Consider the following 230686-nt stretch of genomic DNA (forward strand, 5'->3'; position numbering starts at 1 on the left):
GTCGTTGCGGGGCTGGTCGTGGTGGGTATCGCCGGGGGATTGGGTTCGCTGCTGGGCTGTTTGTCTGGCGTCATGGGCGGACGCGCCGATGCAATTATTATGCGAATAATGGACATTATGCTGTCCATTCCCTCGCTGGTGCTGACGATGGCGCTGGCCGCCGCGTTGGGTCCAAGCCTGTTTAACGCCATGCTGGCGATTGCTATCGTACGTATTCCGTTTTATGTGCGCCTCGCACGCGGTCAAACGTTAGTAGTGCGCCAGTTTACCTATGTGCAGGCGGCGCGGACCTACGGCGCATCACGCTGGCATCTGATTAGCTGGCACATTTTACGTAACTCTCTGCCCCCGCTAATTGTGCAAGCGTCGCTGGATATCGGCAGTGCGATCCTGATGGCCGCCACGCTCGGATTTATCGGTCTGGGCGCACAGCAGCCCAGCGCTGAATGGGGAGCGATGGTCGCAATAGGCCGTAACTATGTGCTTGATCAGTGGTGGTATTGCGCTTTCCCCGGCGCCGCCATTCTGATTACCGCCGTGGGCTTTAATCTCTTTGGCGATGGTATTCGCGATCTGCTTGACCCGAAAGCCGGAGGAAAACAGTCATGACACAACCCGTGCTGGAAATCGAAGATTTGCATTTGAGTTTTCCCGGCTATAAAGCTGACGTGCATGCGCTTAACCATGTATCGCTGCATATTAACCGCGGAGAAATCGTTGGGGTGGTTGGTGAGTCCGGTTCCGGTAAGTCCGTGACGGCCATGCTCACCATGCGTCTGCTGCCGGAAGGCAGTTATCATATCCACCAGGGACGCGTTTCGCTGCTGGGGGAAGATGTGCTCAATGCCAGCGAGAAGCAAATGCGCCAATGGCGCGGCGCACGCGTAGCGATGATCTTTCAGGAACCCATGACGGCGCTGAATCCGACCCGACGCATCGGTCAGCAAATGGTGGAGGTTATCCGCCATCATCAGGCGTTAAGCCGCACGGATGCCCGTCAGAAAGCCATCGCTTTACTCCAGGAGATGCAAATCCCGGACGCGGCGGAAGTCATGAAGCGTTTCCCGTTTGAGCTTTCCGGCGGGATGCGCCAGCGCGTAATGATAGCGCTGGCCTTTTCGTGTGAACCGGAGCTTATTATTGCCGATGAACCGACCACCGCACTGGACGTCACGGTGCAACTGCAGGTGCTGCGTTTGCTGAAGTTAAAAGCGCGAGCCAGCGGGACAGCCGTGTTATTTATCAGCCATGATATGGCAGTGGTTTCACAGTTATGCGACCGGTTGTACGTCATGTATGCCGGAAGCGTGATTGAGAGTGGCCCAACGCAAACCGTTATTCAACGCCCGACGCATCCCTATTCCATTGGTCTGCTGAAATGCGCGCCGGAACACGGCGAGCCGCGCGCATTGCTGCCCGCCATTCCCGGCACAGTGCCGAACTTAACCTGCTTACCGACGGGATGCGCGTTTCGCGAGCGCTGCTTTGCCGCTGGCCCCCGTTGTGAAGAAACACCTGCGCTACGCAGTCATGGAGGCGGGGATCAACAATCTGCCTGCTGGTATCCGCAACTGGAGACAACACATGTCTGATTTTTTACTGGCGCTGCAGAATGTTCATGTCAACTTCCCTGCGCGTAAAAACTGGCTCGGCAAGGTAACGGAACGGGTGCATGCCCTCAATGGTCTGGATTTACAGATCCGTCAGGGGGAAACGCTGGGGATTGTTGGTGAGTCCGGTTGTGGAAAAAGTACGCTGGCGCAACTGCTGATGGGGATGCTGAAACCCAGTCAGGGCAACTATGCGCGCCGTGGTGACAAGCAGCATACCGGTATGCAAATGGTCTTTCAGGATCCCCTTTCATCGCTGGATCCGCGCTTACCGGTATGGCGGATTATCACCGAACCGGTGTGGATCCAAAAACGTCCTGCAGAACGTGAGCGCCGTATGCTTGCTGAAGATTTGGCGCGACAAGTGGGAATTCGTCCTGAATATCTCGACCGCCTGCCGCATGCGTTTTCCGGTGGACAGCGCCAGCGTATTGCCATCGCCCGGGCGTTGTCATCAGAGCCGGACGTGATTGTGCTCGATGAACCTACTTCGGCGCTGGATATCTCCGTGCAGGCGCAAATTCTCAATCTGCTGGTGTCATTGCAGGCGCGCAGAAACCTGACCTACGTGCTGATCTCGCACAACGTGTCGGTGGTCCGACATATGAGCGACCGCGTGGCGGTAATGTACCTCGGGCAAATTGTTGAGCTGGGCGATGCGCAGCAGGTACTCACGCAGCCCGCCCATCCCTACACGCGATTATTGCTGGATTCGGTCCCTAAAACGGGAGCACCGCTGGCGGAGGATTTGGTGTTACGGAAAACCGAACTACCGGGGAACCGAACGCTGCCCCAGGGTTGTTTTTTCCGTGACAGATGTCCACTGGCGACCAGCGGCTGTGAGAAGAAACAGGTATTGCTGAAAAGTGATAGCGGTGGTGAAGTTCGCTGCTGGCGGGCGGTTGCATGAGCTGAACGGTTGGCGTATTGCGTGAGAGTCAGGTGCAATACGCCTTTTTCAGTGAATCCACCAGCACTTCAGAAGCGGTAGATAACTTATGATGCGCCGAACGCAAAACGCCGATCCGACGCTGGATCACCGGCGTATCCAGATCGATACAGGTTGCGCCCAGCTCTGTCATTTGCGTACGGCACAATGCGGGCACGGCGCTGCCGCCCAGTCCGCTCGCCACCAGGCGACCAACCGTCACAAGTTGATGGCTCTCCAGCGCCACCTCCAGCGTATGCCCACTTTGCACCAGCTGTTCTTCCAGCATCAGGCGCACGGCGGAAGGACGTTGCAGGGTGATAAAATCCAGCGTCAGTAATTCGCGCCACGCAATACGATCCCGGCCCGCCAGTTTGCATGTCGGCGGAACAATCGCGATAAAACGATCCACGCCGAGCGGGGTGAAATGCAGATGCCCTGAAGAGTCCGGCTCAAAGGCAATGCCCATCTCCACCCGCCCTTCACTGACCATCTCAATCACTTGTTCGTTAATCACGTCATGTACCGTTACGTTGATCCCGGAGTAGGAATCACGAAACGTTTTCAGTACCGATGGCAGGACGTTAGCGGCGAATGAGGGCATGGCGGCAATAGAGATTTTCCCGCGCTGCAGCGTAAAGCGCTGACGCATTGCCTCTTCCGTATTCTCCCAGTCGGCAAGCAGCTGTCGCCCCATGTTGAGCAGCGTTTCTCCCTCCTGCGTCAGGGTCACTTTGCGGGTGGTTCTCAACAGTAACGCCCCGCCCAGTGAATCCTCCAGTCCTTTAATCGCCAGGCTTAAAGCGGGTTGCGACATATTCAGTCTTTCACTGGCATGAGCAAAATTCAGAGTGTGAGCTACCGCTAAAAACGCGCGTAACTGTTTGATGCTCATTCCCATTTCGCATTCCTTTAACTTGTTGAATACCTTTAATTAACATTAAATTGATAAAAAAACCCAATGAGTGAGTCACAAATTTAAAATTAACAAATCATTTTTCACCCCCAATGATGTCGGCAAGGACAACAGGAGGGGCAAGTGTATGGCTGGACTGGATAAACGGGTTGCCACCTATCAAGAGGCGCTGGAAGGACTGACCGATAACATGACGCTGCTGGCGGGCGGTTTTGGCTTATGTGGGATCCCTGAGAACCTGATTGCCGAAGTACGCCGTCGGGAGGTTCAGGGGCTTACGGTTGTGTCAAACAACTGCGGCGTGGATGGTTTTGGCCTTGGCGTTCTGCTGGAAACGCGCCAGGTACGCAAAGTGGTCGCATCTTATGTAGGTGAAAACGCCCTGTTTGAGCAGCAGGTTCTCAGCGGTGAACTGGAAGCTATCCTGACGCCGCAAGGCACGCTGGCTGAGCAGTTGCGCGCGGGCGGCGCGGGGATCCCGGCATTCTTTACCGCGACCGGATACGGAACCCCGGTCGCGCAAGGGAAAGAAGTTCGCGAGTTTGCCGGACGCCCTTACATCTTAGAGCAGGCGATAACCGGTGATTTTGCGTTGGTTAAAGGCTGGAAAGCCGACTGGTACGGCAACGTTATTTATCGCCATACCGCACAAAATTTTAATCCGCTGATGGCTGCCGCTGGGCGTATTACCGTCGTGGAAGTTGAAGAAATTGTCCCTCCCGGAGAGCTGGACCCCGCCGCAATTCACACCCCCGGAATTTACGTTAACCGCATTATCCAGGGGCAGTTTGAAAAACGTATTGAACAACGCACCCTGCGCCAGAAAGGAGCCTGACCATGTTAACGCGTGAACAAATGGCGATGCGTGTCGCCCGCGAACTGCGAGACGGTTATTACGTCAACCTTGGGATTGGTATTCCTACTTTGGTGGCGAACTACATTCCTGAAGGCATGGACGTAATGCTGCAATCGGAAAACGGTTTGCTGGGTATGGGCCCGTTTCCCACTGAAGATGAAATTGATGCTGACATGATCAACGCCGGGAAACAGACCGTGACGGCGCGCAAAGGCGCGGCAATCTTCGACTCGGCGCAATCCTTCGCCATGATCCGCGGCGGTCACGTCGACCTGACGGTGCTCGGCGCGTTTGAAGTGGATGTTAACGGCAATATCGCCTCATGGATGATCCCCGGAAAAATGGTGAAAGGCATGGGCGGCGCGATGGATTTGGTTGCCGGAGCCGACAACATCATCGTGGTGATGACGCATGCCTCTAAAAGCGGCGAGTCGAAACTGCTTCCCGCCTGCACCCTGCCGCTGACCGGCGTGGCCTGTATTAAACGTGTGCTTACCGATCTGGCGCTGCTGGAGATTTCCGACGGGGCGTTCATTCTGCGCGAGCGAGCGCCGGGCATCAGCGTGGATGAGATAGTCGCCAGAACCGCCGGCAAGCTGATCGTTCCCGAAAATGTCCCCGAAATGCACTTTAGCTGAGGAGCTGACCATGCAGGATGTTGTTATTGTCGCGGCAACGCGCACCCCAATTGGCAGTTTTCATGGCGCGCTGGCACCGCTTTCCGCGGTTGAACTAGGTTCAGTGGTGATCCGTTCGCTGCTGGAAAAAACTGCCGTGGCACCTGAGCAAATTGATGAAGTGATCTTCGGCCAGGTTCTGACGGCAGGCTGCGGCCAGAACCCTGCCAGGCAAACAGCGTTACGCGCAGGACTGCCGGTCACCACGCCCGCGTTAACCCTGAATCTGGTGTGCGGCTCGGGCATGAAGGCGGTGCATCAGGCGGTCCAGGCGATTCGCTGCGGCGATGCGCAAATTGTGATTGCCGGTGGGCAGGAGAGCATGAGCAATGCGCCCTATTTCCTCGACGGCGCCCGGGCGGGACTGCGGCTCGGTCATGCCAGCATGAAAGACAGCGTGGTGCATGACGGTCTGTGGGATGCGTTTAACGACTATCACATGGGGATTACCGCGGAAAATCTGGCGGATAAGTTCGTGATCGGTCGCGAGCAGCAGGACGCCTTTGCCCTGCGCTCACAGCAAAAAGCGGCCGCCGCCATTGAAGCCGGTCGTTTTAGCGCGGAAATCACGCCAGTCAGCGTCCCACAGGGCAAAAAACCGCCGCGTGTCGTGGATCGTGACGAACAGCCTCGTCCGGATACGCAGGCTGAAAAGCTGGCGCAGCTCAAACCAGCGTTTCGCCCAGGTAACGGAACGGTGACCGCCGGGAATGCCTCTTCAATCAACGATGGCGCCGCAGCGGTGATGTTGATGAGCGCCGCCAAAGCAGCAGAACTCAATCTGCCGGTTCTTGCCAGAGTGGCGGGCTACGCTGTCTCCGGCGTCGACCCTGCGATTATGGGCATTGGGCCGGTAGAGGCATCACTTCAGTGCCTGAAGCGAGCTGGCTGGACGTTGAATGATGTCGATCTCATTGAAGCCAACGAAGCCTTTGCCGCGCAAGCGCTGGCGGTTGGCGAATCCCTGAACTGGGACAGCAATCGGGTGAACGTAAACGGCGGCGCGATTGCGCTGGGCCATCCCATTGGGGCGTCAGGTTGCCGAATTCTGGTGACTTTGCTGCACGAAATGGCCCGCCGTAACGCAGCCAAAGGGCTGGCTACGCTGTGCGTAGGCGGCGGTCAGGGGGTGGCGCTGGCGGTTGAGCGCCCGCAGGAAGTATCTCATGAAAAGTAAGCATATCTGCGTACTGGGCGCGGGTTTAATGGGTGTCGGTATTGCCACCCACTTCGTCCGTTATGGTCACGATGTCTGGCTGTACGACACCGATAGTGACCGTATTGCAGACATTGGCGCAGTTGCCAGCGGAATTCTGGATGAACTGATTGCCACCGAACAGTTTCCTAAAAACGACAAAGCACAGGCTGTGAGTCGTCTGCATGGCACTACCTCACTGCACGATATTGCCGCGTGCGGGTTACTGATCGAAGCCATCCCGGAGCGACTCGAACTCAAGCACGCGTTGTATGCGCAACTGGAAGCATTGATCGCGCCTGAGGCCGTCATTGCCAGTAACACCAGCGGCCTGCCGCCGGATGCGCTGGCAGAAAAGCTCGCCCATCCTGAGCGGTTGTTAATCGCCCATTTCTGGCACCCGCCGCATTTTATTCCACTGGTTGAGATTGTACCCGGCACGGCCACGAAGCCGGAATATCTGCAGGAACTGCAACAGCTGCTGCTTTCGATGCAGCTGGAAGCCGTCGTGCTCGACCGCGCCGCGCCGGGGTTTGTCGGTAATCGCCTGCAGTTCGCTCTGCTGCGTGAAGCGTTGCATATCGTAAAAAGCGGGATCGCCAGCGCAGAGGTGGTGGATCAGGTAATGCGCGCCTCGCTCGGTCGCCGCTATGCGATGGTCGGTCCGCTGGAGGCGGCGGATATGACCGGACTTTCTACGGTACAGGACATTTGTCGGCATCTGCTACCGGAGCTGGCAACCGGGAGCGACATGATGTCTCTGGTCGCTGACAAGGTGGCTAACGGTGATACCGGTTTGCGCAGCGGTCAGGGATTTTATCGCTGGGATGATTCGCGCAAGGAATATATCCAGCAACGCAGAGAGCATCAGCTGCGCTTTGCCCTGAAACCGTAACTTCTCTTTCTGTACCCCCACTATAACAATGATATTGAGGAGTCATGATGAGTGTATTAATCGCCCTGGCAGCGTTGGGCCTGCTGATGCTGGCAGCCTATCGCGGATATAGCGTCATCCTGTTTGCCCCCATCGCGGCATTAGGTGCTGTATTGCTCACTGAACCCAGCGCCGTCGGCCCTGCCTTCACCGGCCTGTTTATGGAAAAAATGGTCGGTTTTGTGAAGCTTTACTTCCCGGTGTTCTTACTGGGCGCTGTGTTTGGCAAGTTAATCGAGTTATCGGGTTTTTCTCGCTCCATCGTTGCCGCCGCCATCAACATTCTCGGGCGTCGTCACGCCATCCCTGTGATTGTGCTGGTGTGTGCACTGTTGACCTACGGCGGCGTATCGTTGTTCGTGGTGGCATTTGCGGTGTATCCGTTTGCGGCGGAGCTGTTCCGTCAGAGTAATATTCCGAAGCGCCTGATCCCGGCCACCGTTGCGCTGGGCGCGTTTTCCTTCACCATGGACGCTCTGCCAGGCACGCCGCAGATCCAGAACATTATTCCGACCAGCTTCTTTGGAACTAACGCCTGGGCCGCGCCCTGGCTGGGTTTGATCGGCTCTCTGTTTATCATCGTTGTCGGTCTGGTTTATCTCGAGCGCCAGCGTCGTAAAGCGCAGGCAAAGAATGAAGGGTATGGCACTGAACTGTTAAACGAGCCGGAAACGCCGGATAACATTAACCTGCCGAACCCGATAATTGCTATCTCTCCGCTGATCCTGGTTGGCGTTTTTAACCTGCTATTTACCCACTGGATCCCGCAATGGTATGGCGCTACGCATCAACTGGAACTTCCGGGCCTTGCCAAACCGATTACCACCGAAGTTGGTAAAATCACCGCTATCTGGGCGGTAGAAGCGGCGCTGATTTCTGGGATCCTGCTGGTGGTGCTCTTCGGCTATCGCAACATTAAAGGTCGCCTGGCGGAAGGGAGCCGAACGGCGGTTGGCGGCGCGATCCTCGCGGCCATGAACACCGCATCAGAATACGGTTTTGGCGCAGTGATCGCCGCCCTGCCAGGTTTCCTCGTGCTGTCAAAAGCGCTGGCGGCCATTCCCGACCCGCTGCTCAATGAGGCTATCAGCATCACTACGCTTGCCGGGATCACCGGTTCGGCGTCTGGCGGGATGAGTATTGCCCTCGCCGCCATGTCTGACACTTTTATTGCCGCCGCCCATGCCGCCAATATTCCCCTCGAGGTCTTCCACCGCGTGGCGTCAATGGCCAGTGGTGGTATGGATACCCTGCCACATAACGGTGCGGTCATTACCCTGCTGGCCATAACCGGTCTTAGCCATCGTCAGGCGTACGGCGGGATATTCGCCATTACCGTAATTAAAAGTCTGGCCGTGCTGTTTGTTATCGGCGTCTTCTACATCACCGGAATTGTTTAAGGAGAATCATCATGAACTTAACGGGAAAAACCGCTCTGGTTACCGGCTCTACCAGCGGTATTGGATTAGGCATCGCTCAGGTGCTGGCGCAAGCGGGCGCTACCCTGATCCTTAACGGATTTGGTGATGTGGAAGCCGCCAAAGATGCCATTGCACAATATGGCAAAACGCCAGGCTATCATGGCGCGGACCTGAGCGATGAAGCGCAAATTGCCGACATGATGCGCTATGCCGATAGCGAATTTGGCGGGGTGGACATTCTGGTCAACAATGCCGGGATCCAGCATGTTTCACCGGTGGAGACCTTCCCGGTTGATAAATGGAACGCGATTATCGCCATTAACCTCTCTTCTGTCTTTCACACCACGCGCCTGGCGCTTCCCGGCATGCGTGCGCGTAACTGGGGACGCATCATCAATATCGCTTCTGTTCATGGCCTGGTGGCCTCAAAAGAGAAATCCGCCTATGTGGCGGCGAAGCACGGCGTGGTGGGATTAACCAAAACCATTGCGCTGGAGACCGCGCAGACGGGTATCACCTGCAATGCGCTGTGCCCCGGTTGGGTGCTTACGCCGTTGGTCCAGCAGCAAATCGATAAACGTATTGCCGAAGGCGCTGAGCCTGACGCCGCGCGTGACGCCCTGCTGGCGGAAAAACAGCCGTCGCGCGAATTCGTCACGCCGCAACAGTTGGGTGAGCTTGCGCTATTTTTGTGCTCAGACGGGGCGTCGCAGGTGCGTGGTGTGGCGTGGAATATGGATGGCGGCTGGGTGGCACAATAAAGATATCTGGTGCCGGATAAGACCCCGTCGCATCCGGCACACCTTCTTTACTATTTTAACTGATAATCCAGCGTAATTTCCGCGTTCAGTACCTGTGATACCGGGCAGCCGGCTTTTGCTTTCTGGATGATGCCGTCAAACGTGGCGGCATCTATCCCCGGGACGCTCACCTGACTGTGGAGCGCGACTTTGGTGATAGCAAATCCGGCATCCACTTTATCCAGAGAAACATCGGCAGTGGTATCAATGGCATCTGGGGTAAAACCCGCTTCGCCCAGCATGAGCGAAAGCGCCATTGAGAAGCAGGCTGCATGCGCCGCGCCAATCAACTCTTCAGGATTGGTGCCTTTCGCCCCTTCAAATCGGGTATTAAACCCATACGGTTGCTGATTCAACACCCCACTTTCGGTCGACACGGTACCTTTACCGCGCTTAATGTCGCCTTCCCAGTGTGCCTGACCTTTCTTATGGATAGTCATTACCGCTCTCCTGTGTTGTCGTTGGAGTTACAAGTATAGGACGGCTGAGAAAAAGCATGGCACATACGGGATAGTTCTCATTTGCCGCTTAAGCATTGACCTTTCAGCTGAAATGACCGACCATCCAGAAAGCCGCTATTTTTAACATCGGCTTTCTATCAGGTTGTATTTCGTCCGTTCTCATACGGACTCGCCCTTGAAACCAGTAACAGGATTAAGGAGTTAGAATGAAATCGAACCGTCAGGCCCGTCATATTCTCGGACTGGACCACAAAATCTCAAATCAACGCAAAGTCGTGACCGAAGGTGACAAAACCAACGTGGTCAATAATCCTACCGGAAGAAAGCGCCGCGCTGACGCCAAATAGCCTTTCGCACGTCTGACTGAATAACGAGATAAACACCATTGCAACCGCAGTGGTGTTTTTGCTTATAAAACCCCTTAACCCATTCACAATGCTTTATACTTCGGCCGTTTCCCTGGCGGACAGGCCACATACGATCATAAAGAGTGCCAGGGACGGTTATTCAAAAAAGAGTGAGTGACATGGAAAACGAAACTAAAAAACTGCGTTCCCTTTACATCCCCTACGCTGGCCCGGTTCTGCTTGAATTCCCTTTACTGAATAAAGGGAGTGCTTTCAGTGCGGAAGAACGCCGTAACTTCAACCTGCTGGGGTTACTGCCGGAAGTGGTCGAGACGATTGAAGAACAGGCTGAACGCGCCTGGATCCAATATCAGGGATTCAAAACCGAAATCGATAAACATATTTACCTGCGCAACATCCAGGACACCAACGAAACCCTGTTTTACCGGCTGGTGCATAATCACCTTGATGAGATGATGCCAGTTATCTATACCCCAACGGTCGGCGCGGCCTGTGAGCGTTTCTCCGAGATTTATCGTCGCGCGCGCGGCGTGTTTATCTCTTATCAGAACCGCCACAATATGGACGATATCCTGCAAAACGTTCCTAACCACAATATCAAGGTCATCGTTGTCACCGATGGGGAACGTATTTTGGGTCTTGGCGATCAGGGGATCGGCGGGATGGGTATTCCAATCGGTAAACTGTCGCTGTATACCGCGTGTGGTGGGATCAGCCCGGCCTACACCCTGCCGGTGGTACTGGACGTCGGAACCAACAACCAGCAACTGCTCAACGATCCGCTGTATATGGGCTGGCGTAATCCGCGTATCACCGATGATGAATACTACGAATTTGTCGATGAATTCATCCAGGCCGTGAAGCATCGCTGGCCGGACGTGCTGTTGCAGTTTGAAGACTTCGCACAGAAAAACGCCATGCCGCTGTTGACCCGCTATCGCGATGAAATTTGCTCGTTTAACGACGATATTCAGGGTACCGCTGCGGTGACCGTTGGCACGCTGATTGCGGCCAGCCGTGCGGCCGGTAGCCAGTTAAGCGAACAGAACATTGTATTCCTCGGGGCAGGTTCCGCCGGTTGCGGAATTGCCGAGCAGATCATCGCGCAAATCCAGCGTGAAGGTTTAAGCGAAGAAGCGGCGCGTCAACGCGTGTTTATGGTTGATCGCTTCGGCCTGTTAACCGATAAGATGCCGAACCTGCTCTCTTTCCAGACCAAACTGGTGCAAAAACGCGAAAATCTGCAGCACTGGGATACGCAAGAAGATGTGCTGTCGTTACTCGATGTGGTACGCAACGTTAAGCCGGACATCCTGATTGGTGTTTCCGGACAGACCGGCCTGTTTACCGAAGAGATCATTCGCGAAATGCATAAGCATTGCCCGCGTCCGATCGTCATGCCGCTGTCTAACCCGACTTCCCGCGTAGAAGCCACGCCACAGGATATTATCGCCTGGACCGAGGGTAACGCGCTGGTTGCGACCGGTAGCCCGTTCGCACCGGTACTGTGGAAAGAGAAAATCTATCCCATTGCCCAATGTAACAACGCCTATATCTTCCCGGGTATTGGTCTGGGGGTAATTGCTTCTGGTGCATCGCGTATCACCGATGAAATGCTGATGTCAGCCAGTGAAACGCTGGCGCAGTATTCACCGCTGGTGCTCAACGGCGAAGGACTGGTGTTACCTGAGCTGAAAGATATTCAGACCGTTTCCCGCGCCATCGCGTTTGCCGTCGGTAAAATGGCCCAGCAGCAAGGCGTGGCGGTGAAAACCTCCGCCGAAGCGCTGCAACAGGCGATTGACGATAATTTCTGGCAGGCAGAATACCGCGACTACCGTCGTACCTCTATCTGACGGTTTGCCCGGCGGCACGTTGCTGCCGGGCGCTCAGAACTTGCGCGACTGGGTGACTTACGATTACACTTTCGCTACCGATTAACGTTCTGAAAAACAAAAGGAGGATACTTATGCTGTACTGTGAACGTTTTATCGTTTCACATGCTTTTGGCGATCGCCAGTGCTCAAGCGTTATCGGTATCGTGCTGCGATAACTTCTGCTTGAGCGAAGCTAACTTCTAAATCCCCTTCTCTCGGGCTTACCGGGTTATCGTCAGCGATGTTTGACGAGGCGTTTTTACGCCTGTAACTCTTGAGTAAGCAACAATGAGCACATTACTAACCGCACAATCCTTACACGTTGATACGGCATTTGGCACGTTATTCGACGATCTTTCCTTTACCCTGAAAAAAGGCGACCGCATCGGGCTTATCGGTTACAACGGCTGCGGCAAAAGCACGCTGTTAAAACTGCTCGATGGCACAATTTCGCCGACCAGTGGGGTTATCGCGCAGGCAAATCACTGCCATCTCGCCCGTGTAGAACAACATCTCCCAGACGAAATACTGCCACTCACGCTGCAGGAAGCCGTTCTGGCTCAACTGCCCGAGCATGAACGCGCAGGTCAGCAGTGGCGAGTTGAAGCACTGCTCGCTGAAATGGGGTTCACGCCGGAGAATTTATCTCTGACAGCACACACGCTGAGCGGCGGCCAACACACGCGTCTGTTATTGGCGCGGGCGCTGATGCGAAACCCTGACCTGCTGCTGCTGGATGAGCCGGGTAACCACCTGGATCTGCCAACATTACTGTGGCTGGAACAGTTCTTACAAAACTGGTCTGGCAGTTTTGTGGTGGTTTCCCACGACCCGCAGCTGTTAGACGCGGTGACTCACGGAACCTGGATCCTGCGCGATCGAACTCTCCATTCCTTCGATCTGCCTTGTAGCGCGGCGCGTCAGGCCCTGGCAGAAAGAGACATCAGCGATGCTCTGCGCCATAAGGCTGAGCAAAAGGAGATAGACCGGGTGACCGCCAGCGCCAAACGGCTGGCTACCTGGGGGCGGGTCTACGACAACGAAGATCTTTCCCGCAAGGCCAAGCAGATGGAAAAGCAGGTACAGCGCCTGAAAGAGGTACAGACTGAAGTGACGTCAGGAAGTCAGTGGACACTAACATTGCAGGGAGATGCCCTGCGTGCGGATCGTTTGCTGGAGATGACTAATCTGTCCGTGGCCCCTGCTCCCGACGCCGATACGCTGTTTTCCATTGCCGGTCTCCGGTTAAAAAGCGGCGATCGCGTGGCGATTGTCGGGCGCAACGGTTGTGGAAAATCATCGTTGTTAAGGCTTATCTGGCAACAGTTTCACTCACAACTGGCATCACCTTCACTGGTGTTGCACCCGCGCGTTACGTTGGGGTATTACGACCAGACGCTGCACCAACTCGCAGATAACGATTCGTTATTTGACGCGCTGGAGCCGTTTGCTCCGCAGCCTGATATCCGCAAAATGGCGCTGATTAGCGCGGGTTTTCCGTGGGTTCGTCACGCGCAGCGGATCAGTTCCCTAAGCGGCGGTGAGCGCTCCCGGCTGCTGTTTGTTGGGCTAACGCTTGCGCGCTACAGCCTGCTGATGCTCGATGAACCGACCAACCATCTGGATCTGGAAGGTAAAGAGGCGTTAGCAGAAACGCTGCAAAGCTATAACGGCGGCGTGTTGTTGGTCAGTCACGACCGTCAGCTTATTAGCCAAAGCTGTAACCAGTTTTGGTTGATCGACAACGGCGAACTCAGTGAATGGCACGATCTGGACGCGGTCAATGCGCGTATTCGGCAAACATCCTCGGAGATAACCGTTCCAAAAACGGTGGTCGATGCGAGAGCCGAAATAAGCGGTGACAGCGATGGATTGCTGGAACAACTTCTTGAGCTGGAGCAGCGTCTGGCTGACGATCTTGCCCGCAAGCCGAAACATCAAAAGCCGCTGTTACAGGCGCAATGGCGTGAGGAGATTGAGCGCCTGAACTCACAACTGGAGTAAACCGTATTGCCGGATGGCAGCCTACATCAGCAAAATGCGCGTGTAGGCCCGTCATCCGGCTTATCTTTTGTTATTGCGGTTTTTTCTCTTTCCAGGCATCCCAGGCCTGCTTGATCTCTTGCTTTGCCGTAGCGGCGTCATTGAAACCGTTTAATTCGACTTTCTTGCGCCCTTCCGGCAGATCTTTGTATACGCGGAAGAAAGATTCCAGACGTTGAACTTCAATCTTGGGCAGGTCGCTTAACTCTTTGATGTTGTCATAAGTGGGGTCAATTTTGCTGGCCGGAACGGCGACAATTTTATCGTCCTTTTCACCGCCGTCGATCATCTTCAGTACGCCTATAGCCCGCAGCTTAATCAGCGTTCCCGGGGCCAGCGGCGCACGGGTATAAAAGATAACATCCAGCGGGTCGCCGTCACCGGCTAAAGACTGGGTTAGTGAACCGTAGTTGGCGGGATAGGCAACCGGCATTGACTGGAAGCGATCGGCCACGATAAAACCGGTTTTGGAGTCGGTTTCATATTTAATCGTTCCACCTGCCGGGATTTCGGTTACGGCATAAAACTCTTCCGGGTTATTTTCCGGCTGAGGAAATTCTAGGATGTTCTGCGCCTGAGCGGACGCACAAAGAAACGCGCTGACTGCGAGTAATTTTTTCACCAGATGCATTGTCTTTTAACTCTTCTATTATTGGAAAGACAATACTTTACGTTCAGCAGATGACAAAAACATGACGTTTTTTGGGCAAAAAAATGGCGCTACAGGTGTAGCGCCATTACGATCAGGGCACGTCAGGAGTTAGTTAACCCCTTCCTCGCTCTCTTTTTTCGCTTCTTGTCGTTCAACTTCGCGATACCAGCGTGGGTGATGTTTCTTCGCCCAGCGGCGGCTCACTTTCCCTTCGACCATGCCTTTAATCGATCCTTTCACCCAGAATGCCATATACATGTGGATGAGGATGGCGTGCATCAGGATAATCCCCGCAGCCGCATGGATAAGCAGGCTATAGCGCACGACCTGCATCGGGAAGAACTGCGCAAAGTACGGACGCCAGATAATGATGCCGGTAATCAGCAGCACGAAAATCATGCTCATGATCGACCAGAACATCATTTTCTGTCCGGCATTGTACTTACCCACGTCCGCCACTTTGTGTTCATTGCCTTTCAGCACTTCCACAATGTTTTTCAGCCACGGGATATCTTTTTTATCCGGGATGTTGTGGTGAACGAAGCGTACAAACATGAACATCAGCGCCACGAAGATCAGCAGTCCGAAGAACGGGTGCAAAATGCGCCCCATCTGCGGCGTACCGAAGGTCTGCGTCAGCCATTGCAGAGTCGGGAAGAAAAACGAAATCCCCGACAACGCCACCAGGAAGAAGCAGATCACCACCGTCCAGTGACAGGCGCGGTCGATAAACTTCGTGCGCACAATCATTTTCGACTTACTCATGATGATCCTCCTCGTCGTCGTCCACTTCCTTATTCGGACCGATACCAATGTAGTGGTAAATCAGTCCGGCGAAGGTGGCGATAAATCCGGCAGCGGCCAGCGGTTTCAGCGCCCCTTTCCACAGATTGATAGAGGTATCGATCTGCGGTTCTTTCGGCAGGCCGTGATACAGCTCCGGCTGGTTGGCATGATGCAGAACGTACATCACGTGCGTGCCACCCACACCTTCCGGGTTGTAGACACCGGCATGTTCATAACCACGTGCTTTCAGTTTTGCCACACGCTGTTCGCCCATTTCCAGCATTTCCTGCTTGGTGCCGAAATGGATTGCCCCGGTCGGACAGGTCTTCACGCAGGCAGGTTCCTGCCCGACGCTGACGCGGTCCACACACAGCGTACATTTATACACGCGGTTATCCTCTTTATTGAGGCGCGGAATATTAAATGGACACCCGGCAATACAGTAGCCGCAGCCAATGCAGTGCTCTGACTGAAAATCAACAATCCCGTTGGCGTACTGGATGATAGCCCCGGCAGACGGGCATGCCTTCAGACAGCCCGGATCTTCACAGTGCATACAGCCGTCTTTACGAATCAACCACTCGAGCTTGCCGTTCTGTTCGGTTTCGGTAAACCGCATCACCGTCCAGGACTTGGCGCTAAGATCGGCAGGGTTGTCATACACCCCGACGCAGTGGCCGACTTCATCGCGGATATCATTCCACTCTGAGCATGCCACCTGACAGGCCTTACAGCCTATACAGGTGGAAACGTCGATCAGCTTTGCGACCTCAGCTTTGTAATCACGGGCCTGAGGCGGCGGCGTGATGGCGTTTGTTGCGGACCGTTTGATGATGTCCTGCGTTTCCATAGACATATGTTCGCCTCCCTTACGCCTTCTCGATGTTAACTAAAAACGCTTTGTATTCCGGCGTTTGCGAGTTTGCATCACCGACATTCGGCGTCAGGGTGTTGGCGATATAGCCTTTACGCGCGACTCCTTCAAAGCCCCAGTGGATCGGGATCCCAACCGTTTCAACCTGCTGACCGTTGACGTGCAGAGTACGTAGACGACGGGTAACCACGGCAACTGCGCGAATAAATCCACGCTTACTGCTGACTTTGACGTGATCGCCGTTGGAGATCCCCTTCGCTGCCGCCAGCGTTTCGCTGATTTCCACAAACTGCTCTGGCTGGGCAATCGCATTCAGCAATGCGTGCTTGGTCCAGGTATGGAAATGTTCGGTCAGACGATAGGTCGTCCCGACGTACGGGAAGTCCTGTTTCGTGCCCATGCGTAACTTATCCGCTTCGTACAGACGCGCTGCCGGGTTGGAGATCACGTTCGGATGCAGCGGGTTCGTACCCAGCGGCGTTTCCATCGGCTCGTAGTGTTCCGGGAAAGGACCTTCCGCCATCTTATCGATAGCGAACAGACGACCCAGCCCTTCCGGCTGCATAATAAACGGATTGGTGCCACTGCCCGGTGCTGCGGTGTTGAAGTCCGGGATATCGTTCCCCGTCCACTTCGTGCCGTTCCACTGGATCAGCATGCGTTTTGGATCCCATGGCTTACCTTGCGGGTCCGCCGAAGCGCGGTTATACAGCACGCGACGGTTTAACGGCCATGCCCAGGCCCAGCCCAGCGTATTACCGAGACCTGACGGGTCGGCGTTATCGCGATTGGCCATCTGGTTGCCCTGCTCGGTCCAGCTACCGGTATAAATCCAGCAGGACGATGACGTAGATCCATCATCGCGCAGAAGCGCAAAGCTGCTGAGTAACTGGCCTTTCTTCGCAACCAGCACACCGTTGGCATCATAGAGATCTTCCAGCGCATAGCCGTTGTTCTCTTTTGCCACTTCCTCGGAGTGCGGTTCGTCCGGCTGCTTATAGTTCCAGCTCATTTTCAGCACGGGTTCTACGGCTTTACCGCCTTCAGTGCGATACATGTCGCGCAGACGGTGATAAATACCGGCCAGAATTTCGCCGTCGTTGCGGGCTTCACCCGGGGCATCCTGACCTTTCCAGTGCCACTGCAGCCAGCGACCGGAGTTGGCGATGGAGCCGTCCTCTTCCGCAAAGCAGGTGGATGGCAAACGGAAGACTTCGGTCTGAATAGAAGCCGGATCAACGTCGTTTGATTCGCCGTGGTTCTGCCAGAACGTAGAGGTTTCGGTCACCAGCGGATCGATAATCACCAGATACTTCAGTTTGCTCAGGCACTGCACCACTTTGTTTTTGTCCGGGAAGGACGCGACCGGGTTAAAGCCCTGACAGATGTAGCCGGTGACTTTCCCGCTATCCATCATGTTGAAGTATTTGATGACGTCGTAGGACTGATCCCACTTCGGCAGCCACTCAAAGCCCCAGTCGTTTTCTTTCTGCGCCGCATTGCCGTAGAAAGATTTCATCAGGCTGACGAAGAATTTCGGGTAGTTGCCCCAGTAGTTCACCTGATCGGCCAACGTCGCTTTTGGCGTGTTAGCAGCCAGATAGGTTTGCAGATCGGCCTGTTTCTCTGACGGCAGCGTCAGGTAGCCTGGCAGACTGGTAGAGAGCAGCCCTAAGTCGGTTAAACCCTGAATGTTGGAGTGACCGCGTAAAGCGTTGACCCCGCCACCTGCCATCCCCATGTTGCCGAGCAGCAACTGGATCATCGCCATGGTACGGATGTTCTGCGCCCCGACGGTATGCTGTGTCCAGCCCAGCGCATACAGGAACGTGGTGGTGCGATCCGCTGCGCTGGTGGAAGCCAGCACTTCGCAAACTTTCAGGAAGTCTTCTTTTGGCGTACCGCAGATGTTTTCCACCACATCCGGCGTGTAGCGGGAAACGTGCTGTTTTAGCAGATTCCAGACACAGCGAGGATGGGTTAACGTTTCATCGCGTTTCGCGTAGCCGTTTTCATCGAACTGGTAGTTCCAGGACGATTTATCGTATTGGCGTTTTTTCGCGTCGTAACCGCTGAACAGACCGTCTTCAAAAGCAAAATCATCCCGCACCAGCAGGCTGGCGTTGGTGTAATGCTTAACGTATTCAGCGTTGATTTTGTTGTTTTCAATCAGATACAGCAAGACGCCGGACAGGAACGTAATGTCCGTGCCGGAACGAATTGGCGCGTAAATATCCGCTACCGAGGCTGTACGTGTAAAACGGGGGTCAACAACAATTAGCGTGGCATCATTGTTGTTTTTAGCTTCCATCGCCCAGCGGAATCCCACCGGATGTGCTTCAGCGGCGTTACCGCCCATCACCATCACGACGTTGGCGTTTTTAATATCAACCCAGTGGTTGGTCATCGCACCGCGACCAAATGTTGGAGCAAGACTTGCTACCGTTGGTCCGTGTCAGACGCGCGCCTGGTTGTCTACTGCCAGCATGCCGAGTGAGCGCACAAATTTTTGCGTCAGCATGCCGGTTTCATTACTTGCCGCAGATGCACACAGCATCCCGGTAGAAAGCCAGCGGTTTACCGTTACGCCCTGCTCATTCTTCTCAATAAAGTTGGCGTCGCGGTCAGTTTTCATCAGCTTCGCGATACGGGTGAAAGCCTCATCCCAGCTGATACGCTGCCATTTGTCGGAGCCTGGAGCGCGATATTCCGGGTAACGCAGACGGTTTTCACTGTGCACGTAATCCAGTAATCCTGCGCCCTTAGGGCATAATGCCCCACGGCTCACCGGATGATCCGGATCCCCTTCAATATGGTAAATCGACTCTTTGGCGTTTTTTGCTCCATCTCCCAGGCTATACATTAATAGCCCGCAACCTACGGAACAGTATGTGCAGGTGTTTCGGATCTCTTTGGCGCGCAACAGCTTATAGTTTCGCGCCTGAGCCAGTGCCATTTTGGGTGCAAAACCCAGAGCGGCTACTGTTGTTCCCGCCATACCGCCCGCGCAGATTTTAAAAAATTGTCTGCGGCTGACGTCCATTGCTTTCCTCTTTTTTGCAGGGATTCGTACAGGAAATCTCTCAAATTGCGCCAGCGCGGCATGATTGAAAGATGACATGTACAACTTCGCGACGAAACTATCAGCTATATCCATATTTTTTTTGCGTCAAATCAATAACGAAACGGTTCCGCTACTAAATAGTGCACTTCGCTTAACCTTTGTACCCATAAGGGAGTAGACAAAAGGGAATTAATTAGCGCGCTACGGTGTAAAGGTGCTATACATTTCAGCTTAATTTTTGCCAGTACCATGGACAGACAATCAGCATGACAAAACAAAAAGCAACGTTAATTGGGCTTATTGCCATCGTGCTCTGGAGCACGATGGTCGGGCTTATTCGTGGGGTAAGCGAAGGACTGGGGCCGGCAGGCGGCGCGGCGATGATTTTTACATTAAGCGGCCTGTTGCTGATATTTACCGTCGGATTCCCAAATATCAGAAAAATTCCTGTGCGATATTTAATCGCCGGTAGCGTGCTTTTTGTTAGCTATGAAATATGCTTAGCGCTGGCCCTCGGCTATGCCGCCACTCGTCACCAGGCTATTGAAGTCGGTATGGTCAATTATCTCTGGCCAAGTCTGACAATATTATTCGCCATCTTATTTAATGGCCAAAAAACAACCTGGTTGGTGATTCCCGGATTAATCATCGCATTGACCGGGGTTTGTTGGGTGTTGGGGGGCGAAAACGGCCTGAATCTTGGAGAAATTATCAGCAATGTTGCCAGCAGTCCGCTTAGCTATTTCCTCGCCTTTCTCGGCGCTTTTATCTGGGCAACGTATTGCACGGTGACCAATAAATATGCAAAAGGTTTTAACGGCATCACCGTGTTCGTTTTACTAACGGCGGCAAGTTTGTGGGTTTACTATTTTATTACGCCTCAACCGGAAATGGTTTTCAGCACTTCGGTGACGATTAAAATGTTCACTGCAGCATTAACGTTAGGATTTGCCTATGCCGCGTGGAATATTGGCATTTTGCATGGCAACGTGACCGTTATGGCCGTCGGGTCTTATTTTACTCCAGTGCTGTCCTCTGCGCTGGCCGCGGTGTTGCTCAGTGCCCCGCTGTCACTATCCTTCTGGCAAGGAGCGCTGATGGTCTGCGCGGGGTCTCTGCTTTGCTGGCTGGCAACGCGCCGTGCCTGAAAAAAGTCGGGTTTTATCACAAACAAATAAAATCCGGCTATACTTTAGACAATTTAATGAATAATAATTGTTCATTCCACTGCGGTTTATGTTTATATTTGTTTAATTAAATGTTAAACATATGGAAATTAATTAACACCCGAAAGTATTACTCGGTCATATATATCTCTTCATATGTATATATTACACCTGCGAAACTAACGCCATTTAAATCATAGCCTGCACAATAGTTCCCCATGTAAATATACCCATTCCGATCTGTCACATATTAAGATTAATACAATCAGCTATATTATGTAGATCTGGATCACACAACTTCAAATATTTCGCAATATTATGAAACTTATTATTGAACTTATACCACTGCGTCATTTAAAAATGGTTTGCCATTGACGAACCCCTTCGTTTAGCAATGGTTTAGGAAACACACCAAGAAATAATTATAAGGATTATTTAGAATGAAACTTAAATTAGTTGCAGTGGCAGTGACTAGCCTGTTGGCGGCAGGTGCGGTAAACGCAGCTGAGGTATATAACAAAGACGGTAACAAACTGGACCTGTACGGTAAAGTTCACGCTCAGCACTACTTCTCTGACGATACCAGCAGCGATGGCGACAAAACTTACGCGCGTCTGGGCTTCAAAGGCGAAACTCAGATCAACGACCAACTGGTTGGTTTTGGTCAGTGGGAATATGAATTCAAAGGCAACCGTTCTGAAGATCAGGGTTCCGAAGCAGACAAAACCCGTCTGGCATTCGCTGGCCTGAAATTCGCTGAATACGGTTCTTTCGACTACGGTCGTAACTACGGCGTAGCATACGACATCGGCGCATGGACCGACGTTCTGCCAGAGTTCGGTGGCGATACCTGGACCCAGAGTGACGTCTTCATGACTGGCCGTACTACTGGCGTTGCAACCTACCGTAACACCGACTTCTTCGGTCTGGTCGAAGGTCTGAACTTTGCTGCTCAGTACCAGGGCAAAAACGACCGTGGCAACCTGAAAGAAGCTAACGGCGACGGCTTTGGTCTGTCTACTACCTATGAGTACGAAGGCTTCGGCGTAGGTGCGACCTATGCGAAATCTGACCGTACCGACCGTCAGGCTGTAGGTAACAACGCTTTCATGGCTTCCGGTAAGAACGCTGAAGTATGGGCTGCTGGTCTGAAATACGATGCGAACAACATCTACCTGGCAACGACCTACTCTGAAACCCGTAACATGACCACCTATGGCGGTACTGGTGTTACAGGTATTGCAGACAAAGCACAGAACTTTGAAGCAGTTGCTCAGTACCAGTTCGACTTCGGTCTGCGTCCGTCCATTGCTTACCTGAAATCCAAAGGTAAAGACATCAATGGTTACGGCGACCAGGATCTGGTTGAATACGTAGACCTGGGTGCTACCTACTACTTCAACAAAAACATGTCTACCTTCGTTGATTACAAAATCAACCTGCTGGATGACAATAACTTCACCACTGCAGCAAAAGTATCAACCGACAACATCGTTGCTGTTGGTCTGAACTACCAGTTCTAATTTTGTTGTAGTCTGAATACAAAGCCAGTCCTTCCAGGGCTGGCTTTTTCTCTTAATGTAGACTCGGTCATAAGGAGTATGCCGTGCAGACATTCACTGGTCGTTGTCTTTGCGGACAGAGTCATTTTACCGTCGACGTCGAAATGCTGGATGTCTATGCCTGTCATTGTACGCTGTGCCAGAAGTGGTCAGGTGGCATCGCTATGTATCTGGAAGCCAGCGCTCAGCCGCTGATGTCGCCAGATTCAGCAGAACCTTCGCACTTTCCTTCTTCAAATCGTGGTGAACGTTTCTTCTGTTCCGGATGCGGGTGCCCGCTGTGGTTTACCCTAACGGGCAGCGATCGTTATTTTGTGCCGTGGACGCTGCTGGAGCTGAATGAGGTGGATCGCCGCCGCCTGGTTTTAGCGGCAGAGATCTATACGGAAACACAGCCTGCGTTCTGGAGGCTGACGGGGCAATACGCTCGACTGAGTGGGAAAGAAGTCGAAGAGATGGATTACCCCTGTCATTTAGCCCATTAGTTATTGACGCTGTACCTTTGCCAGACTGAACCACATTCCTACCGCTAATACGATAAGCATGCTGCCGGCGCTGTTTAAGGCCACGCTGTGCGACCAGGTAAAGGCTTCTTTAGCAGCCGACAGCAACGCCTCACTCAGCGACAACGGGAGCGAGTGCGCCAGTTGCACCGCCTCCCCCATTGACGATGAGGCTCGTTCTATCTCCTGTGGGTTAAGTCCGACAGGCGGCAGAATCGAGGCTGAAAAGCTGCGGCTCAACAACAAACCAAAGATAGCGATCCCAAGCCCGGCCCCCAGTTCATAAGCCATTGTCTCGATGGCGCCCGCGGCTGCGGCTTTTTCTGCCGGGGCTGCCGCCATGATAGCCGCCGTCGAGGCCAGCAGCGCACTGGCGGCGCTGAAACCGAGCAAAGCCATTAATATCCAGGCTTGAATCTGCTGAGTACTGAAATCTGTCATCGCCAGGCCGTAAAAACTGACGGCGCTAAGCGCCATACCCGCCGTTGCCACACAACGTAATCCCAGGCGTGACACCAACATACCGGCAATGGGTCCGCTGAAGCCGCTTGCCAGCATCACCGGCAGCATAAACAGTCCCGCCTGATACGGTGTTAAACCATGAACAAACTGTAGCTCCTGAGCCATCAGTAACTCGAAACCCACCAGAGTTATCATCGCGGTCATCGCCATCACAACGCCGCTTAAGATGATGCGATGCGTGAACAGCCGCATATCAATCATCGGGCGGGAAGCAGCAAGCTGGATGCGGACAAACTGCCACAACAGTAACGCGCCGGTTAACAGCGTCAACGCAATGGCAGCGGTCGCCGTATGCCCTTTCAGCGCGGTTTTAGCGCTGTAAACCAGCAGCAGAATGGCGACAATCAGCATTATCGCATGACCGAAATTTAACGACTGATCGCGACGTCCGGCCTGGCGCGGCACTAAGCGTGCGGTTAAGGCCATTACCACCAGGACAATCGGCACATTAATTAAGAACACGGATCCCCAGTAGAAGTGCTCCAGCAGCATCCCACCAACCAGTGGGCCAAATGCCGCACCGCCGGAACCCACGGCAGCCCAGACGCCGAGCGCCATATTGCGATGCCGTTGCTCAGCGAATGTGGCGCGAATACCCGCAAGCGTTGCCGGAACAATCATCGCCGCCCCAATCGCCAATACAGCCCGAGTGGCAATCAGCCAACCCGCGCTGTGGGCAAAGGCAGCGGCCAGCGATGCGAGGCCAAATAATCCGCCTCCTAACAGCAGCAGACGTTTAAAGCCAATACGATCGCCCAGCGCGCCCATTGGCAATACCATTCCGGCCATTACCAGAGAATAAATATCAATGATCCACAGCAGCTCGTTACCACTGGCACCCAGCGTCATACTCAGCGTGGGCGCGGCAACGTGCAGCACCGTTGCATCAATCGCAACAGGGATGTAGACCAGTACAATAATGACTAACGTTAACCACTGACGAAACATAAAACTCCCTAACGAAACTGAAACTGGACACGTGTCCAGCTTTAGCGATCCTACGGAAATTTGAACGTATGTCCAACTTTTTGTTAGACTGCGTGCTATACGGGTACAGGAGGAAAGATGAGCTATCTGAATCGGGACGAACGTCGGGAAGTTATTCTGCAAGCGGCCATGCGTGTCGCGCTTGAGGAAGGATTTACTGCTATGACGGTGCGGCGTATTGCCACGGAAGCTCAGGTGTCCACCGGGCAGGTACACCATCACTTTACCTCTGCGGGTGAGTTAAAATCCCTCGCGTTTGTGCAACTGATACGGACCCTTCTGGATGCCGAACAGGTCAGTGATAACGCCAGCTTCCGCGAACGACTGCATGCTATGTTGGGCAGCGAAGATGGCGGGTTCGAACCCTACATTAAACTGTGGCGCGAAGCGCAGGTCCTGGCGGATAAAGATCCGGAAATCAAAAGCGCCTACCTGCTAACCATGCGGATGTGGCATGAAGAAACCGCCGCTATCATCACTCAAGGACAGAGTGCAGGTGAATTCTCAGCAATACCGGATGCGGCTGAGGTGGCCTGGCGCTTAATCGCATTGGTTTGCGGCCTGGATGGCATCTATGTCTTAGGCATTGAGGAAATGGCCGACCCTGCATTCGAACGCCATTTGGATCGTATGATTACGTTAGAGTTAGTTAATTGATGTTATAGATGAATTAATAATACATCTTTTATTTTTACAATTGGTAACACTTAAGCAACATGTAATTCCCTCATCACGCCGCGTTATTGCGCTTTTTTATCTATTCTTTCAGTCAATATTCCCAAAACTTTTCAATAGTTTCTAAAAAGAACTCGCGCGGCGCTGTGTGCGTTTATTTCTTTTTCATGAACGGCATGGGCATGGAGAATAATATGGCAGCATCAAATGAGAAAAATAATCGTTATCTTTTAACTGACTGGAAACCGGAGAACCCCGCCTTTTGGGAAAACAAAGGTAAGCATATTGCACGCAGAAACCTCTGGATATCAGTAAGTTGTCTGTTGCTGGCGTTCTGCGTCTGGATGTTGTTCAGCGCCGTGGCCGTCAATCTGAATAAAATTGGTTTTAATTTCACCACTGACCAACTGTTTTTATTAACGGCATTGCCTTCTCTTTCTGGCGCAATATTGCGCGTTCCCTACTCCTTTATGGTACCTATATTTGGTGGGCGCCGGTGGACCATTTTTAGCACGATTATTCTGGTTATTCCCTGCGTCTGGCTCGGTTTTGCCGTGCAAAATAACGCTACTCCGTTTGGCGTATTTATTATCATTGCGCTGATGTGTGGTTTTGCTGGCGCAAACTTTGCCTCCAGCATGGGTAATATCAGCTTTTTCTTCCCCAAAGCGAAACAAGGCAGCGCATTAGGCGTTAACGGTGGTCTCGGCAACCTTGGCGTCAGCGTGATGCAGTTGATCGCGCCGCTGGTGATCTTTCTGCCTATCTTTACCTTTTTGGGTGTACAGGGCGTACCGCAAGCCGACGGCTCGTTATTGTCGCTGGCCAATGCCGCATGGATTTGGGTTCCGTTACTGCTGATAGCCACCTTAGCAGCAGGCATGGGAATGAACGATATTGCCAGTTCGAAGGCCTCAATTGCTTCCCAGTTGCCGGTCCTCAAACGTTTTCATCTGTGGTTATTAAGCCTGCTGTATCTCGCCACCTTCGGTTCATTTATCGGCTTTTCGGCAGGCTTTGCCATGCTGGCGAAAACTCAGTTCCCGGACGTGAATATCCTGCAACTGGCGTTCTTCGGCCCCTTCATCGGCGCTCTTGCGCGATCGGCAGGTGGGGTGATCTCTGACAAATTCGGTGGTGTGCGCGTCACGTTAATTAACTTCATCTTTATGGCGCTGTTTAGCGCCCTGCTGTTTCTCACCCTGCCAGGGTCAGGCGAAGGAAACTTTGTCGCCTTCTACCTGGTGTTTATGGGCTTATTCCTGACTGCGGGTCTGGGAAGCGGCTCAACCTTTCAGATGATCGCGGTGATCTTTCGCAAAATCACCATATACCGGGTCAAGCTGCACGGCGGTACTGAAGAACAGGCCCAACGTGAGGCGGTAACCGATACCGCTGCCGCGCTGGGATTCATCTCTGCTATTGGCGCTGTGGGGGGCTTTTTCATCCCCAAAGCGTTTGGTTCATCGCTGGCGCTGACTGGCTCTCCGGTGGGCGCAATGAAAATATTCCTCGTGTTTTACATCGTCTGCGTGCTGGTGACCTGGCTGGTCTATGGCCGTAAATCACAAAAAAAATAACAAAATGGATACCGCAGGATCGGACAGTTCGATAGGCCGGATAAGGCGTTAACCGCCATCCGGCCTACCGTTCGATTCACCGTCGGCAATATTCTCAAAGCAGGAGTTATGTCATGAGTAAACTGTTCGATCGCTTTCGCTACTTTAAACAAAAGGGCGATACGTTTGCCGATGGGCACGGGCAAGTGATGCACACCAACCGGGACTGGGAAGACAGCTATCGTCAGCGCTGGCAGTTCGACAAAATTGTGCGTTCTACCCACGGCGTTAACTGTACCGGCTCATGCAGTTGGAAAATCTACGTCAAAAACGGACTGGTGACCTGGGAAACGCAGCAAACCGACTACCCGCGTACCCGCCCTGACCTGCCAAATCATGAACCCCGTGGCTGCCCGCGCGGTGCCAGCTACTCCTGGTATCTTTACAGCGCCAACCGTCTGAAATATCCCCTGGTGCGTAAACGTCTGATCGAACTGTGGCGCGACGCCCTGTCCCGCCAGCCCGATCCGGTGCTGGCCTGGGAATCCATTATGAACGACCCGCAAAAATGCCAGAGCTACAAGCAGGTACGCGGGCGCGGTGGTTTTATCCGTTCCAACTGGAAAGAGCTTAATCAGCTCATTGCCGCCGCCAACGTCTGGACGGTGAAAACCTATGGCCCGGATCGCGTGGCCGGGTTCTCCCCGATCCCTGCTATGTCGATGGTCTCCTATGCCGCAGGCACACGTTATCTTTCGCTACTGGGCGGAACCTGCCTGAGCTTCTATGACTGGTACTGCGACTTACCGCCTGCATCACCGATGACATGGGGCGAACAGACCGATGTTCCAGAATCCGCCGACTGGTATAACTCCAGCTACATCATCGCCTGGGGGTCAAACGTGCCGCAGACCCGTACCCCGGATGCGCACTTTTTTACTGAAGTACGCTACAAAGGCACCAAGACGATTGCCATTACGCCGGATTACTCGGAAGTTGCCAAACTGTGTGACCAGTGGCTGGCCCCCAAGCAAGGGACAGACAGCGCGTTGGCGATGGCGATGGGCCACGTCATCCTGAAAGAATTCCACCTCGACAATCCCAGCGATTACTTCATCAATTACTGTCGTCGCTATACCGATATGCCGATGCTGGTTTTGCTGGATGCCCGGGAAGATGGCAGCTACGTGCCAGGGCGCATGATGCGCGCCTCAGACCTTGTCGATGGTCTGGGCGAAAGTAACAATCCGGAGTGGAAAACCGTGGCCTTTAACACTGCTGGCGAACTGGTGGTCCCGAACGGGTCTATCGGTTTTCGCTGGGGCGAGAAAGGTAAATGGAACCTAGAGCCACTGGCGGCTGGCGCTGAAACAGAACTTTCCCTCTCGCTGCTCGGTCAGCATGATGAAGTGACTGGCGTGGCATTCCCCTACTTCGGCGGTAACGAAAACCCACATTTTCGCAGCGTGAAACAGGAACCCGTGCTGATTCGTCAACTGCCGGTAAAACATCTTACCCTCGCCGACGGCAGCCGTTGCCCGGTGGTAAGCGTCTATGATCTGGTGCTGGCGAATTACGGCCTCGACCGCGGTCTGGATGACGCTCATAGCGCGCAAGATTACAGCGAAGTGAAAGCCTACACCCCGGCCTGGGGAGAGCAAATTACTGGAGTCCCTCGCCGTCATATCGAACAAATCGCCCGTGAGTTTGCCGATACGGCGCACAAAACGCATGGCCGTTCGATGATTATCCTCGGGGCTGGCGTCAACCACTGGTATCACATGGATATGAACTACCGTGGAATGATTAACATCCTCGTGTTCTGCGGTTGTGTGGGACAAAGCGGCGGCGGCTGGGCGCACTATGTGGGTCAGGAGAAACTGCGTCCGCAAACCGGTTGGTTGCCGCTGGCCTTTGCGCTGGACTGGAACCGCCCGCCGCGTCAGATGAACAGCACCTCGTTTTTCTACAATCACTCCAGCCAATGGCGTTATGAAAAACTCACCGCTCAGGAACTCCTCTCTCCGCTGGCTGACGCGTCGAAGTTTAGCGGACATTTGATCGACTTTAACGTGCGTGCAGAAAGAATGGGCTGGCTGCCGTCCGCGCCGCAGCTCAACCTCAACCCTCTGACCGTCAAAGCAAAGGCAGAACAAGCGGGAGTGTCGCCTGCGCAATACACTGCACAGGCGCTGAAATCGGGTGAAATTCGTTTTGCCTGCGAGCAGCCTGATAGTGGTAACAACCATCCGCGTAATCTCTTCGTCTGGCGCTCTAACCTGCTCGGCTCCTCCGGTAAAGGGCATGAATACATGCTCAAGTATCTGCTGGGTACCGAAAGCGGGATCCAGGGGGAAGCGCTCGGTTCAAGCGAAGGTATCAAACCTGAAGAGGTGGAATGGCAGTCCGCGGCGATAGAGGGCAAGCTTGATCTGCTGGTAACGCTCGATTTCCGTATGTCGAGTACCTGCCTGTTCTCCGATGTCGTTTTGCCGACCGCCACCTGGTATGAAAAAGACGATATGAACACCTCGGATATGCATCCGTTTATTCACCCGCTGTCGGCGGCAGTCGATCCTGCGTGGGAATCCAAGAGCGACTGGGAAATTTATAAAGGCATCGCCAAAGTCTTCTCTGAGGTTTGCGTCGGGCACCTTGGGCAAGAAACGGATGTGGTATTGCAGCCGCTGCAACACGACTCCCCGGCAGAACTGGCGCAGCCGTTTGACATTCAGGACTGGCGTAAAGGCGAATGCGATCTCCTCCCGGGGAAAACGGCGCCCAATATTGCCGTCGTGGAACGTGACTATCCCGCCACCTACGAACGCTTCACTTCGCTCGGTCCGCTAATGGACAAGCTCGGTAACGGCGGGAAAGGTATTACGTGGAATACCCAAGCGGAGGTCGATTTCCTCGGCAAGCTGAACTACACCAAACGCGAAGGTCCGGCGAAAGGCCGACCACTGATAGACACCGCGCTGGACGCGTCTGAGGTGATCCTCGCCCTCGCACCGGAAACGAACGGTCAGGTGGCGGTGAAAGCCTGGGAAGCGCTGGGAGCGATGACCGGACGCGACCATACGCATCTGGCGTTGAACAAAGAAGACGAGAAAATCCGTTTTCGCGATATTCAGGCGCAGCCGCGCAAAATCATCTCCAGCCCCACCTGGTCCGGGCTGGAAAGTGAACATGTCTCCTATAACGCAGGCTATACCAACGTCCACGAGCTGATCCCGTGGCGCACCCTGTCCGGTCGCCAACAGTTGTACCAGGATCACGCGTGGATGCGAGCGTTTGGTGAAAGTCTGGTGGCATATCGTCCGCCTATCGATACCCGAAGCGTCAGCAATATGCGCGAAGTTCCGCCTAACGGCTTCCCGGAAAAAGCGCTCAACTTCCTGACTCCGCATCAGAAATGGGGAATCCATTCTACCTACAGCGAAAACCTGCTGATGCTGACGCTGTCGCGCGGCGGCCCGATTGTCTGGATCAGTGAGACCGATGCTAAAGAGCTGGGCATTGAGGATAACGACTGGATTGAAGCCTTTAACACCAACGGTGCGCTCACCGCGCGTGCTGTGGTAAGTCAGCGCGTGCCGCCGGGAATGACCATGATGTATCACGCTCAGGAGCGAATCATGAATATCCCTGGCTCGGAAGTCACCGGTATGCGCGGCGGGATCCATAACTCAGTCACCCGCGTCTGCCCGAAACCCACGCACATGATCGGCGGCTATGCGCAACTGGCATACAGCTTCAACTATTACGGCACGGTCGGCTCTAACCGCGATGAGTTCATCATGATTAGAAAAATGAAAAATATTAACTGGCTGGATGATGAAGGTCGCGATCAGGTACAGGAGGCGAAAAAATGAAAATACGCTCACAGGTAGGCATGGTTCTTAATCTGGATAAGTGCATCGGCTGCCACACCTGCTCCGTCACCTGTAAAAACGTCTGGACCGGACGTGAAGGGATGGAATATGCGTGGTTTAACAACGTTGAGACCAAGCCAGGCATTGGCTATCCGAAAAACTGGGAAGATCAGGAAGAGTGGCAAGGCGGCTGGGTTCGCGATGTTAACGGGAAGATAAGGCCGCGCCTGGGCGGCAAGATGGGCGTTATCACCAAAATTTTTGCTAACCCGGTGATCCCGCAAATCGATGATTATTACGAACCCTTTACCTACGATTATCAGCATCTGCATAGCGCGCCGGAAAGCAAGAATCAGCCCACCGCACGTCCGCGTTCGCTGATAGATGGCAAACGGATGGACAAGATTATCTGGGGTCCTAACTGGGAAGAGTTGCTCGGCGGTGAGTTCTCAAAACGTGCCCGCGACCGTAACTTTGAGAAAATGCAAAAGGAGATGTACGGGCAATTCGAAAACACCTTCATGATGTATTTACCGCGCTTGTGCGAACACTGCCTGAACCCAAGCTGTGTCGCCACCTGCCCGAGCGGTGCCATCTATAAGCGTGAAGAAGACGGCATCGTGTTGATCGACCAGGATAAATGTCGTGGCTGGCGCTTGTGCATCAGCGGTTGTCCGTACAAAAAAATCTACTTTAACTGGAAGAGCGGTAAATCAGAAAAGTGCATTTTCTGCTACCCGCGTATTGAGTCCGGCCAGCCGACGGTATGTTCGGAAACCTGCGTGGGACGCATCCGCTATCTTGGCGTATTGCTGTACGACGCCGACCGCATCGAAGAAGCAGCCAGCACCGAGCATGAGACCGATCTCTACGAGCGTCAGTGCGATGTGTTCCTCAATCCGCACGACCCGGCGGTCATTGAAGAGGCGTTAAAACAAGGTATTCCGCACAACGTCATCGAAGCGGCCCAACGTTCGCCCGTTTACAAGATGGCGATGGACTGGAAGCTGGCGCTGCCGCTGCACCCGGAATACCGCACCCTGCCGATGGTCTGGTATGTACCGCCGTTGTCGCCGATTCAGTCGGTCGCTGACGCGGGGGGACTGCCGCACAATGGCAACATTCTGCCAGCGGTTGAATCACTGCGAATTCCGGTTCAGTACCTTGCCAACATGCTTAGCGCGGGCGATACCGGTCCGGTGCTGCGCGCGCTAAAACGAATGATGGCCATGCGCCATTATATGCGTTCGCAAACCGTAGAAGGCGTTACGGACACCCGCGCGATTGAGGAAGTGGGTCTGACCGTTGAGCAGGTTGAAGAGATGTATCGCTATCTGGCCATCGCTAACTATGAAGACCGCTTCGTGATCCCGACCAGCCACCGTGAAATGGCGCGTGATGCGTTCCCGGAGAAAAACGGTTGCGGATTTACCTTTGGCGACGGCTGCCATGGTTCAGATACCAAATTCAACCTGTTTAACAGCAGTCGTATTGACGCCATCGACATCACCGAAGTGCGCGATAAAGCGGAGGGTGAATAATGCAAATCCTGAAGGTTATCGGCCTGCTGATGGAATATCCCGACGAGTTGCTGTGGGAGTGTAAAGACGAGGCGCTGGCGCTTGTGGCCAGCGATGCCCCAATGCTTACCGAATTTAGCCAGGGGCTGCTCAATGCGCCATTACTGGATAAACAAGCCGAATGGTGTGAGATATTTGACCGGGGCCGGGCCACCTCTCTGCTGCTGTTTGAGCACGTGCACGCCGAGTCTCGCGATCGGGGCCAGGCGATGGTTGATCTGTTGGCGCAGTACGAAAAGGTCGGACTGCAGCTCGACTGCCGCGAACTGCCGGATCATCTGCCGCTGTATCTGGAGTACTTAAGCGTGTTGCCGGAAGCGGAGGCCAAAGAAGGATTGCAGAACGTCGCACCGATTCTGGCGCTGCTGGGTGGGCGTTTGAAACAGCGTGATACGCCGTGGTATCAACTGTTTGACGCCCTGCTATTGCTTGCCGGAAGCCCTCTTTCAAGTGACAGTGTCACTAAACAGGTTGGCACGGAAACCCGCGACGATACCCGACAGGCGCTGGATGCCGTCTGGGAAGAGGAACAGGTGAAGTTTATCGAGGATAACGCCACCGCCTGTGACAGTTCACCGTTACAAAACTATCAACGACGCTTTAGCCAGGACGTGGCACCTCAGTATGTCGACGTCAGCGCGGGAGGCCCGAAATGATACAGTACCTGAACGTCTTTTTTTACGATATCTACCCGTACCTGTGCGGCACGGTGTTTATCCTCGGCAGTTGGCTACGCTATGACTACGGGCAATACACCTGGCGGGCCTCTTCCAGCCAGATGCTGGACAAACGCGGCATGGTGTTATGGTCAAACCTGTTCCACATCGGCATTCTGGGGATCTTTTTCGGGCACTTGTTTGGCATGTTAACCCCGCACTGGATGTATGCCTGGTTCCTGCCGATTGCGGTGAAGCAGCAGATGGCGATGATCGCCGGTGGGCTCTGTGGCGTGCTGACGCTGGTCGGTGGCGCTGGCTTGCTGGTACGTCGTTTGACCAATCCGCGCATTCGTGCAACCTCCTCCACTGCCGATATCCTGATCCTCTGTGTTCTGCTGATTCAGTGTATCCTCGGCTTAACCACCATCCCATTCTCTGCGCAGCATCCCGACGGCAGTGAAATGCTGAAACTGGTAGGTTGGGCGCAGTCGGTGGTGACCTTCCAGGGCGGCGCGTCTGCGCATCTGGATGGCGTGGCGTTGATTTTCCGTGTGCATCTGGTTCTGGGGATGACTATCTTCCTGCTGTTCCCGTTCACGCGCCTGGTTCACGTGTGGAGCGCGCCGTTTGAGTACTTTACCCGCCGTTATCAAATAGTGCGTTCACGCCGATAAATCCGCATTGAAATGTCGGGTGACGGCACGCCTTATCCGGCCTACAACCAGGCACCGTAGGCCGGATAAGATAGCGATCATCGCCATCCGGCATTTTGCACGTTATGATGCTTCTCCATTCCAGGGAGAACGTTAATGAAACCACAGGTTTACCACGTCGATGCCTTTACCTCGGTACCCTTTCGCGGCAATTCAGCAGGCGTGGTTTTGCATGCTGACGGACTGAGCGAAACACAGATGCAACTCATTGCTCGCGAGCTGCGTCATTCGGAAACCGCTTTCCTGCTGACCAGCGACGACAGCGATGTTCGCATCCGCTATTTCACGCCGACGGTAGAAGTTCCTATCTGTGGGCATGCTACCGTCGCTGCACATTATGTGCGGGCAAACGTGCTTGGCTTGGGCAACAGTACAGTCTGGCAAACCTCGCTGGCCGGTCGTCATCGGGTGGATATCGAAGCTACCGGGAATGGCTATCGTATTAGCCTTGAACAAGGCGTACCCGGATTTGAACCTCCGCTGGAAGGGGCTATTCGTAGTGCGATTATCGAGGCCCTACACCTGAGCGAAGACGATATGCTGGCAGGCTTGCCGATTCAGGTTGCTACCACCGGGCATTCGAAAGTGATGATTCCGCTCAAGCCTGAGGTGGACCTCGACGCCCTTTCCCCTGATTTGCAGGCTTTGACAGCCATCAGCCAACAAATTGGTTGTAACGGCTTCTTTCCTTTTCAAATCCGCCCGGGCGAAAACGCCACCGATGGCCGCATGTTTTCGCCTGCGATTGGGATTGTGGAAGACCCGGTTACCGGCAATGCCAACGGTCCAATGGGCGCGTGGTTGGTTCACCATGGGCTGATGGCGCATGATGGGAAAACGTTACGTGTTCAGGGACATCAGGGCCGTGCGCTCGGGCGCGACGGTATTGTTGATGTGACGGTGACTATCCGTAATAACCAGCCAGAAAAAGTCACCATTACCGGTTCGGCGGTGATCCTGTTTCACGCAGAATGGGCGATAGATTTTTAATTGTTCCCGTAGGCCGGATAAGGCGATTACGCCGATCCGGCACTAATTCCGATGCCCCTATTTCCCCGCCTCCGGATGCGTATCAAACGCCGCCATTACCGTCGCCAGCTCATCCTGGGTAAACCCATGCTTCACGTCATCCACGCCTAGGCCAAACCGCTCCTGCAACAAGGCATACAGGCTGGGGACGTCAGGCAGATTAATCTGTTCTACCGCGTGTCCATCCTGATAATGGGTGAAATGAAAATTGGTTAACGTTAATTTCCCGCCGTCAGGCAGATGACGACACATCAGCAAATGATGGCGAAAATGTGATTGCGGCCAGTGAGCGGACCAGAAGTTGCCTATCAGATAATCGCTCTGATGCTGTACGACAAGGTCGAAACGGTACATTGATTGCCAGTGTTCGTGATGACAGAACTGTAGGATCCAGTCTTCACCTTCCTGAATCAACCGATACTCGCCGTGTGGTGTCTTCTGCTCAACATTCGCCTGCAGACGAATCGGCGCCGTCAGGGTCTGCCCGCCGAAACCAACGTCGGCGATCCACTGCTCCCCCTGCAACTCAACCAGCAACAGACGATGCGTGCGTGGTGGCAGGCTTGACGGGTTCGCCAGTACCACACGTCCGAGCAGACTGCGTACGGTAAAACCGATTTCGCGTAGCGCCCGCTCAAATACTCCGTTCTGTTCAAAACAATAGCCGCCGCGACGCGCCGTCACCAGCTTCTCCTCCAAAGACAAATCGTCAAGCTGCATCTCTCTTGGAAGCAATACATCCAGGTTTTCAAAAGGTATGGCGGCGTTGTGCAGTAAATGCAGCGCCCGTAAGGTTTCAATGTTGACCCTGGCCAAATCTGACCAGCCAATACGGGCAAAATAAGCGGTTAAAAAAGGCGTCATACGGAGTTCCTGTTCGATTAATGCAGTACTTATAGCGCATTTTTAATTTTGCGCCGTCGATTTTGTGCGTTGTTCCTCCAGACGAGGCGACAAAATCGCTAATACCGTTAATATCTATGTTTATTGTGGTGTGTTATCTCTCAGCCAAGGAGCATCCATGAGCCATTTTCGTCCGATCGAATTAAAACATGCCAGTCGGTTGCTAAATCACGGCCCAACGATATTAATCACCAGCCGGGATGAGCATACCGAGCGGCGAAATGTGATGGCTGCCGCGTGGTCAATGCCCGTGGAGTTTGAACCACCGCGGATCGCGATTGTTGTCGACAAGACCGCCTGGTCACGTGAGCTCATTGAACGTAGCGGCAAATTCGGCATCGTTATTCCGGGCGTTGCCGCCGCCAACTGGACCTGGGCCGTAGGCAGCGTTTCCGGTCGTGTGGAAGATAAATTCAACTGCTACGGCATTCCCGTGGTGCAGGGACCGGTACTGGGTTTACCGCTGATTGAAGCAAAATGTCTGGCCTGGATGGAGTGTCGCCTGTTGCCTGCCACTGCGGCACAGGAAAAATATGACACGCTGTTTGGTGAAGTGGTCTCGGCTGCCGCTGATGAGCGAGCCTTCGTGGAAGGACGCTGGCAGTTTGATGATGGCAAGCTCAATACCCTGCATCACCTTGGGGCCGGAACGTTTGTCACCAGTGGAAAAAACATTACTGTAGGTGAATAACGATGTACAAACGGATGGCAGGACTCTCCTGTCATCCTCAATGATTTGCATCCCCCTTAAAAATCAGCCATATAAAGCATATTCCTTCGCTTTCTTGCTGAATCATTCGCATGAATTATAGTTATTCTTGCACTAACTCTAATATCTCTTCAAAAGGCTATCCGTCAACGCAGCACAGCATCCCCCAACTGTACTTATAAAGTGTCAGAGAGGTTTTACGATGCAACTAAATAGAATCGCACAAAGTTTTATACTTGCTGGGTTACTCACATCGTTTGCTGTTCCCGTTATGGCCGCTGAAGCCCCCAAAGACGCTACCGCCGCCACGCAACAAGTCAACAACGCGCTATATAACCAATTACCATTCTCCGATAACACCGACTTTACCGATGCCCACAAAGGCTTTATCGCTCCGCTCTCGCAGGAAGTGATCAAAGGCGAACAGGGAAATGTTATCTGGAATCCGCAGCAATACGCGTTCATTAAAGAAGGTGATAAAGCGCCGGATACGGTAAACCCAAGCCTGTGGCGCCAGTCCCAGTTGATCAACATCAGCGGGCTGTTTGAAGTAACGGATGGCGTTTACCAGATCCGTAACCTCGATCTGTCGAATATGACCATTATTGAAGGTAAAGAAGGCATCACTGTAGTTGACCCGCTGGTTTCAGCAGAAACGGCTAAAGTCGGGATGGATCTTTACTTTAAAAATCGCGGTCAAAAACCGGTTGTCGCGGTGATTTATACCCACAGCCACGTTGACCATTATGGTGGCGTACGCGGTGTTGTTGATGAAGCCGACGTTAAAGCGGGCAAAGTAAAAATTTATGCGCCAGCCGGATTTATGGAAGCGGCGGTCGCTGAGAATATTATGGCCGGTAACGTCATGAGCCGCCGTGCGAGCTATATGTACGGCAACCTGCTAAAACCTGATGCCAAAGGTCAGGTCGGCGCGGGACTGGGAACCACGACCTCCGCGGGAACCGTTACCCTGATTGCGCCAACGAATATCATTGAGAAAGATGGACAAAAAGAGGTCATTGATGGCCTGACCTATGACTTCATGCTGGCTCCGGGTTCTGAAGCACCTTCGGAAATGCTGTGGTTCATCGAAGAAAAGAAACTGATTGAGTCTGCTGAAGATGTCACTCACACCCTGCATAACACCTACTCTCTGCGCGGGGCCAAAATCCGTGAACCGCTGCCGTGGTCTAAATACATCAACGAAGCGATTGTACGTTGGGGTGATAAAGCCGAAGTGCTGATGGCGCAGCACCACTGGCCAACCTGGGGTAATGACAAGGTGGTGGGGCTGCTGAAAAGCCAGCGCGATCTGTATCGATACATCAACGACCAGACGTTGCGCATGGCCAACGAAGGTCTGACCCGCGATGAAATCGCTGCGAACTTTAAGCTGCCGGACTCACTGGCCCATACCTGGGCTAACCGTGGTTACTATGGCTCCGTTAGCCATGATGTAAAAGCGACCTATGTGCTCTATCTTGGCTGGTTTGACGGCAACCCGGCCACGCTGGATGAACTGCCGCCGGAAGAATCTGCGAAGAAATTTGTCGACTATATGGGTGGTGCGGATGCCATTCTGCAAAAAGCACAAGCTGACTATGACCAGGGTAACTACCGCTGGGTGGCTCAGGTAGTGAGCAAAGTGGTGTTTGCCGATCCGAATAACCAGGCCGCGCGTAATCTGGAAGCTGATGCGCTTGAGCAATTGGGGTATCAGGCTGAATCCGGCCCGTGGCGTAACTTCTACCTGACCGGGGCGCAAGAGCTGCGTAGCGGCGTGGTCAAAGGCCCAACGCCGAATACTGCCAGCCCGGATACCGTTCGTGCCATGACGCCGGAAATGTTCTTCGATTATCTGGCGGTACATATTAACGGACAAAAAGCGGGCGATGCGAAATCAGTATTTAACATCGACCTCGGCAGCGACGGCGGTAAATACAAGCTTGAGCTGGAGAATGGCGTACTGAACCATACCGCCAATGCCGAAGCGAAAGATGCCGACGCCACGATCACGCTGAATCGCGACACGCTGAATAAAATTATCCTCAAGGAAGTGACGCTGAAACAGGCACAGGACAGCGGAGATGTGAAGATAACTGGCGACGGTGCCAGGCTTGATGCCATGCTCGGCTATATGGATAAGTTCGAGTTCTGGTTCAACATCGTTACACCGTAAGCACAACGAAAACGGGCGGAAAATCCGCCCGTTTTGTCTTACATGCTGTAGCCGGGTTTTTTAATCAACCTGGCCATCTGCGGCGCAATCTCCACATCCCACACGCCCTGCCACGCCTCGGGCTCAATTTCATTAAGCGCCACGCTCACTGAACTGTCTTTGCTTTGCAAATGACGAATAATGACGTCGGTAATATCCGCCGCCAGCGCGGATTTTTGTTCGTCGTTCAGGTCGCGAGGAAAACATTTGATATCGACGTGCGGCATAGCAGATTCCTTATTGTTTTGGGATGCAGGTAACTTATGCGGATTCTCGTTCCACCAGGTGAAATCCAACATCAATGATATCGTCTTCACGCGGAATTTGTTCGATACGATCGGCAAGCAGAGAGGCGGCGCGTTGTCCAATAGCCCGTCTGTCGACGCTGACGGTGGTGATGGCAGGTCGGTTACTGGCGGCAAAGTCGAGATCGCCAAAACCGATTACCGCTAATTCCTGCGGCACGCGTAGACCACGGCTTTCGGCTTCCATGATCGCCCCCTGAGCTAACGTATCTGAGCTACAGACGATGACATCAAACGCGCGTTCAGCCAATAGCTGTGCCAACCCGCTACGCCCCAATGCCAGAGAGGCAGGAAGCGGGACATCCACCTGTGCGCCAGCCGCGATACCATGACGACTCAGCGCATCGCACAGTCCTTGTTTACGCTGGCCTGCCCGGCGATCGGCGGTCCATAGCAAACCAGGACGGCGATACCCTTTGTCCAGCAAATAGTCTGCTACCGCCTGCCCGACTTTTTCATGCGAAAACCCCACCAGCATATCGATGGGCGTTGGCGTTAAATCCCATATTTCCACGACCGGGATGGCCGCATTAAGAATCACCTTTTTCAGCTCGGCGGTATGATGGATACCGGTGAGCACTACACCATCCGGGCGACGAGAAAGCAGCGTCGCCACCAGCTCAGCCTCTGTTTGCGGCGTATAACCCGACACGCAGAGCAAAATGTGGTATCCGCGTTCAGCCAGTTCATCGCTTAATGACTGGATGGTATCGACAAACATATTGTTGTTAATTTGTGGGACAACCACAGCAATAAGCTTACTGCGACGCGACGCCAGCCCCCCGGCCAGCGCGTTGGGAATATAGCCAGTGGCGCGTACCGCCTGCATCACTTTTTCTACTGTTCTCGGGCGCACCAGTTGCGGGGTATTCAACGCCCTGCTCACCGTCATGGGCGACAATCCCGCGGTACGGGCAACATCTTCCAGCGTGGGTGCGCGCGGAGGTCTGGGATTTTTCACTGTCGATGCCCTTGTCAAAAATCGCTGATTTATCCTGGCATTATTCATCATGATTTCGGCTATTGCCAGCGCCCCTCTACGATAACGCTGAGAAAACAGCAGCTTAGTTAATTAGCGCCATCTGAAATGATAGCGCCATCATAATGACTTGTGCATTTACCCATAAAGTATTGGAATGTGATGCTGTTTACAAGTTACTGCCCTTTTGTCTCAGTATTTGTGAGCGATTGTTCAAAACGCATTCAATTCGCTGGCGCAATGATTGCGCTAACACTAAAAATGTTAGCGCAATCATTCGTTATCCCCAGGAGAGATTAAAATGTCATTAAGTGCGAATTCCGATGCCGTAACGTATGCCAAATCAGCCAATGCAAAAACCGCGGCTGAAACCGGCGACCGTATCGAGTGGGTTAAGCTGTCCCTGGCTTTCCTTCCTTTGGCAACACCCGTGAGCGATGCCAAAGTGCTGACCGGTCGCCAGAAACCCCTAACCGAAGTCGCCATTATTATCGCGGAGATCCGCAGTCGCGACGGGTTTGAAGGCGTTGGATTTAGTTACTCCAAACGGGCTGGCGGCCAGGGAATCTATGCTCATGCCAAAGAAATTGCCGATAACCTGTTAGGCGAAGATCCAAACGATATCGACAAGATCTACACCAAGCTACTGTGGGCTGGAGCTTCCGTAGGGCGCAGCGGCATGGCGGTTCAGGCTATCTCCCCTATCGATATCGCCTTGTGGGATATGAAGGCCAAGCGTGCAGGGTTGCCGCTAGCAAAACTATTGGGTGCACACCGGGACTCCGTGCAGTGTTACAACACCTCCGGCGGATTCCTGCATACGCCGCTGGATCAGGTGCTCAAAAACGTCGTTATTTCCCGTGAAAACGGCATTGGCGGCATCAAACTCAAGGTTGGTCAGCCAAACTGCGCCGAGGATATTCGCCGCTTAACCGCGGTGCGTGAAGCGCTGGGCGATGACTTCCCGCTGATGGTCGATGCCAATCAGCAGTGGGATCGAGAAACCGCCATTCGTATGGGGCGAAAAATGGAGCAGTTCAATCTGATCTGGATTGAAGAGCCTCTGGATGCCTACGATGTGGAAGGTCACGCCCAACTGGCCGCCGCGCTTGATACCCCGATTGCTACCGGTGAAATGCTGACCAGTTTCCGCGAACATGAACAGCTGATCCTCGGTAATGCCAGTGATTTTGTGCAGCCCGATGCACCGCGTGTGGGGGGAATTTCACCGTTTCTGAAAATTATGGACCTGGCGGCGAAACACGGTCGCAAACTGGCTCCGCACTTTGCCATGGAAGTTCACCTGCATCTGTCCGCCGCTTACCCGCTTGAGCCATGGTTGGAACATTTCGAATGGCTGAACCCGTTATTTAATGAACAGCTTGAGCTGCGCGATGGGCGGATGTGGGTTTCCGACCGTCACGGCCTGGGGTTCAGCATCAGCGAGCAGACACGTAGCTGGACGCAATTAACCTGCGAGTTTGGTAAACGTCCTTAATTTATTTGGCGGGTAAGTAATACCCGCCCTCTTCCCTACAGAAACGCTCTCAACCTTATGAAAGGAGTGGGTGATGAACACAATAATAAAGCGCACAAAAGTGCGTTACGGTATTTTGATATTTCTGTTTCTTGCCACCGTATTTAATTACGCCGATCGCGCGACGTTATCCGTCGTGGCTCCGATTATGAGCAAAGAATTAGGTTTTGATCCCGAAGCAATGGGGCTGGCCTTTTCTGCCTTCGGTATTTCTTATGTCATTATGCAATTGCCTGGCGGCTGGCTACTTGATCGCTACGGTTCTCGTCTGGTATACGGCTGCGCCCTGATTGGCTGGTCGCTGGTGACCATGTTTCAGGGCACCATTTATCTGTATGCCAGTCCACTTGTGGTATTGATAATCTTACGTTTACTGATGGGTGCCATTGAGGCTCCGGCCTTTCCTGCCAACAGCCGATTAAGCGTGCAGTGGTTTCCTAATAACGAACGAGGATTTGTCACCTCAGTTTACCAGGCCGCGCAATATATCTCGTTAGGGGTAATTACACCGTTAATGACGATTATTTTGCATAATCTCAGCTGGCACTTTGTTTTTTATTACATTGGGGCGATTGGCGTTATTCTTGGCATCTTCTGGCTGGTAAAAGTCAGAGATCCTATGCATCATCCGAAGGTAAACCAGCAGGAAATTGACTATATCCGGGAAGGCGGTGGCGAACCGTCGCTGGGAAATAAAAAAGAGCCACAGAAGATTACCTTTGCGCAAATAAAAAGCGTCTGCGTCAACCGCATGATGATTGGCGTTTACATCGGGCAGTTCTGCGTGACGTCAATCACCTGGTTCTTCCTGACCTGGTTTCCTACCTATCTGTATCAGGCTAAAGGAATGTCGATCCTTAAAGTGGGGTTTGTCGCCAGTATTCCTGCTATTGCCGGTTTTATCGGTGGATTGTTAGGGGGCGTTTTTTCAGACTGGCTATTAAAACGCGGCTACAGCCTGACGGTTGCTCGTAAGCTACCCGTTATCTGCGGAATGTTACTTTCCTGTGTCATCGTTATCGCTAACTACACCTCGTCAGAATTTGTGGTTATCGCGGCGATGAGTCTGGCATTTTTCGCCAAAGGCTTTGGCAATCTGGGATGGTGCGTACTTAGCGATACTTCACCAAAAGAAGTGCTCGGCATTGCTGGCGGCGTATTCAATATGTGCGGCAATATGGCGAGTATTATCACGCCGCTGGTGATCGGCGTCATTCTGGCGAATACCCAGTCATTCGATTACGCCATTCTGTACGTCGGTTCGATGGGGCTGATTGGCCTGATTTCTTATCTGTTTATCGTGGGGCCGCTGGATCGTATTACGCTGAGCCCGTCCGTCGCGTAATGTAAGCTTATGGCGATAGTTCGCCCGCTGTTCCGGGATTTGCACTCCTGCGGAACAGCGTTTTTTTGTTTAAATAATCTTATTATTTTTCAGTACAGTACGCAGTCGCGGGTGCTGGCAAACCGCGTCAGCGATGGCGCTGATATTGGGCGTGTTGTCCTGAAACCAGTCATGCCCCGGCCCCCAGGTACGCATAACGGCAATATAAACGTCCAGCAGTGTTAGCTGATCGCCAAACGCGTACGGCTCAGCACTTAGCTGGTCGTTCAGCCACATATAAAGCGATTTGCGGTACTCAATACAGTTCTTTTTCAACTGCGCCGCGGCGTCTGGTACCCAGCGTTGTGGATAATCGGCATAGGTAAACGTTGGATAGACATTTGCCACCAGCCATATCAACAGACGCTGAAACTGCTGGCGCTCAGCGTGCCCAACGGGTGGCGCAAGTTCAGGACAACGATCGAGGATCATCAGGGCGATCGCCGCCGTTTCCGTCATCACGTTACCATTTTCCAGTATCAGTGTGGGCACCTGGCACAGCGGATTCATTTTTTTAAGCAACTCCCGCGAAGGCCCGTCGCGGTCAAAACCATCCACATCAATAAAGCTGTAAGGGATCTCCGCCAGTGTGAGCATCACTTCACTGATGGCCGATCCCCAGCCCGGCACCCCATAGACCTTAATCATGCTGCAACCCCCCAAAGTTAAAACCCTAAGTGTAGAGCAGCATTCGTCAGTCTATGCAGACCTGCCTATCTTTCCCTTGAAGTTCACAGCACTTTCGACAAGAACTGCTGGGTGCGCGTGTGGCGTGGATGATTCAGCACCTGCTCGCTGCTGCCCTGTTCGACAATTTTGCCATCGACCATAAACACCACCTGATCCGCCACTTCCCGGGCGAACCCAATCTCGTGCGTCACCACAACCAGCGTGGTTCCCGACTGCGCCAGTGCTTTGATGACATCCAGAACTTCGCCTACCAGTTCAGGATCCAGCGCTGAAGTGGGTTCATCAAACAGCATAACGCGTGGATTTAGCGCCAGCGCACGGGCTATAGCGATACGCTGCTGCTGACCGCCGGAGAGATGACGCGACCAGGCACCGGCTTTATTACGCAAGCCAACGGCATCAAGCAGAGTTAATGCCCGCTCGGTGGCGGCTTTACGCGATGCCAGACCGTGCGCAATGGGCGCTTCAATCAAATTCTCCAGCACCGTTAAGTGCGGAAACAGATTAAAATTCTGGAATACATAGCCGACGTTAACGCGCTGGCGCAAAATTTCCGCCTCTTTCAGCTCATACAGCTTGTCTCCCTGCCGACGATAACCAATGTAATCGCCATCGATTTGAATAAACCCTTCATCGACGCGCTCCAGATGGTTGATCGTCCGCAAGAGTGTGGATTTCCCTGAACCGGACGGGCCAAGAATAACCGTTACCGTTCCGGGAGGGATCTCCAGCGACACATTATCCAGCGCTTTGTGGCGACCGAAGTATTTGCTGACGCCGGTAATGGAAATATGGCCTTCAGGCGAGTGGGACATGGACGGCCTCCTGCTGCGGACGTTGACGGTTGCGTTTTTCTGCACGACTCACCCGGGCGGTATTGATTGCTGAACGTCGCTCGCTGCGGGCCAGCGCGCGTTCCACCAGGTGCTGAATTAACGACAGGACGCTGGTGATCACCAGATACCACACCGCACCCACCATCAGCAGCGGGATCACTTCCTGCGTGCGGTTGTAGATCATCTGGATGGTGTAGAACAGCTCAGGCATTGCCAGCACGTATACCATCGCCGTCCCTTTCGCCAGACTGATGATTTCATTGAAGCCAGCAGGCAAAATGGTGCGCAGCGCCTGCGGTAGAATAATCCGCAGCGTACGTCGCCATGCGGGTAAGCCCAGCGCTGCCGCTGCCTCGTACTGGCCGTGGTCAACCCCTAAAAATCCACCACGAATAATTTCAGCGGTATAGGCGCTTTGCACCAGCGTCAGGCCAACCACCGCGGTGGAAAACTGGCCGAGCACATTGATGGTCTCAAAACTGCCCCATTGAATGGGAGTAAACGGAATACCAATCGCCAGCGTGTCGTACAAATAGGAGAAGTTGTACAAAACGATGAGCACCACAATCAGCGGTAACGAACGAAACAGCCAGATGTATCCCCATGCCAGACCGTTCAGTAGCCAGGAAGATGAAAGCCGTGCCAGCGCCAGCAGACCACCGATGATAATACTCAACAGCGTACCGATAAGCGTCAGTAGCAGAGTTTGCCCAAGGCCGGACAAGATAACCGGATCAAAGAACCAACGGGCAAACACGCCCCATTCCCAGCGCGGATTAAACGCCACGGACTGGATAATCACCGCCAGGACAAACAAGGCAATGACTGCTCCTGCGGTGCGCATCGGATAGCGCGCCGGTACGACTTTAATACTCTCCGTCGTTTTCATCTTCTCTCCTCAGGCTATTCTGGCCTGACCGGCGATGGTCAACAGTTTGGTAAAGCGCAGCCGGCCATCAAACGGTGGCAGGCTGTACTCTTCGGGATCGCGCGCTGTATCAAATTGCGGATCGTAGCCCTGGCTTAAATAAAGTCGCACGGCCTCCGGCTGGCGAAATCCCGTGGTCAGATAAATCCGGCTGTAGCCCGCCAGCAGCGCCCTGCGTTCCAGCTCCTGCACCACGCGCGCCGCCAGCCCCTGCTGACGCAGGCTGCTTTTCGTCCAGATGCGCTTAATCTCGGCGGTGTCTTTGTCGTAAGGTTTGTAGGCCCCGGTGGCGATAATCTCGCCGCTGCGCTCCAGTACCACGAAAAGTCCCTGCGGTGCCAGATACCATTCGGTCAGCTCCACTTCAGCGTCGCGAGAAAAATAATCGCCATAGCGGGCGGCATATTCACCGAACAGACCGTTCAAAATTGGCTGCAGCTCGCTGGCTTCAGGTGAGACCACGCGAAATTGATCGCTCACGATGACCTCCTTAGTCGCCTAAACCGGCCGGGTTGATTTCAGATTGCGGAATACGTTCCACCCCTTCTCCCCAGCGGTTCAGCACCTTGTCATAGTCGCCGTTGCCAATTACGCCGTTGAGGGCGGTTTGTACCGGCAGAACCAGACCGCTGTCCTTTTTCAGCGTCACAGCGATGTGTGCCGCTTTTGGCCAACCGCCATCAACGCTGCCCACCCGTTGCGTTTTACCGTTGAGTGCAGCTTTCCACGCGCCGATAACGTTAGGACCGAAGTAAGCATCGGCGCGGCCTGACTGCAGAGCCAGGGTTTGCGCGGCATCATCTTTGGTATACACCGGCGTAAACGGCTGCAACCCTTTCTTCACGTTCTCATCGTTCCAGGCGAGTAGGATGGCTTCCTGATTTGTCCCCGAACCGACGATGATGCGCAGACCGGCGATATCTTCTGCCTGCTCGATTTTCTTCAGCTTACTGCCGGTTTTGACATAGAAGCCAAGGGAGTCCCTACGATACGTCGCGAAATCGAATTTCTCTTTGCGGGCTTTGGTGACGGTAATATTGCTGATCGCGGCATCATATTTGCCGGACGTGACGCCCAGCGGCCAGTCTTCCCATGACGTGGGCACGACGTTGAGTTCCAGCCCCAGACTGTCAGCCACCAGACGAGCGATGTCCGCCTCGCTGCCGATCAGTGTCTTATTGTCATCGGCAAAGACGGTCAGCGGCGGCTGGCTTAACCCGGCAATCGCCACGGTGAATTTACCCGGCACGGCCAGGTGCAGGTTCGCGGGCAACTGCGCAATCGCCTGCGGATTTTTTGCCGTATTGATTGGCGTTTTATTGGCTTCCAGGCTTACGCCCGTACCGTTAATAGTCACATCATTTGCCCAGACGTTAGCGCTGAAAGCCAGTGACAGCGCGAGGAAGACTGATTTTTTCTGCATAGCGTTTTTCTCTTATTGTGTGAATTGGTTTGCAGGTGTCGCGAGTCCCAGGCTTGCGCGCAGGGTCGTACCGGGATATTCATGGCGGAACAGGCCACGCGCCTGAAGCACGGGGACAACCTGTTCGACAAAACGCGGGAAGGTATCTGGCGTTCCCCCCTGGATGATAAAACCGTCTGCGGCTTTTTCGTCGAACCACTGCTGAAGACCATCGGCAACCTGTTGCGGCGTACCGCTGAAACGTGGGCGTGGACTGGCCGCTTCCAGAGCAACCTGGCGTAGCGTTAAGCCACGCTCACGCGCGTTGCGTTTGATCTCATCAGTCGTACTGCGAAAGCTGTTTTGTCCAAGGGAACCCAAATCCGGGAACGGTGCGTCCAGTGGATATTGGGCGAAATCATGATGTTCAAAATAGCGGCCCAGGTAGTTCAGCGCGTCGGTAATAGAGACCAGCGCAGCGGTAGTCTGATACTGCTGCTCAACATCCTCTGCGCTGTCGCCAACAATCACGCTGACGCCCTGGAATATATGCAGTTGTTCGGGATGTCGCCCGGCGTAGGCCAACTGGCTTTTTACATCCTGATAGAACTCTTTGGCCTCCGCCAGCGACTCCTGATGGGTAAAAATAGCATCGGCATGCTGCGCCGCTAATTTCTTACCATCCTGTGAAGCGCCCGCCTGGAATATAATCGGACGGCCTTGTGGCGTGCGCCCAATATTTAACGGCCCTGCGACCTGAAAATAATCTCCATGATGGTTAAGCGTGTGCAGTTTTTGCGGATTAAAAAATTCTCCGCTTGCCTTATTACGGGTAAAAGCATCATCTTCCCAGGAATCCCACAGTCCTTTCACCACCTGTAAATATTCATCGGCGATACGATAACGCAGGGCATGTTCTGGATGCTGGGCACGGGAATAGTTCTTTGCCGAACCCTCCAGAGGTGATGTGACCACGTTCCATCCGGCTCGCCCCTGGCTGAGATGATCAAGGCTGGCGAACTGCCGTGCGGTAGTAAACGGCTCGCTGTATGACGTGGATACCGTGCCAACCAATCCCAGATTTTGGGTAATGCTGGCCAAAGCAGATAATACCGTCAGCGGCTCAAAGCGATTTAAAAAGTGTGGGATTGATTTTTCATTAATATACAGACCATCGGCGACAAAAATAAAATCCAGCTTCCCTTTTTCCGCAATAAGCGCCGTCTCTTTGACAAAATCAAAATTAATACTGGCATCGGCCTGTGCCGCAGGATGACGCCATGCGGACATATTTCCCGCTGCGCCATGCAGAATAGTGCCGAGCCGTAGTTGCCGATTTTCAGCCATAATAACCCCTACCCAACAGGTAAACTTAAAGATGTGCGAATGCCGTTTTTGCTAACTGTGCAAAGTAATGCGCGGCAGGTTCAATTAAACGTTCGTCCGGATTGAAGCCCGGGTGATGTAATCCGTATTCACTGGCGCTGCCAATACTGACAAATGCGCCAGGCGTATTTTGCAGATAGACAGCAAAATCCTCGCCGCCCATATGCAGGTCGGCATGGTGGGTGGTGTAGCCTGATTGTTTCGCCACGGCGGTGGCGATATCGGCCCAACGTGCATCGTTTACCAACGCGGTCGGCCCCGCATGCCAGATAACGTCGATTTGTGCGCCAAAGGCGTGGGCAAAACCGGCGGCGATGTCATTAACCCGTGCTTTAACCTGCTGCTGCACCGAAGTCCGGTGCATTCTGAGCGTCCCTTCCAGCTCAACGGATTCTGGCAACACATTCCATGTATTTCCTCCCTGAATACGGGTCACGCTAAGTACCACTGAATCCAGTGTGTTAACGTCGCGACTGGCAACGCTTTGCAACACCGTGACCAGTTGGCTGGCGAGCAGGATGGCATCTCTGCCTTCATGCGGACGCGCCGCATGTGCGCCCTTGCCATTAATACGCAGCACGAAGCGATCGACGTTGGCATAGAACGCACCGCCGCGTGTGGCAAATTCCCCCACTGGTAAACCTGGCTCATTGTGCATGCCAAAAATAGCCGCAACGTTGTGCAGCGCACCGGCGCGGATCAGCGTTTTTGCGCCACCGAAACTCTCTTCAGCGGGCTGAAACAAAATACGTACTCGACCCGGTAAGTTTGTTTCCTGTTGTTTAAGCAGCAGCGCGGCGCCCAGCATGACGCTGGTGTGAACGTCATGTCCGCAGGCATGCATCACTCCCGGTGTGAGGGAGCGAAACGGCACATCGGCGCTTTCTTCTATCGGTAGCGCATCGATATCCGCTCGCAGCGCGATGACATCTTCTCCCTGCCCGATTTCCGCGACCAGACCGGTTTTCAGGTCGAACGGTAAAATCTCGACGTCCGCTGCGTGCAGCCAGGCGTGAATGCGCGCCGTCGTTGCCACCTCTTGCAGGGAAAGTTCCGGGTGCTGGTGTAATTCACGACGCCAGTTGATAAGCGTTGAGGCCAGAGTCATCAGAGCAACTCCACGGCGTTATGGGCTTGCGCCAACAACCGCAGCGATGTCAGACGCGCGTGACCTTCCGCCACTGGCGTGTCGATAATGAACTCCTCAATGCCAAATTGCGTATGCAGGGCATTCAGCTTTGCCATCACCTCCTGAGCCGTGCCGTGTAACAACGCCTGCTCACGACGCGCGATTTTGCGTGGCGGACTGCCGGCCTGCGCGGCGAATGCCAGCGCCTGCTCTTCGCTGGCTACCGTGACACGTTGACCATTCTCCAACTCCACGCCCCAGATTTGCACGTTTTCCGCAAGCTGCGCGGCGGTATCGTTACTGTCAGCCACAATCACCTGGACGGCAACTATCGTCGGACGTGCGCTGTGGGCCTGCCAGAAGGACAAAACGTCACGCAATAACGCGCGGTCACCGTTGAGGTGTGCCGCGAAGATAAAATGCCAATTGAATTGCGCTGCTAACTGTGCGCTTTGCACACTGGCTCCCAGGACAAATCCTTCCGGCGGTATCGGTGGGATTGGCGTCGGAAATACCGTTTCTCCGCTTTCCGTGCCGCTCAGCGTCAGCCAGTCGTTAAGCTGGGAAAGTTGGTCGGCAAAACTGCCTTTTTCATCCTGATGCACTCCTTGCTGTAGTGCCCGAGTCGACAGTGGTAAGCCGCCAGGGGCTTTCCCTACGCCGAGATCGACACGCCCGGGTGCCAGCGAGGCCAGAAGATTGAAGTTTTCCGCCACTTTGTACGGGCTGTAATGTTGCAGCATCACACCACCGGAGCCAACGCGAATACGCTGGGTTTGCCCGAGGATCCAGGCAATCATCAGCTCCGGTGATGGGCTGGCCAGCTGTGGCGTATTATGGTGTTCCGCGATCCAGAAACGATGGTATCCCCACTCTTCTGCCCGCTGCGCCAGACGTAACGTCCGGGCAAGCGCCATCGCGGCGGTTTCACCTTCCCCGAGGGGGCTTTTATCCAGAATACTCAGGCGATATGACATGTTACGGGCCTATGCTTGTTAACATGTCATTATTATTAAATTATCAGATAACCATGCAGAAACATTTAATTCACATTTGCTCAGCTAAAAAGTAGATAACCAGCCCTGACGCTGTCAGGGTTAAAATTCGGATCGCCTTGTACTGGTCGGAACACGAAACTGAAACACGCGGAATGTATGGCCTACAAAATATAATAGGGTCGTTGGTCTCACGGGAATAACATCCAAATCATTTCATGCCAGTTTTCTTTTTGCGAAAACGTTTTTTAACGCGATTTACGTTAAGTCAGGTTAAATGACTTAAAACGTTATGCGGTTGTATAAAATGTTTCAGTTTTATGACCCTGAATGAATATTCCACAGAGATTTTTTAATTTAAATACTTCCACAGAAATGATGATTAGTAGAGAATGCAGCGTTTCTTATTAAAACGGTTTAAAACGGCTTTTTAATATTCCTCCCGATTTTATTGCGGGAATTTTTGTATGGATTATACATATCATTATGGGGCCTCTATGAAAAGTAACATGCCCGTTACACAAATTGAGCACGCACTTAACGACAAAGCGACGCTGCTTTCAACGACGGATAAAGAAAGTCATATTACCTACGCTAACTCTGCTTTTATCGATGCCAGCGGATTTAACGAAGATCAATTAATGGGCGAAGCGCATAATATTATTCGCCATCCTGATATGCCTCCCGCTGCATTCGCTGATATGTGGTACACGCTACAGCAGGGAGACAGTTGGACGGGTATGGTGAAAAACCGCCGCCAAAATGGTGACCATTACTGGGTTCGCGCCAACGTTACGCCGGTCTGGCACAATGAAAAACTCACCGGTTACATCTCAGTGCGTACCGTTCCTTCGCGTGATGAAATAACTCACAGCGAAAGTTTATACCAAAAAATGAATAGTCAGCAGTTTAAAGGCTTTCGACTTTTTAAAGGGATTATCATTCGTCGCGGCTTATTGGCATGGACTTCCATGTTTAAATGGCTGAATATCAGCCAGCGCGTCAATTATTCTTTAGGGGTGACGGCCCTGCTCGCTTTGTTATTTATCTTCGCCCCGTTTAATCCCTTTATTCAGTCGGGTGGCTTGCTGGTGTTATTTCTGGCGCTGGCTATTTACCTTAAGTATCAAATTTGTCAGCCAGTTAATACGCTCCTGACGCAAATGAAGAAAGTGGTGTCCGGACGTAAACCTGATAACTGTCATTTAAATCGGGTGGATGAGATCGGAATGCTAATGCGACTGGTTAATCAGTCCGGGCTTAATCTGAATTCTCTGGTCGATGACGTCAGTACGCAAATTTCCGGTATTCGCGCTATCAGTCAGCGGGTGTCAAAAGAAGGTACGGCGCTGCATCAGCGTTCAGAAGAAACCTCTGCCGACCTGCAACAAACCGCTGCGGCCATTGAAGAAATTGGTAGCGCGGTACAGCAAACCGCTGAGACGGCGGCACATACCATGACCATGGCCAATAAAACCAGCGCCAACGCTGCAGAAGGCGGCGATATCATGAAACAAACTATCGCCATGATGCAGGCGATATCGCGTGACAACGGGCAGATCGTTGACATCATTGGCGTGATCGACAGCATCGCCTTTCAGACCAATATTCTGGCGCTCAATGCCGCGGTTGAAGCCGCGCGAGCCGGGGAATCCGGGCGTGGCTTCGCCGTTGTTGCGGCAGAAGTCCGCAATCTGGCCCAACACTCGGCGTCTGCGGCAAAAGAGATCAAACAGCTTATTGAGAAGAACGTCGCCAATGTTAATAGCGGCGTCAAAATGGTGGAGCAAACAGAAACGCATCTCACCGGGATGATTGGGGATGTACTGCAGATGTCGATGATGATCAAAGACATTAGTCTGGCCACGCGTGAGCAAACCCAGGCTTTGGATCTGATTAACGATTCAATTTCACGCGTTGGCACCATGACACACAATAATGCCGAGATGGTGGAGCGCGTCACCGACGCCACCGCCGATCTGACCCAGCGTTCATCACGCTTACAGCAGGCCGTTCAGGTCTTTGGCGTATCGGCATAACGTTACGGCGCTTATTGGGTGAATGTCTCGATAAGCGCACTCCTCTACAGGTATAAACGCCCTTCTCCTTTATTGGCTGAATCGAGGCCACACCGCGCCAGTACCGGCTGCATAAAAATGCTGAATTCTTGTTACCGGGGCTTTGCGGAACCAATCAATTGAATGTAGGATGCTCGGCCGGCAGTTTTCCCCCGTAACACAATGAAGGGTAAGGCTGTTTTCGCCGCAGCAGGTGCGGCAAAAAGGATGTTGTATTTTTGTCAGGTCAACAGGAATCGTAATGAACACAAACAACACGCAAGCCGCGGAACAACATGCGGCGAAACGACGCTGGTTGAATGCTCACGAAGAGGGGTATCACAAAGCGATGGGCAATCGACAGGTACAAATGATCGCCATTGGCGGCGCAATTGGTACCGGGTTGTTTTTAGGGGCAGGCGCACGCCTGCAGATGGCCGGCCCGGCTTTGGCGCTGGTCTATCTGGTATGCGGTATTTTTTCGTTCTTTATACTGCGCGCGCTCGGCGAACTGGTTTTACATCGCCCTTCCAGCGGTAGCTTCGTTTCCTACGCCCGTGAATTCTTAGGTGAGAAAGCCGCCTATGTGGCTGGCTGGATGTACTTCATCAACTGGGCGATGACCGGCATTGTCGATATCACCGCGGTGGCGTTGTATATGCACTACTGGGGCGCGTTTGGCGACGTGCCGCAGTGGGTGTTCGCCCTCGGCGCGCTGGCTATTGTCGGCACCATGAACATGATCGGCGTGAAGTGGTTCGCGGAGATGGAGTTTTGGTTTGCGCTGGTTAAGGTACTGGCAATTGTGATTTTTCTGGTGGTGGGTACCGTTTTTTTAGGTACCGGAAAGCCGCTGGATGGTAACGCCACGGGTTTTCACCTGATTACCGACAACGGCGGCTTCTTCCCGCATGGCCTGCTGCCTGCGCTGGTACTGGTACAGGGTGTGGTTTTCGCCTTTGCCTCTATTGAACTGGTGGGTACCGCCGCCGGTGAGTGCAAAGATCCGCAAACGATGGTGCCGAAAGCAATCAATAGCGTTATCTGGCGTATTGGTCTGTTTTATGTGGGTTCTGTCGTGCTGCTGGTTCTGCTACTGCCCTGGAACGCCTATCAGGCGGGGCAAAGCCCGTTTGTGACCTTCTTTTCCAAACTGGGCGTGCCGTACATTGGCAGTATCATGAATATTGTGGTGCTCACCGCGGCGCTTTCCAGCCTTAACTCAGGGCTGTACTGCACCGGGCGTATTTTACGCTCCATGTCGATGGGCGGTTCGGCACCGAAATTCATGGCTAAAATGAGCCGTCAACAGGTGCCCTGGGCCGGGATCCTCGCCACGCTGGTCGTGTATGTCGTCGGGGTATTCCTGAACTATCTGGTGCCGTCACAGGTGTTTGAGATCGTGTTGAACTTCGCGTCACTGGGCATTATTGCGTCGTGGGGGTTTATCATGGTCTGTCAGATGCGTCTGCGCCGGGCCATAAAAGAAGGTAAAACGGCAGACGTCAGCTTTAAACTGCCGGGCGCACCGTTTACCTCGTGGTTAACGCTGCTGTTCCTGCTGAGCGTACTGGTATTGATGGCGTTTGACTATCCAAATGGCACCTATACCATCGCGTCATTACCGCTGATTGCCATCCTGCTGGTCGCGGGCTGGTTCGGTGTGCGTAAACGCGTTGCAGAGATCCACCGCACCGCGCCATAACGGCAGAAGGCCTGACAGGTTAATCCTTCAGGCCTTCTTTTTTAGTTCGCTTCAATCAACTGCGCTACGTCGTTGCTGTTAATTTCCCGCGCATTCCCATCCTGATCGGTATAGCTGGTCATTCCCGTGTCTTTATCCAGTTTTGGCTTACCCTGGGTGGTGATGGTTTGTCCGCTTTTGGTCGTCATGACGTAATCGGTGGTGCATCCTGCCAATGTAAACAGCATTACGCCTGCACAAAGACAGATAAATGGCTTTTTCATGGTATTCCCGTGTTATTCAGTTAGCCGTTGAGGGCGTAGTGTAAGTCCCTGAAGTAGGTCAGGCTACTGGCGGGGTGTAACGAGGCGTATCGGGGGATTTAGAGAAGTGACAGGAGGGGTTTCCCCCTCCGGTTAATTACAGCGCAATACGAATAACATCGTCCGGCTGGGTGGCTTCCTGCTCGCGGGTGGACTTCTGTTTCACGCTCACGTACAGGGTTTTACCGTCGGCGGAGAGCGCCAGGCTATTCGGGAATGTTGGGGTCTCGAACGTTTTAACGACTTTATAGCTTTTCGCGTCGATCACGCTCACTTTGCCGGCCTGACGATGGGTCACGTAGGCCTCGTTACGCGCCGGGTTAAACAGCACGGCCAGGGATTCCGGCGCGGCGACTTTTGCCAGGACGTTGCCATTACGGGTGTCGATTACCAGCACTTCCGCCGCTTTAGAGTCGGTGACAAAGGCGCGGTTGCCCGCAGTGTCCAGGCTCAGGTTGATGAAGAAATGCTCTTTTCCATCATCCAGCAGCTTTTTACGGCTGAGAATTTTGTTGGTGGTGGTATCGATAGTGATGAATTCACCGTCCGCATTGGCGGTGTACAGGCGTTTAGCCTTGCTGTCGACAGCCAGAGCGGTGCTCATTTTGCCGGTATTTTGAATGGTGTCCTTCAATTTAATGGCATCACCGTCCACCACCCAAATCACGCTCTCTTTACCAATACCGCTAATGTATACCGTGTTGGTGGCGTCATCGGCGACCAGCTCACGCGGCTGCAGAGGGCGAACGTCTTCAGAACGCTTACGCGCATCCAGCACCAGACGTCCTTTCACCGCGCCCGTTTTAGCATCCATTGCCGTCACCGCGCTGTTTACCGTGTTGCCGAACCACAGCGTTTGCGTGGCGTTGTTGATGGTGGCGCCAAACGGTTTGAGATCGTTATGAATAACCTGAGTCACTTCGAGGGTGACCGGGTCAAGACGGTAAACCACCCCGCCGGTATCCAGTTTGCGGCTCTGCGAAGTCGCCAGCCACAGCGCGTTCTCTTGCTGGCTGTATGCCATTTCATAGGCGCCTTTGCCCACGGCTTTGCGCAGCAGTTCTTCTGCAGCCTGCGTAGTAAAAGATGATGCAACGAGCAGTGAACCTAACAGTAAAGAACCACGCAGACGCGGCGAAAACAGATGACGTAAAGACATGACGACTCCCTTTGATAAATTCGTTTGTTACTGCTTCACATAGCTTCAATGAGCAAAATCATGGTTTTGCCTTTTTTAAGAATGAGAATAGTAATCATTATTCATCTCAAAGTGGAGCACTTCTTCACATATTGACTACAATCGTTGTCATTGCCCGAAAAATTAGCGCAATTCAGCAGCGCTAAAATTCATCTTTTATAAAAAAAATTCACGCGCTTATCGCCGGTTTACGGCGTAAGCATCATTAACTGGCCTTGTTCATGACGATTTTTGCATCCCGCTACACTGCACTTCCTGTTTCTTTACTGCCTGTCTTCCTCTCGCCTTATGCCGTGGCAGAAAGTGAGATAAACGATCAAACGCTGATCGTTAGCGCGACACCACAGTCCGTTTCTGAACTGGACACCCCTGCCGCCGTCAGCGTCGTTGACGGAGAAGATATGCGTCTGGCAACGCCGCGAATTAACCTGTCTGAATCCCTGACCAGCGTCCCTGGGCTGCAGGTGCAAAATCGGCAGAACTACGCCCAGGATCTCCAGTTGTCGATTCGCGGATTTGGTTCGCGAACCACTTATGGCATCCGCGGCATTCGTTTGTATGTCGACGGGATCCCGGCAACCATGCCGGATGGGCAGGGTCAAACATCCAACATTGATATCAGCAGCGTACAAAATATTGAGGTTTTACGCGGCCCCTTCTCTGCTCTGTATGGCAATGCGTCTGGTGGAGTGATGAATGTCAGTACTGAAACGGGACATGAGCCGCCAACCATTGAAGCCAGCAGTTATTACGGCAGTTTTGGCAGTTGGCGCTACGGGTTAAAAGCAACGGGCGCACTGGGCGATGGCACACAGCGAGGGGATGTGGATTACACCGTTTCAACAACCCGGTTTACCACCCATGGTTATCGCGATCGCAGCAGCGCCCAAAAAAATCTGGCCAATGCCAAACTGGGCGTGCGCATGGACGATACGAGCAAACTAACCCTGATTTTCAATAGTGTAGAGAGTAAAGCTGACGATCCTGGTGGTCTTACCGAGTCGGAGTGGCAGGCCAATCCGCAGCAATCTCCCCGCGCTGAGCAATACAACACGCGAAAAACCATCAAGCAGACCCAGGCGGGGTTGCGCTATGAACGCCAGCTTAGCGCGAAGGATGATATCAGCATCATGACCTATGCGGGGGAGCGTGAAACCACTCAGTATCAGTCGATCCCGATGGCCCCGCAGTTAAAACCGTCTCATGCCGGAGGCGTTATTACCCTGCAACGTCATTATCAGGGGATAGACAACCGCTGGACTCACCGTGGCGAGCTGGGCATACCCGTGACCTTCACCACCGGTCTGAATTACGAAAACATGAGCGAAAACCGTAAAGGCTACAACAACTTTCGCCTTGATGATGGCGTGCCAGAATATGGTCAGAAAGGCGACTTACGACGTAACGAACGTAACCTGATGTGGAATGTCGATCCCTATCTGCAAACCCAGTGGCAATTAACGCAGAAACTCTCGCTGGATGCCGGGGTTCGCTACAGTTCGGTGTGGTTTGATTCTAACGATCGCTATATTACGCCCGGTAACGCAGATGACAGCGGTGACGCCAGCTATCACCAGTGGTTACCTGCTGGATCGTTAAAATACGCCATCACCGATGCCTGGAACGTCTACCTGGCCGCGGGACGCGGGTTCGAAACGCCCACCATCAACGAGTTGTCTTACCGCTCCGACGGCCAAAGTGGGATGAATTTTGACCTACAGCCTTCCACAAACGATACCGTGGAAATCGGCAGTAAAACGCGTATCGGCGATGGGCTGTTTACCGTAGCGCTATTCCAGACCGATACCGATGACGAGATCGTGGTTGACAGCAGTAGCGGCGGGCGGACAACCTACAAAAACGCTGGAAAAACCCGCCGTCAGGGAGGTGAGTTATCCTGGGACCAACGCTTTGCCGCAAGCTGGCGCGTAAAAGCTGCATGGACCTGGCTGGATGCAACCTACCGCAGCAACGTCTGTGGCGATCAAAACTGCAACGGCAACCGCCTGCCTGGCATTGCGCAAAACATGGGATTTGCTTCGCTGGGCTACGTGCCTGATGAAGGTTGGTATGCGGGAACTGATGTTCGTTATATGAGCAATATTATGGCCAATGATGAAAATACGGCGCAAGCCCCGTCCTATACCGTAGTGGGTTTAAATACCGGCTATAAATTTTATTACCGCAGTCTGATGATCGACTTGTTCGGTCGGGTGGATAATCTGTTTGATAAGTCCTACGTCGGTTCGGTGATAGTGAATGAGGCAAATGGTCGATATTACGAACCGGCGCCAGGACGAAACTATGGCGTAGGGATTAATCTGGCCTGGCGTTTTGAGTAACACTGGCGGGAATGACTCCCGCCATCCGTTTTACGCATCGTCTGCAAGACGAATCACCACTTTACCGAAGTTTTTGCCGGTCAGCAGGCCGATAAAGGTCTGCGGCGCATTTTCCAGACCGTCGGTGATTTGTTCGCGGTAATGGATTTTGCCCTCTTTAACCCAGCGCCCCATCTCCCGCTGAAACTCCTGAATGCGGTGACCATAATCCTGACCAATGATAAAGCCCTGCATCCGAATTCGCTTTTTCAGCAGCGTTGCCATCAGCAAAGGTAATCTATCGGGTCCGCCTGGAAGCGATGTGGCGTTGTAACCGCTGACCAGTCCGCACAGCGGAATGCGCGCAGAGGTATTGAGTAATGGCAGAACGGCGTCAAATACCTTGCCGCCGACGTTTTCGTAGTAAATATCGATCCCCTGCGGACAGGCTTTTGCCAGCTGTTGCGCAAAATCTTGTGCGTGGTGATCGAGGCAGACATCAAAGCCTAATACCTCGGTGGCATGTCGGCATTTCTCTGCCCCACCAGCAACCCCGATCACCCGGCAGCCTTTGAGCTTACCAATCTGCCCTACCGTTGCGCCAACCGGGCCGGTGGCGGCGGCCACAACCAGCGTTTCCCCCGCTTTTGGCTGACCGATATCCAGCAGCCCCATATAAGCAGTAAACCCTGGCATCCCCATCACTCCCAGCGCCCAGGAGGGATGTTCAGGATTATCGCCAAGCTTCACCAGCCCGTTACCGTCCGAGATGTCATAGTCCTGCCAGCCGCTGTAGCTCAGCACCCACTCGCCTGGCTGGTAATCAGGATGGTTGGAGGACACCACGCGACTCACGGTCCCGCCAACCATCACACCGCCAATCTCTACCGGCGGGGAGTAAGACGGCTCATCGCTCATGCGTCCTCGCATGTAGGGATCGAGGGAAAGAAAAATGGTGCGTAGCAAAACCTGGCCTTCACCCGGCGTTGCCACCTCATCGTCTTCAAGACGGAAGTTTTCCGGGACCGGCGCGCCATGCGGGCGGGAAGCCAGTACCCAGCGGCGATTGCGATTAGTCTGTTGACCCATGATGTGCTCCTCTGCTTTTGGCATGATTCCATCAATAGTAGCAGCCTGTGTCCGCCAGTTAGCTGACGACATGATTTAACCGCACAACCAGGTAAACGCAGGGTTGTGCGGTTTCATTGATAAACCGACAATCATTCGGCGGGCCAAGCTCCAGGCAATCGCCAGCCCGCATTTCATGACGCACGTCCCCTTCCACAAAGACCAATTCCCCCTGCTGTAGCCAGATAAGTTGTCTTGCCTGCACGTAGGAAGAGGCTGGCATCGGGATGTCGCTTCCGGCGGGCAATTCTATCTGCACCAGATCAATAGGCAGATCGCTGCGCGGTGAAACGTGGCGGCGCAGATAGTGGCTTTGCGGGTCGTGCCAGACCGGCTGATCAGCGAAGCGCAGCAGCTTGCCCTCCTGCATTTCGGCCCGCGCCATCAGCATAGACATGCTGATACCAAAGGCACCGGAGAGCCTGCCCAGCAGCGTGGCCGTTGGGCTGCTCTCACCGCGCTCTATTTTATGGATCATCGCCCGCGACACGCCTGCGCGTTCAGCGAGTTCCGTCAGAGACCAGCCGCGAGACTCCCGCTCAATGCGAATTCTTGCACCGATCCGTTGATTTATGCTGTCTTCAATAGTATTCATATTGTAATACTATAGTGAACAATCCCTGAGGTTCAACATGTCCATTCGATTTGCCAGCAAAGAAGATTGTGCCGCCATTGCAGAAATCTACAACCACGCGGTACTGCATACGGCGGCTATCTGGAACGATCAAACGGTCGATGCCGAAAACCGTATCTCATGGTACCAAGCCCGTCAGTTGATGGGCTATCCGGTGCTGGTGAGTGAAGAGAATGGCGTGATTACAGGGTACGCCTCCTTTGGCGACTGGCGTAACTTTGATGGATTCCGTCATACCGTTGAACATTCGGTATATGTCCATCCTGCTCATCAGGGTAAAGGCCTGGGACGAGCGCTGCTCAGCAGGTTAATAGAAGAAGCCCGCGCGTGCGGCAAGCATGTGATGGTTGCGGGCATTGAGTCTCAGAATCAGGCGTCGCTGCATCTGCACAGCACGCTGGGTTTTAAAACCACCGCGCAAATGCCACAGGTTGGCACTAAATTTGGGCGCTGGCTGGATCTGACTTTTATGCAGTTGCAGTTAGACGATCGTCGCGAACCGGATGCCAGCAGATGAACCAGACGCTAACCCTCTCCTTTCTGATTGCCGCAGGTATTGGTCTGGTGGTGCAAAATACCTTGATGGTACGCATCACGCAGACGTCCTCGACGATCCTCATCGCCATGTTACTTAACTCGCTGGTCGGGATCGTGCTGTTTGTCAGCATACTGTGGTTTAAGCAAGGTATGGCGGGGTTTGGGGAACTGGTTTCCAGCGTGCGCTGGTGGACGCTAATCCCTGGCTTGCTGGGATCGTTCTTTGTTTTTGCCAGCATCAGTGGATACCAAAATGTGGGTGCAGCAACCACTATCGCGGTGCTGGTGGCCAGCCAGTTAATCGGCGGACTGGTGCTGGATATTCTGCGCAGTCATGGCGTGCCGCTGCGGGCGTTGGTGGGGCCGGTCTGCGGCGCGGTGCTGCTGGTTGTTGGGGCCTGGCTGGTGGCGAGACGTTCGTTTTAATTGCGCTTATCCGGCCTGAACATGCAAGCCGGATAAGGTGTTACTTCGCCATCTGGCCACAACGAATTAAAGGATTGTGCCGCCTTTGGTCAACTGTTCGCGACGGGTTTCCATATCCTCTTTATGCTGACGGCCATGATGTGCGATAGCCGTACGCAAACGCTGTTGCTGGGTGTAACGTTCTTCCCGGCTCAGCACGACATCATCGCTGAGTTCAATCAGCAATTCATTCATATGCGTAATGACGCTCTCTTCAATGGCGGCATCAACACGTGCGCTGACCTCATCCAGATGCGACATAACCTCTCCTTAACTCATTAATTTAATTTTGCTTTTGAAAAATCGCTGCCCATCAGGCTAACGCTGTATCCGCTGACGTTGCTGCGCGTCGCGTAAAACGTTTTCCCGTTTGCCAACGCAATCCACGGAGCCTGCTGGTAGAAAATCTCTTGCGACTGCTGGTAAAGCGCGGCGCGTTCTTCCGGTTTACTCACCAGTTTCGCCTTTTGAACCAGCGAATTATACTCTTTATCGCACCAGCGCGCGGCGTTAGATCCGGTTTTAATGCTGTCACAACCCAGCAGTACATCGGCGAAGTTATCCGGATCGCCGTTGTCTGACATCCAACCGAACAACGCGGTGTCATGCTCACCTTTACGCATTCCGGAGAGGTATTCGCCCCACTCGTACGACACAATTTTCGCCTTCACGCCAACCTTCGCCCAGTCGCTTTGGATCATCTCGGCAATCCGTCGGGAGTTCGGGTTGTATGGGCGCTGAACCGGCATTGACCACAGCGTCGCTTCAAAGCCGTTTTCCAGTCCCGCCTGTTTCAGCAGATCTTTCGCTTTCTGCGGGTCGTAAGCGTAATCCTGCAGATCTTTATTGAACCCCAACATATTCGGCGGAATTGGCGATTTTGCCACCGTACCGGAACCTAAAAAGACGGCGTTAATAATGGCCTTTTTGTCTGTCGCGTAGTTAAGCGCCTGACGCACCAGCACGTTATCAAACGGTTTTTTCTCGGTATTAAACGCCAGATACCCGACGTTCAGCGCTTCAACCGAATGCAGCGTCAAATCTTTATTCTTCTTAATCTCGTCAAACTGTACGGGCGCAGGCGCCGGAATTATCTGACATTCATTGGTTTGCAGTTTCGCCAATCGGGTCTGTACGTTTGGCGTGATTGAGAAGATCAGGTGCTTCGTGGGGACGGCGCCGTCCCAGTAGTTGGGGTTGGCGAGATAGCGGATTTGCGAATCCTGCTTGTACTGCTGCAACACGTATGGCCCGGTGCCAATTGGCCAGTTATCGACGTTTTCCGGGGTGCCTTTTTTCAGCATCACGTCGGCATATTCCGCAGAGAGGATGGAGGCAAAATCCATTCCCCAGTCGGCAAGAAACGCGGCGTTAGGTTCATTAAGGATAAACTGAACATGATAATCATCGACCTTCTTCACTTCTTTAATCAGTTTATCCAGACCGACATCATTGAAGTATTCGTAGCTTCCCTGAGAAATTTTGTGGTATGGATGATCGGCATCTTTCTGTCGTAATACCGAGAAAACCACGTCATCAGCGTTGAAGTCGCGGGTTGGTTTGAAGAATTTATTACTGTTGAATTTCACGCCCTGACGCAGGGTAAAAGTGTAGGTCTTACCGTCCGGCGAAATCGTCCAGTCCGTTGCCAGAGACGGAACTGGGGTATTTTTTACCGGATCAAAATTGATGAGTCGGTTGTAGAGCACCTGTGAGCTGGCCACAAACGATGGACCGGAACTGGCGATTTGCGGGTTAAATGACTCTGGCGACGCTTCTGAGCAGTAAATGAGAGTGTCAGTATTAGCCGCGAACGCCGCGCCTGATGGTAAGACGGCGCTGAGCGCCAGCGCGAGTAACGTTTTCCTTGCAATCATGGTTATAAGCCTTCTTATTTTATTACTAACCGGGATATCAGAGCATAGCTGACAAAAACTGACCAATAACAAATCACTATCAGGTTATTCTAATCCGGTGTATTTCGCTGAATAATTCATCACCCTAAGCGAATTAATTTCCCTTAAGTCTTTTTCAAAACGTCAAGATTTTTCCCGGCACTCTATGCCATGAAAATTCGCCCCTTTTTGCCTCTCTTCCACCGTTTGCTCGTTTTTATAAAACGTAAAGTAGATACGTGAAGAAGTCTAAGGGGTAACAACGTGGCAAAAACTCTCTTGCGCAGCGGCAATTTGGATGACTATCAGGCCGTGGGCGGCGGTGGTCAGGCCGTGTTTGATTCAGCATTGCAAATTCGTGAAACGCTTCGCCTGCGTAAACAGCAGGCGATGGTGGATTGTCTGGCGATCCCACAGATTAACGACAACGGCGATCGCGTTGACTGGTATTCGCCGATTGAAGGGAAAGCCGTTGCATGGAAAGCCGCTGATGAAGAGGCCCGTTTTCGTGCGCTGCGCTATCTGGGGAGCACGCTGGAAAATGCGGCGGCGCTGAGCCGTAAAAGTCTGCAATCGGGTAAAACCTCCCTGCAACTGTTTGGCTCACTGCTGGAAAAAGCCATCCAGTTTCCTGGTGAGAATCACGTGTTTCTGGTTGAAGGTAAACCCGTTATTACGTTCTGGGGTTTCGTCAATCTGAATGAAAATCCTCGCGACGATGTGCTCGATTGCCTGCGCCTTTCCGATATTCCTCCGGTCGTCACCGTAGCGGAGCCTGAGCCGGAAGAAGAAATCACTGCCCAAATCACCTTCGCCGAGGCCGAGGCGCCTTTGTTGACTCCAGTCGTTGAGCTACCTAAACCGGCTGAACCTGAACATGAACCACAACCCCCGGTCGTTGTTAACGAACCTGAAGTCTCGCCGCCGCTCGCACAGAAGAAACCCGCACGCCGCCTGCCGCTGTGGAGCCTGCCCGTTACCGCGGTGATCATTGCAGCCATGGTTGGACCGCTGCTATGGAAGCAACAGACCACCCAGCCCGTACCCGCTGTTCCCCCAAGAGTCGTCGCTAAGGCAGATATGGCACCGCTGCCAGAACTAACATCTGCACTGCCGCTGCATCGGGCTGAAGTGGCTCCGGCTGCGAAAAAAGAAAAACCTGTCGAAGGACCGGTCGTGATCGCCGCGATTCCAAAAGATGCGCTGGTGATGGATGCCAACCAGATGAAGGCAGGAACGACGCGTTTTCTCAACGGTAACTGGCGCGTAATGGTTGATGTTAAAGATCCGGTTAGCGGTAAAGCGCCGTCGCTGCGCTATCAGATCCAGGCCAATAAAGGCACCGCGCGCGTGGTTCATGGCGACAATATTGTTTGTCGTGCCGAGATTTTCTCTGGTTTGCATCAGTCAGGTGAATTAATGATTAAGAGTCGCGGGAATGCCCGTTGTACGGACGGGTCACGTTATCCGATGCCGGAAATTACCTGTAAAGCGGGAACCAATGACGTCGCCGCCTGTACCGCACGTTATGACGATCACGCGGAAATCCCTCTGACGATCAAAAAGATAGGTGCCTGATTTTATGTTGGTGAATCTGTGTGACTACAAACAAAGCGTGACGCTCATCGCCAATAGCGGTGTGCAATTTCTGGATTTTGGCCTGACGCCGCAGGAATCTGCGCATCATGGCCGCTTTGTGCGCAAAACGGCAAACGGTCCCCTGCTGCGGCTGGATTTCGATCTGACAACCGGACGTTATACCTTACCAGGCAGCACCGGCGGTCAGCCCGAAGTGGTGAAGCCGGAAAGCACCCAGAAGCTGCATTATTCGCTGGACGTGCTCGACGGTGTCTGGCTGCCGCTGCCGTTCCTGCGCTTTAATCCGCCGCGTACGTTCGTTGAAGGCCCGGATAACTGGGCGCGCGTACAGGTGCGAAAGCTGGTGCAACCTGATAGCGCGGGCAACACCCACCGCGTCACCGTGGCGCTGGACAGCCAGCTCACTGAAAATGCCCCTGCGGCGTTAACCCCCAACGAAAATGACCTGCTGAACGGTACGCGATTTGCGCTGGCCTGGCATGACAACGAAATTGCCGATTTCCTCGACCAGACCTGGATTGACGGCTGGTTGCGCGAATCCTTTATGCATCATGTCACACAGCATGAAAACCGCTCAGAACAAGAGATCCAGCAGGCACTGCGTAACTTTGAATATCAGGCGCACTGGCTGAATGTGCTGACCCTGTTAGGCGAGCAGCTTTCCGTCCCGGAAGTGAAACTGGTCACGCATACCCTTAGCACGCCCGCCATTCCCGTTGATCTTATCCTGGATATCGGTAACACCCATACCTGTGGCGTCCTGATTGAAGATCACGGGGATGCCAATGACGGACTGCGCCAGACAGCCGAATTGCAGGTGCGTTCGTTAAGCGAGCCACAGTTTCTCAACGATCCGTTGTTCACCAGCCGACTGGAGTTTTCCGAAGCGCGTTTTGGTAAACAGCACTTTTCCGTGGAGAGCGGTCGTGATGATGCCTTTATCTGGCCGTCGATTGTCCGCGTTGGCGATGAAGCCCGAAAGCTGGCGATGCAGCGCATGGGCACTGAAGGCAGCAGTGGGATCTCCAGCCCGCGCCGTTATCTGTGGGACGAAACGCCGGTGTTGCATGACTGGCGCTTTAGCCAGATGAATGGCAAAACCCAGCGCGAACCACTGGCTACCGCCTTCCCGCTGATGAACCTGATGAACGATGACGGGCAACCGCTGTTCAGCCTGCCGCAGGATGATCGTCTGCCGGTATTCTCACCGCAATACAGCCGCAGTACGCTGATGACGCATATGTTGTGCGAAATACTGGCCCAGGCGCTGGGGCAAATTAACAGCGTGGCGACGCGTTTGCGCCTCGGATTCCCGGCATCTCCTCGTCAGTTGCGTACGCTGATCCTGACCCTGCCGTCGGCGATGCCTAAACAGGAGCGTGAGATTTTCCGCCTGCGCATGTTTGAAGCTATTGCGTTGGTCTGGAAAGCAATGGGCTGGCACCCGCAGGATGAAGACTTCACCACCCGTAAACAGCAGGAAAAGAGCGTGGTTCCCGTACCTGAGATCCAGATGGAATGGGATGAGGCCAGCTGCGGGCAACTGGTGTGGCTGTATAACGAAGCTATCTCTCACTACGATGGTCACACCGAGTCGTTCTTTAACGCCCTTGCCCGCCCGGACCGTCTGCCGGAGCCTGGTGAGACTAAAGGTCGTGCGCTGCGCGTGGCATCGATCGACATTGGCGGCGGGACAACGGATATGGCCGTCGTCCATTACCAGCTTGATGACGGCGTGGGTACAAACGTCAAAATTACCCCGCACCTGCTGTTCCGTGAAGGCTTTAAGGTTGCGGGCGATGACATGCTGCTGGACGTGATTCAGCGTTGCGTGTTGCCTGCGCTGCAAACCCGCCTGCAACAGGCTGGCGTGACCGACGCCGCCGCATTGCTGGCTACGCTATTTGGCGATTCCGGGCGCATCGACACCCAGGCGATTTTGCGTCAACAAACGGCGTTACAACTCTTTATGCCGCTCGGTCATGCGGTACTTTCTGCCTGGGAACAAAGTGATATTAACGATCCGGTAGCGGGTCTGCATGCCACCTTTGGCGAACTCCTGAGCCAGCAACCAACGCGCAACGTACTGAATTACATCCAGCAGGCTATCGATCATGCGTTACCTGCGGGATCGCCAGCGTTTGATGTGCTGAGCGTGCCGTTACAGGTGCAGTTCAGGCAGTTACAAGAAGCGTTACTGGCGGGCCAGTTTACCCTGACCTCCCCACTGCACGCGGTCTGTGAGGCCATTTCACACTATCGCTGCGATATTTTATTAGTGACCGGCAGACCCGCCTGTTTACCGGGCGTACAAGCGTTGATCCGCCATCTGCAGCCCGTTCCGGTTAATCGCATGATCTGGATGGATAACTACCGCGTACATGAGTGGTATCCGTTCAGCCAACAAGGGCGGATTGGTAACCCCAAATCCACCGCAGCAGTTGGTGCCATGTTGTGTAGCCTGGCGCTGGATCTACGCTTGCCGCGATTCAACTTTAAAGCTGCCGATATCGGCGCTTACTCGACCGTACGTTATCTCGGCGTGTTGGATAATACGGTCAATACGCTGCGCGATGAGAACATCTGGTATCACGATATCGATCTGGATAAGCCCGGCGCGAAACTGGATGCCCGCCTGCACTTCCCATTGCGCGGCAACGTTACGTTAGGTTTCCGTCAACTGGCCAACAGCCGTTGGCCTGCCACACCGCTGTATACGCTCAGCATAAATTCTGCCGAACTGGCAAAAACCATCGCCGGAGATGGCGTGTTGAATGTACGGCTGCAGCTACGCGGTGGTAGCAAAGAAAGCGGCCCGGAATTCTTCGTACTGAGCGATGCGTGGTTACAGGATGGCACTCCCGTTGCCGCCAATGCCTTAACGTTAAAACTGAATACGCTGGCAGACCGTCGCCATAGCGGGAGCCATTACTGGATTGATAGCGGGAGCGTGTACCTGAAATGAGTAAGATGTTAAACACCGCGCAGGCCACCATCGAGTGGGTAACTGATACCCGTCAGCGTGCGGCGCGTCTTGATGATGAAGCGGATGCCCTGTTGGCACAGCTCACCCTGGCCGCCGTTAATGAATCTGCGTTGAAGACGACCTTTTCATCGCGAGGATGCGTTGGGCTTTACGGACATTCGCAATCGGCAAAAGCGCACCTGCTCACAGCATTGTGCAGCAACGCCAATGGCAAAGTGAATATCGTTACCCCGGATCGCAGCTTTGATTACTTTTCACATATTAATCCTGGTCATGCGCCAACCAACATGGCGATCCGCTTTACGCGTGATGAAAATCCGCTCGATGGTGAATGGCCGTTGCGCCTGCGGCTACTCAGTGAAGCCGAACTGGTACAGCTATTTATTACCCAGTTCTGTGCGCTTGCGGACAACCGCCAGGTCGAGAAATCGATTATTGAGGCGCGCCTGGAAAAATGGCAAACGTTGCGCCAGCGTCATCCGGTGCCGGGCATTACCGCGCATGATGTCGCGGCAATTGGTCGTTTCTGGCGCGCCTGCGTACCGGCCAGACAACAGCAATTTGACGACGCGTTATGGCATCAGTTTGCCACGCTGCTACCCGCTCTGGATCTGACTACCCGGGCAAACGCTTGGGCGTTACTGTGGGGAGAACAACCAGAGTTGACGCAACAGTGGTTGGCGCTGGCGCATACGCTGCAACAAACCGGGAGCGCGCAAGAACTCGCGGCTCCGCTGAGCCTGCTGGTTGACCATTTTGGTTTACCTGCCGAGAGTTTCCTGACTCAGGTAGCATTGAACGGGAATGAGGCGCAAAGCGATGTGGTGGTTCATCCAATAGAAAATGATCAGTTGCTCAATGCGGTCAGCCTTTCTCAGGCTTCGCTGGCGCTGCTCACGCGCGAGCTGGTCCTGACGGTTGAAGACGCGGTACTGGAGAATGTCGATCTTCTGGATATTCCCCTCGCCCCGGATGTTCATCCCCATCCATTGTGGCAGGCCAAATTAGGCTGGATGCTGGAACATTATCGCCAGCATCTGCAACCGGATGTACTTTTAATCTGTAATGCGGTATCTACCCGCTCCCAGACGCCCGCCATCACCCGCAAGCTGCTGGGCTGGGTTAACGACACTCAGCCCGTACATGACGCCGCATTGCCGGGAGTGGTCTGGGCCATTACTCCGCAGGATGCGCGGTTTAGCACTCAGCAAAATCTTGATGAATCTGTGCAGCAATTAATGGGCAAGCCCGGACTGCACTGGGGCACGCTGCAGGCGCTGGATAAACACAGCTTACAACGTCTCGTCGAATGGCTGACTCAGGCAACCTCACCCCAGCAACGCCAGGCGAGATTGACCTCCCTGCGTGAGCAGCACCAGCAGCGCGTACGCGAAACCCTGATCGGCTGGATTAACCCCGTTGAAACCGAATCGGGTAGCAATGAGTCGGTGATCCGCCAGCTCCAGGCCCAGGCGGCAAAACATGGCGAACTCCTGGACGGTTTGCTCCCGCCGATGCGCCTCTTTGAGTCGCTGCTGCGTGTTCAGCAGCCGCGCGAGGAACAGGTGAGCGGATTATTTAATGAAGAGATTGACCTGTTTGCCGAGGTGCGTGACACACCGCACTCGCCGGAAAGCAAAGAGACCGGGTATCAGGCGCACAAAATGTGGGTTAACCACGTGCGGCAGTGGTGTCGCGATGAAAATAATGCGCGCCGTTTACGCCTTGAGCCGCGTACGCTAAGGCAGGTTGCCGATATCCTCGTCACCACCAGCTATCGGCTGGAGATGCCGCAACGCTTACAGCGCATTATGCAGCGAGAAAACGTCTGCGCCGCGCAGCTTCACGCCGATATTGGGGATTTTATTACCTGGCTTGGATTTGCCAGCGTGGCAGAGGAACAGCGTCCGGCCAGCAGGATCCAAAAAGGATCGGCTATTTTTAGTGCCCCGGCGCAACAACCGATGTTACGGTTGACGAAACTGGATGAACAACCTTCGCATGGCGCAAGCCGTTACGTTTACGACTGGCTGGTCGCTTTGTATACCCGCGCCAATGAAAACGTGGGATATCAGCATCCGCAGGATGTTTGCGCAGCCGACAAAAAACGATTAGATGCCCTGCTTTCCTCCTGAAACGGCGTTTACGCCGTCATCAGAAGAGAGAAAACATTAACGCGACGGGAAAACTCATCGGCCAGGTCGCCCCGACTAATACCGCGCTGAGAAAACGAATCCGCTTTTTATCGCGGGAAAGAAACCAGGTGATGATTGCCGTGATAGCGGCCATCACCGCATAAAAAACCAGCATTTTTTGGTACAGAGACATGTCAGGCATCCGGGCCGAAAGGTAAAATCGCGCGCAATATGCTCTTTTTCATGACCCACATCAAGTTTTATTAATTATTTTAAGAGAAACGCCGGTAAAACAAGCCGTTTTCATTATGTTCAGAATCCGTACTATTGCGGATAGTTATAACCCGTACTATACCCATAAGGGTTAAAACGAAAGGTGGCACAAATGAATGTTTCCAGTAAAACTGTGGTGCTGATAAATATATTTGCTGCTGTAGGACTTTTCAGTCTGATTTCCGCAAGGTTTGGCTGGTTTGCTTGATGTCGTTCTTCTTGATTAATTGCAGCGTCCGCTGGCAGAGAGGCTCTTCTCTCTGCCATTAGTACACGATTTTCCCACTCTCCTGCCACCCGGTAAATTATCCTTAGTATGTAATCCCCCTAATCCTTATGCGGCATTATATTGCCCGCAAAACGGCTCGGTGTTGTACCGGTATGCTGATGGAAAAAAGCGATAAAAGCACTGTCACTGACAAATTCCAGATATTGCGCCACCTGGCTGATCTGCCCCCCGTCAGCCAGCATCTCCATGGCTTTTAATAGTCTAAATTGCTGCCGCCAGCTCTGATAATTCATCCCGGTATCCCTGGTAAATATTCGACTGATCGTCCTCTCGCATGCCCCAACCCGTTGGGATAATTGATTTAGTCGTGGTGGCAACTCGCCCATACGTACTCCTTCAAGCCACACGTTCAGCCGTGGATCTGAGGGAAACTGCAATGTCCAGTTTTCACTGTGGGCGGCCCGCATTTCCTCACAGAAAACGGTGATAAGACTGGCCTGCTGCGCGGCAGGCATTTCCCATGGCCAGAAAGCCATACGTTCTATTACTTCAAAAAAGAGAGGATTAACGTCGACTATCTGCAGCGGTAACTTAGATAACGGCAATGTAGTTGAAAAATACAACGAACGATAAGCCATCACCCCGCGCATTATGGCGCGATGTACCGTACCAGCCGGGATCCAGACCGCGCGCCGTGGCGGTAGCAGACACAGGGCATGCTCCAGCTCAATCGTAATGCTTCCCGCTGCCGAAAAAAGTAGCTGATGACGAAGATGGCTATGCCGGCCGGAATCGTGTACGCCCATCTCGGAGGCAATCCCGATTACCGGTTTATCAAAGCTATCCGCATCGAAATCATCATCCGGAGCAATTTCCATTATCTGTCCGATAGTTGATATTTAAAGTCTTGATAATGGTAATGCGACACATCCCTTTCAGCAATAATGCCCGCCAGTTTTCTGTCTCTCTGGATATTGCTATGAACACTCTTCGCCGCCCGCCGCTGTGGCTTCTTACTTTGCTGATTATGTTTCCACAACTGGTGGAAACCATTTATAGCCCGGCATTGCCAGGAATCGCCACGTCTTATCACGTAAGCAGTGAGCGCGCGGCGCAAACACTCTCCGTTTATTTTATTGCCTTCGCCATCGGCGTGGCGATGTGGGGTTGGCTGAGCGACTGCATCGGTCGACGTTGGGCGATGCTGGCAGGACTTATCTGCTATGGGTCAGGTTGTGCCCTGGCCGTGGTTGCCACTGACTTCAGCGTTTTGCTGCTGGCGCGGATGATCTCAGCCATCGGCGCGGCTGCCGGGTCAGTGGTGGTACAGACCATGTTACGGGACACGTATGAATCAACTGCGCTATCCCGCGTCTTTTCCGTGATGGGCGCTGCGCTGGCATTGAGTCCCGTTTTCGGCCTGCTAAGCGGAGGTTGGCTGGTCAGCCTGTATGGTCATACCGGTGTATTTATTGCCCTTGTGCTGCTGGCGCTGCTACTGCTACTACTGACTGCGACCATGCTGCCAGAAACCCGGCCCGAAAATACGCTCAGACCCAGCCTTGCTGCACTGCTCTCCCGCATGATGCATGACCGCGAGCTGTGGAAAAATACCATGCTGGTTGCGCTGCTGAATACCATGCTCTTTAGCTATTACAGCCTGGCTCCGTTTCTTTTCGGGCAATTGGGATGGAGTTCCAGAGCCTTTGGCTGGACGGGGGGACTACTTGCGTTTGCTTCGCTGTCGGGCAGCCTGCTGAACCGGAGATTATTGACGACAGACCTGACGTCGGAACAGAGGGTACGTTATGCCTGTGCGCTGGCAGCAGCGTCAGGCCTCGCCGCGTGGTGGGTACAGCACTCCGCGTGGATTCTGATACCGGTTTTCGGCGCGGTGATTGCCTATGGCATCGCAATCCCTAATGTGCTGAGTCAGGCCCTACGCCACTATCGTGAACAGGCCGGGGCCGCCGGTGCATTATTCGGATTAAGCTATTACCTGTTGCTGGGAATGATGCTGGGGGTGGCAGGCATGGTGCAACAACTGGGGCTGGTTCTGAGCGTCTGTGCGCTACTCGCCTGGATTTGCAGCTTGCGCCGCGGATAACCGGATGACGTTCCTCCTGACATTAAGCTGTAATGGTTGCCAGTTAACGAGGATGAGTGGCTAATGAATCTGTTGCCTCCGGTGTATTGCTACGTTCACCTTGTGTTTGTCACTTCTCTGAGGCAATACGACCTGTGAACGTGTTAAGGGTACTATCGCCGTACCCTTAACAATCCCGGCTCCCGGCGGGAAAATTGCCGCTCCGCGGTTCCCTCCGTTTATTCCTCCAGGCTACCGGGCCGGGCGCGAGGTAGCGTCCCTGCAAAACGCGCCCTGAACCCGCATCCCTGCGGGTTCTCCCGGCCTTACGGAAACACGTCGGCAATTTTCAGCCGGACCAGCCCACACCTGACCACCTGCGTTTTTTATCTGAACAGCAAAACAGAGTTAACTGGAAGTCAGTGCGTTGCAGCGATGACCCCGGTCCGGCTGAAAATCGATGAGGCGTTGACGGCTGACCGGGTCTGCCCGCAGGGATGCGGGCAGAGGGGACGGCCTGCAGGGACGCAGGCCCGGCCCCGACCCGACAGGCAGACGGCATAAGACGAATGAATCGCGCAGCGACGATTTTCCCGCCGGGAGCCAGGGATGCAAGGGAGGCGGCGGTGAGCCTCTCTTGCACGTTCACGGGTGTCTGAGCCTCAGAGAATTGATATCGCTGAGGTGAACGGAACCCTGAGCCGAAATCACATGTTCGCCGTAATGCTTAATTGACAAGCATTACGACATTAAGCCGGGGCGTTGTTGTATCAATTAGCCTGACCTCGCGGATATTTCCAACTTACCGCCGTCCGATGGCGACGAGGCCAGTGGCGCGAATAATATAGACACACGTTTGCCAGTATTTAGCTATCCGTGCCGCATTTATTGCTCGCGCTTCAGATATTACTCATGCTTGATCATGACATGGCGAACAATCGTGTAATCTTCCAGCCCGTAAACCGACATATCCTTGCCATAACCAGACTGTTTTTGTCCGCCGTGCGGCATCTCGCTGACCAGCGTGAAGTGGGTATTGACCCAGGTGCAACCATACTGCAGGCGAGCGCTAAATCGATGCGCGCGCCCCACATCCCGAGTCCAGACGGAGGATGCCAGGCCGTATTTCGAATCGTTAGCCCACGCCAGTACCTGATCTTCATCCTCAAATACGGTGACGCTGACTACCGGACCGAAAACTTCCCGCTGCACGATAGCATCTTCCTGCTTCGCCCCGGCCAGCAGCGTCGGAGCAAAGTAGTAGCCTGCGCCGTCCACTTTTTTACCACCGGTGATGACTTTGATATGCCCCAGTGCTTTGGCTTCATCAACCGCTTTAGTAACGCGATCGAGGTGCGCCTGCGAGCTTACCGGCCCCAGCTCCGTCGATTCGTCATTCGGTGCACCGATTTTCAGGCTGGCAACCGCGGCACCAAGTTTCTCAACCAACGCGTCATAAATGCCTTTCTGGGCATAGATTCGACAAGCGGCGGTACAGTCTTGCCCGGCGTTGTAATACCCAAAGGTTCGCACGCCGCTCACCACCGCATCCAGATCGGCATCATCAAAAATGATGACCGGGGCTTTGCCGCCCAGCTCCATATGTGTGCGCTTAATCGAAGGCGCGGTGTGCTGGATAATGTGTTCACCGGTCGCAATGGAGCCGGTCAGGGAAACCATCCGGACTTTTTCATGACCGGTCAGCGGGTCACCCACCGTTTTGCCACGGCCAAACAACACGTTGATAACGCCAGGCGGATAAATATCTTTGGCAAATTCTGCCAGTTTAAGTGCCGTTAGCGGGGTAATTTCTGACGGTTTAATCACCACACAGTTACCCGCCGCCAGCGCCGGTGCCAGTTTCCACGCCGCCATCATCAGCGGGTAGTTCCACGGCGCGATAGAGGCCACCACGCCCAGCGGATCCCGCCGAATCATCGACGTATGCCCTTCCAGATACTCTCCGGCCGCCTGTCCTTGCAGGGTACGAGCTGCCCCGGCGAAGAAGCGGAAAACGTCGACGATTGCCGGAATTTCATCGTTAAGGACACAGTGCAGCGGCTTACCACAGTTAAGCGATTCCAGCTCAGCGAAGGTTTGCGCGTTATCGGCGATAGCATCCGCCAGTTTCAGCAGCAGTTCGGAACGGACTTTCGGTGTGGTTTGTCCCCAGGTGGCAAATGCGCTGTCTGCTGCACGTACCGCCGCATCAACCTGCCCGGCTGACGCCTCGGCAATCTCCAGAATGCGTTCTCCAGTGGCAGGGTTATAGACTGGCTGCTTTTCACCTTCACCGTTGACCAGCTCGCCATTAATCAGTAATTGATGTTGCATAGCAATTTCCCATATCGTCGTTTATTTACCGTTTCCGGCGAGAGTGTCGCCTTCACGCGTTAGCCACCAGGCCCCTAAAATTGGCAGTGTTGTCACCAGCATTACCAGCAATGCCACAACGTTGGTGACAGGCACATCTCGTGGTCGACCCAGTTGATTGAGCAGCCACAAAGGAAGTGTTCTTTCATGTCCGGCGGTGAACGTTGTCACGATGATTTCATCAAACGACAAAGCAAACGCCAGCATCCCTCCCGCCAGCAGTGCCGATGCCAGGTTTGGCAGCACGACATAACGAAAGGTTTGCCAGCCGTTGGCGCCAAGATCCATAGACGCTTCAACCAGACTCCATGAGGTACGGCGAAAACGCGCCACGACGTTGTTAAATACCACCACCACGCAAAACGTCGCATGGCCGACCACGATGGTGAGAAAACCGGGTTCCAGGTTGATAGTTTTAAACGCCGTCAGTAGCGCCAGACCGGTAATAATCCCCGGCAGCGCGATCGGCAACAGCAGCAACAGCGATATTGCGCTTTTACCAAAAAAGTCCCTGCGCCACAGTGCGGCAGCGGCCAGCGTCCCCAGAACGAGAGCAATGGCCGTCGACAATGCAGCGATTTTAAGTGACAACGTCACCGATTCCAGAATATCGCTACGTTGCGCCGCAACGCTAAACCACTTCAGCGTTAACCCCTGCGGTGGAAAACTAAAAGCAGCCTCCTCAGTATTAAAAGCATAGGTGGCGATGATGAGGATGGGAAAGTGCAGGAAAATAACCCCGCCCCATGCCGCCAGTTTGAGTAACCAGGGTGCGCGTTCAGAGTGCATCGAAAGCTCCCAGACGCTTCACGAACGCCAGATACAGTGCGATTAACACAATCGGCACCAGAGTAAATGCCGCCGCCATCGGCATATTGCCGATCGCCCCTTGTTGCGAATACACCATATTGCCGATGAAATAGCCTGGCGGCCCCACCAGTTGCGGCACGATAAAATCGCCCAACGTCAGAGAGAAGGTAAAGATCGACCCCGCCGCGATACCGGGTATCGCCAGTGGCAGGACTACATAGCGGAAAGTCTGATGCGGACGAGCGCCCAAATCAGCGGAGGCCTGTAAGAGCGAAGACGGAAGTCTCTCCAGCGCGGCCTGTACCGGCAGGATCATAAACGGCAGCCAGATGTAGACGAACACCAGAAAACGCCCTAACCCTGAAGTCGACAACGTATTGCCGCCTACCGCAGGCAGCGTCAGGAACGAAAGCAGCAGCGGCTCCAGCCCCAGATGGGTTAAAAACCACTGCGCCACCCCGTCTTTAGCCAACAGTAACGTCCATGCGTAGGCTTTAACAATGTAGCTGGCCCACATCGGCAACATCACAGCAATGTAAAAAAAGGCTTTCATTTTGCCACTGGTATATCGCGCCATATACCACGCCATCGGAAACGCCAGAATCGCGCTGGCAATGGTGACCGCCACCGCCATCGTCAGGGTACGCAAAATGATGTCGTAGTTGGCGGGATTAAACAGCGCCTGCAAATTCGCCAGCGTCAGGTCGGGCGTGACCGACATGGTGAAATCATCGAAGGTATAAAAACCTTGCCACAACAGCGTCAGTAATGAGCCGAAGTAGACGATCCCAAACCACATCAGCGGTCCGAGGAGCAGCAAAAACAGCCCCAGACCCGGATTACGCCAGAAGAACCCTGAGATCCGGTTCAGACTTGTCGACTGTGGAGGCGAATGTAAGACATTCATAGCCATTCACCTCTCCTCAACCAGCGGTACCATCACGTCGCGTGACCACGATGCCATCACCTGTTGACCCGGCGACAGCGTTGTCGGCAGCATTTCTCCCGTCAGGTTCGCCTGGCTAACCAGCAATTTTTCACCGCCGACAAGTTTCAGCTCAAAACGTGTCGCGGCACCCTGGTACTGCACAGCCTGGATAACCCCCCGGGCCTGGACTTCACCACTGGTATCATTCAAGCGAATGTGTTCCGGACGCAGGGAAAACATACCCTGTAGCCCGCAAACGTTCGCTGACATCGTTTCATCAAAAACATTTGACGTCCCGACGAAACTTGCCACAAACGGTGTGCGCGGACGCATGTACAGTTCACGCGGAGAATCCACCTGTTCGATGCGGCCATTATTAAACACCGCCACACGATCGGACATCGACAGGGCTTCACCCTGATCGTGGGTGACAAAAATGAAGGTGATACCCAGGGATTGCTGTAACTTTTTCAGTTCCAGCTGCATCTGCTCACGCAGCTTAAGATCCAATGCCCCGAGCGGTTCATCCAACAGCAGGACCCGCGGTTCATTGACCAGCGCGCGGGCAATCGCCACGCGTTGCCGCTGACCACCGGAGAGTTGCGATGGTTTGCGTTCATAAACAAAACCGAGCGCAACCTTATCCAGCGCTTCACGTGCTTTTGCGTGACGCTGTTTTTTATCAATACCTTTGACCATCAGCCCGTAGGCGACATTGTCGAGAATCGACATATGCGGGAATAGCGCATAATCCTGAAATACCGTATTGACGTCCCGTTCCCAGGGCGGCAATTCGCTGGCCTGCTTACCAAAAATGGTGATTGCGCCGCCTGACAGTTGCTCAAACCCTGCAATAAGGCGCAGACAAGTGGTCTTGCCGGAGCCGGATGGCCCCAGCATAGAGAAAAACTCACCGTCGTTAATCGCAATACTCACCCCATCAACTGCACGAACATCCCCGTACAGACGCGAGACGTTATGAAACTCCACTGCGTACGTCATAAAACCCCCAGCGGAATTAACGACCGCCCATAATGGCGATGTAATCCTGCGTCCAGCGACTGTAAGGAACGAATTTGCCACCTTCTGCGATCGGCGTTTTCCAGAAGGCAATTTTGTCAAAGTAGCTATAGCCGTTGGTTTCACAGCCCTTTTCACCCAGCAGCGGGCTGGCTTTACAACCTTCAGGCACGACTGGCAGAGAACCAAACCAGGCTGCGACGTCGCCCTGAACTTTCGGGGTTAATGACCAGTTCATCCATTTGTAAGCGCACACCGGGTGTTTGGCTTCGCTGTGCAGCATGGTGGTATCAGCCCATCCGGTAACCCCTTCTTTTGGGAAGACCGTGGCAATAGGCTGACCTTCTCCTTTCAGGGCGTTCGCCTGATAAGGCCAGGCGCTGGACGCCACCACACCTTCGTTTTTGAAGTCGCTCATTTGTACGGTGGTATCGTGCCAATAGCGATGGATGAGTGCGTGTTGATCGCTCAGGACTTTGATCACCGCCTGATACTGTTGTTCGGTGAGCTGATAGGGATCGGTAATGCCCAGTTGCGGCTGAGTCGCCTTAACGAATAATGCAGCATCGGCAATATAGATCGGGCCATCGTAGGCTTGAACGCGTCCTTTATTGCTTTTTCCGTCCCCAAGTTTTTGCTCAACAAATACCACGTTCCAGCTATCCGGCGGCGTTGGGAAAATTTTGGTGTTGTACATCAGCAGGTTTGGCCCCCACTGGTACGGTGTGCCGTAAACTTTTCCGCCAACGTTAAACCACTCGCCTTTTACCACGCGCGGATCGATGCTTTTCCAGTTAGGGATCAGCGCGGTATTAATCGGCTGAACGCGTTTTCCCATAATCAGACGCAAGGAGGCATCACCGGAAGCGGTAACCAGGTCGTAGCCGCCTTTTGCCATCAGGCTGACCATTTCATCAGAAGTGGCCGCTGTTTTAACATTGACCGCGCAGCCGGTCTCTTTCTCAAACTGCGAGACCCAATCATATTGTTTATCGGTCTGTCCACGTTCGATGTAGCCCGGCCAGGCAATAATATCCAGACGGCCTTCCGGTTTATCTAAGGATGTCGGGGGTTCGGCTGCCTGTGCAGTCATCAGCGTCATACTGAGTGCGCACAGGCTACTGAGGGCAAACTGCTTGCTCATAACGTCTTACTCCTGTCTAAAAAATATTGAGCGGCAGCCTTGCCGTAAATATATGTCCTTTCCTAAAAATAGTCGGGGTGTTGTAAGCGTTCCTGCTGGCGCAAGGAAATTTAATCAGGTTGTGAGCTAACGCTCATTACGCTACTGATGCTGAACGGGAGCTTTAATCTTCTGGAGTATAGACAAGGAGTTAGGTGCAACGGTGGCAATAGTAAGAACTATTGATTTTTTGTATGGTAGCACCCGATATAAATAACATCGGGGTTAGGTATTCTCTATTTCGAAAATAAGAACGCGCTATTCTTTTATATTGAATAGCGCGTTACGTTTTATTTCATCATCTCGCGAATTAATTTTCCCAGCTGTTTCACTGCCTGTTCCTCACGCTCTCCCCAGTGCCATGCGGTATTAAAGCGAAAGAAACGAGTCCAGCTCCCCGAGGTCGAAAACATTTTTCCCGGTGCAATGCTGATATGGTGCGCCAGTGCCTGGGTGCTGAGCACGCCTGCATCAAGCGGTTCTGGCAGTTCCAGCCACAGAAAATAGCCGCTGTCGTTATGGTGAATTTTGACTTCCGCCGGAAGATGACGCAGCAACGTTTGCCAGGCCTGCTGTTTGCGTTCCGCCAGTTGACGGCGTAAGCGGCGCAGATGCGCGTCATAGCGCCGGGTTGACAGGTAATCCACGAGTGCAAGCTGCATGGGGGAACTGGTGGATAACGTGCTCATGAGCTGAAGTCGCTGAATACGCCGCGCATGCTTCCCGGCCGCCACCCAGCCCACGCGAAATCCGGGCACCAGGCACTTCGAGAAGGATGAACAATGCAAAACGCTGTCGGCGCGATCCCAGGCTTTGGCAGGCAGTGGTTTTTCGCGACCAAAGTACAGCTCGCTGTAGACATCATCTTCTATCAGCATTACATGATATTTTTCCAGCAATGCGACCAGGTGCGCCTTTTTCTCTGGGCTGAGCGTAAAACCCAGCGGATTTTGGCTGTTGGTCATCAACCAGCAGGCTTTTACCGGATACTCCTGCAACGCTTGCTCCAGCGCGGTAAGATCGATCCCCTCTTTCACGTCGGTGGCAATCGAAAGCGCCTTCAGCCGTAATCGCTCCAGGGCCTGCAACGCCCCGTAGAAACAGGGGTTTTCGACAATCACCCAGTCTCCCGGTTCGGTAACCGCCTGCAGGCTCAGGTTGAGGGCATCCAGCGCACCGGTAGTGATGACAATCTCATCAGGTGAAATGGTCATCCCCTGTTGAGCATAGCGGCGGGCAATGGCATGGCGCAGCTCATCATTTCCCGGCGGCAGGTTTTCTATCACGCTCATGGCGGTCGCGGTTTTACTGACCTGCGCCAGCGAGCGGTTCAACTGCTGGAGGGGAAACAGACGCGGATCGGGGAATGCAGAGGCAAATGGCATCACTGACGCATCCCGGCTGGCCTGCAGCATATCAAAAATATAGGTGTTGATATCCACCGCTTCATCGCGCATCACCTGCGCCTGCGGCGCTGCCAGCTCACGTTCAGGGCGCGCGGCAACATAGTAACCCGACTGCGGTCGGGCGATAATCCGACCCTGACTTTCCAGCAACTGATATGCATGTCCGACGGTCATAAAACTCATGCCACTGCTGACCACCTGCTCGCGCAAGGATGGCAAGCGATCGCCGGGCTGCCATACGCCAGACGCGATTTGATCGCGAATTTGCTCAGCCAGTCGCTGGTATTTTTTCATTTTTCGTCCTGATAATCGGTGTCGGTGACAAGCACTGTATATATCAGTTTACATAATCAGGGCATTTTTTATAACTGTTATAGTTAACAGTTTTACAACATCGTTACTGACAGCTCCTTGCCTAAGGCGCGTGCAGCTATTTGCACAGCATCAATTTTTGTCGCGTGCTTTAAATCGAACAAACGGGTAATTTCCTGCTTAGGCCTGCCGATTCTGTTTGCCAGCTCCTGCTGGGTGATTTTTGATTCAAGAAAGGCATTTAACAAAAGAACCTTCGACGCAATGCTCAGGGGGATTTCCACATAGTCACCTTCAGCGCCAACCGCCGAAGGTAAAGGAATCGGTTCGTTATCGTCGAAATAGAATTCAAAAGCGGTCACCAATGCAGACTGCGCAGCCTGCAAAGCCCCATGACGGGTTTCGCCCTGAGTTAATGCTTCAGGAATATCCGGGAAAGAAACCACGAATCCACCTTCCACGGCGGGGATTAGATTAACGGGATAACGCATGATTTTTTCAAAATCTCTCATATAATTAACCTCATATTGATGATGACTGTAAGCCAAGCTGCTTCAGGATCGATTTTCGCAAGGCTTCTTTTATTTCATCACCAGGATGCCTGGGCATAACGCTACGCCTTCCCTGATACCTCAACTTCAGATGATTTGAGCCGTTTGTAACAGCCACTCCCTGAGATTCAAGCCAGCGTCTGAACTCACTTTGCTTCACTGCGCCTCCCTGTCGTCTATTATACACACAAAGTAAACATTTATGATTACCTTTTCATTACCTCGCTAGTGATAGCGTAAAATCACTCGCGTGGGGAGGACGCGATTCAATAACAGGAATCCAGGTTCCAGATTTCATATCAGCCAGGCCAACCTATAACAGCACGACAACTGTTATGGTTAAAAAGAACTGTTCTGTTTCTGCCTTCCATTGCTTCGCAGCCTTAGAATTGCGCCAAATCAATTTTGCCTGCGGAGCTAAGCATGTTCGGTCTTGACGCGTTTCACCTGGCGAGGATCCAGTTCGCGTTTACGGTATCCTTTCACATCATCTTTCCGGCGATTACCATTGGCCTCGCCAGTTATCTGGCGGTGCTCGAAGGGTTATGGTTAAAAACGAAAAATCCGACCTGGCGCTCGCTATACCATTTCTGGTCGAAAATATTCGCCGTAAACTTTGGTATGGGCGTGGTTTCCGGGCTGGTGATGGCTTATCAGTTCGGCACGAACTGGAGTGGTTTTTCCGAGTTCGCCGGTAGCATCACCGGGCCGCTGCTGACCTATGAAGTATTAACCGCCTTCTTCCTCGAAGCGGGCTTCCTCGGGGTAATGCTGTTTGGCTGGAATCGGGTTGGCCCAGGGCTTCACTTCTTCGCGACCTGTATGGTTGCGCTGGGTACTATTATTTCTACCTTCTGGATCCTCGCCTCCAACAGCTGGATGCAAACGCCACAAGGCTATGAAATTGTTAACGGGCAAGTCGTTCCCGTCGACTGGCTCGCCGTGATTTTCAATCCGTCATTCCCTTATCGTTTGCTGCATATGTCCGTTGCCGCCTTCCTGAGCAGCGCGCTGTTTGTCGCGGCATCAGCCGCATGGCATTTATTGCGCGGTAATAGCACGCCAGCAATTCGCGCGATGTTTTCAATGGCGCTGTGGATGACGTTAATCGTCGCCCCGCTGCAGGCCTTAATTGGCGATATGCACGGGTTGAATACGCTGAAGCACCAGCCTGCAAAAATTGCGGCGATTGAAGGACACTGGGAAAATCCGCCCGGTGAACCGACCCCGCTGCTGTTGTTCGGCTGGCCGGATATGGAGCAGGAGCGCACCCGCTATGGGCTGGAAATCCCGGCGCTGGGCAGCCTGATCCTGACTCATAGTCTGGATAAACAGGTCCCGGCGTTAAAAGAATTTCCGAAGGAGGACAGGCCCAATTCCACCATCGTGTTCTGGTCGTTTCGCATTATGGCAGGGTTAGGCATGCTGATGATCCTGCTGGGCGCGTTTGCCCTGTGGCTGCGTTATAAGCAGCGGCTATACACCTCACGTCCTTTCCTGCGCTTTGCATTGTGGATGGGGCCCTCCGGTCTGATTGCCATCCTTGCCGGCTGGGTGACCACCGAAGTTGGCCGTCAGCCGTGGGTGGTTTACGGTTTGCAACGTACGGCGGATGCGGTTTCCGCACATGGTGATTTACATATGAGCATCAGCCTATTGTCTTTCTTTGTGGTGTATAGCTCGGTGTTTGGCGTGGGTTACAGCTACATGATCCGCCTGATCCGCAAAGGGCCACAGGAAGATGAGCCGACCATTCCACCAACAGGCACGCCGGCACGGCCGCTTTCTGCTGTCGTTCTCGATTCTCAACCGGAGGCACACCGCTAATGGGTATCGATTTATCAGTTATCTGGTTTGTAATTATCGTGTTCGCCACGCTGATGTATATCGTGATGGACGGTTTTGATCTCGGGATCGGTATTTTATTCCCTGCGATTTCGGATGCGGATGACCGCGATGTGATGGTCAACAGCGTCGCCCCGGTATGGGACGGTAATGAAACCTGGCTGGTGTTGGGTGGCGCCGGATTATTCGGCGCTTTTCCCCTGGCCTATGCGGTGATTGTCGATGCGCTGACGATCCCGTTGACCCTGATGCTCATCGGCCTGATATTTCGCGGCGTCGCGTTTGAGTTTCGCTTCAAAGCCACGCCGGCGCATCGACCATTCTGGGATAAAGCTTTTCTCGGCGGTTCAATCCTCGCGACATTCACTCAGGGTATTGTGGTCGGTGCCGTACTCAATGGATTTTCCGTCACCGGACGCAGCTACAGCGGCGGTCCTTTCGACTGGCTGACCCCCTTTACCCTGTTCTGCGGCGTGGGCCTGGTTGTAGCCTACGCCCTATTGGGGGCAACATGGCTGGTGATGAAAAGCGAAAATCCGTTGCAGGATAAAATGCGCTGCGTGGCAAGAAAACTGCTGCTGGCGATGCTGGTTGTCATTGCCATTATCAGCCTGTGGACGCCGCTGGCGCACAGCGCCATTGCCGAGCGTTGGTTTAGCCTGCCCAATCTGTGGTTCCTGATGCCGGTTCCGCTCCTGGTTGCGCTGATTAGCCTCTGGCTGTGGCGCTCGCTGGGTCAGCAAAACAGCCATACGCTGCCTTTTGTATTGACGCTGGGGCTAATTTTTCTCGGGTTCAGCGGGCTGGGGATCAGTATCTGGCCCCACATCATTCCACCTTCCATTACGCTGTGGCAGGCGGCAGCTCCGGCGCAGAGTCAGGGCTTTATGTTGGTTGGCGCGCTGCTGATTATCCCGATAATCCTGGTGTACACCTTCTGGAGCTACTACGTTTTCCGCGGCAAAGTTCAACATGGTGAGGGGTATCATTGATGCAACAAACAATCTGGAAACGCCTGATGTGGCTGGTGATCCTCTGGGGCGGCAGCGTGCTGGCCCTGGCCGCCGTTGGTATGTTCTTTCGTCTCTTGATGACGGCCGCCGGATTTAAATCCTGATTCTCTCCCTGATAACAACCGGGCAGCGCTGCACTGCCCGGTTGTGACAAATCCCAACGTTATCTAAACAAAAATGTAAAAAACATCGAAATGACAAAACAGAGATTGTCATTAACCCGATTAAAATATTGAATAGTCACCTGGCGAAATTATCGTCAATTCCGCAGCTAACGTACCAGAGGGTGCATGATGTTTAAGAAAGGGTTAACGGTGTTATTGCTGGCCAGCGCGCTTTTTTCCGGTCAGCTTCTCGCTACTAATCAGGGACATGAATATCTTCAGGTGCAGGATGCCGATCACTTATTACGACACACGGCCGACAGCGATGAACTACGAATGACGGCGGAAGAATCCGCCGCCGATCTTCGCGAACACCATTACTGGCAAAAATCACGCAAACCCGATACACATCAGAGCTAACCGTTAGCTTTTACGCTTTGGCAACGTTTTCAGCAGTTCTTCAGGACTGACGGAAGCCACCACGCTGCCCGGCAACGGCATCTTCAGAATGTGATGTTTCATCTTGCCGATCACGTGCATTTCGCACGGTCGGCAATCAAATTTCAGCGTCAGGACCTCATCGCCATTAACCAGTTGCATCGGCGTGGCTTTCCAGCTTTTGATATTTCCTTTCGCCTGTTTCGGACACAGGTTAAACGCAAAACGCAGGCAATGTTTGGTGATCATCACCGGCACATCGCCCTTTTCTTCATGCGCCTCATAGGCGGCATCAATCAACTGCACGCCATAACGGTGATAAAACTCTCGCGCTTTATGGTTGTAGACGTTAGCCAGAAAACTCAGATGCGTTTGCGGGTAAACCGGCGCCGGCTGGGCAACCGGTTTACGGCGACCGCGCTGATAGTTTTGCAAACGAGCTGCATCCAGCATGTCGACCGCTTCACGTCGCAGCTGATTCAGTTGACCGTTCGGCACGAACAATGCTCCCGGCAGATTCACCTGAATATTACGGGCGTAATACAGCGTTTGTCCCAGTTTTGCCAGGCCATCCTGCAGGTTGCTCAACGCTTTTTCTGCATTGTTCGCTTCCTCAAACTGGCCGTCCAGCGTATGGGTGATACTCACCCCCTCCTCACTGGTGAGCGTCAGGATCAACTGTTCCTGCCAGCCGCCCAGCTCAATATCGACCGCGACGCGGCGTTCGCTGGAGGTTTTGGTCAACGCTTGCTGCCAGTTATGATCGAGATTGCGGTTCAGCGGATGGTTGGCGCGCACTTTGTGCAGGTCGGCGGGCATTTCATTCGGCCACACCCGATAACGATTGTGCCCCGTTTTTTCAACGGTGTTGGCGCGAAATCCGACGACCTCACGCTTGATTAACACGTTCAGACCATCCCCGTTGGCCAGCGGTTCTGTTACCTCAACATCGAGATGATCTTTTGCCACCTTCAGGACTTCGCCAACCGGCAGACCGATGAACTTTGGTGAGTCGAATGCGCCGATATCCCCTTTACGGGCATTCACAAAATAATCGGTGCTGCCGCGATGGAAGGTCTTTTCCGTGGATGGAGTAAAGAAATGTTCGGTACGCCCGGCTGAAGAACGGGCAAGATCGCCGCGCTCTTCAATAATGGCGTCCAGCATCTGACGATAATGCGCGGTAATATTCTTCACATAGCTCATGTCTTTATAGCGCCCTTCAATTTTGAAGGAGCGCACGCCTGCGTCAATCAACGCACCGAGGTTGGCGGTCTGATCGTTATCTTTCATCGACAGCAGATGTTTTTCATAGGACACCACGCGCCCCTGATCGTCTTTCAGGGTATACGGCAGGCGACAAGCCTGAGAACAGTCACCGCGGTTAGCGCTACGTCCGGTTTGCGCATGTGAAATATAACACTGGCCTGAATAGGCGACGCACAGCGCACCGTGAATGAAAAATTCAATAGTCGCATCCGTAGCCTGATGGATGGCGTGTATCTGCTCAAGGCTCAGTTCGCGCGCGAGGACAATTTGGGTGAATCCGACGTCAGAAAGAAACTTCGCCTTCTCGACGCTGCGAATATCACATTGGGTGCTGGCGTGCAGCTCAATGGGAGGGATATCCAGCTCCAGAATCCCCATATCCTGCACAATCAGGGCGTCAACGCCGGTCTGATACAGATCGGTAATTAATCGCTGTGCGGGCTCCAGCTCATCATCATGCAAGATTGTATTTAGCGTCACAAAGATTTTCGCCCCGTAACGATGCGCAAACGGCACCAGTTCGGCGATATCTTTCAGGCTGTTACTGGCGTTATGACGCGCGCCAAAACCCGGTCCGCCAATGTAAACGGCGTCAGCGCCGTGCAAAATGGCTTCACGAGCAATGGCGGTATCCCGGGCCGGGCTTAACAATTCAAGGTGATGAGGCTGCTGACGCATACAGTTGTTACCATCCACAAGTGGTAAAAATGGCGGCTATTGTAGTCACAAGCGCGGCTTTTCGGAATAGTTTTCCCGATTAACCGCGCGGGTAATGGATCAGGGAATGAAAGTGAACCGTTTGTTCGCTACTGTTACGGTAGCTATGCGCCCGGTCTCCCGCAAAACGCACCCCCTCGCCGGATTTCATGGTGCGCCACTGCCCCTCAATACACATATCCAGCAGCCCATTTATCACCACCACGTGCTCTATAACGCCGGTTTCATGCGGAGCCGATTCACTGAGCGCGCCGGGTGCCAGCTGTATCGAAAAATGATCGAAGCACAGCTGTGGGTCCCACGGAAACAGTGGCGTGACGACCATCGCCTGCTGCTGGGGATCGAATGTTGGCGCGCCGTCTGACTCTGGCGGTGAAATAAACGTCGAGAATGGCACGTTCAGTCCGGTAGCAATTTTCCACAATGTCGCCACCGTTGGGCTGGATTCGTTGCGCTCAATCTGCCCCAACATGGCTTTTGACACGCCGGTTTCCTCCGCCAAACGTGACAGGCTCCATTCCCGCTGGTGACGTAGCGTGCGGAGCGTTGTGGCCAGATAGTGGGTTAAGTTTTCCATTTTTCGCCTTCCTGACTCTCCTTTCTCAAGGCTACAGCTTAGCACTTGTACGCTATAACGCACAGTGCTACATTGATTGACCGTTATAACGCACACGGAGTGACTATGCGCGCATTTTCCATCCCACTACCCACCGTATTATCGGGGTTTGTGGCCGTCCTGGTCGGTTACGCCAGCTCGGCTGCCATTATCTGGCAAGCGGCCCTGGCCGCAGGTGCGACCACCGATCAAATCGCGGGCTGGATGACCGCGCTGGGGATTGCAATGGGCGTCAGTACGCTGGCGCTGACGTTATGGTATCGCGCTCCTGTGCTCACGGCCTGGTCAACACCTGGCGCCGCGCTGCTGGTTACGGGTCTGCACGGGGTATCGATTTCAGGATGCTATCGGCGTTTTTATCGTGGCTAATGCGTTGATTGTGCTGTGCGGCATAACCGGATTGTTTGCCCGTCTGATGAAAATAATCCCCCACTCACTGGCATCAGCCATGCTGGCCGGGATCCTGCTGCGCTTTGGTCTGCAGGCCTTTAATAGCCTCAACAGTGAGCTTATTTTGTGCGGTAGTATGCTGGTGGCATGGCTGGTATTTAAAGTCACAGCCCCACGGTACGCGACGATCGCCGCGATGCTGGCGGGTATCGCTATCGCGCTAATAAAAGGTGACATTGTCACAAGCGGAGTGAATTTATCGCCGGTCATGCCTGCGTTTATTGCCCCACACTTTTCATTTGCCCACAGTATCAGCATTGCGCTGCCGCTGTTTCTGGTTACCATGGCTTCACAAAATGCCCCAGGTATTGCCACTATGAATGCGTCGGGCTATTCATTACCCGTTTCACCGCTCATTATCTTTACCGGCCTGCTGGCGCTGATTTTTTCGCCGTTTGGCGTCTACTCCATCTGCATTGCCGCCATAACCGCCGCAATTTGCCAAAGTCCCGAAGCGCATCCTGATGCCAAACGACGCTGGCTCGCCGCCGCCGCGGCTGGCATCTTCTATCTTCTGGCTGGGGTTTTTGGCGGTTCAGTCACAGGACTAATGGCGGCACTGCCCGTAAGCTGGATCCAGATGCTGGCCGGTCTGGCCTTGCTCGGGACAATTAGCGGTAGTTTGTATCAGGCGTTGCATAATGAAGCGGAACGCGACGCAGCCATCGTTACGTTTTTGGTCACGGCCAGCGGCCTGACGTTATTGGGGGTTGGATCTGCATTCTGGGGGCTGGTCGTAGGCGGTATCTGCTACGCCGTGTTGACGTTATTTCGCCGCACGTAGCTGCGTTGGCGTTTTACCGGTTACCTGTTTAAACCGGTTACTAAAATGGCTTGCCGAACTGAATCCGCAGGTCATCGCAATATCTGACAAACTGCGTGAAGTGTAACAAACCAGATGCTGTGCCAGCGCCATACGACGTTGCATCACGTACTGATGCGGTGCCATATTCATCGACTGGCGAAACATTCTGGCAAAATGGAATTCGCTAAGCGCCGCCTCGCTAGCCAGATCGTTCAGGGTGATTGGGTACGCCAGATGCGCGTCAATATAGGCCAGCACGTTACGCAAGGTGACGGGCGCGAGTCCCCCGGTGACGGTGGGCAGTCGCCATTGGACGTTGCTGTAATGCTGGATCAGATGTGTTAACAGTAGCGAAGATGCCGCGCTGAGCGTGAGGTGATTGGCCGGTTGCTGCCAGTCGTTATCAAGCAGAAACTGACGGTAAACCGCCGTGATCCCCGGGTCACTGCCAAACGTGTGCTCGTCCAGCGTGAAGCTATAGGGGCTTTTATCCCAGACTTTTTCACCCACTTCGCGCAGATGTTCGTCGGTACAATAGAGATGAACAAAGGAGAGAGCGTCGCGGATATCCCAACTTGACTCGCTCTCTTTCGGCATCAGGCAAAAACGGTCCGGTCCGCCGCCATTCTTCCAGCCCCCCGCCGTTTTGTGATAACTCTCGTAGCCATCCGCGATATATAAACTGAGCGTATGGTGATCGCAATACTGGGTGATGGTATCGCGCTTGTTTGACCAGGCCGCCAGTTGGATCCCTGAATGTAACGCAACCGATTCATGCAGCACGGCATTATGTTTGCGTAAGTTTTCAAAGGCATCGTAGGGCTGAGGCATACCATCACATTCAAAATAAGTTAGCAGGCTTTCAGTCTATAACAGCCACATATTGTTAACAGCTTCCTTTTCGCTTTTACGCTAAAAAAGCGCAAGATTTTGCAAGTCCGCCGCAAACCGATGAAAGCCTCCTGCCGCCAGACATGACACAGTGTGAACCTGAATCCAAAAAAGAGAGAGTTGTATGAACGCACTGTTGTACTGCCTGGTGGTGGTAATTTGGGGAACGACATGGATTGCGATTTATTTGCAGCAGGGCCCGGTTTCTGCGCCGGTTTCTATCTTTTGGCGCTTCGCCGTTGCCAGTTCGCTGATGATAGTGATCCTGCTGGTTAGCGGTAAATTACGCAAACTGTCTGGTCGCGATCATCTGTTTTGTCTGTTACAGGGTGGATGCGTTTTTTGCTTCAACTTCTGGTGTTTTTATACGGCTGCGGCCTGGATTAATACCGGCCTGGAGTCGGTGATTTTCTCAATGGCCGTCCTGTTCAATGCGGTCAATAGCTTCATCTTTTTTGGGCAAAAACCACCGCTGCGTTTCTATATCGCAGCTGGTCTCGGACTGACGGGCATTGTGACTCTGTTCTGGCAGGATTTGCTCAACAGCGGATTCAATCATTCCTTGCTGCTGGGTATCGGCTTAAGCGCCCTTGGAACCTTCGGTTTCTCATTGGGTAATATGATCAGCATGCGTCACCAGAAAAAAGGGCTGGAAGTGTTAACGACCAACAGTTGGGCCATGCTGTACGGCACGCTGTTGATCGCTGCCATTGCGCTGATGCGCGGGGACAATTTTACGCCACAGTGGACATTCAGCTATCTCAGCGCGCTGTTATATCTGGCTATTTTTGGCTCAGTGATTGCTTTCGGCGCTTATTTCACACTGGTAGGTCGCATTGGTCCCAGTAGGGCGGCATACAGTACCCTGCTTTTCCCGCTGGTTGCGCTAACGCTGTCAACATTGTATGAAGGATACGTCTGGCAGGTTAACGCTATTGCCGGATTGGTATTGATTTTACTGGGGAATATGGTGATGTTTGCCCGACCAGAAGTGCTGATGGGTAAACTATTCTATCGACGCCGGGTGGCATAAAAAAAACGCACCATCCTGAGATGGTGCGTTGATTATTATTGTGGTTTTTTGTTCACGTCAAACATGGTGGCATCCGTCGCCATGTCATCAATAACTTTCTTCAAAGTTTCGAACGCCATCGGCGTATTTTCGTTGCTCAGATCTTTACCTTCACCCTTACGTACAACTTTAATTACCGGTTTATTGGTCGCAGCATCAATCAACTCACCCTCGAAATAGAGGTTGGTATCCATGGTACGGTGACCCGTTGCCATTTGTGTTCCCGCAACGAGTAGCGCAACCGGGATCACTTCATAGAACTGCAGCCCTTCTTTGCTCGTTGCAACACCGGTAATCGCTCCGCGGAAAATCAGGCTACGTGGCCCAGGGGTAGTAACCAGGGGCTTACGCTTGCTGATGGCGGATTTCAACTGGGTATTGGTGTAGGTCAGCAGTTGATCAAGAACCTGCTGCCCTACCTGCGTGGTAGGTTTAGGAACCGGATAATACGTTACCGGGTTATATACAATGTTGTCATATTTGGATTCGTTGTAGCTCGGATCAACCCAACGGAGTACGGTTTGTCCCGATGCTGATTGTGTTTCCTTCAAATCAGAGTAATTTTTTAAAAACCCAGAATATTTATCCGGCGCAGTCACTTTTGACGCACAGCCGGATAATGCCAACAAGCCAGTAAGCACTGCAACTTTAAATAAAGTTTGAGTACGCATGAAACGATCCCTTTAGTTTTCGCAATGATGCTTAAAAAGGATAGCAAAACCGTTTCATTTTGGATGTACTAAAAATGGTAAACACCGCACAATTTTCTCTCTACGCCCGGCACAAAAAATGCTGAGCGCAGAAAGAGTTAACCCAAGCGCGAGGTTCAGGCAGTTTTGCGTGCCAGCATTGTGGCAAAGCGCAGTTTAATTCGATTACCGTTTTCATCCGTACGATGAAGTTCACCCACGTCTTCGTTATATTTCAGCAGATCCCATCCGCTGTAATAGTTGCGCAATTCTCCGGTTTTAAACGCGAACGGGAACCCCACGGTACACGGAAAATCATCGGTATCCATCGCCGCGACGATTAAGTTATATCCGCCCGGTTTAGTGCACCGCTGCATATTTTCAATAAGGCCAGGGATAGTTTTGGCTTCAAGGAACATCAGCACAACGGTAGAAAGAATAAAATCATATTCGCCGTCAAAGCGTAATGCGTTGAGATCCGCGACGTTCGCGTGCAGATTGGTCAGCCCTTCCGCCGCTTTGATACGCTCAAGGTTAGCTATGCTCATGGGATTTTTATCCCATGCTGTCACGTCATAACCGTTTGCCGCAAGGTACAGGCTGTTACGACCGTTACCGCAGCCCAGGTCTAACGTTTTACCTGGCTTAACAATTTTTGCCGCTTCAACAACATCGGAATGCGTACGAGTTAAATCGTATTTCTCAGTAAAGTAGTTTTCGTCGCAAAGGGTCATTATTTATCCTCAGATTTCAGTAATGCAGCACGCTCCGTGCGGATGAGCAGTTTCCCCTGCATCAGCAATGCAAACGTACGTACCAGTAATAATGCAATGATAAAATTGGTAAAAATAAACAGTGGGATCGCCAGCGTATGAAAAAATCCTGACTCGCTACCGTGGCCCAGATGCAGCCCTGTTGTTGCCAGAGCCGACACGCCAAACGAGAAGCTCCAGAAAGACGCATTAAATGGCTGTGACAAATACCACGGCATGAGCCGTAGCATGAACAGCAGTTGCAGCAGACCATAGCCGAACAACATTTTGGCTAACGTATCGCCCTCGCCGCCGTTAACGCTAAGCCAGGCGCTGCAGGCGACCAGCGCAGGCGCCAGTTGAATGCCAAGTGAAGTACGTAACACCGCAGGCAACTCGCCGCAGCTACGTAAACGTTGCAGAATCACCGGCTCCAGGCTGAGCCAGGAAAAAACCCCGGCGCCCAAAAACACCAATCCTGCGTCGTTGAAACCCAGTGCGCCACAGGCCATTGCACTGATAAAGTTATTGGCGACGGTCGGCAGATACAGACCCGGCGTGGTGGCTTCCTCTGGATGCGATCCACGCCACAACCCTGCCGTTTGCCAGGCGGCGTAGGCCAGCTGTATCACCACGCCAATGCTGAACAACCCAATCGCCAGCGGTCGATACCACGGGACAAAACCAATCGCGACCAGCATCGTTGTGGCCGGAAACAGACTGACAAAGCTGCTCATCACCGGGTGACGAATTTCCGCCAATACGCTATGCGGAAAACGCAGTAAACGGCTCAGAAAAGCCAGCGTCAGCAGCCCCCAAATGACCATTGCGAAGATCACTAAACCGTCGCCAATCAAGTGACTCACTGGCCACACCTGACTGGCATAACGCCACGCAAACCCCATCCCAATGATGCCCAGTACCATGCCAAAATAACCGGCCGGAAGATTGAGGACCCGCTCACTCTGTTTGTTCTTACTCATTTTGTTTATTTTTTAAAGTATATTTGAAATACATTTTATGGAATTTCCGCTGATTTAGCCAGTGCGGAAAACTTTGCTACGTTTAACTAAGGTGCGCAACATGGAAATGGGCTATGACCAAATATCGTCTCAGCGATGAGTCTCGATCCTTTAGTTACCAGGATAATGGCAATAAAAAAAGCGTATTACTACGCCAAATCATTGCGCTCACTGATTTTAATGATGTCCAGGCCGGCACGCCCGGTGGCTGGATCGACAATGAAAGCGTGCTGTCACAAAGCGGTGATTGCTGGATTTACGATGAAAACGCGCTCGCATTTTCCGGCGCGACGATTACAGGAAACGCCCGCATTACTCAGGCAAGCGTGGTCAGAGATGGCGCGCAAATTAGCGATGACGTGTGGATTGACCAGGCTGAAATCAGTCATAATGCGCAAATACGTGACAACGTCACCATTCAGGGTTCTGTGGTTCGCGGCGAGTGCCTTATCTTTGGTGATGCGCGCGTGATGTGTGACTCTGAAATCATCGCCGCCAGGGGGCTAACCCGTGAAAGCGACCAGTTCCTGCAAATTTATGATCGGGCTTTTGTCAGCCACTCACGAGTGGTGCATCAGGCGCAGATCTATGGCGATGCGAAAATCAACTATGCCTTTATTGAACATCGGGCGGAAGTTTTTGATTTCGCACAGGTGGAAGGTAATGAAGAGAACAATGTCTGGATCTGCGATTGCGCCAAAGTCTATGGATATGCGCGCGTCATCGCCGGGAGCGAAGAAGATGCCATACCTACCCTACGCTACAGCTCGCAAGTGGCGGAGCACGCGGTAGTTGAAGGTAACTGCGTGCTGAAACACCACGTGCTGGTCGGCGGTCATGCGCAATTACGCGGTGGACCGCTCCAGTTAGATGACCACATCCTGATTGAAGGCCACGTCTGTGTGCTGGGCGAAGTGCTGATCGAGCATCACATTGAGATAACCGGTCAGGCGCATATCCAGGCGTTTGATGGCGATACCATTCACCTACGCGGACCGAAAGTGATTAACGGTGAACAGCGCATTACGCGCACGCCTATCGCAGGTTTATTCTGAAGAGCCATCAATGATGCGGGCGTAGAGATTCACATCATAGTAATCACCATTAAGGAATTCCGCCTGTTGCATACATCCTTCCAGTTGGAAGCCATTACGTAGCGCCACCTGGTTGCTCTCAACGTTTTCTACGCGACATTTAATCACGAAGCGGCGAATCTCCTGACGCTGCGCATAATGATGAATTAAGGCCTGTAGCGCCTGGGACATGATGCCTTTACCCTGATGCTCCTCATCCAGCCAGTAGCCGATATAAGCCGCTTTGTTCAGCGGTTCTATCTGGTTAAACGAGATAACCCCGACCACATTTTCTTGCGCAAAAATCAGGAACATTTTGGCGTAACCGCGCTGGTGCAACATCATATTGCCCTGCACATTCTTGCGGGTGTCCTCCTCAGAGGCAACAAACTGCGGCCAGTTCAGCGACTGCTGGAGCCAGCTTTTATTTTTAAGCACCAACTGATGCAGAGGCGTGACGTGTTGCTCTTCTACGGCACGCAGTTCCAGCGTGTCATTGATGGTAATCACTTCTGACATTTTCATTCCGTTATGATGGTTAAGCAGGCCACCCTGCTTATCAAATAAAAACAGGAAGGGCTCCCTTTTGGAAGCCCTTTTACACAGCAAGCGCCGTTTTACTTAGCTCTCACTGTCACTCTCTTTTTGCAATATTTTGAGCAGATCTTCCTTCAGGTGGAGTTTCTGTTTCTTAAGGCGAACAATGTCCAAACTATACCCCCGACCATCCGAACCTTCCAGTCTGGAGATCTCATGATCAAGGCTGTTGTGTTTTTCGAATAAGGACAGAAAGCGAGGGTTCTCGGATTTCAGTCGGGAAATAAGGTCTCTGTATTCTGGAAACATACTTTCTCCCTGTTAGTGGAAAAGAACGTGTATAAGAAATACACACCTCCAGAGTACCCACTTGACTTACAGAAAAATGCGAACGGGATCGAGTAAATAGTGTACAGAATGGTTGTGAAGAAGATTACAGATACGGCTCCCCATTCGGAGAGCCGTAAAGGGAGTGATTAACGCATCTCGCGGTCGTCAACGTACTGACGTTTATCAGGCGCTGGCGGAAAGTACTGATACAGCCAGGTTTCACTGATGGCGTCGCCCTGACAACGCAGGAACATACGCATATCTACCGGATCGGTTGAGTCAGAGGTCGGATACCAGTCAAACTGAATGCGATAACCGTCGATAGGTTCCACGTAAAGGATCTCAATCTGTTTCGCTTCACCGCTGGAGAGCGTAATCACCGGTTCAATACCCTTCGGCGCTGCGGCTTTTAGATCGCCACCAACGAAATCAACAGCAAAACGTCGCGCCCATTTTTCCGGGTAGTGCTCGCCCGGCGCCCATCCTTCCGGGAAGCCGCCCATGCCTGTTCGGGTCGCCATCACGCGAGCTAGCGGTGAACGCACCGGCGGCTGAGCACTCCAGTACAGGCGATATTTGAATTCCAGATCATCGCCCGCTTTGATCGACCTTTCAGGCTGCCAGAAACAGACGACGTTATCCAGCGTTTCGCCGGTCGTCGGGATCTCCATCAGGCCGATAGTCCCCTTGCCCCACTGGTTACGCGGTTCGACCCACAGGCTCGGACGCTTGTTGTACCAGCCCATGATATCCTGGTAATGGGAGAAGTCGCGATCGAGCTGCAGCAAGCCAAACCCTTTCGGGTTGTTATCGGTATAGGCGTTGAACTGCAGTTTTTGCGGGTTATTCAGCGGGCGGCAGATCCACTCGCCATTGCCCCGCCACATCGCCAGACGGTCGGAATCATGAATTTGCGGGTGTATGGTGTCACACATCCGACGTTCGTTGTTGCCGCAGCTAAACATGCTGGTCATCGGTGCAATACCGAGCTGCTTGATGTCTTTGCGCGCATAGATGTGGTTTTGTACATCCATGATCACCTGCGTTTTCTCGCAGTGGATCACGAACTTAAATGCGCCGGTTACGCTGGGGCTGTCGAGAAGCGCATACACGGTAAAGGAGGTTGCGCCCGGTTTGACCGTTTCGAACCAGAAAGAGGTGAAATCAGGAAACTCTTCTTTGCTGTCGGTGTAGGTATCTACCGCCAGACCGCGGGCCGATAAACCGTACTGATAGGTGTCATCCACGGCGCGGAAATAGCTGGCGCCCAGGAACGAAACGATATCGCGACGGGCTAATTCTGGCGCTTTAAACACGCGGAACCCGGCGAACCCGAGGTCAGTCTGCCCTTCCAACTGTTTGGTATCCACACCCGCATCATTGTATTTAAACAGTTCCGGACGGAAGTGGATTTCGCGCGCCATATGCGTGCTGCCATCAACCGAGAACATGCGTACGCGGCGACGGAAGCCCATTCCCACGTGGAAGAACTGCGCATCAAGCTGACGATTTTCAACATTGTTCCACAGAGACTGCTCTGCGTCATATTGAATGCTGTTGTAGGCCTGAGGCGTCAGTTTGGCCAGAGTGTCAGGTAACGCGCGCGGTGCGCCGCCCCAGGGCTTCTGTGCTAAGTCATGGGCCATCGATTGCAGAACGGAAAAATCAAAACGTACGGTTTTTCCGTCTGCAATGTCAGACTCTGCCGCAAAGGCGGCGCTGGAAAAGAGTGATGCAATACCACTGGTTCCGCACACGGCGGCCATTGCCATTGAACCTTTAATAAATCGTCTGCGATTCATGCCTGAAAGTAAGTCCTTCTGGTCGTGTAAATGGTCCCGCGCCGGCCATAATCAGCGGCAAGAGAGTGCACATTTCTGACCGCTCACTCTAGACAAAATTCATTAATAATCCAATTGTTGGTCGCCGATTATCTGTACAAAATCGAAAATATTTTATGTCGATGGGAACAGACCGAATCCCATGTAAATTCAATTAAAGTAAACCACACCGCCGTTTACTGCGATCTTGCGCCTCCTGATACAACGCAAACTCATCATAAACCGCACAACCCAGCGCCTGTTCAAACGCGTCGCGGCTGGAATTACCGTGGCTACGGGCCTGAGTTTCATTCCCCAAATTAGACTGGAAAATCCCCGCGGCGCTCACCGGTAAAAAATCTTCGTAGGTAATGGGTTGAGCAACCAGCCAACCCCGCTCAATGAGCGGTTGCGGGTCGTCATCCGGGCGAATCGCCTGTCGATGCGCCTCGCCCGACGGCGTCAGCCGGTAGCGGAACCAGGCAAGCCCCTGCTGGCGCAGCAGAAATTCGCTGTCCGGGAATGCTTTGAACACCTCCTGCAAATGCAGCTGATGCGTCAGGTTGTCTTTTCCCGTTCCCGCTTTATTCAGCAATTCGTCGTACAACGCTCTGCCTTTCGGCGTCAGGGCCACGCCGCGCTGTTCGATTTCACCAAAACGCGCCGTGTGAGTGCCACGCATTTCACCGGCAAATAACACCGGCTCTTCCAGCGCTTTAAAACTGGTCTGGCGCAATAAAATGGGCACCTCGCGGCGCGGCGGCCCTTCAATCAGTATTTTGGGTTCAATGCCGCACTCCGGCATCATCGACTGAACCCGGTCGATATCCAGCGTACGCGGCGTCAGATGGTTAATATGACACCCAGGGAAACACACCACATCAGCAATCAGCCGGTGCTCATTGTGCAATGCGTGATAGGTCGCCTCATCGACCGTGGCATGCTGATGCCAGCGGAAAGTTTCCAGCGCTTCTTGCACAAACTCCTGCGCCTGCTCAGGCGTAAAACTGCCCTGCACATCAAACTCATCCAGCAGTTCGTGACAACGACGGGTGAAAATATCGCGTTTCGCGAGGATCTCCGCGGCTTTTTGCCGTAGCGCGGCGTTTTCGATTAATTCGAGCCGCAATAACGAGGTGAATACCCGAAACGGGTTGCGCGAAAGCGACGCATCGTCAATGGGACGAAACGCGGTGGAATGCACGGGAACACCGGCCTGGGAGAGATCGTAATAACTCACCGGATACATGCCCATAATGGCAAACATCCGGCGTAGCGTAGAAAGCTCCTGCGCAGTGCCCACCCGAATGGCGCCGTGGCGCTCAACGTTTAGCCGGGCCAGCTCATCTGCATTCGCCAGTTTTTCATGCAGCGTAGGATTATTTTCCAGTACCGCCAGATTCACATCAGCGACAAGTTCCAGCAACGTGCCATATTGCGGGACTTCCTGCTGGTACATTGCTGACATTGCCTGCGAAAATTGTTCCCGAATCTCATCTGCCGTGATGGTGTTCGCCATAATGTCATGCCTCCAGTGAATATTACCTGGAGTGTAGAAAACGCCGCTGACTCCGGTGGGAAGAATTTACAAAGTGTGACCCCGCGTAAATTTCCCCCCCCTACAGACGGTGAACAGAACCTACTGGCGTGGTTTTAAATGACTTTCCAGCCAGGGCAACATCTGTTTTTTACGGCTGAGCATCCCCTCCACCTTACAGGGCTGCGGGATGTCTGACAGCGCTGAACCGACAAACCACAGGCTGGTGTCGCCCAGATTAATATCGGTGAGCATCAGTACAACCAGCGCGGCATTCTTTTCCTCTGCATAGCGCACCATTTCCAGACGGAGATCGTCCAGCACCGCATCCACCTGTTGCAGCGCATACAGTTCAAGCTGCGCCACACAAACCGAATGTCCATGAATGGTGAAGGTTTTAATGTCTTTCTGCAGAAGCTCGCGAGCGCTCATGCCTTCCACGCTTGTTTTAGCAGACAGCAGGTCGCGACTAAACGCCTCGAGATCCACACCGGTTTTTTGGGCCAGGGCCTCCACCGCCAGGCGATCGTCAGAGGTGGTCGTTGGCGAACGAAGCGTGACAGTGTCACTCAATGCGGCACCCAGCAATAAAACGGCCTCAGCGGCAGACAACTGGCTGCGCTCCTCTTCCGTCATCAGTTGCCATAACAGCGTCGCGCTACTGCCGACTGGCTTCACCCATACTTCAGGTGGCAGACGAGTGACTAATCCACCGAGTCGGTGATGATCGATAATTCCCACGACGTTACTTTCTGCCAGCGATGCCGGCCCCTGGGCAGGCTCGGTGAAATCGACCAGCCACACATCACGATCGGTCAGTTCAAACGTCAGCCGTTCGGGCATCGTCAGTCCCGCATGCTCAAAGATAAATTGCGTTTCGCGGTTAGGTTCGCCCAGACGCCATGCCGTCGCCTGCTGGCCACGTAAAGTAAGCCAACGCGCCGTCATGGCGGCGGTACAAATGGCATCGCTATCGGGGTTAAGGTGCCCTATTACATCTATCATTAATCAGTACCTTGTGAAGAGAATGGTTCAAAAGCAAACAATAACGAAAGTATATCGACTGGACGGATTCTCTTCCATGATCCCACCACCCGGTGGCGCTGTACAAAACATAAGCAAAATAAATCAGTTGTAAGTAAAATGGGATAAATGTTAATAATATTTTGCTATCAAGTTATCAAAATCGAACAACTTCACTTGTCACCGATACGACTCTGTTTTTAACATCGCTTATGGAAAAAAATGTTCTGTTCAATCAGCGCATTCGCTTGCGCCACCTTCATACTTTTGTCGCCGTTGCACAGCAGGGAACGTTGGGCCGCGCGGCTGAGACCCTTAACCTGAGCCAACCAGCCCTCTCCAAAACGCTGAATGAACTGGAGCAACTGACCGGTACCCGGCTCTTTGAGCGTGGTCGCCTTGGCGCACAATTAACGCTGCCCGGAGAACAGTTTCTTACCCACGCAGTCAGAGTGCTGGATGCGCTCAACACCGCCGGACAAGCCTTAAACCAGCGCGAAGAGTCACAGACGGATGTTGTACGGATTGGCGCCTTACCCACCGCGGCCCTGGGCATTCTGCCGGCGGTCATTGGCCCGTTCCATAAGCAGCAAATGGAGACCACGCTGCAGGTTGCCACCATGAGTAATCCCATGATCCTGGCGGGTTTAAAGTCAGGGGAAATTGATCTCGGCATTGGCCGTATGGCCGATCCGGAATTGATGGTTGGTCTGAACTACGAGCTGTTATTTCTGGAATCGCTCAAACTGGTCGTGCGCCCTAACCACCCGTTGTTGCAGGAAACCATCACGCTGAGTCGGGTGATGGAGTGGCCGGTGGTGGTTTCACCAAAAGGAACCGCCCCTCGCCAGCACGCAGAGGCGTTGTTGCAAAGTCAGGGCTGCAAAATGCCGCCGGGCTGTATTGAAACGCTTTCAGCATCGCTCTCCCGCCAACTGACGGTCGATTACGACTATGTGTGGTTTGTCCCTTCAGGCGCGGTTAGAGAAGATTTACGCCAGGCGACGCTGGTGTCGTTGCCGATACCCACCCACGGTGCGGGTGAACCCATCGGCATTCTTACCCGTGTCGATGTGCAGCTCTCTCAGGCCGCGCAGATCCTGATCGCCGCAATACGCAAAACCGTACCGTTTTGATGCCAAAAATTAAGGGACCATCAGGTCCCTTAATTGATTTTATTGTTAAAACGTTTCCCAGTTATCGCCACTGGCAGTTGCCGCCTGCGGGCGTGAATGGTCAGGCTTTGTCGTCACAGGCGCGCGTTTAATAGCACTTGTCCCTGTTAAACGGAATGTGCCAACAGCTTCCGTTAAGCGCGCCGCCTGCTCTTCCAGCGATGCCGCTGCGGCAGAGGCTTCTTCAACCAGCGAGGCATTTTGCTGCGTTACCTTATCCATTTCTGAAATTGCCTGACTCACCTGGACGATACCCCGGCTCTGCTCATCAGAGGCCGCTGCAATTTCCAGCATAATGTCGGTGACGCGTTTTACCGCATCGACAATATCCGTCATCGTATTGCCCGCAGCGACCACTTCTCCGGAGCCCTGGTCAATCAGTCGGACTGATTCGCTGATCAATCCCTCAATCTCTTTTGCCGCCTGAGCGCTGCGGCTTGCCAGCGTGCGCACCTCACTGGCAACCACGGCAAACCCACGGCCCTGCTCTCCTGCCCGCGCCGCTTCAACCGCTGCGTTCAGCGCCAGAATATTGGTCTGGAAAGCAATGCTGTTAATAACAGCTGTGATTTCGGAGATTTTCTTTGAACTCGTTGAGATATTGCCCATGGTTTTGACCACGCCAGAAACCATCTGACCGCCCCGACTGGCCTTACCTGAGGCATCTTCTGCCAGCTTGCTCGCATGATGCGCGTTGTCGGCGTTTTGCTTCACCGTCGCCGTCAACTCTTCCATGCTGGCCGCCGTTTGTTCAATCGCCGCAGCCTGTTGTTCGGTACGTGAAGACAGATCGGTGTTCCCCGCCGAAATCTCACTGGTACCGCGATAAATCTCTTCCGCGCCCTGACGCACCGTGCCTACCGTTGTCCCCAGCGAACGTTGCATTGTTTGCAGATGGCGGCTCAGGCAACCAATTTCGCTGCGCCCGGTCGGTTCCTCCGGCATGGTCAGATCCCCCGCTGAAATTTGCTCAATACGCTGGGCGGCACGCAACAGAGGATGAATGACGGTACGTCGCAGAACAATGAACGTCATCACGGTCAGCGCCAGCGCAAGAACAAATGCGCCCAGCATAAAAGCCATACCAAGCTGTGTACGCTGATGCGCCTGCTCGCTTAACTGATGCGCCCTGGTGGTACGAATGTCGATCGCCTTTAACAGCACCTTGTTGTACGCAGAGTCCAGCGGTCTGGCCTGTTCATTTTCATGGTTGATGATCGCTTCAAACATGCCGTTTTTAGCGTACTTCAGCATCGGCTGTAAGCCGTCGGTATAGGCTTTGAAGCTGGCGCTCAGTTCAGCGTCTAACGCTTCATCGGCAGACGTTTTTACCGCGCGTGACATATAAGCATTGAAACCGTCCTGCGATTGCTTAATCCGTTTTTCTGCCTCGGCGATATTGGCCTTCATGTCATCCATTTCGGCAATACGGCTCGCCGCGCCGGCGTGGATCATGTTGATACGCGCGGTACGCAAGTGGTTAGAGCTGTTAGATAACCCCATCCTGACCTGAATCTCATCGGTTACGTCGCGCTGATCGCGATCGGCCTGCATAAGAAAATAGCTTGCCAGCCCGGAACTTAAGGCGAACAGCAGAAGGATGCCACCGAGAATGGAGGAAAACAGCGGAACCAGCCGGATTTGATGCAGAAAGCCCAGTTTATGCTGGGCGGCTTGCATCGATGTAGTGTTGTCCATGACCGTCGACTCTCTTGTAGGGTTTATGCGTGAAAACACGCCCGTTAGATAGTCATCGGCAATCCGGGAAGTTTACTTACCGTGAAAAGCGCCAGATTCGTCACACTTTCACAACATAATTCAAAAAAATTCAGGAAAGTGCCAGCGGTGAAATCCGCTGGCCAATGAATTAGTTATCGCCAAAGTGGATAACGGTACGGATGGATTTACCCTGATGCATTAAATCGAACGCGTCGTTAATCTGCTCCAGCGGTAAACGGTGGGTAATAAACGGATCCAACTGAATTTTCCCGCTCATCGCATCTTCAACCATACCAGGAAGCTGAGTACGCCCCTTCACGCCGCCAAACGCGGAACCGCGCCAGACACGCCCGGTAACTAACTGGAACGGACGTGTTTTGATCTCTTGTCCGGCTCCTGCCACGCCAATAATGATGCTTTCGCCCCATCCTTTATGGCAGCATTCCAGCGCCGCGCGCATCACGTTAACGTTACCGATACATTCGAAACTAAAGTCCACGCCGCCATCGGTAAGCTCGACAATCACATCCTGAATCGGTTTGTCGTAATCCTTCGGATTGATGAAATCGGTCGCGCCCATTTCACCTGCCAGCGTAAATTTTTCCGGATTGGTATCAACGGCCAGAATACGCCCGGCTTTCGCCTGCGCCGCGCCCTGAATCACCGCCAGGCCAATGCCGCCCAGACCAAATACGGCGACGGTATCGCCTTCTTTCACTTTTGCGGTGTTATGGACCGCTCCGATACCGGTGGTCACGCCACACCCCAGCAGACACACTTTATCCAGCGGAGCCTGCGGGTTAACCTTCGCCAGAGAGATCTCCGCACATACGGTGTATTCGCTGAAGGTGCTGGTGCCCATATAGTGATAAATCGGCTCGCCGTTATACGAGAAACGGGTGGTGCCATCCGGCATCAGACCTTTGCCCTGGGTCGCACGTACGGCCTGACACAGGTTAGTTTTACCCGATTTACAGAACTTACACTCGCCACATTCTGCGGTGTATAGCGGGATCACATGATCGCCCGGTTTCAGGCTGGTAACGCCTTCACCCACTTCAACCACAATGCCGCCACCTTCATGGCCGAGCACCGCCGGGAAAACCCCTTCCGGATCGTCGCCTGAGAGCGTAAAAGCATCAGTATGGCACACGCCTGTGTGGGTAATTTTAACCAGCACTTCACCTTTCTTTGGCGGTGCGACATCGATTTCGACAATTTTTAACGGTTGGCCGGGGCCGAATGCAACTGCTGCACGTGATTTCATTTGTCTCTTCCCATTATTGCGAGGTGATGGTGTTATTTTAGATAAGCACGCAGAAGATGGCCGATTTCAGCCATGCGCACGGCACGCTGGTCTGGGGTTGTTTCCCCGCTGACCAGTTCGTCTTTCAGGTGGATCTCAACCATTTCGCCCATCAGGCCATTGGATGCGCCGCGCACGGCGGCAATTTGTTGCAGGATAGCCAAACACGGCTCGCCGGACTCCAGCGCGCGCTCAAGCGCATCAACCTGACCGCGAATACGGCGTACACGGGTGAGAATGCGTTTTTTATCTTCGGGTGAATGCGGCATACGCCCTCCAAATACTATAGGGGGGTATACTATCAGTCTTTTTAACTAATTGTAAAATAAATAACTTGTTATTCTTTAATGAGTTGCACAAACAGCATATTTAGACATATGTGGACATATCACCGTGTAAAGCGGTTTTAGAGCCGCAACACCGAGCGCTTTGTCGATGTATTCTGCATCGCTGAACAGTCCGGATTTTTTCTGGAGCAGCGTAACTGGATCGTCACTCGCAAAGAACAGGCAATTGAAAGACTCATGTAATTATGATCAATACAAATACCCCCGACTACAAACCGGGGGTTTCTATTTTTTAATACGCTATATATAATAATTAGTTACTTATTCCGTAACTGCACACTCTGGCACGCGAATTTCCTTAATGAGCCTGGAAAAACTTTTTAACGAACACATTCCCTGACTATTTTTCTCTTCACATACAATTAATTTTAAATCAACTTTTCCAGCAGGTTTTTCTAATGACAACGGTTGTATATCCCTCATATCTCTCAGCGTCTGATAAACAAATGAAACCTGAACCCAATCCGTATTATCACTGGTTCTTTTCCACTTTTCGAATACAAGCTCCCCACCAGGAGGGGTATTATCGGGTTGACCGGGCAGCGACCAGTTAAGATCTAAAGCCCCGCTTAAATTTGCAAGATTGGTATCATGACCAGCAATAAACAACAGAGATACGGGTAATTTTATGCCATACCTGTTTTCTGTTGTACCATTTGTCAATAATGCAGTGTCTATCATATCGAGTAATGGTGTTGCTCTACTACGGGCAACTTCTGGAGTTCTTTGCAAAAGATCAAACTGAGCGTTATGCAGACTTAACAAATCTCTCCATTCTTTTTCTCCCGTAATACGCCCCCAGGCTACCCGTGGCATTCCCTGGGCCTCTTGCAACAGAAATATCTCAGTCAGCGTGGAAGAAAGACTCCAGGCACCAGGTAATGATACATTGTCAGGCGTTACCTTAAGTTCAGACGGTAAAGCCTCTGGTAATGTGCATTTCGTAGACTTTTCTGTAGTCTTACATGTCTCCGATTGTGAGAAATTTAAAACATTTTCCAGGGTCCGAAATGAAGATTGATAGCGTTGGGTATACAGTTCAATATTTCCTCCGGCCCGTTCCAGAATAGCGTTTTTAACCTTCAATGTGTTAAACGAACATGTCCTGTAATGGCTCAATAGTAATGTCCGCCTGTGGCTCAATTCAGATGTCCGCGCTATGGTAAGCTTCACTGGTCCGTTTAAACTACCGGGAGGCATATCATGAGCGCAGAAAGCTCAGGAGTGTTTACTTTGAAAGAGATCAACCGGATCAAGATTATACAGGACGTCATTGAACGTCGCATCACAACGCGCCGTGCGGCCGAGCACCTCGGTATCAGCGACAGGCAATGCCGCAGACTTCTTGCCCGTTACCGTGAAGGCGGACCGCTTGGTATGGCCAGCAGACGATGTGGCATGCGTGGTAACCGCCAGTTGCCACCCGGGCTCGCAGATCAGGCTCTGGAACTGATCAAGACGCGTTATGCTGATTTCGGTCCGACTCTGGCGCGTGAAAAGCTCGAAGAACTCCACGGACTGTTTCTTGGCAAAGAAACTGTCCGGCGCATCATGGTGCGGGCTGGCTTATGGGTTCCCCGTAAACAACGTGCCGCAAGGATCCCTCAACCACGGTACCGGCGTCCGTGTACTGGTGAGCTGATACAAATAGATGGCTGTGATCACGACTGGTTTGAAGGCCGTGGCCCGGCCTGCACCGCGCTGGTCTATGTTGATGATGCAACCAGCAAACTGATGGAACTGTTGTTTGTTAAATCGGAGTCCACGTTTTCTTACTTCGAAGCCACGCGGCGCTATATCGATAAGCATGGTAAACCGCTGGCACTGTACAGCGATAAAGCCGGTGTTTTTCGTGTTAACAATAAACACGCCACAGGCGGAGACGGGCATACTCAGTTTGGGCGAGCCATGCATGAACTGAACATCCAGACTATCTGTGCAGAAACCAGTCCCGCCAAAGGGCGTGTAGAACGAGCTCACCTCACTTTACAGGATCGTCTGGTCAAAGAGCTGCGGTTACAGGGCATTTGTTCAATGGAGGCTGCAAATGACTTCGCTGAGGCCTATATGGCTGACTATAACCGCCGTTTTGGCAAAGTACCGCGACATGATTTTGACGTACACCGTGCTGTAGAACATGATGAGGACCTGGGGCTTATTTTCACTGTTCGTGAAAAACGTAAAGTCTCAAAATCGTTGACGATACAATATGATAAAATGTTGTACCTGATTGAAGACAGCGAACTGAGTCGCCGTGCAATAGGTAAATATATCGATGTGTATCACTATCCTGATGGCAGAAAAGAGCTGCGCCTGAACGGTACGCTACTTCCCTACTCTACCTACGACCGACTGTCAGAAATCGACCAGGGCGCGATTGTCGATAACAAGCGTCTTGGCCGAACCCTGGAGTTTATCAGTCTGGTGCAGAGCAAGCGGGATAACACGCGCTCTCAGTCAATTCCCGCTGGAGATGGCCCTTCCCGACGACGGCCAAAGCAGGAAGGGAAGAAATCCCAGCGCTCACTGGATAATGATGACATGCTCGAAGCACTCAAACAGCTTCAGTCACGTTCAGAGGACATTTTTGGTAAAAGAGCCCGCTGATGGTACTCACTGGCCGGACAGTGGTTGCTCACCAGTTGATATTGTCCGGCCAGACCCATGATGTATTATTCATTTCGTTCAGCATCTTTATGTCCTGCTTTTCACGGGCATACTTACCCCATAATGAATGAAAAGAACGAACAATACTGATTAACTGCTTTTTTCTTTGCTCCGGAGATAGGCTGATAAAATAGCAGCACCTGCTGTCAATATTATCCTCAATGAAATTAAAATCAGAGTCTGATGCATATTTTACTGTTAGCATAATATCATTCGACGTTGTTCTCTCAGACTCTGTTAATGCTGATTCTATCAGGTATTCAAAGGCATACATGACAGACAGCTGGTTTTTGTCTGTCTGAATATAACCCATTGAGTTTCTGAGTATTGAGGACTGTACCAGGACCAGAGGCCATAAAAGCTCAACACCATAAAGCTTATATGTATCATGTTGATCATACTGATGTTGCTCAACACGACGATTACCTTCCCGTGCTTTACGAATATCATAGGCAAGGGATAACATAAATCCGTCTTTAACTTTAATCAGTGGGCTTTCATCCACGATGTAATGAATGAGTTCATGTAATTCATTCAGGGCTTCTGAATCTCCCCACAGTATAAAACCTGCATTGTTCGGCGTTAACTCGTATCGAAGCATGGGCTCAATCATCCTGTTGTTTCAGTCGGAGGAAAGTCTATCAGTAAAGAGAATGAGAGATCAAAGTGGTCATTTTAATTGAGCTGGATAACGGACATTTCAATTGAGCCTTGACAAATGTTAAGTAAGGTAGAATCTGATGCTTTATGGTAATCCTTGTGCTGCTCGATAATGATGGCCAAACCTCTTTTCAAATACCGTTACCAGCGCTAACCATTTTCGACTTGTGCCGCATCACTCACTGAACATCAAAATTGATAACTGTATTTCTCGCAGGCAAACCACTGACATGCCAATCTGTCTTCCTGGCATATTTCTGCCCTTATCCTTCATTATCATATAATCTTCTAAATGAAATGGCTCACCGGCAAGGACTTATGCGGTCCTTTCTGCCTTTTTCTCTCATACTGGAGATTCATTCATGGCTGACTGGAACCCTTCGCTTTATCTGCAATATGAAACTGAACGTTCAAGACCCGCAGCGGAATTACTCAACAGAGTGGCGTTAGAGAGTATTCGTTCAGTTGTTGATCTTGGCTGTGGTCCGGGAAACAGCACGGCATTACTGCATCAGCGCTGGCCTTCGGCTGTAGTAACCGGGGTTGATTCCTCACCCGCCATGCTGAATGAAGCGCGCAACGCATTACCGCAATGCCATTTTATTGAAGCGGATATCAGTCAGTTCCAGCCCGAGCACCCTGTGGATCTGCTTTACGCAAATGCGTCTTTACAATGGGTACCCGATCACTATGAATTATTGCCGAACCTGGTATCGCTGCTGGGTCGCAACGGCGTTCTGGCCGTACAAATGCCGGATAACTGGCTGGAACCCACGCATGTTCTGATGCGCGAAGTAGCTTATGAACAGGGGTTCCCGGACCGGGGCCGTGCGCCACTTCCTGGCGTACATGCCTACTATGATATTTTGACCGAAACTGGCTGTGAGGTGGATATCTGGCGCACCACGTATTATCACATTATGGATTCTCATCAGGCAATTATCGACTGGGTAAGTTCTACAGGCCTGCGCCCCTGGTTACAGGATTTGAGAGAAAGTGAGCAACGTCAGTATCTGGCGCGCTACCACGAACTACTTCAGGAGCAATATCCACTGCAGGAAAATGGCAAAATTTTACTGGCATTTCCCCGATTGTTTATTGTTGCGCGCCGCAATAATTAAGCATTTATCATCAGATAGATCACAGGAATAGAGGATCGCCTATGAGCGCCCTCGCCTTTTTAACATAAGGATCTAGTGACAATGCTAGGCATCTGCTAGTGTCTTGCCACGTGTTTCCGACGGGAGTTGTTATGTCTAAAGTCTACATTGGTGGGTGTCTTTGTGGTTCGATCCGCTTCACGGCCAGCAGTCCTAATAATTCCCACACCTGTTCCTGCGATATATGCCGGAAACATACGGGCGCACCGACCGTCGTCTGGATTGAGTTTGATGCGAAAAATGTGGAATGGACGGGAAAAGCCGGAAAACCGACAACCTGGCGCTCATCAGAAACGAGTTGTCGAGCCTTTTGCCCTCAGTGCGGCAGTTCCGTGGGCGCTATTGATGATGCCCCGGTAATTGCACTTTTAGCCGGGGCTTTTGATGACCCTAACGATGAAGACCTGGCACCAGAGTTTCATTCGTTTTCCGATATGCAGCCAGCCTGGTGGCAAAACGAACGTAACTAAGTTAGTTGGTAATGCTTATCAGGCATGTGTTTTGCTGGCACATTTGTTTCATCGTTCATCTGCAGCAAATCGATTTCGATCGCATTGCAAATCGCATCCAGCGGCAGGTCATTGTTCTCTGTGCCAAACGGATCTTCAAGCTCTTCTGCAAGCGTGTCGAGCGAGATAAAAGTATAGGAAATAAGCACCGAGATAAACGGTGTCATGTAGTGCAGATCCACCACTAACGCGAATGGCAGCATGATACAAAACAGGTATACCGTGCGATGAAGGATCAAAGTATAAGCAAACGGGACCGGGGTATTCGCAATCCGCTCACAACCAGCCAGTACCGCAGACATATCGTTTAACCTATTGTTTAAACTATGAAATAATATGTCTGACAGTTGACCATTACGCCTGCGCACGGCCAACCACTCTCCCATCAACAACAAAATGCGGTTTGCTGGAGATTGTGAGGCAAATACCGTCTGCAGATCTTTCTCGCTGAGGTACTTCGCCAACGGCTCTGCCTGTGGCTTTCGACGTAAAGTCATGCGTAAACAGTGGGCAAACGCGATTTGCAGACGAACAAACTGCCCTAATTCGGCGTCGTCCGGTAAGGTGGTTTTTACCTCACGCAGTAGCGATCGGGAAGCAATCATCAACTGCCCCCACAGGTGTCGGGCCTCAACGTAACGTGAATAACAGGCGTTATTGCGAAAACCTAAAAAGATAGCAATCGCCACGCCGAGAATGCTGAATGGCGCCAGGGTGAATTTGATTCCCAGCATCGTATACCACGGAAGCATGATAATAACGGCGATGGAGAGCAGGAAGTTCAGCAGCAGTCGTGAAAAGATTTTGGATAATACCGACCCATGCCAGACGAATATCAGGCGTAGCCAGTGTTGTTGGGGGCGAACGATCATGGTTTTCTTCGGGAAAATGTGAAATCCATCACATTAGACGCGATCATGATCAATGTTGCAAGTTAATCGCAACATTAACTAAACAACTTTTGCTCTGCCAGAACCACCGCGCACCGGAGTTACAGAACGGTGTAGTTATTAATAAATAATAGTATGTTGTAACTAAAGAATGTTCTATAAAAAACCCGGCCTGAGCCGGGTTGTCTTCTTAGCACAATGGCTTAACGGCTTCACGCATGCCTTTGGCCAGAATGGTATCCAGATCGGCTGAAACCTGCTCCACGAGTCCGGAAACCTGAGTCAGATCCTGTTCCCAGTGTTCTTTAACGCCCAGTACCGATTTGACTAACTCGTCGGTGCTTATCTGGCGGTCATGATGCTGGGACCACAGCTGTTGAAAACGTGCCACCCAGTGCGCATCATCCTGGACCGGATAAGCCTCACCGTTACGCTCTCCACGATAGAAAGCAATCAGCGCGGCAAGCGCAAACGTCAGGCGCGCCGGCAGTTTACCGCTGGCCTGTTGCCCTGCCAGCAGCTGCGGCAAAATACGGGTACGGAATTTAGTCATGCCGTTCAGGGCAATCGACAGCAACTGATGCTTGATGTACGGATTGCAGAATCGACCGGTCACCGCGCTGGCGAAAGACGCCAGCTCATCGCGGGGTAAATCCAGTACCGGAATGATCTCTTCATAAATCGCTTTTTCAACGAAGGCGCAAATCTCTGCGTCATTCATCGCCTCACCCACGGTGTCCAGCCCTGCCTGCCAGGCAACGGGAACCAGTGCGGTGTGTGCGCCGTTGAGAATCGCCACTTTCCGTTCTTTGTACGGTTTGATGTCATCAACAATCAGGACATTAAGCGGATATTTATCCAGACGCAGTTCTGCAGCTAATGACTTCGGTCCCTGAATAACGAACAGATAGAAGTGTTCTGCAGTGTCGAGGAAGGCATCGTGATAGCCCAACTCAGCTTCCAGTTTATCCACTTCGTCACGCGGATAACCGGTAACAATGCGGTCCACCAGTGTGGAGCAAAATGCGTTGGCCTGATCCAGCCACTGAATAAATGCCTCCGGCAGCGCCCACTCCTGAGCGTAGCGCAGCACCAGTTCACGCAGCGCATCACCATTGTAATCAATCAGTTCGCAAGGAATGATAATCCAGCCTTTATCCGACGCGCCATTAAAATGGCTGAAGCGTTCGAACAACAGTCGGGTCAGTTTAGCCGGATAACTCACCGCCGGTGCATCCTCAAACTTATCGCCCGCGTGGTAGCTGATGCCCGCTTCAGTCGTGTTGGAGAACACAAAACGCATATCTGGATTATGCGCCAGCTTCAGGAACTCATCGTATTCGCTATAGACGCTGATTTCGCGGTTAACCGAACGGATCAAACGGGCATCGCTTACGGCCTCGCCCTTCTCATTCAAACCACGAATGATGGTGGTATAGAGACCATCCTGCGTACTCAGAGATGGCGGGAAGGTACTTTCGATAGGACGAACAATGACTACACCAGCGTTCAGATCGGTATGTTCGTTCAGCAAATCGACTTGCCAGTCAACAAAGGCGCGCAGGAAGTTTCCTTCACCAAACTGAATAATGCGTTCAGGATACTGAGCACCGGGGAAATCGCGACGATTTAGTGTTTGCACAATGGGTTCCCTTTTTAATTAGTCATACAACCTGATTGAATTGGTCCAATATGTTAGCAAACTTTAATACATTGAAACCCTGTTTTGATCAATCCCCGGCGACAAATTAGAGAGTTTTGTAGAAAAGTGTGGTCCCGGTCAGCTTCCCGTCAGGCATTTTTGCATAGTCCGGTATCACCCCTACTTTTTGCCATCCACAATTGTGGTAGAACAACTCAGCGCTGCTGCCCGTCGCTGTATCAAGCACCAGCAGCGTTTTCCCTTGCTGACGCGCGCAGTTTTCGAGTTCGTTCATCAACGTCCGGGCAACACCACCGCGCCGCGCTGAGGGGTGAACCAGCAGCTTGGCGACATCAGCACGATGAGGTTGGTTTTCGGGTTGATCGATAATGAGCTGGACGGTACCGACAAGCCCCCCCTGTGCGTTCTGCGTACCCAGAACAATCCTTTCTCCACGGTCAACGCTTTGCGCGACACTTATCCAGAAAGGCCGTGATTTATCACCACTAAAAGGGAGCATAAAGCTGACAGAGGCGCCATCATTGACGCATGTTTCAAGGATGTCGCTGAATTCATCGATTCTCGACAGAATCTGGGCCGCACTCAGCACAAAGCAGGGTTTACAGGAAGCCATTTTTTTCTCCTTAGAATGACCCCTTCATACTGCTTTTAACAATTGCACAACACAAGGAGTCATATCATAGGATTATGTTATCTATGGCTTGTTCATCTGGATCACTAGCCAGTGATAGATAACCGTGACAACGTAACGCTGCTGTTCATCGTTTAACGCCACACCCTGAGGGATATCATGCCATTTCGCCAGACATCCCCGACAACAGGTCGCCGTAGCATGTTGAGCGATAAATACCGGATGCCCGCGCATGGGCGTCTGCTTACCGTCATTGGCAGGAAACGCGGGCGCCAGCCGTTTGGCAATAAAATCCGTGGCGTGTTGTTCGATAACCGGCGCGCCTTTATCCAGACAATACTGCCTTTCTTTCTGGCCAAGGCGAAACCGCGAGCGAAACGTTGATTTCGCCAGCCGGGCAAAAAGAGGATCGAGCGTGTTCATCAGTAAACCGAGCGCCCCAGTTGTTGCGTTAATTGCTCCAGCACGGCGATACCCGCCAGCGAATTTCCCGCCGCATCCAGTTCCGGACTCCAGACGGCAATCGCCATCTCGTGAGGCACGATAGCCACGATACCGCCCCCCACACCAGATTTCGCCGGTAAGCCCACTCGCCAGGCAAATTCCCCTGCGTTCTGATACATGCCACTGGTCGCCATCAGCGCGTTGATTTGCCGGGCCTGCATGGGCGTCACCACGGGCTCAGCAAGATGAAAAGCATGTCCCTGATTTGCCAGAAAGACGAACGTGCGCGCCAGCTCCACACAGCTCATTTTCAGTGCGCAGTAGTGAAAGTAATTTTGCAAAACGGTGGTAACGTCATGGTGAAAATTGCCAAAGGACTTCATTAACCAGGCAATAGCCGCGTTACGCGCCGAGTGCTCAAACTCAGAACGCGCCACCGTCGCATCATAGGCGATATCCGAAACGCCGCTTAATGCCCGTACCACTTCCAGCATCCGTTGACGCGGTGCGCTCAGACGTCCTTGCAGCATATCGCAAACCACCAGCGCCCCGGCGTTGATAAAGGGATTGCGTGGGATCCCTTGCTCCATTTCCAGCTGCACCAGGGAATTAAAAGGATGCCCGGAAGGATCCTTGCCGACGCGTTGCCAGATCTCATCTTCCTGATAGTGACGCATCGCCACGACCAGACTGAGCACCTTTGAAATTGACTGAATAGAAAAACGCTCTTGCGCATCCCCCGCCTGATAGTGCTGTCCATCGACGGTGCAAATAGCAATACCCAGTTTTGAACCGTCGACAGAAGCTAAGGCAGGAATGTAATCAGCGACTTTACCCTGACCAATCAGCGGACGAACCTGCTGCACAATGGTCTCTAAAATTGAATTGTCCATGGCCCTGGCCACAACATGCTCCTTGCTCGCAGGTATGAAAGGCCTGCGAGTATAACAGAGCTGAATACGCAGCGTCAGGCCGGAAGGCGGAATCTGGCCACGGTCTGCATGAGCGGGTGAGATTCATGCCGTAGACAGAAACATTGCAGAATTAAGGCCGGTGCCCCCATCGGAGGCACCCACTCCATCAGAGGCGGTTTTTCCAGACGGTCTGTACATTACAAAACTCATGCAGACCAAAGTGTGAAAGCTCGCGGCCAAAACCACTTTTCTTCACGCCGCCAAAAGCAACGCAGGCATCGCTGGCGCTGTAACCATTGATAAATACGCCCCCACACTCCAGGCGTGACGCCATCTTCTGCGCCAGAGCTTCATCCGCGGTGAACACCGTGGCTGATAAGCCGAAATCACTGTCATTAGCCAGCGCTAAAGCATGTTCCGCATTCTTTGCAACGGTAATCGCTGCAACCGGGCCAAACAGCTCCTGACGAAAAGCCGTCATCTCCGGGGTGACATCCCCCAGAACCGTCACGGCATAGTAATTGCCCTGACCCGCGATTTTTTCCCCGCCGAGAAGTAACCGCGCGCCTTCGGCAAGGGAGGCTTCGACCTGCTGATGCAGCTCATCGCGCAGATCAAATCTTGCCATCGGACCCAGATCGTTTTCTTCGTTCAGCGGGTCGCCCATTTTGAGCGCGCTCGCGGCCGCCACAAAACGAGCCGTAAATTCTGCCGCAATTCCTTCTTCGATAATAAAGCGCTTTGCTGCCGCACAAACCTGTCCGGTGTTCTGATAACGACCGGCGACCGCCGCCTTAACGGCCAGATCGAGGTCAGCATCATTAAGGACAATAAACGGATCGGAACCCCCCAGTTCAAGCACGCATTTTTTCAGCGCCGCCCCCGCCTGAGCACCAATCGCCGCACCAGCTCGAACGCTGCCCGTCACCGTTACCGCCGCGATACGCGGGTCATTGATCATCTGACTTACCCCGGCGTTATCGGCATTCACCCAACCGTAAACACCCGCGGGAACGCCCGCATCAGCAAAAACCTGCGCGATAATCGCAGCACAGCCGGTTACGTTTGGCGCATGCTTTAACAGATAGCCATTTCCGGCCAGCAGAATTGGAATGGCGCCGCGAAGTACCTGCCAGAGCGGGAAGTTCCACGGCATGATCGCCAGAATAGTTCCAACGGGGCGATACTCAATCACCGCCTGGTTGTTCTCCACCAGCGTAGGTTCCGGGTTGAGCATCGCCGGTCCATGTTCGGCGTACCAGTCACACAATGCGGCTGATTTGGCAACTTCACCACGCGCCTGCTTGATGGGTTTCCCCATTTCACGTGAGATACACTGCGCCATCTCTTCGGCGCGATGACGCAGAGCCTGCCCGATATGACGCAGCGTTTGCGCACGCTGCTCAACGGCAGTGTGTTTCCATTCACTGTAGCCATTCGCGGCAAGGCTCAGCGCATGTGCAATCTCTTCAGTACTGGCCCACGGCATTGCCGCCAACCTTTCACCGTTGGTAGGGTTAACGGAAATCGCATGTGTTGCTGCTGTGATAGTCATAAGTGCCTCTCTTTATCGCAGGGTATGGTCATATCATGCGCATATTTACTCTTTCTGAAAAATGAATAATATTAACCACACCATTCACGAAAAGAGAACATTATGGATCTGACGCAACTGGAAATGTTCAACGCCGTCGCGGAGACAGGCAGTATTACGCAGGCCGCCGCGAAGGTGCATCGCGTGCCATCCAATCTCACCACCCGTATTCGCCAGCTTGAAGCCGACCTTGGCGTCGATCTGTTTATTCGTGAAAATCAGCGTTTGCGGCTTTCCCCGTCCGGGCACAATTTTTTACGCTACAGCCAGCGGATCCTCGCCCTGGTTGACGAGGCGAGAATGGTCGTCGCCGGCGATGAACCGCAGGGGTTGTTCTCTCTTGGCTCGCTCGAAAGTACTGCCGCTGTGCGGATCCCCGCCACGCTGGCTGAATATAATCAGCGTTACCCCAAAATTCAGTTTGCGCTGGCGACAGGTCCTTCAGGCACGATGCTGGACGGCGTGCTCGACGGGACGCTGAACGCCGCCTTTGTCGACGGCCCAATTACTCATCCAGGTCTTGAAGGAATGCCGGTCTACCGTGAAGAGATGATGATAGTCACTCCGCACGGTCATCCCCCTATCCAGCGGGCCAGCGACGTTAACGGTTGCAGCATTTACGCCTTTCGCGCCAACTGTTCCTATCGTCGCCATTTTGAAAGCTGGTTTCATGCCGATCGCGCAATGCCCGGCACCATTCATGAAATGGAGTCGTATCACGGCATGCTGGCTTGCGTCATTGCCGGTGCGGGTATCGCGCTGATCCCGCGTTCGATGCTGGAGAGCATGCCAGGACACCATCAGGTCCACGCCTGGCCGCTAAGCGAAAACTGGCGTTGGCTGAATACGTGGCTGGTCTGGCGCAGAGGGGCAATGACGAGGCAACTGGAAGCGTTTATTGAGGTATTGAACCCTCAGTTGTCGAAAAGCACGGAATAATTCGCGATTCTCAAACAACGCCATAAATAGCGTTCCGGGTGAATTCGCACGCCCGGAATTTCATTAATAATGAAACAGTTAAAATTACGCGAAATGTTCGGCAGTCAATTTTGCCACCCAGTCAATGAAATGGGATCTGCATCACGAAATGATTGTATTTTAGCCAGTAAAAGTTTTAAGATCGTGGCCTTACCTTTTCGCAGCTAATCCACCTAATTGATATGACAACAGACACTGTTTCCCGCAAGGTCGCGTGGCTTCGGGTAGTTACGCTTGCCATTGCCGGTTTTATTTTCAATACCACCGAGTTTGTCCCTGTCGGTTTGTTATCCGACATCGCACAAAGTTTTAATATGCAGACCGCTCAGGTCGGGATCATGCTGACGATCTACGCCTGGGTTGTCGCCCTGATGTCGCTGCCTTTCATGCTGCTTACCAGCCAGGTAGAACGCCGCAAACTTCTGATCTGCCTGTTTGTCGTTTTTATCGCCAGCCACGTTCTCTCTTTCCTGGCATGGAATTTTACCGTGCTGGTGATCAGCCGTATTGGTATTGCTTTTGCCCACGCGATTTTCTGGTCGATCACCGCATCGCTGGCGATTCGCCTGGCTCCTGCCGGGAAACGCGCGCAGGCTCTCAGCCTGATTGCGACCGGTACCGCGCTGGCGATGGTGTTAGGCCTGCCTATCGGGCGCATCGTTGGCCAGTATTTTGGCTGGCGTACTACCTTCTTCGCCATCGGTATGGGAGCGTTAGTCACCCTACTTTGCTTGATTAAGCTCCTGCCAAAATTACCCAGTGAGCATTCCGGTTCATTAAAAAGCCTGCCGGTTTTATTCCGCCGTCCGGCATTGATGAGCCTGTATCTGCTGACGGTGATTGTGGTCACCGCGCATTACACGGCCTACAGCTATATCGAACCGTTTGTACAGACCGTCGCCGGGCTGAGCGCAAACTTTGCCACCGTGCTGCTGCTGGTTCTGGGTGGCGCAGGTATTGTCGGTAGCGTCATTTTTGGCAAGCTGGGTAATCAACATGCTTCCGTATTGATTAGTAGCGCCATTGCCCTGCTGACGGTGTGCCTGGTGCTGTTACTGCCCGCAGCGGACAGCGAAATGCATCTGGCCGTCCTGAGTATATTCTGGGGCATCGCCATTATGTTGATAGGCCTGGGTATGCAGGTGAAAGTGCTGGCGCTGGCCCCGGATGCCACCGACGTCGCAATGGCCCTTTTCTCAGGTATCTTTAATATTGGGATAGGCGCTGGCGCGCTGGTGGGAAATCAGGTGAGTCTGCACTGGTCAATGTCTACGATTGGTTACGTAGGTGCAGTGCCTGCGGTTGTGGCGTTCATATGGTCGGTGATTATCTTCCGTAAATGGCCAGTATCACTGGAAGAGCAGCCTCAGCATTCATAAAAGCGTGCCCGGTAGACAATACCGGGCACGTTGTTTTAAGCGTAAGTTTTAATGATTTCCAGCACGCCGTTAATAATAAACTGCACGCCCATACATACCAGCAGGAAGCCCATCAGTCGGGAGATCGCCTCAATACCGCCTTTGCCGACCAGGCGCATAATCCCGCCAGAACTGCGCAAACAGCCCCACAGGATAACCCCGACCACCGCAAAAATAATCGGCGGTGCGACCATTATCACCCAGTCAGGAAACTCAGCCCCATGACGCACGGTGGACGCCGAGCTGATGATCATTGCAATCGTACCCGGACCCGCGGTGCTTGGCATGGCCAGCGGAACAAATGCAATATTGGCAGTCGGTTCATCTTCCAGTTCTTCTGATTTGCTTCTCGCTTCCGGAGAGTCATGTGCCTTCTGCTGTGGAAACAACATTCGAAAGCCGATAAACGCAACGATTAACCCACCCGCGATACGTAACCCGGGAATCGAAATCCCGAAGGTATTCATCACCAGTTGTCCGGCATAATACGCCACCATCATGATGGCAAACACGTAAACGGACGCCATGAGTGACTGACGGTTACGCTCTGCGCTGTTCATGTTGCCGGCAAGGCCGAGGAACAACGCCACGGTGGTTAACGGGTTTGCCAACGGTAACAGGACTACCAGCCCCAGTCCTATTGCTTTAAACAAGTCCATCATAATGTCATCTTTCCTGTGCGTTAATCGTCAACGGCAAGTATACGGTGAAATCCGGGAGATAAGCCATTTTCGCGGTGTAAGGATTCATTTTTCATCCGCACGTATAAACCATAATTTTCAAACCGTTAAAATTCCACTCGCCAGATATTGAGTCCGATGATTTAGCAAAACGTGGCATTTGCTGACCCATTCATTTGACTTATATTTGCCTAAGCAATAATATCAGCCGTGACTAACTACTTGCCAGGGCAACCATTGTGAAAAGCACCAGTGATCTGTTTAACGAAATCATCCCACTGGGTCGTTTGATCTACATGGTTAATCAGAAAAAAGATCGTTTGCTAAACGACTATCTGTCACCGCTGGATATCACGGCATCGCAGTTCAAGGTGCTCTGCTCCATCCGTTGCGCGGTGTGTATTACCCCTGTCGAATTGAAAAAAGTGCTGTCTGTCGATCTCGGCGCCCTGACGCGGATGCTGGACAGGCTGGCCTGTAAAGGCTGGATAGAAAGGCTTCCGAATCCACATGACAAGCGAGGCGTGCTGGTGAAACTCACCGAGCATGGCGCGGCAATTTGCGAGCAGTGTCATCAATTAGTAGGGCAAGACCTGCACCAGGAACTAACAAAAAACTTAACGGCGGATGAAGTGACCACGCTTGAGCATTTGCTGAAGAAAATCCTGCCGTAAACAGAAAGAGGTATGACGATGTCCAGACGCAATACTGACACAATCACTATTCATAGCATTTTGGACTGGATCGAAAATAACCTTGAATCGCCGCTCTCGCTGGAAAAGGTGTCAGAGCGTTCAGGTTACTCCAAATGGCACCTGCAACGGATGTTTAAAAAAGAAACCGGTCATTCACTGGGCCAATACATCCGTAGCCGTAAAATGACTGAAATAGCGCAAAAATTAAAAGAGAGTAACGAGCCGATCCTTTATCTGGCGGAGCGTTACGGTTTTGAGTCCCAGCAAACGCTGACCCGGACATTCAAAAACTATTTTGATGTTCCGCCGCATAAATACCGTATGACGAATATGCACGGCGAATCACGCTATTTGCTGCCACTCAATCAATGTAATTGCTAATCGCCAGTTAACGACGTAACCGAGGAAATCATGAAACTTCTGTCTTATGCGATGCTGGCCCTGCTGTATGTTGTTTCGGGCCAGAGCATGGCGGAACAGACCGCGCAGCCTGCCACACAAAACAGTCGTGACGCGATGATTATGCCGCCTGCGCACGATCGGTCCCCGTTCGATTTTAATCATATGGGTGCAGGCAGCGACAAATCCGACGAATTAGGTGTGCCTTATTACAATATGCGCAACCTGTAATTTTTTTGCCCCGTCACTGCGGGGCTTTTTTTTTACCCTCTCGCCTGCGCAGTCTTACGCAACCGAAAGCCAAACACATTGATGTACAATCCAGCCATGATCAGCAGCGCACCGAGCAGTTGTAATCCGGTAAGCGTTTCATCCAGCAGAACGGCCGCGCTCGCCAGTCCAACAACCGGCACCAACAGCGACAACGGCGCGACACGCCAGGTTTCATAACGCCCGAGTAAAGAACCCCAGATGCCATAACCCACAATGGTCGCCACAAACGCCAGATAAACCAGTGACAGAATGGTGGTCATATCAATCGTCACCAGACTTTGGATAATTTGCGTTGGGCCATCGAGAAGTATTGAGGCGAGGAAGAATGGGACAACAGGAATCAACGCACTCCATACCACCAACGACATCACCGCCGGGCGTGACGTATGCTGCATGATTTTTTTATTAAAGATATTACCGCTGGCCCAGCTTAGTGCCGCCGCCAGCGTCAGCATAAAACCGAGCATGCCGACATGCTGTCCGTTCAGACTGGCCTCAATCAGCACCAGCACGCCAAATATGGCCAGCGCGATTCCTACCCGTTGTTTACCTTGCAGACGTTCACCAAAGGCGAATGCCCCCAGAATGATGGTGAAAAACGCCTGAGCCTGTAATACCAGAGAAGCTAACCCGGCAGGCATACCGAATTTGATGGCGCTAAAGAGAAACGCGAACTGCCCAAAACTGATGGTCAGCCCATAGCCGAGCAGCAGTGAAAGCGGAATTTTCGGCCGGGCAACAAAGAAAATCGCCGGAAATGCCACCAGTAAAAAACGCAACCCAGCCAGCATTAAGGGTGGCATATTGTGGAGCCCCACTTTGATGACGACAAAGTTCAGCCCCCAAACCACAACGACCAGTAAAGCTAATAACCCGTCTTTACGCGACATACCACCGCCCCTGCGAATATTAAATTTTTGTAAACAAATTAAAGTAACGGAAATCGTTGTGCCGTAACAGATCATTAATTCAGGTAGGCCACACAGGGCATTTTCGGACAACTTATTGAGTGTACATCACACTTTTAGCATGCTATTTGTTTCTGATATCTAAAAAAAACATAACAACATGCATTGTCGGGCAGGAAAATGAATATCTCTCTGAGAAGGTCCACTCTCGCGTTACTCGCGTCATCATTGTTATTAACGATTGGGCGTGGCGCCACGCTGCCCTTTATGACGATCTACCTCAGCCGACAGTACAATCTGAGCGTCGACCTGATCGGTTATGCGATGACGGTTGCACTGACCATTGGCGTCGTGTTCAGCCTTGGCTTTGGTATTCTGGCCGACAAGTTTGATAAAAAACGCTATATGCTGCTGGCTATCTGCGGCTTTGCCTCTGGCTTTATTGCTATTCCACTGGTGCATAACGTAGTGGTAGTGGTTTTGCTCTTTGCCCTGATCAACTGCGCCTACTCCGTCTTCGCCACGGTGCTGAAAGCCTGGTTTGCCGATAATCTCTCGGCGACCAACAAAACCAAAATTTTCTCGCTTAACTATACCGTGCTGAACATCGGCTGGACCGTAGGCCCACCGCTGGGTACGCTACTGGTGATGCAAAGCATTAACCTGCCGTTCTGGCTCGCTGCTGCATGTTCAGCACTCCCTCTGGTATTTATCCAGACCTGGGTAAAACGTTCACCAGCAGCATCAGAAGGTTTGAACGCCGCAGTTTGGTCCCCCTCGGTACTGCTGCGCGACAGAGCATTATTCTGGTTTACGCTGTCAGCATTTTTGGCGTCATTCGTTGGTGGTGCCTTTGCGTCCTGTATTTCGCAATACGTTATGGTGGTTGCAGACGGCGATTTTGCCGAGAAAGTGGTGGCAGTCGTCCTGCCTGTTAACGCCGCCATTGTGGTATCACTGCAATATGCCCTCGGGCGCAGGCTCACCGCCACCAATATCCGCCCGCTAATGACTGTAGGCACGCTGTTCTTTGTGGTCGGTCTGGTTGGCTTCACCTTCTCCGGCAACAACCTGGTGTTATGGGGCATTTCTGCGGCCTTTTTCACTATCGGTGAGGTCATTTACGCGCCGGGTGAATACATGCTCATCGACAACATCGCGCCTGCAGGAATGAAAGCCAGCTATTTTTCCGCCCAGTCGTTAGGCTGGTTGGGCGCAGCGGTAAACCCATTAGTCAGCGGCGTCATTTTAACCACATTGCCGCCGTGGTCGCTGTTTGTGGCGCTGATGGTGGCGATCGTTCTTGCCTGGGCGCTAATGATAAAAGGCATGCGCGCCAAACCCTGGGGCCAGACGGCGGTCTGCTAATGATGATCGCGACAGAGCCAAAGCCGCTCTGTCGCGAATCTCAAATGGCGACCAGCCCTCGAACGCCTTCGGATTCCATATTTTTACCGTCACCGCTTTGAATAATGCTGCCTCGCGACATGAGTAAGTATTTGTCGGCCAGTTGCTGCGCAAAATCATAGAACTGCTCTACCAGCAAAATGGCCATGTCACCCCGGTGCGCCAGTTGAGAAATCACCTGCCCAATTTCTTTAATCACCGACGGCTGGATCCCCTCCGTGGGCTCATCGAGGATCAACAACTGCGGGCGACTGGCCAGCGCTCGCCCAATCGCCAGTTGCTGCTGTTGCCCGCCGGACAAATCTCCACCCCGCCGATGTTTCATCTCCTGTAGAACCGGAAAGAGCGCATAGATATCATCCGGCACACGTCTGGCCTCCTGTGCTGAAAAACGGGAAAGGCCGAGCAGCAGGTTCTCTTCTACCGTCAGACGCGGGAAAATATCGCGACCCTGTGGTACATACGCCACACCGGCCCTGACCCGCTGATGCGGCTTCCAGTGAGTGACATTTTTCTCCTGCCAGAACACACTCCCACTGCGGGCAGGAATAAGCCCCATCAGGCACTTCAGAAGCGTCGTTTTCCCCACGCCGTTACGCCCCAGCAGACATGTCACCTCGCCGATACGCGCCTCAAAGTTCACACTTCGCAGAATATGGCTGCCACCATAATATTGATTCAGTTCTTTCACCTGCAGCATCTGTGCTCCTTAACGCCCGAGATAAACTTCAATAACCTGCTCGTTGGCCTGCACTTCGCGCAGACTTCCCTGAGCCAGAACGCGTCCCTGGTGTAAGACCGTGACGCGATCGGCAATGGTTTCGACAAATCCCATATCGTGCTCAACAACCATCAGCGAGTGCTTCCCGGCAAGCTTACGAAATAGCTCCGCAGTGTATTCCGTCTCCGCATCCGTCATGCCCGCCGCGGGTTCATCCAGCAGCAGTAAATGCGGCTCCTGTACCAACAGCATGCCAATTTCGAGAAACTGTTTTTGCCCGTGAGAAAGCAGCCCGGCGCGGCGGGCCCGCTCGTTGCCCAGCCGCAACAGCGCCAGTATTTCATCTATACGATCCCGTTGTTCGCAGGTGAGGCGCGCCCGTAAAGAGCACCAGACAGATTTATCGCTTTTCAGCGCCAGCTCCAGATTTTCCTCCACCGTTAACGCTTCAAATACCGTGGGTTTCTGAAACTTCCGCCCAATTCCCTGACGTGCAATGGCGATGGGGTCCAGCGTTGTTAAATCGGTCGACTGATCGTATATCGCCCGACCACTTTGCGGCCTGGTTTTGCCGGTAATAACATCCATTAGCGTCGTTTTTCCGGCACCGTTGGGACCAATGATGCAACGCAGCTCCCCAACGCCAATATTGAGCGTGAGATCCGTTAACGCCTGGAAGCCATCGAAGTTAACGTTAATTTTTTCCAACTGGAGCACCGGGTCCGTTTGGTTGCGAAACCGATCGCCTGGCATCTGGCGAGTAAAAAGCCCTTCATCTGGCTGCATTATTTGTCTCCCTTGCGAAACAGCCCCATCACACCACGAGGTAAAAACAACGTAACGCCAATAAAGATCAGGCCAAGAAACAGTTGCCAGTATTCCGGCATAATGACGGTAAACAGGCTTTTAGCGCCGTTCACCAGTACGGCGCCAAATACCGGGCCAATCAGGGTTACACGCCCGCCGAGGGCAACCCAAATCGCCGCTTCTATCGAGTTGGTCGGCGACATTTCGCTGGGGTTAATGATTCCCACCTGCGGAACATACAACGCCCCCGCCAGGCCGCACAGCACGGCAGAAAGCGTCCACACCAGCAGCTTGAAACCTTTCGGATCGTAACCACAGAACATCAGTCGGTTCTCGGCGTCGCGCACGGCAGTGAGAATTCGACCAAACTTACTGCGGGCCAGCGCCAGTCCCAGCCATATTGCCAGCACCAGCAGCATGACCGTCGCCAGAAACAGTGCGATACGGGTTGAGGTCGCGGTCACCGGAAATCCCAGAATGGTGGTAAAACCGGTAAAACCGTTATTTCCCCCAAAGCCGGTTTCGTTGCGGAAAAACAGCAACATCCCGGCGAAAGTCAGGGCCTGAGTCATGATGGAGAAATAGACCCCTTTGATTTTTGAACGGAAGGCAAACCAGCCAAATACCAGCGCCAGCAGACCCGGCACCAGCACAACCAGCAACATCGCCCAGATAAAATGTTGCGTTCCCCACCAAAACCAGGGCAGCTCGGTCCACGACAGAAACGACATAAAGGCCGGTAATCCTTCGCCGGAAGCCTGGCGCATCAGATACATTCCCATCGCATATCCCCCCAGCGCAAAGAAAATACCGTGGCCCAGCGAGAGCATTCCCGCATAGCCCCACACCAGATCCAGTGCCACCGCCACAATGGCATAGCAGAGAATTTTCCCGGCCAGAGTCAATGTCCACACCGATATGGCCAGCGGATGATCCGCAGGTAACAGCGCCAGAAACGGCAGAATAATCAGCGCCAGCAGTAAACCCAGCCCCAGGATGCGTGTCGCGCGCGGCGCTTTACGCGCCAGCGTTAATGTCATTGGCATCGTCATCAGTCAATAACCCTCCCTTTCAACGCGAACAGCCCCTGAGGACGTTTCTGAATAAACAAAATAATCAGCACCAGAATCATAATCTTACCGAGAACCGCTCCCACCTGAGGCTCAAGAATTTTGTTGAAGATCCCAAGTCCAAAAGCAGCGGCTACACTCCCCGCGAGTTGTCCCACGCCGCCCAGCACCACCACCAGAAACGAATCGATAATGTAGCTTTGCCCCAGCTCCGGTCCTACGTTGCCTAACTGCGAGAGTGCTACACCCCCCAGTCCGGCAATCCCTGAACCAAGACCAAAAGCCAGCATATCCACTCGCCCGGTAGGTACGCCGCAGCAGGCCGCCATATTGCGATTTTGCGTCACCGCACGTACGCGCAGTCCGAGACGGGTTTTATTCAACAACAGCCAGGTGAAGAACAGCACCAGAATGGCAAAGCCAAGCACCACAATTCGGTTCCACGGCAAAATCAGATTGGCATAAACCTGAATGCCCCCGGAAAGCCATTCCGGATTAGCGACTTCAAGGTTTTGCGCGCCGAAGGACATACGCACTAACTGGATAAGCATCAGACTGATCCCCCACGTTGCCAGCAGGGTTTCGAGCGGACGCCCGTATAAATGGCGGATCACTCCGCGCTCGAGTAGCATTCCAACCCCAGCGGTAAGCAAAAAGGCGACCGGAAGCGCAATAACCGGATACCAGGCCAACCATTGCGGGAAAAACTGGCCCATCAGCTGTTGCACCATCCAGGTACCGTAAGCGCCGAGCATTAACATCTCACCATGCGCCATATTAATGACGCCAAGTAAGCCGTAGGTTATCGCCAGACCCAATGCCGCCAGCAGCAAAATGGAGCCCAGCGACAATCCCATAAATGCCTGTCCAAGAAGATCGCCAACCTTCATGCGATGCGCGATGGCATTCAGGCTTTCGTCAGCGGCAGCACGAACGCGGGCATCAGGTTCATGTTCAGCATGGGTGAATGGCTGCAGGCGCGCCTGGGTTTCAGGATCGTTCGACGCCCCTAGCAGTTCGATTGCCTGACGTCTGATCTCAGGCGAAGTACTGGTCAGTTGCAGGTTTGCCAGTGCAATAGCCAGTAAAGATTTCACGCCAGCATCGGGCTCCTGGGCCAGTCGTTGCTGCAAAAACGGCAGCATCCCCGGCTGGGCCTCACGCTGTAATGTACGCGCTGCCCCGCTCCTTTGCGTGACACTGTCACTTAAGAGCTGGTGGACGGCCAAGGTTCCGGCAACCAGATTACGCAGGCGGTTAGTCAGGCGGATTTTTTTTAGCTCCCCGTTCGGGCCTGCCGCCGTTCCTAGCGGTTGTACGTGCGAGCCGTTCATGATGAACGCGTTTTTCGCGTTATCTGTCAGCAGGTTCTCATCACTCAGCGCTTTGAGCACCGGCAAGCGTTGAACATCGGGTTTTACCGACCATTGTTCTAGCAAGGCGGCCTGCTGAGTCCGGTTGGCGGCGGTAAAGGTATCGGCATCTGCGGCCTGCGCTATCCACGGCAAAAGCCACGTCAGCAACAACACACCACGAATAAAGCGCATGGCTTTCATGAGCATTCTCCAAAGCGTTGCCCTCCCGCAGGAGGGCGTAAGATCAGTTGCTGGCGGTTTTAACGGGCTGTTCAGATTTTTTATCATTACCGGCGATATACGGACTCCACGGCTGGGCGCGAACCGGCGCTTCGGTTTGCCATACCACGTTAAACTGGCCGTTGCCTTCAATCTCGCCAATCATGACGGGTTTATGCAGGTGATGGTTGGTCGCATCCATGGTCAGGGTAAATCCTGATGGTGCCGCGAATGATTGTCCTGCCATAGCCGCCCGGACTTTATCCACATCGGTAGTTCCGGCTTTTTCTACTGCCTGCGCCCACATATGCAGGCCAACATAAGTGGCTTCCATAGGGTCGTTGGTCACCACCGAATCAGCATTCGGCAGCTTATGTGCTTTGGCATACGCCCGGTAATCCGCGACGAACTTCTTGTTGGCCGCATTATCTACGGACTCAAAGTAGTTCCACGCAGCCAGGTTGCCCACCAGCGGTTTAGTATCGATACCGCGCAACTCCTCCTCACCCACAGAGAATGCCACCACCGGAACATCCGTGGCTTTCAGGCCCTGGTTCGCTAACTCTTTATAGAATGGAACGTTAGAATCCCCGTTGATGGTCGATACCACCGCCGTTTTTCCCCCTGCGGCGAATTTTTTAATACTGGCAACAATGGTCTGGTAATCGCTGTGTCCGAATGGGGTATACACTTCTTCGATGTCTTTATCGGCCACGCCTTTCGAATGCAAAAAGGCGCGTAAAATTTTGTTAGTCGTACGCGGATAGACATAGTCCGTACCCAGCAGGTAGAAGCGCTTAGCGCTGCCGCCGTCCTCACTCATCAGATACTCAACCGCCGGGATCGCCTGCTGATTAGGCGCAGCGCCGGTATAGAAGACGTTAGGCGACATCTCCTCACCTTCATATTGCACCGGGTAAAACAGCAGACCGTTCAATTCTTCAAATACCGGTAAAACCGATTTACGCGAAACCGATGTCCAGCAGCCGAAAACCGCCGCTACCTTGTCCTGGCTCAGTAACTGACGTGCTTTTTCAGCAAATAACGGCCAGTTCGAAGCCGGGTCAACCACCACCGGTTCCAGCTTTTTGCCCAATACACCGCCCTGCGCATTGATTTCATTAATAGTCATCAACGCCACATCTTTCAGCGGCGTTTCGGAAATAGCCATGGTGCCGGATAACGAATGCATGATGCCAACCTTAATAGTGTCGGCCGCCTGAACGCTAAAACTCATTCCCATTGCGACAACAGAGGCGGAAAGCGCAAAAGCTTTTAAAAATGTACGACGCTGCATAGTTTCACTCCTGAAATTAGTCTTGTTGAAAGCTCCGGTGCAGCCGGGCAGACAAAACGGTGCAAATTAAGGGTATTCAGAAGTGATAAGGCAAAAACGATGCCAGATATTAAAACATCATATAAAATCAATAAATTAGAATTTTAGGCACAAAAATCAGTATTAATTTTTGCCGCCAGAAGGATTAATCGCGTGAAACATTGAACCACAATGAGACAACTCTGCATTATAAACGTGCAACAATCTGTGTCTGTAACACACGGTCATAATGGCGTGCCCCGGTATAAAAACATGGTTATTTGTTCGCAGATAACCGTGCCTTGTCACTATTATTTATTTTTCCCGACGTAATCACGTCAAAATTTTACTTTTCCGCCGAAATAATCACACAGTTCAGCCTTTGTTTAAGATTGAATTGCTACTATAGTCATAAGCGAGGTGAACTTAAGGTAAGAGAGGAAACTCACAAATAAAGGAGCATTTACTATGCTGGGTAATATGAATATTTTTATGGCTGTTCTGGGAATTATTTTATTTTCCGGTTTCCTGGCCGCGTATTTTAGCCACAGATGGGATGATTGATGAACGGAGATAGTCCTGAACCGACCCGGCCCCTTGCTGCGTAGCTGCACAAGGGGCCATTTTTTTACCTGAATTCCCCTCCCGGCACCTTTTCCCTGATGTACAGATAAAAAAAACCGCCGGATAAACCAGCGGTAAATGCTTGCATGGATAGATTTGTGTTTTGCTTTTATACGCTACCTGGCAATTCCCTGCGAAGATAACGGATAGTTGGCTAATCTATCATCGACAACCCCAATGAACGTTAAACGAAACGTAACTACCTTCTATAAGACATGTTGGGCGCTAATGAGATTCTTGCAAACCGTACAGTAATCCATGTCATCGCAATGGTTATAAAATGAGCTATTTATTGCTTCATAGTGTATGGTAAGCACCCCATCACAAGGACAATCAATATGTCGATACTCAAAGATATTAAGATGCGTACTTTACGACCAGTGAAAAGTACCTGTCCTCACTGCTGCCGCCAGTCAATGCACAGCCTGTCGAGAATAAAAAACAACATAACGTTAGTCTGCCCCAACTGCGGCAATACCTACCTTCCTTCCCAAAGCAAACCAGTCAAGTAACGTAAGAACAGGAAAACAATGCCGACCTTTCACCAGCAGCACTCCCTACCCGAGCGTCTCTATGAGATGCAAGGCATCAATACCCAACAACGATTCATTTTGCTGAAGAAAAAATCCAGCTAACAACCGGGCACCACGCCCGGTTCAATTTTCTGGCTGACCTGTCTTAAGCGCTCAAGCCACGATGTTCCAGCATGGGTTCCATGCGCGGTTCACGCCCGCTCCACTGGCGATAAAGTTCAGTTAAATCAGTGCTGTTTCCGCGGGACAAAATTGCTTCGCGGAATTTCTGTCCGTTTTCACGGGTTAATCCGCCCTGCTCTACGAACCACTGATAGCCGTCATCGGCCAACATTTGCGTCCACAGATAGGCATAATAACCTGCGGCATAACCGCCACCGAAGATATGGGCAAAATAACTGCTGCGATAACGCGGCGGCACGGCCTTGAGATCCAAACCTTCCGCCGCCAGCGCCTGCTGTTCAAATTGATCGACCGGATGAGATGACTCGCTCAACTCCAGAGAGTGCCAGCGCATATCCAGCAATGCAGCGCTGAGCAGTTCGGTCATGTCGTAACCTTTGTTAAACAGACTGGCTCGCTGCATTTTATCCCGCAATGCCTGCGGTATTTGCTCCCCGGTATCAACATGTCGGGCAAAACGGGCAAAGACCTGAGGATGGCTCGCCCAGTGTTCATTGATCTGTGAAGGAAACTCGACAAAATCACGCGGAGTGTTGGTCCCAGAAAGCGTGGCATAACGCTGAGTGGCGAACAGACCGTGCAATGTATGTCCAAATTCATGAAATAGCGTAATAACATCATCCCACAGCAGCAATGCAGGCTGATCCTGCGCAGGTTTTTGATAATTACAGACGTTGTAAATAACCGGTCTGGTTTCGTTAAGCAGCGATTGCTCGACAAAATTGCCCATCCAGGCTCCGCCGCTTTTTGATTCCCGGGCAAAGAAATCACCGTAAAATAGCGCCAACCCTACGCCATCATGATCGAATATTTCCCATACCCGAACATCCGGGTGATAAACCGGAATATCGAATCGTTCAACGAATTTGATGCCAAAGAGTTGATTGGCCGTCCAGAAAACGCCCTCGTTCAGCACCGAATCCAGGGCAAAGTAAGGTTTGAGCTGTGCCTCATCAAGGTCATATTTCTCACGACGGACCTGCTCGGCATAAAACGACCAGTCCCAGGCCTCGGCGCTAAACGACTCGTGTTCTTGAAAGATAACGTTCTGGATTTCAGCCTGCTCATCCAACGCCCGCGCCCGCGCGGCTGGAACAATAGATCGCATAAATGTCAGTGCCGCTTCCGGCGTTTTTGCCATCTGGTCGGCAATTTTCCAGGCTGCGTAATTGGCAAAACCAAGCAGTTGCGCCTGCTGCATCCGGATTGCTACCAGTCGCTGAATAATAGCTCGCGTGTCGTTGCCATCATCATTTTCAGCCCGCGTCCATGCGCGGGTGAACAGTTTTTCGCGGGTCTGACGATCGCGTAAAACCGCAAGCGCCGGTTGCTGTGTTGTGTTTAATAGCGGGATAACCCAACGCGCTTCAAGCCCTTTCGTCCTTGCAGCTTCGGCAGCAACGGCAATTTCTTCTGTGCTCAGCCCCTCCAGCTGCCGGATATCATCCACCACCATAGCACCTGACGTGTTTGCTGCCAGCAACCGTTGATTGAACTGGCTGGTCAGCGTGGCTGACTCCGTATTGAGCGCTTTAAGTTTGGCTTTATCGGTCTCGTTCAGACGGGCGCCGGCCAGTACAAAACGCTGATACACAACCTCCAGCAGACGTATTGATTCGCTATCCAGACTTAACGTACCACGCCTCTGCCAGACGGCTTCGACACGGGCGAAAAGCGCGCCATTGAGATAAATATCATTGGCAAGGTTCGCCAGCTCTGCGGAAAACTCTTCGTCAAGGCGCTGTAGTTCATCGTTGGTGTGCGCCGCCGTCATCGCGAAGAAAACGCTGGTCACACGCGTGAGCAGCACTCCGCTTTGTTCAAGCGCCAGCAACGTATTAGCAAAATCAGGAACCTGTGAGTTTTGCACAATAGCGTCGATCTCGGCGCGTTTTTGCCGCACGCCTTCATCAAACGCTGGACGATAATGCTGCACGTCGATCTGATCAAACTGCGGCGCCTGATACGGCAATGTGCTGTGGTGTAAAAATGGATTCGTTAACGACATCTTTCACTCCTGAAAACGATTTGTTTACCAGAGTAGACTTCCCGGGAATCGACCGCAATCGCGTTAAGCAGGAATAGCTCTGAACGGAAATGACGTGCTATGGTAGTACTACATAAAAAGCGTTGAGGAACAGTGAGATGATCGTTTTAGTAACCGGAGCAACCGCAGGTTTTGGTGAGTGCATTACGCGTCGTTTTATTGAGAATGGGCATAAAGTTATTGCCACCGGACGCCGCCAGGAGCGCCTGCAGGAACTCAAAGATGAGCTGGGTGACCGCCTCTATACCGCGCAACTGGACGTACGTAATCGTGCATCAATTGAAGAGATGCTGAACGCCTTACCCGCTGAATGGCGCGATATTGATGTTCTGGTCAACAACGCGGGTCTGGCGCTGGGCCTTGAGCCAGCCCACAAGGCCAGCGTTGAAGACTGGGAAAATATGATCGACACCAACAACAAAGGTCTGGTTTATATGACCCGTGCAGTTCTGCCAGGCATGGTTGAGCGCAACCGCGGTCATATTATCAATATCGGTTCTACCGCGGGCAGTTGGCCATACGCTGGCGGGAACGTCTACGGTGCGACCAAAGCGTTTGTTCGCCAGTTTAGCCTGAATTTACGTACTGACTTACACGGCACTGCGATTCGCGTTACCGACATTGAACCGGGTCTGGTTGGCGGTACGGAATTCTCTAACGTACGTTTCAAAGGCGATGACGCTAAAGCTGAAAAAGCCTACGAAAATACCACTGCGCTGACCCCGCAAGATGTTACAGAAGCGGTATGGTGGGTGGCGTCCTTACCCGCTCATGTCAACATTAACACCCTTGAAATGATGCCTGTCACACAGTCTTTTGCCGGACTGAGTATTCATCGGAGCTAATTTCTCTGCCCGGCCTTACGCCGGGTATAGATAGCCTGAAATAAGTGATAAGATCTCCGGGTTAACTCTCTAAAAAGTAAGAATGAATGACCGTAGAAACGCAGCTCAACCCTACACAACCGGTAAATCAACAGATTTACCGTATTCTTCGTCGTGATATCGTGCACTGTCTGATTGCACCCGGTACGCCGCTGTCGGAAAAAGAGGTTTCCGTACGCTTTAATGTGTCACGCCAGCCGGTACGAGAAGCATTCATCAAACTGGCAGAGAACGGTCTGATTCAGATCCGCCCGCAGCGTGGCAGCTACGTAAACAAAATTTCGCTGTCGCAGGTGCAAAACGGCTGTTTTGTTCGCCAGGCAATTGAATGTGCCGTGGTCCGCCGCGCCGCATCACTGATCACCGACAAACAGTGCTATCAGCTCGAACAAAATCTGCATCAGCAGCGCATTGCGATTGATCGAAAACAAATCAATGATTTCTTCCAGCTTGATGACGAATTTCATCAGAAACTGGCTTTAATCGCCGAGTGCCAGCTCGCCTGGGACACCGTTGAGAATATTAAGGCCACGATTGACCGCGTTCGCTATATGAGCCTGGATCATATCTCTCCGCCTGAAATGCTGCTGCGTCAGCATCACGATATTTTTACCGCACTTGAGAAACATGATGGCGATGCCGTAGAGCGCGCAATGATGCTGCATCTCCAGGAAATTGGTGAGTCCGTTCAGCTAATCCGTCAGGAAAATAGCGACTGGTTCAGCGAAGATTAATATTACGCTCACCTCACACCGAGGTGAGTTTCTCCTGCTTTCCCCTCTCCCGCACATCTGCATAAAAAAAGCTGTGATTTTGATCGAAAACAAAAAAAATCATTAACGAGAAGCGTATTTATATTGCGCCCGTTACGTGGGACTAGAGCCCACGGGCTTTGACGGTAAGTTGGAAAGGAGAAAACACCATGAAAACATACGATCGTAACCGTAACGCAATCACCACTGGCAGCCGCGTCATGATTAGCGACACCGGACTTACAGGCCGCATTACAGCGATAGATACCGATGGCCTGACCGCTGAGCAAATTCGCCGCGGGAAAACAGTGGAAATCGAAGGGTGTGAAGGTAAATATGCCCCCCTCGAACTGATTCGTTTGGGCATGAACTAATTGGTGTGAATGCCAGAAAACAATGCGCCATCTGGCCCGTTTATAGCCAGATGGCGACTTAAATGATGTTCTCGTTACTTCAGTTTTGCAGCATACTTCGCAACGGTTGCCTTCGCCCCTTCAGCCAGTAAAGCAAGATAGGCTTGTGTGACCTGGTTCTTGAACAATTCTACCTGCGGCAGTTCACGACCAAAAATAGCATCGATCGCCAGCAGCGCCTGGACACGATCTTCGCCCTCGTTACTGCTATGCACCGCTTTGTGGATCACCGGTAACAGCGGATCGCTGATTTCAATCGCCTGACCCTGATCATCCACACCGCCGACGTAACGCATCCAGCCAGCCACGCCCAGCGCCAGCAGTTCAAAGTGGCTACCGTGCACAATGTGCCAGCGAATGGAGTCCAGCATACGCTGCGGCAGTTTTTGACTGCCGTCCATCGCGATCTGCCAGGTGCGATGACGCAGTGCCGGGTTGCTGTAGCGCTCAATTAACAGATCGGCATAGTGCGGAAGATCCACACCTTTCACTTTTAACGTGGGCGCTTGTTCCTGCAACATTAGCGCGCGCGCGGCGAGGCGATAATTTTCATCGCCCATGCAATCGTTAATGTGCTGATATCCCGCCAGATACCCCAGATAAGCAAGGAAAGAGTGGCTGCCGTTGAGCATACGCAGTTTCATCTCTTCAAACGGAATGACATCAGCAACCAGCTCCGCTCCCGCCTTCTCCCATTCAGGGCGGCCAGCGACAAAGTTATCTTCTATAACCCACTGACGGAACGGTTCACATGCCACGCCTGCCGGGTCGCGTACGCCGGTAATGTGTTCAATTTTGTCCAGCGTATCCTGGGTAACTGCAGGGACAATGCGGTCAACCATTGTCGACGGGAATGTGACATGTCGTTCGATCCACGCAGCCAGTTCCGCATCCACCGCCCGGGCATACGCGGTGACAACATTGCGCATCACATGACCGTTTTCCGGCATATTGTCGCAGGACATCACGGTAAAAGCGGGTAACCCCGCAGCTTTGCGGCGTGCAAGCGCCTCAACCACAACGCCTGGCGCAGTTTTTGGCTGTTTTGGGTTTTGTAGATCGGCGGCAATCATCGGGTTGTCTAACATCAATTGACCGGTCGCCGGAGAATGGCAATACCCTTTCTCGGTAATGGTCAGGGAAACAATCGCAACCTGCGGTTCACTCATCGCAGCCAGTACGCTTTCCAGACCATCAACCTGCGCATGCAGCGCATTTTTAACCACGCCCACGACTCTTGCAGTCCAAGCATCCGCAGACATTTCTGCAACGGTATACAGGTTATCTTGCTGTTTCAGATCGGCAATCTGCTGCTCGCCGCCAATCAGGTTCACTTCGCAATAGCCCCAGTCACTGCCGTGATCCGCAGAGAGAATGTCAGCGTAAACCCCCTGATGTGCGCGGTGAAATGCGCCAATCCCCAGATGAACAATACGCGGGACCAGTTTTGTACGATCGTAGTCGGGAAGTGCAGCCTTTGCCGTTAAGAGCTTGTTTTGCATGGTATGACCTACTTATCAATGAAATCAGGATTGATTCAGAGTAACGCCTGTATGGTTGTATGTTTTGATTTGCATTAAGCTTTTAATGATTGGTATGACATCACTTAAAGCTGTGTACCAGCATAAACGGAGAACGAACGCCTCCGTTCATGCTGCGGCTGTGGATTAGCTTGCCTGGGTCGCTGAACAACGCATCTTATCGGCTTTACTCACCTCAGCAGCATCCTCAGGCGCACTCAGATCGCGGTCTTTCACCTCTGGCATCAGCAGCGCGGAAACCAAACCGATCAGTGAGTAGGCGATGACCATCACCAGAATTGGCCACCAGGAGTTAGTCATGTTACAGAAGATACCAGCCAGAACCGGACCAAAACCAACGGCAACCAGCCCACCCGCCTCTTTTGAAATCGCCATGCGTGTGAATCGGTTACGGGCACCGAACATTTCAGCCATGGTAATATTTTCGAGAGCAAATAATCCCAATACGGCAAAGTTATGAATAACAATCAGTGCCGTCATAATAACGCCCGGACTATACGTTTTATCCACGACGATTGAGAGCATTGGGTAAGCCAGAATAATTGCCGAAATATTCAGAATAATATAAGGCAACCGGCGACCAAACTTATCAGACAACCAGCCGAGCAGCGGTATCGTAATAAATCCTAATACCGAACTAATCATTAAAGCATCGGTGGGTATTGATTTATCAAATAACAACGTCTGCACTAAATACCCAGCAAGGAAGGTTTGGATTAACCCAGAGTTACCCGCCTGTCCAAACCGTAAACCGGTTGCCAGCCAGAAGGATTTACTGGTAAACATCGCCCCTAGTGTATTTTCCGACGAATTATTTAATGCTGGAGAATTTTCCTCATCATTAACTTTCTCAAATACCGGACTTTCTTTGAGGTTCATACGTAACCAGATGGCAAAAATCATTACCACGACACTTGCCAGGAACGGAATTCGCCAGCCCCAGGCTAACAGTTCTTCCCGGTCAAGAGCAAAGAACATCACCGCCCAGATAGCAGTTGCACTAAGGGTTCCACAGTTTGTCCCCATGGCGACAAGCGAGGAAATGATGCCGCGTTTGCCTTTTGGCGCATACTCAGCAAGCATAGTCCCTGCGCCCGAGATTTCAGCCCCCGCGCCAAGCCCTTGTACGATACGCAGCGTCACCAGCAATACGGGAGCAAAGATACCGATTTGCGCATACGTTGGCAGTACGCCGATTAATGTTGTGCAGATCCCCATCATGGTGATGGTAATAAACAGCACCTTTTTACGCCCAATGCTGTCTCCCATTTTGCCAAATATAAATGCTCCGACGATACGAGCAATATATCCTGCACCATAGGTACCCATTGCTAAAATGAGCGCCATCGCTGCAGACTGTTCCGGGAAAAATATCTCATGGAATACCAGCGCGGCCCCCAGAGAATATAATTGGAAATCCATAAATTCGAGCGCAGTACCTAACCATCCGGATACGGCGGCTCTGACCAGATCCTTCGTTGATCTTTCGTGTTTTTCTTGATTCATATTGGCTATCTCTAAGAGGTAAGATGCGTACCACTTACTCGCAGTTATTTATATTATTCAGTGAATGTGAGTAAAACTTTGCAGCAGTGCTGCTGATCTTTCTCAAACAATTCAATTGCGTCGGTAACGTGGTGATAGTCAAAAGTATGGGTAATAAGTTGGTTAGGATCGATAAGTCCGTTGACTAACCAATCAATAACAACCGGGAATTTGTTCGCATTTAATCTTGAAGAATAAATTGAAAGTTCTTTCCCGGTAATGCCTTGTTGAACAATCTGACAAGGATCGCTGGAGAAGCCCATCAGAACAATCCGCGCGGCTGGCGATGCCAGCGTGATAGCCTCCTGTAAAATAGATGGATGACAAGCGGCATCCACGATGATGGTCGGTTTTAGCCCTTTTTCCGTCAGGAAATCTTGCAACGATTGCTGACTATTATTGACTGCCCAGTCTGCACCGCACTGCTTCGCCATGCTAAGGCGTTCATCGATTCTGTCAGCAATCACCACGGTTTTTACTTTATAGACACGTTTAAGCGCCTGTACGGTGGTCAGTCCCATAGGACCCGCGCCATAAATCAGCGCAATATCGTTTTCTGTTGGATTTATTTGCCCAGTTACGTTTGCGGCGATGGTAAAAGGCTCAACCATAACGGCATGCTCATCAGGCACGGCATCGGGGATCGTCCAGGCATTTTTCTCTGGCACGACAGCGTACTCGCTAAAACCGCCATCGCGATGCACGCCCAGCACCACCAGCGATGTACAAACGTTAGGTTTACCAATTGAACAGGGATAACAATGTCCGCAACTGATAACCGGATCAACGGATACTCGCTCGCCCATTCGCGAACGGTCAACACCTTCACCTACCGCATCAATCACGCCAAAAAACTCGTGGCCAATCACGCGTGGGTATTTTGCAAATGGATTGTGTCCGCGATAAATATGGCTGTCAGAACCACAAATTCCCGCCAGTTTCACCCTAACCCTGACTTCGCCTGCAGAGGGTTCTGGTACCGGTAGCTCGGCAATATTCAGCGTATTCGGTTTTTCAATCACAATACTTTTCATAGCAAATCACTCCTTACCAGTTCCACAACGTGCCATCTTCCAGACGAGCAACAGGCAGATATGCAGGGTCATACGGATATTTCGCCGCCAGCTTTTCATCAAACTCGATCCCAAGACCTGGTTTGTCTCCTGGATGCATATAGCCGTTATCAAAGGTCCAGTTGTGCGGGAACACTTCCAACATTTGCTCGGAATACCCCATATATTCCTGTACGCCGAAGTTCGGCACCCACAGATCAAAGTGCAACGCAGCGGCCATGCATACTGGGGACAGATCGGAAGGTCCATGCGAACCGGTACGTACCTGATACAGCGACGCGAAATCGGCAATTCGACGCATGCCAGTGATACCGCCCGCATGGGTGATGGTGGTGCGGATATAGTCGATCAATTGCTCTTCGATAAGCTGTTTGCAGTCCCAGATGCTGTTGAAAACTTCCCCTACCGCAATCGGCGTGACCGTATGCTGGCGGATCAGGCGGAAGCATTCCTGGTTTTCAGCCGGGGTTGGGTCTTCCATCCAGAACAGACGGTATTGCTCGATGCTTTTGCCGAAACGGGCCGCTTCAATTGGCGTCAGACGGTGGTGCATATCGTGCAGAAGATGTTCGTTGAAACCAAACTTGTCGCGCACGGCTTCAAACAGTGTTGGTGTGAAATCGAGGTACTTCTCCGTTGACCATAACTGCTCTTCTGGCCACTGCCCTTTGGTAGCGGGTTCGTAGGCCAGTCCTTTGCCTTTAGACATACCGTAAGTGGTTTTCATACCCGGCACGCCGCACTGCACGCGAATTGCTTTAAAGCCCATCTCTTTATGGCGCGCATAATCTTCGAGTACGTCATCAACGGTATGGCCTGTGGTGTGACAGTAAACCATAACGCCTTCACGAGATGCGCCGCCGAGCAGCTGGTACAACGGCATATTCGCCGCTTTCGCTTTGATGTCCCACAATGCCATATCCACCGCGGAAATCGCCGACATGGTGACCGGACCACGACGCCAGTACGCGCCTTTGTAGAAAAACTGCCAGATGTCCTCAATTCGGTGCGCATCGCGACCAATCAGTTGCGGACAAACATGATCTTTCAGATAGGACGCTACGGATAACTCGCGTCCGTTTAACGTGGCATCTCCCAGCCCAGTGATCCCATCGTCTGTCGTAATTTTCAACGTGACAAAATTACGCCCCGGACAGGTGACAAACACTTCAGCCCCAACAATCTTCATTTCTTATTCCTTGCATTTGTTCTTGTGATGCAGGAAATTTACCCAACTGAGCTACTACCATACAAGTATGAAGATCAAAAAAACGCTGATTGATCACAAAAAAGGCGCTATGCGCGCCCCCACCCAGCCACAATAATCAGCATGCCGCACAATGCCACCAGCGCGCCTGACCAGTCGTACAGGCTAAGTTTTACGCCGTCAACAATGCGTAGCCATAGCAACGCTGTCACCACGTAAACTCCACCATAGGCCGCGTACACACGCCCGCTTGCTGCCGGATGCAGCGTCAGTAACCAAACGAATAAGGCCAGTGACATCCCGGCGGGTATCAGCAGCCAGGCCGTAGCCCCTCGCTTAAGCCAGAGCCAGGGTAAAAAGCAGCCAATGATTTCGCATAACGCGGTGATGAAAAAAAGGAATGTGGTCTTAAGCATTGATGTTATTCAGTTACCTTTGGTTTAACCATGATACGACAGAATGTCGTTAGCGTATCCATCTCCGCTGAGTGGGTATGCCCGCAAGCCAGAATAGTGTAGAATTTAGCCCTGTTTTATTGTTTTTTCCCTTTCCCATAAAAGGAATTCACCATGAATATTACACTGACCAAACGCCTGTGCCTGACGGCTATGCTGACGCTGGCTGCGGCTGTGTACACCTCTTCCGCATTTGCTGAAACCAGTAAACTGATCATTGAATCCGGGGACAGTGCGCAAAGTCGTCAACAGGCAGCAATGGAAAAGGAACAATGGAACGATACGCGTCAGTTACGCCAGAAGGTCAACAAGCGTGCAGAGAAAGAGTGGGACAAAACCGACGCAGCTTTCGATAGCCGTGATAAATGCGAACAGAGCGCTAATATTAATGCGTACTGGGAGCCCAACACCTTGCGCTGCCTCGACCGCCGCACTGGCCGCACCGTTGCCCCATAATGATTGCACTTTGAAAGATATTGAAAGGATACGATATGACTAGCGCCCTCAGTGTTAAGCTGCGCCCGCTGGAGCGTGAAGATTTACGATTTGTCCATCAGCTTGATAACAACGCCAGCGTAATGCGTTACTGGTTTGAAGAACCTTACGAAGCATTTGTTGAGCTGTCAGATCTGTATGACAAGCATATCCACGACCAAAGTGAACGTCGCTTTGTTGTGGAATGCGACGGTGAAAAAGCCGGACTGGTGGAGCTGGTTGAAATTAACCATGTGCACCGCCGGGCAGAATTCCAGATCATTATTTCGCCGGAATATCAGGGCAAAGGTTTGGCTTCCCGGGCTGCTAAGCTGGCGATGGATTACGGCTTTACCGTACTTAACTTATATAAGCTGTATCTGATCGTTGATAAAGAGAACGAAAAAGCCATCCACATCTACCGTAAACTCGGCTTTATGGTCGAAGGCGAACTGATTCATGAATTCTTTATCAACGGTCAATACCGCAACACTATCCGCATGTGTATCTTCCAGCAGCAGTATCTGGCAGAACATAAAACGTCAGGTCCCAACCTGCTGCAACCTACCGCTCAATAAAGACTGACTAATAGTAATCGATGGTGTTTTCAATCGAGTAATGGTGTTCAACTGCCGGCTTCACGCTCTCGTCAACGATAACAAGCTGGCAGTTGACCGGATTAGCATAGTCATCATACTTGCACGTTTGTTTTACATTACCTAACGGATGGTTATTGAGCAGGCTTACCGCGGTGTAATCCAGCTTCTTCAACGGGTCAACCGACGGTTTGGCATCAACCTGCAAGGTATTGTCCTTATTGACGGTGGTTTTACCCAGCGGGTAGCCTTCCGCATCATAGCGATATTGTACCTTCATCTCTTTTCCCGTGGCGGAAACGACAAAACCGTTATCGTCGGTATCCCATACCACGCCCGCCGCAGGCAGTTCTGCTAACTGACATTTACCCTGTAAGCGGATCCGTTTTTCCAGCGTTTTGGCGTCCCGGTAATAGTTAGCATCGAGGACCAGCGCCATGCCGGTATTGCTTTCAATATCATGCAATTCAAGCGTATCGAAGCACCCTTCCTGTGAGAGCGTACCGACAACGCGCTTGGTGACTTCACCTTTGTCATTAAACAGCGTCTGGCTGAAATCTTTAACCGGCCCGCGCAGCGGATCGAAATCAAATTCATTGGAAAAACTGGCCATTTCCGGCGTAAAGGAATCCAGGCCTTTGGCGTTATCACACCCGGCCAGCACGACGCACAGGAAACCTAACAAGATCTTTTTCTTCACATTTTTCACCGGGATAAGAAGATAATTCTCAATCATATTAGCAAATACAGTTATTTACACCAGAAATGCTAATCTTAGTCCAGGTCGATCATAAAGGAGCTGATGATGAAATACATAACAGGAATTGCCGCGCTCTTACTGGCCGTCGCGTCCCCGCAGGTTTTGGCGGCACCGGCGTCATGTGAACGCGTGAAAAGCGATATCGAACAGCGGATCATTAATAATGGCGTTGCTGAATCCAGCTTTACGCTGAACATTGTTCCCAACGATCAGGCCGATCAGCCTGATTCACTGGTCGTGGGACATTGTGCAAACGATACGCACAAAATTCTCTATACCCGAACCAACAGTGGCAACGCCCCTGCCAATAGCACCCCTGCCCAGGACGGGCACGTCGCCGAACCGCAATAAATCACGCCCTCCGTACGCGGAGGGTCACTCCAGTTTGATATGCATTAAGATGACATACCCATAAGTGGGTAAACTCAAACCATTATTAGCATGCTATTAATTTCGTTATAGAAATTAATATATAGCGATAACTATAATGGGGTGAGTAATGTCAAAAACTGAGCAATATGGAGGCATTAGCCGCAGGACGTTAGTGAAATCCTCGGCAATCGGTTCGCTGGCGCTTGCCGCGGGTGGGCTGTCGTTACCTTTCGGAATGCGCACTGCCGCCGCATCGGTACAGCAGGCGATACAACCCGTTGAAGAAAAAGTGGTTTGGGGCGCTTGTTCCGTAAACTGCGGCAGCCGTTGTGCCCTGCAACTCCACGTCAAAGATAATGAAGTCGTATGGGTGGAGTCCGATACGACCGGGAACGATATTTATGGTCAACACCAGGTTCGCGCCTGTTTGCGTGGCCGCTCAATCCGTCGACGGATCAATCATCCGGATCGCCTGAATTACCCCATGAAGCGCGTGGGCAAACGTGGTGAAGGTAAATTTGAGCGTATAACCTGGCAGGAAGCACTGGACACCATCAGTGCCAGTTTGAAAAATACCGTGCACAAATACGGTAACGAGGCCGTGTATATCAACTACACCTCTGGCATTGTAGGCGGCAACATTACTCGCTCCTCCCCTTATGCCTCGCTGGTCGCTCGCCTGATGAACTGCTATGGCGGATTCCTGAGTCATTACGGCACCTACAGTACCGCACAAATCGCGGCGGCAATGCCTTATACCTATGGTTCAAACGAAGGCAACAGCACCTCCGATATCGAAAACACGAAGCTGGTGGTGATGTTCGGCAATAATCCTGCCGAAACGCGTATGAGCGGAGGTGGAATAACTTACTTCCTGGAACAGGCCCGGGAGCGCTCTAATGCCCGGATGATCGTCATCGACCCGCGTTATACCGATACCGCAGCGGGTCGTGAAGATGAATGGATCCCTATTCGTCCAGGCACCGATGCTGCATTAGTAGCCGGAATCGCCTGGGTCCTGATTCACGAAGATCTCGTTGACCAGACGTTTCTGGATACATACTGCATCGGTTACGACGAGAAAACCCTGCCCGCCGACGCACCCGCTAATGGGCACTACAAAGCCTATATTTTGGGCAACGGTGATGACGGTATCGCTAAAACTCCCCAGTGGGCCTCACATGTTACCGGGATCCCAGCCGAGCGCATTATCAAACTAGCTCGGGAAATCGGCAGTACAAAACCCGCATATATTTGTCAGGGCTGGGGTCCGCAACGCCAGGCTAACGGCGAGCTGACCTCACGCGCAATCGCGATGCTGCCGATCCTGACCGGCAACGTCGGCATCAACGGCGGCAATAGCGGTGCACGAGAATCAACCTACACCATCACGATTGAGCGTATGCCGCTGCCAGAAAATCCCATTAAGACCCAGATATCCTGCTTTAGCTGGACCGACGCAATCGTCCGGGGCCCGGAAATGACCGCTACCCGCGATGGCGTACGTGGGAAAGATAAGCTCGACGTGCCGATTAAATTTATCTGGAACTACGCGGGCAACACCATCACCAATCAGCACTCAGATATCAATAAAACGCATGAGATCCTTCAGGACGACACGAAATGCGAAATGATTGTGGTCATCGAAAACTTCATGACCTCTTCGGCCAAATATGCCGATATTCTGCTGCCTGATTTAATGACCATCGAACAGGAAGACATCATTCCTAACGATTATGCAGGCAACATGGGTTACCTCATTTTTATTCAACCCGCAACGTCGCCTAAGTTCGAGCGCAAACCGATCTACTGGATAATGAGTGAAGTCGCAAAACGTCTTGGCGATGATGTCTATCAACGGTTTACTGAAGGCCGTACCCAGGAGCAGTGGCTTCAGTATCTGTATGCAAAAATGCTGGCTAAAGACCCTGCGCTCCCGACTTATGATGAGCTGAAAAAAAATGGGGATCTATAAACGCAAAGATCCTAACGGACACTTTGTCGCCTATAGAAAATTCCGCGAGGATCCACAGGCCAACCCGCTCAAAACGCCGTCTGGCAAGATTGAAATTTACTCCAGCCGACTGGCGAAAATTGCCAGTACATGGGAACTGCAAAAGGACGAGGTAATCAGTCCGCTTCCCGTTTATGCATCCACGTTTGAAGGGTGGGATGACCCGAAACGCAGTTCATACCCGCTGCAGATGTTTGGTTTCCACTACAAATCCCGCACCCACTCCAGCTACGGCAATATCGATGTTCTCCAGGCATCCTGTCGTCAGGAAGTATGGATAAATCCCGTCGATGCCCAAAAACGGGGGATTGCAAATGGCGATATGGTGCGAGTCTTTAACGATCGCGGTGAACTGCGTATCCCGGCAAAAGTAACGCCACGAATTTTGCCCGGAGTAAGCGCAATGGGCCAGGGTGCATGGCACGATGCCGATATGGCTGGCGATAAGATTGACCACGGCGCCTGCGTCAATACGCTGACAACTCAGCGCCCGTCGCCGCTGGCAAAGGGCAACCCACAGCATACTAACCTGGTCGAGATCGAGAAGGCATAAGGACTAACCCATGACAACTCAGTATGGATTTTTTATTGATTCCAGCCGTTGCACGGGGTGTAAAACCTGCGAGCTGGCCTGCAAAGATTACAAGGATCTCACTCCCGACGTCAGTTTCCGGCGTATTTACGAATACGCTGGAGGCGACTGGCTGGAAGATAACGGCGTCTGGCAACAGAATGTCTTCGCCTATTACCTCTCCATTGCCTGTAACCACTGCGAAGATCCGGCCTGCACCAAGGTTTGCCCCAGCGGCGCTATGCATAAGCGTGAAGATGGTTTTGTGGTGGTGGATGAAGACATATGCATAGGCTGTCGCTACTGCCACATGGCCTGCCCGTACGGCGCACCGCAGTACAATGCCGCCAAAGGTCATATGACCAAGTGCGATGGCTGTCATGACCGCGTGGCCGACGGCAAAAAGCCCATCTGCGTCGAGTCCTGTCCGCTGCGCGCGCTGGACTTTGGCCCAATTGATGAGCTGCGCAAAAAGCACGGTGAACTGGCGGCGGTCGCTCCGCTGCCAGGTGCGCACTTCACCAAACCGAGCATTGTGATCAAACCCAACGCCAATAGCCGCCCGACCGGGGATACCACGGGTTATCTGGCGAATCCGCAGGAGGTGTAACATGGGCAATGGATGGCATGAATGGCCCCTGGTCCTGTTTACGGTGCTGGGCCAGTGCGTGGCCGGGGCGCTGATAGTGAGTGGCTATGGCTGGCTGACCGCTAAAGACGAGGTGGCAAAACAACGTATCGTGCGCAGCATGTTTTTTCTGTGGCTGGTGATGGGCATCGCCTTTCTCGCCTCGGTAATGCACCTGGGTTCGCCACTGCGCGCCTTTAACTCGCTGAACAGAGTTGGCGCATCTGCGCTGAGTAACGAAATCGCCAGTGGTTCACTGTTTTTCGCCGTCGGTGGCCTGTGGTGGCTGGTGGCGTTTCTCGGTAAAATGCCCGCAGCGTTAGGTAAAATCTGGCTGCTGGTGGGCATGCTGCTGGGTCTGGTATTTGTGCTGGCGATGACCAGCGTCTACCAGATAGACACTGTCCCGACCTGGAATAACGGCTACACTACGGTGGCATTTTTTATGACGATGTTGCAAAGCGGACCGCTGTTTGCCGCCCTGCTGCTGCGTGCTGCGGGTGTTTCCTCTGGCACTGCCAGATTCGCCTACATAAGCGTTTTGGCCCTACTGGTGATCGTAGCGGTTATTGTTCTGCAGGGACTGTCGCTCGGCGGGATCCACAGTTCGGTGCAATCCGCCAGCGCGCTGGTTCCCGACTACGGAAGCTTGCAGGTCTGGCGCATCATTCTGCTGGCCGCCGGTCTGGGCTGCTGGATATGCCCGCTTATCCGTCGTAAAGCACCGTCCGTCGGCGGCCTGGCGCTGGGCTTGGTGTTAGTCCTCGCCGGTGAAATCATTGGCCGCGGATTGTTTTACGGTTTACATATGACAGTCGGAATGGCTGTTGCAGGTTAACTTTCGGATGCGGGGCAACCCGCACTGTTCAGGATTGTTTGCATGACCCATTTTTCGCAAGGTGACAACTTTTCTACCGCGGCGCGCGTACTCGGCGCACTGTTTTACTATGCGCCAGATAGCGCGGAAACCTCTGCCTTAGTCAGTGCGTTAAGAGCCGATGGCTGGCAGGCGCAGTGGCCGCTCGATCAGGCAATGCTTTTCCCGCTGGCAGCACGGCTACAAGCCGAGGTCGATGAGCCTCTCCCGCAGGCCTGGCAACGCCTGTTTGTCGGTCCATATGCGCTACCCTCTCCGCCCTGGGGATCCGTCTGGCTGGATCGTGAAAACGTGTTGTTTGGCGACTCTACGCTGGCACTCCGTCAGTGGATGCGGGACAACGGCATCCAGTTTGCCATGCAGCAAAATGAGCCAGAAGATCACTTTGGTTCACTGCTGTTGCTGACGGCCTGGCTTGCTGAAAATGAACGCCACACCGAGTGCGAACAGCTGCTGGCCTGGCATCTGTTCCCGTGGTCATCCCGCTTCCTTGATGTGTTTATCGAAAAAGCTGATCACCCGTTTTACCAGGCGCTGGGGGAGCTGGCCCGTCTGACGCTGGCGCAATGGCAGTCGCAGTTACTGATCCCGATAGCCGATAAGCCACTTTTTCGTTAGTTTCACCACAGGCAGGATGTGTCCTGCCTGTGTAGCATCCTGTTGCGCACGCTGAGCTTTTGCTTCTGTTGCCAAATAGCCGCAAAATAAAGCGTCTGAAATTTCCTGTCTGGCCACTCATGCATCATTTACATGCTTATCCTGACCTGCGCGCCATGTTCCGCCGCCTGCTGATTGCTGCGCTGATTGGTATCCTTGCTGCGTTGGCCGTCGCAGGATTTCGCCACGCCATGCTCCTTCTTGAATGGTTGTTCCTGAGCAATGACACAGGGAGTCTGGTCAACGCGGCAACAAACCTTTCCCCTGTAAGACGCATGCTGACACCTGCGTTAGGAGGGCTGGCGGCGGGTTTGCTGCTTTGGGGATGGCAAATGTTCAACCGGTTACGCCCGCAGGCTCCCACTGATTACATGGAAGCCTTGCAAACTAATGGACAATTTGACGTCAGTGCAAGCCTGGTGAAATCGCTGGCCTCGTTACTGGTCGTCTCCAGCGGGAGCGCCATCGGGCGCGAAGGTGCCATGATTTTACTGGCAGCGCTGGCGGCCTCCAGCTTTGCTCAACGCTTCACCCCTCGCACGGAATGGAAGTTATGGATTGCCTGCGGAGCCGCTGCGGGTATGGCCGGAGCGTATCATGCCCCACTGGCGGGCAGTCTATTTATAGCTGAAGTGTTGTTTGGCACCTTGATCCTCGCGTCACTGGGACCGGTGGTGGTATCCGCCGTCGTCGCCTTGCTCACCACCAATATGCTGAGCGCCAGCAATGCGCTGCTGTATGCCGTGCACTTCACACGGGAACTGCATGCGCTGGAATACGTCATGATCATCAGCACCGGTCTGGCTGCCGGCGTTTGCGGACCGCTATTCATGTGGTTGATGACCACCAGCCATAATGGTTTTTTGCGCTTAAAACTCTCGCCCCCGTGGCAACTGGCGCTTGGCGGGCTGATCGTTGGCCTGCTGTCATTGCTCACGCCTGCGGTCTGGGGTAACGGCTACAGCGTGGTGCAATCATATTTACTCTCCCCACCGCTGCTGGCCGTGGTAAGCGGGATCTTCATCTGCAAATTACTGGCGGTGCTTGCCAGCAGTGGCTCCGGTGCGCCTGGCGGTGTGTTTACGCCAACGCTGTTTGTCGGTCTTTCGGTGGGTATGCTGCTGGGACGAGTGTGGGGATTATGGCTTCCAGGTCCGGATGAGATTGCCATTCTGCTGGGATTAACGGGGATGGCCACGCTGCTGGCAGCGACCACGCATGCGCCAATAATGTCGACACTGATGGTTTGTGAAATGACCGGGGAGTATCGTCTGCTCCCCGGATTGCTGATTGCCTGTGTGGTGGCGTCTGTGCTGTCGCGAACGTTACGCCAGGACTCTATCTACCGACAACACGCTGCCGAGCATTGACAGACGGATGTACTGAGACAGCTCGCGCTGCTCTGCACGAGGCAGATAAGGCAGTTCACCGATCAGCGGTGCGGGTAATTTTTTGCCCAGCACATCAATGATTTCCGCATAATGCGCCAGCCCCGGGTTGATTCGGTTCGCGACCCAGCCAATCAAAGGCAGTCCGTCGCTGGCAATCGCCTGTGCGGTGAGGATGGCATGATTAATACAGCCTTCCTGGATACCCACCACCATCAGCACCGGCAGTTGTTCCTGCACCACCCATTCAGATAACGGACGCAGATCGTTCATCAGGCTCCGCCAGCCTCCGGTGCCTTCAACGACAACGTGATCCACTTTTTCGCTGAGGCTTGCGAGGCCGTTGGATAACAGGGTGTAATTGACCGGACCACTATGCGCTACGCTGCTTTCATCCTCACTCAACGCAATCGGGTTGACCGCCTCGTAGGGCAGTTCGATAGTGGACACGCTTTGCAGCACCAGCGCATCTTTGTTGCGCAGACCTTCAGGTGTCTCTTTGCTTCCTTTGGCCACGGGTTTGTAGCCCGCAACGCTTTTACCCCCTGACGCTAACGCTTGTAGTAATGCGCGGGAAACCACGGTCTTCCCAACAGAAGTGTCTGTACCTGTAATAAAGAAACGCTTCAGCATCACTAACTCCACCGTTATGCTTTGAAAATATAAGTCAGGAAAATAATACAGTGGAGAAAGTCTAAGGTATGACGACGAGAATCGGCTTGAGATAGCGCAATTTTTCGTACAACAGTTAAAAAATGTTAACCCTGTAATAGACGAATCAACAAAGAACCGTTATACATCGCGTCCTTCACGAGTGCCGCCCCTGCCATCGTCCCTTGATTGGTGAACTGCGTACTTTCGACGACAATATGCTGACTGTAGGCCGGGAGCGCTTGCTGACGAATGCTGTCAGCAATAGTGGGAAACAAAATATCCGCCGCTTTACTGAGCGGCGAACCAATCAATATCTTTTGCGGGTTGAACAAATTCACCATGATGGCAAGAATCCGTCCGACATGGGTCCCGACGCCGCTAATGATATCTTTCGCCAATAAATCCCCCTGCATCGCCGCCAGACACAGCGCGTCTACCGTTAACGGTTGGCCGTGTAGAGAAGAACTCATCGACTGCTTCAAGCGTACCTGTGCCAGTTCGAGCACGCTGTCGACGCTGGCGATCGTTTCCAGGCAACCATGGTTGCCGCAATAACAGCGTTTGCCGTAGGGGTCCACCTGGGTATGACCAATTTCCACCAGGCTACTGCTGCCGGCATGCAGTAGATGACCGTCGGTGATTACTCCGGCCCCTACGTTATGATCGATAACCACCTGAATGACGTCGCGCGCGCCGCGCGATGCGCCAAAAAGCGCCTCGGCCATAGTCCAGGCGCTGATATCGTGCTGAATATAGACCGGCACGCCGGTATGATTTTCAAGCGCTTCACCCAGCGGCATCTCTTTGACATCGTCGTAGAATGGCATGCGATGAACGATACCGTTTTCAGTATCAATAATGCCGGGTAAGGTAATGGCGATGGAGGTTAAGCGTTCCAGCTTTTGCTGGTGGCGGATGAAAAACTGATCGACCTGGGTAATAACGCGTTCCAGCAATGGTGTTTCACTGACCAGCGCCATTTCAAGACAATCTTCAACCACCAGTTTGCTGCTCAGATCGCGCAGCGCCAGAAAGATCTCGCCGCGACTGATACGAATGGATAAATAGTGCCAGGCTTCCGTTTCCACAACCAGCCCAACGGCCGGACGTCCACGGCTGCCCGCTTCCTTGATTTCCAACTCTTGCACCAGGTGCGCTTCGAGCATTTCGCGGACAATTTTAGTAATACTGGCAGGTGCCAATTGTGCCAGGCGAGAGAGATCAATACGCGATACCGGACCCAGCTGATCAATCAGGCGATAAACCGCGCCCGCATTGGTCTGCTTAATTTGATCGATATGCCCAGGCTGACTATCAGCAACCACCACTTACTCCCTTTATTTTCGCGCTCCGAAATAATCTGCGGGCTATGGTGAAGCACTTCAATGGCTTCCGTCAACTTTTTACTTAGCCTTGTGATTTACTGCACATTTTCGCCCATTTTTAAACTAAATTAATCGCCTGAACGGCCGCCAGCAGTTGCTCGCGAAAGCGTTGCGCGGCGTGACTTTGCTCATGATGTTTTGGCCACACCAGCCACATTTCCGAAACGGCATCTTCTTCCGCTATCGGGATCCAACACATTTCATACAATTGCACCCGTTTAAAGGAAGCGGGAAGAATGGAAACGCCTAATCCTGCGGCCACCAGCCCGATGATAGTCATCGCCTCGCCAACCTCCTGAGTGATAGTCGGCTTCAGTCCATAGCGACGCATGAGGCCAAGAATATCGTCATACAACCCCGTCCCCACATGCGGATCAAAAAAGACAAATGGCTCATTGGCCAACTCCGCCAATGTGACCACCGGCTTTTGCGCCAACGGATGCGCGCGCGGGATCATCGCCATCAGCGGCTCATGCAGAATGATTTCACGCTCCAGCGTTTCCGGAAGCTGCGTGTTGCGCAGAAGTCCCAAATCCAGCGTTCCTTCATTGAGCGGAGCAATTTGCTCGCGCGTGTTCATTTCACGGGTTTGCATATGTACAGCGGGGTAGCTCTGGCGAAAGAGGGATAACGTATCTGAAACCGCTTTGATAAACGGTGCCGATGACGTAAAGCCGATACGCAATTCCCCCGCTTCTCCCAGATGCAGACGCTCAGCCCTGGCAGCGGCCTCATTAACCAGCCCCAGGATCTGCCGACTGTCTGCCAGAAACTGCTTTCCGGCAGCGGTCAGCGCCACGCTGCGGTTAGTGCGCGCCAGAAGTCGGGCGCCGACCTGCTGCTCGAGGATCTGGATTTGCTGGCTCAGCGGCGGTTGCGAAATATTCAGCCGTGCCGCCGCCCGGCCAAAATGCAATTCTTCGGCAACCGCTACAAAGTAACGTAAATGACGCAGCTCGATATTCATATTTTTAAGATATCATTTGAGATTATTAATATATTAGACAGAATAATGCGATTTTCATACTCTTAAAGCTAGTCATGTAGAGGTAATTGATTGAGCAAGGATTTCAAGTGAGCCGTACAACCACTGTCGATACCGCGCCGACAAGCGATGTTGATGAACAGAGAGTTATCCCGCCGGATAGTTTTATCAAACGCGGAACATCCCCATTTATGCGCGTCACGCTGGCGCTGTTTTCTGCCGGACTGGCGACATTTGCTCTCCTCTATTGCGTGCAACCCATACTGCCAGTGCTCTCGCACGAGTTTGGGGTCTCTCCCGCCAGCAGCAGTATTTCGCTTTCCATCTCAACGGCGATGCTCGCGATCGGTTTACTGTTTACCGGTCCACTTTCCGATGCGATAGGCCGCAAGCCGGTGATGGTTACCGCCCTGCTGCTCGCGTCCTGCTGTACGTTACTTTCGACGATGATGACCAGCTGGCACGGTATTTTAATCATGCGTGCGCTGATAGGTCTTTCGCTCAGCGGCGTGGCTGCAGTGGGAATGACCTATCTGAGCGAGGAAATACATCCCAGCTTCGTCGCCTTCTCAATGGGCTTATATATCAGCGGTAACTCGATTGGTGGTATGAGTGGCCGTTTGATAAGCGGCGTGTTTACCGACTTTTTTAACTGGCGTATCGCGCTGGCGGCGATCGGTTGTTTTGCCCTCGCCTCCGCGCTGATGTTCTGGAAAATCTTGCCGGAATCTCGTCATTTCAGACCAACGTCGCTGCGACCGAAAACGCTGTTTATCAACTTTCGTTTGCACTGGCGCGACAGAGGGTTGCCGCTGCTGTTTGCGGAAGGTTTTTTACTGATGGGGTCGTTTGTCACGCTGTTTAATTACATCGGCTATCGTCTGATGCTCTCGCCGTGGGAACTCAGCCAGGCGGTTGTCGGTCTGTTGTCCGTGGCCTATCTGACCGGGACCTGGAGCTCACCGAAAGCGGGGTCGATGACCACCCGCTATGGACGTGGTCCGGTAATGCTCTTTTCAACCGGCGTGATGCTGGTTGGACTGTTGATGACCCTGTTCACATCACTGTGGCTGATCTTCGCCGGGATGCTGCTATTTTCAGCCGGGTTCTTTGCCGCGCACTCCGTGGCAAGCAGTTGGATTGGACCACGGGCAAAACGCGCTAAAGGCCAGGCATCTTCCCTGTATCTGTTCAGCTATTATCTGGGTTCCAGTATTGCCGGTACGCTGGGTGGCGTATTCTGGCACAGCTACGGCTGGAACGGCGTGGGCGGATTTATCGCCCTGATGCTGGTGCTGGCGTTGCTGGTCGGTGCACGTCTGCACCATCGTCTGCACGTATAATCCACGATGCCCGGGTTCCGGGCATCGCCTTCATCAGCCATGCTGTAACGTCTGAGCCCCCATTTGCAGGGCAATAACCGTCCCGTTCATCGCTATATGGAGTATAACCGGCATCAACAGGCCGTTGCTTTTCAGTCTGGCGATGATCAAAACCTGCGACACAAGAAACAGCATCAGCAACGTGCGCAGATCCACATACTGGGTATGCATGATGGCAAAAATGACCGATACCACCACCGACGACAGCCAGGTTTTATTATTGAACCAATACTGGAATGCGTTGAATAAACAGCCCCTGAAAACAATCTCTTCATACACTGGCGCAATAAATATCAGGGTCAGAGTGGATAACCACAGCGCGTAGCTGTTTAGGGATATCTGGCTGGTTACCCACGCTTCGGTTTGTCTGAGGCCCAGAAACCATGGCAGGATAAGCTGAATAAACAGCAGCGCCACGAACAAAATGGCAAACCATCTGGCGTTGAAAATTCCCTTTCCCAGCCCCTCTCTTTTTCTAAAGAAGAAGTAATACAGCGGGACCAGCACAACAAATTCCAGCGCAAACAGCAGCGGAAAAAGTAGCCCTTTGGCAAGCAGAACCTGACTGGCGGGGAAAAACAACGGAATAAACGTGAGGCCAAACATCAGCAAAAACATGGTAAAACAGCCAGCAACCGCTTTGGTCCTGACGATATACAGGTTGTCGGCATCCTGTGACATACGATCTCCTTGCGCTTATCAAAGATAACTTGATGAATTATCAATATATGATAAAAATTCTCATTATCACTTACAACCTACCAACTTTTACGCAATGCCCACGGTTTACAACGCGTATAGCGTTACAGACTCTTTTCAGCGGAACATTCTCATCAGCTACTCAGTGGGGAATCCGCCAGCGGCAACGAAAAACGGAAACAGGCCCCTGCCGTTGAATTAATCAGGCGGATATCTCCCCCATGCAGTTCGAGCATTCTGCGCACGATCAGTAAGCCCAGACCACCACGCTCAGCCCGCTGCTCACGGGGTAGTAACGCCGTCGGGCGCTGAAATAATACTTCGCGAACAGCCTCTTCGACGCCAGGCCCGCTGTCCTGCACTTCTGCTAACAAGCGGTCTTCCTCACGCCAGACTTTTAACCACACTTCGCCCCCGTCAGGCGTATGACGGATAGCGTTATCCAGCAAATTCGTGACGATTCTTTCCATCATCGATAAATCGGCATTCACCAGCGGTAACGGACCAATTACGTCAAGGTGCAACTGCAAATGACGCGTGGCAACGGGTAGATCAAATTTCTGCGCCACATCCTGGATCAGCTCGCCAATAACAAAACGTTCACGCTGTGGTTTTATGCCGCCATGCTCAAGTCTCGCCAGCTCAAAAAGCTGTTGTGACAGATGGCGAACCTTATGCCCCTGGCGCAGTGCAATACTAAGATAATGCCGGTTTTCCTCCGGCGTCATCGTATCGGCTTTCAGCGACAGCATTTCCAGATACCCCAGCAGTGAAGTGAGCGGCGTACGTAAATCGTGCGAAATATTGGCGATAAACTCTCTGCGCTGACGATCGCTGTCAGCTAATAAATCCCATTGGTGGGCAATTTTCTGTGCTAACTCAATAAATGCATTGTTCAGCAACGCAATTTCATTCGCCGGAGCTAAATCGGGCTTTTTCTGCGCCAGCTGTTTGATGACGCTAATGCTGTCCTGCTCCAGATTAACCACCTGACCGGTCAGCCTTTTCACCGGATTCGTCACCCATCTCCACACCAGGTACCCCGCGATTGCACCGGCTAATAAAACCAGTATTAACGTCCCGGTCACGGTGTTCCAAAGCGTTTTTTGCCAGGCGGTATTCGCCAGCATATTGAGATCTTCGCCCTGGAGAATAATGTACAAATAGCCATGCAGCTTGCCGTTAAATAAAACTGGCGCAGCGCTGAATACCTTTTGCTGGCTGCTGCGCGGATCATTGCCATAGACGGGCAGCTCGTCCGAATTAAGGAAAACCTGAATCGGCTGTACGCTAATGTTCTGGCGCTGTATATGCCCAGGCGGAGCGGCATCAGCAAGTATCTCGCCTGACGGTGAAACCAGATACAGCTCCACGCTAGGGTTGAGCGTCATCAGGTGATTAAACAGTCCTTTTAAGGTCTGCCGATTAACCTGCCCGCTGGCATCAATAAGCGACTCACTTTTGACAATCTTGCTTGCCAATTCCAGCGAGAGCCTTTGCACCATAGCGTCGCCATACTGTTTACTGCTGCGGATCTGGACAACGCTGACCGCAACCGCGCAAATCAACATAATAGCGGTAAAGACCAGGGTCAGACGCTGGCTCAGCGACAATCGATAAATCATGGTTGATGCTCCGCGTTAACCGCAGCAAGCTTATAGCCCCGTCCCCACACGGTAAGAATAATTTCCGGCTCCGCAGCATCTTTTTCAATTTTGGTGCGCAGGCGATTAATATGACTGTTCACCGTATGCTCATATCCTTCGTGCTGGTAGCCCCACACCTGGTCTAACAACGCCTGACGCGAAAAGACCTCCCCGGGATGGCGGGCGAAAAAATAGAGCAGATCGAATTCACGCGGCGTTAAATCGAGGGATTTACCCTGCAGGCGGACTTCCCGGGCTAATGGATCAATCTCCACACCATGGACGGTGATAATCCCCGCCTCCATACGCAGGTTCTGACTCATCGCCTCCTGACGGCGAAACAACGCCTTCACCCGGGCCATCAATTCCAGCACCGAGAAAGGTTTGGCTAAATAATCATCGGCGCCCATTTCCAGCCCCAGTACGCGGTGAGTTTCACTGGTGCGAGCGCTGATAATAATGACAGGTAGATAGAAGCTCATTTGCCGAATGCGACGACATATCTCCAGACCGTCCACGCCCGGCAGCATCAAATCGAGGATAACGGCATCCCATACGTGCTTCTCCAGTAGCTCGACCGCTCGTGCCCCATCAGCCTCATGAATAATTTCGTACCCCTCATCCTTCAGGCTAAGTTGCAAAAGTGAGGCAATATCGCTGTCATCTTCCACCAAAAATATCTTTTTTGCGCCTGCCATCAGTGTCATCCCCCTCTCGTCATGCTGAAAGCTTACCTCAGGTAAGGGGCGGAAGTTATCACAAAATTTTTAACTTTTCGTGAGGATCCAGGGATACGCATGCGTCCAGTATGACGTTATAGATAGGTCAGGCATCAACAGGGAAACGTCGATTTGTTTTCCTTAACATGAAAATAAAAAGGAAAAGTTATGCAGAAAAAACATCCACTTCGGGAAGCTGATGTTACCGCCGAGTCCGTTTTTTTTATGCAACGACGACAGATCCTCAAAGCTCTTGGGATAGGTGCGGCGGCGGCTTCGTTCTCTTCCCCGACACAGGCCAGTCTGCTGAATTGGTTTAAAGGCAACGATCGTCCGTCTGCACCGGCGGGCAAACCGCTCGAGTTCACAAAACCCGAGATCTGGCAAAACAATCTGCCCTTGACGCCGGAAGACAAGGTAACGGGCTACAACAATTTCTACGAATTTGGTCTGGATAAAGCCGATCCTGCCGCGAATGCCGGTAGCCTGAAAACCGATCCCTGGACGTTAACCATCAGCGGTGAAGTGAACAACCCTTTAACGTTGGATCATGATGCGCTGACGACTCGTTTTCCATTAGAAGAGCGTATTTACCGGATGCGTTGCGTTGAGGCGTGGTCGATGGTTGTACCGTGGGTCGGCTTTCCTTTGCATAAATTATTGGCGCTGGTTGAACCCACCAGCCACGCCAAATACGTCGCCTTTGAAACACGCTACGCGCCTGATGAAATGCCCGGCCAGAAAGATCGCTTCATTGGTGGCGGGTTGAAGTATCCCTATGTTGAAGGTTTACGTCTGGACGAGGCCATGCACCCGCTTACCCTTCTGACCGTGGGCGTTTATGGCAAAGCGTTGCCGCCGCAAAACGGAGCGCCAATACGCCTGACCGTACCCTGGAAGTACGGCTTCAAGGGCATTAAATCGATAGTCAGTATTAAGCTGACGCGTGAACAGCCGCCGACGACCTGGAATATGTCGGCACCTAACGAATACGGTTTTTACGCCAACGTCAATCCGCAAGTCGATCACCCCCGCTGGTCTCAGGCCACAGAGCGTTTTATCGGTTCGGGTGGCATTCTCGATGTTCAGCGACAGCCCACGTTGCCTTTTAATGGTTATGCCGATGAGGTGGCTTCTTTATATCAGGGCATGGATCTACGGGAGTATTTTTAAGTGAGGTTAACCGCAAAACAGATAACCGGCCTGAAAGTACTGCTGCATCTCGCCGGTTTTTTACCCCTGCTATGGCTCTTCTGGGCCGCACAGCGTGGTGAGTTGGGGGCCGACCCGGGTAAAGATATCCAACACTTTACGGGCATCACCGCGCTGAAGTTTCTGCTTGCTACCCTGCTGGTGTCACCGCTTGCCCGCTACGCAAAGCAGCCGTTGTTGTATCGCACCCGTCGATTATTAGGGTTATGGTGTTTTGCATGGGCCACGCTGCATATGACCAGCTATGCGCTGCTGGAGTTGGGTATACAAAATCTGGGATTATTGGGACGTGAATTGGTTTCACGCCCATGGCTAACGTTGGGCATGACTGGTTGGATAATCTTATTCCTGCTGACGCTGACCTCCACGCAAGCCGCGCAACGTAAAATGGGCAAACGCTGGCAAACATTGCACAACTACGTCTACCTGGCGGCCGTTTTGCTTCCGCTGCATTATCTGTGGTCGGTAAAAGTGTTATCACCGTTCCCCATTATTTATGCCCTCTGTTTTCTCGTGCTACTGGCTTTTCGCTATAAAAAGCTGTTACGCAAAGTCGGGTACAAAGGTGTGTTTATGAAAAGTGAATGAATCACGGTAAACTTCTCACCACACCTAAACAGAACGAGAACAAAAAATGAGTAACAATGATAATTACCATCAGCTCACCCGCACGTTCCAGCGGCTCTCTCGCTTCTCCCACCTCTCGGCAATCGCCAGTTGGGACATGTTCACCATTATTTAAACTTTATACTTTTCAATGTGCTAATCAATTTAGCGCATGAAAAGTGCATGAATCGTGTATGTAGAACTTAGATGATTTTACATTTTAAAACTATCAAATCCAGCTAGAAAATCAGTATGTACCCTTCTTGTTGGAGTTCACGCTGTAGTTCTTCAAAGCACCACCTGTCCCAGCATTACCAAGTGCCTTTGTAGCTCCAGCATTAGCGGAGTCTGTGAAGGTGCTTTCACCAGCTTTTACCGTAACGTTACTAGTTTCTTGGTCAATTAATACTGTCATTAGATAATCCATTTTCAAATCCTCTAAAAACAGGTCTCAGACCTCTTAAAATAGCCATTTTGAGGCCAGTACTCATACGGGATACTTACAGCATCTCTGGGTTTTGCTGTCTTGATTGTGCTTTTGGGGTATAACTTGCTTAAAATGGTTATTGCTAAAAGCACAAGGTTTAGCTTCAGTATTAAATTTCTGAAATATGAGATTACTATTACGATTGATGATGGTGGAAAATGATTAATTGCTGGTGGTTTGTCACCAGCGTTTTTCAATAACATTGGTTGCTTTTAAATTATTGGGGTCACCATTCTTAAGTTTAAGTTGTTTCGTAACCCACAAATCATAATAATGCAATACAGCGAACTTCAAAGCATCAACCTTCAAACCTGTCACACCATCATAAAAGAAATAATCCTTCCCTTTCTTTTTCGGTCGAATCTGGTAAACCTCCCCGCGAGTATCTTTCATCAAGTAACCTTCACGAGAAATGCTATAACGCTTTAGCAGATAATCCTTGTATCGTTTTTCACCGTGATATTCTTTCATTAGTGCATACCTCCAGCATAAACGCGTCTGGCTTTAACTATTTTTTTCTTTGGTTCGATGTGGACTTTCTTTCTTGGAATAAAAGTAAAATCATCGTCACTATCATCAAAATCATCCAGTTCATTAATCTTGTTCTTTTGTTTTGCAAGTTCGAATTTCTTTTTCTTCTCCGCTTTATATTGTTCACATCTTAATGCTTCTTCAGGACTCTCTTCATCAAGGTCAACATCCGGTAATTCATCGTCAGTTGATTCTGTGCAGGGGCAAGGTGTATCTTTCTGGTCACTAATAACACTCACATCATCGTTTTCTTTATCTTGCTTAGTAGTCTCTTCAGGGCTTACTTCAAGGTCATCTAAGTCAGATTGTTTAATAGCCTCTTCAATACCAAGAGAATCACATTCATGTGAATCACAGAGCGAAGCTCCCATCTTAATAGACTCTTCTTCAAAGCTCTCTTTTAGTCTTTCTTCTTTAGTCTTTATATTTTTGTCTTTATATTTAGTCTTACATGTAACCAATTTCTGGTTAGGTAGGTAACCAAATTCTGGTTGGGTAGGTAACCAATTTTTGGTTGGGTTACTGTCAATTCCTGGTTGACCTGATAATTTAGCTCTACGACCCTCATCAAGGGTAGGCTCTGATAAGACTTCTGGACGCACATCCAACGTGAATACTTTAAAAATACTTTGCTGCCCTTTGATATTGGTCTTCTCAATAAGCCTGTGTGATTCTAGTCTTTTCAGAGAATCAATAACTGTATTGCGTGTAGCGCCAGACATAACCATCAGATAGTCAATGCTGGGGGCATATCTACCGAACTTGGATTCATAATAATCAGCACCATCAAGCATAATGAAGTATACCAAACGGTCAATTGGTTTTAGTGTTTTAGGGAATTGTGCAACTCGTTTATCTACCATAATAAAAGCATTAGTTTCTTTTTTCATTCATAAAACCTCATACGTGAAAAGGCCAACCGGATAAAACCGATTAGCCTGATGTAATTAAAATATCTGGGGGATTGATGGACTGATAAAGAAGCCCATGCCTGAAACAGTGCGATGATTATGACGCTGAGGTAATTACCCTGAATGAGAGGTCTTGTTGACGTCAACCATCTGACACTCCCCCAAGTGTTACCACTTCAAGACATGAACTTTTTTATCAGCTCACATGGAAACTATAATGGATGTGATTATTAATTGCAACAATTATTTCACAGGACAACCACTATTTGCCTGCAAATTAAGCAACTGAACTAAAGAGTATTGACAAAGGTCTTGACAAGGCTTTATTCTCTTAAAAGATACTTAGAAGACTATGTTAAACAGACTCATCTTTCTGGGGTTCTTCTCTCTTCTTAAAAGCCTTTTAAGAGTTTTTAAACGAATACTATTGAATCATCGTCAATACTTAGAACAAATTCAAAATGAGAAAAGTATTTCTTTCACTCTTTTTTACACTCTTTGCGCTTCCTTCTTTTGGGAAAGATTTTATTAAACCCAGCATCAATCTTCAGGGACTGGATATGGCTGGGTGCTTAATCCTGAACGAGGAAACAGCAAAAGCGGGCGAAAACTATTACAGAATTTCCCCCGATACATTCCAGAAAGCGACGGACAGAGTTACCGATAAGCTTTATAGAGTTGAGGCTGAATATTTCGAGAAGGTCGCCAATGAAATGGATAAACAAGGATTCAAGACTCTTTCAACTACAGAGGGTGGCTCTCTGGATATAAAAATTAAAGCAATAAAGCGGCTATACTATGGCTTGGGGTTTTACCGTGGACGTGGTGATTGTAGTCCTTTAAGTCAAAAATAAAATTACAATACCTCCTCTCTTAACTCCATCCTTACCGAAAGCTTCAAAAATATCTCCTGGTGGATTTGGTAGAATCCACCTCATAGATGTATAGCTGCTAAGTACCCGTCACTACGCCTAAGCAGCCTCCTTTGCAAAATTTTAAAATATCATTGACTTTCTCTTTGAGCTGCTATACAGACCCCCTCACCTCTTAAGCATACCGATATAGCATGCTAAAAAGGTATATCTAAACCTCTGTAAATACCATACCGATTAGCCTTGTAAAACACTTTATCGGTACGATATACTCAATCCATCAAATGAGTAAGACAAATGAGTGCATCATGGGCAACATTGGCTATATTCGAGTTTCATCAGTACAGCAAATTACAGACCGTCAACTTGAAGGGGTCACACTGGATAAGGAATTCATTGACAAGGCATCTGGAAAGAATACAGACCGCCCACAACTAAAGGCTATGCTCGACTATGTTCGTGAAGGTGACGTTATCCATGTACACGACCTGTCACGTTTAGGGCGTTCTACCGTGGATGTATTAACGCTGGTGGATAAACTCTCACAGAAAGGTATCAAGGTTCACTTCCACAAAGAGGGTCTGATAACTGGTGACGATAACCCCACGTCTAAGATGATTCTCACAATCTTTTCAGCAGTGGCTGAAGCTGAACGTAAAATGATGCTTGAGCGTCAAAGAGAAGGTTATGAAGCCGCTAAAGCTGCTGGTCGTGTAGTTGGAAGGGGTAACGGTAAAGCGGTTGACAGAGAAGGTATTAAAGCTGCTCTTGCTGCTGGTGGCTCAATTGCTAAGGTTGCTGCACAATTCAACGTTGCTAAGTCAACTGTGCAGCGTATTAAGACCGAGGATTAAGGACGACCACCTGACAATCTGAATGAGTCTGAGAGCGTGCCATTTCCGCTCAAGCCTTTTTCTTTCTGCCTTTCCCTGACCGTCTTTAGAGATGCAGCCAGAGCATCTTTCGCAACAATATGCGAAATGCTCTTTTTAAAGTCTGCAATGGAAGTACTGTTATCTACTCTTACAAAACCATCAATAGCTACAATCAACTCAGCAGCTTTATCCACCCATTGCCAGTACTCTTCAACAACATCTTCAGTTAACCGTCTGGCTCCTTCAATCGTTTGATTATTAATAGCAATATCTCTTCTAATGCCTTCAAGTTCTCTTCTAAGTTCATCAGCCTGACGTTTTAAGGCATCTGTCTGCTCTTTTTCTTTAGCAATATCCGTATCCGCTTTAGCCTGAGCAAGCTTCTCAGCATTCAACGCTTCAACCTTCTTCTCAGCGGTTTCTTGCTGCATACTGTATTCAGCCAGTAATGATGCCTTAACTCCTTCACGCTCCTTTGTTTCTAACCACCGCTTTGTCCTGGTAATCCAGTAATTGGCATAAGGGGAGATGATAGCAAGTATTCCACCCACCAACACAGGTGCCATTAAAGACCAACCATCAAGACCTTCACCACTTGTGATTTGTTCTATGCGGGTAGTCACTGATGACTTACTCATGAACAGGATAGCTAAGTTTTGCCAGTTAAAGCCACACCATGAAAGAGCTATGTAACCCCATAAAGGATTTTTCAGACGCTCTTTAACAACATCTTTCACGGAATCTGTGATTGACTCATCACTCATTTAAAAATCTCCCTTTAGCTTTGTATGCCGATTTTATAACTAACTGAATGATTTAGGGAGTGAATTTTATGGCAGCAATTGCTATATAGACCTGTATATAGCGCTTTTCTAGGGGGCGAGAGAGGCATGACTGACACGATACCGTTTAACCTGACAGATTACGTGCGAATTATCATTATATTTCAATAAGTTATACAGAATAAAGACTGTGTAGGGGCTGGTAAGACACTGCATAGATATCGCAATAAACCACCTGAAAACCTATAAATACAACCTTAAAATGAATATTCATTCACCTGATAATACCTGTTATTTACAGGCCAGATTTTTTATATATAACCTAATGATTCATAACAGTTATCTGCTGGATATAACATATGAAATTTACTAAGATAATGCGCACATGGTTTCAACAGGAGGTTCAATAGATATGAAAGAGGTTATCTACAACATATTTTGTTTTTGTCCTGATGGGATTCATATCACACATGCAGGAATAGTGCCCCATGAATATGATGGTAGTGATGCACAAAAATTGGATTTTTTACAACGAAACTTAGATATTGACTTAGCTTCTTGTCGTTTATTTTATGATATACATCCATCTGTCCTAGAGGACAACAAATTGACACTTGCAAGATATAATGCGAATTTGCGATTTGGTAATTCTTTTGCTCCTTTTGAGTTAGCTTTAGAAGCTCTAAATGCACCAGCTAGCCCTTTAGCTATTGTCACGCAAGTTGTAAAAGGTAAGTTACAATATGATATTCAGCTATCAATTTCAGAGCAGTTAAGGAATAGACACACCCCTAACTATCACATTGAAGGTGTAAAAGACCTACCTGACTACCTTGATAACTATATGAAAGATGATGGTTTTTATATTAAAAAGCTACTCAATGATGACCACATGGAACCAATAAAACTCCTGTTTAATAAAAAACATTACTTATCAAGCTTCAAATTACTGATGTCTTTCATTGATACCATTGCTTACATTGAATTTGGAAATAAAAAAAGAGTCTTTCAAGATTGGCTTGATACATACTCAGATATACAAAGCCTTGGAGTAACTTCTGATGAATTATATGAATTAAGGAATTCATTGCTTCACATGACTAACCTAAACTCACACAAAGTTACTCAAGGGAAAGAAAGACGTCTTAGCATTGCTGTATGTAAAAGAGGTCACCCAACTCAATATTATGATAATATAGTTTATATAAATTATACTGATTTTTTATTCCTTTTCGATGAAGCTGTTGACAAATGGGTTGATAGTTATAATGGTAGTAATAAGCAACTCACCTTCATTGAAAGATATGATGAAGTTGTCAGGGATAATTACTAACAATATTTGGGGCTAACAGCCCCTCATCCTTGGCTGGTTCTAGTTCATTACAGCGGCCTTGTTCAAAGCCAACAGCATCTGTTTTAGTGGCTGTCTGGTCTTGTAAACACGGTCTGAGGTCGTTTTATGAGCATGCCCAAGAATGCTATATCGTACCGAATCAGCTACATCACAGTCTCTAAGTCTGTTTGACAGGCTATACCGGAAATCATGTGAACTATGCTCAATACCAATTTGCTTAAACGCAAATGCTATACGACTTCCTGCTGCATTGTTTTTAGTCCATCCTAATCTTGGTTTGGTATCCCATATCCCCATCTGAAGAAGTGCTTCACTTATTGGTATGTCTCGAATAGAGGTTTCATTTTTGACCTGCTTACCATCTTCTGTGTTGATGCTTATACACTTAATACCATCAACAATACGGAAATCTTCGGGACGTAACTGGATTGCCTCCCCTATTCTCATTCCTGTATTCCATAGTATGGCTAAAAGCCACTTTAGGTCTTCATAACCCTTCACATAATCAGTCTTCATCACCTTCTCATATTCTGAAGGAGTTATCTCTGTCTTATGATTAATGCTTGTGACCTTAGAGTAAGTCATCCCTTTAACAGGATTTGCTGTTAAGTAATCCCTCTTATCTATGCAGAAATTGAACAACGCCTGTAGTTTTATCAGGGCATCCTGTCGGCTTCTTGGTGCTTGGTAGCGTTCATCAAGAAATCGCTTAAAGTCTGCTATGTGCTGCTTAGTAACATCTTCGTAAGCGTCGTCTGAGTACCGTCTGGTCCCGAATCCAGGATCCTGTAACTTAAGCACCCACTTATTTTGCAGGTGGACACCTCATGCGCGCTAAAGAAAGACTTCCCCGGAAACACTATTCCCCTGAATTCAAAATGGAACTGGTCAGGCTGGCTCTTGAAGAAGAAGGCAGTATTGCCGCACTGGCCCGGAAACATGACGTCAATGATAACCTGCTCTTTAAATGGATAAGGCTCTGGCAGCGTGAAGGGCGGGTCTGTCGGCCCCGAAAAAACTCATCGTCGCTTCCTGCCCTGATACCCGTGCAGCTTCAGGCGGGCTCTTCTCTCCCAACCTTCGAACTACCATCCTGCTCTCCTCCCGCTACCTGCCACATAAAATGTCGGGGAGGAGAAATAACACTGACTCATCCCTCTGCTGAACTCATGAGCACTGTCCTGCGCGAACTGATGCGGGGGCCGGTATGATAAATCTTCCCGCAGGCACAAAAATCTGGCTGGTTGCCGGTATCACCGATATGCGCAACGGCTTCAATGGCCTCGCCGCAAAGGTGCAGACCGCGCTGAAAGATGACCCGATGTCCGGCCACGTCTTCATCTTCCGGGGACGCAGCGGCAGTCAGGTAAAACTGCTCTGGTCCACCGGCGATGGTCTGTGCCTGCTGACAAAGCGACTGGAACGTGGTCGCTTCGCCTGGCCCTCAGCCCGCGATGGCAAAGTGTTCCTGACGCCGGCGCAACTGGCGATGCTGATGGAAGGTATCGACTGGCGACAGCCAAAGCGGTTACTGACATCCCTGACCATGTTGTAGCGCTCTTTATCCTGGTTGTCGCAGAATAAGCCTGGTAAAATACAGGCTTATGAACGATACCTCTTCTGACGACATCCTTCTGCTGAAACAGCGCCTGGCCGAACAGGAAGCGTTGATCCACGCCCTGCAGGAAAAGCTGAGCAACCGGGAACGCGAAATAGACCATCTGCAGGCGCAACTGGATAAGCTGCGCCGGATGAACTTCGGCAGTCGTTCCGAAAAGGTATCCCGCCGTATCGCGCAAATGGAAGCTGACCTGAACCTGCTGCAGCAGGAAAGCGATACGCTGACCGGCCGGGTGGATGACCCGGCAGTGCAGCGCCCGCTGCGTCAGACCCGCACCCGCAAACCGTTCCCTGAGTCACTCCCACGGGATGAGAAGCGGCTGCTGCCGACTGAGCCGTGTTGCCCGGAGTGCGGTGGTTCGCTGAGTTACCTGGGTGAGGATGCCGCCGAACAGCTGGAGCTGATGCGCAGCGCCTTCCGGGTTATCCGGACAGTCCGTGAAAAGCATGCCTGCCGTCGGTGCGATCGCATCGTTCAGGCCCCGGCTCCTTCGCGCCCCATCGAACGGGGGATCGCCGGACCGGGGCTGCTGGCCCGAGTGCTGACCTCAAAGTATGCAGAGCACACACCGCTGTATCGCCAGTCGGAGATCTATGCCCGCCAGGGTGTAGTGTTGAGTCGTTCTGTACTGTCGGGCTGGGTGGATGCGTGTTGTCGTCTGCTGGCACCGCTGGATGAAGCCCTTCAGCACTATGTCCTGACCGACGGCAAACTCCATGCTGACGATACGCCTGTCCCGGTGCTGTTGCCGGGCAATAAGAAGACGAAGACCGGGCGCTTATGGACGTACGTTCGAGACGACCGCAACGCCGGATCAGCGCTGGCCCCCGCAGTGTGGTTCGCTTACAGCCCGGACAGAAAAGGTATCCACCCTCAGACCCATCTTGCAGGCTTCAGTGGCGTACTGCAGGCTGATGCCTACGCCGGGTTCAACGAGCTCTACCGCGACGGCCATATAAAGGAAGCCGCGTGCTGGGCCCATGCCCGCCGAAAAATCCACGATGTTCACGTCCGTACCCCGTCAGTCCTGACGGAGGAGGCGCTGAAACGGATCGGCGAGCTGTATGCCATCGAGTCGGAGATCAGAGGTAAAAGAGCAGAGGAACGGCAGGCAGTCCGGCACCAAAAAGTGCTGCCGCTGCTGGCGTCACTGGAGGGGTGGCTGCGGGAGAAACAGAAAACCCTCTCAAGGCACTCAGAACTGGCGAAGGCGTTCGGGTATGCGCTGAACCAGTGGCCGGCGCTGATCCGCTATGCAGAAGATGGCTGGGTGGAGGTGGATAATAACATTGCCGAAAACGCCCTACGACGGGTCAGTCTGGGGAGAAAAAACTGGCTGTTCTTCGGCTCGGATCATGGTGGTGAGCGCGGTGCGTCACTGTACAGTCTTATCGGGACGTGCAAATTAAACGGCGTGGATCCGGAACGCTATCTGCATTATGTACTTGATGTCATCGCCGACTGGCCTGTGAACCGGGTGGGTGCTCTGCTCCCGTGGCGGGTTACTCTGCCTGCCTGACCAGCTTCACTTCGTCAATACGGTTCTCACTGCACGCTTACACATCTTCAACATTTTTTATTGAATGTCTTTTAGCCCATTCGATGAATAAGTTAACGCTTCGTCGATTTAGCTTCTCTGTCCGTAACTTCCAATCAGCACGATTATCTTCACACCATTCTTCCAGAACCTCACTGACAGGATGCACAGCTTTCTCGTATACGGTGGTTAACGGCATCGTAGACATATCTGAACCACCTTCCAAGACCATCAACAAAGCATCATCAACCAAACGGTCACGATATGACTTAAGGGCGTTTCTTAAGCTCTCAAATGGAAGAGAAAGCTCTTTGAATCTTACATACTGAATGGTCAACTTTTGTGCTCTAAATTTTGCAATCTCTGGTAGTCGAGTCCTAAGACTTACCGACAATGTTCGATTGCTAAGTTTTTTCCTCCAGAGGTAGCCATCTTTCTGAGAGTAGCTAAGATGGGTGCATGAAAAGTGCATGAATCGTGTATGAATCACGGTAAACTCCTTGAAACATACCCAACTAACGAGAAGAAGAACTATGCAGAAAAACCTTTCTTATCAGGCACTCACCCGCGCGTTCCAGCGGCTCTCTCGCTTCTCCCACCTCTCGGCTATCGCCAGTTGGGACATGTTTACCATGATGCCATCTGGCGGCAGCAAAGCTCGCGGCGAAGCACTGGCCGAGCTGAGCGTGCTTGAGCACCAGTTGTTAACCGACCCGAAGGTGGCAACGTGGATCGCCGCAGCCCAACAGGAAGACCTTAACGATGTTGAGCAGGCCAACCTGCGCGAAATGTCGCGACTGCATCATCAGGCATCCTTACTACCTGAATCGTTGGTAGAAGCGAAATCACTCGCGGGTAGCCGCTGCGAGCATGCCTGGCGCAGCCAGCGACCAGCGAATGACTGGGAGGGATTTTCCGAAAACCTGAAAGAGGTCGTGAAGCACAGTCGTGAAGAAGCCCGGCTGCGTGCGGAAGCCACAGGCTGTTCGCCTTATGACGCGCTACTGGACATATTCGAACCAGGGATGACCAGTGCCCAATTGGATGTCCTGTTTGCAGACGTTAAAAGCTGGTTACCGGATCTGCTCAACAAGGTGGTGGTAAAGCAGTCTCAGCAGTCGCTCATCGCCCCGGTTGGTCCTTTCCCAACCGCAATCCAGCGAGAGTTGGGTCTTGAAACGATGGCGCAGTTGGGATTCGATTTTACGGCTGGTCGACTGGATATCAGTGCGCACCCCTTCTGTGGTGGCGTACCTGAAGATGTACGTATCACCACCCGCTATGATGAAAACGAATTACTTAGCGCGCTGTTTGGCGTGATCCATGAAACCGGTCACGCCCGCTACGAGCAAAATCTGCCGCACAGTTGGTCAGGGCAACCTATCGCACTGGCACGCTCAACCGCTATTCATGAGTCCCAGAGTCTGTTCTTTGAGATGCAACTGGGGCGCAGTAAAGCATTTCTGACGCGGTTAATTCCTGCTGTGACGCGCCACTTTGGCGATCAGGCTGCGTTTGAAGAAAGCAATTTCATCGCCTGGAACCAGCAGGTTAAACCCGGTTTTATCCGTGTTGATGCCGACGAGGTGAGCTATCCTGCTCACGTTATCCTGCGTTATGAAATCGAACGCGCGCTCATTAATGGCGATATTGAAGTGGATGATATCCCGGCATTGTGGAATGAGAAAATGCAGTCCTGGCTGGGGCTGTCAACCATCGGCAACTATCGTAACGGTTGTATGCAGGATATTCACTGGACCGATGGCGGCTTTGGCTACTTCCCTTCTTATACTTTAGGCGCCATGTATGCGGCGCAGTTATTCAGTGCCGCTAACCGCGCATTGCCTGATTTAGAGCAGTCTATTGCGCAAGGTGAGTTTGGTGCCCTGTTTGACTGGTTACGTCAGAATATCTGGCAGCATGGCAGCCGTTTCACCACTGAACAGCTTATTACCCAGGCCACCGGAGAGCCGCTCAGCAGCCGTTATTTCCGCGCTCATCTGGAAGCCCGCTATTTGTAATCTCATACCGTGAGTCATTGTACATATCGTTACACGCCGAAACCAATGACTCACGGAAGCCCTGTGATTACAGCGATATAGTTATTTCAACGGCCCCGCAGTGGGGTTGAATGAAAAAACCAAATCGAGGGTATGAGAATGAAAAAAGTATTAGCTCTGGTTGTTGCCGCTGCTATGGGTCTGTCTTCTGCTGCATTTGCTGCTGAAACAACTGCTACCACCGCTCCGGCTGCTGCTGCAACCACCAAAGCAGCTCCGGCAAAAACCACTCATCATAAAAAACAGCACAAAGCAGCGTCGCAGAAAGCGCAGGCTACCAAGAAACACGCTAAAAAATCCACCACAAAACCGGCTGTAGAACAGAAAGCGCCAGAGCAGAAAGCGCAGGCAGCTAAGAAACACACCAAAAAAGCCGTAAAACACGACACCGCTAAACCCGCTGCTCAACCAGCTGCATAACACATTTGTAGTTACTATGGCGTCCCCCACGCCATAGCATACGGCGCTAAATCAACCTGATTTAGCGCCGCCTTTTGGAGGGTAAAATGGTGTCACATTATCGCTTTGAGTTCATTCTTATTACCCTGATAATTTGCGCCCTCATTGCCATGCATTTTTATCTTTCCTGAGTGTAGTTATCTGATTTTACTCCCACTTTCCCGCCGTCCCGTCTATAGTATTAACTGAGGGTTTGCTGTTAAAAATCATAATTCCCCACCAGAGTGTGATATGCATAAAACCATTGCTGTGTTACTGGGTTCAATTTGTTTACTTCCTGTCGTTGCGCATGCGGACCAGCCTGCAACGGCCAGCGCTGAAGCAGAAAACGTAAAAACGCTGTTTTTTGGTCATGACGATCGCATAAAAGTGACTGACCCAACGCAATCTCCTTGGGACGCTATCGGGCAACTGGAAACCGCCAGCGGTAACCTGTGTACCGCCACGCTCATTTCACCACGACTGGCACTGACTGCCGGACACTGCTTACTCACCCCCCCGAAAGGCAAGCCGGATAAAGCCGTGGCATTACGCTTCGTGTCGAAAAAGGGTGTCTGGCGCTACGAGATCCACGGCATTGAAGGACGGGTTGATCCCTCGCTCGGAAAACGTTTAAAAGCCGATGGCGATGGCTGGATTGTGCCGCCTTCCGCGGCCCCGTGGGATTTTGGTCTGGTGGTGCTGCGTTACCCACCTTCTGGCATCACACCGCTGCCATTATTTGAAGGTGATAAAGCGGCATTAACCGCGGCGCTGAAAACCGCAGATCGTAAAGTTACGCAGTCGGGTTACCCGGAAGATCATCTCGATGACTTGTACACGCATCAGGATTGCGTGGTGACCGGTTGGGCGCAGAATACCGTCTTGTCGCACCAGTGCGACACACTCCCGGGCGACAGCGGTTCGCCATTGATGTTGAAGACAGATACTGGCTGGCAGTTGATTGGTGTACAAAGCTCCGCTCCGGCGGCGAAAGATCGCTGGCGGGCCGATAATCGCGCCATATCCGTGACCGGTTTTCGCGATAAGCTGGATGAGTTGGCGAAGGAATAACTTATGCTGCCCGTAGTAACGGGCAGCACTGAGATCAGGCAAGTTTAATCATCACCATTCCGGCAAGCAGCAGCGCCAAACCGATCCAGCCTTTATGATTCAGGCGCTGACCAAACAATACCCAACCTGCCGCTAACGTCGCGGCAATCCCGAAGCCGCCCCACAAGGCGTAGGCAACAGAAAGGTCGATACCTTTTACCGCCTGGGACAGCGCGCTAAAGGCCGCTAACACGGCTACCAGCGACAGCACGCCATAAGTCTTGCGGCGAAACCCATCTGAAAATTTCAAAAAGACGTTAGCGACGATTTCGAGCACAATGGCTATGCCAAGCCATGCGCCGTGAACCCACTCAAACTGCTGCATGGCTCACCTCTCTGCCCGCCTTTGTCGGTTTTCGTGTACCGGATTTAATCAGCACAATACCTAACACCAGCGAGACCAGTCCAGCCACCTTCATCGTGGACAAGGTTTCGTCAAATAACAGCACGCTGAACAGCGTAATAAATAAAATACCGATACCTTCCCATAAGGCATAGGCCACACCAAGGGCAATTTTTTTAACGGCAAAACTGAGAAAAATATACGATAAGGCAATCATTACCAGCATTAAAATAAAGCCCGAATTACCATGGCCGACGCTTGCCCATTTCATTGACAGCGTACCAGTAATTTCAGCCGCGATGGCCAGACCTAATAATATCCAGTAAAACATAATGCTTCTCCTGCTTGAGAATATAGTCCTTTGGGCCTACTGCATGCAGTAAACCAAAAAATAAAATTAGTTAGCTCAGCGCACAGCGCCAGCTCAGGCAGAAGAAGGGACTAAAGCGCGTTGCGCCAGTGTTGCTCACCCGCAAGCAAGAAAGTGGAGGAGGTACGAAGAAGTGAAGGTAAACGCAAAAACATCCTGAACATATTGTCCATAATATTACAATTATCCGCAGTGTTGCTTCTCATCATCGCGGATGATAATTGTCCTCGGTAGTTAAACACAGATGATTTGTACCATAGCTTCAATGCGAACTCAAAGTCTTTTCACTTCTTTACCTGCCCCATTTGATTTTTGTTATAACGGCTCGACGCAAATCACATTATTATTCAGATTCAAAAATGAAAAATGCAGGAATACACATGGCGAAACCGATCATCACGCTTAACGGCCTAAAAATAGTCATTATGCTGGGCATGCTGGTTATCATCCTGAGCGGCATCCGCGTTGCCGCAGATATCATCGTCCCATTTATTCTGGCGTTATTTATTGCCGTCGTGCTTAACCCCGTGGTGCAGCGGATGGTCAAACTTCGCATACCGCGCGTAATAGCGGTATCATTGCTCATTGTTATTATTGTAATGCTAATGGTGTTGCTATTAGCGTATTTAGGTACATCCTTAAATGAGCTTGCACGAACGCTGCCGCAGTATCGCTCTTCACTGGTTATCCCACTCAAAAACCTTGAGCCGTGGTTACAGCGCGTAGGGATCGGCGTTTCCGTGGATGAACTCGTCAAATATATCGACCCGAACGCGGCAATGACGCTGGTGACCAATTTACTGGCGCAGTTGTCTAATGCCATGTCATCGATATTTTTATTGCTGTTGACGGTGGTTTTTATGCTGCTGGAAGTACCGCAGTTACCCAACAAACTCAAACAAATGATGAGTCGTCCCATTGAGGGAATGGCGGCGATTCAACGCGCCATCGACAGCGTATCCCACTATCTGGTGCTCAAAACGGCGATCAGCATTGTGACCGGGCTGGTAGCCTGGGGCATGCTCGCCGCACTCGACGTGCGTTTCGCCTTTGTCTGGGGACTGCTGGCGTTTGCGCTCAACTATATTCCTAATATCGGTTCGGTGCTGGCCGCCATTCCCCCTATTGCTCAGGTGCTGGTATTTAGCGGCCTTTATGACGCCCTGGTGGTTTTCGCAGGTTATCTGGTCATTAACCTGGTGTTCGGGAATATCCTCGAACCACGGATCATGGGGCGTGGACTTGGGTTGTCTACGCTGGTGGTGTTTCTGTCGTTAATCTTCTGGGGCTGGTTACTGGGGCCTGTCGGGATGCTGCTTTCTGTACCGCTGACCATCATCGTGAAAATCGCGCTTGAGCAAACCAACGGTGGTCAAAGCATTGCCGTGTTGCTGAGCGATCTCAATAAAGAGTGAATATACACGGCGTTTTACGGTGATTAGACGGTTAAAACCGTATGGGTTTATGAGTGGTAATCATGAATAGCGGAGTATTAAAAAAACGGCCTCCGCAGAGGCCGTCTTAGTTTGCGCTGACGATTACAGCGCTTTCAGGATCGCATCCACGCTGGCTTTGGCATCGCCAAACAGCATATGGGTGTTTTCTTTAAAGAACAGCGGGTTCTGCACGCCAGCATAGCCGGTGTTCATAGAACGTTTGAACACGATAACGTTCTGCGCTTTCCATACTTCCAGCACCGGCATACCGGCGATTGGGCTACGCGGATCGTCCTGCGCCGCCGGGTTTACCGTATCGTTGGCGCCAATCACCAGCACGGTATCGGTATCGGCGAAATCATCATTGATTTCATCCATTTCCAGCACGATGTCATAGGGTACTTTGGCTTCCGCCAGCAGCACGTTCATATGACCTGGCAAGCGCCCTGCTACCGGGTGAATACCAAAGCGTACCTTGATGCCGCGGGCGCGCAGTTTCTCGGTGATTTCAGCGACCGGATATTGCGCCTGTGCCACGGCCATGCCATAGCCCGGGGTGATTATCACGGAGTGCGAGTTCTTCAGCATTTCTGCCGTGTCTTCCGCATTAATCTCACGATGCTCACCGACTTCTTCATCAGACCCCGTAGAAGAACCGTCAGAACCAAAGCCACCGGCAATCACGCTGATAAACGAACGGTTCATCGCCTTACACATGATGTAAGACAGGATCGCACCGGAAGAACCAACCAGCGCACCGGTGACGATCAGCAGATCGTTGCTGAGCATAAAGCCCGCCGCCGCCGCCGCCCATCCTGAATAGGAGTTAAGCATTGAAACGACGACCGGCATATCCGCACCGCCGATGGACGCCACCAGATGCCAGCCAAAGGCTAACGCAATAATGGTCATCACCAGCAGCGCCAGAACCTGCAGGCCCACGCTTTCGGTACGAACAAACACCACCAGCAACAGGAAAGAAACAACCAGCGCCGCCAGGTTCATTTTGTGACGATTCGGCAGCATCAGCGGTTTAGAAGAGATCTTACCGCGCAGTTTGCCAAACGCCACCACGGAACCGGTAAAGGTCACCGCACCGATGAAGATACCAAGGAACACTTCCGTCAGGTGAATGTTCACCAGAATCGGTTCCAGGCCCGTGTCGTGATACAGGTAGCTGTTGAAACCCACCAGTACCGCCGCCAGACCGACGAAGCTGTGCAGAATCGCCACCAGCTCCGGCATCTCGGTCATCTCGACTTTCTTCGCCAGACGAATACCAATCGCGCCGCCGATGATCATCGCCACTAGGATCCACGCAACGTTGCCGGTCTCCGGGCCAAAAATCGTGGCAATCAGCGCAATCGCCATCCCGGCGATACCGTAGTTGTTACCCTGTTGAGAGGTTTCGTGTTTCGAAAGCCCCGCCAGGCTGAAAATAAACAGGATCGCGGCAACAATGTATGCAGCTGTAACTAATCCTCCAGACATATGTTACCCCTTAGTTTTTCCGGAACATTTTCAGCATGCGCTGAGTCACGGTGAAGCCACCGAAAATATTAATGCTGGCAATAAGCACCGCGATAAAGCTCAGGAAACTCACCCAGCCACCCTGGCCAATTTGCAATAACGCCCCGACAACGATGATCCCGGAGATAGCGTTCGTCACGGACATCAGCGGAGTGTGTAGTGCGTGCGACACATTCCAGACCACGTAGTAACCCACTACACAGGAAAGCGCGAACACCGTAAAGTGCCCCAGGAACTCTTTCGGCGCGACATCAGCAAGCCAGCCAAACAGTATGACGACCAGTGCCATCAACGCATATTTGCGCCACGGTGAGGCCGGTTTTTTCTCTTCTTTCGGCGCGGGCGCGGCTTTTGGCGCAGCCTGCGGCTGAGCTGAAACCTGGATCGGCGGCGCAGGCCAGGTGATTTCACCCTCGCGAACCACCGTAACGCCACGTACGACTACGTCGTCAAAATCGACGGTGATATTGCCGTCTTTCTCTTTGCACAACAGCTTGAGCAGGTTAACGAGGTTCGTGCCATAAAGCTGGGAAGACTGCGTCGGCAGTCGGCCTGGCAGATCGGTATAACCGATAACCTTCACCCCGTTCTCGGTGGTGGTCACCTGGTTAGGCACGGTATATTCGCAGTTACCGCCGTTTTGCGCGGCGAGATCGACAATCACGCTGCCCGCCTTCATCGAATCGACCATTTCACGGGTGATCAGTTTCGGTGCCGGTTTGCCCGGAATCAACGCGGTGGTAACGATAATATCAACGTCTTTCGCCTGCGCGGCGAAGAGCGCCATTTCGGCTTTGATGAACGCTTCGGACATCACCTTGGCGTAACCGTCGCCGCTGCCGGCCTCTTCTTTAAAGTCCAGTTCGAGGAACTCAGCGCCCATACTCTGAACTTGTTCTTTCACTTCCGGACGGGTGTCAAAAGCACGAACGATAGCGCCCAGGCTGTTTGCCGCACCGATAGCTGCCAGACCAGCTACACCCGCACCAATCACCATGACCTTGGCAGGTGGAACCTTGCCCGCGGCGGTGATCTGGCCGGTGAAGAAGCGGCCAAATTCATGAGCGGCTTCAACAATGGCACGATACCCGGCGATATTCGCCATCGAGCTTAAGGCATCAAGCGACTGCGCGCGCGAAATACGCGGCACGGAGTCCATCGCCATAACCGTCACGTTGCGCTCTGCCAGCTTCTGCAACAGCTCAGGGTTTTGCGCGGGCCAAAGAAAACTCACCAGCGTCGTGCCCGGGTTGAGCAACGGGATTTCCGCCTCTTCCGGCGCGTTGACCTTCAGGATGATCTCTGACTGCCAGACGGCATTTCCGTCAACAATTTCTGCGCCTGCTTGTACAAACGCCTTATCGTCAAAACTTGCCAGTTGACCTGCACCGCTTTCAACCGCGACGCTGAAACCCAACTTAAGCAGCTGCTCAACCGTCTTCGGCGTAGCTGCGACGCGGGTTTCATTGGTTAACCGTTCTCTTGGTATGCCAATTCGCATAATGTTCCCTTCCATCTGTATTTGTGATGATGGTTTATCAATGTTCGCACGAGGCATGCGCGCACTCTCGAAAGAGGTCAGTGTTACCCCAATAAAATAAAACAGTAACAAACTCTGTATAACCTACTGAAAATGACGCCTGTGATCTAGCGCCAAAAAACAGTATTTATTATGAAATTCGCGAAATAGAGATGAATCGGACCGCTGGCAGATAAAATACCCTAAAAATAGTCCACAAAGGCCGATAATTCGCTCAAGCGAAGCGGCAAAACATGATTACGTGCCTGCCAAAAACAATTGATTAACATTAAATTAACTTATGAAATTCAACTGCTTTATCAGTTTTGGTCGCCAAACGCCGAAATTTTCGACATATCACAAAATGTTATCTGTGTTGTTACGTCACGTGGCACGATGAGTGAAAAATGACGCAGACACTGACACAATTTAAATGCAATAATCAGCGACGTTTCTAGTCAATAACAATACCAGTACCTGGTTTGCGCAAGGCGAAGGATTATTTTTATGAAGCTTAAGAACACTCTCCTGGCGTCCGCACTTATTTCTGCGACTGCTTTTTCTGTAAATGCAGCAACAGAATTGACGCCGGAGCAAGCGGCTGCCCTGAAACCCTATGACCGCATTGTGGTTACCGGTCGTTTTAATGCTATCGGTGACGCGGTGACCGCCGTATCACGCCGTGCAGATAAAGACGGTGCAGCCTCCTTTTATGTTGTTGATACCTCAGATTTTGGCAGCGGCGGTAACTGGCGCGTTGTAGCCGACATCTATAAAGCCGATGCTGAAAAAGCGGAAGCGTCCAAAAACCGTGTCATTAACGGCGTGATGGAATTACCGAAAGATCAGGCCGTTCTGATAGAACCATTCGATACCGTTACGGTGCAGGGTTTCTACCGCAGCCAGCCTGAAGTGAACGATGCCATCACCAAAGCAGCGAAAGAGAAAGGCGCTTACTCCTTCTACATCGTGCGCCAGGTCGATGCCAACCAGGGCGGCAACCAGCGTATTACCGCATTCATCTATAAAGCTGATGCGAAAAAACGCGTAGTACAAAGCCCTGATGCGATCCCAGCAGATTCAGATGCCGGACGTGCCGCATTAGCCGCCGGTGGCGAAGCCGCGAAGAAAGTTGAGATCCCAGGCGTTGCGACTACCGCGTCTCCGAGCGCTGAAGTCGGTCGTTTCTTCGAAACGCAATCCACCAAAGGTGGGCGTTACACTGTCACGCTGTCGGATGGAACCAAAGTTGAAGAACTGAACAAAGCAACCGCCGCTATGATGGTGCCGTTCGACAGCATCAAGTTCACCGGTAACTATGGCAACATGACTGAAATCTCTTACCAGGTTGCCAAACGCGCAGCGAAGAAAGGCGCTAAGTATTATCACATCACCCGCCAGTGGTCTGAACGTGGTAATAACATGACCATCAGCGCTGACCTGTATAAGTAATACTCAATACCTTATCAGGTCTACAGCCTTGTAGACCTGATAATTTCCCGCCATCCTCCCCTCTGGCAAAACAAAAACAGCAGTATTAAGACTACTTTTCACACTATTAGTCACAAATCTCTCTATCCCCATTGCATGCGTTCTCTTCTCTCCGTAAAATCCCGCGCCTTAGTGGCTTTCACCATTTTTATGCGGTTTGCCAAAATAATTATTCTCTCACTCTCGTTTTTGTCACTGGATACAAATGGAAAAGAAATTGGGTCTGAGCGCACTCACCGCGCTGGTTTTAAGCTCAATGCTCGGCGCTGGTGTTTTCAGCCTGCCACAAAATATGGCGGCGGTAGCAAGCCCGGCTGCATTACTGATTGGTTGGGCGATTACCGGTGCGGGTATCCTTTTGCTCGCCTTTGCCATGCTGATTCTGACGCGTATCCGTCCTGAACTGGATGGCGGCATATTTACCTATGCACGTGAAGGTTTCGGTGAGCTGATTGGCTTTTGCTCCGCGTGGGGATATTGGCTGTGTGCTGTTATCGCTAACGTTTCGTATCTGGTGATTGTTTTCTCTGCGCTCAGCTTCTTTACCGACACGCCGGAGTTACGTCTGTTTGGCGATGGTAATACCTGGCAGTCGATTGTTGGCGCATCGGTGCTGTTGTGGGTGGTCCATTTTCTGGTGCTGCGTGGTGTGCAAACAGCAGCCAGTATTAACCTGGTGGCGACGCTGGCGAAATTACTGCCGCTTGGTCTGTTTATCGTGCTGGCGTTTATGCTGTTTAAGCTCGACACCTTTACCCTCGATTTTACCGGCGTAGCGTTGGGCGTTCCCGTCTGGGAGCAGGTAAAAAACACCATGCTCATCACCCTGTGGGTTTTCATCGGTGTGGAAGGCGCGGTGGTGGTTTCAGCTCGTGCCAGAAACAAACGCGACGTCGGACGCGCTACGCTGCTGGCGGTACTCGCCGCGCTGGGCGTTTACCTGCTTGTCACCCTGCTGTCTCTGGGCGTTGTCGCGCGTCCCGAACTGGCGGAGATCCGCAACCCGTCAATGGCCGGTCTGATGGTGAAAATGATGGGGCCATGGGGTGAAATTATTATTGCCGCAGGTCTGATTGTCTCCGTGTGCGGTGCTTATTTAAGCTGGACGATTATGGCGGCGGAAGTGCCGTTCCTCGCCTCCACGCACAAAGCGTTTCCACGCATTTTTGCGCGGCAGAACGCGCAAGGCGCGCCATCGGCGTCGCTGTGGCTGACCAACATCTGCGTACAGATTTGCCTGGTGCTGATCTGGCTCACAGGCTCCGACTACAATACGTTATTAACCATCGCCTCAGAAATGATTCTGGTGCCCTATTTACTGGTCGGCGCATTTCTGCTGAAAATTGCCACTCGTCCAATTCATAAGGCTGTCGGTATCGGAGCGAGTATTTATGGCATATGGTTATTGTATGCGTCAGGTCCGATGCACCTGCTGCTGTCTGTGGTGCTGTATGCGCCAGGGCTGCTGGTCTTCCTTTATGCCCGTAAAACACACGCGCATGAAAACGTATTAAAACGCCAGGAAATGGCGCTGATCGGCCTGCTGCTAGTTGCTGCTGTTCCGGCGACCTGGATGTTGATGGGGTAACATTGTCCCCATCGTTCGCGACACATGGAGATTACGATGGGTAAAAAACCCCCTTTGCCAATTCTTATCACCGGAGGAGGTCGACGTATCGGCCTCGCCGTCGCATGGCACTTTATTAATCAAAAACAGCCAGTTATCGTTAGCTACCGCACGCATTATCCGGCTATTGATGGCCTGCGAGATGCGGGCGTGCTGTGTATCCAGGCTGATTTTTCCACCGATGAAGGCGTACTGGCCTTTGCGGATGAGGTCAAAGCACAGACGGATGGCCTGCGCGGTATTGTGCATAATGCCAGTGCCTGGCTTGCAGAAAAGCCCGGTGCGCCGTTAACCGAAGTGCTGTCGGCCATGATGCAGATTCACGTCAATACCCCCTACCTGCTCAACCACGCGCTGGAAGGATTGCTGCGCGGGCATGGACACGCGGCCAGCGATATTATCCATTTTACGGATTATGTTGTGGAGCGTGGCAGCGATAAGCACATCGCTTATGCAGCCAGCAAAGCGGCGCTGGACAACATGACCCGCTCGTTCGCGCGCAAACTGGCACCGGAAGTAAAAGTGAACGCGATTGCCCCCTCGCTAATCCTGTTTAACGAGGGTGACGATGCTGAGTATCGTCAGCAGGCATTGAACAAATCACTGATGAAAACAGCGCCGGGTGAAAAAGAGGTCATTGATTTAATTGACTATCTGTTGACCAGCTGTTTTGTCACCGGGCGTAGTTTTGCCCTTGATGGCGGGCGTCATCTGCGTTAGTGCAATTTAATCCAACAAAAAATAAGCAACCATGCGCTCAGGCCCCAGCACACCACTGAACCGCCGAGCGCAACGGGTAAGCGCATAAATCCGGTGAAATACCACAGCGAAACGAGGTAGACAAAATAGGGAATAATCGACCACATGCTGAAGACAATGGTTGTACGCAACGCTTCGATCCCACGTTCACTGGCCACGATATAGTGGGCAATCAACGCAAAGGTCGGGAACAACGGAATTAATCCGGCAATATAGTAGTTCTTTGTTTTCGCCAGCACACCAATTAACACCACCACCAGCGCACCGAGCGCCGCTTTTATAACGAGTCCCATCACCCTGCCTTAACACATCAATAACATCAGCCTCTAGCATAACGGAAGCGTTCTTGTTTAGAAAAGATTAATGGAAGGAAAAACCGGGGCGGTGTATGTTGGCGTTTTATATTCAAAATGAATGATATGAACACCATCGTATTTGTTGAAGATGATCCCGAAGTTGGCTCGCTGATTGCGGCCTATCTGGCCCGGCATGATATTGAGGTTATCGTTGAGCCTCGAGGTGATTTGGCCGAGGAGAAAATCCTGCAAGTTCAACCCGATTTGGTGTTATTAGATATCATGCTGCCGGGCAAAGATGGGATGACTATCTGCCGCGATTTGCGTGGACGCTGGCAGGGTCCTATTGTCCTGCTCACCTCGCTGGACAGCGATATGAACCATATTCTGGCGCTGGAAATGGGTGCCTGTGACTATATTCTGAAGACAACGCCGCCAGCAGTGCTGCTTGCTCGCCTGCGTCTGCATCTGCGCCAGAATGAACACTCAGTCCAGTCTAAAGGCATTCAGGCGGCAACCATCACGCCGCACACGACGCTGCGCTTTGGCACACTCACTATCGACCCAACCAATCGTTCCGTGCTGCTCGGCGGCGAGCAAGTCTCTCTTTCCACCGCAGATTTTGAATTACTGTGGGAGCTGGCAACCCATGCCGGGCAAATTATGGACCGCGATGCGCTGCTGAAGAACCTGCGCGGCGTAAGTTATGACGGCATGGATCGCAGCGTTGATGTCGCGATTTCCCGGTTACGCAAAAAACTGCTCGATAACGCGACTGAACCCTAGCGAATCAAAACGGTGCGCAACAAAGGTTATCTGTTCGCACCGCACGCCTGGGACGATGAACCTCAAATGTAATCCCTCCGGGCCGACCATTATACGTTACACCGTCACTTTTAATATCATCCAGATTTGGGTGATGAAGATGGTGAGTATCATCACCGCGAATTAGTCAGCCCTCAGGTAAGATCCAAGCCTTCCCTTTCACGGAAGGCTTTCTTTTGTGTCAACTAAACGTCAGCCCGTCGTATTTTTTCCAACGGTAATTTATTGCAGAAATAATCCAGCAGCCGATAAAGACGCCAATAATCGCAAACCCGACATTCCCCATATGGTCACTCAACTCGCTGACGGTATCCCACAAACCTCCCTGGAGCGAAAATGCGTCAGAGAGAAGCCCCAGCGCCTCCAGCCCGCCAATAAAAAGCGCAACAATTACCGAGGTCCCGGTGATGGTCATATTGTAATAGAGCTTACGCTGCGGCTTATTGAATGCCCATCCGTAGGCCTCAACCATCAGGATACTGTCAAGGCAGTCAATCAGCGCCATGCCGCAGGTAAACAGCGCCGGGAACACGAGAATTGACCACACCGACATGCCACTGGATGCGCTTGAAGCAGAAATTCCGAGCAGAGAAATTTCAGTAGCGGTATCAAAACCCAGGCCAAACAAAAAGCCGACAAAATACATATGCCAGTCTTTGCCTACCAGCCGAAACGCCGAGCGGAAAAGCTAGTTCAGCGGGCCTGAAACTGTCATTTCCTCTGTGGTGCCATCGTAAGTACCGGTGCGTTTTAGATGACGAAAAGCCTTCCAGACATGGCAGAAAATAACGAGATTAATGGTAGCCAGAATCAGCAGAAATACGGCAGAGACCGTGGTACCTATCAGACCGCCGACATTCTGAAACCATGCCATGTGTTGCTTAAACACGCTGGTGGTCAACGCAATGCCAATGCTTGCCAGTACCACAATGGTAGAATGCCCCAGAGAAAACCAGGCTCCCGTCGTCAGGGCGCGTTTTTTCTGCTGCATGAGTTTACGCGTAGCGCTATCTATCGCGGCGATATGATCGGCATCAACAGCATGGCGCAAACCATAGCACCACGCGATCAAACTAAGCGCCAGTAACGACGTGTTGTTGCTAAACGCGCTGTAAGCCCACAGCCACGCCACGATGTTTGCCCCGATGAGTAAGACCATCAACAAAATAATGTTCGGGCGTTTTTTTAATAAAAAAAACAATGCGTTCATTGCTCACAGCCTGTCAAATTTTCGCTAAACAACACACCACACCGCCGTTCACTGATTGATTAATAAAACATTTACCAGGCTAATGATAACTCTAAAGAATTACCAGCCCAGTGTCGTAGATCAAAATTGATTCCCCCCAAAAGCGAGTTCCGCGCTCGCTAACTCTGCGATGCGCAGGGGTATCGTGGCGCAGTCTCCTTCTTGCAGAAACCAGGCAGACGACAACCCACACCAGGCAATAATCCACATCAGCAAACGTTGCCGTTCAATCCTCGCGATTTCAGACACAATATTTACCCGTTGTGCGAATCTTTCTGGCTCAATGGCGACAGGTTTGGTGGGATCGGCAAGATCGGGATTAGTAAAAATATTGGCGTAATCAAAGCCACGCTCGCCCACCAGCCCTTTAGGATCGATAGCCAGCCATCCTTTCGTTCCGAAATCAAGAATATTGCCGTGGTGTAAGTCACCGTGCAATACGACTTCATTCTGGGGAGAGGAGAGCAATACGTTTGCCACCTCTGCACAATGCGTCAGGATGCCGCCATGCTTTTTCGCGGCAGGAGCCAGATCGCGAAACCAATAAAGTAGCGGTGTTAACGCAGGCGTTGAAGCATTCCGGGGGAGATGGAGTCGACTGGCTGCATGGCAAATAATGCGACAGGCCTGCGCATCATTGCCGGACCAGGACATGTCCGCTAAAGACCCCGCCCCTGTTGCACGTTCTAACAGAATCGCCCCTGCTGCATGAGCAAGCACTTTCGCAGCACCATTCCCGTTCCACCAGACCATTAGTTCGCAGCCGTTTCGTTCACTGTCATCGTCGGTGAGTTTGAGTATGGCTTTCTGACCATCTTTGGTCACCACGGGCAAAAGCTGTGATGTGTGCGTCTCAAGAGGTTGGCCATCAGGAGTAAGTCCCCAATGGCTGAGCCAGGTGTTGAACAGACTATTTTCCAAACATTATCCTCATTTTTCGCCGGAAATGACCCTCGACAGGGACGGTGTAGACATTATTCCTGCTTTCTGCTGGTTGGGCCACAACGACCCACGCCACCATTCCTGGCTTATCGTGTAGAGCACTAAAGGGCACACCCTTGCGTATCGGTGTGCCATGCTGACTGTGTTTTTTCAATAGAGGAAGACACGATGATCACGTTATGCAAAGCCTGTGGAACATCCTATGAGGTGGCAGACGCCCTTCCTGAACATTGCGATATCTGCCAGGACGAACGTCAGTATGTTCCCGCGAACGGGCAGGAATGGGTCGATTTTGCCGCACTTTGTGCTTCGCACACAAATAAGTGGCGGCAACATGACAGCACCCTCCTCAGCATCCGCACCGTTCCTGGTTTTGCAATTGATCAACGGGCGTTTATTCTGCGTACTCCGGAAGGCAATATTTTATGGGACTGCATTGCCACGCTCGACGACGCCACAAAAATGCTAATAACGTCCCTGGGCGGGCTTAAGGCCATCGCGATTTCGCATCCTCATTACTACACCACCATGCAAGACTGGGCTGACGAATTTAACGCTCCCATTTATCTCCATGCCAACGACCGCAAGTGGGTAATGCGCGACAGCCCGTGGATTAAATTTTGGGATGGCGACACCCTGGAACTGACACGCGACGTCAGTGTGATACGCCTTGGCGGACACTTTGCTGGCGGTTGCGTTCTGCACTGGGCGCGAGATGAAGGCGTGGTGCTTTCCGGCGATATCGTTCAGGTCACCCCTGGGGCGCATGCCGTCTCCTTTATGTGGAGCTACCCCAATATGTTGCCCTTGCCAGCCGCAACGGTCAGCGACATTACCCACCGCCTGAGTACGGTGAAATTTAAGCAACTTTATGGCGCGTTTGAAGGGAAAGACATAACGAAAAATGCCGATGACATCGTGCAGCGCTCAGGTGAAAAGTACGTTTCCTGTCTCAAGTAAGCAGGCTGCCTGTCACTGACGTTCACCAGGATGAAATGGGATAGAAATGATAGGCCGCTCCGATGACAGACACATTCACTATCACACTGATAATGAAGTAGGTTTTGAATGGCTGTTTTTGTGTTTTATGGCGAAAGAGTTGTTGAGCGGCTATCGCGCCACCCCACCCGCCAATAACGCCAAACAGCAGCAAAGTGGACTCCGGCACTCGGCGCCAGGCCCTGCGCGCTGCCATTTTATCCGCACCGTACATTGCCAACGTCAGTATGTTGGTGAGCAAAAACCATATAACAAGAGGATGCGAGGTGAAAATGCAGCCTAACGCCGTGCAAATGAGTAGTAAATAACAACAGCGATTGAAATTCATATTTTTAGTCGCGAAATATCTCAGAGTGTATCGAAGTCGCATTATCGTCATAAGCACCAGAGCGCCGAGTGTACCATGAGAACGCAGAAATAATTGATACAGTGTAATCTACTGCACTTATGTTCTTGACGGCGTTCAATGGTTATCCCACACCTGCAAATTCTCGATTAGATTTGCCAAGCTTTTGAGCGTCTGATGATTTAGATGAAGAAAGTGTTTTACATTTTTAGATAGCGAGGTAAAGAGAAATTATTTAACTATCAAAAATATGCCTACTAAATAATGAAATACTTCAAGTTCATTAACTGACAAACTCAAACAAAACTGACAGGTTAATTCCCCTTTTTATGTCCTAATGCCCACAAATTTTCTCCAGAATCTCTCCCTAAAGTATTGCAAAAACGCCCAATAACCGAACGGGGTGAACAGTACCGCTCTCGTAAGCATCCCATTAGCTGATTCCAGTCATCATACTTTTGTCTTCGAGTTATTGCATGCCTTTCACTAACACATTACAACATCATTACTAATGTGAAAAATGAAATTAATATAATCGTATTATTTCTTTCATTTACCTTTAAACCATAATAGTAATATACTAGATAATCTTTATGTAGATCATGTATTTTACATCCTTGGATGACAGTTCGTTTTACCAGTTCTAGTTAATGCCCAATGTTCATAGCTATGTTTTATGATCATTTTATATCTCATGATAATTTGCTTTCCAAAAGTGTGCGCTAAATAACCATATCGCGCAGAGTCACTTGAAAAAGCCAAAAACTAATGGGGGTTTATATGAAGGTAAGTAAAAACACAAAACCAGCGAAAACCATAACCCACACTTTGCAGTTTCTTACAGGAAAAGATCTCCAGAAGGCCACAGTGAGTCATGTCCATACCTTTGGTAAAGGTTTTAAGTGTCAAACAGAGACTCGCGGATACATAACGCCGGACAACAAGTGTCCGTTGGAACTTGTCATTAACAAACCGGATGGCTTCATAGCTCTCTGGGAAAAAGGAACCACTCTTCATTGGAGATTTCAGGAGTCATCACTTGCGGCATTAGTAGACCCTGGAGGAATAAAAGATAAAGTCAGAACGCTCATTGGAAAAGCACTTTTGGCATGGGGTGATGCGGTTCCGGTTATGTTCTCTGAGCATATAGATAACTGGGATTTTGAAATCGCAGTTCGTAATGCAGATGATTGCGACATCAACGGTTGTACATTAGCAAGTGCCTTCTTCCCAGATGCTGGCCAGCATGAGTTGGTTATCTATCCAAAAATATTCGAACAGTCTGAAAAAGAGCAAACAGATACACTCACCCATGAATTTGGCCATGTATTCGGGCTTCGTCATTTCTTCGCACTACTCCAAGAACAAGCTTGGCCAGCAGAAGTATTTGGTACACATACCGCGTTTTCTATTATGAACTATGGTGCACTTAGTGAACTAACAGACACAGACAAGAAAGATTTAAAAAACTTATATCAACTTGCCTGGAGTGGTCAACTCACTAATATTAATAAGACACCAATTCGCTTTGTTAGGCCACATCACCTAAGTGGATCTTCATCCTAAACCCGGGGATGTAGCCGAGCCATTAATAAACAACCTGACATAAAAACGATTTATTTAACTAATTAAATTTTAACACTAAAAAACAAGACATTACCATAAATAAAAACATGGGTATTTTTGAAAAACTTAGACTCGCCAACTTAACTATATGGGATAAACCTAACAACCATACTTCAATACCAACATCTGAAAGTTAACTATCATGTTAGTGGTAAGAAAGCATTCCGCTGGATATTCAAATATATAGCCGAGGTATCTATGTCTGACAATAAAAGCCAAGATATTGTAATCAATCTCCTTGATGATATAAAAAAACTAAGTGACTCAGTTAACAATGTAGCTCCGAAAGATTTTGAAGATGTATGTATATACTACAACAAAAATGTTAAAAAACCACTTGATGAAATTCTAGCAACCCTGAATTCTCCTGCGGCTGACATATTACTAAGATGGTAGACTGGCCCCCTGAATCTCCAGACAGTTGGTATCACTTAAGTTAGTGATAGTCTTAATACTAGTTTTTAGACTAGTCGTTGGAGTCCGAATGATTGATGTTTTAGGTCCAGAGAAGCGCAGACGGCGAAGTGTTCAGGAAAAAATCGCCATTGTTCAGCAGAGTTTTGAGCCCGGAATGACCGTGTCGCTGGTCGCCCGTCAGCATGGCGTTGCTGCCAGTCAGCTGTTCCTGTGGCGTAAGCAGTATCAGGAAGGCAGCCTTACAGCCGTTGCCGCAGGAGAACAGGTTGTGCCCGCGTCGGAGCTGGCATCTGCGATGAAGCAAATTAAAGAGCTGCAGCGCCTGTTGGGCAAGAAAACCATGGAAAACGAGCTGCTAAAAGAAGCCGTTGAATATGGCCGACAAAAAAAGTGGATAGCGCACGTGCCCTTGTTGCCGGAGGATGGCGAATAAGCCTTGTCAGTCGTTGCCTCCGGGTCTCACGTGCGCAACTGCATGCCATGGCCCGTCGGTCGAAGGACTGGCAGGATCGTCGGTGCAAGCGCAAGCCTGATGATACTGACGCGCTGGCCCGTATCCATACCGTTATCGGCGATCTGCCCACCTATGGTTATCGTCGGGTATGGGCACTGCTGCGCAGACAATCAGAAACTGACGACATGGCGGTGATCAATGCCAAACGCGTATACCGCATCATGCGTCAGAATGCGCTGCTGCTTGAGCGTAAACCGGAAATACCGCCATCGAAGCGGGCGCATACAGGGAAAGTGGCCGTTGGAGAAAGTAACCAGCGGTGGTGCTCTGACGGCTTCGAGTTCAGCTGTGATAACGGTGAAAAACTGCGGGTCACGTTCGCTCTGGACTGTTGCGATCGCGAGGCACTTTACTGGGCGGCCAGTAACGGTGGATATGACAGTGAAACCGTGCAGGACGTCATGCTGGGTGCCGTGGAGCGTCGCTTCGGTAACAGCCTGCCGACATCCCCAGTTGAGTGGCTGACAGACAACGGTTCAGCCTACCGTTCTTATCAGACGCGTCAGTTCGCCAGAATGGTAGGACTGGAGCCTAAACATACGGCGGTACGTAGCCCGGAAAGCAACGGGATGGCAGAGAGCTTCGTGAAAACGATGAAGCGCGATTACATCAGCATCATGCCGAAACCCGACGGGTTAACAGCGGTAAAGAACCTTGCGGAGGCCTTCGAACATTACAACGAATGGCATCCGCATAGTGCACTGGGGTATCGTTCGCCACGGGAATATCTGCGGCGACGAACCAGTCATGGGTTAAGTGATAAAAAGTGTATGGAAATATAGGGGCCAATCCAGATGGATTCCGTGGATTAAGGATTTTGTAAATATTCTAATGCTGCTCCAGAAGTTGCTTGAAAATCAGTGCGAATTGAAATAGAGACAATGCACATTCCTACTGTAAGTAGATAAGTTATAATATAAACAGTCAGGAAGCCTAATTCGCACCTCGCTCATAACAGCCATTCAGTTGAACGTAACGAGCGAGGTGTGAAACCATCATACACTAACCGCTGATAAACCTGTTTGTTGCAGTAGCATGATGCTCGCGTCGCCAACAGGTGAGGCCATGAGGGCCCAACATATATTAACGAGTAACTTCCCCAAAGTTCCTGTAGAAATCCAGATACGTGAATTCGGAAAAACTTAGATCCACCAGCTTCACTTCGTATTTATGCCACGGCAGGAGAAAGGCGAACAGGCCTGTTAATTCGATAAGCTCACTCTGGGAGACAACCATCAGGCGTTCTGGCGTGCGTCATCGTCGTCCATATCAAACCCGGCATATTTATGCATGCTGGATGCTCTCCGCTGGAGCCAACCCTGCGTTTATTGCAAATCAGATGGGGCACGAGAATGCAGAAATGGTTTATACAGTGTACTCTGCCTGGATAAACGCGCTTGATGGTGATCAGATAGCATTCCTGAACCAGCGAATCGGTGGATACAGCAGTGTCCCCCAGCCGCCCCCAGAGGAAGATGCGCACTAGTTAACGTATTGAAGTTCCGGTGGTATTTCATGAAGAAGCTGTTTGTACAGTTTTATCTCCTGCTGTTTGTCTGCTTTCTGGTGATGACCCTGCTGGTCGGCCTGGTCTATAAATTCACCGCAGAGCGCGCAGGCAGACAATCGCTCGACGATTTAATGAAAAGCTCGTTATACCTGATGCGCAGCGAGCTTCGCGAGATCCCGGCACGTGACTGGGGTAAAACGCTGAAGGAGAGATGGATTTGAACCTCTCCTTTGACCTGCGCATTGAACCGTTAAATAAGTACACGCTGGACGTTCAAACAATGCAACGTTTGCGCGAAGGCGATATCGTGGCGCTTGACGATCAGTACACATTTATTCAACGGATCCCACGCAGCCATTACGTGCTGGCCGTCGGCCCGCTTCCCTATCTCTATTTTCTCCATCAAATGCGTTTGCTGGACATCGCGTTGATGGCGTTTATTGCTATCTCACTGGCCTTTCCGGTACTTATCTGGATGCGTCCGCACTGGCAGGAAATGCTGCGACTGGAAGCTGCTGCACAGCGTTTTGGGGAAGGACATCTGGGCGAACGCCTCCATTTTGACAGCGGTTCCAGCTTTGAGCGATTGGGTATCGCGTTTAACCAGATGGCAGACAATATCAATGCGCTAATCGCCAGTAAGAAACAACTTATCGATGGCATTGCCCATGAGCTTCGTACCCCACTGGTACGCTTACGTTACCGGCTGGAAATGAGTGATAACCTCACCGCGCAGGAATCCCAGGCGCTGAATCGCGATATTGGCCAACTGGAAGGGTTAATCGAAGAATTACTGACCTATGCCCGGCTGGACCGCCCGCAAAATGAACTGAAGCTCAGCGTACCAGACCTGGCCGTTTGGCTGACAACCCATCTGGAGGATGTGCAAAGCGTAAACCCTGAGCGTGCGGTGCGCTTACGCCATCTTAATATTGGCGACTACGGCGCGCTGGATATGCGCCTGATGGAGCGCGTACTGGATAATCTACTGAATAACGCCCTGCGCTATAGCCAGTCTACGGTGCAAGCGAGCCTGTTATTGAATGGCAATCAGGCAACGCTGGTTGTGGAGGATGACGGTCCCGGTATTGCTCCAGACGCCCGCGAACAGGTTTTTGAACCGTTTGTACGCCTTGACCCCAGCCGTGACCGGGCGACCGGTGGTTGCGGGCTTGGGCTAGCCATTGTTCACTCGATCGCATTGGCTATGGGCGGTACGGTCGTCTGTGATGAAAGTGAACTCGGCGGCGCCCGCTTTTGTTTCAGTTGGCCCGTCTGGCATAACATTCCTGAAATTTCAGCTGCCTGACCCATTCGGCTCGGTGGTCAAATGGTGGAGGTTGTGCTATAAAAAAGTATGTTGTAACTAAAATGGTAAATCTATGGCCCGTTACGATCTCGTCGACCGCCTGAACGGCACCTTCCGCCAGATGGAGCAAGAGCTGGCGCTTCTGAACGACAATCTGTTGCAGCAGACGCTGCTGATTGCGCGCGTCTTCTCGTTACCGGAAGTGGCCAAAGAGGCAGAGCATGCCCCACTGCAGAACATTGATGTTAAGCAACATTTAGGTAAAGAGGCTGAAACGCTGGCGCTACGCCACTATCGTCATCTGTTTATCCAGCAACAGTCCGAGAATCGTAGCAGTAAAGCGGCCGTCCGCCTGCCAGGCGTACTGTGTTATCAGGTAGATAACGCAGCTCAGCGCGCTCTGGAAGAGCAAATACAGCGTATTAACCAGCTAAAAACCACCTTCGAGCGCATTGTCACGGTGGAATCAGGGCTGGCACCGGCAGCGCGTTTCGAATGGGTGCATCGCCACCTGCCGGGACTGATTACGCTGAATGCCTATCGTACGCTCACCCTTGTCAGAGAGCCTGCCACCCTGCGATTTGGCTGGGCCAACAAACACATTATTAAAAATCTGAAACGCGATGAAGTACTACAGCAACTGGAAAAAAGCCTGACGTCGCCGCGCAGCGTACATCCCTGGACGCGGGAAGAGTGGCAGGCGAAGCTTGAACGGGAATATCAGGATGTCGCCGCCCTGGGCCAGCAGGCGCGCCTGAAGATTAAACGGCCGGTAAAAGTGCAGCCCATCGCCCGCGTCTGGTACAAAGGAGAACAAAAGCAGGTGCAATATGCCTGCCCGACGCCCTTGATCGCGTTGCTCAACAATGAAAACGGCATGACCGTACCAGATATCGGCGAGTTACTGAATTATGATGCCGACAATGTTCAGCATCGTTTTAAACCTCAGGCGCAGCCGTTGAGATTGATTATTCCCCGGCTGCACCTGTACGTTGCGGATTAACTGCCTGGCCGCATACTGCCAACCATCAGTTCCGGGCGTACCCAGCTGTCAAACTCCGCTTCGGTTAGATACCCCAGCGCCAGGGCGGAGGCTTTTAACGTCAGCCCCTCTTTGTGCGCCTTTTTGGCAATTTCAGCGGCTTTATCATAACCGATATGGGTATTGAGCGCGGTCACCAGCATTAGCGACTCGTTGAGCAGTTGATCGATTCGTTCACGATTAGGCTCGATTCCTGTCGCGCAGTGCTCGTTAAAGCTTTCCATACCGTCAGCCAGCAGACGCACCGACTGCAGGAAATTGTGGATGACCATTGGTCGGTAAACGTTGAGCTCAAAATTACCTGACGCTCCGCCCATGTTGATGGCGACATCGTTGCCCATTACCTGACAGCAAAGCATGGTGAGCGCTTCACACTGGGTAGGATTGACCTTACCCGGCATAATGGAGCTGCCCGGTTCATTTTCTGGAATCGAAATTTCGCCAATCCCGCAACGCGGACCGGATGCCAGCCAGCGCACATCGTTGGCGATTTTCATCAGCGACGCCGCCAGCCCTTTTAGCGCGCCGTGGGCGTGAACCAGAGCATCGCAGGTGGCTAGCGCTTCAAATTTATTCGGTGCGGTAACGAACGGCGCACAGGTAATGTCCCGCAATTCATCCGCGACCCGACGGGCATATTCCGGATGCGTATTCAGTCCGGTCCCTACCGCGGTTCCCCCCAGCGCCAGTTCCGCCACGTGGGGTAAGCTGTTTTCAATGTGTCTGAGGTTATGTTCGAGCATTGCCACCCAGCCGGAAATCTCCTGGCCAAGCGTAAGCGGGGTTGCATCTTGCAGATGTGTACGACCAATTTTGACGATATCCGCGAAAGCGTGTGATTTATCACTGAGCGTTTTGGTTAACACATTTAACTGCGGGATCAGTGAGTTACGCAGCGCCAGCAGCGCGGCAACGTGCATTGCGGTCGGGAACACATCATTCGAGCTTTGGCTTTTATTAACATCATCGTTGGGGTGAACTTTCCGTTCCATCCCCCGCACGCCGCCCAGCAACTCGCTGGCCCGGTTTGCCAGCACCTCGTTCATGTTCATATTGCTTTGCGTACCTGACCCGGTTTGCCAGATGGCCAGCGGAAACTCATCGCGGAGTTTATCCGCCAACACCTCATCTGCGGCCTGCATAATAGCCCTGGCTTTATCCTCCGCCAGCAGCCCGAGATCCTGGTTAACCTTTGCTGCGGCGCGTTTCGTCAGCGCCAGCGCATGGATCAGCGAGACCGGCATTTTCTCCGTAGAGATACGAAAATGCTCCAGCGAACGTTGGGTTTGCGCGCCCCAAAGCTTATCGGCTGGAACATCAATCGCCCCCATTGAATCATTCTCGCGGCGTACCGTTACCATTACCTGCTCCTTACATTAACAATTGATTAGGTTATGTTTCGACATTGCCCATTTGCATTGGTCTTATGAGTATTAACGAGGATTAATCTGTCGTTTGGTGGTTCGTGCGGTAAAAAAAACCGCCCCGAAGGGCGGCTGACGTTACTTAACGCAGCGTGCGCACTGCGACGTCTGAATCTGCTTGAAGAAATCGTTGCCTTTGTCATCCACCAGGATAAACGCCGGGAAATCTTCCACTTCAATTTTCCAGATGGCTTCCATCCCCAGTTCAGGGTATTCCACACACTCCAGACTCTTGATACTGCCCTGGGCCAGCACCGCTGCCGGGCCGCCAATGCTGCCTAAGTAGAAGCCGCCATGCTTATGACAGGCATCGGTCACCTGCTGGCTGCGGTTGCCTTTTGCCAGCATGATCATGCTGCCACCTGCGGACTGAAGCTGGTCAACATACGAATCCATACGCCCTGCCGTGGTTGGTCCAAGCGAACCAGAGGCATAGCCTTCCGGCGTTTTTGCCGGGCCAGCGTAATAGATCGGATGATCTTTAACATACTGCGGCAAACTTTCGCCGTTATCCAGCCGTTCTTTCAGTTTCGCATGCGCAATATCACGGCCAACAATGATGGTACCGTTAAGCGACAGACGTGTAGAAACCGGGTACTGCGACAGCTGAGCCAGGATCTCTTTCATCGGACGATTGAGGTCAACGCGTACCGCTTCGCCTTCTCCCGCCTGGCGCAACTCTTCTGGTATATATTTGCCAGGATTATGCTCCAGTTTTTCGATCCAGATACCTTCACGGTTGATCTTAGCTTTGATATTTCGATCGGCTGAGCAAGAAACGCCCATACCAACTGGACACGACGCACCGTGACGCGGCAGGCGGATCACGCGGATATCATGAGCGAAGTACTTCCCGCCGAACTGCGCGCCCAGCCCCAGATTCTGTGCCTCAATCAGCAGCTCTTTTTCCAGCTCCACATCGCGGAATGCCTGACCATGTTCGTTACCTTCGGTCGGCAGCTCATCGTAATATTTAGCCGACGCCAGTTTCACCGTTTTCAGCGTGGCTTCCGCTGACGTTCCACCGATCACAAACGCAATGTGATACGGCGGACAGGCCGCTGTTCCCAGCGTTCGCATCTTCTCAACCAGGTAATTTTTTAATTTGCCCGGCGTAAGCAGCGCTTTGGTCTCCTGGTACAGATAGGTTTTGTTCGCCGAGCCACCGCCTTTGGCAATACACAGGAATTTGTATTCATCGCCATCGACGGTATACAAATCTATCTGTGCCGGCAGGTTGGTACCGGTGTTCACCTCTTTATACATATCCAGCGCGGCGTTTTGTGAATAGCGCAAGTTGTCTTCGATGTAGGTGTTATACACACCGCGCGCCAGCGCAGCTTCATCACCGCCGCCGGTCCAGACGCGCTGACCTTTTTTACCCACGATAATCGCGGTGCCGGTGTCCTGACAGGTCGGCAAAATACCTTTTGCCGCAATATCAGAGTTCCGCAGGAATTGCAGGGCCACATATTTGTCGTTTTCGCTGGCCTCCGGGTCACGCAGAATGTCGGCCACCTGCTGCTGATGCGCAGGACGCAGCATAAACGATGCATCATGGAAGGCCTGACGAGCCAGCAGCGTTAAGGCTTGCGGCGCGACTTTAACAATCTCCTGCCCTTCAAATTCGGCAACGGAGACATGGTCGCTGGTCAGCAGATAGTATTCGGTATCATCCTTTTTGAGGGGGAAAGGATGCTGATAATGAAAGGGTTTGTTTGACATTGTGTTCTCACTTACTGCTCGGTCTGGTTATTCTCTGGGCAGATGTTCCATTGCCCTGCTTCCCTGCCGCAGGTCGGGTTGTAGAAGGAAAGGCTTTCTGCAACCGGAATTACTCAGGGTATTAAAAGCGAGTCACCATATCCTACACAATTTTTTAACAAAAACTGAGACAAGTACGACTTTTTACATGTGCAGGTTACTTCGCTCAGGGTTTCTTGGTTTAATAGCCGTAGAAAATTCCACATTGAAACAGGGCTTGAGAATGCAAAAACTCATCAACTCAGTGCAGAACTACGCCTGGGGAAGTAAAACTGCGTTAACGGAACTTTATGGGATTGCCAACCCCACTCAGCAACCGATGGCTGAGCTGTGGATGGGCGCGCATCCGAAAAGCAGTTCGCAGGTTCTGGACGCTAACGGCCAGACGGTCGCTCTGCGTGATGTCATCGAACACGATAAATCCGCACTGTTAGGCGATGCTGTTGCGAAACGCTTTGGTGAACTGCCTTTCCTGTTTAAAGTGCTGTGCGCCGCGCAACCTCTTTCGATTCAGGTTCATCCTAACAAGCACAACTCTGAAATCGGATTTGCCAAAGAAAACGCGGCGGGGATCCCGATGGATGCCGCCGAGCGCAATTACAAAGATCCTAACCACAAACCGGAACTGGTTTTTGCTTTGACACCGTTCCTGGCGATGAACGCATTCCGCGAGTTCTCTGACATTGTCGCATTGTTACAACCGGTGTCCGCCGCGCATCCGGCTATTGCGCATTTCCTGCAGGAACCGAGCGCGGAACGTCTGAGCTATCTTTTCGCCAGCTTGCTGAATATGCAGGATGAGGAGAAATCCCATGCGCTGGCGATCCTGAAATCGGCGCTGAACAGCCAGCAGGGTGAACCGTGGCAAACCATTCGCCTGATCGCCGATTTCTATCCGAATGACAGCGGGCTCTTCTCCCCGCTGCTGCTCAATGTGGTGAAGCTCAATCCTGGCGAAGCGATGTTCTTATTTGCCGAAACCCCACACGCCTACTTGCAAGGTGTGGCGCTGGAGGTAATGGCTAACTCGGACAACGTGCTGCGCGCCGGACTGACGCCAAAATACATTGATATCCCGGAGCTGGTCGCCAACGTTAAGTTTGTCGCCAAGCCAGCCAATCAGCTGCTGACCACGCCAGTTAAGACTGACAGCGAACTGGACTTCCCCATTCCGGTCGACGATTTCGCGTTCTCCTTGCATGAACTGACCGCCAATGGCGCAGATATCAGCCAGCAAAGTGCGGCCATTTTGTTCTGCATCGAAGGTGAAGCTGTGCTGAGCAAGGGCGAGCAGCGTCTGGTGCTGCAGCCGGGTGAGTCGGCCTTTATTAGCGCGAATGAATCGCCGGTAAACGTCAGCGGCACGGGCCGTTTAGCTCGGGTTTATAACAAGCTGTAGCAAGATACTGATATTTTTAACAACTCTTGCTAAGCTGTAGTGAGTTAAAGACATGTCACTCCTCCAGGCGTCTTCAAACGCCTGGTTTTATTTTATGGATATCAAAATGAAAAAATCGCTGGTAGCTGCGGGTGTGGTGGTTGCACTGGGTATCGTCTGGACGGGCGGCGCCTGGTACACAGGAAAGAAACTCGAAACGCATCTCGCCGAGATGGTGACGCAGGCAAACGATCAGTTAAAACGCTACTCCCCAGAGGCGGGCATTGAACTGAGTTATCAAAACTACCAGCGCGGCGTGTTCAATAGCCAACTGCAGTTGGTGGTGAAACCTGTCGCCGGGCAGGCAGATTCCTGGCTGAAACCGGGACAAAGCATCGTCCTGAATGAAACCGTGGATCACGGTCCTTTCCCGCTGGCTCAGCTGAAATCACTGAATCTTGTTCCGGCAATGGCCTCCGTGAAAACGACGCTGGTCAATAACGACGTGACGAAGCCGCTGTTTGATATTGCCAAAGGTGAGACGCCATTCATCATTAATTCCCGTATTGGCTACAGTGGGGATACCCGTTCCGATCTCTCCCTCAAACCGCTGAACTACGAGAAAGGCGACGAAAAAGTGGCCTTTAGCGGCGGGGAGTTCCAGTTTACGGCAGATAAGGATGGTAATGCGGTGTCGCTGACTGGCGAGGCGCAAAGTGGCTTGGTTAATGCCGTCAATGAGTATGATCAGAAAGTACAAGTTACTTTCAATAACCTGAAAACTGAAGGTTCCAGCAGTATTGCAAGCTTTGGTGAGCGCATCGGCGATCAGAAATTGTCCCTCGAAAAACTGTCGATTTCAGTCGAGGGCAAAGAGCTGGCGGTGCTGGAAGGCATGGGTATCGATGGCAAATCCGATCTGATTAACGATGGCAAAACCGTCAACAGCCAGTTGGATTACACCCTGAACAGCCTTAAATTGCAGGGCCAGGATATGGGGAGCGGTAAGCTGACATTGAAAGTTGGCCAGATTGACGGTGAAGCACTGCACCAGTTCAGCCAGCAGTACAGCGCCCAAACCAAAGCGCTGATGGCGCAGATTGATGTGGTCCAAAATCCTGAGCTTTATCAGCAGAAAGTCACCGAAGCCTTCTTTAATGCGCTACCGATTCTGATGAAAGGCGAACCGGTTGTTACCATTGCTCCACTGAGCTGGAAGAATGCAAAAGGTGAAACCACATTTAATCTGTCACTGCTGCTAAAAGATCCGACCGCAAACACGGTGGAGCCGCAAACGCTGGCCCAGGAAGTGGATCGTTCCGTCAAATCGCTGGATGCGAAACTGACCATCCCTGTCGATATGGCGACTGAGTTCATGACGCAAATTGCCAAACTGGAAGGATATCAGCAGGAAGAAGCGGCTGGTCTGGCGAAGCAACAGGTTAATGGCCTGGCGGCGATGGGTCAGATGTTCCGCATTACGACTTTGCAGGACAACGTTATCGGCACCAGCCTGCAATACGCAAACGGCCAGGTGACGCTGAACGGACAAAAAATGCCGCTGGATGAGTTTGTTGGTATGTTCGGTATGCCTTCTCTTACACAGCCGGATGCCCCTGCCATCCCGCAACAATAATCACTCGTCGGTGACAGGCCCGATAACAGTGTTTATCGGGCTTTTTTATTTCGCCGCCACCAGACGAGCGGAAAGCGTCAGATTGCGTGAATGACCTTCATCGTGGGCAATGCGTTGTAGCATACGTTCAGCAAGGGTGTATCCCATTTCACGCGCGGGCGAACAGGCCCAGGTAATCGGGATATCGTCCAACGCGTTTTCCGCCACATCAGCGAATCCGGCCAACGATATTTGCTGTTCGAAATAGCGATCGACACCAATTTCACCACTCTGACGTCCTGCTCTCATCAGGCCAAACCAGGCGCCTATGGCGATTATTTCGTTGTAGCAGACCACCGCGCTGATCGTGGGATTGCGGCGTAACAGCGCCGTTACCTCTTCTGCGGCCTGCTTCTGGCTGGATGAACACTCCAACACCCAGTCGCTATGAAACGGTAAACCATATTTTAGTAAGGTTGCACAATAACCGCCGACGCGCTCTGCGCGAGTCAATGAAGAACTCTGCCCGCCCAGCCAGGCAATACGCTGGTGTCCGTGGCGGATAAGATGTTCAACCAGTAACTGTGCAGCCTGCATGTTATCGGGCCTGACGGTGTCTGCGTCATCCATGTAGCTGGCGCGTGATGCAAATACCACCGGGATCCCTTTATCAGCGGCCAACTGTTGCAGTGCATCACTGCTGCCAGTGGCCCCGGCAATGACCACGCCATCTACCCCTTGGTTGAGTAACATCGCGAAACGCTGCGCCAGCTGCTCCCCATCTTTACCGCCGTGCAATAAGAAGACCATGCGCCCCTGCGCTTCTAACGCTTCCGTCAGACCCGCCGTCAGCTCGGCGTAAAACGGCGTTGAAAGATCACGTACAATCAAACCAACTACTCCGCTCTGCCCGCCGCGCAGCGCTGATGCCTGGCGGTTACGCACAAACCCCAGTTGCTCAATAGCAGCATTCACCCGCTCCCCAGTCGCTGATGAAATTCGCCCTTTTCCACTGAGCACCAATGAGACGGTGCTGACCGAAACCCCCGCAGCCAGCGCAACATCATGGATGGTTATTTTTTTGGCTATAGCCATAAAAACAGAAAACTCCCTGATAACGTGACGGATAAAACGTTTTATCAATCACTTATATTTATACCCCCTATTATCGTTCGATAATGTGATTTATACCGCACTAAAATTAGGTAAAACGTTTTATCTTCTCGCCATCATTAGTCAGCTAGCCTTTACAAGGAGTCGTTTGATGACGGCGAGAACCACACCAAAAATAACGTTATGGGAATTTTTCCAGCAGTTGGGCAAAACCTTTATGCTGCCTGTAGCGCTGCTTTCATTTTGCGGGATCATGTTGGGGATCGGCAGCTCGTTGAGCAGCCATGATGTCTTAACGCTGATCCCGGCGTTGGGGAATCCGCTGCTGCAGGCCATCTTTACCTGGATGAGTAAAGTTGGATCATTTGCGTTTAGCTTCCTGCCAGTCATGTTCTGTATTGCCATTCCTCTGGGCCTGGCGCGCGAGAACAAAGGCGTTGCGGCGTTCGCCGGTTTTGTCGGTTATGCGGTCATGAACCTCGCCGTCAATTTCTGGTTAACCGCCAAAGGTATCTTACCCACCACAGATGCGGCGATCCTGAAAGCCAACAACGTGCAAAACATTCTGGGGATCCAGTCGATCGACACCGGGATCCTCGGTGCCGTTATTGCCGGGATCATTGTCTGGATGCTGCATGAACGCTTCCACAACATTCGTCTGCCGGATGCGCTGGCGTTTTTCGGTGGTACGCGCTTTGTGCCTATCATCTCCTCGGTGGTGATGGGATTGGTCGGGCTGGTCATTCCCTTGATTTGGCCAGTTTTCGCCATGGGCATTACCGGACTCGGTCACATCATCAATAGCGCGGGGGAGTTTGGTCCTATGCTGTTTGGTACCGGTGAACGTCTGTTGCTGCCTTTTGGCCTGCACCATATTCTGGTGGCACTCATTCGCTTCACCGAAGCTGGCGGCACACAGGAAGTCTGCGGCCATAGCGTGAGCGGCGCACTGACTATTTTCCAGGCTCAACTGAGCTGCCCGACAACGCAAGGTTTCTCTGAAAGCGCAACACGCTTCCTGTCCCAGGGTAAAATGCCGGCGTTCCTCGGCGGTTTACCGGGTGCGGCATTAGCCATGTACCACTGCGCACGCCCTGAAAATCGTCATAAAATTAAAGGGTTATTAATTTCTGGCCTGATTGCCTGTGTCATCGGCGGTACAACTGAACCACTCGAGTTCTTATTCCTGTTCGTCGCTCCGGTTCTGTATGTAATCCACGCCCTGCTAACCGGTCTTGGCTTCACCGTGATGGCGGTGCTTGGCGTCACTATCGGTAACACTAAAGTAAAATACACCTCATTAAGAATTGAGGCGTAAAAACAGCTATACCTGTCGCCCCAATGGATTACCAAGGAGGTGATGACCAATGTCTGCACATGTTACAATCTTAAGAAATACAGTACTTCCAGTGAAATTCAATACCATGAATCGTCCACGCTTATATTCATATATCCGTTACTCCAGCGAACGACAAGGTAAAGGTAGTTCGATTGAGCGTCAGAAGAGCTACATTGCTGAAATGGCAAAACAGATTGCTACTGAGTACGATCTGGAGATTTTCGAGGAATACCAAGATTTAGGGGTATCCGCGTACAAGGGTAAAAACGTTCAGGAAGGAGCTTTATCGGATTTCATAGACCAAGTTGAATCCGGTTTGATCCCAAAGGGGTCTTTCCTCTTGATTGAATCCCTTGATCGCTTCTCACGCCAGAACGCCATGCAAGCGGTTAACCTTTTCACCAGCTTATTACTTAATGGCATCACGGTAATTACCGGGATTGATAAACAGGTTTACAGACAGACTGAAGTAAACACCGAGACATTGCAGCAACTGATGTTTAGCGTGATGTTGTTCAGCCGTGCAAACGAAGAAAGTTCAACCAAATCACACCGCACCATTGCAAGTGCTCTGTCCAAGATCAGACGTCACCAGGAACGGAAACCAGGTGATCCTGTAGTCGCAATTAAAGAGTTAGGCTCGGATAAATGGTGGACAGATTCAAGTACTGGATATGTCAATCCGCATCCAGTCCTGTTCCCCATAGCAAAAAAAATTATCCAGTTAAAACAAGACGGTTGGTCAAATCGGATGATCCTTCAACATCTGAAAAACAACTACGATGGACCGGTTATTGGCAACAAAAAATCAAAAGGTATATGGAATATGCAGCATTGTTCCAGAATCCTTGAACCTGCCATTTATGGACGAAAAGTAATCACTGTAAACAATGCAGAATACGTTCTGGATGATTATTACCCTGCGATCATCAGCAAAGATGAATATGAAGCGTTAAAGCTCCAAGTTGGAAACAAAGGATTTGCCCCGAATCGCGAGAGTAATCCAGAAATACCATTACTTTCCGGTATTGGTATTTTGCACTGTGCGCACTGCTCATGTTACATGGTTAAGGCTAAATCAACCCTTAAAAACCATCCACATGCTTACCGTTACCAATGTGCATCCAGAGATTTACATCAAGATTGTAATAAGTGGGGATTCAGGGCAAGCACCCTTGAAAGGACGATTTTACAACTAATAGCCGATAGAATATTCTTACAGACGAAATATCAACCATCTGGTTTAGAAGGGAAAATAGCGGACATACAATCGCAAATTGAGAACTATGTATTGGCTATAGGTTCAGCTAAAAGCCCTGAGATCATTAATAGCCTCACTTCGCAAATTGATCAACTAGAACAAGAAAAACAAAGTCTGATAGTGGAAAAAAGACTATACGATGAATCAATCGTGCAAATGAACACTGAAGGTTGGGACAAGTTCAGGAAGTTTGACATTGATGACGCACTTAACCCTTTACGCACAAAAATAAGAGCAAACATTAAGACCGTTATTATGCGCGTAGATTGCTCCAGAATAGATAAGAAACACAACTTGTTTACCATCACATACCGCGATCAGCATAAACAGCGTATCGTTATCGAAAACAACTCAGGCTGGAAGAAGGGTAAGATTTATGTTGAAGCGCAGACTATCAACGATATTCAAATTCTTGAATCTGAAGGTTTGATACTGCATGACCATATTGACATATTGATCAACCGAGACAAGTTCATGACGGAAGCGAAAAAACGACTAGATCATCCCCGAACACTGATCGATGAACTGACGGAATAAAGGTAAGTGTTAGTGCCATTGTAAAATTGCCCCACAGAAATGTTAGCGTAATCCATCGCTATATAGCCATGAATCGCTCTGTATCTTGTCAGAGCGATTAAAGCAGACTTCAGGCATCGTTCAATATAAAACCCCCGTAAAACTTGATACAGAGCGTTGTAGAGCAAGGGTTCAAAATTACATCGTATTCATTCTGTCTACGAACTGTACTTATTGCACCGCTCCTTATCGAAACACCTCTATGGTTGCCGGAAACCCCGCACAAAGTAGATTGTTATGTCTTTCAATCGCAGTATTCAAGACTAACCGCTGCCCGCCGCCCGACGTTAACACCAAGCATATGAACCATTTTAAAACCCTTTAAAAACAATACCCTTCGCATCTTCCCCCTCTTCTCCCCATGTTAATCGATCGTTTTTACAGATCAATTATACGATATTGATAGATTTCATAGATCAATGTAAGATCATGATTCTTCGGTTAGGGAAGGTGCGAACAAGTTCCTGATATGAGATCATCATATTCATCCGGAGCGCATCCCAGAGGGACATCATGAGCCATCAACTCACCTTCGCCGATAGTGAATTCAGCACTAAGCGCCGTCAGACCCGAAAAGAGATTTTCCTCTCCCGCATGGAGCAGATTCTGCCATGGCAGAATATGACCGCTGTCATCGAGCCGTTTTATCCCAAGGCGGGCAATGGCCGACGGCCCTATCCGCTGGAGACCATGCTGCGTATTCACTGCATGCAGCATTGGTACAACCTGAGCGACGGTGCCATGGAAGATGCCCTGTACGAAATCGCCTCCATGCGCCTGTTTGCCCGATTATCCCTGGATAGCGCCCTGCCGGATCGCACCACCATCATGAATTTCCGCCACCTGCTCGAGCAGCATCAACTGGCCCGTCAATTGTTCAAGACCATCAATCGCTGGCTGGCCGAAGCAGGCGTCATGATGACCCAAGGCACTTTGGTGGATGCCACCATCATTGAGGCACCCAGCTCTACCAAGAACAAAGAGCAGCAACGCGATCCGGAGATGCATCAGACCAAGAAAGGCAATCAGTGGCACTTTGGCATGAAGGCCCACATTGGTGTCGATGCCAAGAGTGGCCTGACCCACAGCCTAGTCACCACCGCGGCCAACGAGCATGACCTCAATCAGCTGGGTAATCTGCTTCATGGAGAGGAGCAATTTGTCTCAGCCGATGCCGGCTACCAAGGAGCGCCACAGCGCGAGGAGCTGGCCGAGGTGGATGTGGACTGGCTGATCGCCGAGCGTCCCGGCAAGGTAAAAACCTTGAAGCAGCATCCGCGCAAGAACAAAACGGCCATCAACATCGAATACATGAAAGCCAGCATCCGTGCCAAGGTGGAGCACCCGTTTCGCATCATCAAGCGGCAGTTCGGCTTCGTGAAAGCCAGATACAAGGGGCTGCTGAAAAACGATAACCAACTGGCGATGTTATTCACCCTGGCCAACCTGTTTCGGGTGGACCAAATGATACGTCAGTGGGAGAGATCTCAGTAAAAACCGGAAATAACGCCAGAAATGGTGGAAAAAATAGCCTAAATAGGCTGATTCGATGTGTTTGCGGGAAAAAAATCGGCCCAGATCCGCGAAATTTTAATCAGCGAGTCAGCTTGGGAAGAAATGACCTGCTTATTCGCACCTTCCTTAGCAGGTTGGATTGTTCTCACCGTCTCTGTGATCCTGCTGGGTGTTGCCAATCATATTGACAATTACCAGCCACCGGAGCCCGTTGCTGCTGTGCAGAAGAAATAAGCATCTGCAGTCCCTTATAACCCGGCAATTAACATCGAGTAACGGCAGGGTTTGGCTGCAAAAGATCGAATTTTGTCAAAAAAAGAGAATAATGCCGCATCCCACTCCAGTGCATATTGCCTGCTGTAGCGAAGCGCGTTACCCTTACCGCAGGTGCGCATAGCGCCTGCTTTTCCACAGGTATGAACACTCTTCTCACATTTGCACGTCAATCCGCTTTTACCTGTGCATGTTGTTTATTATTTATATTTACTACTCCGTTGGTATTATTTTATTAATATGGATTTCCATTTATGACTGTTCAGGATTACTTATTAAAATTCCGCAAAATCAGTTCACTCGAAAGTCTGGAAAAACTGTTCGACCATCTTAACTACACGCTCACCGACGATAGCGACATTATCAATATGTATCGCGCTGCAGACCATCGCCGTGCGGAGCTTATCTCAGGAGGTCGTCTGTTTGATGTTGGTCAGGTACCCAAATCAGTCTGGCATTACGTGCAATAAAGAAGAAAGTAGCGCTCAACGTTAAAAGCTTTATAATAATTGCCCCAAAATGAATGGCATGTTTGATTGCGCGCGTAAACCTGGAGAAGAGATGACTACCACACCGGCACAACGTATCGGGGGCTGGCTACTTGGGCCACTGGCCTGGCTGTTAGTCGCATTGTTGAGCGCTTCGCTGGCGTTATTACTTTATGTCACTGCGCTGGCTACACCGCAAACCTTCCAAACGCTGGGTGCGCAAAGTACGGCAAATTTGCTGTTATGGGGCGTCTCTTTTATTACCGCGATTGCCATGTGGTATTACACGCTGTGGCTGACGATTGCGTTTTTCAAACGCAGAGCCTGTGTGCCTAAGCATTATATTCTATGGCTGCTGATCTCCGTGTTACTGGCGGTTAAAGCGTTTGCGTTTTCACCGGTTCCGGACGCCTTTGCCGTGCGCCAACTGCTGTTCCCATTGCTGGCTGCAGCACTGCTGGTGCCCTATTTCAAACGCTCGCAACGCGTTAAATCGACGTTTGTGAATCCGTAATAACCCTACAGTTAACCTGTTGTCGCCTGTTGTAGATTGTCAGATAATAGGCGGCTTTTTTATTTCAGGCCGAAAAATGACTGATTACCTGCTGCTGTTTGTCGGAACTGTACTGGTCAATAACTTTGTACTGGTCAAGTTTCTGGGGCTCTGCCCGTTTATGGGCGTTTCTAAAAAACTGGAAACCGCAATGGGTATGGGCCTTGCCACGACGTTTGTCATGACACTGGCATCCATCTGCGCATGGCTGATTGACACCTGGATCCTCATTCCACTCAATCTCATCTATCTGCGCACGTTGGCTTTTATTCTGGTCATCGCCGTCGTCGTGCAATTTACCGAGATGGTTGTACGCAAAACCAGCCCTGCACTTTACCGCCTGTTGGGGATCTTCCTACCGCTGATCACCACTAACTGCGCGGTATTAGGCGTGGCGTTACTGAACATCAACCTCGGCCATAACTTTTTACAGTCGGCGCTATACGGTTTTTCCGCCGCCGTCGGCTTCTCACTGGTAATGGTACTGTTCGCCGCGATCCGCGAACGCCTCGCCGTGGCGGACGTGCCTGCTCCGTTTCGCGGTAATGCGATTGCGCTGATTACCGCTGGTTTAATGTCATTGGCCTTTATGGGCTTTAGTGGTTTGGTGAAGTTGTAATGAATGCTATCTGGATTGCCGTTGCCGCAGTGAGTCTACTGGGTCTGGCGTTCGGCGCTATTTTGGGTTACGCCTCACGACGTTTTGCCGTGGAAGATGATCCTGTCGTGGAGAAAATTGATGAAATTCTCCCGCAAAGCCAGTGTGGACAATGCGGCTATCCGGGCTGTCATCCTTACGCTGAAGCGATCGGCTCCCAGGGCGAAAAAATCAACCGTTGCGCACCCGGTGGCGAAGCGGTGATGTTAAAAATTGCCGCCCTGCTGAACGTCGACCCGCAGCCGATTGATGGTGATGAACACGATGTTACCCCCGTGCGTATGCTGGCGGTCATTGATGAAAATAACTGTATCGGTTGTACAAAGTGCATTCAGGCCTGCCCGGTTGATGCGATCGTGGGCGCGACCCGCGCCATGCACACGGTGATGAGCGATCTCTGCACCGGGTGCAACCTGTGCGTTGACCCGTGCCCGACGCAATGTATCGAATTACGCCCGGTGGCCGAGACACCTGATAGCTGGAAATGGGATTTAAACACCATCCCTGTGCGCATCATTCCCGTGGAACAACATGTTTAAGTTATTCTCTGCATTCAGAAAAAACAAAATCTGGGACTTTGATGGCGGCATTCATCCACCAGAAATGAAGACCCAGTCGAACGGTACGCCGCTGCGACAGGTTCCGCTGGCGCCACGCTTTGTTATTCCGCTGAAACAACATATTGGCGCGGAGGGTGAGCTGTGCGTAAACGTAGGCGACACCGTGCTGCGTGGTCAGGCGTTAACCCTTGGGCGTGGTAAAATGCTTCCGGTACATGCGCCAACGTCAGGCACCGTTGTTGCTATTGCGCCGCATTCTACTGCACATCCATCGGCATTAGCTGAGCTGAGCGTTATTATTGATGCCGATGGCGAAGATCGCTGGATTGAGCGAGGCGGCTGGGCCGATTACCGTTCCCGCAGCCGGGAAGAGCTGATCGCACGTATTCACCAGTTCGGCGTCGCCGGACTGGGTGGCGCAGGTTTTCCCACCGGCGTTAAGCTGCAGGGCGGCGGAGATAAAATTGAAACGCTGATCATTAACGCTGCTGAATGCGAGCCGTACATTACGGCTGATGACCGCCTGATGCAGGACTGCGCGGCGCAGGTCGTCGAAGGTATCCGCATCCTGGCGCATATTCTTCAGCCACGCGAAATTCTACTGGGCATTGAAGATAACAAGCCACAGGCAATTTCCATGCTGCGCGCGGTGCTGGCTGATTCACACGATATCAGCTTACGCGTGATCCCCACCAAGTACCCGTCAGGCGGGGCCAAACAGTTAACGCAAATCCTGACCGGCAAGCAGGTTCCGCACGGGGGACGCTCTTCAGATATCGGCGTGCTGATGCAAAACGTTGGAACCGCCTACGCGATTAAACGTGCGGTGATTGACGGAGAACCGATTACCGAACGTGTCGTGACACTGACCGGCGAAGCCGTCAGCCGTCCGGGCAACGTCTGGGCGCGTTTAGGCACGCCGGTTCGTCATCTGCTCAATGACGCGGGCTTCTGCCCTTCCGCCGACCAGATGGTGATTATGGGCGGGCCGCTGATGGGCTTTACGCTGCCGTGGCTGGATGTACCGGTGGTGAAGATAACCAACTGTCTTCTGGCGCCCTCTGCCAGTGAAATGGGAGAAACGCCGGAAGAGAAAGGCTGCATTCGCTGTAGCGCATGCGCCGATGCCTGTCCGGCCGATCTCCTGCCGCAACAGCTTTATTGGTTCAGTAAAGGGCAGCAGCACGACAAAGCAACGGCGCACAATATCGCGGACTGCATTGAATGCGGTGCCTGCGCCTGGGTATGCCCAAGCAATATTCCACTGGTGCAGTATTTCCGTCAGGAAAAAGCCGAGATTTATGCCATTAGTCAGGAAGAAAAACGTGCCGCTGAAGCGAAAGCGCGATTTGAAGCCCGACAGGCGCGACTCGAACGTGAAAAAGCAGCCCGTCTTGAACGTCACAAAAGCGCTGCCGTTCAGCCTGCGGCTAAAGATCATGATGCCATTGCCGCCGCGCTGGCTCGCGTAAAAGAAAAGCAGGCTCAGGCAATGCAGCCGGTAGTCATTCAGGCTGGCGAAAAACCTGACAATAGTGCCGTGATTGCCGCACGCGAGGCGCGTAAGGCGCAAGCTCGCGCAACCCGGATGGAAAACCCTCCCCAAACAGGAGGCAGCAGCACAGAGGTCGATCCGCGTAAAGCTGCAGTGGAAGCGGCAATCGCTCGTGCCAAAGCCCGCAAGCTTGAGCAGGAAACCGTAACGGAAACAGCCGAACCGGTGGATCCGCGTAAAGCCGCCGTGGAAGCGGCTATCGCCCGCGCCAAAGCCCGCAAGCTTGAGCAGCAGACGGTTACGGAAACAGCCGAATCGGTGGATCCGCGTAAAGCCGCCGTGGAAGCGGCTATCGCCCGCGCCAAAGCCCGCAAGCTTGAACAGGAAACCGTAACGGAAACAGCCGAACCGATGGATCCGCGTAAAGCCGCCGTGGAAGCGGCTATCGCCCGCGCCAAAGCCCGCAAGCTTGAACAGGAAACCGTAACGGAAACAGCCGAACCGGTGGATCCGCGTAAAGCCGCCGTGGAAGCGGCTATCGCCCGTGCCAAAGCTCGCAAGCTCGAGCAGCAGACGGCTACGGAAACAGTCGAACCGGTGGATCCGCGTAAAGCCGCCGTCGCGGCCGCTATTGCACGCGCTCAGGCAAAGAAAGCCGCCCAGCAGCAGGTTGTAAACGAGGAATAAATGGTATTCAGAATAGCAAGCTCCCCTTATACCCATAACCAGCGCCAGACATCGCGTATCATGATGCTGGTATTACTGGCTGCATTGCCGGGGATCGCCGCTCAGCTGTGGTTCTTTGGCTGGGGTACGTTGTTCCAGATAGTTCTGGCCGCCATCAGCGCTATCGCCGCCGAAGCGGGCGTGCTTAAACTGCGCAAACAACCCATTGCCGCGATTTTAAAAGACAACTCCGCGTTGCTCACCGGGTTACTGCTGGCCGTGAGTATTCCCCCGCTCGCCCCCTGGTGGATGGTAGTTTTAGGCACGGTATTCGCCGTTATCATTGCTAAACAGCTGTATGGCGGCCTCGGTCAGAACCCGTTTAACCCCGCCATGATTGGTTACGTGGTGCTGCTTATCTCATTCCCGGTACAGATGACAAGCTGGCTGCCGCCGCATGAAATTGCGGCGACTGTGCCTGGTTTTTTTGACGCCCTGAACGTTATCTTTAGCGGACATACCGCCAGCGGCGGGGATATGAACACGCTGCGTATGGGTATTGATGGTATCAGTCAGGCAACACCTCTCGATACCTTTAAGACTTCGCTGCATGCGGGACGTACTGTTGAGCAGGTGATGCAATACCCAATCTACAACGGCATGCTTGCAGGCGCTGGCTGGCAGTGGGTTAACCTTGCCTGGCTGGTGGGCGGCGTCGTGTTGCTATGGCAGAAAGCGATTCGCTGGCATATCCCGGTTAGCTTCCTGCTGTCGCTCGCCGTTTGTGCCACTTTAGGCTGGATTTTCTCGCCAGATTCGCTGGCCTCGCCTCAGTTGCACCTACTTTCCGGCGCGACCATGCTGGGTGCATTTTTTATTCTTACCGATCCCGTTACAGCATCAACAACCAACCGTGGTCGCCTGATTTTTGGCGCACTTGCGGGCCTGTTAGTGTGGTTGATTCGCAGTTTTGGCGGTTATCCTGATGGCGTGGCTTTTGCCGTATTGCTGGCAAATATCACGGTTCCCCTGATTGATTATTACACCCGCCCTCGCGTGTACGGACATCGCTAAGGACTCCCTATGCTGAAAACGATTCGTAAACACGGTATTACTCTGGCGCTGTTTGCAGCGGGCTCGACGGGGTTAACCGCGGCAATCAATCAATTAACCAAGTCCACCATTGATGAACAGGCCGCGCTGCAGCAAAAAACGCTGTTCGATCAGGTTCTGCCAGGCGATCGCTACAATAATAACTTGTCCGAAAGTTGTTATCTGGTCGATGCGCAGGCGTTGGGTAAAGGCACTCACCGAGTGTATATTGCCCGCCAGGACGATCGTCCTGTTGCAGCAATTCTTGAAGCTACGGCGCCAGATGGTTATTCCGGGGCTATTCAACTGCTGGTTGGTGTCGATTTTTCGGGTACCGTGTTGGGTACGCGGGTGACCGAACATCATGAAACGCCAGGGCTGGGTGATAAAATCGAACTGCGACTGTCCGACTGGATCACCCACTTTAGCGGCAAAACGATCGCTGCGGGTAACGACGCTCACTGGGCGGTGAAAAAAGACGGCGGCGACTTTGACCAGTTTACTGGCGCAACCATTACGCCGCGTGCGGTAGTTAATGCAGTAAAACGCGCCGGTTTGTATGCGCAGACGCTGCCCGCGCAACTTCCTCAACTTAGCGCCTGTGGAGAATAAACCATGAGCGAAATTAAAGACGTTATTGTCCAAGGGTTATGGAAAAATAACTCCGCGCTTGTGCAGTTACTCGGGATGTGTCCGCTGTTGGCCGTCACCTCGACCGCCACTAACGCGCTGGGCCTGGGGCTTGCGACTACACTCGTCCTGACGCTGACGAACCTGACGATTTCTGCCCTTCGTCGCTGGACACCGCCTGAAATACGTATTCCGATTTATGTCATGATCATCGCCTCCGTGGTGAGCGCGGTGCAAATGTTGATCAATGCCTACGCTTTTGGCCTGTATCAGTCTCTGGGCATTTTTATCCCGCTGATTGTGACCAACTGTATTGTTGTTGGCCGCGCTGAAGCCTTCGCAGCCAAAAAGGGCCCTGCGCTATCCGCACTCGATGGTTTTTCCATCGGCATGGGCGCAACTGGCGCCATGTTTGTTCTGGGCTCGCTACGTGAAATAATTGGTAACGGTACACTCTTTGATGGCGCAGACGGTTTGTTGGGTAGCTGGGCCAAAGTATTGCGCGTTGAGATCTTCCATACCGATACGCCGTTTCTGCTGGCCATGCTGCCACCAGGCGCGTTTATTGGCCTGGGTCTGATGCTGGCTGTTAAGTATCTGATTGATGAGAAAATGAAGAAACGTCGTGCCGAGGCGGCTGTCACGGACAGTCCGGCCGGTGAAACAGGGAATGTGTAATGAACAAAGCAAAACGGCTGGAAATACTGACGCGCCTGCGTGAGAACAATCCGCATCCGACAACCGAGCTAAATTTTACATCGCCGTTCGAACTACTGATTTCAGTCTTGCTCTCCGCGCAGGCCACCGATGTCAGCGTCAATAAAGCGACGGCTAAGCTCTACCCCATCGCCAATACGCCAGCCGCGATGCTGGAGCTTGGCGTTGAAGGGGTTAAGTCCTACATCAAGACAATCGGTTTGTTTAACAGCAAAGCGGAGAACGTGATTAAAACCTGCCGCATTCTGCTGGAGCAACATAATGGTGAAGTGCCTGAAGACCGGACCGCATTAGAAGCCCTGCCCGGGGTTGGGCGAAAGACGGCTAATGTGGTGTTAAATACCGCCTTTGGCTGGCCCACTATTGCCGTAGATACCCATATTTTTCGCGTTTGTAATCGTACCCAGTTCGCCCCGGGTAAAAACGTAGAGCAGGTTGAAGAGAAGCTGCTGAAAGTCGTACCCAGTGAATTTAAAGTCGATTGCCATCACTGGTTAATTCTTCATGGCCGCTACACCTGTATAGCCAGAAAGCCGCGCTGCGGTTCCTGCATTATCGAAGATCTTTGCGAATTCAAAGAGAAAGTCGATATCTGATGCTGCCGGGGCATACTGCTTGCCCCTCGCTAACATAACGATTAGTTATGCACTCCCCTGAGTTTATTTTCCCGACAATGATGCCGTTCAACCGCGCATATCTAATGCAATATTCTTGTTAATTAACACCTGAGCAGGTTAATCGTTTTTTTAGTAAAAGAAATTTCTATCTATACGTGATCCAGATCATCCAGATAACACAATGTTAAAAAATATTTATTTTTTAGTTAAAGTGACAATCAGATGACCTAACTGAACAGTTTCTAAACAAAACATTACACTGGCTATTTTTCAGATAATGGCCTATATCACTGGATTCAAGCGCAAATAGTAGAACATATCGCCACATTGCGGTTTTTACCCTGATTAAACAGTGTAAAAATCTGCCATTTTTCAAATGAAGAAATTTAACGCTAGATAACATTTCACAGTCCCGACGATTTCACCAGTCATGATATATGTAACAGATTATTACAAACCACTTGTCTGAATGGTCAAGATAGTGAACATTACTTGCCGTTTCCCCTCCCACTATAACAATCGGACGGATGAACTTGACTCATCACGTGCCTGAACACCCCCGTTGATATGGGATGTAAAAAAAGAGGTAAAAGTGTCTACTGCAAACAATAAACCAACAGAAAGCGTAAGTTTAAACGCCTTCAAACAACCAAAAGCGTTCTATCTCATTTTCTCTATTGAGCTGTGGGAGCGTTTTGGTTATTACGGCCTGCAAGGAATTATGGCCGTCTACCTGGTTAAACAACTGGGTATGTCAGAAGCGGATTCCATCACCCTTTTCTCGTCCTTTAGCGCCCTGGTGTACGGTCTGGTTGCCATTGGCGGCTGGTTAGGTGATAAAGTTCTGGGTACAAAACGTGTCATTATGCTGGGTGCCGTTGTCCTGGCCATCGGTTATGCGTTGGTAGCATGGTCTGGTCACGATGCGGGTATCGTTTATATGGGCATGGCGGCCATCGCGGTCGGTAACGGCCTGTTTAAAGCAAACCCATCATCCCTGCTCTCTACCTGCTATGCCAAAGATGACCCGCGTCTTGATGGTGCATTTACCATGTACTACATGTCCGTCAACATCGGTTCATTCTTCTCTATGCTGGCAACACCGTGGTTGGCTGCGCATTACGGCTGGAGCACCGCGTTCGCTCTGAGCGTCGTGGGTATGCTGATTACCGTTGTTAACTTCGCATTCTGTCAGCGCTGGGTTAAACAGTACGGTTCTAAACCTGACTTTGAGCCGATCAACTTCCGTAACCTGTTGCTGACTATTGTTGGCGTCGTGGTGCTGATCGCGATTGCAACCTGGTTGCTGCACAACCAGCAGATCGCACGTATGGTTCTGGGCGTCATTGCTCTGGGTATCGTGTTTATCTTCGGTAAAGAAGCATTCACCATGCACGGTGCTGCGCGTCGTAAAATGATCGTCGCCTTCATTCTAATGCTGGAAGCGATTATCTTCTTCGTGCTGTACAGCCAGATGCCGACCTCACTGAACTTCTTCGCGATTCGTAACGTTGAGCACTCTATTCTTGGCATTGCTTTCGAACCTGAGCAGTACCAGGCACTGAACCCGTTCTGGATCATCATTGGTAGCCCAATCCTTGCCGCTATCTATAACAAGATGGGCGATACCCTGCCGATGCCAACCAAGTTTGCGATTGGTATGGTGCTGTGTTCCGGTGCGTTCCTGATCCTGCCGCTGGGTGCTAAATTCGCTACCGATGCGGGCATCGTTTCCGTTAACTGGCTGATCATCTGCTACGGTCTGCAAAGTATCGGTGAACTGATGATCTCCGGTCTGGGTCTGGCAATGGTGGCTCAGTTGGTTCCGCAACGCCTGATGGGCTTCATCATGGGTAGCTGGTTCCTGACCACTGCCGGTGCAAACATCATCGGTGGTTACGTAGCCAACATGATGGCTGTACCAGAGAACGTCACTGACCCGCTGATGTCCCTTGAAGTCTACGGTCGTGTGTTCCTGCAGATTGGTGTTGCTACGGCTGTTATCGCTGTTCTGATGCTACTGACGGCACCGAAACTGAATCGTATGACTCAGGACGATGACGTCAATGAGAAAGCCTCTAAGGCCGCGACAGCGTAATTCTCAGGGAAACTCTTTTTCAGGCCGCTAACTGGTGTTAGCGGCTTTTTTTTTGCCTGAGCTAGCACTACCATACGATATACCTCAGCCAAAAGGAGTTACCGATGAAACTGTTCTACAAACCGGGCGCTTGTTCTCTTGCTTCCCACATCACACTTCGTGAGAGCGGTAAAGATTTCACGCTGGATGGTGTTGATCTGATGAAGAAGCGTCTGGAAAACGGCGATGATTTTTTCGCGGTAAACCCAAAAGGGCAAGTTCCCGCGCTGCTGCTGGATGACGGTACGCTACTGACCGAAGGCGTCGCCATCATGCAATACCTGGCGGACACCGTTCCAGACCGTCAACTCCTTGCCCCAACCAGCAGCCTCTCCCGTTACAAAACCATTGAATGGCTTAACTACATTGCGACAGAACTGCATAAAGGCTTTACCCCACTGTTCCGTCCCGATACGCCGGAAGACTTCAAGCCAACCGTTCGCGCGCTGCTGGAGAAAAAAATGCAATATGTGAACGACGCGCTGCAAGATAACCAATGGATCTGCGGTTCGCGCTTCAGCATTGCGGACGCCTATCTGTTCACCGTGCTGCGTTGGGCGTATGCGGTTAAGCTGAATATGGCAGGGTTAAGTAATATCGATGCGTATATGGCGCGTATGGCTGAACGTCCGGCGGTTGCCGCGGCGTTGAAAGCAGAAGGGTTAAATTAATTGTTGTTGCCGGGTAGCGCTTGCGCTTACCCGGCCTTCAGCCAAACGCAGGCCCGATAAGCGTGAGCGCCATCGGGCATTGCTTACAGCTGCGTCGCGCTGAAGTAGTGTTCAGGCTTCGCGATACAATCCTGCGCAGCCACGACCTGCAGCTCATACTCGTGCATTTTTTTGGTGGCAATCATCACTTCGTACACCGCCGCCGTCACATGCTCCAGCGCCTGCTGTAAAGACGCGCCCTGCAGCAGTTTAACCAACAATAAGCCGCTGGTGACATCACCCACGCCAACCGGTTGACGAGCGCCAAAATCGACTAACGGTCGGCTGATATGCCACGCTTGTTCAGCGGTAACTAACAGCATCTCGAAACGATCTGCGCTGATACCCGCGCGAGCCAGATGCTTCACCAGCACAATTTCTGGTCCCTGAGCGATGAGCTCACGCGCTGCCGCCACGGCCTCATTGACATTATTCACCGCATGCTCGCACAGAATTTCGAGCTCAACCAAATTCGGGGCGATAATATCGCTGGCTGGAAGCGCATGGCGTACATGAAACTCCGCTACGCCCGGCGCGACGATACACCCTTTTTCCGGATGGCCCATCACCGGGTCACAAAAATATTTCGCCTGCGGATTGGCCGCTTTTACTTTGCGTACAATACCCAGAATATGCTCGCCCTGTTCAGCCGAGCCAAGATAGCCGCTCAGTACTGCGTCACAAGTCTGGAGTTTATCGATATCGGCAATGCCCTGGACAATGTCAGTCAGATGACTCGGCGGCATAACGCAACCGGTCCATTTGCCGTACTGTGTGTGGTTAGAAAACTGAACGGTATTCAGCGGCCAGACATTTGCGCCAAGACGACGCATTGGAAATTCTGCTGCACTGTTGCCCGCATGACCAAAAACAACGTGGGACTGGATGGCGAGGATATTCTTCATTTTACTTACCACAACCCTGAAAAAATAAAGGGGCGTAGTTTCCCACGCCCCTGCTAACTAAATCTTACTTCCAGCAAATCAGACAATAGTTCTTCTTGCCACGGCGCAGTAAGGTGTAGCGCCCGAACAGGATATCACTCTCCTGGAAGAAATATTCCGGATCGGATTGCTTCTCACCGTTGATGGTCACCGCATTAGACGCGATAGTCTTACGTGCCTGGCCGCGAGAAGGTTGCAGCTCGGAGTCCACCAGCGCCTGCATCAGATCGGCACCTTTGTCCATCTCGATCATCGGCACGCCATCTTGCGCCAGCTGTTCGAAATCCGCTTCGCTCAAATCGCTCAGATTACCGTTGAACAAGCTTTCGGTAATACGTTTTGCCGCTACCAGACCTTCTTCGCCGTGAACCAGACGCGTTACTTGCTCAGCCAGAACATACTGGGCGCGCGGCGCTTTACCGCTATTTTTATCTTCTTCTTCCAGCGCATTGATCTCTTCAATGTCCATGAAAGTAAAGAATTTCAGGAAGCGATAAACATCCGCATCGGCGGTGTTAATCCAGAACTGGTAGAATTTGTACGGACTGGTTTTCTTCGGATCCAGCCACACAGCGCCGCCTTCCGTCTTACCGAATTTCGTACCGTCAGCTTTAGTGATCAACGGAACGGTCAGACCAAACACCTGGTTCTGGTGCAGACGACGGGTCAAATCGATACCCGAAGTAATATTGCCCCACTGGTCAGAACCGCCAATCTGCAGCGCAACACCGTGCAGTTTGTTCAGGCAGGCAAAGTCATAACCCTGCAGCAGGTTGTAAGAAAACTCGGTAAAAGAGATCCCCTGATCGTCACGGTTCAGACGCTGCTTCACCGCTTCTTTGTTGATCATCTGGTTAACGGAGAAGTGTTTGCCGATATCACGCAGGAAAGTCAGTACATTCATACTGCCAAACCAGTCATAGTTGTTCGCAGCAATCGCCGAGTTGTCGCCACAGTCGAAATCGAGGAACGGCGCAACCTGTTTGCGGATTTTATCCACCCACTCCTGCACGGTGTCTTCGGTATTCAGTTTACGCTCAGCGGCTTTAAAGCTCGGGTCACCAATCAGACCGGTTGCGCCGCCCACCAGTGCGACAGGTTTATGGCCTGCCTGCTGGAAGCGTTTCAGGCATAACAATGGAACCAGATGCCCCAAATGCAAGCTGTCAGCGGTAGGATCGAAGCCGCAATAGAGCGCGATCGGGCCTTGCGCCAGTCGCTCTGCTAACGCTTCCTCGTCCGTCACCTGGGCCACCAGCCCCCGCTCTTGCAATTGTTTAATCAAGTTACTGCTTGCCATCAAAATCTCCATGTATAAAACGACTGCACCTTAGCCGGTACACGACTTTTCGCCTGATGCGAAAGAAACATAGAATAAAGCGCCGGATTGTTCAGCACCAGCGCTTAAAACAAGAATTTTGCATCTTTAGGGGGCCAGGCGATCAATTTTCCACGCGTTATCTTCGCGTTGGTATAAAAAACGATCGTGCAGACGGTTTTCGCCACCCTGCCAGAACTCCATCTGCTCAATACTCACGCGAAAGCCTCCCCAGAAACTGGGCAGTGGAACTTCCCCTTGCTGAAACTTCTGCTTCAGTTCGAGGAATTTGCTTTCCAGAATACCGCGCGCGGAGATCCGACTGGATTGCTTAGAGACCCAGGCACCAATCTGGCTATCACGTGGGCGACTGTGGAAGTATTTCACCACTTCCAGCGTGGATAGGCGCTCAGCCTTGCCGATCACCATCACCTGCCGTTCCAGCGTATGCCAGGGAAACAGGAGGCTGATGCGTGGGTTTTTCTCAATCTGATGTGCCTTACGGCTACCGAGGTTGGTATAGAACACCAGCCCTTTGTCATCATAATGTTTGAGCAACACGATACGCTGATAAGGCTGACCGTTTTCATCGACGGTAGCAACGACCATCGCTGTGGGATCGGCCAGTTTGGCGTCACAGGCTTGCCCCAGCCAGCGCTCGAACAGCGCAAGGGGCTCGGCGGGAAGATCGCGGCGGCGGAGACCGCCTTTCGTGTATTCACGGCGCAAATGCGCGATTTGCTGCAATTCGTCGTTATCAGACATGATGTTGGCTACGGATTGTCAGTGGGTGACGCTATTGTGCGCCGCCCAGGTGAAAATCTCAACGCTTCGGGTTCTGTAACTGACAGTTATTTAGCACAATTCTGTCTCGTTTATAGACCGTTGCCTCGTCGCCTTTAGACCAGAAGACGTAAATACCATCGGTATAGCGAGCACCTGATGCCGACACGCCCTGTTTGAGGTTCAATAGCTGATTATCATAAACAAAACTCGCCATCTGACGGGTATTGTTCAGCTTCACGGTAAGCGGTTTTTCGTCACAGCGGTATTCGAGCGTATCCGTTTGCATACGCTCGACAAATTGGTTGTACACGCTGCACCCGCTAAGCAGTACCGGCAGACACACTAACAACAGTTTTTTCATAGCCATATCCTGAAGACTTTCCTGGTCCTGGAGGGTAATGGCACCCTCCCTAATATCCCTAGTTTATCGACATATAGCGCTGAATAATTTCAGTTAACTCTGAGTTCGTGGGTTAGCAGGGTAAATTGCCCCTAAAACGCTCGGTTCTGATGCGCCGGTCACAGAAGGCAGATTTCCCGGTAATCCCGCCAGCGTTCGCCACGCCAGCCAGGCAAAAGCCAGGGCCTCCATATCATCGCCGCTGATCCCAGCCTCATCGGTTGAAGTGACCTCTGTCCCTGGCAATAATGCCGCCAGACGCATCATCAGCAGCGGATTACGGCTGCCGCCGCCGCATACCATTAGCCGTTCACAGCCTCCGCTTAGCAAGACCTGCTCGGAAATGGTCACGGCCGTCAGTTCGGCAAGCGTCGCCTGCACATCCCGCGGGCTTATTCCCGGGAACTGCGCCATATGACGTTCTATCCAGCCATAATTGAAATACTCGCGGCCAGTGCTTTTCGGCGCAGGCGCAGAAAAATAAGGATCGTTAAGCATATTTTGCAGTAAAGGCAGGATCACCGTTCCCGATGTGGCCCACTGCGCATCTTTGTCGTAGGGTTGGCCGCATTGCCGCCAGATCCAGGCATCCATCAGCATATTGCCCGGCCCGGTGTCATAACCGCGAACGGGTTGCTGTGGGATAAGCAGAGACAGATTGGCAATTCCGCCGATGTTTAGCACCATCCGCCGCTCCGTTGGATGAGCCAACAGCGCCTGATGAAAAGCGGGAACCAACGGCGCGCCCTGCCCGCCGAGAGCGATATCGCGGCGACGAAAATCGCCGATCACCGTTATCCCGGTACGCGCGACGATTTGATTGTTGTCGCCAATTTGCAGCGTGTGCGGCGCGATTCCCGTCGGTTCATGCCACACGGTTTGCCCATGACAGCCAATCGCAACGATCTCCTGCGGTTTCAATTTTTCCTGTGCCAACAGTGCATTCACCGCCTCGGCAAACAGATAACCGAGCTGTGCGTCGAGTTGGCCAAACTGCGATAGCGTAAGCTGCTGCCCCTGGCAGATATCCAGGATCGCCTGCTTTATATGGAGAGGGATAGGCCAGGTCAGACTCGCCTGTTGCGCAACCATCGTTTCATCTATTGTCGCCAGCACAACATCGACACCATCAAGGCTGGTTCCAGACATTACACCGATAAAACGGCCCGATTTCATATGTCATCCTTTTAAGCAAATTAGCCTTGACACTCAACCATAAAGTGCCGACTAATGCCATGCTTCCTTAATGATTTTTGAGGGCTAATCATTACAATGGACGCTTTATTACATCAATTATATGAATGATTCGTTTATACTCGGTATATCCGATTTCGGTTAAGATTTTCATATTGTTCCAGTAGAACATGTGACCTTAGGCTCACAAGTGCCATATAATTTAGCCATGAAGGGTGCTTTATTAGCGTTTCGTGGTGTTAAAGGAGATTTGTAAATGATTAAACGTGTGCTGACTGTTGCATTAATGGGTGTATCTTTGGCGGGCTGCGTTAACAATGATAGCCTTTCAGGCGACGTATACACCGCATCCGAAGCGAAACAAGTTCAGAACGTTACCTACGGTACAATTGTTCATGTTCGTCCGGTGCAAATCCAGGGTGGCGATGACGCAAACGTGATTGGCGCCATTGGTGGTGCGGTACTCGGCGGGTTCCTGGGTAACACCGTCGGCGGCGGTACGGGTCGTTCATTAGCCACGGCGGCTGGCGCAGTTGCCGGTGGCGTAGCGGGTCAAGGCGTACAAGGTGCGATGAATAAAACCCAGGGTGTAGAACTGGAAATCCGTAAGGACGACGGTAATACCATCATGGTGGTTCAGAAACAGGGTGCGACCAAGTTCTCAGCTGGCCAGCGCGTTGTTATGGCTAACAACGGCAGCCAGGTTACCGTGTCTCCACGCTAATCGAATTCACGTGTGGTCAGGCTCTGGCCACACGTCATCTTATCGTTTCAGCCCTGTGACTGCAGTTCAATAATATTGTGTTCCAGTCTGGCGACCAGTTTAATCAGCAGATCAATTTCCTCAGCTGAAATCCCTTCCAAAATTTCTCCACGCGTCTTGTTGATAACCGCTTCCATATCTGCAATCAGCGGCTCTGCTTTTTCTGTCAGTTTAATTCTCTTTGCCCGACGATCGCTGGCGCAAGTCTGTCGTGAAATGAGTCCCTTTTCTTCCAGCTGGTCAAGCGTGCGTACCAACGAAGGCTGCTCGATGCCAATCGCTTTAGCCAACTGAATCTGCGATTGATCAGGCGGCAATTGATGAATGTTGTGCAGCGTAACCCAATGCGTCTGCGTCAACTCCAGAGGTTTCAGGCGATGGTCAATCAGAGCACGCCAAATGCGCACCAACCGTGCCAGATCAGAACCTAATGGCGATTCCAATTTCATCTCCTTATAATTAGCTTGCTAAGTTATTATGCTGATTTTAGAATAGTGTGCAGCATTTGTATTCCCAAAACAAATGTATTGCCAAATTTGCTTACCGGCTGACATTTTTTCAGACATTATGCGTTACAGAGACTCATTGTCTCTTTTTTGCTAAACCTATAGCAATGCTCTCTTCCGCCAAGGATTTTGCCCGTGAAGTTTATGTTTAATGCAACAGGATTGCCCCTACAAGATTTAATGATCGGAGCATCTGTCTACTTCCCTCCTGTTTTCAAGGCGTTTGTAGCAGGATTTATTCTCTGGCTGGTTGTTCATCGCCTCCTGCGCGACTGGATTTACTCCGGCGAAATCTGGCATCCCCTGTTAATGGATCTGTCACTCTTTACGCTTTGCGTATGTCTGGCCTTTGTAATGCTGATTGTGTGGTGATTATGTCGCTTAAAACCATTAAATACTTCTCCACCATTATAGTCGCTGCCATCGCAGTTTTCGCCGGATGGTGGATGTGGAATTACTATATGCAATCGCCCTGGACACGTGATGGCAAAGTACGTGCTGAGCAGGTCAGCATCACGCCGCAGGTCTCAGGCAGCATTAGCGAACTCAATATAAAAGATAACCAGTTTGTGAACAAAGGCGATGTCCTTTTTATCATCGACAAGACGCCGTTTCACATTGCTGAACTGAATGCGCAAGCGCAGTTGGCGAAGGCACAGTCCGATCTGGCGAAAGCCAATAACGAAGCCAACCGCCGCCGTCATTTATCGCAAAATTATATCTCAGCCGAAGATCTGGATACTGCTAACCTCAACGTGAAAGCCATGCAGGCCAGCGTTGAAGCAGCCGAGGCCAGTCTGCGCCAGGCACAGTGGCAACTGACGCAGACGGTGGTCAAAGCGCCTGTAGCGGGCTGGGTCACCAACCTTTCAACTCGTACTGGAGACTACGCCTCAACCGGTAAGCCCCTGTTTGCCCTTGTCGACAGCCACTCTTTCTATGTGATGGGGTACTTTGAAGAAACCAAATTGCGCCACATTCGTGAAGGTGCACCTGCGGTTATCACGCTCTACAGCGGCAACATAAAGTTACAGGGTCACGTATCCAGTATTGGTCGCGCCATCTACGACCAAAGTGTGGAAAGCGATTCCGGCCTGATTCCCGACATCAAACCCAATGTGCCGTGGGTGCGTCTGGCCCAACGCGTTCCGGTCCGCATCGAATTCGACGCTCTGCCGCAGGATGTCACTCTGGTTTCTGGTACGACCTGCAGCGTGTCTATCGGCCAGCGTAAATGAAACTGTCCTACCTGATGCCAGGCCATTGGCCGTGGTTTAAAGCCACGGTAGCGCAGTGGCGTTATGCGTTGCGAAATACCATTGCGATGTGTCTGGCGTTAACGTTCGCCTATTACCTGAATCTGGATGAGCCCTACTGGGCGATGACCTCGGCGGCAGTGGTCAGCTTTCCCACCGTCGGCGGGGTTATCAGCAAAAGTCTGGGTCGTGTTGCGGGTAGCTTACTGGGCGCCACCGCCGCGTTGATTATTGCCGGTCATACCCTCAATGAGCCGTGGTTGTTTTTGCTGAGCATGTCAGTGTGGATCGGTTTTTGTACCTGGGCCTGCGCGCACTTCACCAATAACGTCGCCTACGCCTTTCAACTGGCCGGTTATACGGCGGCGATCATTGCTTTTCCCATGGTCAATACCATAGAGATTACGCAGTTGTGGGATATCGCTCAGGCCCGCGTATGCGAGGTCATCGTCGGTATCCTGTGCGGCGGCATGATGATGATGATCCTCCCCAGCATCTCCGATGGCACCACATTGCTTACCGCGCTGAAAAACATGCATTCGCGTTTACTGGAGCATGCCAGCTTACTCTGGCAACCGGAGACAACGGATGCAATTCGCACAGCCCATGAAGGTGTTATCGGTCAGATTCTGACCATGAACCTGCTGCGTATTCAGGCGTTCTGGAGTCACTACCGTTTTCGCCGTCAAAATGCGTTGCTCAATTCGCTGTTGCATCAGCAGTTACGTATGACCAGCGTGATCTCCAGTCTGCGCAGGATGCTCCTGAACTGGCCCAATCCCCCGGCTAATACCCGGCAAATCATCGAACAACTGCTCAGCGAGCTGGTCAAATCCAATACCGACACCTACACCGTCGCGCGTATTATCGCCCCCCTGCGTCCCCTTGATGCGCGCGACTATCGGCACGTCGCCTTCTGGCAACGACTGCGTTATTTTTGTCGGCTGTACTTACGCAGCAGTCATTATCTGCATTTACTGGAAAATGGCGTTACCGCCGAGCGTATTACTATCGCCCGCACGCCAGGACTTGCCCGTCATACCGATAATGCGGAAGCCCTCTGGAGCGGATTGCGTACGTTCTGTACCCTGATGCTTATCGGCACATGGAGCATTGGCGCGCAATGGGAATCAGGCTCTGGCGCACTAACGCTCGCGGCCATCAGCAGCGTGCTCTATTCCGCCGTAGCAACGCCGTTCAAGTCACTTTCTTTGCTGATGCGCACGTTGGTTCTGCTGTCGCTGTTTAGCTTTGTGGTTAAGTTTGGCCTGATGGTGCAAATCTCTGACCTCTGGCAATTCATTCTGTTTCTCTTCCCGTTGCTCGCTACCATGCAACTCCTGAAGCTGCAAATGCCAGCGCTGGCGGGTCTTTGGGGACAGCTAATCGTTTTTATGGGATCGTTTATCGCGGTGACTAATCCGCCAGTTTATGATTTTGCTGATTTCCTGAATGACAATATGGCGAAAATCACCGGCGTGGCGCTATCGTGGCTGGCATTCGCCATTCTGCGGCCTGGATCGGATGCGCGGAAAGGTCGCCGCCATATTCGCGCCCTGCGCCGGGATTTTGTCGATCAGCTCAGCCGACATCCCTCGCTCAGTGAAAACGAATTTGAGTCGCTGACCTATCACCACGTCAGCCAGCTCAGCAACAGTCAGGATGCCCTGGCGCGACGCTGGCTATTGCGTTGGGGGGTTGTCTTGCTGAACTGCTCGCACGTGGTGTGGCAACTGCGCACCTGGGAGGTGCGTTCAGATCCTCTGGCTCGCGTCAGAGACGTATGTATATCGCTGCTTCGCGACGTAATGAGTGAGCGCGGCGTTCAGCAACGGCCACTGAATGCCACGCTGAGTGAGCTACAGCGTATTTGCGACACGCTCGCCCACCATCATCAACCTGCGGCGCAGGAACTGTCGGCGCTTATCTGGCGACTCCACTGCTCGCTTTCGCAGCTCGAACAGGCGCCTCCGCCGGGTACGCTAGCCAATTGATTATTTGATAACGCCACAAGCGTAGCGCGCTCCGCCACCGCCAAGCGGTTTTGGTTGATCGGACATATTATCGCCACCGACATGGATCATCAGCGCTTTGCCTTTAACCTCATCGAGCGTTTTCAGCCGCGGCGCAATGACCGGTGTTGTGGCGTTACCGTCGTTATTCACCACCAGCTGAGGCAGGTCGCCCATGTGGCCTGCGCCTTCCGGACCTTCGTGCTTGCCGGTTTGGTGCGGATCATAATGGCCTCCAGCCGATTCCGCAGCTGAGGCTTTTCCTTCTTTAATCGCCGGTTGGCAACTGCCATTCGCATGGACATGGAAGCCATGTTCACCCGGCGGCAGCGCTTTCAGATCGGGCGTAAACTCCAGCCCTTTCCCGGTTTCAGCAATAGTGACCGTACCAATCGCCTGGCCGACGCCTTGCGACGTTACCAGATTCATCGTCACTTTTTCTTCACTGGCAGCCTGCGCACCTGCACAGGTGAGTAGGGTAATAATGGCCAAACTCAAACGCTTCATAAGACCTCCGTCCAAAAGGTGTCTGATTGATAAGTGTAAACCAGTGACACAAATTTGAACGGAGAAGCGTCAAAAACGCGATTACGGTACGTCGTAACCCAGCGCAGCTTTGCGAATACGGAACCACTGCTGGCGAGACATGTTCAATGACTCAGACTCAACGGCAGCACGTACACGCTCTATCTTCCCTGAGCCAATAATCGGCAGCGGCTGAGACGGCAGACGTAAAATCCAGGCGTACACCACCTGCTCAATGGACTGCGCATTTAACTCTTCTGCGATTGTGGCAAGTTCATTACGTAATGGCTGGAACGCATCGTCATTAAACAGACGACCACCGCCGAGGCAGGACCAGGCCATCGGACGAATGCGCAGTTGTTGCAGTTGATCTAAAGTACCATCCAGCAGGAGCGGCTGATGTACCGGTGAGATCTCAACCTGGTTAGTCGCCAGCGTGAACGGCAGACGCGATTGCAGCAGTGAGAACTGTGCCGGGGTGAAGTTAGATACGCCAAAGTGACGCACTTTTCCGCTATGGTGCAATTTTTTGAACGCGTCAGCGACGTCGTCCGCATCCATGAGCGGATCGGGACGGTGGATGAGCAGCAAATCAATATGATCGGTCGCCAGTAACTTCAACGATGCTTCCGCACTGGCAATGATATGCGCGCTGTCGGTGATGTAATGACCCAACGCATTTTCCGTGCGTGCCGTCGTGGCGATCCCGCACTTGGTAACAATCTGCATTTTTTCACGCAGATGCGGGGCCAGCTTCAGTGCCTCACCAAACGCCGCTTCACACTGGTATCCGCCGTAAATATCGGCGTGATCGACGGTGGTAACGCCCAGATCCAGATGTTCTTCAATAAAGCTGACTAGCTGGCGCGCGGACATATTCCAGTCCATCAGGCGCCAATACCCCATTACAAAGCGAGAAAATTCCGGACCTTGCGGCGCAATAGTAATACGCTGAACCATAGCAGCTTCCTTATAAGTGAATGTGCATCGAGTATACGCAATTACGCTTTTAAAAGAGTGAAGGTTGTTGCGGTTCTTCCGAAGGGTTGGCTTTGTTTGCTCGTAATTTACGCATCAGGCGCTGACGACAAAGCCGTAGCACTTCCTGCTTTTCGGCATCGCTCATCTTTTGCCAGTTAAAACGCTCATCCCGACTGCGAAAACAGCCGCGGCAAAAACCGCGCTCGTCAGACTGACATATTCCACGGCATGGGCTCTGGACGGGGAAAAACTCCAGCTGTTCGGCCACATCCCCTCCTTTCGTAAGATTGATATACCTATTGAAGACGTTAACTGAATTTCTCGCAAGCGCTATTGCATTAGACCGACTGGTCTATTACACTCCTTTCCATGAACAAAATCACTGAACACGATACACGCGAACATCTGCTGGCGACTGGCGAACTGCTGTGTATGCAGCGCGGCTTCACCGGTATGGGCTTAAGCGAACTACTGAAAACCGCTGAAGTCCCCAAAGGTTCGTTTTATCACTATTTTCGCTCTAAAGAAGCGTTCGGTGTTGCGATGCTGGAACGCCACTATGCGGCCTATCATCAGCGACTGGCTACGCACTTTGATACGGGGGCAGGAAACTATCGCGACCGTATTCTGGCCTACTATCAGGAAACTCTGAACCAGTTTAGCCAGCACGGCATTATCAGCGGTTGTTTAACCGTAAAACTGTCTGCCGAAGTGTGCGATCTGTCAGAAGATATGCGCACGGCGATGGATAAAGGCGCGCGGCACATTATTGCGCTGTTAGCGCAGGCGCTGGAGAAAGGTCAGGCAAATCATTGTCTGTCCTTTGTTGGCGAGCCGTTACAACAGGCGCAGGTATTGTATGCTCTGTGGCTGGGCGCCAACCTGCAGGCCAAGATTTCTCGTAGCGCCACCCCGCTGGAAAATGCGCTGGCGCACGTTAAAACCATCATTACTACGCCTGCCGTTTAACAGGCGTTTTTATTTCTTTTATTACTAGACGACCGGTCTATTCAGGAGTGCCATATGTCATCTGAAAAACTTTTTTCCCCACTGAAAGTGGGTGCTATTACGGCAGCAAACCGCGTATTCATGGCGCCACTGACGCGTCTGCGCAGCATTGAGCCTGGCGACATCCCTACTCCGCTGATGGCCGAGTATTACCGTCAACGCGCCAGCGCGGGTCTTATCATCAGTGAAGCTACACAGATTTCCGCGCAGGCGAAAGGCTATGCGGGGGCACCCGGCTTACACAGCGAAGCGCAAATTGCCGCATGGAAAAAAATCACCGCTGCCGTACATGCGGAGCAAGGTCATATTGCGGTCCAGTTGTGGCATACCGGACGCATCTCTCACGCCAGTCTGCAGCCCAACGGTCAGGCACCGGTCGCACCTTCCGCGATTAGCGCCGGAACCCGGACCTCGCTTCGTGATGAAAATGGTCTGGCAACGCGTGCGGATACCTCAATGCCGCGTGCGCTGGAAACAGAAGAAATTCCCGGCATCGTTAATGACTTCCGTCAGGCGATTGCCAACGCGCGCGAAGCGGGTTTCGACATGGTTGAACTGCACTCCGCTCACGGCTATCTGCTGCACCAGTTCCTGTCGCCAACGTCTAACCAGCGTACCGATCAATACGGCGGCAGCGTCGAAAATCGTGCGCGTCTGGTGCTGGAAGTTGTCGATGCCGGTATTAAAGAATGGGGTGCCGATCGCATTGGTATTCGCGTATCTCCGATTGGCTCATTCCAGAACGTTGACAACGGCCCGAACGAAGAAGCTGATGCGCTGTATCTGATTGAACAACTGGGCAAGCGCGGAATCGCTTACCTGCATATGTCTGAGCCGGACTGGGCTGGCGGCGAGCCGTATTCCGATGCGTTTCGCGAAAAAGTTCGTGCACGTTTCCACGGTCCGATCATTGGTGCGGGTGCCTACACACCTGAAAAAGCAGAAGCACTGATCGAGAAGGGCCTGATCGACGCCGTTGCTTTTGGTCGCGCCTATATCGCAAACCCGGATCTGGTTGCGCGCCTGCAGCGTAAAGCGGAGCTGAATCCGCAACGTGCCGAAAGCTTCTACGGCGGCGGCGCGGAAGGTTACACCGATTATCCTACCCTCTAACGTCACAAACTCCGTTCTGCCATTGATAGCGGCGTAACAACGCCGCTATACTAAAACAACATTTTGAATGTATTAGCCATTTTCGAAGGGGAAAAAGATGCGTTTACTTCATACCATGCTGCGCGTGGGTGACCTGCAGCGTTCCATCGAGTTTTATACCAACGTGCTGGGCATGAAGCTGCTGCGTACCAGCGAAAACCCTGAATACAAATACTCCCTGGCCTTTGTCGGCTACGGCCCTGAAACCAGCGAAGCCGTGATCGAACTGACCTATAACTGGGGTGTCGACAAGTATGAGCTGGGCACTGCCTACGGCCATATCGCCCTGAGCGTAGACAACGCAGCCGAAGCCTGTGAACGTATTCGTCAGAATGGCGGTAACGTCACGCGTGAAGCCGGTCCGGTAAAAGGCGGCACCACCGTAATTGCGTTCGTTGAAGATCCAGACGGTTACAAAATTGAACTGATCGAAGAGAAAGACGCCGGACGCGGCCTGGGCGACTAACCTCCCCACGGGCGCAGATCGTCTGTGCCCGTAGTTTTATACTCATCATTTTGCCATAATACGCGCTGCAATTTTCCCGTATTAAGAGACCCAGATGTCCGATAACGCTCAACTTTCCGGTCTGTGTGACCGTTTTCGTGGTTTTTATCCTGTCGTCATTGATGTCGAAACCGCAGGGTTCAATGCCAAAACCGATGCGCTGCTTGAGATCGCAGCCATCACACTGAAAATGGATGAACAAGGCTGGCTGATGCCGGACACGACGTTACATTTCCACGTAGAGCCATTTGAAGGCGCGAATTTGCAGCCGGAAGCCCTCGCCTTTAACGGAATTGACCCTAACAATCCGCTACGCGGCGCGGTCAGCGAATATGACGCTCTGCATGCCATCTTCAAAATGGTACGTAAAGGCATTAAAGACAGCGGCTGCAATCGGGCGATCATGGTGGCGCATAACGCTACGTTCGACCACAGTTTTATGATGGCCGCAGCAGAACGCGCCTCGCTCAAACGTAATCCATTTCATCCGTTCGTCACCTTTGATACTGCGGCCTTAAGCGGCCTGTCTCTGGGGCAAACTGTGTTATCGAAAGCGTGCCTGGCGGCAGGAATGGAATTTGACGGGACTCAGGCGCACTCTGCGCTGTATGACACCGAACGGACGGCCGTGCTGTTTTGCGAAATTGTTAACCGCTGGAAACGTCTCGGCGGCTGGCCTCTTCCCGTGCCTGAAGAGGCATAACGGACCGATAAAAAAAGCGACCATCACGAGGTCGCTTTTTTATTTACGCTGATATTATTCAGCGTCCGGCTCTTCGGTTTTGTATTTCGCCGCTGTTTCTTTAATCAGCTGCTGCAACTCACCGCGCTGGTACATTTCGATCAAAATGTCACAGCCGCCAACCAGCTCGCCATCAACCCACAGCTGCGGGAAGGTTGGCCAATTTGCGTATTTCGGCAGCTCGGCGCGAATATCCGGGTTCTGCAGAATATCAACATAAGCAAAGCGTTCACCACAGGCGGACAGCGCCTGCACAGCCTGAGCGGAGAAACCGCAGCTTGGCAGTTTAGGGGAACCTTTCATGTACAGGAGAATCGGGTTTTCAGCGATCTGGCGCTGGATTTTTTCGATAGTGGTGCTCATTATCTTGCTTCCTTAAACTTCTTTTACGGCAGTAGTCTGACATTGTAGCGGGTCAGACAAGCAACGGAAAATAACATTTTCATTACGCGTTATTATTTTATCCCCTGACGCCAAAAGTTGCATTCACAATCTCATTTATCCCCTTAAAGCCTGTGGATTTGATTATTCATTCACCAACGCCAACTTTAATTGCTGATTTTTTTTGCGGTCGGTTACGAAACGTAGTTTTAAACAAAAAAGCTATTAACTTTCCCTCTTTCTATAGATTAGAATCATCAAGTTTTGAAAATCACACGCAGGCATGATAGACCTGCCTTACCAGAGGATTGCTCAGTGGCGCGGATAAACCGAATCTCGATCACGCTCTGTGCTTTACTTTTTACTACACTGCCCTTTACGCCCATGGCTCATGCTTCCAAGCAGGCCAGGACGACACCTACCCATTCTCACACCATCAAAACGGTAGATAAAAAGAAAAGCGCAACAACCAGCCAAAAAACAACAAAGACCAGCAAGAAAACGGCGACAAAGACCACCAGCAAAACCAGCACTAAAACCGCTTCCTCTTCTAAACATCGTACTGCCGCTCCGGCAAAGTCGACTAAAACAGCAAACCGTCGTGGTAAAAACACCGCAGCACAAACCGCTGCCGTTACCTGGACTGAAAAATGCACGCCGCGCAAAGGCCATAAGCCGCGCTGTGTAAAAGTGAAAACCACCGCACCAACGACGCTGGCTGACGCGCATAAAGTGAAAGTGCAGAAAGCCACTAAAACCGCCATGTCCACGCTGATGAACCAAATCGGCAAGCCTTATCGCTGGGGCGGCACCTCACCAAGAACCGGGTTTGACTGCAGCGGTCTGGTCTATTACGCCTATAAAGATCTGGTGAAATTCCGCATTCCACGTACAGCGAACGAAATGTATCATCTGCGCGATGCCGCGCCGATTGAACGTGGCGAACTGAAAAATGGCGATCTGGTATTTTTCCGTACCCAGGGGCGTGGAACTGCCGATCACGTTGGCGTTTATGTTGGCAACGGTAAGTTTATTCAGTCACCGCGCAGCGGCCAGGAAATTCAAATCACCTCTCTGAGTGAAGATTACTGGCAGCGCCACTATGTGGGCGCTCGTCGGGTAATGACGCCAAAAACAATTCGTTAAAAACTTACCCTACAGTACATGCTGTAGGGTAAGTTCTTCTTTTGCATAACCTTTCAATTTGCTACCCTGTCCTTACTCACAATGAGGCTATTGTGTGTACTCAATACAAATAATAAGGAGAGAAGCAATGTCGTTTGAATTACCTGCATTACCGTATGCCAAAGATGCTCTGGCACCGCACATTTCTGCCGAAACGCTGGAATATCACTATGGCAAACACCATCAAACTTACGTGACTAATCTGAACAACCTGATTAAAGGCACGGCGTTTGAAGGCAAATCACTGGAAGAGATCGTACGTAGCTCTGAAGGCGGTGTATTCAATAACGCAGCACAGGTATGGAACCACACGTTCTACTGGAACTGCCTGGCACCGAACGCAGGTGGCGAACCTACCGGTAAACTGGCCGAAGCAATTGCCGCCTCCTTTGGCAGCTTTGCGGATTTCAAAGCGCAGTTCACCGATGCCGCTATTAAAAACTTCGGTTCTGGCTGGACCTGGCTGGTAAAAGGAACAGATGGCAAACTGGCTATCGTTTCCACCTCCAATGCAGGTACACCGCTGACCACCGACGCGACGCCGCTGATGACCGTTGACGTATGGGAACACGCCTACTACATCGATTATCGCAATGCCCGTCCTGGCTACCTGGAAAACTTCTGGGCGCTGGTGAACTGGGAATTTGTTGCGAAGAACTTCGCAGCATAAAAAAGATGACGCAGAAGGAGAACCCTTCTGCGTTTTAGCATTAATTCGCGGTAGTGAACGCCTCTTCAGGCTGTTTGCGCGCCGAGATAAAGACCAGCAGCAGCGCAAGTCCTGCCACAATTGCCCCCATCACCGGAACAAAGCTATAGCCCAACCCACCGGAAATCACCGCCCCACCGGCTGCGGCACCCAGAGCATTCCCCAGATTAAACGCGCCAATGTTGACTGACGATGATAATCCAGGCGCTTCGCTGGCAACGCGCATCACGCGCATCTGCAACGGCGGAACGACCGCAAACGTCGCTGCCCCCCAGACCACCATACTAACTGCCGCACCCAGCTCATTACGCGCCAGGAAAGGAATGGCCAGCATAATAACCATCAGCAGCAGTAAAAAGCCTTTCAGCGTACCGTTAACGGAACGGTCAGCCAGTTTGCCACCAAGATAGTTACCGATTGAGAAGCCGACGCCAATCAGCACCAGCATACCGGTCACAAACGCCGGTGTGGCATGGGTGATCGTATGTAACACTGGTGAGATATAGGTATAAAGCGTGAACATCGCCCCCGCTCCCAGAACGGTCGTCAGCAGCGCCGACAGCACCTGCGGACGCATAAGTACCGCCAGTTCGCTACGGACATCCGGGCGCTCTCCCGCCCCACCTTTGGGTAAAGAGAAGAACAGGCTGACCATGGCGATGACGCCCAGACCCGCCGTTGCCATAAACGACATACGCCAGCCGATGGTTTCACCAAGCCAGGTCGCCGCAGGAACGCCGCCAATATTGGCAATGGTCAACCCCATAAACATGGTTGCCACGGCGCTGGCCTGCTTATGTTTGGGTACTACGCTTGCAGCGACAACGGAGCCTAGACCAAAAAATGCCCCATGGTTCAGACTGGTCAAAATACGCGATAACATCAGGGTGGTGTAATCCGGCGAGATAGCCGAAAGCACGTTGCCCAGCGTGAAAATCGCCATCAGGAATATCAACGCATTACGTCGCGCACGATGGGACAGCAGTAATGTCATCAGCGGAGCACCCACCATCACCCCAACCGCATACGCGCTGATTAACATTCCGGCCGCGGGAATCGAGACATCCACACCTTTGGCAATGACGGGCAATAATCCCATTGGCGAAAATTCAGTGGTGCCAATGCCAAACGCGCCGATCGCCAGCGCCAGTAAAGGATAATTGAGTTTCATATTTCGACTCCGTAACGTCGAGCCGGGGCGCGACATAAAATAAGAGTCAAAAGCATGACATTGATCGCAAAATTAATAAAGTTAACAAAATTGCAAAAGACTTTTGCTTATTCGCAAACAATCGACGGGAAAGGCAAGCGGAAAGGATGAGGGAGAGCGAACTCCCTCGGGGGAAATCAATGCAGCGCTGCGGTCAGGCCACCCGCGACGATCAAACCCAGAACAATAATGGTAGTCACTAACGAAAATTTCAGATCGGTGCTCATCAAGTTTTCTCCTTTTTATTCCCACACAAAAAGTGATATTGCGCATTTTTACACACTTGAAAGCAAAAATCTCTCACGATTTATATTGATAACTGCTTTTAACTCTTCCCCTTTTCGTTAAGATCAGACAAAATTCCACGCTTACTTGATTAGCGTACCGGCCATTGACCCCTTCCTGACGTTCCGTGTCGTTTTCCCGGCGTGCCGCAACCCTTACGTTGCGCTAAGGGTGTGTTAAGGCAAACGTTTACCTGGAGTATTCTCAGGAGCTTAGGATATGGTCTGGAGTGAGATGTAATGGCAACAATTAAAGATGTAGCGAAGCGAGCAAACGTTTCCACTACAACCGTATCACACGTAATTAACAAGACGCGCTTTGTCGCGGAAGAAACGCGTAATGCTGTCTGGGCGGCGATCAAAGAGCTGCACTATTCTCCGAGCGCCGTGGCGCGCAGCCTGAAGGTGAATCACACCAAGTCTATTGGCTTGCTGGCCACCAGCAGCGAAGCGGCCTATTTCGCTGAAATTATCGAAGCCGTTGAGAAAAACTGTTTCCAGAAAGGCTATACCCTGATTCTGGGTAACGCATGGAACAGTCTCGAAAAACAGCAGGCTTATCTGTCAATGATGGCGCAAAAGCGCGTTGATGGTCTGCTGGTGATGTGTTCTGAGTATCCGGAGTCGCTGCTTTCGATGCTCGAAGAGTACCGCCATATTCCGATGGTCGTCATGGACTGGGGCGAAGCTAAAGCCGACTTTACCGATACGGTCATTGATAACGCCTTCGAAGGCGGTTACATGGCGGGTCGGTATCTGGTAGAACGCGGTCATCGTGAGATTGGCGTGATCCCAGGCCCAATGGAGCGTAATACCGGAGCCGGGCGTCTGGCAGGCTTTATGAAAGCGATGGAAGAAGCGCTGATTAAAGTTCCTGAAAACTGGATTGTGCAGGGCGATTTTGAGCCTGAATCCGGCTATCGCGCCATGCAGCAAATTCTGTCACAGTCGCATCGTCCGACCGCCGTCTTCTGCGGTGGCGATATCATGGCGATGGGTGCGCTGTGCGCCGCTGACGAGATGGGACTGCGCGTACCGCAGGATGTTTCGCTCATCGGTTACGACAACGTGCGCAACGCCCGCTTCTTCACGCCGGCTCTGACGACCATTCACCAGCCTAAAGATTCACTGGGGGAAACGGCCTTCAACATGCTGTTAGACCGTATCGTGAATAAACGTGAAGAGTCGCAGTCTATCGAGGTTCATCCGCGCCTGGTAGAACGCCGCTCCGTTGCCGACGGCCCGTTCCGCGATTACCGTCGTTAAGACTGTGGTGCGGGAGCCTAATAGGGCTCCCGCAACCATTCCTTATTCAGCGTTTCACTATCCCCTAAATAGTCCAGCAGCCAGCTCAATGCCGGCGACGTATCGTTCTGTTGCCAGGTCAGGCAGCATGCGGCATCAGGAAATGGATTCTCCAGCTGTAGCGCGACCCATTTGCCGCTATCAATCCACGGTTTGGCAAAATGCGTCGGTACCATGCCCACGCACAGACCTGCAGATAAACAGGTAGCAGAAGATTCCCAGTCAGGCACCACAACGCGCTTTTGGTTATCCAGCAGCCAGGTAATACGCTTAGGAAGCGTACGCGACGTGTCTTCACGCACCAGCGACGGCCAGTTGCGCAACGTGTCGTCGCATAGCGGTCCGGACATTGACGCCAACGGATGATGGCTTGCCACCACGCAGCTCCAGCTCAGCATTCCCATGTCGCGGAAGGTATAGCGCCCCCCCACCGGAATCGCCTGCGTGGCGCCGATTGCCAGCTCAACGCGCCCATCGGACAGCGCATCCCAGACACCGTTAAACACCTCCTGGAAAACCAGCAGCTCCACATCATCAAAATGACGATAGAAATCCACGATCATCTGTCGGGTACGATCCGGGCGGACAATGTTATCTACCGCGATCGCCAACTGCCCGCGCCAGCCGTTGGCAATTTGCTGACATTGCTGGCGGGTGATCTGCATTTTTTTGATAACAGAGCGGCCTTCTTTGAGAAACCATGCACCGGCAGGCGTCAATTCCACGTCCCGATGGCGTCGCTCAAAAAGCGGCACCGCCAGCCACTCTTCCAGTTGACGTACGGTATAGCTTACCGCCGAGGGTACGCGGTGCAACTCCTGCGCGGCCGAACTAAAGCTACCGTTACGCGCAACCGCATCCACAACTTCAAGTGAATATTCCGACCACATATTCTGCCCACAAAAAATTTGAAATCAGTAAGCAAATATTAGCGTTTCACAGCAAGAATTACACTCACTACACTCAGCGGCATTGTTCTACTGCTAAAAAAAGAGAAATGATGATGCAACCTGGGAAAGGATTTTTAGTCTGGCTGGCGGGTCTTAGCGTACTCGGCTTTCTGGCAACGGATATGTATCTGCCCGCCTTTGCCGCAATTCAGTCCGATCTGCAGACGCCTGCATCTGCCGTCAGCGCCAGCCTTAGCTTATTCTTAGCGGGTTTTGCCGTCGCGCAACTTCTGTGGGGGCCGCTCTCTGACCATTATGGTCGCAAGCCTGTTTTGCTGCTGGGTTTATCCATCTTCGCGCTGGGCAGTTTGGGCATGCTGTGGGTTGAAAATGCCACCGGTCTGCTGGTACTGCGCTTTGTTCAGGCCGTTGGCGTTTGTGCGGCATCGGTTATCTGGCAGGCGCTGGTCACCGATTATTATCCTTCACAAAAAGTAAACCGCATCTTTGCCACCATTATGCCATTGGTCGGGTTATCCCCGGCATTAGCGCCGTTATTAGGCAGTTGGATCCTGGTACATTTTTCCTGGCAGGCCATTTTCGCCACCCTGTTTGCCATTACTCTAATCCTGATGCTTCCGGCTCTACGCTTAAAACCAACAGCTAAAGCACGCGACGACAGC

At 51.9% G+C, this 230686-nt stretch carries 215 protein-coding genes and 10 pseudogenes (2 of these 225 only partly in view); 119 read left to right on the forward strand and 106 right to left on the reverse strand.

Translation table 11 applies throughout. The features are described 5' to 3' along the window. The 3 genes in view from ddpC to HV314_RS12625 are tightly spaced (each overlapping or abutting the next) and all read left to right on the forward strand, a layout consistent with a single transcriptional unit that may run on beyond the window. A protein-coding gene (gene ddpC, locus HV314_RS12615; protein WP_016156536.1) for a D,D-dipeptide ABC transporter permease crosses the window boundary here: on the forward strand, nucleotides 1-609 show its 3' portion. 288 nt of this gene lie to the left of the window's left edge; 609 of the gene's 897 nt are visible here — the last part of the coding sequence; its start codon lies off the left edge, out of view; it ends in the stop codon at nucleotides 607-609. Then, a complete protein-coding gene (locus HV314_RS12620) occupies nucleotides 606-1592 on the forward strand; it encodes an ABC transporter ATP-binding protein (RefSeq protein WP_181548079.1) in 987 nt (328 codons plus the stop codon). The genes ddpC and HV314_RS12620 overlap by 4 nt, the downstream gene beginning before the upstream one ends. After that, nucleotides 1585-2520, forward strand: a complete 936-nt coding sequence (locus tag HV314_RS12625; RefSeq protein WP_046276374.1) for an ABC transporter ATP-binding protein — start codon at nucleotides 1585-1587, stop codon at nucleotides 2518-2520. Before HV314_RS12620 ends, HV314_RS12625 begins: the two co-directional genes overlap by 8 nt. A 28-nt stretch (nucleotides 2521-2548) precedes the next feature. Here the strand turns inward: HV314_RS12625 and HV314_RS12630 are convergent, their stop codons facing one another. Beyond that, the gene (locus tag HV314_RS12630) at nucleotides 2549-3439 is read right to left on the reverse strand and encodes a LysR family transcriptional regulator (protein ID WP_016153095.1); all 891 of its coding nucleotides are present in this window, start codon (nucleotides 3437-3439) and stop codon (nucleotides 2549-2551) included. A gap of 142 nt (nucleotides 3440-3581) precedes the next feature. Here HV314_RS12630 and HV314_RS12635 point away from each other — a divergent pair, with 142 nt between their 5' ends. From HV314_RS12635 to HV314_RS12660, 6 genes are read left to right on the forward strand one after another with little or no spacing between them, the layout of a single operon-like run. Beyond that, entirely contained in the window at nucleotides 3582-4289 is a 708-nt protein-coding gene (locus HV314_RS12635) for a CoA transferase subunit A (RefSeq protein ID WP_016153096.1), read from the forward strand. A 2-nt stretch (nucleotides 4290-4291) separates the two neighbouring features. Further along, entirely contained in the window at nucleotides 4292-4948 is a 657-nt protein-coding gene (locus HV314_RS12640; RefSeq protein ID WP_080858776.1) for a CoA transferase subunit B, read from the forward strand. 10 nt (nucleotides 4949-4958) lie between these two features. Further along, on the forward strand, nucleotides 4959-6164 hold the full coding sequence (locus HV314_RS12645) for an acetyl-CoA C-acetyltransferase (protein WP_047417444.1): 1206 nt from the start codon (nucleotides 4959-4961) through the stop codon (nucleotides 6162-6164). Then, the gene (locus HV314_RS12650) at nucleotides 6154-7077 is read left to right on the forward strand and encodes a 3-hydroxyacyl-CoA dehydrogenase family protein (RefSeq protein WP_181548080.1); all 924 of its coding nucleotides are present in this window, start codon (nucleotides 6154-6156) and stop codon (nucleotides 7075-7077) included. Before HV314_RS12645 ends, HV314_RS12650 begins: the two co-directional genes overlap by 11 nt. A gap of 44 nt (nucleotides 7078-7121) precedes the next feature. Next, the gene (locus HV314_RS12655) at nucleotides 7122-8516 is read left to right on the forward strand and encodes a GntP family permease (RefSeq protein ID WP_203457855.1); all 1395 of its coding nucleotides are present in this window, start codon (nucleotides 7122-7124) and stop codon (nucleotides 8514-8516) included. Nucleotides 8517-8527: 11 nt separating this feature from the next. After that, a complete protein-coding gene (locus tag HV314_RS12660; RefSeq protein ID WP_049271553.1) occupies nucleotides 8528-9298 on the forward strand; it encodes a 3-hydroxybutyrate dehydrogenase in 771 nt (256 codons plus the stop codon). Nucleotides 9299-9348: 50 nt separating this feature from the next. Here the strand turns inward: HV314_RS12660 and HV314_RS12665 are convergent, their stop codons facing one another. Further along, nucleotides 9349-9777, reverse strand: a complete 429-nt coding sequence (locus HV314_RS12665) for an OsmC family protein (RefSeq protein ID WP_181220429.1) — start codon at nucleotides 9775-9777, stop codon at nucleotides 9349-9351. Nucleotides 9778-10004: 227 nt separating this feature from the next. Between HV314_RS12665 and sra the strand changes: the two genes are divergently transcribed. The 3 genes from sra to HV314_RS12680 all read left to right on the forward strand — a co-directional run bounded on the left by sra (nucleotide 10005) and on the right by HV314_RS12680 (nucleotide 14047). Next, nucleotides 10005-10145, forward strand: coding sequence for a stationary-phase-induced ribosome-associated protein (sra, locus tag HV314_RS12670; RefSeq protein WP_016153103.1), 141 nt, complete (start codon nucleotides 10005-10007; stop codon nucleotides 10143-10145). A gap of 179 nt (nucleotides 10146-10324) precedes the next feature. Beyond that, nucleotides 10325-12022: a malate dehydrogenase gene (maeA, locus tag HV314_RS12675; RefSeq protein WP_016153104.1), complete on the forward strand. Its 1698-nt coding sequence runs from the start codon at nucleotides 10325-10327 to the stop codon at nucleotides 12020-12022. 309 nt (nucleotides 12023-12331) lie between these two features. After that, complete coding sequence (locus HV314_RS12680) at nucleotides 12332-14047, forward strand: ABC-F family ATP-binding cassette domain-containing protein (protein ID WP_181548081.1); 1716 nt, start codon at nucleotides 12332-12334, stop codon at nucleotides 14045-14047. A gap of 69 nt (nucleotides 14048-14116) precedes the next feature. Here HV314_RS12680 and HV314_RS12685 read toward each other — a convergent pair. From HV314_RS12685 to fdnG, 4 genes and pseudogenes are all read right to left on the reverse strand, one after another. After that, nucleotides 14117-14717: pseudogene (locus HV314_RS12685) on the reverse strand (inorganic diphosphatase); the annotation flags it as partial. A 129-nt stretch (nucleotides 14718-14846) separates the two neighbouring features. Then, nucleotides 14847-15503: a formate dehydrogenase-N subunit gamma gene (gene fdnI, locus HV314_RS12690; RefSeq protein WP_016153106.1), complete on the reverse strand. Its 657-nt coding sequence runs from the start codon at nucleotides 15501-15503 to the stop codon at nucleotides 14847-14849. Continuing rightward, nucleotides 15496-16380, reverse strand: coding sequence for a formate dehydrogenase N subunit beta (gene fdnH, locus HV314_RS12695; RefSeq protein ID WP_016156544.1), 885 nt, complete (start codon nucleotides 16378-16380; stop codon nucleotides 15496-15498). The genes fdnI and fdnH overlap by 8 nt, the downstream gene beginning before the upstream one ends. 13 nt (nucleotides 16381-16393) lie before the next feature. After that, entirely contained in the window at nucleotides 16394-19441 is a 3048-nt protein-coding gene (fdnG, locus tag HV314_RS12700; protein ID WP_137366989.1) for a formate dehydrogenase-N subunit alpha, read from the reverse strand. 287 nt (nucleotides 19442-19728) lie between these two features. Here fdnG and yddG point away from each other — a divergent pair, with 287 nt between their 5' ends. From yddG to HV314_RS12715, 3 genes are all read left to right on the forward strand, one after another. After that, nucleotides 19729-20610 carry an aromatic amino acid efflux DMT transporter YddG gene (yddG, locus tag HV314_RS12705; RefSeq protein ID WP_181545721.1) on the forward strand — a complete coding sequence of 294 codons (882 nt, stop codon included), beginning with the start codon at nucleotides 19729-19731 and terminating at the stop codon, nucleotides 20608-20610. A 458-nt stretch (nucleotides 20611-21068) separates the two neighbouring features. Continuing rightward, the gene (gene ompD, locus HV314_RS12710) at nucleotides 21069-22151 is read left to right on the forward strand and encodes a porin OmpD (protein WP_181545728.1); all 1083 of its coding nucleotides are present in this window, start codon (nucleotides 21069-21071) and stop codon (nucleotides 22149-22151) included. Nucleotides 22152-22234: 83 nt separating this feature from the next. Continuing rightward, nucleotides 22235-22675 carry a GFA family protein gene (locus HV314_RS12715; RefSeq protein WP_016153111.1) on the forward strand — a complete coding sequence of 147 codons (441 nt, stop codon included), beginning with the start codon at nucleotides 22235-22237 and terminating at the stop codon, nucleotides 22673-22675. Here the strand turns inward: HV314_RS12715 and HV314_RS12720 are convergent, their stop codons facing one another. Beyond that, nucleotides 22676-24163, reverse strand: coding sequence for an MFS transporter (locus tag HV314_RS12720; RefSeq protein ID WP_181545730.1), 1488 nt, complete (start codon nucleotides 24161-24163; stop codon nucleotides 22676-22678). It abuts the gene before it with no gap. Nucleotides 24164-24280: 117 nt separating this feature from the next. Here HV314_RS12720 and HV314_RS12725 point away from each other — a divergent pair, with 117 nt between their 5' ends. From HV314_RS12725 to HV314_RS12755, 7 genes are all read left to right on the forward strand, one after another. Further along, nucleotides 24281-24859 (forward strand): TetR family transcriptional regulator, encoded by a 579-nt coding sequence (locus HV314_RS12725; protein ID WP_016153113.1) that lies wholly within the window; start codon nucleotides 24281-24283, stop codon nucleotides 24857-24859. Nucleotides 24860-25071: 212 nt separating this feature from the next. Next, nucleotides 25072-26457, forward strand: coding sequence for a NarK family nitrate/nitrite MFS transporter (locus HV314_RS12730; RefSeq protein ID WP_019076799.1), 1386 nt, complete (start codon nucleotides 25072-25074; stop codon nucleotides 26455-26457). A 113-nt stretch (nucleotides 26458-26570) separates the two neighbouring features. Beyond that, the gene (locus HV314_RS12735) at nucleotides 26571-30311 is read left to right on the forward strand and encodes a nitrate reductase subunit alpha (protein ID WP_181545732.1); all 3741 of its coding nucleotides are present in this window, start codon (nucleotides 26571-26573) and stop codon (nucleotides 30309-30311) included. Further along, complete coding sequence (gene narH / locus HV314_RS12740) at nucleotides 30308-31852, forward strand: nitrate reductase subunit beta (protein WP_016156550.1); 1545 nt, start codon at nucleotides 30308-30310, stop codon at nucleotides 31850-31852. Before HV314_RS12735 ends, narH begins: the two co-directional genes overlap by 4 nt. Further along, nucleotides 31852-32547 (forward strand): nitrate reductase molybdenum cofactor assembly chaperone, encoded by a 696-nt coding sequence (narW, locus tag HV314_RS12745; protein WP_016153117.1) that lies wholly within the window; start codon nucleotides 31852-31854, stop codon nucleotides 32545-32547. The genes narH and narW overlap by 1 nt, the downstream gene beginning before the upstream one ends. Further along, a complete protein-coding gene (gene narI, locus HV314_RS12750) occupies nucleotides 32544-33224 on the forward strand; it encodes a respiratory nitrate reductase subunit gamma (protein ID WP_003833047.1) in 681 nt (226 codons plus the stop codon). The genes narW and narI overlap by 4 nt, the downstream gene beginning before the upstream one ends. 135 nt (nucleotides 33225-33359) lie before the next feature. After that, the gene (locus tag HV314_RS12755) at nucleotides 33360-34253 is read left to right on the forward strand and encodes a PhzF family isomerase (protein WP_181545734.1); all 894 of its coding nucleotides are present in this window, start codon (nucleotides 33360-33362) and stop codon (nucleotides 34251-34253) included. Between the two features lie 57 nt (nucleotides 34254-34310). Here the strand turns inward: HV314_RS12755 and nhoA are convergent, their stop codons facing one another. Further along, nucleotides 34311-35156, reverse strand: a complete 846-nt coding sequence (nhoA, locus tag HV314_RS12760; RefSeq protein WP_181545736.1) for an N-hydroxyarylamine O-acetyltransferase — start codon at nucleotides 35154-35156, stop codon at nucleotides 34311-34313. Between the two features lie 157 nt (nucleotides 35157-35313). Here nhoA and HV314_RS12765 point away from each other — a divergent pair, with 157 nt between their 5' ends. Beyond that, nucleotides 35314-35886, forward strand: a complete 573-nt coding sequence (locus tag HV314_RS12765; RefSeq protein WP_181545738.1) for a flavin reductase family protein — start codon at nucleotides 35314-35316, stop codon at nucleotides 35884-35886. A gap of 220 nt (nucleotides 35887-36106) precedes the next feature. Continuing rightward, nucleotides 36107-38083 carry an alkyl/aryl-sulfatase gene (locus tag HV314_RS12770; RefSeq protein WP_181545740.1) on the forward strand — a complete coding sequence of 659 codons (1977 nt, stop codon included), beginning with the start codon at nucleotides 36107-36109 and terminating at the stop codon, nucleotides 38081-38083. A gap of 38 nt (nucleotides 38084-38121) precedes the next feature. Here HV314_RS12770 and pptA read toward each other — a convergent pair whose 3' ends face one another. Next, complete coding sequence (pptA, locus tag HV314_RS12775) at nucleotides 38122-38349, reverse strand: tautomerase PptA (RefSeq protein ID WP_047358141.1); 228 nt, start codon at nucleotides 38347-38349, stop codon at nucleotides 38122-38124. Between the two features lie 34 nt (nucleotides 38350-38383). Continuing rightward, complete coding sequence (locus HV314_RS12780; protein WP_370468755.1) at nucleotides 38384-39436, reverse strand: LacI family DNA-binding transcriptional regulator; 1053 nt, start codon at nucleotides 39434-39436, stop codon at nucleotides 38384-38386. 271 nt (nucleotides 39437-39707) lie between these two features. Between HV314_RS12780 and HV314_RS12785 the strand changes: the two genes are divergently transcribed. Together HV314_RS12785 and HV314_RS12790 are read left to right on the forward strand one after the other, a co-directional pair. Then, on the forward strand, nucleotides 39708-40904 hold the full coding sequence (locus tag HV314_RS12785; RefSeq protein WP_181545742.1) for an L-talarate/galactarate dehydratase: 1197 nt from the start codon (nucleotides 39708-39710) through the stop codon (nucleotides 40902-40904). Nucleotides 40905-40977: 73 nt separating this feature from the next. Further along, nucleotides 40978-42288, forward strand: coding sequence for an MFS transporter (locus HV314_RS12790; RefSeq protein ID WP_016156557.1), 1311 nt, complete (start codon nucleotides 40978-40980; stop codon nucleotides 42286-42288). Between the two features lie 69 nt (nucleotides 42289-42357). Here the strand turns inward: HV314_RS12790 and HV314_RS12795 are convergent, their stop codons facing one another. The 7 genes and pseudogenes from HV314_RS12795 to HV314_RS12825 all read right to left on the reverse strand — a co-directional run bounded on the left by HV314_RS12795 (nucleotide 42358) and on the right by HV314_RS12825 (nucleotide 49675). Then, nucleotides 42358-42975 carry a glutathione S-transferase family protein gene (locus HV314_RS12795; RefSeq protein WP_016153128.1) on the reverse strand — a complete coding sequence of 206 codons (618 nt, stop codon included), beginning with the start codon at nucleotides 42973-42975 and terminating at the stop codon, nucleotides 42358-42360. Between the two features lie 83 nt (nucleotides 42976-43058). Next, entirely contained in the window at nucleotides 43059-43832 is a 774-nt protein-coding gene (locus HV314_RS12800) for an amino acid ABC transporter ATP-binding protein (protein WP_181545744.1), read from the reverse strand. After that, on the reverse strand, nucleotides 43816-44742 hold the full coding sequence (locus tag HV314_RS12805) for an amino acid ABC transporter permease (protein WP_016153130.1): 927 nt from the start codon (nucleotides 44740-44742) through the stop codon (nucleotides 43816-43818). The genes HV314_RS12800 and HV314_RS12805 overlap by 17 nt, the downstream gene beginning before the upstream one ends. Nucleotides 44743-44751: 9 nt before the next feature. Continuing rightward, nucleotides 44752-45261, reverse strand: a complete 510-nt coding sequence (locus HV314_RS12810) for a GNAT family N-acetyltransferase (RefSeq protein WP_016153131.1) — start codon at nucleotides 45259-45261, stop codon at nucleotides 44752-44754. Nucleotides 45262-45271: 10 nt separating this feature from the next. Further along, nucleotides 45272-47530, reverse strand: a pseudogene (locus HV314_RS12815) (NtaA/DmoA family FMN-dependent monooxygenase). Nucleotides 47531-47555: 25 nt separating this feature from the next. After that, on the reverse strand, nucleotides 47556-48677 hold the full coding sequence (locus HV314_RS12820) for an amidohydrolase (RefSeq protein WP_181545746.1): 1122 nt from the start codon (nucleotides 48675-48677) through the stop codon (nucleotides 47556-47558). Further along, nucleotides 48677-49675 carry an MsnO8 family LLM class oxidoreductase gene (locus tag HV314_RS12825; protein WP_181545748.1) on the reverse strand — a complete coding sequence of 333 codons (999 nt, stop codon included), beginning with the start codon at nucleotides 49673-49675 and terminating at the stop codon, nucleotides 48677-48679. Before HV314_RS12825 ends, HV314_RS12820 begins: the two co-directional genes overlap by 1 nt. Before the next feature lie 515 nt (nucleotides 49676-50190). Here HV314_RS12825 and HV314_RS12830 point away from each other — a divergent pair. Both HV314_RS12830 and ansP read left to right on the forward strand, forming a co-directional pair. After that, on the forward strand, nucleotides 50191-51732 hold the full coding sequence (locus tag HV314_RS12830; protein ID WP_181545750.1) for a methyl-accepting chemotaxis protein: 1542 nt from the start codon (nucleotides 50191-50193) through the stop codon (nucleotides 51730-51732). Nucleotides 51733-52012: 280 nt separating this feature from the next. Continuing rightward, nucleotides 52013-53455, forward strand: coding sequence for an L-asparagine permease (ansP, locus tag HV314_RS12835; RefSeq protein ID WP_003833088.1), 1443 nt, complete (start codon nucleotides 52013-52015; stop codon nucleotides 53453-53455). A 41-nt stretch (nucleotides 53456-53496) separates the two neighbouring features. Here the strand turns inward: ansP and HV314_RS12840 are convergent, their stop codons facing one another. After that, nucleotides 53497-53718: a YgdI/YgdR family lipoprotein gene (locus HV314_RS12840; RefSeq protein ID WP_003020157.1), complete on the reverse strand. Its 222-nt coding sequence runs from the start codon at nucleotides 53716-53718 to the stop codon at nucleotides 53497-53499. Nucleotides 53719-53854: 136 nt separating this feature from the next. Beyond that, on the reverse strand, nucleotides 53855-54916 hold the full coding sequence (gene yncE, locus HV314_RS12845; protein ID WP_016153137.1) for a 7-bladed beta-propeller protein YncE: 1062 nt from the start codon (nucleotides 54914-54916) through the stop codon (nucleotides 53855-53857). A 260-nt stretch (nucleotides 54917-55176) separates the two neighbouring features. On the opposite strand from yncE, the gene pqqU reads away from it, so the two are divergent. Continuing rightward, entirely contained in the window at nucleotides 55177-57297 is a 2121-nt protein-coding gene (pqqU, locus tag HV314_RS12850) for a TonB-dependent receptor PqqU (RefSeq protein WP_181545752.1), read from the forward strand. Nucleotides 57298-57327: 30 nt separating this feature from the next. Here pqqU and HV314_RS12855 read toward each other — a convergent pair whose 3' ends face one another. Next, nucleotides 57328-58365, reverse strand: a complete 1038-nt coding sequence (locus HV314_RS12855; RefSeq protein ID WP_016156570.1) for an NADP-dependent oxidoreductase — start codon at nucleotides 58363-58365, stop codon at nucleotides 57328-57330. A gap of 58 nt (nucleotides 58366-58423) precedes the next feature. Next, complete coding sequence (locus HV314_RS12860; protein ID WP_016153140.1) at nucleotides 58424-58999, reverse strand: helix-turn-helix domain-containing protein; 576 nt, start codon at nucleotides 58997-58999, stop codon at nucleotides 58424-58426. 37 nt (nucleotides 59000-59036) lie between these two features. Here HV314_RS12860 and HV314_RS12865 point away from each other — a divergent pair, with 37 nt between their 5' ends. Beyond that, complete coding sequence (locus HV314_RS12865; RefSeq protein WP_016156571.1) at nucleotides 59037-59555, forward strand: GNAT family N-acetyltransferase; 519 nt, start codon at nucleotides 59037-59039, stop codon at nucleotides 59553-59555. Further along, on the forward strand, nucleotides 59552-60001 hold the full coding sequence (locus HV314_RS12870; RefSeq protein ID WP_016156572.1) for a DMT family transporter: 450 nt from the start codon (nucleotides 59552-59554) through the stop codon (nucleotides 59999-60001). The genes HV314_RS12865 and HV314_RS12870 overlap by 4 nt, the downstream gene beginning before the upstream one ends. 66 nt (nucleotides 60002-60067) lie before the next feature. On the opposite strand, the gene HV314_RS12875 is transcribed toward HV314_RS12870, so the two are convergent. Together HV314_RS12875 and HV314_RS12880 are read right to left on the reverse strand one after the other, a co-directional pair. After that, complete coding sequence (locus HV314_RS12875) at nucleotides 60068-60301, reverse strand: YdcY family protein (protein ID WP_016153143.1); 234 nt, start codon at nucleotides 60299-60301, stop codon at nucleotides 60068-60070. 17 nt (nucleotides 60302-60318) lie between these two features. Beyond that, nucleotides 60319-61917: an ABC transporter substrate-binding protein gene (locus tag HV314_RS12880; protein ID WP_016156573.1), complete on the reverse strand. Its 1599-nt coding sequence runs from the start codon at nucleotides 61915-61917 to the stop codon at nucleotides 60319-60321. Between the two features lie 282 nt (nucleotides 61918-62199). Here HV314_RS12880 and HV314_RS12885 point away from each other — a divergent pair, with 282 nt between their 5' ends. From HV314_RS12885 to HV314_RS12895, 3 genes are read left to right on the forward strand one after another with little or no spacing between them, the layout of a single operon-like run. After that, the gene (locus HV314_RS12885) at nucleotides 62200-63513 is read left to right on the forward strand and encodes an SrfA family protein (RefSeq protein WP_181545754.1); all 1314 of its coding nucleotides are present in this window, start codon (nucleotides 62200-62202) and stop codon (nucleotides 63511-63513) included. A 4-nt stretch (nucleotides 63514-63517) separates the two neighbouring features. Continuing rightward, nucleotides 63518-66499 carry a virulence factor SrfB gene (locus tag HV314_RS12890; RefSeq protein WP_181545756.1) on the forward strand — a complete coding sequence of 994 codons (2982 nt, stop codon included), beginning with the start codon at nucleotides 63518-63520 and terminating at the stop codon, nucleotides 66497-66499. Continuing rightward, nucleotides 66496-68655 (forward strand): virulence factor SrfC family protein, encoded by a 2160-nt coding sequence (locus HV314_RS12895; RefSeq protein WP_181545758.1) that lies wholly within the window; start codon nucleotides 66496-66498, stop codon nucleotides 68653-68655. The genes HV314_RS12890 and HV314_RS12895 overlap by 4 nt, the downstream gene beginning before the upstream one ends. 19 nt (nucleotides 68656-68674) lie before the next feature. Here HV314_RS12895 and HV314_RS12900 read toward each other — a convergent pair whose 3' ends face one another. Then, the gene (locus HV314_RS12900; RefSeq protein WP_016153148.1) at nucleotides 68675-68848 is read right to left on the reverse strand and encodes a GhoT/OrtT family toxin; all 174 of its coding nucleotides are present in this window, start codon (nucleotides 68846-68848) and stop codon (nucleotides 68675-68677) included. Nucleotides 68849-69040: 192 nt separating this feature from the next. Between HV314_RS12900 and yncL the strand changes: the two genes are divergently transcribed. Further along, complete coding sequence (yncL, locus tag HV314_RS12905) at nucleotides 69041-69136, forward strand: stress response membrane protein YncL (protein ID WP_071524268.1); 96 nt, start codon at nucleotides 69041-69043, stop codon at nucleotides 69134-69136. 119 nt (nucleotides 69137-69255) lie between these two features. On the opposite strand, the gene HV314_RS12910 is transcribed toward yncL, so the two are convergent. Further along, a complete protein-coding gene (locus tag HV314_RS12910; RefSeq protein ID WP_151222648.1) occupies nucleotides 69256-70035 on the reverse strand; it encodes an AraC family transcriptional regulator in 780 nt (259 codons plus the stop codon). Between the two features lie 101 nt (nucleotides 70036-70136). Here HV314_RS12910 and HV314_RS12915 point away from each other — a divergent pair, with 101 nt between their 5' ends. Next, on the forward strand, nucleotides 70137-71264 hold the full coding sequence (locus tag HV314_RS12915; RefSeq protein ID WP_181545760.1) for a multidrug effflux MFS transporter: 1128 nt from the start codon (nucleotides 70137-70139) through the stop codon (nucleotides 71262-71264). A gap of 885 nt (nucleotides 71265-72149) precedes the next feature. On the opposite strand, the gene patD is transcribed toward HV314_RS12915, so the two are convergent. From patD to HV314_RS12955, 8 genes are all read right to left on the reverse strand, one after another. After that, nucleotides 72150-73577, reverse strand: a complete 1428-nt coding sequence (gene patD / locus HV314_RS12920) for an aminobutyraldehyde dehydrogenase (protein ID WP_016156580.1) — start codon at nucleotides 73575-73577, stop codon at nucleotides 72150-72152. A gap of 21 nt (nucleotides 73578-73598) precedes the next feature. Continuing rightward, on the reverse strand, nucleotides 73599-74405 hold the full coding sequence (locus HV314_RS12925; protein WP_003020204.1) for an ABC transporter permease: 807 nt from the start codon (nucleotides 74403-74405) through the stop codon (nucleotides 73599-73601). Next, nucleotides 74395-75339 carry an ABC transporter permease gene (locus HV314_RS12930; protein WP_181545762.1) on the reverse strand — a complete coding sequence of 315 codons (945 nt, stop codon included), beginning with the start codon at nucleotides 75337-75339 and terminating at the stop codon, nucleotides 74395-74397. Before HV314_RS12930 ends, HV314_RS12925 begins: the two co-directional genes overlap by 11 nt. After that, nucleotides 75340-76356, reverse strand: coding sequence for an ABC transporter ATP-binding protein (locus HV314_RS12935; RefSeq protein ID WP_016156582.1), 1017 nt, complete (start codon nucleotides 76354-76356; stop codon nucleotides 75340-75342). Between the two features lie 16 nt (nucleotides 76357-76372). Further along, nucleotides 76373-77518 carry a putative ABC transporter substrate-binding protein YdcS gene (gene ydcS / locus HV314_RS12940; protein ID WP_016153154.1) on the reverse strand — a complete coding sequence of 382 codons (1146 nt, stop codon included), beginning with the start codon at nucleotides 77516-77518 and terminating at the stop codon, nucleotides 76373-76375. 329 nt (nucleotides 77519-77847) lie between these two features. Then, the gene (locus tag HV314_RS12945) at nucleotides 77848-79257 is read right to left on the reverse strand and encodes an aminotransferase-like domain-containing protein (RefSeq protein ID WP_019076828.1); all 1410 of its coding nucleotides are present in this window, start codon (nucleotides 79255-79257) and stop codon (nucleotides 77848-77850) included. A gap of 92 nt (nucleotides 79258-79349) precedes the next feature. Further along, entirely contained in the window at nucleotides 79350-79766 is a 417-nt protein-coding gene (locus HV314_RS12950; protein ID WP_131341011.1) for a type II toxin-antitoxin system HicB family antitoxin, read from the reverse strand. A 31-nt stretch (nucleotides 79767-79797) separates the two neighbouring features. Continuing rightward, nucleotides 79798-79986 (reverse strand): type II toxin-antitoxin system HicA family toxin, encoded by a 189-nt coding sequence (locus tag HV314_RS12955; RefSeq protein ID WP_049259794.1) that lies wholly within the window; start codon nucleotides 79984-79986, stop codon nucleotides 79798-79800. Nucleotides 79987-80249: 263 nt separating this feature from the next. On the opposite strand from HV314_RS12955, the gene HV314_RS12960 reads away from it, so the two are divergent. The 4 genes from HV314_RS12960 (at nucleotide 80250) to HV314_RS12975 (ending at nucleotide 83208) form a co-directional block, all read left to right on the forward strand. Further along, nucleotides 80250-81653, forward strand: coding sequence for a cytochrome ubiquinol oxidase subunit I (locus HV314_RS12960; RefSeq protein WP_181545764.1), 1404 nt, complete (start codon nucleotides 80250-80252; stop codon nucleotides 81651-81653). Beyond that, complete coding sequence (cydB, locus tag HV314_RS12965) at nucleotides 81653-82663, forward strand: cytochrome d ubiquinol oxidase subunit II (protein WP_016153157.1); 1011 nt, start codon at nucleotides 81653-81655, stop codon at nucleotides 82661-82663. Before HV314_RS12960 ends, cydB begins: the two co-directional genes overlap by 1 nt. Further along, nucleotides 82663-82788 (forward strand): DUF2474 domain-containing protein, encoded by a 126-nt coding sequence (locus HV314_RS12970; protein WP_003020230.1) that lies wholly within the window; start codon nucleotides 82663-82665, stop codon nucleotides 82786-82788. Before cydB ends, HV314_RS12970 begins: the two co-directional genes overlap by 1 nt. A gap of 189 nt (nucleotides 82789-82977) precedes the next feature. Then, nucleotides 82978-83208, forward strand: a complete 231-nt coding sequence (locus HV314_RS12975) for a DUF2554 family protein (RefSeq protein WP_016153158.1) — start codon at nucleotides 82978-82980, stop codon at nucleotides 83206-83208. A 3-nt stretch (nucleotides 83209-83211) separates the two neighbouring features. Here the strand turns inward: HV314_RS12975 and HV314_RS12980 are convergent, their stop codons facing one another. Together HV314_RS12980 and HV314_RS12985 are read right to left on the reverse strand one after the other, a co-directional pair. Continuing rightward, entirely contained in the window at nucleotides 83212-85173 is a 1962-nt protein-coding gene (locus HV314_RS12980; protein ID WP_046275600.1) for a peptidase U32 family protein, read from the reverse strand. Between the two features lie 79 nt (nucleotides 85174-85252). After that, on the reverse strand, nucleotides 85253-85789 hold the full coding sequence (locus HV314_RS12985) for a helix-turn-helix domain-containing protein (RefSeq protein WP_094761312.1): 537 nt from the start codon (nucleotides 85787-85789) through the stop codon (nucleotides 85253-85255). A 105-nt stretch (nucleotides 85790-85894) separates the two neighbouring features. Here HV314_RS12985 and HV314_RS12990 point away from each other — a divergent pair. After that, nucleotides 85895-87062, forward strand: a pseudogene (locus tag HV314_RS12990) (benzoate/H(+) symporter BenE family transporter). On the opposite strand, the gene HV314_RS12995 reads toward HV314_RS12990, so the two are convergent. Beyond that, nucleotides 87045-87914, reverse strand: a complete 870-nt coding sequence (locus HV314_RS12995; RefSeq protein WP_016153162.1) for an AraC family transcriptional regulator — start codon at nucleotides 87912-87914, stop codon at nucleotides 87045-87047. The pseudogene HV314_RS12990 and the gene HV314_RS12995 sit on opposite strands and share 18 nt — an antisense overlap. A gap of 184 nt (nucleotides 87915-88098) precedes the next feature. On the opposite strand from HV314_RS12995, the gene HV314_RS13000 reads away from it, so the two are divergent. After that, nucleotides 88099-89007 carry a DMT family transporter gene (locus tag HV314_RS13000; RefSeq protein ID WP_016153163.1) on the forward strand — a complete coding sequence of 303 codons (909 nt, stop codon included), beginning with the start codon at nucleotides 88099-88101 and terminating at the stop codon, nucleotides 89005-89007. Nucleotides 89008-89042: 35 nt separating this feature from the next. Here HV314_RS13000 and HV314_RS13005 read toward each other — a convergent pair whose 3' ends face one another. The 3 genes from HV314_RS13005 to tehA all read right to left on the reverse strand — a co-directional run bounded on the left by HV314_RS13005 (nucleotide 89043) and on the right by tehA (nucleotide 91470). Beyond that, on the reverse strand, nucleotides 89043-89717 hold the full coding sequence (locus tag HV314_RS13005) for a DUF3313 domain-containing protein (RefSeq protein ID WP_019076834.1): 675 nt from the start codon (nucleotides 89715-89717) through the stop codon (nucleotides 89043-89045). A gap of 155 nt (nucleotides 89718-89872) precedes the next feature. After that, a complete protein-coding gene (gene tehB / locus HV314_RS13010; RefSeq protein ID WP_016156592.1) occupies nucleotides 89873-90469 on the reverse strand; it encodes a tellurite resistance methyltransferase TehB in 597 nt (198 codons plus the stop codon). After that, entirely contained in the window at nucleotides 90469-91470 is a 1002-nt protein-coding gene (tehA, locus tag HV314_RS13015) for a dicarboxylate transporter/tellurite-resistance protein TehA (protein ID WP_181545766.1), read from the reverse strand. The genes tehB and tehA overlap by 1 nt, the downstream gene beginning before the upstream one ends. A 113-nt stretch (nucleotides 91471-91583) precedes the next feature. Between tehA and ydcK the strand changes: the two genes are divergently transcribed. After that, nucleotides 91584-92564 carry a YdcK family protein gene (gene ydcK / locus HV314_RS13020; RefSeq protein WP_181545768.1) on the forward strand — a complete coding sequence of 327 codons (981 nt, stop codon included), beginning with the start codon at nucleotides 91584-91586 and terminating at the stop codon, nucleotides 92562-92564. Here the strand turns inward: ydcK and rimL are convergent. The 5 genes from rimL to HV314_RS13045 form a co-directional block, all read right to left on the reverse strand. Continuing rightward, complete coding sequence (rimL, locus tag HV314_RS13025) at nucleotides 92556-93101, reverse strand: 50S ribosomal protein L7/L12-serine acetyltransferase (RefSeq protein WP_016156595.1); 546 nt, start codon at nucleotides 93099-93101, stop codon at nucleotides 92556-92558. The genes ydcK and rimL overlap by 9 nt on opposite strands. A gap of 102 nt (nucleotides 93102-93203) precedes the next feature. Next, complete coding sequence (locus HV314_RS13030) at nucleotides 93204-93428, reverse strand: YdcH family protein (protein WP_181545770.1); 225 nt, start codon at nucleotides 93426-93428, stop codon at nucleotides 93204-93206. Between the two features lie 167 nt (nucleotides 93429-93595). Continuing rightward, entirely contained in the window at nucleotides 93596-95251 is a 1656-nt protein-coding gene (locus HV314_RS13035) for a glucan biosynthesis protein D (RefSeq protein ID WP_029139548.1), read from the reverse strand. 193 nt (nucleotides 95252-95444) lie between these two features. Next, complete coding sequence (gene hglS / locus HV314_RS13040) at nucleotides 95445-96788, reverse strand: 2-oxoadipate dioxygenase/decarboxylase HglS (protein WP_016156596.1); 1344 nt, start codon at nucleotides 96786-96788, stop codon at nucleotides 95445-95447. 120 nt (nucleotides 96789-96908) lie between these two features. Further along, nucleotides 96909-97811, reverse strand: a complete 903-nt coding sequence (locus HV314_RS13045) for a manganese-dependent inorganic pyrophosphatase (RefSeq protein WP_181545772.1) — start codon at nucleotides 97809-97811, stop codon at nucleotides 96909-96911. Nucleotides 97812-98041: 230 nt separating this feature from the next. Between HV314_RS13045 and pcaQ the strand changes: the two genes are divergently transcribed. Next, nucleotides 98042-98965, forward strand: a complete 924-nt coding sequence (pcaQ, locus tag HV314_RS13050; RefSeq protein WP_003020288.1) for a pca operon transcription factor PcaQ — start codon at nucleotides 98042-98044, stop codon at nucleotides 98963-98965. 45 nt (nucleotides 98966-99010) lie between these two features. On the opposite strand, the gene HV314_RS13055 is transcribed toward pcaQ, so the two are convergent. The 4 genes and pseudogenes from HV314_RS13055 to HV314_RS13070 all read right to left on the reverse strand — a co-directional run. After that, a complete protein-coding gene (locus tag HV314_RS13055) occupies nucleotides 99011-100702 on the reverse strand; it encodes a methyl-accepting chemotaxis protein (protein ID WP_181545774.1) in 1692 nt (563 codons plus the stop codon). A 169-nt stretch (nucleotides 100703-100871) separates the two neighbouring features. After that, on the reverse strand, nucleotides 100872-101990 hold the full coding sequence (locus HV314_RS13060; protein WP_016153173.1) for an S-(hydroxymethyl)glutathione dehydrogenase/class III alcohol dehydrogenase: 1119 nt from the start codon (nucleotides 101988-101990) through the stop codon (nucleotides 100872-100874). 32 nt (nucleotides 101991-102022) lie between these two features. Further along, nucleotides 102023-102298: a metal/formaldehyde-sensitive transcriptional repressor gene (locus HV314_RS13065; RefSeq protein WP_003833178.1), complete on the reverse strand. Its 276-nt coding sequence runs from the start codon at nucleotides 102296-102298 to the stop codon at nucleotides 102023-102025. A gap of 339 nt (nucleotides 102299-102637) precedes the next feature. Further along, a pseudogene (locus HV314_RS13070) lies at nucleotides 102638-103477 on the reverse strand (histidine-type phosphatase); the annotation flags it as partial. Between the two features lie 102 nt (nucleotides 103478-103579). Between HV314_RS13070 and HV314_RS13075 the strand changes: the two are divergent. Continuing rightward, entirely contained in the window at nucleotides 103580-104983 is a 1404-nt protein-coding gene (locus HV314_RS13075) for an ISNCY-like element ISKpn21 family transposase (protein WP_001567368.1), read from the forward strand. A 28-nt stretch (nucleotides 104984-105011) separates the two neighbouring features. Here the strand turns inward: HV314_RS13075 and HV314_RS13080 are convergent, their stop codons facing one another. After that, entirely contained in the window at nucleotides 105012-105644 is a 633-nt protein-coding gene (locus tag HV314_RS13080) for a DUF6904 family protein (RefSeq protein WP_001567369.1), read from the reverse strand. Between the two features lie 421 nt (nucleotides 105645-106065). Here HV314_RS13080 and tam point away from each other — a divergent pair, with 421 nt between their 5' ends. Beyond that, complete coding sequence (tam, locus tag HV314_RS13085; RefSeq protein ID WP_181545776.1) at nucleotides 106066-106824, forward strand: trans-aconitate 2-methyltransferase; 759 nt, start codon at nucleotides 106066-106068, stop codon at nucleotides 106822-106824. 131 nt (nucleotides 106825-106955) lie between these two features. Next, a complete protein-coding gene (locus tag HV314_RS13090) occupies nucleotides 106956-107333 on the forward strand; it encodes a GFA family protein (protein WP_047500428.1) in 378 nt (125 codons plus the stop codon). On the opposite strand, the gene HV314_RS13095 is transcribed toward HV314_RS13090, so the two are convergent. The 6 genes from HV314_RS13095 to sad all read right to left on the reverse strand — a co-directional run bounded on the left by HV314_RS13095 (nucleotide 107330) and on the right by sad (nucleotide 113469). Next, nucleotides 107330-108244 (reverse strand): bestrophin family protein, encoded by a 915-nt coding sequence (locus tag HV314_RS13095; protein ID WP_016153081.1) that lies wholly within the window; start codon nucleotides 108242-108244, stop codon nucleotides 107330-107332. The two genes, HV314_RS13090 and HV314_RS13095, sit on opposite strands and share 4 nt — an antisense overlap. Before the next feature lie 208 nt (nucleotides 108245-108452). Continuing rightward, nucleotides 108453-109904, reverse strand: coding sequence for a tagaturonate reductase (locus HV314_RS13100; RefSeq protein ID WP_181545778.1), 1452 nt, complete (start codon nucleotides 109902-109904; stop codon nucleotides 108453-108455). A 106-nt stretch (nucleotides 109905-110010) separates the two neighbouring features. Further along, a complete protein-coding gene (locus tag HV314_RS13105) occupies nucleotides 110011-110538 on the reverse strand; it encodes a GNAT family N-acetyltransferase (RefSeq protein WP_104651624.1) in 528 nt (175 codons plus the stop codon). Nucleotides 110539-110619: 81 nt separating this feature from the next. After that, nucleotides 110620-110979, reverse strand: coding sequence for a DUF4186 domain-containing protein (locus HV314_RS13110; RefSeq protein WP_016153078.1), 360 nt, complete (start codon nucleotides 110977-110979; stop codon nucleotides 110620-110622). Further along, nucleotides 110979-111905, reverse strand: coding sequence for a glutaminase B (glsB, locus tag HV314_RS13115; protein ID WP_016153077.1), 927 nt, complete (start codon nucleotides 111903-111905; stop codon nucleotides 110979-110981). The genes HV314_RS13110 and glsB overlap by 1 nt, the downstream gene beginning before the upstream one ends. Before the next feature lie 175 nt (nucleotides 111906-112080). Continuing rightward, nucleotides 112081-113469, reverse strand: a complete 1389-nt coding sequence (gene sad / locus HV314_RS13120; RefSeq protein ID WP_181545779.1) for a succinate-semialdehyde dehydrogenase — start codon at nucleotides 113467-113469, stop codon at nucleotides 112081-112083. A gap of 102 nt (nucleotides 113470-113571) precedes the next feature. Between sad and ptrR the strand changes: the two genes are divergently transcribed. Then, nucleotides 113572-114447, forward strand: a complete 876-nt coding sequence (gene ptrR, locus HV314_RS13125; protein ID WP_016153075.1) for a putrescine utilization regulator PtrR — start codon at nucleotides 113572-113574, stop codon at nucleotides 114445-114447. A gap of 221 nt (nucleotides 114448-114668) precedes the next feature. Then, entirely contained in the window at nucleotides 114669-115865 is a 1197-nt protein-coding gene (locus HV314_RS13130; RefSeq protein WP_019076778.1) for a sugar transporter, read from the forward strand. Between the two features lie 35 nt (nucleotides 115866-115900). Here HV314_RS13130 and HV314_RS13135 read toward each other — a convergent pair whose 3' ends face one another. Further along, entirely contained in the window at nucleotides 115901-116566 is a 666-nt protein-coding gene (locus tag HV314_RS13135; protein ID WP_016153073.1) for a MarC family NAAT transporter, read from the reverse strand. Nucleotides 116567-116823: 257 nt separating this feature from the next. Between HV314_RS13135 and marR the strand changes: the two genes are divergently transcribed. The 3 genes from marR to marB are packed head-to-tail and all read left to right on the forward strand — an operon-like array spanning nucleotide 116824 to nucleotide 117909. Then, nucleotides 116824-117258, forward strand: coding sequence for a multiple antibiotic resistance transcriptional regulator MarR (gene marR / locus HV314_RS13140; protein ID WP_016156485.1), 435 nt, complete (start codon nucleotides 116824-116826; stop codon nucleotides 117256-117258). A gap of 18 nt (nucleotides 117259-117276) precedes the next feature. Beyond that, nucleotides 117277-117660: an MDR efflux pump AcrAB transcriptional activator MarA gene (gene marA / locus HV314_RS13145; protein ID WP_003032424.1), complete on the forward strand. Its 384-nt coding sequence runs from the start codon at nucleotides 117277-117279 to the stop codon at nucleotides 117658-117660. Nucleotides 117661-117690: 30 nt separating this feature from the next. Continuing rightward, nucleotides 117691-117909 (forward strand): multiple antibiotic resistance protein MarB, encoded by a 219-nt coding sequence (marB, locus tag HV314_RS13150; protein ID WP_016153071.1) that lies wholly within the window; start codon nucleotides 117691-117693, stop codon nucleotides 117907-117909. 32 nt (nucleotides 117910-117941) lie between these two features. On the opposite strand, the gene eamA is transcribed toward marB, so the two are convergent. Then, nucleotides 117942-118841: an O-acetylserine/cysteine exporter gene (gene eamA / locus HV314_RS13155; RefSeq protein WP_019076776.1), complete on the reverse strand. Its 900-nt coding sequence runs from the start codon at nucleotides 118839-118841 to the stop codon at nucleotides 117942-117944. A gap of 198 nt (nucleotides 118842-119039) precedes the next feature. Here eamA and ydeE point away from each other — a divergent pair, with 198 nt between their 5' ends. Continuing rightward, nucleotides 119040-120227 (forward strand): efflux MFS transporter YdeE, encoded by a 1188-nt coding sequence (gene ydeE / locus HV314_RS13160; protein WP_047359042.1) that lies wholly within the window; start codon nucleotides 119040-119042, stop codon nucleotides 120225-120227. A 40-nt stretch (nucleotides 120228-120267) separates the two neighbouring features. Here the strand turns inward: ydeE and urtE are convergent, their stop codons facing one another. From urtE to urtA, 5 genes are read right to left on the reverse strand one after another with little or no spacing between them, the layout of a single operon-like run. Continuing rightward, entirely contained in the window at nucleotides 120268-120966 is a 699-nt protein-coding gene (urtE, locus tag HV314_RS13165) for an urea ABC transporter ATP-binding subunit UrtE (RefSeq protein ID WP_046276386.1), read from the reverse strand. Nucleotides 120967-120975: 9 nt separating this feature from the next. Next, a complete protein-coding gene (gene urtD, locus HV314_RS13170) occupies nucleotides 120976-121773 on the reverse strand; it encodes an urea ABC transporter ATP-binding protein UrtD (RefSeq protein WP_046276387.1) in 798 nt (265 codons plus the stop codon). Continuing rightward, nucleotides 121773-122846: an urea ABC transporter permease subunit UrtC gene (urtC, locus tag HV314_RS13175; protein ID WP_181545781.1), complete on the reverse strand. Its 1074-nt coding sequence runs from the start codon at nucleotides 122844-122846 to the stop codon at nucleotides 121773-121775. Before urtC ends, urtD begins: the two co-directional genes overlap by 1 nt. Then, entirely contained in the window at nucleotides 122846-124420 is a 1575-nt protein-coding gene (urtB, locus tag HV314_RS13180; protein WP_047359039.1) for an urea ABC transporter permease subunit UrtB, read from the reverse strand. The genes urtC and urtB overlap by 1 nt, the downstream gene beginning before the upstream one ends. A gap of 43 nt (nucleotides 124421-124463) precedes the next feature. Next, nucleotides 124464-125735 carry an urea ABC transporter substrate-binding protein gene (gene urtA / locus HV314_RS13185; RefSeq protein ID WP_016156478.1) on the reverse strand — a complete coding sequence of 424 codons (1272 nt, stop codon included), beginning with the start codon at nucleotides 125733-125735 and terminating at the stop codon, nucleotides 124464-124466. 486 nt (nucleotides 125736-126221) lie between these two features. On the opposite strand from urtA, the gene mgtS reads away from it, so the two are divergent. Then, complete coding sequence (gene mgtS / locus HV314_RS13190) at nucleotides 126222-126317, forward strand: protein MgtS (protein WP_003032406.1); 96 nt, start codon at nucleotides 126222-126224, stop codon at nucleotides 126315-126317. A gap of 398 nt (nucleotides 126318-126715) precedes the next feature. Then, on the forward strand, nucleotides 126716-126889 hold the full coding sequence (locus HV314_RS27610) for a YnfU family zinc-binding protein (RefSeq protein WP_213083734.1): 174 nt from the start codon (nucleotides 126716-126718) through the stop codon (nucleotides 126887-126889). 166 nt (nucleotides 126890-127055) lie between these two features. Here HV314_RS27610 and dcp read toward each other — a convergent pair whose 3' ends face one another. Further along, nucleotides 127056-129101: a peptidyl-dipeptidase Dcp gene (gene dcp, locus HV314_RS13195; RefSeq protein ID WP_181545783.1), complete on the reverse strand. Its 2046-nt coding sequence runs from the start codon at nucleotides 129099-129101 to the stop codon at nucleotides 127056-127058. Between the two features lie 137 nt (nucleotides 129102-129238). Here dcp and ydfG point away from each other — a divergent pair, with 137 nt between their 5' ends. The 3 genes from ydfG (at nucleotide 129239) to ydfZ (ending at nucleotide 131150) form a co-directional block, all read left to right on the forward strand. Beyond that, nucleotides 129239-129985, forward strand: a complete 747-nt coding sequence (ydfG, locus tag HV314_RS13200; RefSeq protein WP_016153061.1) for a bifunctional NADP-dependent 3-hydroxy acid dehydrogenase/3-hydroxypropionate dehydrogenase YdfG — start codon at nucleotides 129239-129241, stop codon at nucleotides 129983-129985. Nucleotides 129986-130071: 86 nt separating this feature from the next. Beyond that, nucleotides 130072-130758 (forward strand): GntR family transcriptional regulator, encoded by a 687-nt coding sequence (locus HV314_RS13205; protein ID WP_016153060.1) that lies wholly within the window; start codon nucleotides 130072-130074, stop codon nucleotides 130756-130758. Nucleotides 130759-130946: 188 nt separating this feature from the next. Beyond that, nucleotides 130947-131150 (forward strand): putative selenium delivery protein YdfZ, encoded by a 204-nt coding sequence (gene ydfZ / locus HV314_RS13210; protein ID WP_003032393.1) that lies wholly within the window; start codon nucleotides 130947-130949, stop codon nucleotides 131148-131150. Nucleotides 131151-131224: 74 nt separating this feature from the next. Here the strand turns inward: ydfZ and HV314_RS13215 are convergent, their stop codons facing one another. The 5 genes from HV314_RS13215 to HV314_RS13235 all read right to left on the reverse strand — a co-directional run bounded on the left by HV314_RS13215 (nucleotide 131225) and on the right by HV314_RS13235 (nucleotide 136971). After that, nucleotides 131225-132691, reverse strand: a complete 1467-nt coding sequence (locus tag HV314_RS13215) for a mannitol dehydrogenase family protein (protein ID WP_181545785.1) — start codon at nucleotides 132689-132691, stop codon at nucleotides 131225-131227. Between the two features lie 165 nt (nucleotides 132692-132856). Next, nucleotides 132857-134236 carry an MFS transporter gene (locus HV314_RS13220; protein ID WP_181545786.1) on the reverse strand — a complete coding sequence of 460 codons (1380 nt, stop codon included), beginning with the start codon at nucleotides 134234-134236 and terminating at the stop codon, nucleotides 132857-132859. Between the two features lie 53 nt (nucleotides 134237-134289). Further along, on the reverse strand, nucleotides 134290-135309 hold the full coding sequence (locus tag HV314_RS13225; RefSeq protein ID WP_094761168.1) for a Zn-dependent oxidoreductase: 1020 nt from the start codon (nucleotides 135307-135309) through the stop codon (nucleotides 134290-134292). A 13-nt stretch (nucleotides 135310-135322) separates the two neighbouring features. Further along, the gene (gene rspA / locus HV314_RS13230; RefSeq protein WP_016153056.1) at nucleotides 135323-136537 is read right to left on the reverse strand and encodes a starvation-sensing protein RspA; all 1215 of its coding nucleotides are present in this window, start codon (nucleotides 136535-136537) and stop codon (nucleotides 135323-135325) included. A gap of 107 nt (nucleotides 136538-136644) precedes the next feature. After that, a complete protein-coding gene (locus tag HV314_RS13235) occupies nucleotides 136645-136971 on the reverse strand; it encodes a YnfA family protein (protein ID WP_016153055.1) in 327 nt (108 codons plus the stop codon). A gap of 153 nt (nucleotides 136972-137124) precedes the next feature. Here HV314_RS13235 and HV314_RS13240 point away from each other — a divergent pair, with 153 nt between their 5' ends. Together HV314_RS13240 and speG are read left to right on the forward strand one after the other, a co-directional pair. Next, nucleotides 137125-137466 (forward strand): DUF1283 family protein, encoded by a 342-nt coding sequence (locus tag HV314_RS13240; protein WP_016153054.1) that lies wholly within the window; start codon nucleotides 137125-137127, stop codon nucleotides 137464-137466. 35 nt (nucleotides 137467-137501) lie between these two features. Next, nucleotides 137502-138062, forward strand: a complete 561-nt coding sequence (gene speG, locus HV314_RS13245; RefSeq protein ID WP_006684613.1) for a spermidine N1-acetyltransferase — start codon at nucleotides 137502-137504, stop codon at nucleotides 138060-138062. A 7-nt stretch (nucleotides 138063-138069) separates the two neighbouring features. Here speG and HV314_RS13250 read toward each other — a convergent pair whose 3' ends face one another. Further along, a complete protein-coding gene (locus HV314_RS13250) occupies nucleotides 138070-138780 on the reverse strand; it encodes a YnfC family lipoprotein (RefSeq protein WP_181545788.1) in 711 nt (236 codons plus the stop codon). Between the two features lie 102 nt (nucleotides 138781-138882). Here HV314_RS13250 and HV314_RS13255 point away from each other — a divergent pair, with 102 nt between their 5' ends. The 6 genes and pseudogenes from HV314_RS13255 to clcB all read left to right on the forward strand — a co-directional run bounded on the left by HV314_RS13255 (nucleotide 138883) and on the right by clcB (nucleotide 145329). Then, nucleotides 138883-139191 carry a DUF1161 domain-containing protein gene (locus HV314_RS13255; RefSeq protein WP_085951053.1) on the forward strand — a complete coding sequence of 103 codons (309 nt, stop codon included), beginning with the start codon at nucleotides 138883-138885 and terminating at the stop codon, nucleotides 139189-139191. A gap of 148 nt (nucleotides 139192-139339) precedes the next feature. Further along, nucleotides 139340-141779 (forward strand): annotated as a pseudogene (gene ynfE / locus HV314_RS13260) (selenate/tellurate reductase subunit YnfE). A 10-nt stretch (nucleotides 141780-141789) separates the two neighbouring features. Further along, nucleotides 141790-142407, forward strand: a complete 618-nt coding sequence (locus tag HV314_RS13265) for a DMSO/selenate family reductase complex B subunit (RefSeq protein WP_046276317.1) — start codon at nucleotides 141790-141792, stop codon at nucleotides 142405-142407. Nucleotide 142408: 1 nt separating this feature from the next. After that, entirely contained in the window at nucleotides 142409-143263 is an 855-nt protein-coding gene (locus HV314_RS13270; protein WP_181545790.1) for a dimethyl sulfoxide reductase anchor subunit family protein, read from the forward strand. Between the two features lie 42 nt (nucleotides 143264-143305). After that, a complete protein-coding gene (dmsD, locus tag HV314_RS13275) occupies nucleotides 143306-143920 on the forward strand; it encodes a Tat proofreading chaperone DmsD (RefSeq protein WP_141895154.1) in 615 nt (204 codons plus the stop codon). Between the two features lie 119 nt (nucleotides 143921-144039). After that, nucleotides 144040-145329, forward strand: a complete 1290-nt coding sequence (gene clcB / locus HV314_RS13280; protein ID WP_181545792.1) for a voltage-gated ClC-type chloride channel ClcB — start codon at nucleotides 144040-144042, stop codon at nucleotides 145327-145329. Here clcB and bioD read toward each other — a convergent pair. The 3 genes from bioD to HV314_RS13295 all read right to left on the reverse strand — a co-directional run bounded on the left by bioD (nucleotide 145285) and on the right by HV314_RS13295 (nucleotide 148353). Next, complete coding sequence (bioD, locus tag HV314_RS13285; protein WP_016153046.1) at nucleotides 145285-145980, reverse strand: dethiobiotin synthase; 696 nt, start codon at nucleotides 145978-145980, stop codon at nucleotides 145285-145287. The two genes, clcB and bioD, sit on opposite strands and share 45 nt — an antisense overlap. A gap of 125 nt (nucleotides 145981-146105) precedes the next feature. After that, complete coding sequence (mlc, locus tag HV314_RS13290) at nucleotides 146106-147326, reverse strand: sugar metabolism global transcriptional regulator Mlc (RefSeq protein ID WP_016153045.1); 1221 nt, start codon at nucleotides 147324-147326, stop codon at nucleotides 146106-146108. Between the two features lie 118 nt (nucleotides 147327-147444). Further along, nucleotides 147445-148353 carry a LysR family transcriptional regulator gene (locus HV314_RS13295; protein WP_049281798.1) on the reverse strand — a complete coding sequence of 303 codons (909 nt, stop codon included), beginning with the start codon at nucleotides 148351-148353 and terminating at the stop codon, nucleotides 147445-147447. 107 nt (nucleotides 148354-148460) lie between these two features. Here HV314_RS13295 and HV314_RS13300 point away from each other — a divergent pair, with 107 nt between their 5' ends. Next, nucleotides 148461-149714: an MFS transporter gene (locus HV314_RS13300; protein ID WP_181545795.1), complete on the forward strand. Its 1254-nt coding sequence runs from the start codon at nucleotides 148461-148463 to the stop codon at nucleotides 149712-149714. A gap of 33 nt (nucleotides 149715-149747) precedes the next feature. On the opposite strand, the gene HV314_RS13305 is transcribed toward HV314_RS13300, so the two are convergent. The 3 genes from HV314_RS13305 to HV314_RS13315 all read right to left on the reverse strand — a co-directional run bounded on the left by HV314_RS13305 (nucleotide 149748) and on the right by HV314_RS13315 (nucleotide 152796). Then, entirely contained in the window at nucleotides 149748-150434 is a 687-nt protein-coding gene (locus HV314_RS13305; protein WP_047500488.1) for a CPBP family intramembrane glutamic endopeptidase, read from the reverse strand. 152 nt (nucleotides 150435-150586) lie between these two features. Further along, nucleotides 150587-152077, reverse strand: coding sequence for a sensor histidine kinase (locus HV314_RS13310; protein ID WP_181545797.1), 1491 nt, complete (start codon nucleotides 152075-152077; stop codon nucleotides 150587-150589). Further along, complete coding sequence (locus HV314_RS13315; protein WP_016153040.1) at nucleotides 152074-152796, reverse strand: response regulator transcription factor; 723 nt, start codon at nucleotides 152794-152796, stop codon at nucleotides 152074-152076. Before HV314_RS13315 ends, HV314_RS13310 begins: the two co-directional genes overlap by 4 nt. A 189-nt stretch (nucleotides 152797-152985) precedes the next feature. Between HV314_RS13315 and msrP the strand changes: the two genes are divergently transcribed. Both msrP and msrQ read left to right on the forward strand, forming a co-directional pair. Next, nucleotides 152986-153990: a protein-methionine-sulfoxide reductase catalytic subunit MsrP gene (gene msrP / locus HV314_RS13320; protein ID WP_181545799.1), complete on the forward strand. Its 1005-nt coding sequence runs from the start codon at nucleotides 152986-152988 to the stop codon at nucleotides 153988-153990. Next, nucleotides 153991-154617 carry a protein-methionine-sulfoxide reductase heme-binding subunit MsrQ gene (msrQ, locus tag HV314_RS13325; protein ID WP_016153038.1) on the forward strand — a complete coding sequence of 209 codons (627 nt, stop codon included), beginning with the start codon at nucleotides 153991-153993 and terminating at the stop codon, nucleotides 154615-154617. A gap of 265 nt (nucleotides 154618-154882) precedes the next feature. Here msrQ and HV314_RS13330 read toward each other — a convergent pair whose 3' ends face one another. The 3 genes from HV314_RS13330 to HV314_RS13340 form a co-directional block, all read right to left on the reverse strand. Beyond that, the gene (locus tag HV314_RS13330) at nucleotides 154883-155062 is read right to left on the reverse strand and encodes a hypothetical protein (protein WP_071697147.1); all 180 of its coding nucleotides are present in this window, start codon (nucleotides 155060-155062) and stop codon (nucleotides 154883-154885) included. Between the two features lie 240 nt (nucleotides 155063-155302). Beyond that, nucleotides 155303-155593 carry a hypothetical protein gene (locus HV314_RS13335; RefSeq protein WP_174770285.1) on the reverse strand — a complete coding sequence of 97 codons (291 nt, stop codon included), beginning with the start codon at nucleotides 155591-155593 and terminating at the stop codon, nucleotides 155303-155305. Continuing rightward, nucleotides 155593-156543 (reverse strand): helix-turn-helix domain-containing protein, encoded by a 951-nt coding sequence (locus HV314_RS13340; protein WP_174770286.1) that lies wholly within the window; start codon nucleotides 156541-156543, stop codon nucleotides 155593-155595. The genes HV314_RS13335 and HV314_RS13340 overlap by 1 nt, the downstream gene beginning before the upstream one ends. 482 nt (nucleotides 156544-157025) lie before the next feature. Here HV314_RS13340 and HV314_RS13345 point away from each other — a divergent pair, with 482 nt between their 5' ends. Next, nucleotides 157026-157418, forward strand: a complete 393-nt coding sequence (locus HV314_RS13345; RefSeq protein ID WP_239006964.1) for a hypothetical protein — start codon at nucleotides 157026-157028, stop codon at nucleotides 157416-157418. A gap of 326 nt (nucleotides 157419-157744) precedes the next feature. Then, nucleotides 157745-158290, forward strand: coding sequence for a recombinase family protein (locus tag HV314_RS13350; protein WP_071697150.1), 546 nt, complete (start codon nucleotides 157745-157747; stop codon nucleotides 158288-158290). On the opposite strand, the gene HV314_RS13355 is transcribed toward HV314_RS13350, so the two are convergent. Then, complete coding sequence (locus HV314_RS13355) at nucleotides 158287-159075, reverse strand: hypothetical protein (protein WP_071697151.1); 789 nt, start codon at nucleotides 159073-159075, stop codon at nucleotides 158287-158289. The two genes, HV314_RS13350 and HV314_RS13355, sit on opposite strands and share 4 nt — an antisense overlap. Before the next feature lie 430 nt (nucleotides 159076-159505). Between HV314_RS13355 and HV314_RS13360 the strand changes: the two genes are divergently transcribed. Then, nucleotides 159506-160426 (forward strand): hypothetical protein, encoded by a 921-nt coding sequence (locus HV314_RS13360; protein ID WP_174770287.1) that lies wholly within the window; start codon nucleotides 159506-159508, stop codon nucleotides 160424-160426. Nucleotides 160427-160465: 39 nt separating this feature from the next. Here HV314_RS13360 and HV314_RS13365 read toward each other — a convergent pair whose 3' ends face one another. Further along, entirely contained in the window at nucleotides 160466-161248 is a 783-nt protein-coding gene (locus HV314_RS13365; RefSeq protein WP_181545801.1) for a tyrosine-type recombinase/integrase, read from the reverse strand. A gap of 26 nt (nucleotides 161249-161274) precedes the next feature. On the opposite strand from HV314_RS13365, the gene tnpA reads away from it, so the two are divergent. Genes tnpA through tnpC form a run of 3 tightly spaced genes read left to right on the forward strand, consistent with a single transcriptional unit; the run spans nucleotide 161275 to nucleotide 163587 of the window. Continuing rightward, the gene (gene tnpA / locus HV314_RS13370) at nucleotides 161275-161658 is read left to right on the forward strand and encodes an IS66-like element accessory protein TnpA (protein WP_001201739.1); all 384 of its coding nucleotides are present in this window, start codon (nucleotides 161275-161277) and stop codon (nucleotides 161656-161658) included. Further along, entirely contained in the window at nucleotides 161655-162002 is a 348-nt protein-coding gene (tnpB, locus tag HV314_RS13375) for an IS66 family insertion sequence element accessory protein TnpB (RefSeq protein ID WP_000609174.1), read from the forward strand. The genes tnpA and tnpB overlap by 4 nt, the downstream gene beginning before the upstream one ends. 49 nt (nucleotides 162003-162051) lie before the next feature. Then, complete coding sequence (gene tnpC, locus HV314_RS13380; protein ID WP_001000409.1) at nucleotides 162052-163587, forward strand: IS66 family transposase; 1536 nt, start codon at nucleotides 162052-162054, stop codon at nucleotides 163585-163587. 37 nt (nucleotides 163588-163624) lie between these two features. On the opposite strand, the gene HV314_RS13385 is transcribed toward tnpC, so the two are convergent. After that, complete coding sequence (locus HV314_RS13385; protein WP_181545803.1) at nucleotides 163625-164095, reverse strand: hypothetical protein; 471 nt, start codon at nucleotides 164093-164095, stop codon at nucleotides 163625-163627. Between the two features lie 43 nt (nucleotides 164096-164138). Between HV314_RS13385 and HV314_RS13390 the strand changes: the two genes are divergently transcribed. From HV314_RS13390 to HV314_RS13400, 3 genes are all read left to right on the forward strand, one after another. Continuing rightward, a complete protein-coding gene (locus tag HV314_RS13390) occupies nucleotides 164139-165626 on the forward strand; it encodes a carboxypeptidase M32 (RefSeq protein ID WP_181545805.1) in 1488 nt (495 codons plus the stop codon). A 138-nt stretch (nucleotides 165627-165764) separates the two neighbouring features. Beyond that, nucleotides 165765-166085: an acid resistance repetitive basic protein Asr gene (gene asr, locus HV314_RS13395; RefSeq protein ID WP_181545807.1), complete on the forward strand. Its 321-nt coding sequence runs from the start codon at nucleotides 165765-165767 to the stop codon at nucleotides 166083-166085. Nucleotides 166086-166355: 270 nt separating this feature from the next. Continuing rightward, on the forward strand, nucleotides 166356-167177 hold the full coding sequence (locus HV314_RS13400; RefSeq protein WP_016153036.1) for a trypsin-like serine peptidase: 822 nt from the start codon (nucleotides 166356-166358) through the stop codon (nucleotides 167175-167177). 34 nt (nucleotides 167178-167211) lie between these two features. Here HV314_RS13400 and mdtI read toward each other — a convergent pair whose 3' ends face one another. The 3 genes from mdtI to HV314_RS27615 form a co-directional block, all read right to left on the reverse strand. Continuing rightward, the gene (mdtI, locus tag HV314_RS13405) at nucleotides 167212-167541 is read right to left on the reverse strand and encodes a multidrug/spermidine efflux SMR transporter subunit MdtI (RefSeq protein ID WP_046276327.1); all 330 of its coding nucleotides are present in this window, start codon (nucleotides 167539-167541) and stop codon (nucleotides 167212-167214) included. Further along, entirely contained in the window at nucleotides 167528-167893 is a 366-nt protein-coding gene (gene mdtJ, locus HV314_RS13410; RefSeq protein ID WP_161623250.1) for a multidrug/spermidine efflux SMR transporter subunit MdtJ, read from the reverse strand. Before mdtJ ends, mdtI begins: the two co-directional genes overlap by 14 nt. A 107-nt stretch (nucleotides 167894-168000) precedes the next feature. Beyond that, complete coding sequence (locus HV314_RS27615; RefSeq protein ID WP_085951052.1) at nucleotides 168001-168171, reverse strand: protein YdgV; 171 nt, start codon at nucleotides 168169-168171, stop codon at nucleotides 168001-168003. 138 nt (nucleotides 168172-168309) lie between these two features. On the opposite strand from HV314_RS27615, the gene HV314_RS13415 reads away from it, so the two are divergent. Beyond that, nucleotides 168310-169344 carry an AI-2E family transporter gene (locus tag HV314_RS13415; RefSeq protein ID WP_065554464.1) on the forward strand — a complete coding sequence of 345 codons (1035 nt, stop codon included), beginning with the start codon at nucleotides 168310-168312 and terminating at the stop codon, nucleotides 169342-169344. Nucleotides 169345-169467: 123 nt separating this feature from the next. On the opposite strand, the gene pntB is transcribed toward HV314_RS13415, so the two are convergent. After that, nucleotides 169468-170856, reverse strand: coding sequence for a Re/Si-specific NAD(P)(+) transhydrogenase subunit beta (pntB, locus tag HV314_RS13420; protein WP_016153031.1), 1389 nt, complete (start codon nucleotides 170854-170856; stop codon nucleotides 169468-169470). Nucleotides 170857-170866: 10 nt separating this feature from the next. Next, nucleotides 170867-172396: a Re/Si-specific NAD(P)(+) transhydrogenase subunit alpha gene (gene pntA, locus HV314_RS13425; protein WP_029139532.1), complete on the reverse strand. Its 1530-nt coding sequence runs from the start codon at nucleotides 172394-172396 to the stop codon at nucleotides 170867-170869. A gap of 525 nt (nucleotides 172397-172921) precedes the next feature. Between pntA and ydgH the strand changes: the two genes are divergently transcribed. The 3 genes from ydgH (at nucleotide 172922) to folM (ending at nucleotide 176252) form a co-directional block, all read left to right on the forward strand. Further along, on the forward strand, nucleotides 172922-173866 hold the full coding sequence (ydgH, locus tag HV314_RS13430; RefSeq protein ID WP_181545809.1) for a DUF1471 family protein YdgH: 945 nt from the start codon (nucleotides 172922-172924) through the stop codon (nucleotides 173864-173866). Between the two features lie 244 nt (nucleotides 173867-174110). After that, a complete protein-coding gene (locus tag HV314_RS13435) occupies nucleotides 174111-175493 on the forward strand; it encodes an amino acid permease (RefSeq protein WP_016153028.1) in 1383 nt (460 codons plus the stop codon). 36 nt (nucleotides 175494-175529) lie between these two features. Further along, nucleotides 175530-176252, forward strand: coding sequence for a dihydromonapterin reductase (gene folM, locus HV314_RS13440; RefSeq protein WP_049041460.1), 723 nt, complete (start codon nucleotides 175530-175532; stop codon nucleotides 176250-176252). Here folM and HV314_RS13445 read toward each other — a convergent pair. After that, on the reverse strand, nucleotides 176249-176584 hold the full coding sequence (locus HV314_RS13445; RefSeq protein ID WP_016153026.1) for a GlpM family protein: 336 nt from the start codon (nucleotides 176582-176584) through the stop codon (nucleotides 176249-176251). The two genes, folM and HV314_RS13445, sit on opposite strands and share 4 nt — an antisense overlap. 126 nt (nucleotides 176585-176710) lie before the next feature. On the opposite strand from HV314_RS13445, the pseudogene rstA reads away from it, so the two are divergent. Continuing rightward, a pseudogene (rstA, locus tag HV314_RS13450) lies at nucleotides 176711-177370 on the forward strand (two-component system response regulator RstA); the annotation flags it as partial. 223 nt (nucleotides 177371-177593) lie between these two features. Here the strand turns inward: rstA and HV314_RS13455 are convergent. Together HV314_RS13455 and HV314_RS13460 are read right to left on the reverse strand one after the other, a co-directional pair. Beyond that, nucleotides 177594-178622, reverse strand: a pseudogene (locus HV314_RS13455) (HoxN/HupN/NixA family nickel/cobalt transporter). Between the two features lie 120 nt (nucleotides 178623-178742). Continuing rightward, nucleotides 178743-179582, reverse strand: a complete 840-nt coding sequence (locus tag HV314_RS13460; protein ID WP_181545813.1) for an aminoglycoside phosphotransferase family protein — start codon at nucleotides 179580-179582, stop codon at nucleotides 178743-178745. Between the two features lie 189 nt (nucleotides 179583-179771). Here HV314_RS13460 and HV314_RS13465 point away from each other — a divergent pair, with 189 nt between their 5' ends. Continuing rightward, complete coding sequence (locus HV314_RS13465) at nucleotides 179772-180563, forward strand: MBL fold metallo-hydrolase (RefSeq protein WP_181545815.1); 792 nt, start codon at nucleotides 179772-179774, stop codon at nucleotides 180561-180563. 22 nt (nucleotides 180564-180585) lie between these two features. On the opposite strand, the gene HV314_RS13470 is transcribed toward HV314_RS13465, so the two are convergent. Continuing rightward, nucleotides 180586-180930, reverse strand: a complete 345-nt coding sequence (locus HV314_RS13470) for a DUF1294 domain-containing protein (RefSeq protein ID WP_181545817.1) — start codon at nucleotides 180928-180930, stop codon at nucleotides 180586-180588. Between the two features lie 798 nt (nucleotides 180931-181728). Here HV314_RS13470 and HV314_RS13475 point away from each other — a divergent pair. From HV314_RS13475 to tus, 6 genes and pseudogenes are all read left to right on the forward strand, one after another. Further along, complete coding sequence (locus HV314_RS13475) at nucleotides 181729-182514, forward strand: matrixin family metalloprotease (protein ID WP_181545819.1); 786 nt, start codon at nucleotides 181729-181731, stop codon at nucleotides 182512-182514. A gap of 258 nt (nucleotides 182515-182772) precedes the next feature. After that, entirely contained in the window at nucleotides 182773-182970 is a 198-nt protein-coding gene (locus tag HV314_RS13480) for a hypothetical protein (RefSeq protein ID WP_181545821.1), read from the forward strand. A gap of 88 nt (nucleotides 182971-183058) precedes the next feature. After that, nucleotides 183059-184287, forward strand: a protein-coding gene (locus tag HV314_RS13485) for an IS3-like element ISEc36 family transposase (RefSeq protein WP_110129298.1) whose coding sequence is annotated in 2 segments (ribosomal slippage) — nucleotides 183059-183374 and nucleotides 183374-184287 — 1230 coding nt in all. Because the reading frame shifts where the segments join, the coding sequence is not laid out codon by codon here. A 344-nt stretch (nucleotides 184288-184631) separates the two neighbouring features. Next, nucleotides 184632-184991: a tyrosine-type recombinase/integrase gene (locus HV314_RS13490; RefSeq protein WP_249417750.1), complete on the forward strand. Its 360-nt coding sequence runs from the start codon at nucleotides 184632-184634 to the stop codon at nucleotides 184989-184991. 29 nt (nucleotides 184992-185020) lie between these two features. After that, nucleotides 185021-186324: pseudogene (gene rstB, locus HV314_RS13495) on the forward strand (two-component system sensor histidine kinase RstB). A gap of 73 nt (nucleotides 186325-186397) precedes the next feature. Then, nucleotides 186398-187327, forward strand: a complete 930-nt coding sequence (gene tus / locus HV314_RS13500) for a DNA replication terminus site-binding protein (RefSeq protein WP_019076745.1) — start codon at nucleotides 186398-186400, stop codon at nucleotides 187325-187327. Here the strand turns inward: tus and fumC are convergent. Together fumC and fumB are read right to left on the reverse strand one after the other, a co-directional pair. Then, nucleotides 187324-188727 (reverse strand): class II fumarate hydratase, encoded by a 1404-nt coding sequence (gene fumC, locus HV314_RS13505; protein ID WP_181545823.1) that lies wholly within the window; start codon nucleotides 188725-188727, stop codon nucleotides 187324-187326. The genes tus and fumC overlap by 4 nt on opposite strands. A 141-nt stretch (nucleotides 188728-188868) precedes the next feature. Next, nucleotides 188869-190515, reverse strand: a complete 1647-nt coding sequence (fumB, locus tag HV314_RS13510; protein ID WP_016153017.1) for a class I fumarate hydratase — start codon at nucleotides 190513-190515, stop codon at nucleotides 188869-188871. Between the two features lie 262 nt (nucleotides 190516-190777). Between fumB and manA the strand changes: the two genes are divergently transcribed. Beyond that, the gene (gene manA, locus HV314_RS13515; protein WP_049041450.1) at nucleotides 190778-191953 is read left to right on the forward strand and encodes a mannose-6-phosphate isomerase; all 1176 of its coding nucleotides are present in this window, start codon (nucleotides 190778-190780) and stop codon (nucleotides 191951-191953) included. 106 nt (nucleotides 191954-192059) lie between these two features. Then, nucleotides 192060-193568, forward strand: coding sequence for a YdgA family protein (locus HV314_RS13520; RefSeq protein WP_029139531.1), 1509 nt, complete (start codon nucleotides 192060-192062; stop codon nucleotides 193566-193568). A gap of 45 nt (nucleotides 193569-193613) precedes the next feature. Here HV314_RS13520 and HV314_RS13525 read toward each other — a convergent pair whose 3' ends face one another. Continuing rightward, nucleotides 193614-194642 (reverse strand): Mal regulon transcriptional regulator MalI, encoded by a 1029-nt coding sequence (locus HV314_RS13525; RefSeq protein ID WP_181545825.1) that lies wholly within the window; start codon nucleotides 194640-194642, stop codon nucleotides 193614-193616. Nucleotides 194643-194811: 169 nt separating this feature from the next. On the opposite strand from HV314_RS13525, the pseudogene malX reads away from it, so the two are divergent. The 15 genes and pseudogenes from malX to gstA all read left to right on the forward strand — a co-directional run. Further along, a pseudogene (gene malX, locus HV314_RS13530) lies at nucleotides 194812-195942 on the forward strand (PTS maltose transporter subunit IICB); the annotation flags it as partial. An 85-nt stretch (nucleotides 195943-196027) separates the two neighbouring features. Continuing rightward, nucleotides 196028-197797 (forward strand): recombinase family protein, encoded by a 1770-nt coding sequence (locus tag HV314_RS13535; RefSeq protein WP_013096884.1) that lies wholly within the window; start codon nucleotides 196028-196030, stop codon nucleotides 197795-197797. A 552-nt stretch (nucleotides 197798-198349) separates the two neighbouring features. Further along, complete coding sequence (locus HV314_RS13540; RefSeq protein ID WP_000019441.1) at nucleotides 198350-199330, forward strand: IS5-like element ISKpn26 family transposase; 981 nt, start codon at nucleotides 198350-198352, stop codon at nucleotides 199328-199330. Nucleotides 199331-199453: 123 nt separating this feature from the next. After that, nucleotides 199454-199585 (forward strand): division septum protein Blr, encoded by a 132-nt coding sequence (gene blr / locus HV314_RS13545; RefSeq protein WP_181548106.1) that lies wholly within the window; start codon nucleotides 199454-199456, stop codon nucleotides 199583-199585. 293 nt (nucleotides 199586-199878) lie between these two features. Further along, entirely contained in the window at nucleotides 199879-200094 is a 216-nt protein-coding gene (gene ydgT, locus HV314_RS13550; RefSeq protein ID WP_003832804.1) for a transcription modulator YdgT, read from the forward strand. A gap of 91 nt (nucleotides 200095-200185) precedes the next feature. Then, nucleotides 200186-200626, forward strand: a complete 441-nt coding sequence (locus HV314_RS13555) for a DUF2569 domain-containing protein (protein WP_101700685.1) — start codon at nucleotides 200186-200188, stop codon at nucleotides 200624-200626. A gap of 76 nt (nucleotides 200627-200702) precedes the next feature. After that, the gene (gene rsxA / locus HV314_RS13560) at nucleotides 200703-201284 is read left to right on the forward strand and encodes an electron transport complex subunit RsxA (RefSeq protein WP_003029144.1); all 582 of its coding nucleotides are present in this window, start codon (nucleotides 200703-200705) and stop codon (nucleotides 201282-201284) included. Next, a complete protein-coding gene (rsxB, locus tag HV314_RS13565) occupies nucleotides 201284-201862 on the forward strand; it encodes an electron transport complex subunit RsxB (RefSeq protein ID WP_006684670.1) in 579 nt (192 codons plus the stop codon). The genes rsxA and rsxB overlap by 1 nt, the downstream gene beginning before the upstream one ends. After that, nucleotides 201855-204065, forward strand: coding sequence for an electron transport complex subunit RsxC (rsxC, locus tag HV314_RS13570; protein WP_181545827.1), 2211 nt, complete (start codon nucleotides 201855-201857; stop codon nucleotides 204063-204065). Before rsxB ends, rsxC begins: the two co-directional genes overlap by 8 nt. After that, complete coding sequence (rsxD, locus tag HV314_RS13575; RefSeq protein WP_047417613.1) at nucleotides 204066-205118, forward strand: electron transport complex subunit RsxD; 1053 nt, start codon at nucleotides 204066-204068, stop codon at nucleotides 205116-205118. Between the two features lie 9 nt (nucleotides 205119-205127). Next, nucleotides 205128-205748: an electron transport complex subunit RsxG gene (gene rsxG / locus HV314_RS13580; protein ID WP_016153006.1), complete on the forward strand. Its 621-nt coding sequence runs from the start codon at nucleotides 205128-205130 to the stop codon at nucleotides 205746-205748. Between the two features lie 3 nt (nucleotides 205749-205751). After that, on the forward strand, nucleotides 205752-206444 hold the full coding sequence (locus HV314_RS13585) for an electron transport complex subunit E (RefSeq protein WP_016153005.1): 693 nt from the start codon (nucleotides 205752-205754) through the stop codon (nucleotides 206442-206444). Further along, nucleotides 206444-207079, forward strand: coding sequence for an endonuclease III (nth, locus tag HV314_RS13590; protein ID WP_019076735.1), 636 nt, complete (start codon nucleotides 206444-206446; stop codon nucleotides 207077-207079). The genes HV314_RS13585 and nth overlap by 1 nt, the downstream gene beginning before the upstream one ends. A 613-nt stretch (nucleotides 207080-207692) precedes the next feature. After that, nucleotides 207693-209198: a dipeptide/tripeptide permease DtpA gene (gene dtpA / locus HV314_RS13595; protein ID WP_016153003.1), complete on the forward strand. Its 1506-nt coding sequence runs from the start codon at nucleotides 207693-207695 to the stop codon at nucleotides 209196-209198. 104 nt (nucleotides 209199-209302) lie between these two features. After that, complete coding sequence (gene gstA, locus HV314_RS13600; protein ID WP_016153002.1) at nucleotides 209303-209908, forward strand: glutathione transferase GstA; 606 nt, start codon at nucleotides 209303-209305, stop codon at nucleotides 209906-209908. Nucleotides 209909-209991: 83 nt separating this feature from the next. On the opposite strand, the gene pdxY is transcribed toward gstA, so the two are convergent. From pdxY to anmK, 5 genes are all read right to left on the reverse strand, one after another. Continuing rightward, nucleotides 209992-210852 carry a pyridoxal kinase PdxY gene (gene pdxY, locus HV314_RS13605; protein WP_019076734.1) on the reverse strand — a complete coding sequence of 287 codons (861 nt, stop codon included), beginning with the start codon at nucleotides 210850-210852 and terminating at the stop codon, nucleotides 209992-209994. 64 nt (nucleotides 210853-210916) lie between these two features. Further along, nucleotides 210917-212191 (reverse strand): tyrosine--tRNA ligase, encoded by a 1275-nt coding sequence (gene tyrS, locus HV314_RS13610; RefSeq protein ID WP_003836431.1) that lies wholly within the window; start codon nucleotides 212189-212191, stop codon nucleotides 210917-210919. Nucleotides 212192-212317: 126 nt separating this feature from the next. Beyond that, nucleotides 212318-212974, reverse strand: coding sequence for a pyridoxamine 5'-phosphate oxidase (pdxH, locus tag HV314_RS13615; protein WP_003029169.1), 657 nt, complete (start codon nucleotides 212972-212974; stop codon nucleotides 212318-212320). A 58-nt stretch (nucleotides 212975-213032) separates the two neighbouring features. Then, nucleotides 213033-213362 (reverse strand): C-type lysozyme inhibitor, encoded by a 330-nt coding sequence (gene mliC / locus HV314_RS13620; protein WP_085951051.1) that lies wholly within the window; start codon nucleotides 213360-213362, stop codon nucleotides 213033-213035. An 87-nt stretch (nucleotides 213363-213449) separates the two neighbouring features. Next, the gene (anmK, locus tag HV314_RS13625) at nucleotides 213450-214571 is read right to left on the reverse strand and encodes an anhydro-N-acetylmuramic acid kinase (RefSeq protein ID WP_016152999.1); all 1122 of its coding nucleotides are present in this window, start codon (nucleotides 214569-214571) and stop codon (nucleotides 213450-213452) included. A 274-nt stretch (nucleotides 214572-214845) separates the two neighbouring features. Here anmK and slyB point away from each other — a divergent pair, with 274 nt between their 5' ends. After that, nucleotides 214846-215313, forward strand: coding sequence for an outer membrane lipoprotein SlyB (gene slyB, locus HV314_RS13630; protein ID WP_016152998.1), 468 nt, complete (start codon nucleotides 214846-214848; stop codon nucleotides 215311-215313). A gap of 47 nt (nucleotides 215314-215360) precedes the next feature. Here the strand turns inward: slyB and slyA are convergent, their stop codons facing one another. After that, complete coding sequence (gene slyA / locus HV314_RS13635; RefSeq protein ID WP_019076732.1) at nucleotides 215361-215801, reverse strand: transcriptional regulator SlyA; 441 nt, start codon at nucleotides 215799-215801, stop codon at nucleotides 215361-215363. Between the two features lie 192 nt (nucleotides 215802-215993). On the opposite strand from slyA, the gene HV314_RS13640 reads away from it, so the two are divergent. The 3 genes and pseudogenes from HV314_RS13640 to HV314_RS13650 all read left to right on the forward strand — a co-directional run bounded on the left by HV314_RS13640 (nucleotide 215994) and on the right by HV314_RS13650 (nucleotide 219133). Beyond that, entirely contained in the window at nucleotides 215994-216230 is a 237-nt protein-coding gene (locus tag HV314_RS13640) for a DUF1656 domain-containing protein (RefSeq protein ID WP_016156432.1), read from the forward strand. 2 nt (nucleotides 216231-216232) lie between these two features. Next, nucleotides 216233-217096, forward strand: a complete 864-nt coding sequence (locus HV314_RS13645; RefSeq protein WP_016152996.1) for an efflux RND transporter periplasmic adaptor subunit — start codon at nucleotides 216233-216235, stop codon at nucleotides 217094-217096. Continuing rightward, nucleotides 217093-219133, forward strand: a pseudogene (locus HV314_RS13650) (FUSC family protein). The gene HV314_RS13645 and the pseudogene HV314_RS13650 overlap by 4 nt, the downstream one beginning before the upstream one ends. On the opposite strand, the gene sodC reads toward HV314_RS13650, so the two are convergent. The 3 genes from sodC to HV314_RS13665 form a co-directional block, all read right to left on the reverse strand. Next, nucleotides 219109-219633 (reverse strand): superoxide dismutase [Cu-Zn] SodC, encoded by a 525-nt coding sequence (sodC, locus tag HV314_RS13655; protein ID WP_181545831.1) that lies wholly within the window; start codon nucleotides 219631-219633, stop codon nucleotides 219109-219111. The pseudogene HV314_RS13650 and the gene sodC sit on opposite strands and share 25 nt — an antisense overlap. Before the next feature lie 81 nt (nucleotides 219634-219714). Next, nucleotides 219715-220611: an aldo/keto reductase gene (locus tag HV314_RS13660; RefSeq protein WP_016152993.1), complete on the reverse strand. Its 897-nt coding sequence runs from the start codon at nucleotides 220609-220611 to the stop codon at nucleotides 219715-219717. 49 nt (nucleotides 220612-220660) lie between these two features. Beyond that, nucleotides 220661-220900: a DUF1289 domain-containing protein gene (locus HV314_RS13665; protein WP_016156428.1), complete on the reverse strand. Its 240-nt coding sequence runs from the start codon at nucleotides 220898-220900 to the stop codon at nucleotides 220661-220663. A 101-nt stretch (nucleotides 220901-221001) separates the two neighbouring features. On the opposite strand from HV314_RS13665, the gene HV314_RS13670 reads away from it, so the two are divergent. The 4 genes from HV314_RS13670 to rnt all read left to right on the forward strand — a co-directional run bounded on the left by HV314_RS13670 (nucleotide 221002) and on the right by rnt (nucleotide 224000). Further along, nucleotides 221002-221601 carry a TetR/AcrR family transcriptional regulator gene (locus HV314_RS13670; protein ID WP_016152991.1) on the forward strand — a complete coding sequence of 200 codons (600 nt, stop codon included), beginning with the start codon at nucleotides 221002-221004 and terminating at the stop codon, nucleotides 221599-221601. A 54-nt stretch (nucleotides 221602-221655) separates the two neighbouring features. Continuing rightward, nucleotides 221656-222753, forward strand: a complete 1098-nt coding sequence (locus HV314_RS13675) for an alkene reductase (RefSeq protein WP_003029197.1) — start codon at nucleotides 221656-221658, stop codon at nucleotides 222751-222753. A 97-nt stretch (nucleotides 222754-222850) separates the two neighbouring features. Further along, a complete protein-coding gene (gene gloA, locus HV314_RS13680; protein ID WP_003029198.1) occupies nucleotides 222851-223258 on the forward strand; it encodes a lactoylglutathione lyase in 408 nt (135 codons plus the stop codon). A 94-nt stretch (nucleotides 223259-223352) separates the two neighbouring features. Next, nucleotides 223353-224000: a ribonuclease T gene (rnt, locus tag HV314_RS13685; protein ID WP_016152990.1), complete on the forward strand. Its 648-nt coding sequence runs from the start codon at nucleotides 223353-223355 to the stop codon at nucleotides 223998-224000. 54 nt (nucleotides 224001-224054) lie between these two features. Here rnt and grxD read toward each other — a convergent pair whose 3' ends face one another. Then, entirely contained in the window at nucleotides 224055-224402 is a 348-nt protein-coding gene (gene grxD, locus HV314_RS13690) for a monothiol glutaredoxin 4 (protein ID WP_003832760.1), read from the reverse strand. A 333-nt stretch (nucleotides 224403-224735) separates the two neighbouring features. Here grxD and HV314_RS13695 point away from each other — a divergent pair, with 333 nt between their 5' ends. Together HV314_RS13695 and sodB are read left to right on the forward strand one after the other, a co-directional pair. Beyond that, nucleotides 224736-225566: a C40 family peptidase gene (locus HV314_RS13695; RefSeq protein WP_019076728.1), complete on the forward strand. Its 831-nt coding sequence runs from the start codon at nucleotides 224736-224738 to the stop codon at nucleotides 225564-225566. Between the two features lie 127 nt (nucleotides 225567-225693). Beyond that, on the forward strand, nucleotides 225694-226275 hold the full coding sequence (gene sodB / locus HV314_RS13700) for a superoxide dismutase [Fe] (protein WP_016152988.1): 582 nt from the start codon (nucleotides 225694-225696) through the stop codon (nucleotides 226273-226275). Nucleotides 226276-226315: 40 nt separating this feature from the next. On the opposite strand, the gene HV314_RS13705 is transcribed toward sodB, so the two are convergent. Continuing rightward, nucleotides 226316-227485 carry an MFS transporter gene (locus HV314_RS13705; protein WP_046276347.1) on the reverse strand — a complete coding sequence of 390 codons (1170 nt, stop codon included), beginning with the start codon at nucleotides 227483-227485 and terminating at the stop codon, nucleotides 226316-226318. Between the two features lie 176 nt (nucleotides 227486-227661). Further along, entirely contained in the window at nucleotides 227662-227751 is a 90-nt protein-coding gene (cydH, locus tag HV314_RS13710) for a cytochrome bd-I accessory subunit CydH (RefSeq protein ID WP_003029209.1), read from the reverse strand. 297 nt (nucleotides 227752-228048) lie between these two features. On the opposite strand from cydH, the gene purR reads away from it, so the two are divergent. Beyond that, nucleotides 228049-229074: an HTH-type transcriptional repressor PurR gene (purR, locus tag HV314_RS13715; RefSeq protein ID WP_003832757.1), complete on the forward strand. Its 1026-nt coding sequence runs from the start codon at nucleotides 228049-228051 to the stop codon at nucleotides 229072-229074. 17 nt (nucleotides 229075-229091) lie between these two features. On the opposite strand, the gene punR is transcribed toward purR, so the two are convergent. Further along, the gene (punR, locus tag HV314_RS13720; protein WP_181545833.1) at nucleotides 229092-230003 is read right to left on the reverse strand and encodes a DNA-binding transcriptional activator PunR; all 912 of its coding nucleotides are present in this window, start codon (nucleotides 230001-230003) and stop codon (nucleotides 229092-229094) included. Between the two features lie 113 nt (nucleotides 230004-230116). Between punR and punC the strand changes: the two genes are divergently transcribed. Further along, on the forward strand, nucleotides 230117-230686 hold the 5' portion of the coding sequence (gene punC, locus HV314_RS13725; RefSeq protein WP_016156423.1) for a purine nucleoside transporter PunC. Its footprint extends 636 nt past the window's final position; 570 of the gene's 1206 nt are visible here — the first part of the coding sequence; it begins with the start codon at nucleotides 230117-230119; the stop codon falls past the right edge of the window.

It is taken from the genome of Citrobacter sp. RHBSTW-00887 (genome assembly GCF_013728095.1).
In the GTDB taxonomy this organism is placed as follows: Bacteria; Pseudomonadota; Gammaproteobacteria; order Enterobacterales; family Enterobacteriaceae; genus Citrobacter; species Citrobacter braakii.

Excerpts from the sequence above, each read along its gene's own strand:
- HV314_RS12995 (WP_016153162.1), bottom strand. The coding sequence starts at position 87,914 with ATGCCTCAGCCCTACGATGCCTTTGAAAACTTACGCAAACATAATGCC.
- hglS (WP_016156596.1), bottom strand. The coding sequence starts at position 96,788 with ATGGCGAACACCATCACGGCAGATGAGATTCGGGAACAATTTTCGCAG.
- HV314_RS13225 (WP_094761168.1), bottom strand. The coding sequence starts at position 135,309 with ATGAAAAGTATTGTGATTGAAAAACCGAATACGCTGAATATTGCCGAG.
- HV314_RS13005 (WP_019076834.1), bottom strand. The coding sequence starts at position 89,717 with ATGCGTACTCAAACTTTATTTAAAGTTGCAGTGCTTACTGGCTTGTTG.
- HV314_RS13465 (WP_181545815.1), top strand. The coding sequence starts at position 179,772 with ATGATCACGTTATGCAAAGCCTGTGGAACATCCTATGAGGTGGCAGAC.
- mgtS (WP_003032406.1), top strand. The coding sequence starts at position 126,222 with ATGCTGGGTAATATGAATATTTTTATGGCTGTTCTGGGAATTATTTTA.
- pptA (WP_047358141.1), bottom strand. The coding sequence starts at position 38,349 with ATGCCGCACGTCGATATCAAATGTTTTCCTCGCGACCTGAACGACGAA.
- HV314_RS13535 (WP_013096884.1), top strand. The coding sequence starts at position 196,028 with ATGTCTGCACATGTTACAATCTTAAGAAATACAGTACTTCCAGTGAAA.
- HV314_RS13105 (WP_104651624.1), bottom strand. The coding sequence starts at position 110,538 with ATGGCTTCCTGTAAACCCTGCTTTGTGCTGAGTGCGGCCCAGATTCTG.
- HV314_RS13215 (WP_181545785.1), bottom strand. The coding sequence starts at position 132,691 with ATGCAAAACAAGCTCTTAACGGCAAAGGCTGCACTTCCCGACTACGAT.
- HV314_RS12665 (WP_181220429.1), bottom strand. The coding sequence starts at position 9,777 with ATGACTATCCATAAGAAAGGTCAGGCACACTGGGAAGGCGACATTAAG.
- nhoA (WP_181545736.1), bottom strand. The coding sequence starts at position 35,156 with ATGACGCCTTTTTTAACCGCTTATTTTGCCCGTATTGGCTGGTCAGAT.
- HV314_RS12780 (WP_370468755.1), bottom strand. The coding sequence starts at position 39,436 with ATGAATAATGCCAGGATAAATCAGCGATTTTTGACAAGGGCATCGACA.
- narI (WP_003833047.1), top strand. The coding sequence starts at position 32,544 with ATGATACAGTACCTGAACGTCTTTTTTTACGATATCTACCCGTACCTG.
- tam (WP_181545776.1), top strand. The coding sequence starts at position 106,066 with ATGGCTGACTGGAACCCTTCGCTTTATCTGCAATATGAAACTGAACGT.
- HV314_RS13310 (WP_181545797.1), bottom strand. The coding sequence starts at position 152,077 with ATGATTTATCGATTGTCGCTGAGCCAGCGTCTGACCCTGGTCTTTACC.
- yddG (WP_181545721.1), top strand. The coding sequence starts at position 19,729 with ATGACAAAACAAAAAGCAACGTTAATTGGGCTTATTGCCATCGTGCTC.
- HV314_RS13470 (WP_181545817.1), bottom strand. The coding sequence starts at position 180,930 with ATGAATTTCAATCGCTGTTGTTATTTACTACTCATTTGCACGGCGTTA.
- HV314_RS13000 (WP_016153163.1), top strand. The coding sequence starts at position 88,099 with ATGAACGCACTGTTGTACTGCCTGGTGGTGGTAATTTGGGGAACGACA.
- tnpB (WP_000609174.1), top strand. The coding sequence starts at position 161,655 with ATGATAAATCTTCCCGCAGGCACAAAAATCTGGCTGGTTGCCGGTATC.
- slyB (WP_016152998.1), top strand. The coding sequence starts at position 214,846 with ATGATTAAACGTGTGCTGACTGTTGCATTAATGGGTGTATCTTTGGCG.
- HV314_RS12770 (WP_181545740.1), top strand. The coding sequence starts at position 36,107 with ATGCAACTAAATAGAATCGCACAAAGTTTTATACTTGCTGGGTTACTC.
- urtA (WP_016156478.1), bottom strand. The coding sequence starts at position 125,735 with ATGCAGCGTCGTACATTTTTAAAAGCTTTTGCGCTTTCCGCCTCTGTT.
- tus (WP_019076745.1), top strand. The coding sequence starts at position 186,398 with ATGGCCCGTTACGATCTCGTCGACCGCCTGAACGGCACCTTCCGCCAG.
- HV314_RS13315 (WP_016153040.1), bottom strand. The coding sequence starts at position 152,796 with ATGGCAGGCGCAAAAAAGATATTTTTGGTGGAAGATGACAGCGATATT.
- purR (WP_003832757.1), top strand. The coding sequence starts at position 228,049 with ATGGCAACAATTAAAGATGTAGCGAAGCGAGCAAACGTTTCCACTACA.
- pntB (WP_016153031.1), bottom strand. The coding sequence starts at position 170,856 with ATGTCTGGAGGATTAGTTACAGCTGCATACATTGTTGCCGCGATCCTG.
- HV314_RS13065 (WP_003833178.1), bottom strand. The coding sequence starts at position 102,298 with ATGCCGCATTCACCCGAAGATAAAAAACGCATTCTCACCCGTGTACGC.
- pdxH (WP_003029169.1), bottom strand. The coding sequence starts at position 212,974 with ATGTCTGATAACGACGAATTGCAGCAAATCGCGCATTTGCGCCGTGAA.
- HV314_RS13075 (WP_001567368.1), top strand. The coding sequence starts at position 103,580 with ATGAGCGCAGAAAGCTCAGGAGTGTTTACTTTGAAAGAGATCAACCGG.
- HV314_RS12735 (WP_181545732.1), top strand. The coding sequence starts at position 26,571 with ATGAGTAAACTGTTCGATCGCTTTCGCTACTTTAAACAAAAGGGCGAT.
- HV314_RS12755 (WP_181545734.1), top strand. The coding sequence starts at position 33,360 with ATGAAACCACAGGTTTACCACGTCGATGCCTTTACCTCGGTACCCTTT.
- HV314_RS13060 (WP_016153173.1), bottom strand. The coding sequence starts at position 101,990 with ATGAAATCACGTGCAGCAGTTGCATTCGGCCCCGGCCAACCGTTAAAA.
- HV314_RS12925 (WP_003020204.1), bottom strand. The coding sequence starts at position 74,405 with ATGCACTCTGAACGCGCACCCTGGTTACTCAAACTGGCGGCATGGGGC.
- manA (WP_049041450.1), top strand. The coding sequence starts at position 190,778 with ATGCAAAAACTCATCAACTCAGTGCAGAACTACGCCTGGGGAAGTAAA.
- HV314_RS12625 (WP_046276374.1), top strand. The coding sequence starts at position 1,585 with ATGTCTGATTTTTTACTGGCGCTGCAGAATGTTCATGTCAACTTCCCT.
- HV314_RS12720 (WP_181545730.1), bottom strand. The coding sequence starts at position 24,163 with ATGTTTCGTCAGTGGTTAACGTTAGTCATTATTGTACTGGTCTACATC.
- HV314_RS13255 (WP_085951053.1), top strand. The coding sequence starts at position 138,883 with ATGATGAAATACATAACAGGAATTGCCGCGCTCTTACTGGCCGTCGCG.
- sad (WP_181545779.1), bottom strand. The coding sequence starts at position 113,469 with ATGACTATCACAGCAGCAACACATGCGATTTCCGTTAACCCTACCAAC.
- HV314_RS13080 (WP_001567369.1), bottom strand. The coding sequence starts at position 105,644 with ATGCTTCGATACGAGTTAACGCCGAACAATGCAGGTTTTATACTGTGG.
- rimL (WP_016156595.1), bottom strand. The coding sequence starts at position 93,101 with ATGTCAGAAGTGATTACCATCAATGACACGCTGGAACTGCGTGCCGTA.
- HV314_RS27610 (WP_213083734.1), top strand. The coding sequence starts at position 126,716 with ATGTCGATACTCAAAGATATTAAGATGCGTACTTTACGACCAGTGAAA.
- HV314_RS12875 (WP_016153143.1), bottom strand. The coding sequence starts at position 60,301 with ATGTCGCATCTGGATGAGGTCAGCGCACGTGTTGATGCCGCCATTGAA.
- clcB (WP_181545792.1), top strand. The coding sequence starts at position 144,040 with ATGCATCATTTACATGCTTATCCTGACCTGCGCGCCATGTTCCGCCGC.
- HV314_RS12880 (WP_016156573.1), bottom strand. The coding sequence starts at position 61,917 with ATGATTGCAAGGAAAACGTTACTCGCGCTGGCGCTCAGCGCCGTCTTA.
- HV314_RS12655 (WP_203457855.1), top strand. The coding sequence starts at position 7,122 with ATGATGAGTGTATTAATCGCCCTGGCAGCGTTGGGCCTGCTGATGCTG.
- yncE (WP_016153137.1), bottom strand. The coding sequence starts at position 54,916 with ATGTCTTTACGTCATCTGTTTTCGCCGCGTCTGCGTGGTTCTTTACTG.
- HV314_RS13350 (WP_071697150.1), top strand. The coding sequence starts at position 157,745 with ATGGGCAACATTGGCTATATTCGAGTTTCATCAGTACAGCAAATTACA.
- HV314_RS12620 (WP_181548079.1), top strand. The coding sequence starts at position 606 with ATGACACAACCCGTGCTGGAAATCGAAGATTTGCATTTGAGTTTTCCC.
- HV314_RS12790 (WP_016156557.1), top strand. The coding sequence starts at position 40,978 with ATGAACACAATAATAAAGCGCACAAAAGTGCGTTACGGTATTTTGATA.
- HV314_RS13330 (WP_071697147.1), bottom strand. The coding sequence starts at position 155,062 with ATGGATTATCTAATGACAGTATTAATTGACCAAGAAACTAGTAACGTT.
- yncL (WP_071524268.1), top strand. The coding sequence starts at position 69,041 with ATGAATGTTTCCAGTAAAACTGTGGTGCTGATAAATATATTTGCTGCT.
- marB (WP_016153071.1), top strand. The coding sequence starts at position 117,691 with ATGAAACTTCTGTCTTATGCGATGCTGGCCCTGCTGTATGTTGTTTCG.
- folM (WP_049041460.1), top strand. The coding sequence starts at position 175,530 with ATGGGTAAAAAACCCCCTTTGCCAATTCTTATCACCGGAGGAGGTCGA.
- rsxG (WP_016153006.1), top strand. The coding sequence starts at position 205,128 with ATGCTGAAAACGATTCGTAAACACGGTATTACTCTGGCGCTGTTTGCA.
- HV314_RS12865 (WP_016156571.1), top strand. The coding sequence starts at position 59,037 with ATGTCCATTCGATTTGCCAGCAAAGAAGATTGTGCCGCCATTGCAGAA.
- tehB (WP_016156592.1), bottom strand. The coding sequence starts at position 90,469 with ATGACCCTTTGCGACGAAAACTACTTTACTGAGAAATACGATTTAACT.
- HV314_RS13390 (WP_181545805.1), top strand. The coding sequence starts at position 164,139 with ATGCAGAAAAACCTTTCTTATCAGGCACTCACCCGCGCGTTCCAGCGG.
- HV314_RS13705 (WP_046276347.1), bottom strand. The coding sequence starts at position 227,485 with ATGAAACTCAATTATCCTTTACTGGCGCTGGCGATCGGCGCGTTTGGC.
- HV314_RS12660 (WP_049271553.1), top strand. The coding sequence starts at position 8,528 with ATGAACTTAACGGGAAAAACCGCTCTGGTTACCGGCTCTACCAGCGGT.
- HV314_RS12630 (WP_016153095.1), bottom strand. The coding sequence starts at position 3,439 with ATGGGAATGAGCATCAAACAGTTACGCGCGTTTTTAGCGGTAGCTCAC.
- pntA (WP_029139532.1), bottom strand. The coding sequence starts at position 172,396 with ATGCGAATTGGCATACCAAGAGAACGGTTAACCAATGAAACCCGCGTC.
- HV314_RS13240 (WP_016153054.1), top strand. The coding sequence starts at position 137,125 with ATGAATATTACACTGACCAAACGCCTGTGCCTGACGGCTATGCTGACG.
- HV314_RS12725 (WP_016153113.1), top strand. The coding sequence starts at position 24,281 with ATGAGCTATCTGAATCGGGACGAACGTCGGGAAGTTATTCTGCAAGCG.
- tehA (WP_181545766.1), bottom strand. The coding sequence starts at position 91,470 with ATGAGTAAGAACAAACAGAGTGAGCGGGTCCTCAATCTTCCGGCCGGT.
- HV314_RS13555 (WP_101700685.1), top strand. The coding sequence starts at position 200,186 with ATGACTACCACACCGGCACAACGTATCGGGGGCTGGCTACTTGGGCCA.
- HV314_RS12915 (WP_181545760.1), top strand. The coding sequence starts at position 70,137 with ATGAACACTCTTCGCCGCCCGCCGCTGTGGCTTCTTACTTTGCTGATT.
- HV314_RS13435 (WP_016153028.1), top strand. The coding sequence starts at position 174,111 with ATGGAAAAGAAATTGGGTCTGAGCGCACTCACCGCGCTGGTTTTAAGC.
- HV314_RS12640 (WP_080858776.1), top strand. The coding sequence starts at position 4,292 with ATGTTAACGCGTGAACAAATGGCGATGCGTGTCGCCCGCGAACTGCGA.
- HV314_RS13090 (WP_047500428.1), top strand. The coding sequence starts at position 106,956 with ATGTCTAAAGTCTACATTGGTGGGTGTCTTTGTGGTTCGATCCGCTTC.
- HV314_RS13045 (WP_181545772.1), bottom strand. The coding sequence starts at position 97,811 with ATGATAGATGTAATAGGGCACCTTAACCCCGATAGCGATGCCATTTGT.
- punR (WP_181545833.1), bottom strand. The coding sequence starts at position 230,003 with ATGTGGTCGGAATATTCACTTGAAGTTGTGGATGCGGTTGCGCGTAAC.
- ydeE (WP_047359042.1), top strand. The coding sequence starts at position 119,040 with ATGAATATCTCTCTGAGAAGGTCCACTCTCGCGTTACTCGCGTCATCA.
- HV314_RS13205 (WP_016153060.1), top strand. The coding sequence starts at position 130,072 with ATGACCGTAGAAACGCAGCTCAACCCTACACAACCGGTAAATCAACAG.
- eamA (WP_019076776.1), bottom strand. The coding sequence starts at position 118,841 with ATGTCGCGTAAAGACGGGTTATTAGCTTTACTGGTCGTTGTGGTTTGG.
- HV314_RS12635 (WP_016153096.1), top strand. The coding sequence starts at position 3,582 with ATGGCTGGACTGGATAAACGGGTTGCCACCTATCAAGAGGCGCTGGAA.
- marA (WP_003032424.1), top strand. The coding sequence starts at position 117,277 with ATGTCCAGACGCAATACTGACACAATCACTATTCATAGCATTTTGGAC.
- HV314_RS12680 (WP_181548081.1), top strand. The coding sequence starts at position 12,332 with ATGAGCACATTACTAACCGCACAATCCTTACACGTTGATACGGCATTT.
- anmK (WP_016152999.1), bottom strand. The coding sequence starts at position 214,571 with ATGAAATCGGGCCGTTTTATCGGTGTAATGTCTGGAACCAGCCTTGAT.
- HV314_RS12945 (WP_019076828.1), bottom strand. The coding sequence starts at position 79,257 with ATGAAAAAATACCAGCGACTGGCTGAGCAAATTCGCGATCAAATCGCG.
- HV314_RS12860 (WP_016153140.1), bottom strand. The coding sequence starts at position 58,999 with ATGAATACTATTGAAGACAGCATAAATCAACGGATCGGTGCAAGAATT.
- HV314_RS13305 (WP_047500488.1), bottom strand. The coding sequence starts at position 150,434 with ATGTCACAGGATGCCGACAACCTGTATATCGTCAGGACCAAAGCGGTT.
- pdxY (WP_019076734.1), bottom strand. The coding sequence starts at position 210,852 with ATGAAGAATATCCTCGCCATCCAGTCCCACGTTGTTTTTGGTCATGCG.
- HV314_RS12910 (WP_151222648.1), bottom strand. The coding sequence starts at position 70,035 with ATGGAAATTGCTCCGGATGATGATTTCGATGCGGATAGCTTTGATAAA.
- fdnH (WP_016156544.1), bottom strand. The coding sequence starts at position 16,380 with ATGTCTATGGAAACGCAGGACATCATCAAACGGTCCGCAACAAACGCC.
- HV314_RS13415 (WP_065554464.1), top strand. The coding sequence starts at position 168,310 with ATGGCGAAACCGATCATCACGCTTAACGGCCTAAAAATAGTCATTATG.
- narH (WP_016156550.1), top strand. The coding sequence starts at position 30,308 with ATGAAAATACGCTCACAGGTAGGCATGGTTCTTAATCTGGATAAGTGC.
- HV314_RS13360 (WP_174770287.1), top strand. The coding sequence starts at position 159,506 with ATGAAAGAGGTTATCTACAACATATTTTGTTTTTGTCCTGATGGGATT.
- asr (WP_181545807.1), top strand. The coding sequence starts at position 165,765 with ATGAAAAAAGTATTAGCTCTGGTTGTTGCCGCTGCTATGGGTCTGTCT.
- HV314_RS12895 (WP_181545758.1), top strand. The coding sequence starts at position 66,496 with ATGAGTAAGATGTTAAACACCGCGCAGGCCACCATCGAGTGGGTAACT.
- HV314_RS13585 (WP_016153005.1), top strand. The coding sequence starts at position 205,752 with ATGAGCGAAATTAAAGACGTTATTGTCCAAGGGTTATGGAAAAATAAC.
- ydgH (WP_181545809.1), top strand. The coding sequence starts at position 172,922 with ATGAAGCTTAAGAACACTCTCCTGGCGTCCGCACTTATTTCTGCGACT.
- cydB (WP_016153157.1), top strand. The coding sequence starts at position 81,653 with ATGGGTATCGATTTATCAGTTATCTGGTTTGTAATTATCGTGTTCGCC.
- HV314_RS13340 (WP_174770286.1), bottom strand. The coding sequence starts at position 156,543 with ATGAAAAAAGAAACTAATGCTTTTATTATGGTAGATAAACGAGTTGCA.
- HV314_RS12870 (WP_016156572.1), top strand. The coding sequence starts at position 59,552 with ATGAACCAGACGCTAACCCTCTCCTTTCTGATTGCCGCAGGTATTGGT.
- HV314_RS13270 (WP_181545790.1), top strand. The coding sequence starts at position 142,409 with ATGGGCAATGGATGGCATGAATGGCCCCTGGTCCTGTTTACGGTGCTG.
- HV314_RS13030 (WP_181545770.1), bottom strand. The coding sequence starts at position 93,428 with ATGTTTCCAGAATACAGAGACCTTATTTCCCGACTGAAATCCGAGAAC.
- HV314_RS12805 (WP_016153130.1), bottom strand. The coding sequence starts at position 44,742 with ATGAAAACGACGGAGAGTATTAAAGTCGTACCGGCGCGCTATCCGATG.
- rsxD (WP_047417613.1), top strand. The coding sequence starts at position 204,066 with ATGGTATTCAGAATAGCAAGCTCCCCTTATACCCATAACCAGCGCCAG.
- HV314_RS13055 (WP_181545774.1), bottom strand. The coding sequence starts at position 100,702 with ATGGACAACACTACATCGATGCAAGCCGCCCAGCATAAACTGGGCTTT.
- urtD (WP_046276387.1), bottom strand. The coding sequence starts at position 121,773 with ATGCAGCCAGATGAAGGGCTTTTTACTCGCCAGATGCCAGGCGATCGG.
- ydfG (WP_016153061.1), top strand. The coding sequence starts at position 129,239 with ATGATCGTTTTAGTAACCGGAGCAACCGCAGGTTTTGGTGAGTGCATT.
- HV314_RS12960 (WP_181545764.1), top strand. The coding sequence starts at position 80,250 with ATGTTCGGTCTTGACGCGTTTCACCTGGCGAGGATCCAGTTCGCGTTT.
- HV314_RS12730 (WP_019076799.1), top strand. The coding sequence starts at position 25,072 with ATGGCAGCATCAAATGAGAAAAATAATCGTTATCTTTTAACTGACTGG.
- narW (WP_016153117.1), top strand. The coding sequence starts at position 31,852 with ATGCAAATCCTGAAGGTTATCGGCCTGCTGATGGAATATCCCGACGAG.
- nth (WP_019076735.1), top strand. The coding sequence starts at position 206,444 with ATGAACAAAGCAAAACGGCTGGAAATACTGACGCGCCTGCGTGAGAAC.
- HV314_RS12800 (WP_181545744.1), bottom strand. The coding sequence starts at position 43,832 with ATGTCCCACTCGCCTGAAGGCCATATTTCCATTACCGGCGTCAGCAAA.
- HV314_RS13110 (WP_016153078.1), bottom strand. The coding sequence starts at position 110,979 with ATGAACACGCTCGATCCTCTTTTTGCCCGGCTGGCGAAATCAACGTTT.
- gloA (WP_003029198.1), top strand. The coding sequence starts at position 222,851 with ATGCGTTTACTTCATACCATGCTGCGCGTGGGTGACCTGCAGCGTTCC.
- HV314_RS13400 (WP_016153036.1), top strand. The coding sequence starts at position 166,356 with ATGCATAAAACCATTGCTGTGTTACTGGGTTCAATTTGTTTACTTCCT.
- rsxC (WP_181545827.1), top strand. The coding sequence starts at position 201,855 with ATGTTTAAGTTATTCTCTGCATTCAGAAAAAACAAAATCTGGGACTTT.
- tnpA (WP_001201739.1), top strand. The coding sequence starts at position 161,275 with ATGCGCGCTAAAGAAAGACTTCCCCGGAAACACTATTCCCCTGAATTC.
- HV314_RS13480 (WP_181545821.1), top strand. The coding sequence starts at position 182,773 with ATGTCTGACAATAAAAGCCAAGATATTGTAATCAATCTCCTTGATGAT.
- HV314_RS12645 (WP_047417444.1), top strand. The coding sequence starts at position 4,959 with ATGCAGGATGTTGTTATTGTCGCGGCAACGCGCACCCCAATTGGCAGT.
- fdnI (WP_016153106.1), bottom strand. The coding sequence starts at position 15,503 with ATGAGTAAGTCGAAAATGATTGTGCGCACGAAGTTTATCGACCGCGCC.
- HV314_RS12935 (WP_016156582.1), bottom strand. The coding sequence starts at position 76,356 with ATGACGTACGCAGTGGAGTTTCATAACGTCTCGCGTCTGTACGGGGAT.
- HV314_RS13355 (WP_071697151.1), bottom strand. The coding sequence starts at position 159,075 with ATGAGTGATGAGTCAATCACAGATTCCGTGAAAGATGTTGTTAAAGAG.
- sra (WP_016153103.1), top strand. The coding sequence starts at position 10,005 with ATGAAATCGAACCGTCAGGCCCGTCATATTCTCGGACTGGACCACAAA.
- HV314_RS13540 (WP_000019441.1), top strand. The coding sequence starts at position 198,350 with ATGAGCCATCAACTCACCTTCGCCGATAGTGAATTCAGCACTAAGCGC.
- HV314_RS12930 (WP_181545762.1), bottom strand. The coding sequence starts at position 75,339 with ATGGCTATGAATGTCTTACATTCGCCTCCACAGTCGACAAGTCTGAAC.
- ydcK (WP_181545768.1), top strand. The coding sequence starts at position 91,584 with ATGACCAAATATCGTCTCAGCGATGAGTCTCGATCCTTTAGTTACCAG.
- HV314_RS13675 (WP_003029197.1), top strand. The coding sequence starts at position 221,656 with ATGTCATCTGAAAAACTTTTTTCCCCACTGAAAGTGGGTGCTATTACG.
- sodB (WP_016152988.1), top strand. The coding sequence starts at position 225,694 with ATGTCGTTTGAATTACCTGCATTACCGTATGCCAAAGATGCTCTGGCA.
- HV314_RS13265 (WP_046276317.1), top strand. The coding sequence starts at position 141,790 with ATGACAACTCAGTATGGATTTTTTATTGATTCCAGCCGTTGCACGGGG.
- HV314_RS12820 (WP_181545746.1), bottom strand. The coding sequence starts at position 48,677 with ATGACTCTGGCCTCAACGCTTATCAACTGGCGTCGTGAATTACACCAG.
- grxD (WP_003832760.1), bottom strand. The coding sequence starts at position 224,402 with ATGAGCACCACTATCGAAAAAATCCAGCGCCAGATCGCTGAAAACCCG.
- urtB (WP_047359039.1), bottom strand. The coding sequence starts at position 124,420 with ATGAAAGCCATGCGCTTTATTCGTGGTGTGTTGTTGCTGACGTGGCTT.
- ydgT (WP_003832804.1), top strand. The coding sequence starts at position 199,879 with ATGACTGTTCAGGATTACTTATTAAAATTCCGCAAAATCAGTTCACTC.
- HV314_RS12950 (WP_131341011.1), bottom strand. The coding sequence starts at position 79,766 with ATGCGTTATCCCGTTAATCTAATCCCCGCCGTGGAAGGTGGATTCGTG.
- HV314_RS12825 (WP_181545748.1), bottom strand. The coding sequence starts at position 49,675 with ATGTCATATCGCCTGAGTATTCTGGATAAAAGCCCCCTCGGGGAAGGT.
- HV314_RS13475 (WP_181545819.1), top strand. The coding sequence starts at position 181,729 with ATGAAGGTAAGTAAAAACACAAAACCAGCGAAAACCATAACCCACACT.
- HV314_RS12795 (WP_016153128.1), bottom strand. The coding sequence starts at position 42,975 with ATGATTAAGGTCTATGGGGTGCCGGGCTGGGGATCGGCCATCAGTGAA.
- HV314_RS13130 (WP_019076778.1), top strand. The coding sequence starts at position 114,669 with ATGACAACAGACACTGTTTCCCGCAAGGTCGCGTGGCTTCGGGTAGTT.
- HV314_RS13035 (WP_029139548.1), bottom strand. The coding sequence starts at position 95,251 with ATGAATCGCAGACGATTTATTAAAGGTTCAATGGCAATGGCCGCCGTG.
- HV314_RS13670 (WP_016152991.1), top strand. The coding sequence starts at position 221,002 with ATGAACAAAATCACTGAACACGATACACGCGAACATCTGCTGGCGACT.
- rsxA (WP_003029144.1), top strand. The coding sequence starts at position 200,703 with ATGACTGATTACCTGCTGCTGTTTGTCGGAACTGTACTGGTCAATAAC.
- HV314_RS13445 (WP_016153026.1), bottom strand. The coding sequence starts at position 176,584 with ATGGGACTCGTTATAAAAGCGGCGCTCGGTGCGCTGGTGGTGGTGTTA.
- HV314_RS12985 (WP_094761312.1), bottom strand. The coding sequence starts at position 85,789 with ATGGAAAACTTAACCCACTATCTGGCCACAACGCTCCGCACGCTACGT.
- HV314_RS12890 (WP_181545756.1), top strand. The coding sequence starts at position 63,518 with ATGTTGGTGAATCTGTGTGACTACAAACAAAGCGTGACGCTCATCGCC.
- HV314_RS13520 (WP_029139531.1), top strand. The coding sequence starts at position 192,060 with ATGAAAAAATCGCTGGTAGCTGCGGGTGTGGTGGTTGCACTGGGTATC.
- rnt (WP_016152990.1), top strand. The coding sequence starts at position 223,353 with ATGTCCGATAACGCTCAACTTTCCGGTCTGTGTGACCGTTTTCGTGGT.
- HV314_RS12855 (WP_016156570.1), bottom strand. The coding sequence starts at position 58,365 with ATGGGTCAACAGACTAATCGCAATCGCCGCTGGGTACTGGCTTCCCGC.
- HV314_RS12830 (WP_181545750.1), top strand. The coding sequence starts at position 50,191 with ATGAAAAGTAACATGCCCGTTACACAAATTGAGCACGCACTTAACGAC.
- HV314_RS12975 (WP_016153158.1), top strand. The coding sequence starts at position 82,978 with ATGTTTAAGAAAGGGTTAACGGTGTTATTGCTGGCCAGCGCGCTTTTT.
- HV314_RS12650 (WP_181548080.1), top strand. The coding sequence starts at position 6,154 with ATGAAAAGTAAGCATATCTGCGTACTGGGCGCGGGTTTAATGGGTGTC.
- patD (WP_016156580.1), bottom strand. The coding sequence starts at position 73,577 with ATGCAACATCAATTACTGATTAATGGCGAGCTGGTCAACGGTGAAGGT.
- HV314_RS12980 (WP_046275600.1), bottom strand. The coding sequence starts at position 85,173 with ATGCGTCAGCAGCCTCATCACCTTGAATTGTTAAGCCCGGCCCGGGAT.
- HV314_RS12900 (WP_016153148.1), bottom strand. The coding sequence starts at position 68,848 with ATGTCTCTGTACCAAAAAATGCTGGTTTTTTATGCGGTGATGGCCGCT.
- pqqU (WP_181545752.1), top strand. The coding sequence starts at position 55,177 with ATGACGATTTTTGCATCCCGCTACACTGCACTTCCTGTTTCTTTACTG.
- HV314_RS13220 (WP_181545786.1), bottom strand. The coding sequence starts at position 134,236 with ATGAATCAAGAAAAACACGAAAGATCAACGAAGGATCTGGTCAGAGCC.
- msrP (WP_181545799.1), top strand. The coding sequence starts at position 152,986 with ATGCAGAAAAAACATCCACTTCGGGAAGCTGATGTTACCGCCGAGTCC.
- rspA (WP_016153056.1), bottom strand. The coding sequence starts at position 136,537 with ATGAAGATTGTTGGGGCTGAAGTGTTTGTCACCTGTCCGGGGCGTAAT.
- ansP (WP_003833088.1), top strand. The coding sequence starts at position 52,013 with ATGAACACAAACAACACGCAAGCCGCGGAACAACATGCGGCGAAACGA.
- HV314_RS12765 (WP_181545738.1), top strand. The coding sequence starts at position 35,314 with ATGAGCCATTTTCGTCCGATCGAATTAAAACATGCCAGTCGGTTGCTA.
- dcp (WP_181545783.1), bottom strand. The coding sequence starts at position 129,101 with ATGTCGTTAACGAATCCATTTTTACACCACAGCACATTGCCGTATCAG.
- HV314_RS12840 (WP_003020157.1), bottom strand. The coding sequence starts at position 53,718 with ATGAAAAAGCCATTTATCTGTCTTTGTGCAGGCGTAATGCTGTTTACA.
- cydH (WP_003029209.1), bottom strand. The coding sequence starts at position 227,751 with ATGAGCACCGATCTGAAATTTTCGTTAGTGACTACCATTATTGTTCTG.
- HV314_RS13345 (WP_239006964.1), top strand. The coding sequence starts at position 157,026 with ATGAGAAAAGTATTTCTTTCACTCTTTTTTACACTCTTTGCGCTTCCT.
- HV314_RS13235 (WP_016153055.1), bottom strand. The coding sequence starts at position 136,971 with ATGCTTAAGACCACATTCCTTTTTTTCATCACCGCGTTATGCGAAATC.
- rsxB (WP_006684670.1), top strand. The coding sequence starts at position 201,284 with ATGAATGCTATCTGGATTGCCGTTGCCGCAGTGAGTCTACTGGGTCTG.
- HV314_RS13335 (WP_174770285.1), bottom strand. The coding sequence starts at position 155,593 with ATGAAAGAATATCACGGTGAAAAACGATACAAGGATTATCTGCTAAAG.
- sodC (WP_181545831.1), bottom strand. The coding sequence starts at position 219,633 with ATGAAGCGTTTGAGTTTGGCCATTATTACCCTACTCACCTGTGCAGGT.
- HV314_RS12970 (WP_003020230.1), top strand. The coding sequence starts at position 82,663 with ATGCAACAAACAATCTGGAAACGCCTGATGTGGCTGGTGATCCTCTGG.
- urtE (WP_046276386.1), bottom strand. The coding sequence starts at position 120,966 with ATGCTGCAGGTGAAAGAACTGAATCAATATTATGGTGGCAGCCATATT.
- ydfZ (WP_003032393.1), top strand. The coding sequence starts at position 130,947 with ATGAAAACATACGATCGTAACCGTAACGCAATCACCACTGGCAGCCGC.
- urtC (WP_181545781.1), bottom strand. The coding sequence starts at position 122,846 with ATGACGATGCCAATGACATTAACGCTGGCGCGTAAAGCGCCGCGCGCG.
- gstA (WP_016153002.1), top strand. The coding sequence starts at position 209,303 with ATGAAACTGTTCTACAAACCGGGCGCTTGTTCTCTTGCTTCCCACATC.
- HV314_RS13645 (WP_016152996.1), top strand. The coding sequence starts at position 216,233 with ATGTCGCTTAAAACCATTAAATACTTCTCCACCATTATAGTCGCTGCC.
- fumB (WP_016153017.1), bottom strand. The coding sequence starts at position 190,515 with ATGTCAAACAAACCCTTTCATTATCAGCATCCTTTCCCCCTCAAAAAG.
- mdtI (WP_046276327.1), bottom strand. The coding sequence starts at position 167,541 with ATGCAGCAGTTTGAGTGGGTTCACGGCGCATGGCTTGGCATAGCCATT.
- ompD (WP_181545728.1), top strand. The coding sequence starts at position 21,069 with ATGAAACTTAAATTAGTTGCAGTGGCAGTGACTAGCCTGTTGGCGGCA.
- ptrR (WP_016153075.1), top strand. The coding sequence starts at position 113,572 with ATGGATCTGACGCAACTGGAAATGTTCAACGCCGTCGCGGAGACAGGC.
- HV314_RS13295 (WP_049281798.1), bottom strand. The coding sequence starts at position 148,353 with ATGAATATCGAGCTGCGTCATTTACGTTACTTTGTAGCGGTTGCCGAA.
- bioD (WP_016153046.1), bottom strand. The coding sequence starts at position 145,980 with ATGCTGAAGCGTTTCTTTATTACAGGTACAGACACTTCTGTTGGGAAG.
- ydcS (WP_016153154.1), bottom strand. The coding sequence starts at position 77,518 with ATGAGCAAGCAGTTTGCCCTCAGTAGCCTGTGCGCACTCAGTATGACG.
- mliC (WP_085951051.1), bottom strand. The coding sequence starts at position 213,362 with ATGGCTATGAAAAAACTGTTGTTAGTGTGTCTGCCGGTACTGCTTAGC.
- tnpC (WP_001000409.1), top strand. The coding sequence starts at position 162,052 with ATGAACGATACCTCTTCTGACGACATCCTTCTGCTGAAACAGCGCCTG.
- HV314_RS13135 (WP_016153073.1), bottom strand. The coding sequence starts at position 116,566 with ATGATGGACTTGTTTAAAGCAATAGGACTGGGGCTGGTAGTCCTGTTA.
- HV314_RS13660 (WP_016152993.1), bottom strand. The coding sequence starts at position 220,611 with ATGGTTCAGCGTATTACTATTGCGCCGCAAGGTCCGGAATTTTCTCGC.
- HV314_RS13095 (WP_016153081.1), bottom strand. The coding sequence starts at position 108,244 with ATGATCGTTCGCCCCCAACAACACTGGCTACGCCTGATATTCGTCTGG.
- dmsD (WP_141895154.1), top strand. The coding sequence starts at position 143,306 with ATGACCCATTTTTCGCAAGGTGACAACTTTTCTACCGCGGCGCGCGTA.
- maeA (WP_016153104.1), top strand. The coding sequence starts at position 10,325 with ATGGAAAACGAAACTAAAAAACTGCGTTCCCTTTACATCCCCTACGCT.
- HV314_RS13525 (WP_181545825.1), bottom strand. The coding sequence starts at position 194,642 with ATGGCTATAGCCAAAAAAATAACCATCCATGATGTTGCGCTGGCTGCG.
- speG (WP_006684613.1), top strand. The coding sequence starts at position 137,502 with ATGACTAGCGCCCTCAGTGTTAAGCTGCGCCCGCTGGAGCGTGAAGAT.
- pcaQ (WP_003020288.1), top strand. The coding sequence starts at position 98,042 with ATGGAAAAAAATGTTCTGTTCAATCAGCGCATTCGCTTGCGCCACCTT.
- tyrS (WP_003836431.1), bottom strand. The coding sequence starts at position 212,191 with ATGGCAAGCAGTAACTTGATTAAACAATTGCAAGAGCGGGGGCTGGTG.
- blr (WP_181548106.1), top strand. The coding sequence starts at position 199,454 with ATGACCTGCTTATTCGCACCTTCCTTAGCAGGTTGGATTGTTCTCACC.
- slyA (WP_019076732.1), bottom strand. The coding sequence starts at position 215,801 with ATGAAATTGGAATCGCCATTAGGTTCTGATCTGGCACGGTTGGTGCGC.
- HV314_RS12785 (WP_181545742.1), top strand. The coding sequence starts at position 39,708 with ATGTCATTAAGTGCGAATTCCGATGCCGTAACGTATGCCAAATCAGCC.
- fumC (WP_181545823.1), bottom strand. The coding sequence starts at position 188,727 with ATGGTAACGGTACGCCGCGAGAATGATTCAATGGGGGCGATTGATGTT.